The sequence below is a fragment of the Streptomyces sulphureus DSM 40104 genome (assembly GCF_000381025.1).
In the GTDB taxonomy this organism is placed as follows: Bacteria; Actinomycetota; Actinomycetes; order Streptomycetales; family Streptomycetaceae; genus Streptomyces; species Streptomyces sulphureus.
The window spans coordinates 1-229,397 of record NZ_KB905813.1 but is presented as its reverse complement, the minus strand read 5'-3'; the positions used below and the strand labels follow the sequence as shown (position 1 = coordinate 229,397).

Annotated in this window: 193 protein-coding genes, 1 tRNA gene, 1 rRNA gene and 4 pseudogenes (1 of these 199 running past the window's edge); 88 read left to right on the top strand and 111 right to left on the bottom strand. The window is 72.0% G+C overall.

The annotated features are described in order from the left end of the window. From mshC to F603_RS0100975, 4 genes are all read right to left on the bottom strand, one after another. On the bottom strand, positions 1–552 hold the beginning of the coding sequence (mshC, locus tag F603_RS0100990) for a cysteine--1-D-myo-inosityl 2-amino-2-deoxy-alpha-D-glucopyranoside ligase (RefSeq protein WP_026328037.1). 678 nt of this gene lie to the left of the window's left edge; the window shows 552 of its 1,230 coding nt (coding positions 1–552); it begins with the start codon at positions 550–552; the stop codon falls past the left edge of the window. 101 nt (positions 553–653) lie between these two features. Continuing rightward, positions 654–1,571, bottom strand: a complete 918-nt coding sequence (locus tag F603_RS0100985; protein ID WP_019544153.1) for an SCO1664 family protein — start codon at positions 1,569–1,571, stop codon at positions 654–656. After that, a complete protein-coding gene (locus F603_RS0100980; RefSeq protein WP_078503484.1) occupies positions 1,568–2,158 on the bottom strand; it encodes a DUF3090 domain-containing protein in 591 nt (196 codons plus the stop codon). The genes F603_RS0100985 and F603_RS0100980 overlap by 4 nt, the downstream gene beginning before the upstream one ends. 99 nt (positions 2,159–2,257) lie before the next feature. Further along, positions 2,258–2,956: an MSMEG_4193 family putative phosphomutase gene (locus F603_RS0100975; protein WP_019544151.1), complete on the bottom strand. Its 699-nt coding sequence runs from the start codon at positions 2,954–2,956 to the stop codon at positions 2,258–2,260. Positions 2,957–3,069: 113 nt separating this feature from the next. On the opposite strand from F603_RS0100975, the gene F603_RS0100970 reads away from it, so the two are divergent. Continuing rightward, positions 3,070–4,071 carry a magnesium and cobalt transport protein CorA gene (locus F603_RS0100970; RefSeq protein WP_019544150.1) on the top strand — a complete coding sequence of 334 codons (1,002 nt, stop codon included), beginning with the start codon at positions 3,070–3,072 and terminating at the stop codon, positions 4,069–4,071. Positions 4,072–4,078: 7 nt separating this feature from the next. On the opposite strand, the gene F603_RS0100965 is transcribed toward F603_RS0100970, so the two are convergent. Beyond that, on the bottom strand, positions 4,079–4,897 hold the full coding sequence (locus F603_RS0100965; RefSeq protein ID WP_019544149.1) for a hypothetical protein: 819 nt from the start codon (positions 4,895–4,897) through the stop codon (positions 4,079–4,081). Between the two features lie 130 nt (positions 4,898–5,027). Next, on the bottom strand, positions 5,028–6,080 hold the full coding sequence (locus F603_RS0100960; RefSeq protein ID WP_019544148.1) for an LLM class F420-dependent oxidoreductase: 1,053 nt from the start codon (positions 6,078–6,080) through the stop codon (positions 5,028–5,030). A 76-nt stretch (positions 6,081–6,156) separates the two neighbouring features. Between F603_RS0100960 and F603_RS0100955 the strand changes: the two genes are divergently transcribed. Further along, positions 6,157–7,155: an aldo/keto reductase gene (locus F603_RS0100955; protein ID WP_019544147.1), complete on the top strand. Its 999-nt coding sequence runs from the start codon at positions 6,157–6,159 to the stop codon at positions 7,153–7,155. Then, positions 7,152–9,119 carry a helix-hairpin-helix domain-containing protein gene (locus tag F603_RS0100950; RefSeq protein ID WP_019544146.1) on the top strand — a complete coding sequence of 656 codons (1,968 nt, stop codon included), beginning with the start codon at positions 7,152–7,154 and terminating at the stop codon, positions 9,117–9,119. Before F603_RS0100955 ends, F603_RS0100950 begins: the two co-directional genes overlap by 4 nt. Positions 9,120–9,758: 639 nt before the next feature. Here the strand turns inward: F603_RS0100950 and F603_RS0100945 are convergent. From F603_RS0100945 to F603_RS0100925, 5 genes are all read right to left on the bottom strand, one after another. Beyond that, positions 9,759–10,394: an NAD(P)-dependent oxidoreductase gene (locus tag F603_RS0100945; RefSeq protein ID WP_019544145.1), complete on the bottom strand. Its 636-nt coding sequence runs from the start codon at positions 10,392–10,394 to the stop codon at positions 9,759–9,761. Positions 10,395–10,431: 37 nt separating this feature from the next. Beyond that, positions 10,432–11,064 carry an NAD(P)-dependent oxidoreductase gene (locus F603_RS0100940; RefSeq protein WP_019544144.1) on the bottom strand — a complete coding sequence of 211 codons (633 nt, stop codon included), beginning with the start codon at positions 11,062–11,064 and terminating at the stop codon, positions 10,432–10,434. 82 nt (positions 11,065–11,146) lie between these two features. After that, the gene (locus tag F603_RS0100935) at positions 11,147–12,826 is read right to left on the bottom strand and encodes an outer membrane protein assembly factor BamB family protein (RefSeq protein ID WP_019544143.1); all 1,680 of its coding nucleotides are present in this window, start codon (positions 12,824–12,826) and stop codon (positions 11,147–11,149) included. Positions 12,827–12,869: 43 nt separating this feature from the next. Continuing rightward, positions 12,870–13,823, bottom strand: a complete 954-nt coding sequence (locus F603_RS0100930) for an NAD(P)-dependent oxidoreductase (protein ID WP_019544142.1) — start codon at positions 13,821–13,823, stop codon at positions 12,870–12,872. Positions 13,824–14,031: 208 nt separating this feature from the next. Further along, on the bottom strand, positions 14,032–15,576 hold the full coding sequence (locus F603_RS0100925; RefSeq protein WP_019544141.1) for an MDR family MFS transporter: 1,545 nt from the start codon (positions 15,574–15,576) through the stop codon (positions 14,032–14,034). Between the two features lie 103 nt (positions 15,577–15,679). On the opposite strand from F603_RS0100925, the gene F603_RS0100920 reads away from it, so the two are divergent. Both F603_RS0100920 and F603_RS0100915 read left to right on the top strand, forming a co-directional pair. Beyond that, positions 15,680–16,477: an SDR family NAD(P)-dependent oxidoreductase gene (locus tag F603_RS0100920; protein WP_019544140.1), complete on the top strand. Its 798-nt coding sequence runs from the start codon at positions 15,680–15,682 to the stop codon at positions 16,475–16,477. Positions 16,478–16,644: 167 nt separating this feature from the next. Beyond that, a complete protein-coding gene (locus tag F603_RS0100915) occupies positions 16,645–17,493 on the top strand; it encodes a GNAT family N-acetyltransferase (protein ID WP_019544139.1) in 849 nt (282 codons plus the stop codon). A 203-nt stretch (positions 17,494–17,696) separates the two neighbouring features. Here the strand turns inward: F603_RS0100915 and F603_RS0100910 are convergent, their stop codons facing one another. The 14 genes from F603_RS0100910 to F603_RS0100845 all read right to left on the bottom strand — a co-directional run bounded on the left by F603_RS0100910 (position 17,697) and on the right by F603_RS0100845 (position 27,865). Continuing rightward, a complete protein-coding gene (locus tag F603_RS0100910) occupies positions 17,697–18,734 on the bottom strand; it encodes a methyltransferase (protein WP_016905313.1) in 1,038 nt (345 codons plus the stop codon). 99 nt (positions 18,735–18,833) lie between these two features. Continuing rightward, positions 18,834–20,015, bottom strand: coding sequence for an RCC1 domain-containing protein (locus F603_RS0100905; protein ID WP_019544138.1), 1,182 nt, complete (start codon positions 20,013–20,015; stop codon positions 18,834–18,836). A gap of 63 nt (positions 20,016–20,078) precedes the next feature. Next, positions 20,079–20,480, bottom strand: a complete 402-nt coding sequence (locus tag F603_RS0100900; RefSeq protein ID WP_016905311.1) for a nuclear transport factor 2 family protein — start codon at positions 20,478–20,480, stop codon at positions 20,079–20,081. A gap of 79 nt (positions 20,481–20,559) precedes the next feature. Next, complete coding sequence (locus F603_RS0100895) at positions 20,560–21,975, bottom strand: tryptophan 7-halogenase (RefSeq protein WP_019544137.1); 1,416 nt, start codon at positions 21,973–21,975, stop codon at positions 20,560–20,562. A 4-nt stretch (positions 21,976–21,979) separates the two neighbouring features. Further along, entirely contained in the window at positions 21,980–22,333 is a 354-nt protein-coding gene (locus F603_RS0100890; RefSeq protein WP_016905309.1) for an antibiotic biosynthesis monooxygenase family protein, read from the bottom strand. Between the two features lie 29 nt (positions 22,334–22,362). After that, entirely contained in the window at positions 22,363–23,601 is a 1,239-nt protein-coding gene (locus F603_RS0100885; protein ID WP_019544136.1) for a beta-ketoacyl synthase N-terminal-like domain-containing protein, read from the bottom strand. Further along, positions 23,601–24,863: a beta-ketoacyl-[acyl-carrier-protein] synthase family protein gene (locus F603_RS0100880; protein WP_019544135.1), complete on the bottom strand. Its 1,263-nt coding sequence runs from the start codon at positions 24,861–24,863 to the stop codon at positions 23,601–23,603. Before F603_RS0100880 ends, F603_RS0100885 begins: the two co-directional genes overlap by 1 nt. Further along, positions 24,860–25,291 carry a cupin domain-containing protein gene (locus F603_RS0100875; RefSeq protein ID WP_019544134.1) on the bottom strand — a complete coding sequence of 144 codons (432 nt, stop codon included), beginning with the start codon at positions 25,289–25,291 and terminating at the stop codon, positions 24,860–24,862. Before F603_RS0100875 ends, F603_RS0100880 begins: the two co-directional genes overlap by 4 nt. After that, on the bottom strand, positions 25,291–25,770 hold the full coding sequence (locus tag F603_RS0100870) for an SRPBCC family protein (RefSeq protein ID WP_019544133.1): 480 nt from the start codon (positions 25,768–25,770) through the stop codon (positions 25,291–25,293). The genes F603_RS0100875 and F603_RS0100870 overlap by 1 nt, the downstream gene beginning before the upstream one ends. A gap of 1 nt (position 25,771) precedes the next feature. Further along, entirely contained in the window at positions 25,772–26,044 is a 273-nt protein-coding gene (locus F603_RS0100865; RefSeq protein ID WP_019544132.1) for an acyl carrier protein, read from the bottom strand. Positions 26,045–26,098: 54 nt separating this feature from the next. After that, on the bottom strand, positions 26,099–26,524 hold the full coding sequence (locus F603_RS0100860) for an acyl-CoA carboxylase biotin carboxyl carrier protein subunit (protein ID WP_019544131.1): 426 nt from the start codon (positions 26,522–26,524) through the stop codon (positions 26,099–26,101). Further along, positions 26,521–26,850 (bottom strand): TcmI family type II polyketide cyclase, encoded by a 330-nt coding sequence (locus F603_RS0100855; protein ID WP_019544130.1) that lies wholly within the window; start codon positions 26,848–26,850, stop codon positions 26,521–26,523. The genes F603_RS0100860 and F603_RS0100855 overlap by 4 nt, the downstream gene beginning before the upstream one ends. A gap of 49 nt (positions 26,851–26,899) precedes the next feature. After that, positions 26,900–27,349: an ester cyclase gene (locus tag F603_RS0100850; RefSeq protein ID WP_019544129.1), complete on the bottom strand. Its 450-nt coding sequence runs from the start codon at positions 27,347–27,349 to the stop codon at positions 26,900–26,902. A 63-nt stretch (positions 27,350–27,412) separates the two neighbouring features. Further along, a complete protein-coding gene (locus F603_RS0100845) occupies positions 27,413–27,865 on the bottom strand; it encodes an anthrone oxygenase family protein (protein WP_019544128.1) in 453 nt (150 codons plus the stop codon). 284 nt (positions 27,866–28,149) lie between these two features. Between F603_RS0100845 and F603_RS0100840 the strand changes: the two genes are divergently transcribed. Genes F603_RS0100840 through F603_RS0100825 form a run of 4 tightly spaced genes read left to right on the top strand, consistent with a single transcriptional unit; the run spans position 28,150 to position 31,214 of the window. Then, a complete protein-coding gene (locus tag F603_RS0100840; RefSeq protein ID WP_019544127.1) occupies positions 28,150–29,157 on the top strand; it encodes an amidohydrolase family protein in 1,008 nt (335 codons plus the stop codon). Then, positions 29,154–29,915: an SDR family NAD(P)-dependent oxidoreductase gene (locus F603_RS0100835; RefSeq protein WP_019544126.1), complete on the top strand. Its 762-nt coding sequence runs from the start codon at positions 29,154–29,156 to the stop codon at positions 29,913–29,915. The genes F603_RS0100840 and F603_RS0100835 overlap by 4 nt, the downstream gene beginning before the upstream one ends. Before the next feature lie 44 nt (positions 29,916–29,959). Next, positions 29,960–30,340: a SchA/CurD-like domain-containing protein gene (locus tag F603_RS0100830; protein ID WP_019544125.1), complete on the top strand. Its 381-nt coding sequence runs from the start codon at positions 29,960–29,962 to the stop codon at positions 30,338–30,340. Position 30,341: 1 nt separating this feature from the next. Then, positions 30,342–31,214 (top strand): LLM class flavin-dependent oxidoreductase, encoded by an 873-nt coding sequence (locus F603_RS0100825; protein WP_019544124.1) that lies wholly within the window; start codon positions 30,342–30,344, stop codon positions 31,212–31,214. A 579-nt stretch (positions 31,215–31,793) separates the two neighbouring features. On the opposite strand, the gene F603_RS0100820 is transcribed toward F603_RS0100825, so the two are convergent. The 4 genes from F603_RS0100820 to F603_RS0100805 all read right to left on the bottom strand — a co-directional run bounded on the left by F603_RS0100820 (position 31,794) and on the right by F603_RS0100805 (position 35,142). Continuing rightward, on the bottom strand, positions 31,794–32,390 hold the full coding sequence (locus F603_RS0100820) for a TetR/AcrR family transcriptional regulator (RefSeq protein WP_019544123.1): 597 nt from the start codon (positions 32,388–32,390) through the stop codon (positions 31,794–31,796). Positions 32,391–32,580: 190 nt separating this feature from the next. Continuing rightward, positions 32,581–33,084, bottom strand: coding sequence for a quercetin 2,3-dioxygenase (locus F603_RS31355; RefSeq protein WP_019544122.1), 504 nt, complete (start codon positions 33,082–33,084; stop codon positions 32,581–32,583). A gap of 40 nt (positions 33,085–33,124) precedes the next feature. Further along, complete coding sequence (locus tag F603_RS0100810; protein ID WP_019544121.1) at positions 33,125–34,111, bottom strand: alpha-ketoacid dehydrogenase subunit beta; 987 nt, start codon at positions 34,109–34,111, stop codon at positions 33,125–33,127. Positions 34,112–34,158: 47 nt separating this feature from the next. Then, positions 34,159–35,142 (bottom strand): thiamine pyrophosphate-dependent dehydrogenase E1 component subunit alpha, encoded by a 984-nt coding sequence (locus F603_RS0100805; protein ID WP_019544120.1) that lies wholly within the window; start codon positions 35,140–35,142, stop codon positions 34,159–34,161. A 433-nt stretch (positions 35,143–35,575) separates the two neighbouring features. Here F603_RS0100805 and F603_RS0100800 point away from each other — a divergent pair, with 433 nt between their 5' ends. Next, positions 35,576–36,385, top strand: a complete 810-nt coding sequence (locus F603_RS0100800; RefSeq protein ID WP_019544119.1) for a sensor histidine kinase — start codon at positions 35,576–35,578, stop codon at positions 36,383–36,385. Between the two features lie 126 nt (positions 36,386–36,511). Next, complete coding sequence (locus tag F603_RS0100795) at positions 36,512–37,168, top strand: response regulator transcription factor (protein WP_237719954.1); 657 nt, start codon at positions 36,512–36,514, stop codon at positions 37,166–37,168. Positions 37,169–37,290: 122 nt separating this feature from the next. On the opposite strand, the gene F603_RS0100790 is transcribed toward F603_RS0100795, so the two are convergent. Continuing rightward, entirely contained in the window at positions 37,291–38,316 is a 1,026-nt protein-coding gene (locus tag F603_RS0100790) for a medium chain dehydrogenase/reductase family protein (RefSeq protein WP_026328035.1), read from the bottom strand. A 219-nt stretch (positions 38,317–38,535) separates the two neighbouring features. Between F603_RS0100790 and F603_RS0100785 the strand changes: the two genes are divergently transcribed. Then, positions 38,536–39,174, top strand: coding sequence for a TetR/AcrR family transcriptional regulator (locus F603_RS0100785; RefSeq protein ID WP_019544117.1), 639 nt, complete (start codon positions 38,536–38,538; stop codon positions 39,172–39,174). 54 nt (positions 39,175–39,228) lie between these two features. Here F603_RS0100785 and F603_RS0100780 read toward each other — a convergent pair whose 3' ends face one another. Continuing rightward, on the bottom strand, positions 39,229–39,963 hold the full coding sequence (locus tag F603_RS0100780; RefSeq protein WP_019544116.1) for a hypothetical protein: 735 nt from the start codon (positions 39,961–39,963) through the stop codon (positions 39,229–39,231). Between the two features lie 83 nt (positions 39,964–40,046). Here F603_RS0100780 and F603_RS0100775 point away from each other — a divergent pair, with 83 nt between their 5' ends. Beyond that, complete coding sequence (locus F603_RS0100775; protein WP_019544115.1) at positions 40,047–40,580, top strand: MarR family winged helix-turn-helix transcriptional regulator; 534 nt, start codon at positions 40,047–40,049, stop codon at positions 40,578–40,580. Between the two features lie 113 nt (positions 40,581–40,693). Here the strand turns inward: F603_RS0100775 and F603_RS31350 are convergent, their stop codons facing one another. Next, entirely contained in the window at positions 40,694–41,470 is a 777-nt protein-coding gene (locus F603_RS31350; RefSeq protein ID WP_051096078.1) for a hypothetical protein, read from the bottom strand. Positions 41,471–41,517: 47 nt separating this feature from the next. On the opposite strand from F603_RS31350, the gene F603_RS0100765 reads away from it, so the two are divergent. Continuing rightward, positions 41,518–41,706 carry a DUF5703 family protein gene (locus tag F603_RS0100765; RefSeq protein WP_026328034.1) on the top strand — a complete coding sequence of 63 codons (189 nt, stop codon included), beginning with the start codon at positions 41,518–41,520 and terminating at the stop codon, positions 41,704–41,706. A 78-nt stretch (positions 41,707–41,784) separates the two neighbouring features. Here F603_RS0100765 and F603_RS0100760 read toward each other — a convergent pair whose 3' ends face one another. The 3 genes from F603_RS0100760 to F603_RS0100750 form a co-directional block, all read right to left on the bottom strand. After that, positions 41,785–42,366 carry a chaplin gene (locus F603_RS0100760; RefSeq protein WP_019544113.1) on the bottom strand — a complete coding sequence of 194 codons (582 nt, stop codon included), beginning with the start codon at positions 42,364–42,366 and terminating at the stop codon, positions 41,785–41,787. Between the two features lie 160 nt (positions 42,367–42,526). Continuing rightward, positions 42,527–42,760: a chaplin gene (locus F603_RS0100755; RefSeq protein WP_016905282.1), complete on the bottom strand. Its 234-nt coding sequence runs from the start codon at positions 42,758–42,760 to the stop codon at positions 42,527–42,529. Between the two features lie 207 nt (positions 42,761–42,967). Beyond that, positions 42,968–44,332 carry a M20/M25/M40 family metallo-hydrolase gene (locus F603_RS0100750; protein WP_245600655.1) on the bottom strand — a complete coding sequence of 455 codons (1,365 nt, stop codon included), beginning with the start codon at positions 44,330–44,332 and terminating at the stop codon, positions 42,968–42,970. A gap of 138 nt (positions 44,333–44,470) precedes the next feature. On the opposite strand from F603_RS0100750, the gene F603_RS0100745 reads away from it, so the two are divergent. Beyond that, positions 44,471–44,555 (top strand) — tRNA-Leu (locus F603_RS0100745). Here F603_RS0100745 and F603_RS33720 read toward each other — a convergent pair. Both F603_RS33720 and F603_RS0100735 read right to left on the bottom strand, forming a co-directional pair. Next, the gene (locus F603_RS33720) at positions 44,537–45,994 is read right to left on the bottom strand and encodes a recombinase family protein (RefSeq protein ID WP_211230998.1); all 1,458 of its coding nucleotides are present in this window, start codon (positions 45,992–45,994) and stop codon (positions 44,537–44,539) included. The genes F603_RS0100745 and F603_RS33720 overlap by 19 nt on opposite strands. A 910-nt stretch (positions 45,995–46,904) precedes the next feature. Continuing rightward, a complete protein-coding gene (locus F603_RS0100735) occupies positions 46,905–47,435 on the bottom strand; it encodes an IS1096 element passenger TnpR family protein (RefSeq protein ID WP_019544111.1) in 531 nt (176 codons plus the stop codon). Positions 47,436–47,851: 416 nt separating this feature from the next. Here F603_RS0100735 and F603_RS34925 point away from each other — a divergent pair, with 416 nt between their 5' ends. Next, on the top strand, positions 47,852–48,835 hold the full coding sequence (locus F603_RS34925) for a hypothetical protein (protein WP_158678588.1): 984 nt from the start codon (positions 47,852–47,854) through the stop codon (positions 48,833–48,835). A 690-nt stretch (positions 48,836–49,525) separates the two neighbouring features. Here F603_RS34925 and F603_RS33715 read toward each other — a convergent pair. The 3 genes from F603_RS33715 to F603_RS0100715 form a co-directional block, all read right to left on the bottom strand. Beyond that, on the bottom strand, positions 49,526–49,999 hold the full coding sequence (locus F603_RS33715; protein WP_245600654.1) for an ATP-binding protein: 474 nt from the start codon (positions 49,997–49,999) through the stop codon (positions 49,526–49,528). Between the two features lie 565 nt (positions 50,000–50,564). Then, on the bottom strand, positions 50,565–53,222 hold the full coding sequence (locus F603_RS0100720; RefSeq protein WP_019544108.1) for a phospholipase D-like domain-containing protein: 2,658 nt from the start codon (positions 53,220–53,222) through the stop codon (positions 50,565–50,567). Continuing rightward, positions 53,219–54,628 carry a hypothetical protein gene (locus F603_RS0100715; protein ID WP_245600653.1) on the bottom strand — a complete coding sequence of 470 codons (1,410 nt, stop codon included), beginning with the start codon at positions 54,626–54,628 and terminating at the stop codon, positions 53,219–53,221. The genes F603_RS0100720 and F603_RS0100715 overlap by 4 nt, the downstream gene beginning before the upstream one ends. 474 nt (positions 54,629–55,102) lie before the next feature. Between F603_RS0100715 and F603_RS0100710 the strand changes: the two genes are divergently transcribed. The 5 genes from F603_RS0100710 to F603_RS0100690 all read left to right on the top strand — a co-directional run bounded on the left by F603_RS0100710 (position 55,103) and on the right by F603_RS0100690 (position 66,482). Then, positions 55,103–56,293 (top strand): serine/threonine-protein kinase, encoded by a 1,191-nt coding sequence (locus F603_RS0100710; protein WP_026328032.1) that lies wholly within the window; start codon positions 55,103–55,105, stop codon positions 56,291–56,293. Between the two features lie 148 nt (positions 56,294–56,441). Continuing rightward, entirely contained in the window at positions 56,442–59,309 is a 2,868-nt protein-coding gene (locus F603_RS0100705; RefSeq protein ID WP_019544106.1) for a DEAD/DEAH box helicase, read from the top strand. Positions 59,310–59,334: 25 nt separating this feature from the next. After that, positions 59,335–64,596 (top strand): DNA methyltransferase family protein, encoded by a 5,262-nt coding sequence (locus tag F603_RS0100700; protein ID WP_019544105.1) that lies wholly within the window; start codon positions 59,335–59,337, stop codon positions 64,594–64,596. Positions 64,597–64,671: 75 nt separating this feature from the next. After that, complete coding sequence (locus F603_RS0100695) at positions 64,672–65,832, top strand: AAA family ATPase (RefSeq protein WP_245600652.1); 1,161 nt, start codon at positions 64,672–64,674, stop codon at positions 65,830–65,832. Continuing rightward, positions 65,829–66,482 carry a hypothetical protein gene (locus F603_RS0100690; protein WP_019544103.1) on the top strand — a complete coding sequence of 218 codons (654 nt, stop codon included), beginning with the start codon at positions 65,829–65,831 and terminating at the stop codon, positions 66,480–66,482. Before F603_RS0100695 ends, F603_RS0100690 begins: the two co-directional genes overlap by 4 nt. A 63-nt stretch (positions 66,483–66,545) precedes the next feature. Here F603_RS0100690 and F603_RS0100685 read toward each other — a convergent pair whose 3' ends face one another. Next, positions 66,546–66,749 carry a DUF397 domain-containing protein gene (locus tag F603_RS0100685; RefSeq protein WP_019544102.1) on the bottom strand — a complete coding sequence of 68 codons (204 nt, stop codon included), beginning with the start codon at positions 66,747–66,749 and terminating at the stop codon, positions 66,546–66,548. Further along, positions 66,746–67,813, bottom strand: coding sequence for a Scr1 family TA system antitoxin-like transcriptional regulator (locus F603_RS31340; protein ID WP_342665883.1), 1,068 nt, complete (start codon positions 67,811–67,813; stop codon positions 66,746–66,748). The genes F603_RS0100685 and F603_RS31340 overlap by 4 nt, the downstream gene beginning before the upstream one ends. Positions 67,814–67,946: 133 nt before the next feature. Between F603_RS31340 and F603_RS0100670 the strand changes: the two genes are divergently transcribed. Further along, positions 67,947–68,450, top strand: a complete 504-nt coding sequence (locus F603_RS0100670) for an ATP-binding protein (RefSeq protein WP_425426935.1) — start codon at positions 67,947–67,949, stop codon at positions 68,448–68,450. Here F603_RS0100670 and F603_RS0100665 read toward each other — a convergent pair. Beyond that, complete coding sequence (locus F603_RS0100665; RefSeq protein WP_019544100.1) at positions 68,423–69,499, bottom strand: beta family protein; 1,077 nt, start codon at positions 69,497–69,499, stop codon at positions 68,423–68,425. The genes F603_RS0100670 and F603_RS0100665 overlap by 28 nt on opposite strands. A 330-nt stretch (positions 69,500–69,829) precedes the next feature. Here F603_RS0100665 and F603_RS0100660 point away from each other — a divergent pair, with 330 nt between their 5' ends. From F603_RS0100660 to F603_RS34920, 3 genes are all read left to right on the top strand, one after another. Continuing rightward, on the top strand, positions 69,830–76,735 hold the full coding sequence (locus F603_RS0100660; protein ID WP_019544099.1) for a DEAD/DEAH box helicase: 6,906 nt from the start codon (positions 69,830–69,832) through the stop codon (positions 76,733–76,735). Further along, on the top strand, positions 76,732–79,032 hold the full coding sequence (locus F603_RS0100655) for a UvrD-helicase domain-containing protein (protein WP_037955092.1): 2,301 nt from the start codon (positions 76,732–76,734) through the stop codon (positions 79,030–79,032). Before F603_RS0100660 ends, F603_RS0100655 begins: the two co-directional genes overlap by 4 nt. A gap of 1,079 nt (positions 79,033–80,111) precedes the next feature. Then, complete coding sequence (locus F603_RS34920) at positions 80,112–80,207, top strand: GMC oxidoreductase (protein ID WP_019544097.1); 96 nt, start codon at positions 80,112–80,114, stop codon at positions 80,205–80,207. A gap of 81 nt (positions 80,208–80,288) precedes the next feature. Here the strand turns inward: F603_RS34920 and F603_RS0100645 are convergent, their stop codons facing one another. Continuing rightward, positions 80,289–82,358: a phosphocholine-specific phospholipase C gene (locus F603_RS0100645; protein WP_019544096.1), complete on the bottom strand. Its 2,070-nt coding sequence runs from the start codon at positions 82,356–82,358 to the stop codon at positions 80,289–80,291. Between the two features lie 667 nt (positions 82,359–83,025). Here F603_RS0100645 and F603_RS0100640 point away from each other — a divergent pair. The 6 genes from F603_RS0100640 (at position 83,026) to F603_RS0100615 (ending at position 89,353) form a co-directional block, all read left to right on the top strand. Next, a complete protein-coding gene (locus F603_RS0100640; RefSeq protein ID WP_026328028.1) occupies positions 83,026–84,072 on the top strand; it encodes an iron-siderophore ABC transporter substrate-binding protein in 1,047 nt (348 codons plus the stop codon). Beyond that, a complete protein-coding gene (locus F603_RS0100635) occupies positions 84,069–85,115 on the top strand; it encodes a FecCD family ABC transporter permease (protein ID WP_026328027.1) in 1,047 nt (348 codons plus the stop codon). The genes F603_RS0100640 and F603_RS0100635 overlap by 4 nt, the downstream gene beginning before the upstream one ends. Beyond that, complete coding sequence (locus F603_RS0100630; protein ID WP_019544093.1) at positions 85,112–86,167, top strand: FecCD family ABC transporter permease; 1,056 nt, start codon at positions 85,112–85,114, stop codon at positions 86,165–86,167. Before F603_RS0100635 ends, F603_RS0100630 begins: the two co-directional genes overlap by 4 nt. After that, complete coding sequence (locus F603_RS0100625) at positions 86,164–87,000, top strand: ABC transporter ATP-binding protein (RefSeq protein WP_019544092.1); 837 nt, start codon at positions 86,164–86,166, stop codon at positions 86,998–87,000. The genes F603_RS0100630 and F603_RS0100625 overlap by 4 nt, the downstream gene beginning before the upstream one ends. Before the next feature lie 293 nt (positions 87,001–87,293). Continuing rightward, positions 87,294–88,322, top strand: coding sequence for a DUF4331 family protein (locus F603_RS0100620; protein WP_019544091.1), 1,029 nt, complete (start codon positions 87,294–87,296; stop codon positions 88,320–88,322). A gap of 257 nt (positions 88,323–88,579) precedes the next feature. Beyond that, the gene (locus F603_RS0100615; protein ID WP_019544090.1) at positions 88,580–89,353 is read left to right on the top strand and encodes a GIDE domain-containing protein; all 774 of its coding nucleotides are present in this window, start codon (positions 88,580–88,582) and stop codon (positions 89,351–89,353) included. 169 nt (positions 89,354–89,522) lie between these two features. Here F603_RS0100615 and F603_RS0100610 read toward each other — a convergent pair whose 3' ends face one another. The 3 genes from F603_RS0100610 to F603_RS0100600 are packed head-to-tail and all read right to left on the bottom strand — an operon-like array spanning position 89,523 to position 91,962. Further along, positions 89,523–90,305, bottom strand: a complete 783-nt coding sequence (locus tag F603_RS0100610; RefSeq protein ID WP_245600651.1) for a polysaccharide deacetylase family protein — start codon at positions 90,303–90,305, stop codon at positions 89,523–89,525. Continuing rightward, positions 90,299–91,165: a DMT family transporter gene (locus F603_RS0100605; RefSeq protein WP_019544088.1), complete on the bottom strand. Its 867-nt coding sequence runs from the start codon at positions 91,163–91,165 to the stop codon at positions 90,299–90,301. The genes F603_RS0100610 and F603_RS0100605 overlap by 7 nt, the downstream gene beginning before the upstream one ends. A gap of 14 nt (positions 91,166–91,179) precedes the next feature. Further along, on the bottom strand, positions 91,180–91,962 hold the full coding sequence (locus F603_RS0100600; RefSeq protein ID WP_019544087.1) for an SDR family NAD(P)-dependent oxidoreductase: 783 nt from the start codon (positions 91,960–91,962) through the stop codon (positions 91,180–91,182). A 189-nt stretch (positions 91,963–92,151) separates the two neighbouring features. On the opposite strand from F603_RS0100600, the gene F603_RS0100595 reads away from it, so the two are divergent. Continuing rightward, a complete protein-coding gene (locus F603_RS0100595) occupies positions 92,152–93,252 on the top strand; it encodes an MGDG synthase family glycosyltransferase (protein ID WP_019544086.1) in 1,101 nt (366 codons plus the stop codon). A 111-nt stretch (positions 93,253–93,363) separates the two neighbouring features. Beyond that, entirely contained in the window at positions 93,364–93,897 is a 534-nt protein-coding gene (locus tag F603_RS0100590; protein ID WP_016905259.1) for a ferritin-like domain-containing protein, read from the top strand. Between the two features lie 39 nt (positions 93,898–93,936). Here the strand turns inward: F603_RS0100590 and F603_RS0100585 are convergent, their stop codons facing one another. Then, the gene (locus F603_RS0100585) at positions 93,937–94,395 is read right to left on the bottom strand and encodes a hypothetical protein (protein ID WP_019544085.1); all 459 of its coding nucleotides are present in this window, start codon (positions 94,393–94,395) and stop codon (positions 93,937–93,939) included. 160 nt (positions 94,396–94,555) lie between these two features. Between F603_RS0100585 and F603_RS0100580 the strand changes: the two genes are divergently transcribed. Beyond that, entirely contained in the window at positions 94,556–95,677 is a 1,122-nt protein-coding gene (locus tag F603_RS0100580) for a pyridoxal-phosphate-dependent aminotransferase family protein (protein WP_019544084.1), read from the top strand. A gap of 743 nt (positions 95,678–96,420) precedes the next feature. After that, positions 96,421–98,406 (top strand): tetracycline resistance ribosomal protection protein Otr(A), encoded by a 1,986-nt coding sequence (gene otr(A) / locus F603_RS0100575; protein WP_019544083.1) that lies wholly within the window; start codon positions 96,421–96,423, stop codon positions 98,404–98,406. Positions 98,407–98,797: 391 nt separating this feature from the next. Here the strand turns inward: otr(A) and F603_RS0100570 are convergent, their stop codons facing one another. Both F603_RS0100570 and F603_RS0100565 read right to left on the bottom strand, forming a co-directional pair. Then, a complete protein-coding gene (locus F603_RS0100570; protein ID WP_019544082.1) occupies positions 98,798–99,607 on the bottom strand; it encodes a cytochrome c oxidase assembly protein in 810 nt (269 codons plus the stop codon). Beyond that, the gene (locus tag F603_RS0100565) at positions 99,607–100,170 is read right to left on the bottom strand and encodes a DUF2243 domain-containing protein (RefSeq protein ID WP_019544081.1); all 564 of its coding nucleotides are present in this window, start codon (positions 100,168–100,170) and stop codon (positions 99,607–99,609) included. Before F603_RS0100565 ends, F603_RS0100570 begins: the two co-directional genes overlap by 1 nt. Positions 100,171–100,725: 555 nt before the next feature. Between F603_RS0100565 and F603_RS0100560 the strand changes: the two genes are divergently transcribed. From F603_RS0100560 to F603_RS0100550, 3 genes are all read left to right on the top strand, one after another. Then, complete coding sequence (locus F603_RS0100560) at positions 100,726–101,850, top strand: DmpA family aminopeptidase (protein ID WP_026328026.1); 1,125 nt, start codon at positions 100,726–100,728, stop codon at positions 101,848–101,850. A gap of 159 nt (positions 101,851–102,009) precedes the next feature. After that, on the top strand, positions 102,010–104,007 hold the full coding sequence (locus F603_RS0100555) for an aconitate hydratase (RefSeq protein WP_019544079.1): 1,998 nt from the start codon (positions 102,010–102,012) through the stop codon (positions 104,005–104,007). 147 nt (positions 104,008–104,154) lie between these two features. Continuing rightward, positions 104,155–104,895, top strand: a complete 741-nt coding sequence (locus F603_RS0100550) for an SDR family NAD(P)-dependent oxidoreductase (RefSeq protein ID WP_019544078.1) — start codon at positions 104,155–104,157, stop codon at positions 104,893–104,895. Between the two features lie 524 nt (positions 104,896–105,419). Here the strand turns inward: F603_RS0100550 and F603_RS31330 are convergent. Further along, a pseudogene (locus F603_RS31330) lies at positions 105,420–106,993 on the bottom strand (alkaline phosphatase D family protein). A gap of 332 nt (positions 106,994–107,325) precedes the next feature. Further along, complete coding sequence (locus tag F603_RS0100540) at positions 107,326–107,760, bottom strand: cupin domain-containing protein (protein WP_019544077.1); 435 nt, start codon at positions 107,758–107,760, stop codon at positions 107,326–107,328. A 393-nt stretch (positions 107,761–108,153) separates the two neighbouring features. Here F603_RS0100540 and F603_RS0100535 point away from each other — a divergent pair, with 393 nt between their 5' ends. Continuing rightward, positions 108,154–108,954, top strand: a complete 801-nt coding sequence (locus F603_RS0100535; protein ID WP_019544076.1) for an SAM-dependent methyltransferase — start codon at positions 108,154–108,156, stop codon at positions 108,952–108,954. Between the two features lie 60 nt (positions 108,955–109,014). On the opposite strand, the gene F603_RS31325 is transcribed toward F603_RS0100535, so the two are convergent. Then, positions 109,015–110,793, bottom strand: a complete 1,779-nt coding sequence (locus tag F603_RS31325; RefSeq protein ID WP_019544075.1) for a PP2C family protein-serine/threonine phosphatase — start codon at positions 110,791–110,793, stop codon at positions 109,015–109,017. Between the two features lie 171 nt (positions 110,794–110,964). On the opposite strand from F603_RS31325, the gene F603_RS0100525 reads away from it, so the two are divergent. From F603_RS0100525 to F603_RS0100510, 4 genes are all read left to right on the top strand, one after another. After that, complete coding sequence (locus F603_RS0100525) at positions 110,965–111,339, top strand: RNA-binding S4 domain-containing protein (RefSeq protein WP_019544074.1); 375 nt, start codon at positions 110,965–110,967, stop codon at positions 111,337–111,339. A 45-nt stretch (positions 111,340–111,384) separates the two neighbouring features. Further along, complete coding sequence (locus tag F603_RS0100520) at positions 111,385–112,005, top strand: mycothiol-dependent nitroreductase Rv2466c family protein (RefSeq protein ID WP_019544073.1); 621 nt, start codon at positions 111,385–111,387, stop codon at positions 112,003–112,005. A gap of 463 nt (positions 112,006–112,468) precedes the next feature. Beyond that, positions 112,469–113,050 (top strand): LOG family protein, encoded by a 582-nt coding sequence (locus F603_RS0100515; protein WP_019544072.1) that lies wholly within the window; start codon positions 112,469–112,471, stop codon positions 113,048–113,050. A gap of 163 nt (positions 113,051–113,213) precedes the next feature. Beyond that, positions 113,214–114,548: a sensor histidine kinase gene (locus F603_RS0100510; RefSeq protein WP_245600650.1), complete on the top strand. Its 1,335-nt coding sequence runs from the start codon at positions 113,214–113,216 to the stop codon at positions 114,546–114,548. A gap of 241 nt (positions 114,549–114,789) precedes the next feature. Here the strand turns inward: F603_RS0100510 and F603_RS31320 are convergent. Continuing rightward, positions 114,790–115,014: pseudogene (locus tag F603_RS31320) on the bottom strand (MmyB family transcriptional regulator); the annotation flags it as partial. Between the two features lie 54 nt (positions 115,015–115,068). Continuing rightward, positions 115,069–116,274 (bottom strand): alpha/beta hydrolase family protein, encoded by a 1,206-nt coding sequence (locus F603_RS0100500; RefSeq protein WP_019544069.1) that lies wholly within the window; start codon positions 116,272–116,274, stop codon positions 115,069–115,071. 110 nt (positions 116,275–116,384) lie between these two features. Here F603_RS0100500 and F603_RS0100495 point away from each other — a divergent pair, with 110 nt between their 5' ends. Next, on the top strand, positions 116,385–116,981 hold the full coding sequence (locus F603_RS0100495) for a TetR/AcrR family transcriptional regulator (protein ID WP_026328025.1): 597 nt from the start codon (positions 116,385–116,387) through the stop codon (positions 116,979–116,981). 334 nt (positions 116,982–117,315) lie between these two features. On the opposite strand, the gene F603_RS0100490 is transcribed toward F603_RS0100495, so the two are convergent. The 3 genes from F603_RS0100490 to F603_RS0100480 form a co-directional block, all read right to left on the bottom strand. Next, on the bottom strand, positions 117,316–117,726 hold the full coding sequence (locus tag F603_RS0100490; protein ID WP_019544067.1) for a VOC family protein: 411 nt from the start codon (positions 117,724–117,726) through the stop codon (positions 117,316–117,318). Between the two features lie 120 nt (positions 117,727–117,846). After that, complete coding sequence (locus F603_RS0100485) at positions 117,847–119,418, bottom strand: APC family permease (protein WP_019544066.1); 1,572 nt, start codon at positions 119,416–119,418, stop codon at positions 117,847–117,849. A 96-nt stretch (positions 119,419–119,514) separates the two neighbouring features. Beyond that, the gene (locus tag F603_RS0100480) at positions 119,515–120,441 is read right to left on the bottom strand and encodes a hypothetical protein (protein WP_019544065.1); all 927 of its coding nucleotides are present in this window, start codon (positions 120,439–120,441) and stop codon (positions 119,515–119,517) included. Positions 120,442–120,642: 201 nt separating this feature from the next. On the opposite strand from F603_RS0100480, the gene F603_RS0100475 reads away from it, so the two are divergent. From F603_RS0100475 to F603_RS0100465, 3 genes are all read left to right on the top strand, one after another. Continuing rightward, positions 120,643–121,182 carry an NUDIX domain-containing protein gene (locus F603_RS0100475; RefSeq protein WP_019544064.1) on the top strand — a complete coding sequence of 180 codons (540 nt, stop codon included), beginning with the start codon at positions 120,643–120,645 and terminating at the stop codon, positions 121,180–121,182. A gap of 77 nt (positions 121,183–121,259) precedes the next feature. Further along, complete coding sequence (locus tag F603_RS0100470; RefSeq protein WP_019544063.1) at positions 121,260–121,658, top strand: YidH family protein; 399 nt, start codon at positions 121,260–121,262, stop codon at positions 121,656–121,658. 17 nt (positions 121,659–121,675) lie between these two features. Further along, positions 121,676–121,975, top strand: a complete 300-nt coding sequence (locus tag F603_RS0100465; protein ID WP_019544062.1) for a DUF202 domain-containing protein — start codon at positions 121,676–121,678, stop codon at positions 121,973–121,975. Positions 121,976–122,101: 126 nt separating this feature from the next. Here the strand turns inward: F603_RS0100465 and F603_RS33705 are convergent. Then, positions 122,102–122,562 (bottom strand): annotated as a pseudogene (locus tag F603_RS33705) (Scr1 family TA system antitoxin-like transcriptional regulator); the annotation flags it as partial. 226 nt (positions 122,563–122,788) lie between these two features. Here F603_RS33705 and F603_RS0100460 point away from each other — a divergent pair. Both F603_RS0100460 and F603_RS0100455 read left to right on the top strand, forming a co-directional pair. Continuing rightward, positions 122,789–123,811: a phosphotransferase family protein gene (locus F603_RS0100460; protein ID WP_019544061.1), complete on the top strand. Its 1,023-nt coding sequence runs from the start codon at positions 122,789–122,791 to the stop codon at positions 123,809–123,811. A 5-nt stretch (positions 123,812–123,816) separates the two neighbouring features. Further along, positions 123,817–125,037 carry an acyl-CoA dehydrogenase family protein gene (locus F603_RS0100455; RefSeq protein WP_019544060.1) on the top strand — a complete coding sequence of 407 codons (1,221 nt, stop codon included), beginning with the start codon at positions 123,817–123,819 and terminating at the stop codon, positions 125,035–125,037. 37 nt (positions 125,038–125,074) lie between these two features. Here F603_RS0100455 and F603_RS0100450 read toward each other — a convergent pair whose 3' ends face one another. The 3 genes from F603_RS0100450 to F603_RS0100440 form a co-directional block, all read right to left on the bottom strand. Further along, positions 125,075–126,067, bottom strand: a complete 993-nt coding sequence (locus F603_RS0100450; RefSeq protein WP_019544059.1) for an NADPH:quinone oxidoreductase family protein — start codon at positions 126,065–126,067, stop codon at positions 125,075–125,077. 68 nt (positions 126,068–126,135) lie between these two features. Further along, positions 126,136–126,798, bottom strand: coding sequence for a TetR/AcrR family transcriptional regulator (locus F603_RS0100445; protein ID WP_019544058.1), 663 nt, complete (start codon positions 126,796–126,798; stop codon positions 126,136–126,138). Between the two features lie 104 nt (positions 126,799–126,902). Then, the gene (locus tag F603_RS0100440) at positions 126,903–127,682 is read right to left on the bottom strand and encodes an SDR family oxidoreductase (protein ID WP_019544057.1); all 780 of its coding nucleotides are present in this window, start codon (positions 127,680–127,682) and stop codon (positions 126,903–126,905) included. 310 nt (positions 127,683–127,992) lie between these two features. Here F603_RS0100440 and F603_RS0100435 point away from each other — a divergent pair, with 310 nt between their 5' ends. Together F603_RS0100435 and F603_RS0100430 are read left to right on the top strand one after the other, a co-directional pair. Next, positions 127,993–128,481 (top strand): hypothetical protein, encoded by a 489-nt coding sequence (locus F603_RS0100435; protein WP_019544056.1) that lies wholly within the window; start codon positions 127,993–127,995, stop codon positions 128,479–128,481. Positions 128,482–128,610: 129 nt separating this feature from the next. After that, the gene (locus tag F603_RS0100430; protein WP_026328023.1) at positions 128,611–129,072 is read left to right on the top strand and encodes a MaoC family dehydratase; all 462 of its coding nucleotides are present in this window, start codon (positions 128,611–128,613) and stop codon (positions 129,070–129,072) included. Positions 129,073–129,241: 169 nt separating this feature from the next. Here F603_RS0100430 and F603_RS0100425 read toward each other — a convergent pair whose 3' ends face one another. Continuing rightward, complete coding sequence (locus F603_RS0100425) at positions 129,242–129,757, bottom strand: hypothetical protein (RefSeq protein ID WP_026328022.1); 516 nt, start codon at positions 129,755–129,757, stop codon at positions 129,242–129,244. A 63-nt stretch (positions 129,758–129,820) separates the two neighbouring features. Between F603_RS0100425 and F603_RS0100420 the strand changes: the two genes are divergently transcribed. Further along, complete coding sequence (locus F603_RS0100420; protein WP_016905225.1) at positions 129,821–130,273, top strand: hypothetical protein; 453 nt, start codon at positions 129,821–129,823, stop codon at positions 130,271–130,273. A gap of 24 nt (positions 130,274–130,297) precedes the next feature. Further along, positions 130,298–131,653, top strand: a complete 1,356-nt coding sequence (locus tag F603_RS0100415; protein WP_026328020.1) for an NsdA family TPR-like regulatory protein — start codon at positions 130,298–130,300, stop codon at positions 131,651–131,653. Between the two features lie 93 nt (positions 131,654–131,746). On the opposite strand, the gene F603_RS0100410 is transcribed toward F603_RS0100415, so the two are convergent. Together F603_RS0100410 and F603_RS0100405 are read right to left on the bottom strand one after the other, a co-directional pair. After that, a complete protein-coding gene (locus F603_RS0100410) occupies positions 131,747–132,397 on the bottom strand; it encodes a TetR/AcrR family transcriptional regulator (RefSeq protein ID WP_019544052.1) in 651 nt (216 codons plus the stop codon). A 112-nt stretch (positions 132,398–132,509) separates the two neighbouring features. Then, positions 132,510–133,661 carry an acyl-CoA dehydrogenase family protein gene (locus F603_RS0100405; RefSeq protein ID WP_019544051.1) on the bottom strand — a complete coding sequence of 384 codons (1,152 nt, stop codon included), beginning with the start codon at positions 133,659–133,661 and terminating at the stop codon, positions 132,510–132,512. Positions 133,662–133,745: 84 nt separating this feature from the next. Between F603_RS0100405 and F603_RS0100400 the strand changes: the two genes are divergently transcribed. Then, positions 133,746–134,405 carry a TetR/AcrR family transcriptional regulator gene (locus F603_RS0100400; RefSeq protein ID WP_026328019.1) on the top strand — a complete coding sequence of 220 codons (660 nt, stop codon included), beginning with the start codon at positions 133,746–133,748 and terminating at the stop codon, positions 134,403–134,405. Here the strand turns inward: F603_RS0100400 and F603_RS0100395 are convergent. Together F603_RS0100395 and F603_RS0100390 are read right to left on the bottom strand one after the other, a co-directional pair. After that, positions 134,402–135,484, bottom strand: coding sequence for a zinc-binding dehydrogenase (locus tag F603_RS0100395; RefSeq protein ID WP_019544049.1), 1,083 nt, complete (start codon positions 135,482–135,484; stop codon positions 134,402–134,404). The two genes, F603_RS0100400 and F603_RS0100395, sit on opposite strands and share 4 nt — an antisense overlap. Before the next feature lie 50 nt (positions 135,485–135,534). Beyond that, the gene (locus tag F603_RS0100390; RefSeq protein ID WP_019544048.1) at positions 135,535–136,965 is read right to left on the bottom strand and encodes an aldehyde dehydrogenase family protein; all 1,431 of its coding nucleotides are present in this window, start codon (positions 136,963–136,965) and stop codon (positions 135,535–135,537) included. Positions 136,966–137,162: 197 nt separating this feature from the next. Here F603_RS0100390 and hmgA point away from each other — a divergent pair, with 197 nt between their 5' ends. Beyond that, the gene (gene hmgA / locus F603_RS0100385) at positions 137,163–138,521 is read left to right on the top strand and encodes a homogentisate 1,2-dioxygenase (RefSeq protein ID WP_019544047.1); all 1,359 of its coding nucleotides are present in this window, start codon (positions 137,163–137,165) and stop codon (positions 138,519–138,521) included. Between the two features lie 150 nt (positions 138,522–138,671). Here hmgA and F603_RS0100380 read toward each other — a convergent pair whose 3' ends face one another. Further along, the gene (locus F603_RS0100380; protein WP_026328018.1) at positions 138,672–138,938 is read right to left on the bottom strand and encodes a hypothetical protein; all 267 of its coding nucleotides are present in this window, start codon (positions 138,936–138,938) and stop codon (positions 138,672–138,674) included. A gap of 597 nt (positions 138,939–139,535) precedes the next feature. Between F603_RS0100380 and F603_RS0100375 the strand changes: the two genes are divergently transcribed. From F603_RS0100375 to F603_RS36435, 7 genes are all read left to right on the top strand, one after another. Further along, positions 139,536–140,159 (top strand): hypothetical protein, encoded by a 624-nt coding sequence (locus tag F603_RS0100375; RefSeq protein WP_019544046.1) that lies wholly within the window; start codon positions 139,536–139,538, stop codon positions 140,157–140,159. A 1-nt stretch (position 140,160) separates the two neighbouring features. After that, the gene (locus tag F603_RS0100370) at positions 140,161–141,375 is read left to right on the top strand and encodes a GNAT family N-acetyltransferase (RefSeq protein ID WP_019544045.1); all 1,215 of its coding nucleotides are present in this window, start codon (positions 140,161–140,163) and stop codon (positions 141,373–141,375) included. Positions 141,376–141,812: 437 nt separating this feature from the next. Next, entirely contained in the window at positions 141,813–142,649 is an 837-nt protein-coding gene (locus tag F603_RS0100365) for a glycosyltransferase family 2 protein (protein WP_019544044.1), read from the top strand. Further along, positions 142,646–143,728 carry a glycosyltransferase family 2 protein gene (locus F603_RS0100360; RefSeq protein ID WP_019544043.1) on the top strand — a complete coding sequence of 361 codons (1,083 nt, stop codon included), beginning with the start codon at positions 142,646–142,648 and terminating at the stop codon, positions 143,726–143,728. Before F603_RS0100365 ends, F603_RS0100360 begins: the two co-directional genes overlap by 4 nt. Further along, the gene (locus F603_RS0100355; protein ID WP_019544042.1) at positions 143,725–144,756 is read left to right on the top strand and encodes a polysaccharide deacetylase family protein; all 1,032 of its coding nucleotides are present in this window, start codon (positions 143,725–143,727) and stop codon (positions 144,754–144,756) included. The genes F603_RS0100360 and F603_RS0100355 overlap by 4 nt, the downstream gene beginning before the upstream one ends. Next, positions 144,749–146,218: a lipopolysaccharide biosynthesis protein gene (locus tag F603_RS36440; RefSeq protein ID WP_425426933.1), complete on the top strand. Its 1,470-nt coding sequence runs from the start codon at positions 144,749–144,751 to the stop codon at positions 146,216–146,218. The genes F603_RS0100355 and F603_RS36440 overlap by 8 nt, the downstream gene beginning before the upstream one ends. A 175-nt stretch (positions 146,219–146,393) precedes the next feature. Then, on the top strand, positions 146,394–148,433 hold the full coding sequence (locus F603_RS36435) for a hypothetical protein (RefSeq protein WP_158678587.1): 2,040 nt from the start codon (positions 146,394–146,396) through the stop codon (positions 148,431–148,433). 16 nt (positions 148,434–148,449) lie between these two features. Here the strand turns inward: F603_RS36435 and F603_RS31305 are convergent, their stop codons facing one another. Further along, positions 148,450–149,442 (bottom strand): adenosine kinase, encoded by a 993-nt coding sequence (locus F603_RS31305; RefSeq protein WP_019544041.1) that lies wholly within the window; start codon positions 149,440–149,442, stop codon positions 148,450–148,452. A gap of 165 nt (positions 149,443–149,607) precedes the next feature. Here F603_RS31305 and F603_RS0100335 point away from each other — a divergent pair, with 165 nt between their 5' ends. From F603_RS0100335 to F603_RS0100315, 6 genes are all read left to right on the top strand, one after another. Further along, positions 149,608–150,039 (top strand): NUDIX domain-containing protein, encoded by a 432-nt coding sequence (locus F603_RS0100335; protein WP_051096076.1) that lies wholly within the window; start codon positions 149,608–149,610, stop codon positions 150,037–150,039. A 144-nt stretch (positions 150,040–150,183) separates the two neighbouring features. Then, on the top strand, positions 150,184–150,825 hold the full coding sequence (locus tag F603_RS0100330; RefSeq protein WP_019544039.1) for an HAD family hydrolase: 642 nt from the start codon (positions 150,184–150,186) through the stop codon (positions 150,823–150,825). Positions 150,826–150,930: 105 nt separating this feature from the next. Then, positions 150,931–152,106: a helix-turn-helix domain-containing protein gene (locus F603_RS0100325; protein ID WP_026328017.1), complete on the top strand. Its 1,176-nt coding sequence runs from the start codon at positions 150,931–150,933 to the stop codon at positions 152,104–152,106. A gap of 217 nt (positions 152,107–152,323) precedes the next feature. Further along, on the top strand, positions 152,324–152,509 hold the full coding sequence (locus F603_RS34905) for a hypothetical protein (protein WP_158678586.1): 186 nt from the start codon (positions 152,324–152,326) through the stop codon (positions 152,507–152,509). Positions 152,510–152,544: 35 nt separating this feature from the next. Continuing rightward, positions 152,545–152,796: a DUF7848 domain-containing protein gene (locus F603_RS0100320; RefSeq protein ID WP_019544037.1), complete on the top strand. Its 252-nt coding sequence runs from the start codon at positions 152,545–152,547 to the stop codon at positions 152,794–152,796. Positions 152,797–152,888: 92 nt separating this feature from the next. Next, positions 152,889–153,074: an NUDIX hydrolase gene (locus F603_RS0100315; protein ID WP_019544036.1), complete on the top strand. Its 186-nt coding sequence runs from the start codon at positions 152,889–152,891 to the stop codon at positions 153,072–153,074. A 137-nt stretch (positions 153,075–153,211) separates the two neighbouring features. On the opposite strand, the gene F603_RS0100310 is transcribed toward F603_RS0100315, so the two are convergent. Continuing rightward, positions 153,212–154,573, bottom strand: coding sequence for a GH39 family glycosyl hydrolase (locus F603_RS0100310; RefSeq protein WP_019544035.1), 1,362 nt, complete (start codon positions 154,571–154,573; stop codon positions 153,212–153,214). A gap of 174 nt (positions 154,574–154,747) precedes the next feature. On the opposite strand from F603_RS0100310, the gene F603_RS0100305 reads away from it, so the two are divergent. Next, a complete protein-coding gene (locus F603_RS0100305) occupies positions 154,748–155,971 on the top strand; it encodes a DUF5925 domain-containing protein (protein ID WP_019544034.1) in 1,224 nt (407 codons plus the stop codon). Between the two features lie 8 nt (positions 155,972–155,979). On the opposite strand, the gene narI is transcribed toward F603_RS0100305, so the two are convergent. The 5 genes from narI to F603_RS0100280 form a co-directional block, all read right to left on the bottom strand. Then, positions 155,980–156,696: a respiratory nitrate reductase subunit gamma gene (gene narI, locus F603_RS0100300; protein ID WP_019544033.1), complete on the bottom strand. Its 717-nt coding sequence runs from the start codon at positions 156,694–156,696 to the stop codon at positions 155,980–155,982. Continuing rightward, positions 156,693–157,409 (bottom strand): nitrate reductase molybdenum cofactor assembly chaperone, encoded by a 717-nt coding sequence (narJ, locus tag F603_RS0100295; RefSeq protein WP_019544032.1) that lies wholly within the window; start codon positions 157,407–157,409, stop codon positions 156,693–156,695. Before narJ ends, narI begins: the two co-directional genes overlap by 4 nt. Next, positions 157,406–159,154: a nitrate reductase subunit beta gene (gene narH / locus F603_RS0100290; protein WP_019544031.1), complete on the bottom strand. Its 1,749-nt coding sequence runs from the start codon at positions 159,152–159,154 to the stop codon at positions 157,406–157,408. The genes narJ and narH overlap by 4 nt, the downstream gene beginning before the upstream one ends. Continuing rightward, positions 159,154–162,867: a nitrate reductase subunit alpha gene (locus tag F603_RS0100285; protein WP_019544030.1), complete on the bottom strand. Its 3,714-nt coding sequence runs from the start codon at positions 162,865–162,867 to the stop codon at positions 159,154–159,156. Before F603_RS0100285 ends, narH begins: the two co-directional genes overlap by 1 nt. A 123-nt stretch (positions 162,868–162,990) precedes the next feature. Then, on the bottom strand, positions 162,991–163,371 hold the full coding sequence (locus F603_RS0100280) for a GntR family transcriptional regulator (RefSeq protein ID WP_019544029.1): 381 nt from the start codon (positions 163,369–163,371) through the stop codon (positions 162,991–162,993). A 190-nt stretch (positions 163,372–163,561) separates the two neighbouring features. Between F603_RS0100280 and F603_RS0100275 the strand changes: the two genes are divergently transcribed. Next, positions 163,562–164,491, top strand: coding sequence for a GNAT family N-acetyltransferase (locus F603_RS0100275; protein WP_019544028.1), 930 nt, complete (start codon positions 163,562–163,564; stop codon positions 164,489–164,491). Between the two features lie 57 nt (positions 164,492–164,548). Here the strand turns inward: F603_RS0100275 and F603_RS0100270 are convergent, their stop codons facing one another. The 3 genes from F603_RS0100270 to F603_RS0100260 all read right to left on the bottom strand — a co-directional run bounded on the left by F603_RS0100270 (position 164,549) and on the right by F603_RS0100260 (position 167,618). After that, positions 164,549–165,430, bottom strand: a complete 882-nt coding sequence (locus F603_RS0100270) for a class I SAM-dependent methyltransferase (protein WP_245600649.1) — start codon at positions 165,428–165,430, stop codon at positions 164,549–164,551. 254 nt (positions 165,431–165,684) lie between these two features. Continuing rightward, entirely contained in the window at positions 165,685–166,881 is a 1,197-nt protein-coding gene (locus F603_RS0100265; protein WP_019544026.1) for a MarP family serine protease, read from the bottom strand. A gap of 269 nt (positions 166,882–167,150) precedes the next feature. Next, on the bottom strand, positions 167,151–167,618 hold the full coding sequence (locus F603_RS0100260; RefSeq protein ID WP_026328015.1) for a MarR family winged helix-turn-helix transcriptional regulator: 468 nt from the start codon (positions 167,616–167,618) through the stop codon (positions 167,151–167,153). A 280-nt stretch (positions 167,619–167,898) separates the two neighbouring features. On the opposite strand from F603_RS0100260, the gene F603_RS0100255 reads away from it, so the two are divergent. Beyond that, a complete protein-coding gene (locus F603_RS0100255) occupies positions 167,899–168,453 on the top strand; it encodes a DoxX family protein (protein WP_019544024.1) in 555 nt (184 codons plus the stop codon). 547 nt (positions 168,454–169,000) lie between these two features. Here F603_RS0100255 and F603_RS0100250 read toward each other — a convergent pair. Continuing rightward, positions 169,001–170,311 carry an FAD-dependent monooxygenase gene (locus tag F603_RS0100250; RefSeq protein WP_019544023.1) on the bottom strand — a complete coding sequence of 437 codons (1,311 nt, stop codon included), beginning with the start codon at positions 170,309–170,311 and terminating at the stop codon, positions 169,001–169,003. Positions 170,312–170,750: 439 nt separating this feature from the next. Between F603_RS0100250 and F603_RS0100245 the strand changes: the two genes are divergently transcribed. Together F603_RS0100245 and F603_RS0100240 are read left to right on the top strand one after the other, a co-directional pair. Beyond that, the gene (locus F603_RS0100245; protein WP_019544022.1) at positions 170,751–171,788 is read left to right on the top strand and encodes a lytic polysaccharide monooxygenase auxiliary activity family 9 protein; all 1,038 of its coding nucleotides are present in this window, start codon (positions 170,751–170,753) and stop codon (positions 171,786–171,788) included. A gap of 577 nt (positions 171,789–172,365) precedes the next feature. After that, positions 172,366–172,875, top strand: a complete 510-nt coding sequence (locus F603_RS0100240; protein ID WP_019544021.1) for a GNAT family N-acetyltransferase — start codon at positions 172,366–172,368, stop codon at positions 172,873–172,875. A gap of 19 nt (positions 172,876–172,894) precedes the next feature. Here the strand turns inward: F603_RS0100240 and F603_RS0100235 are convergent, their stop codons facing one another. The 3 genes from F603_RS0100235 to F603_RS35640 all read right to left on the bottom strand — a co-directional run bounded on the left by F603_RS0100235 (position 172,895) and on the right by F603_RS35640 (position 178,007). Next, positions 172,895–173,980 carry a DNA polymerase Y family protein gene (locus F603_RS0100235; protein WP_019544020.1) on the bottom strand — a complete coding sequence of 362 codons (1,086 nt, stop codon included), beginning with the start codon at positions 173,978–173,980 and terminating at the stop codon, positions 172,895–172,897. Then, positions 173,977–177,507, bottom strand: a complete 3,531-nt coding sequence (locus tag F603_RS0100230) for a DNA polymerase III subunit alpha (RefSeq protein WP_019544019.1) — start codon at positions 177,505–177,507, stop codon at positions 173,977–173,979. The genes F603_RS0100235 and F603_RS0100230 overlap by 4 nt, the downstream gene beginning before the upstream one ends. Positions 177,508–177,749: 242 nt before the next feature. Next, entirely contained in the window at positions 177,750–178,007 is a 258-nt protein-coding gene (locus F603_RS35640; RefSeq protein ID WP_019544018.1) for a hypothetical protein, read from the bottom strand. 112 nt (positions 178,008–178,119) lie between these two features. On the opposite strand from F603_RS35640, the gene F603_RS35635 reads away from it, so the two are divergent. Beyond that, positions 178,120–178,227, top strand: coding sequence for a hypothetical protein (locus F603_RS35635; protein ID WP_019544017.1), 108 nt, complete (start codon positions 178,120–178,122; stop codon positions 178,225–178,227). Positions 178,228–178,553: 326 nt separating this feature from the next. Beyond that, positions 178,554–179,588 carry an aspartate-semialdehyde dehydrogenase gene (locus F603_RS0100215; protein WP_019544016.1) on the top strand — a complete coding sequence of 345 codons (1,035 nt, stop codon included), beginning with the start codon at positions 178,554–178,556 and terminating at the stop codon, positions 179,586–179,588. A 130-nt stretch (positions 179,589–179,718) separates the two neighbouring features. Here F603_RS0100215 and F603_RS0100210 read toward each other — a convergent pair whose 3' ends face one another. Further along, positions 179,719–180,792, bottom strand: coding sequence for a S1 family peptidase (locus F603_RS0100210; protein ID WP_211230996.1), 1,074 nt, complete (start codon positions 180,790–180,792; stop codon positions 179,719–179,721). Positions 180,793–181,585: 793 nt separating this feature from the next. On the opposite strand from F603_RS0100210, the gene F603_RS0100205 reads away from it, so the two are divergent. Further along, positions 181,586–182,029, top strand: a complete 444-nt coding sequence (locus tag F603_RS0100205; protein ID WP_019544014.1) for a cell division protein SepF — start codon at positions 181,586–181,588, stop codon at positions 182,027–182,029. Positions 182,030–182,420: 391 nt separating this feature from the next. Here the strand turns inward: F603_RS0100205 and F603_RS0100200 are convergent, their stop codons facing one another. Next, the gene (locus F603_RS0100200; protein WP_019544013.1) at positions 182,421–184,073 is read right to left on the bottom strand and encodes an MFS transporter; all 1,653 of its coding nucleotides are present in this window, start codon (positions 184,071–184,073) and stop codon (positions 182,421–182,423) included. Positions 184,074–184,520: 447 nt separating this feature from the next. Here F603_RS0100200 and F603_RS0100195 point away from each other — a divergent pair, with 447 nt between their 5' ends. Then, the gene (locus F603_RS0100195) at positions 184,521–185,468 is read left to right on the top strand and encodes a phosphatase PAP2 family protein (RefSeq protein WP_245600648.1); all 948 of its coding nucleotides are present in this window, start codon (positions 184,521–184,523) and stop codon (positions 185,466–185,468) included. 65 nt (positions 185,469–185,533) lie between these two features. Here the strand turns inward: F603_RS0100195 and F603_RS0100190 are convergent, their stop codons facing one another. Then, complete coding sequence (locus tag F603_RS0100190; RefSeq protein ID WP_026328012.1) at positions 185,534–185,749, bottom strand: I78 family peptidase inhibitor; 216 nt, start codon at positions 185,747–185,749, stop codon at positions 185,534–185,536. A gap of 429 nt (positions 185,750–186,178) precedes the next feature. Then, positions 186,179–187,078: a hypothetical protein gene (locus tag F603_RS0100185; protein WP_019544011.1), complete on the bottom strand. Its 900-nt coding sequence runs from the start codon at positions 187,076–187,078 to the stop codon at positions 186,179–186,181. A gap of 444 nt (positions 187,079–187,522) precedes the next feature. On the opposite strand from F603_RS0100185, the gene F603_RS0100180 reads away from it, so the two are divergent. Both F603_RS0100180 and F603_RS0100175 read left to right on the top strand, forming a co-directional pair. Then, positions 187,523–188,389 carry a hypothetical protein gene (locus F603_RS0100180; protein WP_019544010.1) on the top strand — a complete coding sequence of 289 codons (867 nt, stop codon included), beginning with the start codon at positions 187,523–187,525 and terminating at the stop codon, positions 188,387–188,389. A gap of 108 nt (positions 188,390–188,497) precedes the next feature. Continuing rightward, on the top strand, positions 188,498–188,803 hold the full coding sequence (locus tag F603_RS0100175; RefSeq protein ID WP_245600682.1) for a hypothetical protein: 306 nt from the start codon (positions 188,498–188,500) through the stop codon (positions 188,801–188,803). A gap of 59 nt (positions 188,804–188,862) precedes the next feature. On the opposite strand, the gene der is transcribed toward F603_RS0100175, so the two are convergent. The 5 genes from der to aroH form a co-directional block, all read right to left on the bottom strand. Then, a complete protein-coding gene (der, locus tag F603_RS0100170; protein ID WP_019544008.1) occupies positions 188,863–190,332 on the bottom strand; it encodes a ribosome biogenesis GTPase Der in 1,470 nt (489 codons plus the stop codon). Between the two features lie 167 nt (positions 190,333–190,499). Further along, positions 190,500–191,225, bottom strand: a complete 726-nt coding sequence (locus F603_RS0100165; protein ID WP_425426931.1) for a lysophospholipid acyltransferase family protein — start codon at positions 191,223–191,225, stop codon at positions 190,500–190,502. After that, positions 191,153–191,890 carry a (d)CMP kinase gene (gene cmk / locus F603_RS0100160; protein ID WP_051096092.1) on the bottom strand — a complete coding sequence of 246 codons (738 nt, stop codon included), beginning with the start codon at positions 191,888–191,890 and terminating at the stop codon, positions 191,153–191,155. The genes F603_RS0100165 and cmk overlap by 73 nt, the downstream gene beginning before the upstream one ends. A 164-nt stretch (positions 191,891–192,054) precedes the next feature. Then, a complete protein-coding gene (locus F603_RS0100155) occupies positions 192,055–193,143 on the bottom strand; it encodes a prephenate dehydrogenase (protein ID WP_019544005.1) in 1,089 nt (362 codons plus the stop codon). Between the two features lie 52 nt (positions 193,144–193,195). Continuing rightward, positions 193,196–193,558 (bottom strand): chorismate mutase, encoded by a 363-nt coding sequence (gene aroH / locus F603_RS0100150; protein WP_026328010.1) that lies wholly within the window; start codon positions 193,556–193,558, stop codon positions 193,196–193,198. 116 nt (positions 193,559–193,674) lie between these two features. Here aroH and F603_RS0100145 point away from each other — a divergent pair, with 116 nt between their 5' ends. Next, entirely contained in the window at positions 193,675–193,995 is a 321-nt protein-coding gene (locus tag F603_RS0100145; protein WP_019544003.1) for a DUF952 domain-containing protein, read from the top strand. 18 nt (positions 193,996–194,013) lie between these two features. Here the strand turns inward: F603_RS0100145 and F603_RS0100140 are convergent, their stop codons facing one another. The 9 genes from F603_RS0100140 to F603_RS0100100 all read right to left on the bottom strand — a co-directional run bounded on the left by F603_RS0100140 (position 194,014) and on the right by F603_RS0100100 (position 206,591). After that, positions 194,014–195,297 carry a pseudouridine synthase gene (locus F603_RS0100140; protein WP_019544002.1) on the bottom strand — a complete coding sequence of 428 codons (1,284 nt, stop codon included), beginning with the start codon at positions 195,295–195,297 and terminating at the stop codon, positions 194,014–194,016. Next, positions 195,297–196,049, bottom strand: coding sequence for an SMC-Scp complex subunit ScpB (scpB, locus tag F603_RS0100135; protein WP_019544001.1), 753 nt, complete (start codon positions 196,047–196,049; stop codon positions 195,297–195,299). Before scpB ends, F603_RS0100140 begins: the two co-directional genes overlap by 1 nt. 25 nt (positions 196,050–196,074) lie before the next feature. Next, complete coding sequence (locus F603_RS36430; RefSeq protein WP_019544000.1) at positions 196,075–197,991, bottom strand: segregation and condensation protein A; 1,917 nt, start codon at positions 197,989–197,991, stop codon at positions 196,075–196,077. Positions 197,992–198,053: 62 nt separating this feature from the next. Further along, positions 198,054–198,722: a hypothetical protein gene (locus F603_RS0100125; RefSeq protein ID WP_078503479.1), complete on the bottom strand. Its 669-nt coding sequence runs from the start codon at positions 198,720–198,722 to the stop codon at positions 198,054–198,056. Beyond that, entirely contained in the window at positions 198,707–199,756 is a 1,050-nt protein-coding gene (locus F603_RS0100120) for a ParA family protein (protein WP_245600647.1), read from the bottom strand. The genes F603_RS0100125 and F603_RS0100120 overlap by 16 nt, the downstream gene beginning before the upstream one ends. A 601-nt stretch (positions 199,757–200,357) precedes the next feature. Next, positions 200,358–201,473, bottom strand: a complete 1,116-nt coding sequence (ald, locus tag F603_RS0100115) for an alanine dehydrogenase (RefSeq protein ID WP_158678604.1) — start codon at positions 201,471–201,473, stop codon at positions 200,358–200,360. Between the two features lie 272 nt (positions 201,474–201,745). Continuing rightward, on the bottom strand, positions 201,746–204,067 hold the full coding sequence (locus F603_RS31295) for a tetratricopeptide repeat protein (RefSeq protein WP_019543996.1): 2,322 nt from the start codon (positions 204,065–204,067) through the stop codon (positions 201,746–201,748). A gap of 199 nt (positions 204,068–204,266) precedes the next feature. Next, complete coding sequence (locus F603_RS0100105; RefSeq protein WP_019543995.1) at positions 204,267–204,893, bottom strand: NUDIX domain-containing protein; 627 nt, start codon at positions 204,891–204,893, stop codon at positions 204,267–204,269. A 3-nt stretch (positions 204,894–204,896) separates the two neighbouring features. After that, positions 204,897–206,591 carry a CTP synthase gene (locus F603_RS0100100; RefSeq protein WP_019543994.1) on the bottom strand — a complete coding sequence of 565 codons (1,695 nt, stop codon included), beginning with the start codon at positions 206,589–206,591 and terminating at the stop codon, positions 204,897–204,899. A 574-nt stretch (positions 206,592–207,165) separates the two neighbouring features. On the opposite strand from F603_RS0100100, the gene F603_RS0100095 reads away from it, so the two are divergent. Then, complete coding sequence (locus F603_RS0100095; RefSeq protein ID WP_037955070.1) at positions 207,166–208,977, top strand: glycoside hydrolase family 15 protein; 1,812 nt, start codon at positions 207,166–207,168, stop codon at positions 208,975–208,977. A 214-nt stretch (positions 208,978–209,191) separates the two neighbouring features. On the opposite strand, the gene F603_RS0100090 is transcribed toward F603_RS0100095, so the two are convergent. Next, complete coding sequence (locus F603_RS0100090; protein ID WP_019543992.1) at positions 209,192–210,169, bottom strand: glycoside hydrolase family 16 protein; 978 nt, start codon at positions 210,167–210,169, stop codon at positions 209,192–209,194. A 108-nt stretch (positions 210,170–210,277) separates the two neighbouring features. Here F603_RS0100090 and F603_RS0100085 point away from each other — a divergent pair, with 108 nt between their 5' ends. Beyond that, positions 210,278–211,327 (top strand): LacI family DNA-binding transcriptional regulator, encoded by a 1,050-nt coding sequence (locus F603_RS0100085; RefSeq protein WP_019543991.1) that lies wholly within the window; start codon positions 210,278–210,280, stop codon positions 211,325–211,327. Between the two features lie 200 nt (positions 211,328–211,527). On the opposite strand, the gene F603_RS0100080 is transcribed toward F603_RS0100085, so the two are convergent. From F603_RS0100080 to F603_RS0100055, 6 genes are all read right to left on the bottom strand, one after another. After that, a complete protein-coding gene (locus F603_RS0100080; protein ID WP_019543990.1) occupies positions 211,528–212,541 on the bottom strand; it encodes a glycoside hydrolase family protein in 1,014 nt (337 codons plus the stop codon). Continuing rightward, positions 212,508–213,098 (bottom strand): PadR family transcriptional regulator, encoded by a 591-nt coding sequence (locus F603_RS0100075; protein ID WP_019543989.1) that lies wholly within the window; start codon positions 213,096–213,098, stop codon positions 212,508–212,510. Before F603_RS0100075 ends, F603_RS0100080 begins: the two co-directional genes overlap by 34 nt. Before the next feature lie 330 nt (positions 213,099–213,428). Then, the gene (recN, locus tag F603_RS0100070; RefSeq protein ID WP_019543988.1) at positions 213,429–215,171 is read right to left on the bottom strand and encodes a DNA repair protein RecN; all 1,743 of its coding nucleotides are present in this window, start codon (positions 215,169–215,171) and stop codon (positions 213,429–213,431) included. A gap of 113 nt (positions 215,172–215,284) precedes the next feature. Beyond that, entirely contained in the window at positions 215,285–216,205 is a 921-nt protein-coding gene (locus F603_RS0100065) for an NAD kinase (protein WP_019543987.1), read from the bottom strand. Beyond that, entirely contained in the window at positions 216,202–217,008 is an 807-nt protein-coding gene (locus F603_RS0100060) for a TlyA family RNA methyltransferase (RefSeq protein ID WP_019543986.1), read from the bottom strand. Before F603_RS0100060 ends, F603_RS0100065 begins: the two co-directional genes overlap by 4 nt. Positions 217,009–217,011: 3 nt before the next feature. Continuing rightward, positions 217,012–217,320 carry a hypothetical protein gene (locus tag F603_RS0100055; RefSeq protein ID WP_019543985.1) on the bottom strand — a complete coding sequence of 103 codons (309 nt, stop codon included), beginning with the start codon at positions 217,318–217,320 and terminating at the stop codon, positions 217,012–217,014. A gap of 380 nt (positions 217,321–217,700) precedes the next feature. On the opposite strand from F603_RS0100055, the gene F603_RS0100050 reads away from it, so the two are divergent. Then, positions 217,701–218,594, top strand: a complete 894-nt coding sequence (locus F603_RS0100050; protein WP_019543984.1) for a siderophore-interacting protein — start codon at positions 217,701–217,703, stop codon at positions 218,592–218,594. Between the two features lie 40 nt (positions 218,595–218,634). Here the strand turns inward: F603_RS0100050 and F603_RS0100045 are convergent, their stop codons facing one another. After that, positions 218,635–219,705 (bottom strand): HAD hydrolase-like protein, encoded by a 1,071-nt coding sequence (locus F603_RS0100045; RefSeq protein WP_019543983.1) that lies wholly within the window; start codon positions 219,703–219,705, stop codon positions 218,635–218,637. A gap of 105 nt (positions 219,706–219,810) precedes the next feature. Between F603_RS0100045 and F603_RS0100040 the strand changes: the two genes are divergently transcribed. From F603_RS0100040 to F603_RS0100020, 5 genes are all read left to right on the top strand, one after another. Continuing rightward, positions 219,811–221,112: a DUF1015 family protein gene (locus tag F603_RS0100040; RefSeq protein ID WP_019543982.1), complete on the top strand. Its 1,302-nt coding sequence runs from the start codon at positions 219,811–219,813 to the stop codon at positions 221,110–221,112. 257 nt (positions 221,113–221,369) lie between these two features. After that, positions 221,370–222,893: a pyridoxal phosphate-dependent decarboxylase family protein gene (locus tag F603_RS0100035; RefSeq protein WP_019543981.1), complete on the top strand. Its 1,524-nt coding sequence runs from the start codon at positions 221,370–221,372 to the stop codon at positions 222,891–222,893. 27 nt (positions 222,894–222,920) lie between these two features. Then, positions 222,921–224,294 carry a lysine N(6)-hydroxylase/L-ornithine N(5)-oxygenase family protein gene (locus F603_RS0100030; protein WP_019543980.1) on the top strand — a complete coding sequence of 458 codons (1,374 nt, stop codon included), beginning with the start codon at positions 222,921–222,923 and terminating at the stop codon, positions 224,292–224,294. Then, positions 224,291–224,866, top strand: a complete 576-nt coding sequence (locus F603_RS0100025) for a GNAT family N-acetyltransferase (protein WP_019543979.1) — start codon at positions 224,291–224,293, stop codon at positions 224,864–224,866. The genes F603_RS0100030 and F603_RS0100025 overlap by 4 nt, the downstream gene beginning before the upstream one ends. Beyond that, on the top strand, positions 224,863–226,680 hold the full coding sequence (locus tag F603_RS0100020; RefSeq protein WP_019543978.1) for an IucA/IucC family protein: 1,818 nt from the start codon (positions 224,863–224,865) through the stop codon (positions 226,678–226,680). The genes F603_RS0100025 and F603_RS0100020 overlap by 4 nt, the downstream gene beginning before the upstream one ends. Positions 226,681–227,394: 714 nt before the next feature. On the opposite strand, the pseudogene F603_RS31290 reads toward F603_RS0100020, so the two are convergent. From F603_RS31290 to rrf, 3 genes and pseudogenes are all read right to left on the bottom strand, one after another. Further along, positions 227,395–228,072: pseudogene (locus F603_RS31290) on the bottom strand (hypothetical protein); the annotation flags it as partial. Further along, positions 228,051–228,896, bottom strand: coding sequence for a hypothetical protein (locus tag F603_RS0100010; RefSeq protein WP_019543976.1), 846 nt, complete (start codon positions 228,894–228,896; stop codon positions 228,051–228,053). The pseudogene F603_RS31290 and the gene F603_RS0100010, both read right to left, overlap by 22 nt. Before the next feature lie 240 nt (positions 228,897–229,136). Beyond that, a 5S ribosomal RNA gene (gene rrf, locus F603_RS0100005) occupies positions 229,137–229,253 on the bottom strand. Positions 229,254–229,397: the final 144 nt, after the last annotated feature.

Genomic DNA, 229,397 nt, shown 5'->3' with positions numbered 1-229,397 from the left:
GCGCTCGGCGGAGAGCAGACGCATCGTTTCCGCGTCGAGGCGGGAGACCTCGCCGAAGTGGGTGTCGGCCGAGACGGAGAAGTAGACGTCGCCTTCGATCTCGTACGTGGCGCCGGCGTCCCTCAGCCGCTCGACCATGGGGACGATCCACGGGATCGCCTCGACGGCGCCGACGAAGTGCTCGGGCGGCAGCATCCGCAGCGCCGTCATGTCGTCCCGGAAGAGCGCCGTCTCGCGCTCGGCGAGCGCGGCCCAGTCCTCGCCCGTCTCGACCGCGCGCGCGATGAGCGGGTCGTCGACGTCGGTGACGTTCTGGATGTACTGAACCTGCCGCCCGGTGTCGAGCCACACGCGCTGCACGAGGTCGAAGGCGTTGTAGGTCGCCGCGTGCCCCAGGTGCGTGGCGTCGTAGGGGGTGATGCCGCAGACGTACATACGGGCGACGGGACCGGGGGTGAGGGCGACCCGTCCTCCCGTCGAAGTGTCGTGGAGTGCGAGGTCGCGGCCCTGCCCAGGCAGGACGGGGACCTCGGAAGCGGGCCAGGCATGCATGGTGGAGAGCCTAACCCGGGCGCGGCGTTCGCATACCGACGGGAGCGGTCCGGCCTGCGCCGATGGCCTGATCCGCGCTCTTGCGCAGGCGGCTTTCCGCGCTACACCGGGGGCCAGGGAATCGCCGGCCAGTCGCCGCTCGGCAGCGGGTGGCGGCCCGAGGCGCGGAGCGCAGCGACGCGTTTGCGCACCGCCTCGACCTCGGCCGCGGTGAGCAGACCGGCGAGGCGTCGTGCGAGCGGCCCGTCCTCGGCGAGCTGCGCGGCGAGGGTGCCGAGGACCGCCACGGCCTCGGAGGTGAGCTCCTCGCCGCCCCAACCCCACAGCAGGGTGCGGAGCTTGTCGTCGGTGTGGAAGGTGACGCCGTGGTCGATGGCGTAGAGCCGGCCGCGGTGGCGGAGGAGGTGGCCGCCCTTGCGGTCGGCGTTGTTGAGGACGGCGTCGAGGACCGCGAGGCGGCGCAGCTCGGGGTGGTCGGCGTGGACGAGGAGCGCCGTGCGGCCCTCGCCGACGTCGGCGAAGCCGACGGCCTTCCAGCCCTCCTCCGGCTCCTGGGAGTCGACGAGGGCGAGGAACGGCTGCGCGTCCTCGTCCGCGTCGTCGGTCGCGTCGTCGTCCGGGTCCGCCGCGTCGTCCGCCGTCGGCGGTGTGCCGACCCACGCCTGGCACATGCCCCTGCCGTACGGCCCCTCGCGGAGCACCGTCGCGGGGACCAGGGGCCAGCCGCCCGCGCTCGCCACCTCGAAGGCGGCGACCTCGCGGGAGGCCAGGTCGCCTTCGGGGAAGTCCCAGAGCGGGCGCTCCCCCTCGACCGGCTTGTAGACGCAGGGCAGCAGCGCCCCCTCGTGTGCGACGGAGCCGAAGAGGACGGCGTTGGAGGCGTCCGGGATGCGCCCGTGCACGGTCAACTCGCCCTGTGCCAGCGCCGTACGGACGCGCTCGGAGGACGGGTCCTCCACCGGGTCGAGGCGCGGCGGAGGCTGCGGCTCCGCAGCGGCGCCGGGTTCCGAGTCGCTCATTCGCCCCTGCGGTATCCGTTCTGGCGCGGGCACACGTGCCCCTCGGGATCGAGCGGGAGGCTGCACAGCGGGCACGGCGGACGCCCCGCGTTGACCACCTCCATCGCGCGCTTGGCGAAGGCGCGTGCCATCGTCCCGCTGAGGCGGACCCGGAGCATCGGGGGGCCGTTCTCGTCGTCCTGGAGCAGCCGCTCCTCCTCGTCGGCGAGGTCCTCTTCCGAGTCGGCGGCGAGCTCCACGACGGCCTGCGCCTCGACGACCATGCACTCGCCGTCGCCGTCCCAGGCGAGGGCCATCGTGCCGACCCGGAACTCCTCCTCGATCGGCGCCTCCAGCGGGGCCGTGTCGTCGATCTCCGAGGGGGCCACGGCCGGTACGGGAGCGTTGCCGCCGGAGCGGCGCACGACCTCGTCGAGGAGTTCGTCGATCCGCTCGGCCAGCGCCTCCACCTGTGCCTTCTCCAGGGCCACGCTGGTGGTGCGGCCGGCCGCTGTGGCCTGGAGGAAGAAGGTGCGACGGCCAGGCAACCCGACCGTCCCGGCGACGAACCGGTCCGGCGGGTCGTAAAGGAACACCTGACGGGACACTCTCGCTCCGTTGACGTCGACGGATGGTTGGCTCGGACTTCCGCGGGCGCCGTGGCGCCCGCGGTCACTGCACCCTACTGCGGGTGCCGATCATCCCCACTACGCACCGCCCCCGACCGGCGCGACGCCGCGCTCCCCCGTCTCGGTGTCGGACGCCGAGGCCGGTCCCGCCACGAGCGAACCCAACTCGCCCGTCTCGCCGAGGCGCAGCAGGAAGGGGCGGTGCTCGGTGTAGCGGATCGCCGTGACCGAGCAGGGGGCGACGGCGATGCGCTGGAAGAGGTCGAAGTGCATCCCGAGGGCGTCGGCGACGATCGACTTGATGATGTCGCCGTGCGAGCACATCAGGAAGGCGGCCTCGGGGCCGTGCTCGCGCTCGACCGACGCGTCCCACTCACGGGCCGCGTCGACGGAGCGCTGCTGCATGGCGCGCATCGACTCGCCGCCGGGGAAGGCGGCGGCCGACGGGTGCTGCTGGACCGTCGTCATCAGCGGCTCGCCCGTGAGCTCGGCGAGGGGGCGGCCGCTCCACTCGCCGTAGTCGCACTCGCTGATCCGCTCCTCGGTGGCGGCCCGCAGCTCGGGGCGCTCGCGCAGGAGCGGCGCGAGCGTCTCCCCGCAGCGCTGCAGCGGGCTGCTCACGACGGCCGCGAGCGGGAGCCCGGCGAGCCGCGCCGGGAGCGCGGCGGCCTGCGCGGCGCCCTCGGCGTCGAGCGCGACGCCCGGCGAGCGGCCGGCGAGCAGTCCGGAGGTGTTCGCCGTCGACCTGCCGTGGCGTACGAGGAGAAGCGTGGCCATGAGCCCAACCCTAGACGAGCCCGCCGACAGCCCGTCGGCCGCGGGGAGCCGGCCGCCCGGCATGACGAACACCTCCCGGCACGCAGGTTGTACGAGGGACGGATCGCGGAAGAATGTCCCCCGTGATCGAGGAGTGCACGCTCTACCGCACGGAGGGCCCCGCGGAGTACCCGCAGGACGCCGGGGAGGCGCTGCAGCGCGCCCGCGAGAGCGCGGACGCCTTCCTGTGGATCGCTCTCCACGAGCCGACACCGGAGGATTTCGCGCGCGCCACCGCCGGCTTCGGGCTCCACCCCCTCGCCGTCGAGGACGCCCTCCGGGCCCACCAGCGGCCCAAGTTGGAGGTCTACGCCGACTCCCTCTTCCTCGTCCTCAAGCCCGTCGCCTACGAGGAGGGCGAGGTCTCCACCGGCGAGCTGATGGCCTTCGTCGGCGACTCCTTCGCCGTCACGGTCGAGCACGGTGCGCAGACCCGCCCCGGCGAGCACGGCGCGGCAGCCCGCCGCCTCGCCGCGCAGCCCGACCTCCTGCAGTACGGGCCGACGTCGGTGCTCTACGCGCTCTGCGACTCGGTCGTCGACCGCTACCTGGAGGTGGCCGACCTCCTCCAGGTCGACCTGGAGGAGGTCGAGTCGACCGTCTTCGCCCCCGAGGAGCGGGGCCGCGCGGGCCCCGGCGTCGCGGAGCGGGTGTACGCGGCCAAGCGGCAGGTGCTGACGTTCCGGCGGGCGACGCTGCCGCTGACGACGCCGGCCGAGCGGCTCACCGGCACGGCCGTCCCGTTCACCGACGGGGGGGCGCGGCCCTTCTTCCGCGACGTCCACGACCACCTCATACGTGTCAACGAGCAGGTGGACGGCCTCGATCGGCTCCTCTCCGCGATCCACGCCGCCTCGCTCGCGCAGACCTCGGTGCGCCAGAACGACGAGATGCGGCGGATCTCCGCGTGGGCGGCGATGGTCGCGATCCCGACCGCCGTGGCCGGCGTCTACGGGATGAACTTCGACGTCATGCCGGAACTCCACAGCGCATGGGGGTATCCGGCGGTGCTCGTGCTCATGGCGGGAGCGTGCTTCGCCCTCTTCCGGCTCTTCCGGAGACGCGGCTGGATGTGAGCCCCGCTCACGCCACCTCAGGCTCGGCGGCCGCGTCGGGCGCGTACTCGGGGGCGACGGCGGGTGCTCCGCCGAGTGCGTCCCTGCGCTCGGGCATCCGCAGCCGCGTCAACCGCCGCCAGCCGCCGAGGCGTTCGTAGACGTAGCGGCCGTGGATGCCGAAGGCCAGCAGGCCGCCGCGCAGCCTCGACCAGCCGAGGATCGTCCCCATGCGCGCCATGACGGCGAGGCTGACGTTCCGGTAGACCCTGATCTCCGCGCGGGCGCTCTCCCGCAGCAGGGTGCGGATCAGCCGGCCGTGGCCCTCCGCGGAGAGGCGGAGCAGCTCCTCATGGCAGTAGGCGAGGTGGTTCTCCTCGTCCCTGCAGATCATGCGCACCGCCCGGCCGAGCTCCGGGTCCTCGCCGAAGAGGTCCTTGAGCATCGTCATCTCCTCGCTGGCGCGCTGCTCGGTGACGCGGCTGTGCGCGAGGTAGGTGAGGACGTCCCGCTCGGTGAGGTGCTGCTCGCGTCGCAGTTTCTCGTGGGCGAGGCCGATGCCGAGGCCCTCCAGGATCATCGTGTAGTCGGCGTCGTCGGGGACCTCGGCGGGGGTGAGGCCGCGCTTGCGCAGCAGCGCCTCGAAGATCCGCCCGTGCTTGTCCTCGTCGGCGCCGTGCCGCGCGACCTTCGGTGCGAGCGCGCACTGCGTCGCGGGGACGAGCGCCGCGATCCGCGCGTTCTCCCAACCGCCCTGGGCCTCGCCCGTCGCGGCGATCGAGCAGAAGAGCCGGAACGAGTCGTCGTTGTTGAGGATCTCCTGGAAAAGGCTCTTGGCCGAGAGCATCGCTGCCACCACCTCCGTGCAGGTTTCCGCGCAAAGAAGTCAAGTGGCGTGCAGGCTGCCCGGCAACAGCTAGCGCCTCCGGCTGCGCCGAACGGCGGAGGGCCGGCAGCGAGGCTCCCCGGGCCCGCTCCTACTCGGCGAGCCCGGCGCGCTCGACGGCCTCGGCCCCCGCGCGCAGCGCCGCGAGCCGCTCGTCGAGCGTGAACCCGGCCGGCGTGAGCGAGAGCGTGGTGACCCCGGCGTCGGCGTACGCCTGCATGCGGTCGGCGATCCGCTCGACGGAGCCGAGGAGCGTGGTGGAGTCGATCAGTTGGCGCGGGACGGCGGCGGCCGCGGCGTCCTTCTCGCGGGCGAGGTACTTCTCCTGGATCTCCTCGGCCTCCTTCTCGTAGCCCATCCGCTTGGCGAGGGCGTTGTAGAAGTTCTGCTTCCGGCTGCCCATGCCGCCGACGTAGAGCGCCGTGTACGGGCGGAAGATGTCGGCGAGCGCGTCGATGTCGTCGCCGAGCGCCATCGGGACGGTGGGGCAGACGTCGAAGCCGTCGAGCGTGCGCCCCGCCGCCTCGCGGCCCGTGCGCAGGTGTTGGAGGGTCGTCTCCTCCGCGTGCTCGGGGGAGAAGAAGATCAGCAGCGCGCCGTCGGCGATCTCGCCGGTCTGCTGGAGGTTCTTCGGGCCGATCGCCGCGATGTAGAGCGGGATCTCCTCGCGTTCGGGGTGGACGGTGAGCTTGATCGGCTTGCCGGGTCCGTCGGGGAGCGGGAGCGTCCAGTGGGCGCCCTCGTAGGAGAGGCGCTCGCGGGACATCGCCCTGCGGACGATCTCGACGTACTCGCGGGTGCGCGCCAGCGGCTTGTCGAACTTGACGCCGTACCACCCCTCGGAGACCTGCGGGCCCGAGACGCCGAGGCCGAGCCGGAAGCGGCCGCCCGAGAGGGAGTCGAGGGTGGCGGCGGTCATCGCCGTCATCGCGGGGGCGCGGGCGGGGATCTGGAAGATCGCGGAACCGATGTCGATCCGTTCGGTCTGCGCGGCCACCCAGCTGAGGACGGTGGCCGCGTCGGAGCCGTACGCTTCCGCCGCGTGGCAGACCGAGTAGCCGAGGCGGTCGGCCTCGCGCGCGACGGCCAGGTTGTCCGCGTCCATGCCGGCGCCCCAGTAGCCGAGGTTGATACCCAGCCGCATCGCACATCCCCTTACTGATCAGTAATCTCAAGGTCCCAGGGGACTCTAACGGCCGCCGCAAGTACGCTCAACGCCCATGGAGCAAAGGCACCTCGGAGGTACCGGACTACGCGTCTCACGGATCGGACTCGGCACCCTCGGCTGGGCCGTCGACGCGGACGCGGCCTCCGCCGAGCAGGAGGCGGCCGACCAGCTCAAGGCGTTCTGGGAGGCGGGCGGCACGCTCGTCGACACCGCGGACGTCTACGCCGACGGCGGCACCGAGCACCTGCTCGGCCGCCTCATGCAGGACCTCGTGCCCCGGCGGGAGTTGGTCATCGCGACCAAGGCCGGCAGCGTCCCCGACCCCACCCGCCGCGTCAACGCCTCCAGGGGGCACCTCCTCTCCGCGCTCGACGCCTCGCTGGAGCGGCTCGGCACCGACTACGTCGACCTCTGGCAGCTCCACGCCTTCGACCCGCTCACCCCTCTCGACGAGACGCTCCAGGCGCTCGACATCGCCGTCTCCAGCGGGCGCGCCAGGTACACGGGCGTGTGCAACTTCTCGGGGTGGCAACTGGCGAAGGCCGGCGCCTGGCAGCTCGCGGCCGGCGGCGCCCGTACCAGGGTCGCGGGGGCGCAGATGGAGTACTCGCTGCTCCAGCGCGGGGTGGAGCGCGAAGTCCTGCCCGCCGCACTGGACTTGGGCGTCGGACTGCTCCCCTCCTCGCCCCTCGGCCGGGGCGTCCTCACCGGCAAGTACCGCGGGGAGAGCCGGCCTTGGGACTCGCGGGGCGCCTCGCCGCATCTCGCACCCTTCGTCGAGCCGTACCTCGACGCGCGCGCGGCCCGGGTCGTGGACGCGCTCGCGACAGCGGCCGACGGGCTGGCGCTGCCGCCCGCCCAGGTCGCCCTCGCGTGGGTGCGGGACCGGCCGGGGGTGGTCGCACCGCTGGTGGGGGCGCGGACGTCGGAGCAACTGGCGGAGGCGTTGTCAGTGGAGGGGCTTAGTCTTCCTGACGAGATCCGCCGGGCGCTCGACGACGTCTCCGCACCGGTGCACCGCTACCCCGACCACGACTGGAGCGAGCTGTGACGAACGACAAGGCAGCCGAACTCCTCGCCGCCGTACGCGCGGTGGAGAGCGGCGAGCGCTCCGCCGCGTCCTTCTTCACCCAACCGGCGCCCGCAGCGCGGCCCCCGCAGCAGGCGCAGGCCCCCGCCGAGCAGGCCCCCGGCGTCCGCCGCCCGGCCACGGCCGGGCCGGCCCTGCGGGAGCTGCTCGCCGAGGGCGGTGTGCCCGCGGCGCTCGCGGCCCCGGCGGCGGAGGCGCTCGGCGAGGGGGCCGCGGAGGCGCTCGCGGAGGACCCCTGGCGACTGCTCGCCGTGCCCGGCGTCGGGCCCGAGCAGGTGGACGCCTTCGCGCGGGCGTTGCTCGGCGCGGAGGCGGGGCCCGGGGAGCCGCGGCGGAGCGCGGCCCTCGTCGGTTGGCTGCTGGAGCGCGCGGCGCTGCGCGGGCACTCGGCACTCGCCCCCGAGGACCTCTCCCGCGGCCTCGCGGAGCACGCCGTCCCCGACCCGGAGGCGGCCGTACGGGAGGCGATCGAGTCGGGCGCCGTGCTCGCCTTCGAGGACTCCCTCGACGCCGGCCCCGCGCCGCGCACGGGCGGCGCGGCAGAGGAAGCGGAAGAGGAGGAGCAGCCGGGGCGGATGCTCCTCGGCCTCGACCGCTACGCCCTGGCGGAGGAGAGCCTCGCCGACGGCCTCGCCCGCCTGCTGGCCACCCTGGGCTCTCCGGCGGCCGGCGAGCCCGACGCCCCGCGCGGGGGCGCCGATTGGGAGGCCGCCGCCTCGGCCGCGGGGCCGGGCTCGGCCGCCGAGCTGGTCAGGGCCACCGCGGGCAGCGGGCTCGTGGTGCACACCGGCGGCGAGGAGGCGCGGCGCGAGCCTGCCGCGCTCGTGGCCGCGGCCGCTGGGCAGGGCCTGCGCGTCTGCGCGGCGGCGCACGCCCCCGAGGGCACGGCGCGGCTCGCCGCGCTCGTGCGCGAGGCGTCCGCACCAGGGCACGCGGCACCGCCCGACGAGGCCGCGGACGCCGTCACCGTGGCAGGGCTGCTCGCCGGACGCGAGGGTCCCGCTCGGGACGAGGAGGGCCGCTGGCCGCTGGACCTCCTCGTGCTCCAGGACGCGCAGTTGCTCGACGCCGAGACCGCGGCGGCCGTCGTCGAGTCGCTCCCCGAGGGGGCGCGGCTCGTGCTCAGCGGCGACCCGATGCTGCTCGGCGCAGCAGGTCCCGGCAACGTCCTGGGCGACGTCCTCGCCTCTCGCGCCTGCCCGCACGTGGCCTCGCGCACCCCCGACCCGGGGCCGATCGGCGAGCTCGTCTCCGGTGTGGGGGCCGGGGAGTGGGAAGCGGTGGAGGCTCCCGGGCGTGAGGTCGTGATCGTCCCCGTCACCGCTCCGGGGGAGGCCGTCCACCGCAGCGTGCAGCTCGTCGCGGACTCCGTCCCCCGTGCCCTCGGGGTCGCCAGCGAGGACACCGAGGTCATCGCCCTCGGCCACGGCGGGGCCGCCGGCACCAGAGCGCTCAACGCCGCCCTGAAGCAGCAACTCAACCCGGGCCCCGGCCGGTTCGACGGTTTCGACCCGGGCGACCGCGTCGCGTACTCCCCCGCCCCCGGGCACACCTCGGTCGGCACCGTCTCCGCCGCCGCGGAGGACGGGCTGGTGATCGAGACGGCGTCCGGTACCGAGACCGTGCCGCGCGAGCGTCTCGCCGGGGTGCTCAGGCACGGCTGGGCGATCACCGCGCACCAGGCCGCGGGGGTGCGGTGGCCGGCGGCCGTGGTCGTCGTCCCCGGGGACGCGGTCGAGGCGCTGACGCGGGAGTGGATCTACACCGCGCTCAGCCGTGCTGAGGCGCACCTCTCGGTGGTGCACGGCGCGGTGGAGGCCCTCCCCCAGGTCGTCGCGGGCCAGCGCATGCCCGAGCGGACGACGAGGCTGCGCACTCTCCTCACCAGGTCCATGGCGCTCGCAGCGGCCGACGCACAGGGCTGACGCCTCACCTCAACCCGAAGACGGCGGGGCCAACCGTGCGGCTCCGCCCACCTGTTGCCCGCGCGGGTCGGCGCCCGGTGCTGGCCTCGCGCGGGCCGACACACACGCGCGGACCCGGCGCACGCGGTCGGACGTCCGCGCAGACCAGCCTGCACGGGCTGGCACCCGCCCGTGCCCACGCGAACCGGCGCCGGACTTCTGCCCGCACAACCGCGCTGGTCCCACTCGCGCGCAGATCCGATACCAAACTGCCGCCGTACGGGCTCACGCCCGGCCAGTGCCCGTGCGGACGCGGCACCCGAGGCTGCCCGACAGCCCGCACTGGCCCCAGGCCCCGCACCACGCCCGCGCGACTCGAGCCTCAACTGCCGCCGTACGGCCGACGCCCGGCGCCCGGCGCCCGACGCCCGGCCCCCGTGCAGACGCGACACCCGCGCAGATTCGGCGCACGGATACTGCCCGCACGTCCAGGCGCCCCGCCCCGACGCTCACGCAGATACGGGCGCAACCGCCACCCGCACGGCCGGCACCCGCCCAACATTCCGCGCAGGCCGGCACCCGACCGCCGCCCCCACGCGCGGCGCCCGGCGCTGGAACGCCGGGCACCGCGCGGCACGGCCCGCGACCCGCAGGCCGCGCTCAATAGGCGACGTCCACCACGGAACGGTGCGTCTCCGGTGCGTCGATGTGCCGCAGGAGGCAGTCGGCGACGTCGGCCCGGGAGATCGACCACGCCCCGCGCAGAGCGCCGCCCGGTGCGGTGCGGTAACGGCCGGTTCTGCGGCCGTCGGTGAGCCGGGCCGCGCGCACCACCGTCCAGTCGAGGGTGTCCTCGGCCGTGACGGCCCGCTCCATGAGTGCCATGTCTCCGTAGGGACGGCGCAGCAGCGGGTGGAGTACGGCCGAGGCGAGGAGTCGCTGGGCGGGCGACCGCGACCAGGGCGGCGGCTCGAGGCTGGTGGTGGAGACGCAGAGGAGCCTGCGCACCCCCTCCGCGTGCATGGCCGCCATGATGTGGGCCGTGCCCGCCGAGTACACCGTCGTGGCGTGGCGGCGGAAGCCGATGCCGAGCGCGGAGAGGACGGCGTCGGCGCCCTTCAACGCGCCCCGGACGTCGGTGGGTTCGAGGACGTCGCCACGGACCCATCGCGCGCCGCCGCCCTCGCCGGCGGGCGGGTTGCGTGCGAAGCCGGTCATCTCGTGCCCGCGCTCCGCGCCCTGCGCCAGGAGCTGCCGCCCCGTCCCGCCCGACGCGCCGAAGACGACGATCCTCACCCCCGCCTCCCCCGCCGGGCCGGCTCCTCGATGCCGGTCATCCGTCGCCCACTTCCACGCGCTGCTCGAACGTGGACGCGTCGTCGAGGTGGCCGACGATCCAGTCGGCGACGTTGGCGCGCGTCGCAGCCCCCGCCTTGGCGAGGTGTCCGCCCACGACCGCCTCGTAGTGCGGCTTCGCAGGGCCGTCCTTGAGCATCGGGACCCGCACGATCGTCCAGTCGAGCCCGCTCGCCTCGACCTCGTCCTCCATCCGTGCGAGGTCGAGGTGGATGTTGCGGTACACGCGGTCGACGACGAACTGCGAGACGAGCCGCTGCATCAGCGGCAGGTGCCCGACCTCCAGCCCGGCCGAGGACATCGTGAGGAGCCGCCGGGTGCCCGACTTGCCCGCCGCCGCGACGACGTTCCGCATCCCCTGCGAGAAGACGGTCGTGGTCGAGCGGTTCGGCGTGCCGAGCGCGACGGCCACGGCGTCCGCGCCGTCGAGGGCCCCGTCGAGCGAGCCGTCGGCGAGGACGTCGGCGGTGACCAACTCGAGGTTCTCGTCGGTGAGTTGGAGGCGGCTCGGATCGCGGAGCACCGCGCGCACCTCGTGCTTGTTCTCCAGACCGCGTTCGACGATCAGCCGGCCGGTGCGACCCGCCGCACCTACCACGACCAGTTTCATGACAGTGCTCCCTCGATGGTGGAGCCCATGCAGGCCCCCGTTGACGAACTGTGGTGCGTGCGCAGCAGCCGGCCCTGCGCGGTCACTTCCTGCCCGGCAGGGAGAAGGCGAGCAACGCGCCGCCGACCTCGCTCGGGTACTCGGGATAGTACGCAGCCTGCACGTAGACCATGCCGTCCGCGACGACCGCGCCGCCGCCGCCCGAGAGCGCCTTGCCGCGCGCCGGGACCCCGTTGACGGTGGAGAAGTCGCGGATCACGTCGTACTGCCAGAGGACCTTCCCCGTATCGGCGGAGAAGGCCCGCATCTTGCCGTCCGCGTTGCCTTCCCACACGATGCCGGGCGTAACCGTGACGGCCGGGGTGAAGGCGGCCTCGCAGAACTCCGGGTGCTCGGCCGCACCGCCCCACTCGCAGCCGTCCTCGGGCGTCGGCCGTTCCCACTCCACCTTGCCCGTCGCCGGATCGAGCGCGTACAGCGTGCCGGGCGAGGCGAACCAGGTGGCGACGTAGAGGCGTTCACCGTCCCAGCTCGTGCCCCATTGGATGCCGGACTGGCCGCCGCGGGTGCCGGGGTCCTCGACGAGTGCGCGCTTCCAGACTTTCTCTCCGGTGCGCGCGTCGAAGGCGTGGTAGACACCGTTCTTCTGGCCGATCCCTACGAGGCGCCGCCCGTCGGCGGTGAAGACGTTGGCGCTGGAGCCGAAGTCCCAGTCGAGGTCGGTGCCGTCGGCCTTGCCGGGGCAGTACTCTTCCTGGCCCGGCTCGTCGCAGGGGACGGTGTAGGTGTCGGGATGGGTCGCCTGCTGCTGCCAGCGCACGGCGCCGGTGGCGGCGTCGAGCGCGAGGAGGGAGTCGGTCTCGCCCTCGGTGCCGGTGTAGTTCTGCCCGGTGCCGACGTACACGTTGCCCGTGCCCGGGTCGACGACGGGCGAGCTCCACACCCCTATGCCCGAAGGCTCGTACCGGGCCGCCCCGTTGGGCCACGAGCCGGTCCGCTTTGGCTTGGGGACGGTCCAGTGCCGCCAGTCGACGGAGCCGTCGCGCGCGTCCACGGCGACGAGCGAGCCGCGGAAGGTGCAGCAGGGGTAGGTGAGGTCGGCCGGGGAGCCCGATTCGGAGCTGGATACGCCGACGTACACCCTGCCCCGGTAGACGAGCGGGGAGCCGGTGATCTGCGCCGTCGGGTGGTCGTCGAGGCGGGTGTGCCAGCGCGGCTTGCCGGTTCGGCGGTCGAGTGCGTAGAGGTGGCCCTTGTTGTCACCGAAGTAGACGGTGTCGCCCGAGACGGTGGGCCCCGAGCGGACCGGGTCCTTGTCGCCGACGTCGTCGCCGATGGCGGAACGCAGGTCAAAGGTCCACTTCTTGGCGCCGGTACGGGCGTCGAGGGCGTGGAAGGTGGCGTCGGCGCCCCCGGTGTAGAGGACGCCGTCGACGACGGCGGGTTGGCTGCCGAGGTAGACGCCGGGGACGTCGGCGTGCCCGAACGCCCACTTCTGCTTGAGTTTCTGGACGTTGGCGGGGGTGAGCTTCTTCTCCTCGCCGTTGTAGCGCGTGCCGCTGAGGTCGTGCTGCCAGCTCGGCCAGTCCCCACCGGAACCGGCGCCGGAGCCGCTGCGGGCGCTCGCCTCGCCCTCGGCGTGCGCCGCGGTGCCGCCAGGCGCGAGCGGGAGCAGGGAGGCGAGGAGGAGCGCGAGGGCTAAGAGTGCCGTGCGGACCGAGGCTCTGACGGCCCGTCTGCGGTCGTGGTGTGTTGTCGGCATGGGCAACTCCTGTCTCGGACGGGTGGCTTGCGGGTGCCGGCGGTCAGCCTGCGGTGTCGGGGAGCGGATCGAGCCCGGCGAGGGACTCGGCGTGGGCGAGGATCGCGGCGCAGTCCGCGTCGCCGAGGCCGGCCTCCGCGGCTGCGGCGAGCGCGTCGCGGGTCTCGGCGCAGAGCGGCGCGTCGACGCCGAGCGCGTCGGCCTCGCCCGTCGCCAACCGCATGTCCTTGTGCATGAGGTCGAGCCGGAACTGCGGGTCGCCGTACTCCTTGCGGCCCATCACGCCTGCCTTGTAGCGCATCACGGGGGAGCTGAAGCCGCTGTTGCTGATCATCTCCAGCACGGCTGCCCGCTCGATGCCGGCCCGCTGGGCGAGGACGACGGCCTCGGAGAGCATCTGCATCTCCACGCCCATCAGCAGGTTGAGGACGACCTTCGCGCTCGCACCGAGCCCGTGGCCGCCGAGGTACCGCACCTCTTTGCCCAACACACCGAGAAGCGGGGCGACTTCGTCGAAGATCTGCTTCTCCCCGCCCACCATGAAGCGCAGTTCGCCCTGGCGCGCGTGCCGGCCGTTGCCGATGATGCACGCGTCGACGAGGCGGTGCCCCGTCGCGCGCACCCGCTCGGCCGTCCTCCTGGCGAACGCGGGTGAGACGGTGCTGGTGTCGACCACGACGCCGCCTGCGGGGAGCCGGGCGAGGACGCCGCGGGGGCCGAAGAGGGTCTGCTCGACGGCCTGTTCGTCCGCGAGACTGAGCACGACGACGTCGCTCGCGGCGGCCACCTCGCCCGGTTCCGCTGCGACCTCGGCGCCGCGGGCCGCAAGCGGCTCGGCGCGCGCGGCGGTGCGGTTGTGGACGACCAGCCGGCCGCACTCGTCGAGCAGCCGTGCCGCCATCCCTCCCCCCATCGTGCCGAGCCCGACCACGCCGATCCGCGGCAGGGGGGCCTGGGAACCGGCGTCGGAGGCGGTGGTTTCGAGCGTGCCTTCCATGATCTCTCCCTGCTTCCTTCGGTGTTCGAGAGGACGACGGGCGGAGCGCCGGGGCCGGCGCCCCGCACCGGCCGGGCGGACCGCTCCAGCATAGCGAGTGAACACTCACTCTGACGAGAGCCCAAGTCCCCCCGAAACCGCGAAAGTTCACGCTGACGCGCCCTGCTCGGCGTCGCCCCGTCCGCCGCCGAGCAGAGCACGCCCGTCGCTACTTCTTCTGCGGACCGGGAGCCGACCGCAGCGGGAGCTCCTTGAGGAAGAGCGCCACGACCGCACCGGCGAGCGCGATCACCATCGCCAACAGGTAGACGGACTGGAGGGAGTTGGCGAGCGCCGTGCCCACGCCCTCGCGCACGGCGTCGGGCAGCCCGCGGATGGTCTCGGGGTCGCGCAGGACGCCCTGCGTCCCCTGCTCCTGGAGCACCGCGCCGTCGACCTCACGCGGAATCCAGTGCCGCAGACCGGAGTTGAGGACGGCGCCGAAGATCGTGACGCCCATCGCGCCGCCGAGCGACCTGAAGAAGTTCGCCGCGGCGGTGGCCACGCCCAACTGCCGCATGTCCACGGCGTTCTGCACCGCGACGATGAGCACCTGGCTCACCAACCCGAATCCGAGCCCGAAGATCACCAGATAGACGGAGGTGAGCCAGGTCTCGGAGCCGGTGTCGAGAGTGGAGAGCAGGAAGAGCCCGGCCGCCATCACCACGAGCCCCGAGACGGGGAAGAACTTGTAGCGTCCCGTGGCCGAGACGACCTTGCCGGAGATGGTGAGGGTGACGACGGTGGCGATCATCATCGGCACCAGCATCAATCCGGACTCCGTCGCCGTGGCGCCGTTGACCACCTGGAGGAAGAGCGGCGTGTACACCGTCGCGACGAAGAGCGCAGCCGCGGTGAGGAAGAGGCCGACGGTCGCGACGAGGATCGTCGAGTCCTTGAAGAGCGTCAGCGGCACCACGGGTTCGTCGACCCGGCGCTCCTGCAGAACGAAGAGCCCGAGCAGGACGACCGCGGCGGCGATGAGACCGATGATCTCGACGGAACCCCAGGAGTACTGGTCGCCGGCCCAGACGGAGATGAGCAGCACGGCGACGATCGCGCCGCTGAGCAGTGCGGAGCCGAGGTAGTCGAGCCGGTGCTTGTTGGCCCGGAAGGGCAGCCGCAGCACGGAGACGACGAGCAGGGCGGCGACGAATCCGATGGGCAGGTTGATGTAGAAGATCCAGTGCCAGGAGAGCTGGTCGACGAAGGCCCCACCGATGAGCGGTCCGACGACGCCGGCGATGACGAAGCAGGACTGCGCGTACCCCTGCCAGCGTCCGCGCTCACGAGGCGGCACCATCTCGGCGATGATGGCCATCGCGATGGCCATCAACCCGCCCGCGCCCAGGCCCTGGAAGGCGCGGAAGGCGATCAACTGCCCGATGTTGGCGGAGAGTCCGGAGAGCGCGGAACCCACGAGGAAGATCGCGATAACGGTGAGGAACATCCGCTTGCGGCCGTAGAGGTCGCCGAGCTTTCCCCAGAGCGGGGTGGCTGCCGTCGCAGCGAGCATGTACGACGTCACCACCCAGGAGAGGTGGTTCACCCCGCCCAGGTCACCGGCGATGGTAGGTAACGCGGTCGCCACGATCGTCTGGTCCAGAGCCGCCAAAAACATGGCCATGACAAGCGCGCAGAAGACCGTGAGGAACGTTCTGCGCGAGAACTGAGGCGCCGCGTCGGCACCTTGCGCGGCTTGGGTGGCACTCATCGAGCACTCCTCGAACGAAGTTGGAGCCCGGTCGGGACTTGCCCCGGGCCACTATTCGTATAGGCTATACAAACAAATTTGGTCGTCAAGGGCAGGAGGACCGATGCCTCAGCTCGACGGAAAGATCGCAATCGTCACGGGCTCCACTGCGGGCATGGGAGCGCGGACAGCGGAGGCGCTGGCGCTCGCGGGAGCGCACGTCGTCGTCTCGGGACGCAACACGGAGCGGGGCGCAGCCGTGGTCGAGGACATCCAGGCGAAGGGCGGCCGCGCGGAATTCGTCGCCGCCGACGTCGTGCGCGAGGAGGACGTGGCGCGCCTCGTCGAAGGGACGGTCGAGCGGCACGGGCGGCTCGACGCGGCGTTCAACAACGCGGGCGGAGGCGGGGCGTTCGGCCCGATCGACAAGGTTCCCAGGGAGGCGTACGACGCGGTGCTCGCCGTCAACCTCACCGGTACCTTCCTCTGCCTCAAGTACGAGGTGGCCGCGATGAAGGCCGCGGGCGGCGGAAGCATCGTGAACAACGCGAGTACGGCGGGTGTCCAGGGCACCGCCTTCGGGCTCGCCGCCTACACCGCCGCGAAGCACGGGGTCGTCGGGCTCACGAAGGCGGCGGCCCTGGAGGCGGGCCCGGCCGGCGTCCGGGTCAACGCGCTGATCACCGGCCCCGTCGACACCGCCGACTTCCGCAAGCGCGTCGAGGGGCAGCCGGGCGCGGTGGAGCGGGCGGGCGCCGGCACCGCGCTCGGGCGCATCTGCACCGAGGACGAGGTCGCCGCCGCGGTCGCCTTCCTCGCCGGGGACGAGTCCTCCTTCGTCACCGGCTCTTTCCTCGGCCTGGACGGGGGCATGACGGCGGGTGTGACCGCGGGGATGATGCAGCGCCCTGGAAAGGGCTGAGCGCGGGCGGCAGTTGGCGCGGCGTCCGCGCGAGCCGCGTGCCGCGGCGCCAAGGGGCGGTCGCCGCAGCGCCCCAACTGCCGTGCAGTGATGCGGAATCCGGTGTTCACACCATTTCGGGCCCGCGTCCTATTGCCCCGGAAAATGCACTGCTCTATCTTCGCGGCATGAGCGCGAAAACGACGAACAATGCGGAAGAGTTCATCGAGGCAGCAGGCGCCCATGTGCGCTCCGACCCGGTGGGGAACAGCATTCTCCTCACCATGATGGAGGGAATGCGGAAGAGCGGAGGCAAGGGACCGACCGCCTATTGGACTTGGGCGGTCGACGAAGCGGAATCCGGCGGTGGCACAGCGGGCGCGTGCGTCTGCGTGCCGCCGAACCTCGCCATCCTCTCGGGGATGGAAGCGGGCGCCGCAGCCGCCTGCGCCGCCTCGCTCCACGAGTCGGGCGCACCGGTCGCCGGCGTGCTCGGGCCGACGCGGGCGGCCGAGGCGTTCGTGGAGGAGTGGACGCGCGCGACGGGCAGCACGGCGGTCGCGGGGCGCACGGAGCACATCCTCAGACTCGACACCGCCTTGCCCTCCCTCCCCGGTCAGACGCCCGCGGGGCACGCAAGGCCCGCCAAGGAGGGGGAGTTGGAGCCACTCACCGACTTCTTCCTGGAGGCCGCGGCGGGCTCCGGAATCAGCCGCGAGGAGGCGCGGCGCTCGGCGCAGCGGCAGATCGCCTCGGGGCACCTGCTGGTCTGGGACGACGGCGAGGTCGCCGCGGTCGTCGGCAGGACACCGGCGAGCGACGGCGTGGTGCGCATCACGCCGATGCACACGGTCCCCGAGCGGCGCGGGCGCGGATACGCGAGAGCGCTTTTCGCCGAGACGCTGGAGCAGGGCCGCGCGGAAGGCGCCTCCACTTTCGTCCTCTTCACCGAGGCGGAGAACACGGCGGCGCAATCCCTGTTCCGTTCGTTCGGTTTCCGCAGCCACGGCACGACGGTCGAGTACCGGTTCGAGTAGGAATCACGCACCGTTCTGCTGATTCTGCGACCCGGACGTGAAAAGCGAACCGCCCGGAATTCACGCGGCACGGCGTGGATTCCGGGCAGTTCCTTGTCCGTACGCAGAAAAGGCAGCGGAAGGCGGGAGAGGTGCTCCGCCCCCTGAGTCGGAGCACCTCTCCCGCGCGGAAGGCGGCGCGCCACCCCAGCGCGCCGCCGGTCTCAGAGCCCGTGCGGCACGGCCTCGATGAGGGAGAAGGCGGTACCGGTCGGGACGATCCGGGAGAGCCGGTAGCCGGCCTGGTCGAAGAGGTCTGCGAACTGCCGCTCGTCGCGGACCTGTCCGCTCATGGTGGCGAGCATGACGAGGTCGAAGTTCTTCACGAACCGCGCCACCCCGTCGTGGTGGACCATCTCGGCCGCGACGAACCGTGCCCCGGGCGAGGTCTCACGGCAGCGCCGCAGCAGCCGGACGAGCGCGGCGTCGGGCCAGGAGTGCATCACCTGCTTGGTCACGTACGCCTCGATGCCGACCGGCACCTGGGAGAAGAAGTCGGCGGCGGCGAAGTCGAACCGCCCCTGCTCGACGAGCGGCATCACCTGCGGATGCTTGCGCGCCTGCTCGATGACGGGCGGCAGGTCCGCGAGGACGCCCCGTCCGAGCGACGGGTAGGTGTCGAGGATCGTCGCGAGGAAGGTGCCCTCGCCGCCTCCGAGGTCGCAGACGGCCGACATGGTGGCGAACTCGGGGTAGGCGGCGACGAGCGCGTCGGAGAGGGCCTCGGTGAAGTCCGTCATGGCGCGGTTGAACATCCGCGCCTCGTCGGGGTGTTCCTGGAGCCACGGCCACAGCGCGGTGCCGTGCACCTTGCGGAACGCCGGGCGTCCGGTGGCGAGGCTGTGGTCGAGGGCTCCCCAGGAGTCCCAGAGCCACGGGCTGCCCACCATGCGTGCCATGGCGTGCATGGAACCGGGTATGTCGGCCTGGAGGAGCTCGGAGAGGGGGGTGTTGGCGAAGACGCCCGGCTCGGTCTCTTCGAAGACGCCGTCCTCCGTGAGGAGGGCCAACACCTTGTGCAGCGGCCCGGGTTCGACGTACGCGCGGGCGGCGAGGTCGGCGACCGCCATCGGGCCCTCGGCGAGCAGTTCGGCGATCCGGTACTCGGCGGCGAGTGCGAGGCACCGCGGGGTGGAGGGGAACATCAGCTCGGAGAGGGCTGCCGCACGGCTCGGTGCAGGCAGCGTCTGCTCGGGTGTCATCAGGGACTCCGTTCTGCGGTCGGCTCCGGGCGGAGCCGCGGCGTGCGGACAGGTCGGTCGCCGGGCCTCCGGTCCGGAGGCCCGGCCTCGGCCGCGGGGTCAGCCGAGCAGGGCGAGGCCGAAGCCGCCGCCCGGGTTGGCCATGAACTTGTTGGAGACGGGGATCTCGCCGCCGGCCGTGACGTCCAGCGCCGGCCTGTCCAGGGGCAGTCGGCGGGGCGTCAGCACGTGTGCCGTCGCCGGGTCGGCGGCAAGCTGGCCGTAGTTGTTCCAGCCCCAGCCGTACACGGTGCCGTCGGAGCGGAGCGCCAGGTTGTGGCCGCCGTTGCCCGGGGCCGCGTCGGTACCTCCCCCGTGCGCCGACACGCTCTTGACGCCGGAGAGGCCGCTGACCGCGCGGGGCTCGGCGCGGTCCTGCGTGGTGCCGTCGCCGAGCTGGCCGCCGTCGTTGAGGCCCCAGGCCCAGACCGTGCCGTCCACCATGAGCGCCACGGTGTGGTGGTAGCCGCCGGTGATCTGCGCGACGCCCGGGATGCCGCGGACCTTCTGCGGTGCCGGCCGGTCCTCGAAAGTGCCGTCGCCGAGCTGGCCGCGGTCGTTGAAGCCCCACGCCGAGAGGCTGCCGTCGGCGTGGACGACCATGCTGTGCCCGCCGCCCGCCGCGACCGCCACGGCGGGCTCGAGGCCCTCGACGCGCGCCGGGCGCGGGCGGCAGTCGAAGGAGGCGCTCATGTAGCTGCGGACGATGCGGCCCTCGCGCTCGCTGTCGGGCCCGTCGCCGAGCTGGCCCCGGTCGTCGCGGCCCCAGGACCAGACCGAACCGTCCGCCTTCACCGCCAGGTTGTGCGCCCCGCCGACGGCGAGGTCGACGACGTCCTCCAGGCCCCGCACGAGGAGCGGCTGCATCTGCACGCCGAACTCGTCCTCGCCGAGGGCGCAGAAGAACCCGGCGCCCCAGGCCCAGACGGTCCCGTCGTCGAGGAGCGCCGCCGTGTGCCCGCCGCCGGCGCCGACCTTGAGGACGCGCCCCGGGAGCCCGGTGGCGCGCACGGGCGCGTTCTGGTTCTCCGTCGTGCCGTCGGCGAGCTGGCCGAAGGCGTTGCGCCCCCAGCCCCACAGGTCGCCGTCGATGCCGAGCGCGAAGGCGTGGCCGCTGCCGGCGTCCGTCGTCGCGATGTTCTCGGGGCCCTTCAGCTCCTGGGGTGTCCAGCGGTGCGCCGAAGCGCCGTCGCCGAGTTGGCCGTTGGTGTTGTCGCCCCAGCTTGTCAGTGTGCGTGCCACAGTCTCTTCTCCTGCTTCTGTCGGGAGTCCGAGGGCGACTCGCGCCCGTGCCGGCGGTCTCGGTCAGTCGGTCCAGAACTCGTCGACGGCCTGCTGGTCGTCGGGGTAGGTCCAGAACTCCTGGATGAGGCCGTTCTCGATGCGCGCGACGTTGATGAACGGCATCTCCAGCGTCCGGCCCTTGCGTTCGTAGCGCGTGAAGACGGTGGCGAAGGCCATCGTGTCGCTCGCGCCGACCTCCTTGATCTCCATCTGGATGCGGCCCTCGGTGAGTTCGAACATCTCGCGGGAGAAGGCGAGCGCCGAGTCCATACCGCGGTGGGCGCCGGAGAGGCGGCTCCGGCCGGGGTAGTAGTGGACGCAGTCCTTGTCCCAGTACGTGGCGGCCGTGTCGACGTCGCCGACGGTGAAGGCGTTGTAGACCTTCTCCATGAGCCTGGCGTTGGGGTGTTCGGTGACCTTCATGGCTCCTCCTGTGGGTGGAACTCCCCGCTGTGTGCAGGGAGGTTGGCGGGTGGGAGGCGCGGCCCTCGGGCCGCGCGGATCATGCGGCGCGGAGCGTCTCGACGAACGAGGCGCGGTCGGGCGCGGGGAAGCCGGGGACGGGCGAGGCGGCGGCCTGCTTGACGCGGAGCCTGATGTCCTCGTCCCCGTACATGGCGGCCGGGTCGTCGAGGCTCATCATCGAGCGGACCATCCGGCGCCAGACGACGGGATCGGTGCCCGACGCCTCGGCGAGGTCGGCGAAGGTGAGGACGCCCTCGGGCGGCTTCTGCGGCGGGTTGCCCGCAAGCGTGGCGCGCCAGAGCCCCGCGCGTCCGGCGTCGTTGCGCACGGCGTCCTCGAACCAGGGGGTGAAGGTCTCCCTGGCGAGTTCGGCGGCGGCGCGGGCCTGCTGTTCGTCGGGCTCCAGGTGGTCGTCGAGCAGGTCGACGAGGGCCGTCGCGTGGGCGACAGCGAGCGAGACGCCGCGCCCGTAGGCCGGGTTGGTGGTGCAGACGGCGTCGGCGATCGGCAGGTAGCCGGGGACCGGGGGCGTCTGCTCGTCGTGGACGCGGAGGGAGTTGTCGAGTCCGCCCATGCTGTGCACCGCGGAGATCGGCGTCGCGTACTGCGGGTCGACCCAGGGGGCGAGGAGCGGTGTGGCGCGTACGGCCGCGTCGAAGACCTCGGCGCGGCGGAGCGCCTTCGCCTCGGTGTCCTCGGGGAGGACGCCGAAGGAGAGCGTGAAGGTGTCGTTGTCGCCGAGGAAGAGGACGGCCGTGTAGTGGTCCCAGAGGCCGCCGGCGCCGAACCCGCGGTTGAGCGGCCCTGCCGGCTTCGGTGAGTGGGCCTGGTAGTAGCGGGTGTAGTAGGTGATGTCGGCGCTGTGGGTGGTCCGTCGGGGCTGTGCGATCCCCTCGGCTGCGAGCCACTCGGCGCCGTGCGAGCGGCGCCCCGAGGCGTCGATCACCAGGTCCGCCGGCAGCCGCGTCCCGTCGCGCAGCCAGGCGCCGGCGACCCGGCCCGACGCGGTGACGACGAGCCCGTCGACCGTCGCGCCCGGGGTGAGGCCGATCCGGCGGTCCTCGGCCACCACCTGCCGCAGCACCAGCTCGAAGGTGGTGCGCCGACTGCCCAGCATGCGCAGTTCCTCGTCGCCCGGCTGGGGGGTGCGGTCGGTGAGGGTGGGAGGCATGGCTTCGCCGAGACGTATCTCCCGCGCCCCCGCTTCGACGAGCCGCCGATAGACCTCGGGCATCCGCGTGCGCAGGATGTTGGTCCCGAGCGAGCCGAAGGCGTGCGACTGGTGGACCTGGGGGACGGTGGGGCGGCGCCAACTCTCGTGCGCCTGCACGGTGTTCTCAGGGACCGGGTCGCCGTCGCGCTCCACGATGCTGACCTCGTGCCCGGCGTCCGCCAGGGCCAGCGCGGCGACGAGTCCGGCGACGCTTCCGCCGATGACCAGTGCTCGTGGCATGTTCTCACCCGTTCTTCGTGGAGGTAAGGGGCTCGGCCGCCGACGTCTCGGCCATGATCTGGAAACGCAGGGAGCGGGCCTCGCTGAAGCAGGCACGCATCGGGCGCACCAGATCGCGGTGGTCCTGCGTGCGCTCCCACGCCTCGAAGTCCTCCAGGCGCTCCCACTCGCTGGTGATCAGCCACTGGGCGGGGTCGGTCGACGACTGGCAGACCTGGTCACGCACGTGTCCGGGGACCCCGTCGGCGACGAGGTGCCGTATCTGCTCGTACGCCTGGAGGAACTCCGTCGTCCGGTCGGGCTCGACGCGGATGAGGAAGACGACGCGGGCGCGGCCCGTGCGCGTCGGTGCTGGCATGGCGGCTCCTTCGGACGGTGGTGTGCGGGTCATGCGGACTGCGGACTGCGCAGCAGCAGGGCGCTGTTGAAGCCGTCGTAGCCGCGGGAGCCGATGAGCACCGAGTCGACGGCGCCGCTCCGCTCCTCCTCGACGAAGGGGAGCGCGCACCCGGCGGCCGGAGTGCGCGGTATCCCCGAGGCGGGTACCTGGCAGCGCTCCACGGCGAGCACGGCCGTGGCCGCGTCGAGCGCGCTGCCGCCCTGGTAGAGGCGCCCGGTGAGGGACTTGTACTCGGCGACGGCCGGGAGGGACCCCCCGAAGACCTCCCGCAGCGCGGCGCACTCGGCCGCGTCGTAGGCGGGGACGCCGAGCGCGTCGGGGAGGACGAGGTCGACCTCGCCCGGCTCGGTCCCGCCCTTCTCCAACGCGCCGGCGAGCGCCGCCGCGTAGTGGCGGACCGGGGGCCTGCCCCGGCGCCTGGTGGGGACGCCGTCGTGGCGCGCCGCCCAACCCCCTATCTCCGCGCGGACGGTGGCGCCGCGGGCGAGCGCGTGCTCCAGCTCCTCGACGACGAGTACCGCACCGCCCTCGCCCGGCACGTACCCGTCGGCGTCGGCGTCGAAGGGGAGGTAGGCGGCGTCGGGGTCGGTCGCGGTGCTCAGCCAACCGGAGCGCTGCTGGCAGGAGAGCGCGTACGGGCTCAACGGCGCCTCGGTGCCGCCGGCGAGGACGACGGACGCCCCCCGCTCGACGAGGCGGGCCGCGTGCCCGAGGCTGTCCAGACCCCCTGCGCTCTCCGAGACGAGGACGCTCGACGGGCCCTTGGCCTGGTGGCGGATGGAGAGCTGGCCGACCGTCGCGGCGTAGAACCACGCGATGGACTGGTAGGCGCCCACCTTCCGCGACGTCTCCGGGTGCCAGAGCCGTTGGAGCTCCCGCTGGCCGAACTGGTTGCCGCCCGAGGAGCTGGCGAGCGCCACCGACAGCCGGTACGGGTCGACGGCGCGCGGGTCCAACTCGGCGTCGGCGAGGGCCTGGTCGGCCGCCGCGTAGGCGAGCCAGGTCCATCTGTCGGTCTGCGCCTGGAGGCGCCCGTCGACCTGTGCCTCCAGGTCGAAGCCCGTCACCTCACCCGCGAGCGGGGTGTCGTAGCCGGAGGCGTCGAAGAGGCTGGTGGGCGCGATGGTGCGGACGCCCTTGCGGAGCGACTCCCAGTGCGCGCTGGCGCCGAGGCCGCTCGGCGCGGCCACTCCGACGCCGGTGATCACCGCTTGCCGGCGGGACATCACAACTCCTTGAGTCGAGAGAAGAGCATCGCCGACTGGAAGCCGCCGAAGCCGCTGCCGACGGAGAGCGCCGTGTCGACGCGCGTCTCCCTGGCGGTGTTCGGCGTGTAGTCCAGGTCGCACTCGGGGTCCCGGTGCTCCCAGTTGGCGGTGGGCGGCACGACGCCCCGCTCGATCGCGAGGGCGCAGGCGGCCATCTCGATCGCGCCGATGGCGCCGAGCGAGTGCCCGACCATCGACTTGATGGAGCTGATCGGGATCGTCCGCGATGCCTCGCCGAGCGCCCGCTTGAAGGCGCCCGTCTCGTGGCGGTCGTTCTGACGGGTGCCCGAGCCGTGGGCGCTGATGTAGTGCACGTCGCCCGGGTCGGTGCGGGCCTGCGCGAGCGCGTCGGTGATCGCCTCCGCCATCTCGGCGCCGTCGGGACGAAGACCCGTCATGTGGAAGGCGTTTCCGCGGTTGGCGTACCCGACGACCTCGCAGTAGACGGTCGCCCCGCGGCGCCGCGCGTGCTCCAGCTCCTCCAGGACGAGGACGGCGCACCCCTCCCCCAGGACGAAGCCGTGCCGGTCCCGGTCGAAGGGCCGGGAGGCGTGCTCGGGCGCGTCGTTGTCGGGCGTGGTGGCCTTGATGGCGTCGAACGACGCCACCGTCACCGGGGAGATGGGCGAGTCGGAGGCGCCGGTGACCATCGCGTCCGCGTCGCCGTCGGCCACCAGGTGGTAGGCGTGCCCGATGGCGTCGATCCCCGAGGTGCAGCCGGTGGAGACGACGGTGGCCGGGCCGTGCAGCCCGTACCGTGCGGCGACGTCGGCGGCGAGGCTGCTGGGGACGAGCGCCTGGTAGAGGAAGGGACTCGTGAAGTCCGGGTCGACGAGCCACTCGCGGCCCGAGTCGCTCGCCACCACGAACTCCTGCTCCAGCGCGAGGGTTCCGCCGACGGCGCTGCCGAGGGTGACGCCCGTCCGCTCGCGCAGCGCGTCGTCCGGGTCGAGGCCGCTGTCGGCGAGCGCCTCGGCGGTCGCCGCGAGTGCGAACTGCACGTAGCGGTCGGAGCGGCGGGTCTCCTTCGGTGAGAGCCCTGCGGCCTCCGCGTCGAAGTCGCACTCCGCGGCGATCCGGGAGCGGAAGGCGGACGGGTCGAACGCGGTGATCCTGCGGGTCGCGGTGCGCCCCGAGGTGATCCGCTCCCAGAACGCCTCGCGGTCGGCGCCGCCAGGCGCGACGAGGCCGAGCCCCGTCACGACGACGCGGCGCGTCATGTCGCCCTCTCCGCTGCGTACTTCCGCGCCGCCGCGGCGTCCTCGGTGTCGACGTGGCCCTCGGGCGGTGTCGGCGCGAGCGGCGCGAGGTGGAAGACGGCGAACGCCTGCGCCGCGCCGGTGTTGCGCAGCCGGTGCCGTACATGCTTCGGGATGCACATCCCCTGCCCCGCGGCGAGGACGACGGGGCTGCCGTCGATGTCGACGGTGAGCTCGCCCTCGATCAGGAGCAGGAACTCCTCGCTGTAGGGGTGGTAGTGCTCGGCGATGCACTCGCCCTCGGCGAGCCTGGCGACGCCCATGAAACCGGACGTCGCCCCCGTCGTGGTCGGCGTGAGGACGGCGCGTGTCTCGCCGCCGCGCCGGTGGTTGGCTGCGACGTCGTCGATGCCGACGACCGGGTGCTGCTGCTCGGGTGCCACGCTCATCACTTCCCCTGCGCGCCGGCCGCGGCCTGGGCCTGCGCCCGTTCCTCGATGCGGCGTCTGATCGCGTCCATCTGCACGGGCGAGTTGGTGTTGAGCCGCTTCGTCATCCCGGCGTCGTCCACGGGGGCCTGCGGCTTCATGGAGAAGTCCTGTATCCAGGTCATGCGGGTGCCCTCGGGCACCTCCTCGTACCGCCAGAAGATCTGCATGTACGCGAAGGGACCCTTCTCCAACCTGTGGGCGTGGACGGTGTGGTCGTCGGGGTTGAGCGTCCGTTCGCTCACCCAGGACCAGACGCGTCCCTCCTCGTCGGGGTGGAGGGTGAGGCGGAACCGGATGGTGTTCCCCCTGCGCTCCATGACCTCGGCGGCTGCGTACTCGGTGAAGAGGTCGGTCCAGCCGTCGACGTCGTTGGTGAGGTCCCACACCAGTTGCAGCGGTGCGGCGATGACGACGCTGTTCTCCGTGTGGCCCGCCATGTCAGCCGATCCCCCCTTCGACAGCGGTGAGTTGGTCGACGATGGCGTTGACACCCATGCCGACCGCCCCTTCGGGCACCTGGAGTCCGTGCCGGTCGGCGACGACCGCCTCCAGCTCCAGTACGGCGAGGGAGTCGACGCCCAACTCCTCCAGTGGAGTGTCGAGTTGCCCTTCGAGGGCCTCGGCGGGGACGCCGGCGTGCGTGGTGAGGATCTCCTCGATCACCGCAGCGGTGACGGGACGCAGGGTGCCGGTGCCGTGCTCGATCGTCATCGGATCGCCTTTCGTGTGTGAGTGGTTGCGCGTGTCGCGGTCGGAGGTGTGCCGTCAGCCGGCGGGCTCGAGGGTCAGCAACACCCGTCCCTGCTCGACCTGTTGGGTGCTCGGCACGTGGACGGCGGCGACCCGGCCCGGGGCGCGCGCGGTGAGCAGGCGCATCCGTCCCGAGGTCTCCAGAACGGCGACGGCCGAGCCGGCGCGCACTTCGTCGCCGACCTCCACGAGCGGCTGCTGGAGCGTGCCGCTCTCGGGGCAGGTGACCTGCATGCCCCGGTGCGTACGGGCTGCCACCGACTCCGGGAGTGCGACGCCGGAGAGGGCATGGAGCGGTGCGAGCGAGGTGAGTAGCTGCTCCGCCACCTCCTGCGCGTACTCCCGCAGCCGCCATCGGCCCTCGACGGACGACGGGTGCGCGTGCCCCTCCGCGGCCCCCGTCCTCGCCGCCGTCCGACGTTCCCCCTGGGGCGCGTTCATCGGTCGGTCCCGGTGTCCCAGGTGTAGAAGCACTCGGCGACGGCGTCCTTGGGCGAGCGCCAGTCGGGCAGGTAGGGCGTGATGAACGGGGAGAGCCGCTCGCTCACCCTCGTGAACTCCGGGTGCCGGCGCGCCTCCTGGACCGCCGCCCCTCCGGGCGCCGAGGTCTCCAGCAGGTGCACGTACGCGTCGCCGAGACGGTAGAGCGCGCGGTGGGTGACGCCGGCGACGGCGGGCAGCTCCGTGCGGTCGGACTCCGCGAAGATGCGGGCGACGTCGTCCTGCGCCCCCGGCTGCATGCGGGCGATGATCAACGTGCGGTGCATGACGGGCTCCTCCGTTGGTTTCGTGGCCGTCGGGGGGCGGCGCGGTGGGTCAGGCGGCCTGCTCGATGGGGCGGAGGGCGCCGATGTCGAGGAGAATCCGCGGGACGTTGTCGCCGATCCAGGACTCGACGACCTTGCCGCCGGCGAACCGGTGGCAGGACATCTCGTGGACGGTGATGGGCAGTCCGGTCGGCTCGATCCCCATGAGCGGTCCGCGGTGGGTGCCCCGCGTGGTGAACCGGCAGTAGACGCGGTCGTGCTCGCCCGCGACGTCCTCGACGGTGACGTGCACGTCGGGGAAGGCGGTGCGCCAGAGCGTGACGGCCTGGCGGAAGGACTCGGGCCCCGGCGGCTGGTCGGGGAGCCCGGGCGCGTTGACGACGTAGTCGGGTGCGAAGTGCGCGTCTATGCCGGAGAGGTCGCCCTCGTTGAAGGCGCGTTCGGTGATGCGGCGTACCAGGTCCTTGCGGTCCTCGACGCTCTGGGACGGCTCTGCCATGGCTCTCTCTCGCTTCCTGCTCGGGCGGGGCGCGGCGCCCCGCGGTCTTCCCGGGTCGTCGGATCAGCGCAGCGCGGCGGCGACGAAGGCGCCCGCCGCGACGGCGGCGCCGAGCGTGCGGGCCTGGTGTGCGAGGTGCCAGCGGCGGCGCTTCGCGCGCCAGCCGTCGGAGGACCGCTGGGGGCTCCAGCGCTCGATCTGCCGCCATATCGGCCGGTTGACGCCCTCGGAGGCGACGGCGACGACGCCCATGCCCAACGCCCCTGCCGCGTAGAGGGACTTGGCGACCGGGTCGTCCGACCGGATCGCCTGCGCGGCGCTGAGGCCGGTCGTGGCCAGGCCGTTCCAGAAGGCGATGGGGTGGAAGACGTGCATGTCGATGCGCTGGCAGGCGTCGACGTATGCCTTGTACGGCATCGAGTTGAGCATCGGCAGGATCGACGTCTTCATGATCCACAACGTGCCGAGCTGAACGCTGGAGGACGAGAGCAACCAGACGTTCACGTTTCTCTGCATATCCGCTCTCCTCGGAGGATCGGCCGGGACGTGGAACGCCCCGGCCACCGGACGGCACCGCCCCGGGCCCTGCGGCGCTCCGGCCGGCCGTCCGGTGGACGCCGGCACGCCAGTAGATGCTGCGCGGTGGGGCGTCCCGGGGGCACCGGACATCCGTCTGGCGGGCCCGGGACTTCTTCCCGGGCCGTCCCGGGACTCCGTCCCGGGTTTCCCGTGCGCCCTTGACGTCCTGTCAGGACGGCCGCATCCTCGTGAGCGTTTACTCACTCACCCCGGGAGGGTCGATGGCGATCGACGTACACGGGCACCTCACGTCTCCTGAACTCTTCCGGCGCTACCCGATGCCGCCGAGCCTCGCGGACGTCGAGGGCATGCTGGAGGCGAAGGCCGCCGCAGGGATCACCACCACCGTCGTCGGCAGCCCCGTCGGCGCCGGGACGATGGTGAAGACGCCGGGGGTCGACAACTACCGCCAGCCCGCGGGGGACTTGGAGCGCTTCCACGACTGGCTCGGCGAGCAGGTGCGTGCCCACCCCGAGTCCCTCCGCGCGTACGCGTACGTCAATCCGCTGGGTGGGGACGCGGAGTGGGAGCGCGCCGCGAAGCGGCTGGAGCAGCCGGAGTTCGTCGGCCTCATCGTCAACTCCAGCGTGCAGGGCCGGTTCCTCGACGGACCCGAGGCCGACGGCTTCTTCGCCATGGCCGCGCACCACGGCGCCCCCGTCATGCTCCACCCGCCGGCCGAGCCCGCCGGCGGCGCGGCCCTCGACGACCTGCGGCTCGTGGAGCAGATCGCGCGGCCCGGCGACGTGACGACGGGCACCGCAGCCGTCCTCTTCGCCGGCTGGCTGCGCAAGTACCCCGCGCTGCGGATCATCGCGCCCGTCTGCGGAGGCGGACTGCCCCTGCTGCTGGAACGGTTGGAGCGCGCGCGCCGGATGCCTCCGGGATTCGGCGGCGCCGCCGGGAAGGTGCCCGCACCGGCCGACCCGCCCCCGCCGCTCGCCGACGAGCTCCGGCGCGTCCACGTGGACACCGCGACGCCGAGCCGCCGCGCCCTCGCTGCCGCCGTCGACGCGTTCGGCGTGCACAACGTGCTCTTCGGCACCGACACCCCGCCGATGAGCGCACCGCTCCCCGAGTCTCTGCACCGGCTCGGCCAACTCGGGCTGTCGGAGGAGCACTTGGACCTGATCCGGGCCGGGAACGCCCGGCGGATCTTCGACTTGCCGCAGGCGGCGCCTGCGGGCGGTGCCGCGGAGCACCGCGTAGCCCAGGAGGTGCGGAGATGAGCGCCGAAAAGCGCTTCGACGGCGACAGAGCGCTGGTGGTGGGAGGGTACGGCGGCATCGGCGCCCTGGTCTGCCGGTCACTCGCCGAGGAAGGGGCGCGCGTCGCCGTCGCCGGCAGGTCGAAGGAGCGGGCCGAGGAGGTGGCGCGCTCCCTCGGCCCCGGCTCGGGGAGCGCCCACACGGTCGACGTACGCGACCCGGCGGACGTACGCCGCCTCGTCGCCGAGGTCACCGAAGAGTTCGGCGGCCTCGACCTCCTCGTCAACAGTGCCAGCGCGCTCGTCGTCGCACCGGCCACGGAGATCGGCGAGGAGGACTGGCGCGCCGTCGTCGAGACGAACCTGCTCGGCGCCTTCTGGCTCTCGCAGGCCGTCGGCCGGTCGATGGTCGCGGCCGGCGGCGGGCGGATCGTGCACCTCTCCTCCGTACGCGGAACCCTCGGCGCACGGCGGGGGTTCAGCGCGTACGGCGCAAGCAAGGCCGGACTCAACCTGCTCGTCCAGCAGTTGGCCGCCGAGTGGGGGCAGCACGGAGTGCGGGTCAACGCCGTCGCGCCCGGCTTCGTCCGTACCGACTTCGTCTCCGGCTCGGCGCAGGACGAGCAGTTCATGCGCATGCTCGTGGGCCGCATCCCGCTCGGCAGGACCGCGGAGGCCGAGGAGATCGCCTCGGCCGTCACCTACCTCGCCTCGCCGGAGGCCGCCTTCGTCACCGGTCAGATCCTCCACGTCGACGGCGGCGTCACCGCGAGCCAGTGACCGCCGCGCACCCGCAGACACGCCACCCAGAACAGGAGACCGCTATGAGCACCTGGCACGCCCTCTTTTACCCGCTGCTTCCCGGCAGCGAGGAGAAGGTGAAGGAACTCTTCCGCAAGAGCGGCCGCCCGCAGTTCGACATCACGGGCGAGGACGGGGCCGTACAGGGACGGCTGCTCGGCACGATGGCCTTCGTCGGGAAGGAGATGGCGGTCCGCGTCATCGAGATCGAGGGACCGCTGCCGATGGTGGCCGCGCACATGAGCCAGCAGCCCGCGGTCCGCGAGTTCGAGCGCGGCCTGGAGGAGCACCTCGCCGCGCCCCGCGACATGACGACGCGCGAGGGTGCGCAGGCGTTCTTCCGCCAGGCGGCGCTGGAGATGGTCCTCTCCCGCCGGCACGACGAGCCGCTCCCGGGGGAATGACATGGACGTCGGTATCGGCCTGCCCACGGCACACCCCGCGGTGAACGGCGACGACGTCGTCGCCTGGGCACGCCACGCGGAGGCGGGCGGCTTCTCCACGCTGGGCGTCATCGACCGCCTCGTGCACGGCAGTTGGGAACCGCTGACGGCGCTGGCGGCGGCCGCGGCCGTCACCGAGCGGATCGGACTCGCCACCAGCATCCTCATCGCCCCGCTCCGCGCAGGCACGGCCCTCCTCGCCAAGCAGGCAGCGACCGTCGACCGGCTGTCGCACGGCCGCCTCACGCTCGGCCTCGCCGTCGGCTCGCGCCCGGACGACTTCGCCGTCGGCGGCGTCGCACTCGCGGGGCGCGGCGTGCGGACCGACGCCCAACTCCGGGAGCTGCGCGAGCTGTGGTCCTCGGCCGAGGCAGGCAAGCCCTCGGCCGTCGGCCCGGCCCCCGCACGTCCGGGTGGGCCGCCGCTGCTCCTCGGCGGCCATGCGCCGCGCGCGCTGGAGCGTGCGGCGCGCTTCGGCGACGGCTGGATAGGCGGCGGCACGGGGCCCGGGATGTTCCGGGGAGGCGCCGAGCAGTTCCGGGCGGCCTGGGAGCGGGCGGGGAGGACGGGCCGTCCGCGGCTCGCCGCGATCGCGTACGTCGGGCTCGGGCCCGGCGGCGCGGAGGAGACGGAGGAGTACCTCCGCTCCTACTACCGCGGCGCAGGGCCTTTCGTCGACCACATCGTCCGCAACGCGGCCACCTCGTCGGGCCAACTCGCCGAGCTGCTGGGCGAGTACGAGGAAGCCGGCTGCGACGAGGTCCTGCTGATGCCGTGCGTGCCGAACCGGGACCAGATCGACCGCGCCGCAGAAGCGGTATCCACCGCCGCGTGACCCTGGCGGGGCCGGACACCGTTCGGCCCCGCCGCAAAGGCAACTCCCTTACGCGCGTGAGCGTTCGGTTCCCTTACGCGCGTGAGCGTTCGGTTCCGGCCACGGAAACCTGCTCCGCCTGCCGCAGGATAATCTCTCCGACGGAATTCCACCCGGCCGCAGACATCCGCACGCCCGCACCGCGGTGGCGCGGGCGCGGAATGGCGGCAACTCCGTTATGTCCCGTCGGAATTCGAGGCAACAGGCAAGGGAATACGAAACGAATTGATGCCGAGCCGCCGGCGCCTGCGCATTCCTGCCGCGCCCGTCGCGTGGCGCCGGCGCCACGTCCCCGGAGAGCGCCATGCGCCCCGGGGCGCGCTGCCGCCACGAACCCCGCACGGCGGGTGACCGCCCACCGGCCTCCAGCGGACTCGGCACCGCGGTGCAGGGTGCGCCGGCAGCCGACCGCGAGTGCGCCGCGATCTTCGCGTCCGCGAACGCGAGAGCACCGAGGCGCACCGCGCCGGTTGCCGAACGGTGGGACGCCGAAGCCGCCGCCGGGGTTCCGCTCCCGTACCGGGCGGCCCGGCGCCCGCGTCACGCCTGTGCCGCGAGCGCCCTCCACAACTGGTCGACGAGCGCCCGAGCCTGTACCGCGCGATCGGAGGGCGACGACGTCGGCATCAGCTCCTCGTTGTACGCACTGAGGAAGCAGGCGCCGAGCAACAGCCGCGCCGACGCGTCCGGATCGACCTCCGCGCCGACCGCACCGGCCCGTTTCGCCGACTCCAGGTAGGCGGCGAGGAGCTCCACCGCACGGTGCGGGCCGACCTGGTTCTCCTGCATCCAGGAGCGGTGCGAGACCATGAGTTTCGGTTCGGAGAAGACCGACAGGGTCATTGGTATGGACTCCCGGTAGAAGGCGAGTGCCTCCTCGGTCACGCGTTCAAGTGTGGCGCGTACGTCCTCTCCCGCGTCCAACTGCCCGGGCAGGTCCCGCAGCACGGGCAGCAACCCGGGCATCCTTTCGGCGAGCACGGCGAGAAAGAGCTCTTCCTTGCTCCGGAAATGCCTGTACATGGCACCCTCGGAGCACTGGGCCTCCTCGGCGATCTCCTTCGTCGTGCATTTCGGCAGCCCCTTCTCACGGATCACCCGCTCTGCCGCGTTCATGATTCGCTCACGCATGTTCATGAAAGCTCCTGGGAAGGGCCGGACTCGTGACCGGCATGCGAAGACCGCGCACGGCTCCCGTGCGCGGCGGTCCAGCGTAGTTCCACACGAGCGGCCGCTCACTCACAGCCCCTCCCCGCACCGCAGGCGCGTACGCACCGCCGCCGGGCCCGACGGCGGCACGTACGCGCGGCTCCTTCCCGCTGCGGCCTCAGTGGGTGTGCGGCACGTCGTCACCCGGGCCGGGCGGCGGCCCCTCCATCCGCGCCCCGTAACGCTCCAGCGCGCCGAGCAACTTGCCGACGTCCGGCGGCCCCTTGGGCGGGGGCGGCAGCACGAGGCCCTGGGCGGGCTCGCCCGTCTCGAAGAACCAGTTCTCGAAGCCGGCCGGCGTCCCCATGAGCAGGAACCGGGTGTCCGGGTCCTCGACCTGGAACTGGTGCGGCAGCCCCCGCGGCGCGAAGACGACGGCGCCGCGCACCGCCTTGTGGTGCTCCTCCCCCACGCGCACGCTCATCTCCCCGTCGAGCACGACGAAGATCTCGTCCTCCCTGGTGTGGGTGTGCAGCGGCGAGGTGTAGCCGGGCGGGGAGATCTGCTCGGCCATCCAGAACTGGCCGTCCGTCTCCTCGCCCGTGGCCTTGAAGTTGAGCAGGGCGCCCACGTGCCACACGGCACGCCCCTCCTGCGCCTGCTTGATGAACGGAAGTGTCATCCCCGTCTCCTCGTCCGATCCGTGGTGCGCGGTGGTGTGTTCACGCGAGCGCGGGCGCCGGCTCGCCGGCCCCGGTGGCGCGTACGGCCTCGACGACCTCGGCGGCGTCCGGTGTGAACGCGTCCTCCAGGGCCGGGCTGAAGGGCACGGGAGCGTGCGGCGACGTCACCATGCGGACGGGACCGCGCAGCGCGCCGTGGCAGTCCTGCGCCACCTGCGCCGCGACGTCCGCCGCCAGCCCGCACCTCGGGTGCGCCTCGTCGACGACGACGAGGTGGCCGGTCTTCTCGACGCTCCGGTAGACGGCCGCGTTGTCGAACGGCGAGAGCGTCCGCGGGTCGAGCACCTCGCACTGCACCCCCGACTCTGCGAGCCGTTCCGCGGCTTCGAGCGCCACCTGCACCATCCGCCCGACGGCGACGACGGTGCAGGAGGACCCCTCGCGCACGACCGACGCCTCGCCGAAGGGCACCGCGTACGGCTCCTCGGGGACCTCGCCGGGGGTGAAGTAGAGCATCTTGTGCTCGAGGAAGAGCACCGGGTCGTCCTCCTGGAGCGCCGTCGCCATGAGGCCCTTGGCGTCCGCCGGGGTGGAGGGCGTCACCACCTTCAACCCCGGCACGTGGACGAAGAGCGGGTGGAGCGCCTGCGAGTGCTGCGCACCGCGCCGCATCCCCGTGCCCCACATGGCGCGGAGCACCAGCGGCACCCGTACGCCTCCCCCTGTCATGTAGCGGAGCTTCGCCGCCTGGTTGACGATCTGGTCGAAGCAGACCGTCGCGAAGTCGACGAAGAGCAGGTCGACGACGGGACGGAGACCGGTCGCCGCCGCGCCCACCGCGGCGCCCACGAACGCCGACTCGGTGATCGGCATGTCGAGCACGCGCCCCGGGAACTCCTGCTCGATGCCCTGCGTCGGACCCCAGGCGCTGGTGGCGTCCTCCCCCATCAGGACGATCGACTCGTCCTGCCCCATCCGCTCGACGAGCGCCTCGCGGATGGCCTGCGCGTAGGTGATGGTGCGCACGCTTTCTCCCCCTTCGACGTGACGGGACCTCCTGGCGGCGCCAGGGGTCAGTGGGCGGCGTAGACGTCCGTCGTCAGCGCCGTGAGGAGCGGCTCGGCGGGCTGCGCCGCCCGGTCGAAGGCCGCCTGGACGCGGGCCGCGCTCTCCTTCTCGACGCGGTCCAACTCGGCGCCCGCGTCGGCGGGTTGGCCTGCCCCCGTGAGGCGGCGGCGGAGCAGCGCGAGCGGGTCGGCTTCGGCACGCAGCCGCTCGGCCTCGCCCGCGGGCCGGTACGCCTGGTTGTCCCAGCCCTCCATGTGACCGTGGAACCGCTGGGCCCTGCACTCGACGAGCGTCGGCCCCCGCCCGCTCCGTGCACGGTCGACGGCCTCCGAGGCGGCGTCCCGCACGGCGAGCGCGTCGGCCCCGTCGACGACGGCGCCGGGGATGCCGAAGCCCGCAGCCCGCGCCGACATGTCCGTGCCGGAGAAGTGGCGTGCGGCCGAAGTGGCCTGCGCATAGCCGTTGTTCTCCACGACGAAGACCACGGGCAGGTCGAGCATGCGGGCGAGCACGAGGCTCTCCAGGACCGCGCCCTGATTGGCGCCCCCGTCGCCGGTGAAGGCGACCGCGACGTCGTCGGTGCCGCGTTGCCGCGCGGTGAGGGCTGCGCCGCAGGCGAGCGGGACCCCGCCGCCGGCGAGGCCGTTGGCACCGAGCATGCCGTGGCCGAGGTCGGCGATGTGCATCGAGCCGCCTTTGCCGTTGCACACGCCGTCCGAGCGCCCGTACAACTCCGCTGCCATGGCCTCGACTTCGCAGCCGGCGGCGATCGCGTGGCCGTGGCCGCGGTGCGTGCTCGCCAGGTGGTCGCCGTCGCGGAGCACCGAGCAGACGCCCGCGGCCACGGCCTCCTGCCCGATGTACAGGTGCACGGCTCCGGGTATCTCCTTCGCCAACTCGCCGACGCGCTCCTCGAAAGCGCGGATCATCGCCATGACCCGGTACATCCGGAGCGCGGGCCCCTCGGCGCCTGCGGGTGGTCGGTCCATCGGAATGCCTCCTCAACGTGGTGCGACGTTCGGGCATACGGACTGGACGCGCTCCCAGTCCCCCGGGACCAACGCGTCGCTCCCGGTGAGGGTAAGTGCTCACTCACACGATTGACAACTGCCCTATCACAACCGGCACTTGAGGCCACTGGCGGGTACTCACCCGGGCACAAGTAAGTCTTGCGCCTACGCTTCCGGGACCATAAAGTCCTGAACCGTAGTAAGTGCGCCGAAAGATCATCTGAAGGATCGCCGACGGGCGGTCTTGAATCACCTGTGGCAAAGGTGAAGCTCAGTAGGCTCCGGCCTGTGATTGCGGGTATGGCAATGTGAGTGCCGAGTCCGACTCAACGGGGGACTTCTAGCCATGCATGACCTAGTTGGCAGACCTGCAAAAAGGGGCGGAAACCGATCGGGCGCGCTGACGCGCGAGTTGACCCGCTCCGTCTCCCGGGTCAGCGACCGACCGGAGAGGTCGACGCTGGCGGCGCTGGCGTTCGGCGGCCTCGCCCTAATCCTGTGGATGCTGCGTTGGCGCCCCAGGCGCACGCTGCCGGGACGCGGCCGGAGTGCGAGCTCCCGACCTCGTCCGCACGACATCGACCAGGCACGCCGCGAGGAGCGCCACCGATTAGCGCAGACGCTCCACGACTCGCTCTCGCCCAACCTCGCGGCCCTGCAACTCCGCATGCAGAGTGCGGTATTGCTCGTCCGGGACCGCCCGGAACAGGCCGCGGAACTGTTCACCGAGTCCGTCGACGACGTGAACAGCTCGCTCGAGGAGCTCCGCCACACCCTGCGCAGCCTGCGCTACGCACCGCGCCGCGGGCACAGACCCACGCGCGAGCGCACCGACCTCGCCGGCTTTCTGAAGATGCACACCAAAGCGCTCTCGCAGGCGTCGGCCGGCCGGACGCACTTCACCTACCAGATCACCGGGGACGTGTCGGCCCTTCCGCCGCGCCTCCAGTCGGCGCTCCGCGGCGTCGCGGGCGAAGCCGTGGCCAACGCGGCGCGCCACTCGGGTGCCGAGCACTGCCACACCGACCTGACGGTGAGCCGGAACACCGTGTGCCTCACCGTCACCGACGACGGTGTCGGCATCGCGAGCGACGCCACCTCGGGCCTCGGCCTGCCTTCGATGTGCCGCGAGGCACGCGAGCAGGGCGGCACCTTCAGCGTGACGCACCGCCAACCGCACGGCACCGTCGTACGGGTGCGGCTCCCCCTACCCGTCCACTGACCACGCCCGCGATCCCCGACCTCCTTCTCGCCCTCCTTCTTCCTGCCCCGTTGCCTCCTGCCCGCGCCTGCCCCGACAGGTGCGCCGGCGGACGAACGCGGCGCCGACCAACCGAGGAGTACAGCGATGAATGCCATGTCCACCCGATATCTGCGCGTCCTCATCGCAGACGACCACCCGCTCTACCGCCAGGGCCTGCGGCAGCTCATCGAGGGGTGCGACGGCCTTCAGGTCGTCGGTGAGGTCGCCGACGGAAGCGACGTCGCGGCTGCGTGCGTGGAGATGCACCCCGACGTCGTCCTGATGGACATCAGCATGCCGGGACTCAACGGCATCGAGGCGGCGAGACTGCTCCAGGCCAGGTGCCCGGAGACCGGCGTCGTGGTCCTCACCGCCGACGACACCTCGAAGAACATCGCCGCCGCCATCCGCGCCGGCGCCCGGGGCTACCTGATGAAGGGCGCCCACCCGGAGGAGATACACCGCGCCGTCTTCGAAGTGGGGTACGGCGGCGTCCTCTTCGGCCCCGAGGTCGCCGACTACCTCCTCGCCAGGTTCAAGCAGCCCCCCGTACAGGAGCACCCCTTCCCCCAACTCACCGGCAGGGAGCGGAGCGTGCTCACCATGCTGGCGGACGGGAAGAGCAACAGCCGTATCGCAGCGGAGCTCGGCCTCTCCGCCAAGACCATCCGCAACTACCTCTCGCAGATCTTCGCCAAGCTCCACGTCACCGACCGCACCACGGCGGTCATCAGGGCCCGGCAAGCGGGCCTCGGTAGCTGACCGGTCGGTGCACCGGCGCAGCAACCGGGCACGCTCGCCGGGTCGTTCGACCCGCACCGAGCGCCGGTCGGGGTCGGACGCCATGCGCACCGCGCAGGCGTCCGGCCCCGTCCGGCTGCTCCTCATGCGCGGGAGCCCGTGACGAGCACGATCTTCCCGCCGACCTCGGCCCGCTCCATCGCCCGCTGCGCCTCCGCCGCCTCGCTCAGCGGCGTCGTCCGCCCGACCCGGGGGTGGATGCGGTCGCGTCCCAGCAGGTCGAGCACCGCCTCCATGTCCTGCCTGTACGCAGCGGGTTGCTCCTTCTCCAGGCTCCAGGCGTTGTAGAAGACCGTGCGCCTGCCGTCCGGCACGAGCTTCGGCAGCACGATCCCGCCGAGGAAGCCGCGCGCCCCCACGAGCCGGTCGGCGCGGTCGCCGCGGAGCGCCGCGTTCTGCCCGTAGGCGACGAGCGCCCCGCCCTTCCCGATCGTCCGGTACGAGCGCCGGAAGTGCCCGCCGCCGACGGGGTCGAAGACCGCGTCGACCTGCCCCTGCGGCAAGCGCCTGACCACCTCGGTGAAGTCCTCGGCGTCCCGGTCGATGGGGTGCCCGCCGAGCTCCCGCACCTGCTCGAACCGCTTCGCCGAGCAGGTGCCGTAGCACGTCACCCCTGCGACGCCTGCGAGTTCGAGGAAGGCGGTGCCGACGCCGCCTGAGGCGCCGTGTACGAGAATGGTGCCGCCGCGCCCGACGCGGGCCACGCGGTGGAGCATCTGGTACGCGATGAAGTAGTTGAGGACGGCGGCCGCGGCCGAGACCGAGTCGACCCCCTCGGGGAGCGGCACCAGGCGCTCCTCCGCCACGTTCGCATACTCGGCGTAGCCGCCGCTGCGCACCAGCGCGGTGACACGTTGCCCGACCCGTACGGAGGTGACCCCCGGACCGACCGACGCCACCTCGCCGACGAGGTCGTACCCCGGAGTGAACGGGCGCTTCGGACCACCGGGGATCACACCTGCCCGCAGCAGCACGTCCCCGTACGAGACCCCGCACGCCTCCACGCGCACCTGGGCCTCCCCCGGCCCCGGCGCCCGTAATGCGGCCTCGCGCCAGCGCAGTACGTCGGCTCCGCCCAACTGGGCGACGCTCATGTGGCGATACGTCATCTGCTACCTCCCGTGAGAGCAATACGTCGACTGTGCACCCGAGTTGGAGCAGCGGGTGAACCGCCGTACCTCGCGCCCGGCCCCGCCTCCCGTCGTCGCGCGTGTGAAGTCGGGCGGGGTGTGCGGCAGTTGCGCAGCCAGGCGCACCCCTCGATTTTATATAGACTGGCCATACAATAGAATGCCGCGACCACCCCTTTGTCTTACTGGAGCCGAGCCATGACGCCTCGCCCCTACCGCACAGGCCAGCGCCAAGCGGCAGCGACCGAGCAGACCCGGACCAAGATCCTCACCGCCGCCGGAGAGCTCCTCACCGGCGACAAGGGCCCCGGCGCCTTCAGCATGGAGGCGGTCGCGCGCCAGGCGGGCGTCGCCCGGATGACGGTCTACTACCAATTCGAGTCGCGCACCGGTCTGTTGGAGTCGCTCTTCGACGACCTCGCCGCGCGGGGCGGCATGGGCGGAGTCCGCGACGTCTTCGCCTCAGCCACCGACGCACGCACCGCCCTCGCGAAGTTCATCGCCGTCTTCGCCGGCTTCTACTCCTCCGCGCGCACGGCGCTCCGCCGCCTCCGCGGCCTCGCGGTGATCGACGCCGACCTGGAGGAGACGCTCCGCCACCGCGGCGAGCGCCGACGCGTCGGGCTGCGCACCCTCATCGACAGACTGACGGCGGAGACCGGCGCCGAGACCACCCCCGACGAGCGCGACGAGCTGTGCCTGATGCTCTTCACGCTGACGAGCTTCGAGACCTTCGACCTGCTCTGCGAGCCCGGGAGCAGCACCGAGCAGGCGGCCTCGCGCATGGAGCGGATGGTCTTCGTCCTTCTCGACGAGTGGCTTCCCGCGCACACCTGAGTCCACCTCCCCTGCCTCCGGCCCGCGCGAAGAGCGCGCGGGCATCCCGCCCGTTCAGCCCGCCGCCTGCGGTGCGGTCCTCCGCTGGCGCTCGCGCGGCAGGAGCACGCTCGCCGCGACGAGCCAGATCAGGCCGCCGAACCGCGCGATCGGCAGCGGGATGCCGAACGCGGTGTCGAACAGCGCGAGCGTCCCGAGGACCGCGACGGCAGCGAGCACGATCCCGGTCCAGGCGAACCAGGTCGGCGTCAGCCGCACGAGCAGCGCCGGCACCGCCACACCCGCGAGGAGCAGGCCGAACGGCACCACGTGTGCAGGGCCGCCGGCTGCGAACATCAAGTCGGCGAGTACGCGGGCGAGTTCCGGGCTGTCGAGGGAGGCGGCCCGGGAGGCCGTCCAGCCGAGCACCCCGCACAGCGCCATCAGCACCGCCGACATCACGCCGCCGACCAGCGCGATGGCGGGTCCCGGGGCCGTCACGCCGAGGCGGCGAAGGCGCCGGTAGACGACGGCGGTCCAGATGGCGAGCGGGAAGGCCGCACCGAACTGGAGGATGCCGGCGACCCGTGCTGCCGTCTCGTTGTCGCGGAAGTACTCCAGCGCCTCGCTCGCGGAGGCCGAGGGCTGGGGCATCGAGCTCGCCAGCACCACGGAGACGATCATCAGGCCCGCGAAGGCCAGCGCCGGAATCCACAGCGGCGGACCCGACTGGCCCCGCCTCCTTGCGTCGTTACCCGTCTGCGGCGCCCGCGGCTCCGCTGCCACGTCTCCCGTCGAACCGGCAGTCATCGCAACTCCCCTTCCCTCGGCATCATTTCGCTACCAATATAGTTCCACACGGGACATCGTTGACAAGGGTTAGGCTTTTTCTCATGACCACATCGTCTGAGCGTCCTGCCCCCGCCGCCGGGCCGGACGGCACCACCCGCCGGGCGACCTTCCTGCTCACGCAGCTCGGCGAGTTCGCGGCCCAGAGCTTCGCGCGGCGAATAAGCGAGCTCGACCTGACGCCGCCGCAGGCCGGCCTGCTGCGCCTGCTCGCCCGCTCCCCCGGCCACCACCAGCAGGAGGTGGCCCGGATGATCGGCATGACGCCGAGTCGCTTCGTGCCCTTCCTCGACACGCTGGAGCAGCGCGGGCTCGTCGAACGCAGGCGCAACCCCAACGACCGGCGCTACCAGTCGCTCTACCCGACCGAGGCCGGCCGCCGCGTCCTCACCGAGATCCACCGCGCCGCCGAGCAGCACGAGTCCGAGTTCCTCGCCGCCCTCGACCCGGAGGAGCAGCTCTTGCTCAACGGCCTCCTCGGCCGGGTCGCCGCCGCGCAGGGCCTCTCCGCCGACATCCACCCGGGCTTCAGGAGACTCGACCCGGACGGCGACGGCCGGGGCCCCGCCGACACCTGACCCGCGCACGACCGCACCGCCGCACACACGTCGGCCGCCCGCCGGCGCCTCCCGGCGGGCGGCCGCAGCGCACCCGTGTTCTCCCCGCGCGCGGACCCGGCCGCGCGCAACCGCTACCTTCCGGTGCCTCCCTCGCTCCGGTCGAACTCCCCCTCGGCCTCGAGGTCCTCGCCGTCGTCGAAGTCGTCGAGCGGTTCGTAGTCGTCCTCGTCGGGACCGCCGAGCGGAGTAAAGGCGGTGTCCTCGTCGTCGAAGAGCGGGCTGGAGTCGAAGCGCCAGACGACGCGCTCCTGGTCGGCCTGGTCGAAGGGGGCCGAGAACCACTCGCCCGGCTCGGCCGGCTCGTCGGCCGCGGCGACCCACAGCGTGGAGTCACCGCGCTCCAGCCCGAACTCCTTGTGGCGGACGGCGATCTCGTCGGGCTCGTACTCCCCGAAGAGGACCCCGAGCGCCGAGTGGACGCCGGCGCCCGCCTCCTCCTCTTCGTCGGAGTCGGGGGCTTCCGGATCGAAGGCGGAGAGGCGTTCGACGTGGGCGAGCAGCCGTTCCGGTTCGACGACGGTGTAGTCGCGCCGCGCGAAGACGTTGAGCGCACTCGGGAGCGCCGGGCCGCGATAGCCGGTGGCGCTCCCGTCGCCGCTCGGGATCTCGAACGGGGTGACCTCGTCGTGCACTTCGTAGAGGAGCTCGTCGTAGGCTTCGCCTGCCTGCGCAAGCTCGTCGAAGGCGGCATAGACGGCGGACTCGTATGCGGCCTCCTGCGCCGAGGCGGTCCCCTCGGGCACCTCGGCGCGCCGCTCGACCGCCTCGAGGTGCCGGTCGAGGGCGGCCTTCACCGCCTCGGCGGCAGCGCGTACATCGGCAGCGCTGGGCTGCGCAGCATCAGACATACGGTAGACGCTATCCGCAGAGGGGCACTGCCCGCACAATAGATGAGATGCCGGAATACGAATTTCGCGATGTGTACGTCCCCCGCGGAGTCTCGCGCAAGGACACGACCCAACTCCTGACCGAGCACGCCGAGTACGGCCACTGGGAGCTCGCCCGCACCCGCCTCTACCCGGACGGGAGCCGGCGGGTACGGCTGCGCCGCCGCATCATCCGCCAGCCGCGTCCCACCTGGTGAGCCCGGCCGGCACGACGAGGAGGAGAGACGAAGAGGGAGGGGCCGCGTGCGACCCCTCCCCCGCGCGATGCGTGCGACTCAGCGTGCGGCGGCGCGCGAGCGGCGGTAGAGGACGTAACCGCCCAGGAGCAGAGCGCCGCCGAGCGGTGCGACGACGGCCATCTGCGAGCCGCTGCCCGTCTCCGCAAGCTGCGGGGACTCGTAGGAAGCGGGCACCGCACGCCCCTCCTCCTGCTCGGGAGCGGGAGCCTCCTCCGGCACCGTCTGCTCGTCCGGCTGCTCGGGCGCCGGGGGCTGGGCCGGAGTCGAGGGCTTGTCCGGAGTCGCCGGGTGCTCCGGAGGGGCCTCCGGAGTGCTCTGACCCGGCTTCGGCGGCTCGGGGCTCGGCTTCTCGGCGGGCGGCGTGACGCTCTCGCCGCCGTTGTGGCAGGTGTTGCCGAAGGTCGGGTTAAGCAGCCCGATCACGGAGACGCTGTTGCCGCACAGGTTGACCGGAACGTCGATCGGTACCTGGACGCTGTTGCCCGAGAGCACGCCTGGCGAGCCCTCTGCGCCCCCCTGGGCGCCGGAGTCGGCGAGCGCGGTGCCGGCGCCGGACATGGCGAGCACGCCGCCTGCCGCAACGATGGTGAGCAGGCCCTGCTTGGTGACCTGTCGCATAGTTCTTCCCCTGACTTGCCTGATACTGGACGAATCACGGGGGAGGTCGGCGAAGCGCCCGCCCCCAGAAAAGTGCCGGCGGCCCCGGAGCGCGTGGCGCGCGCTCCGAGGCCGCCCGTGTCACCGCCTCATCGGGTGAGGCACATGGCAACCGCGAACGTCACTTGTTGACGCAGGTGTTGCCGAAGGTCGGGTTGAGCAGCCCGATGACGTTGATCGAGTTGCCGCAGACGTTGACCGGCAGGTGGATGGGGGCCTGCACGACGTTGCCGGAGGCGACGCCCGGCGAGTTGAGCGCGGCGCCCCCGGCGCCGGAGTCCGCGACGGCCATGCCCGCACCCGCGAGCACGAGACCGCCGGTGGCGGCCACTGTGACGACAGCCTTCTTGATCATCTGTTCCTCCTCGTTGCATGGGCGGTCCCAGCCGAGGACCGCAACCCGAGTAACGAGGACGAGGGAATACGGCTACGAACCCATCGGAACGTTCACCCTTTCCGGGCACACTGGCACACGTCATCGAAATACCTGCGGGGGAAGCGGCAGGGCGGGCGCGCCGACGAACACCCCTGCCAGAAGCGGGAGTTCGTCGGCGCGCAGGGCTCAGGAGGCGTCGAGGAAACGGTCGAGCACACGCACCCCGAACTGGAGCGCGTCCACCGGGACCCGCTCGTCGACGCCGTGGAACATCCCGGCGAAGTCCAGCTCGGGCGGAAGCTTCAGCGGCGCGAAACCAAAGCAGCGGATACCGAGGTCGTGGAAGGACTTCGCGTCCGTCCCCGCAGCGAGCATGTACGGGATCGTCCGCGCCGCCGGGTCCTCGGCGCGCAGCGAGGAGCGCATCGCCTCGGCGAGCGCCCCGTCGAAGCCGGTCTCCAGCGCCCGGTCGGCGTGGACGTCCTCGCGCCGCACCCGAGGCCCGAGAAGCCGATCGAGCTCGGCGAGGAACTCGTCCTCGTACCCCGGCAGGAACCTGCCGTCGACGTGCGCCGTCGCCTGCCCCGGGATGACGTTCACCTTGTAGCCGGCGCCGAGTTGGGTGGGGGACGCGGTGTTCTGGAGCGCCGCGCCCACCAGCTTCGCGATGCTGCCGAGCTTGGCGATCGTCGCGTCGAGGTTGTCCGGGTCGAGCTCGACGCCGAGCGCGTCGGAGAGCTCGTCGAGGAACCGCTCGACGGTCTTGGTCATGCGGACGGGCCACTTGTGCCTGCCGAGCCGCGCCACCGCCTCGCACAGCTCCGTGATGGCGTTGTCCTCGTTGGTCATGGAACCGTGGCCCGCGGTGCCGTCGACCGTGAGGCGCATCCAGTGCATGCCCTTCTGGGCCGTCTCCACGAGGTACAGCCGCAGGTCCTCGTTGACGGTCAGCGAGAAGCCGCCGACCTCGCCGATCGCCTCCGTCACGCCCTCGAAGAGACCGGGGTGGTTGTCGACGAGGTGCCGCGCACCGTAGACGCCGCCGGCCTCCTCGTCGGCGAGGAACGCGAGCACCACGTCACGCGGCGGCTTGCGGCCGCTGCGCATGCGCTCCCGCACCACCGCGAGCGTCATCGCGTCCATGTCCTTCATGTCGACGGCGCCGCGGCCCCAGACGCAGCCGTCGACGATCTCGCCGGAGAACGGGTGGTGCGTCCAGTCCTCCGCGTTGGCCGGGACGACGTCCGTGTGGCCGTGGATCAGCAAGGCCGGCCGCGACGGGTCCTCCCCCTCGATCCGGGCCACCGTCGAGGCACGCCCCGGGCGGGACTCGAAGATCTGCGGCTCCAGCCCGACTTCGGCGAGCTGCTCCGCCACGTACTCGGCGGCGGCCCGCTCGCCGGGCCCCTCGTTCTGACCGTAGTTGCTGGTGTCGATCCGGATGAGGTCGCGGCAGAGGTCGACAACCTCCCGCTCGGCCACGGCGGTCCGTCCGCCCTCGCCCCCGGGTACTCGGTGTTCCCCGCCCGCTGCCTGGCTCGGCTGGCTCACGCTGCCTCCTCGAGGTCGCTGCTGTGCCCCCATCCTCCCGCTACCGGTCCACCCACCCCACAGCCAGGTGATCCACCCCGCGAAGGAGTGCTAATGTTTACCCCGTCGCGAAGGGCGCAAGCCCCCGGCGACCACCTGGTCGGGGTGGCGGAATGGCAGACGCGCTAGCTTGAGGTGCTAGTGCCCTTTACAGGGCGTGGGGGTTCAAGTCCCCCTCCCGACACGTACTGGTACCCCACGGGAACCGCCTAGGTCCTGGTTGAGATGGCTCTCGACCAGGACTTTTTGCTGCGCGGGCTCGTAGCGTAGGCGGATTCCCAGCTCCTTGTAGAGCTCGGCCTTGTCGGTGGGGTCGGCGTGGCGGATCGCCGCTGTGACGTTTCCGGCTGCTCTGACGAGTGCGGCAACCTCGACCCGCGACAGCGGTGTGCCGGACTGCGGCTGTGGCTGCGGCGTGGTGGCTCGGAGCTCGGATTCGGCCTGTTCGCGGCGGGCCTGGGTTTCAGCGATCCATTGAGTGACCAGCGCGGGGTCGGCGCCTGCTTCGAGCGCGGCTCGGTGGGCGGCGAGCTTGGTGTCGCAGTCGGCGATTCTCTGCTGAGCGGTGTTGGTGGTACGGGCCGGTCCTGGATCTTCTTGGGCGGTGGCAGCCATGAGATCGACGGTCTCGTCCAGGCGGTGCGGCGAAAAGATCTTCACGAGCCAATCGTCGAGCGGCCGGATCAGCCACGCTTCCCGTAGGTAGACGTTGCGGGGGTGCGTGATGCGGTTGGCGAACGCGTACTGCTCGGGGAAGCGGCAGCGGTAGTACGCCTGGTGGTGGGACCAGTGCCCCTGCATGGTGCGACCGCAGACGCCGCATCGCAGAGCACCGCGCAGAAGGTACGTGTTCCGAGTGCGTTTGACCCCGGGTGCCGGGCCGGAGCGGACCCGGGAGCGTAGAACATCCTGCGTGCGGGCGAAGGTGTCGTCGTCGATGAGCGGTGTGTGGACGATCTCCTTGGAGATGATCCACTTGTCCTGGGCGTTCCAGCGCATCATGGTGGTGTAGCCCAAGCTGACGTCGGTGATGTCGAGCAGCGTCTCGTGCTTCTTCTGACGGTTCCAGACCTGGCGGCCGGTGTAGCGGGGGTTGCTCAGGATGGCCCGTACGGCGTTCTTGGCCCAGGCTCGGGTGTCGCGGTGGGGGTTGCGACCAGGGTCGTGGGCGGACGGACTGGGGATGCCGTCACGGGTGAGCCCCTCCGCGATCGCGAAGGTTCCGTAGCCACGCAGAGACTCGGTGAAGATGCGAACGACCACGGGCGCCGTCTCCGGGTCTGGTTCGAGGCCGCGGAGCCGTTTGCCGTCGGCAGCCCTGCCCTGGTTGGGGTGCGGGCCCATATCGCGCAGGCGGTATCCGTAGGGCGGGCGCTCGCCCAGGTAGCGCCCCTCGGTGAGGGTCTGCGAGGCCATCGCGGTGTGGGTGCGCAGGCGCAGCCGATTGCGTTCGCCCTTGGACATGCCGCCGAAGACGGACAGGATCAGGTCGTGGGCTTCGTTGTTGGCGTCGATGGCGCCACCGACCTCGGGCACCCACAAGGGGACCTCGTAGTGCACGAAGAGCGGGAAGGTGTCGCCGAACTGGTTGCCGTAGAAGGCTCGCTGCGGCTCGCCGATCACCACGGCATCGAACCCACGGTTGCGTCGGCGAGTGCGGCCAGGAGTGCTTGGGCGTCCGGTCGCCGCTTCCAGGGCAGGGCGCGGGTCTGTCCGATGTCGAAGTAGTCGGCGACGATGGTTGCGCCGGTCGGCCGATGAGTGCTTCGGCCCGCCCGCGCTGCCAGAGCCGGGAAGCCTCGGGGTCTTGCTGGTCCTCAGTGGACACGCGTCCGTAGAAGGCGAAACGGAGAGGGAGGCGGGGCGTCGCGGTGGTCTGGGAGGTCAACTTCTCCGACTGGTGAAGCCAGGGAAGCGGGAGATCAGTTTCGCTCACTCAGATGCTCCTTCTGCTGGTGATTCGCGGGGTCGTCCAGTCGTAGCTCGATGCTCGTCGGAGCGCCATTGCGCTCTGCTACTGCTTGAGAATGTGCAGCAGAACGGCGGCAGCTTCCCGATGAGCTCGGGCTCAGGGGTGGCGAACAGGACGCACAAACGGCTCGGCGTTGTCTCCGAGCAGGCAGAGTGCTTAGTCATGCGCAACCGTCCGGTCCAGCAGCGCCGCCGTCGCTCGCGCTGCTCGCCGGCCGAGGAGAAGTCGGCGTCGTCGGAGGAACGGATGCTGACCGTTGGGAGGGAGTGGTGCCTGGGCGAGCATTGCTCAGGAGACGGGAATCAGTTCGCGGACTCACGCAAGATATAGAAGGTCCGCCGTGCCGAGTTGCCACAAGTCATACTGGTACGGGCGATTCTGCTGTGCAGTGCCCATCGTCTGGGTGCATATGCCGAGCAGTGATCCGTGCAGGTGAAGGTAGGGGCGAGCCAGTGGCGAGCCATCTGCGAGCCAGTAGCGAGCCACTCGGGGGCCAGAGACCCGGCACTGCCCTGGGCACGCTCCAGGCGGTCAGCAGCAACCACCCGGCGGAAGCGGGCGTCAGCCGCGCCGTCGTTCGCCCCACAGGGGAAGGATCGGCGGGAGATCGCCAAGCCCTCTGGGAGGCCGCTCGGGCATGCGCGACTCACCATCATCACCATCCCACCGGCGGCCATATTGGTCCGGCAGAGTCCCCCAGCCCCAGTAGGGCTCCGGCCGGGAGGGCGTCTCGCCGAACTCCTCCAGCGGATCAACGCGCCTCTCGCCCACTGTGCACAGGTGCTCCCAGTTGTCCCCCAAGTCGAAGACGTAGGCGAACTGCTCGCCGGCTTTCAGCCTGCTGAGCTTGGTGGAGTGGCCATCCAGAGTGCCCTCCGGGGCTTCGCCATCCCACCACTCCAGCGGGCTCACGCCCGTCTTGTCGGCAAGCGAGAACATGTGCAGGTGAGCCAGCTCCCAGCGCCCGAATGCCAGATCGATGGCTTGGGCGAGCCGAGCGAAGGAATGGGTCCGTGCCGCAGCAAGAATCCGGCCGGGTCGCGGCCACAGGTCCGCACCGTGCCCGGAAACCAAATCGACGCGGATGGACAACCACGACCGTGACAAGCTGACTTGCTCCCCTTGTTGCCGCCATCGAACCGCGAACGAGCCTACAAACGACTACCGATGGGTGGAAAATCCACCTGGCCGCAAGCGGAGAAACTGTGGTCGCCCGCTCGCCCACCAGAACTGTGTCTCGTCACCGCACCCCCGGCGCACCCACACGGTGCCCCCGCGTTCCCTCACTGCACCCGTCCGGTTCTTGCAGCTCTCTTCTCACCTGGTCTGATGACGCTTGACTGGGGCCGGGTATCGAGCGTCCATGGTCGTCGGCGAAGCGAGCACGACCGCGCAGCGCACGCGGCTCGCACCGCCTGCGGCCAGGCACGCACCCAACCATGCACCTGGGGCCGCACCCCGGCCGGGGGCCCAACCAACCGCTGACGACCGCGATTGGGGTTCCCCTCGTGATCAATAACATCAAGAAGACCACCCGCACCCAGCGGCATCGCCCTGTCACCGGAGCAGGCGAGCTGACCGGCGCTCGCGCCCGCGTCTTCCAGGCGCTCACCGACGAGCCCGGCTCCAGCGCCGCCGACCTTGCCCTCGTCGCCGGGATCGGCCGCTCCACCGCCGGCAAGGCCCTCGCCACGCTGGAGAGCCAAGGCATGGCCGTACGCGAGAACGGCGCCACCACCACCGGCAAAGCTGCCCCGGACCGATGGCACCCGCACCCCGACGCCACCCCGGACGAGGTGCACCCGCTCCCCAACACGGAATCCGAAGCCATGGCGGATGCCTCATCCGAGGTCTCCGGGACCGACGGTCAAAGGTACGAGGCGAAGACGACGGCACCGCACCCGACCGCTCCCGAGGTATCCCCCACCCCTGCCGAGCCCCCAGCTCACCCGTACGAGGAACTCGCGCACACACGGGAGTCCGGTGCCGGGGCACCAACGCCCGAGGGAAGTCCCGACGCACCCGCGCACCCTCACCCCCACCCGGCGCCAGGTGCGCAGGCAGGTGCGGCGACGGCCCTTACGCCGGCCCCGGGGCCTGTCGGGCTCCCCGCGACGGCCGCACCGTCCGGTGTGCCGGTATCGGCCGACAGCCCGTCACACGCGCAGACAGGACAGGACAGCAACGCGCCCGCCCCGGGGCGCGCCTGCCCCACCTGCGGGCACGTGCGACCATCTACCACCGTTACCGACAGCGGCAGGCTGCGCCCAGGAGTGCTGGGTGAGATGGTCCTCAACTTCATGGCCGCCCACTCTGACGAAGCGTTCACCGCCACCGCCATCAGCCGCAGTATCGAGCGCAGTTCCGGCGCCATCGCGAACAGCCTCGTCACGCTGGCCAAGCGGAGCACCGTCCGGCAGGTCACCGACCAGCCCCGGCGCTACCAGTACGTACCGGCCCAGCACGACCCTTCGGCCACGGCAGGGAACTGACAACGCAGCACGGTGTGCGGGTGTGGCGCCCTCAGCGGCGACACACCCGCACGCCTCCTCCAGCAGCGCACCAGGCCCGGAGACCTCTGCACGGCCGTGCGTGGGGCGCGGTCGAGCGCCCGTCGAGAACCGAGAAGGGGCGAGGGCTACGCAGCCGGGTAGGCAGCACGGAACGGGCGACGTACCAAACAGCGGCGCATCGGTCGCCATGACACGCAGCGAGCCGTGCCCGCCCGCCGTACCCGAAGATCGGGATGCTTGCTGCACCGATATACAGTCGGGCTCGCTCAGGGGTGGCTCGTTGTGCCCCTGACCCGCGCGAACGGGGCGACCAGGGGCGTCGTTTCCAAGGACGACGCCCGAATCGACGCCCGATATGACCCCCGTCTCGACGCTCGGCACGCCCTCGGCATCGAAGCAGCGGATCGTGGCCGTCAGCCGGTCACGGCGGCTCGGCTTGAGCTTCGTCCACGAGCAGTCTCCACGAGTCGCTCCCAGCCACCGCCGGCATCACCCCAGTCCCCGGCGCCGTGCCAGGTCACATCCCAGGTGACTCGCAGCCATCACGAGGGCCCCGCCCGCCCCCTATAAATATGTCCGCAGCCATCGGCCAACAGCACACGGCGGTGGATCGTGACGACTGCCCCTACCCCCGGTGCGCGACAGCGCTGCATACCGCACCTGGCAGGTTCAAGGAGCAACAGCGCCGACCAGGAACCAGGCAACCTTCGTATCCCCCGTCCGGCAGAATCCCCAGTTACCGCCAGTCAGCTGGTGCACCACCTGCAGCCCTCGGCCCCGCTCTTCCAACAAGCTCAGTAGCGAGTCCAGCCCACCGCCCCGGCGCTCCTCCTCTGGCGGAAAGAGAGGATCGGGCGGGAATCGAGGAAGCTGGGGCAGCCGAGGATCACCATCCTCAACCTCACAGACCCACTCGGACAGAATGCGCTGCAACCGCACCTCGTACGGACCGCAGGCATGCTCGGCCGCGTTCGCCACCAGTTTCGACAGCGCAAGCTGCGCATCGTCTCGCGTCCCTTCTTCAACGCCGAGGCCAGCGAGTGCTTCGCCCAGCGCGAGACGGGCTCCTGCGGTAGGCAGCCGCGTCCCCTTGGTCCAGCGATAGACCACAACGCCGCGTCCCGCGCGGGCCAGGGAACTCACCGTGCACTCCAACAGGCCGCGTGGCGACCGCCATGGCGCCGATGCCGACCGGGCCCGGGCTCCAGACAGGTCCGCACCGGCATATACGCAAACGGCGCGCTTCCGAGTACGACGAATGAGATCAGTAGACAGACAGCGAGGGTCAGGGACGGCATCGGGTACCTCCAGGCGAATCGCCAATCGGGTCCCGACGACGACACCGTCGAGCGGCACAAGAGCGGGACTCAGTCCCACCGAACGGGTGACGCCCCCTCGTCATCACCCGCCTGAACAGTCATAACTCTCGCTGAGAGGTTGAGTCATCTCGTCGGTGCAAGCATCGGGAGGACCTCATCGACGCGCTGCTCTGTGCGCGGACGGCCGCACCGTGGTGTGGGCACGGACTGACTCGCTGCCAAGCACTGGGAGCGGACAGCTCCCTGCCTGCGAGAAAGGCTCCCACCATCATCACGCCTGCCTGCCTTGAGCAGCGGCGTGACCGGTAAGACGAGGTCAATCGAGGGGGATCAGCCGCTCGACGGTTCATCGCCGGTGGCGCCACGGCATTGATCGCCTTCTTTCCCCGTTACGAGTCGAGTGTGAACAGGCGACCGACCAACTCCGAGTAGGCGAGGCCTGCTTCGGCGAGAATCTCTCTGAGGGCTTCGGGCGGACCTTTCTGCAGCGGGATCGGGGAACCGACGCGACCGGGTACCGCGGAAAGGTCGCCGCCGCTGAACCGTGATTCCGGTGTGGCAGGGAGTCGTACCTGGTAGGTACGCCAGACTCGTGCCGGGGGATTGAGCAGGACCAGGTAGGGGTCCGCCCACGCCATGAAGGCCCAGCGGTTCTTGCTGCGGGCTCGTACGAGCACGCCGTCGGCGTGGTGCCGCCCGAGTCGTTCGGCGGCCTTGGCCACGACCGGAAGCGGATTGCCGAACGTGCCCGTGATCTCCCAGAGCCTGTCCTCGCACACGACCGACCAGCCGGCCGCGGTGAGCCCCTCGATCACCTCCGCGTAAGGGTCGCCTTCCTGCGCCAGAGCGATGAGTCTCTCCACCTCGCTCCAGGGCGCGACGCGGGCGAGCGCCTGCTCCGGCGGGATCATCAGGTCCTCCGCCTCGGCGGGTTCGGCACGCGCGATCATCGCCTTGCCGCCGTGCCAGGCGCGGGCCGCGAGTACGTCGTGCTCGCCCCCGCCGGTGAAGGTGGCGTCCTGGCCGAGCAGTGTCATCACCACGGCCGCCACCGCATCCAGCCGTCGTCGACTCTCGGGCGGTACATCGTCGTCCGTCTCGGCCGCCAGGTCTTCGGAACCGAGTGCATCGAGGAGGCGGCTGAGTCCATCGCGCCAGCTCTGGTCCTGCTCATCCCAGACTCCGGCGGCCAGGAGCTGAACGTACAGGTTGGCCACGAGCAGCCGGACCGGAACCGGTGCTGCGGACGAACCGTCAGGGTCTGTGAGCGCCGCGACCCAGCGCTGGGCCCAGGAGCGACAAAGCGCACGCTGCTCTGGCGCGACGTCCGGGACGAACGGCTCGCTCGTGGTGGAGAGGTCCACCTCCTCCGTCTCGTCCTCGTGCTCTTCGTCGTCCTCCTCCCGCACGCCAAGGGTGACCGCCGACACGATCCATCTCGATGAGGGTGCCTGCGGCAGGTCGAGCTGCGAGGTGCCGAAGGCCAAATCCGTCAGCGGCGCCCCGATCATCCGGCGGCAGTCGGCGAGGTAGGCGTCCCAGCGGTCGACGCCGCTCGATGTCACCGAGCCCGCTGTCGCGTCTCCCGCCGAACTCACCCGGGAATCGGACATTCCGGCGGTGAACTCGCGCAGGCGCAGCAGATCGGTTTCGAAACGGCGTGCGGCACGCTCGTCGGCGAACAGGGACTGCACTGTGTAGTCGTCTCTCAGCCGGGGACCGCTGTCGACGCTGTGGCGTCGTGCGCAGTGCACGGGGCTGTAGACGAAGACGACGGCGGATTCTGCGGTGGTGCCGTCAGGACGGGCACACGTGGCGCGAACCGCCGCGCCAGGAACCTCGGGCAGCGGGAAGGAACAGGCCGACGCCCCCGCCGGAATGGTTCCGGTCTGCGTCCAGGAACCTGGTGAACCGTCCGGAGACGTGCTGATCACCACGGGCAAGGGCTGGGGGTGCGCCAGAGAGACGTGCAGACCTTCGCTGTCCGTCTTCGCGCCCAGCAGGACGAGCGTGTGACCGGTGGACTCGAAAGGTCGCATGGTGCGGCCCGTCAGGCTCGCGAGTGAGGTGATGCGCCCCTGTTCGGGAAGCAGCGGCGCGGTGTCGGCGGCGATTACGGCGAGCTCGCAGTTGCCGCCGTCCCGGGTGCTGGTGCACAGTGCGGCGCGGGTCAGATTCGGGCTCCCGGTGAGAGCGTATCGGCGGCCGTCGGCCTGCCACTCGACGAATTTGCCGTGCCGCATCCGAGTCTCCTCGAGAAAACGGATCTGCGCGTCGAAGCTGCCGAGCGCCCTCTTGATCGCTCCGGCGTCGTAGCTGGACCAGCGTGGCTGGAGCCCCAGGACGGTGCGGCGGGGTGTCAGACGGCCGAGCAGCCCGCTGAGGGCCTGACCGGCCTCGTCGACGAACGGGGCATACGCGTGCAGTTCGTCGACAGGACCGAGCGGCAGTTGGCCCAGCAGACTCTTCTGGAGGTTGTGCAGAAGCCGGGCACCTGATTCCGGTCCGGCCGGGGCGTTGACATGCCGTTCGGTCAGAAGGGCGGCGAGTTCCGTCAGGTGACTCGCCGACCAAGGGGCAAGTTCCACGACGGAGGGCAGGGCGTCCAGCCAGTCGGCGAGGTCGGCCAGCAGCGCGTGGGAGTCGTCGTCCTCGGTTTCCACCACCGTCCAGAGTTCGTCGTTGGCACCCCAGCCGGACAGCGTCGGGTTCCCCGAACCCACTGCGAGCCGGCAGGCGTGTTCGCCGATCAGAAGGACGACCTTGGGGTGGAACGCGCGCTGGCAGGAGGCCAGGCCGTGCAGATAACTGCGGCCTGCCATGCGCACATCGACCGGGTCGTACAGCCCTTGGGCCGCATCACCGATCACCGCGGTGCGGGCACCCAGGCCACGGGCAACGGGTATGGCGACCTTCTCCAGGAAGGGAAGATCGACTGTGAAACCGAGGAAGAGCGCTTCGTGCAGTGCCTGCTGATCACTGCGTTCGCTCCACTCCCTCAGCAGCGTCACGGGGGATGCGAACCGGGTGTGGTGTGCCGCGCTCATGGATTCGTCTCCAGGATGCGCCGTCCCTCCGCGGTGACGGTGTGGCAGCTGTCACGGACGGCGAAAAGCCCCAGCTGCGCCGCCAAGGAGCCGAGTTGGGGTATGCGGGTGCCGATGTCGGAGTCTCCTTCGTCACCGGTCTTGAAATAACGCTCGTTGCGAAAGTGCAGACGGGAGAAGATCTTCAGCCCGCCGGTCGCGGGGTCGATGCGCAGCTTCGCGAGGGCGACTCTGCGGGACTGGGCGAGCATGTCGTCCACCAGCCGGGCGGCCAGGTCGCTGACCGGCCGGTCGGCGTAGCCGGCGATGAGGCCGTCGACCCACGTCGGGTCGAGGAACTCAGCCCGACGCCGCTGACGGCCCAGAAAGACGGCCCGTACGTCGTCCGGCAGATGCCCCTCACGGGAGCGCAGCGCACCCACCATCAGGAGCAGCACATCGGTCATCGGGGCATCGGCACCCCGCTCCAGGAGAAGCCTTTCGGCAGACAGTAACTGACCTGCCGCGTTTTTGAGCGGAGGCAGGCCGTCCAAGACCTGCCGTACATTCCCGTCCGGGGCCTGTTGCGCCAGCCAGTCGCGTAGTTCCTCGGCCGACCGGTCTGCCTCGCCGTCCTTGGAGCCGACACCAGCCACCAGTGCGGCCCACAGCCGACGCCAGGCGCCGACGGAGTAATGGCGCAGCAGCACTCCCCGCCAACCGGCCGTCTCGGGAATCGCCGTCAGAACGGGATCCGTTGTCGCCTCGCCACCGAAGGCCACCGCGGAGCGCAGCGTCTCCTGATACCCGTAGCCCTCATGGCCGTGGAGATCGATCGCCCGGCCGAGGATACGGAGGGTCGCACGCCGAGTGCGGTCCGACGTCTCCCAGTCCCCCTGCGCGTGGGTTCCTCCACCGCGAGTTGCGGTCAGCACGTCCGTCAGCCATTCCCGCTCGGCCGGACACGGGACGCCAAGAGCCGCCTGCCCCGCTGTCTCCAGGTCGGCGAAGGACACGACGTCCCGCGCCGCGAGAGACAGCAGAGGGGCGAAGAGCTCCTTGACCGCGGGAGGGCACGGGTGCCGGCCGGGTCTGAGCACTCCGTCCCGGACATCTACGGTGCCGAGCACCGTGCCGGGTCCGCCGTACTGGTCCCAAAAGCCCCAGCGGCGGGGTGAGTACGACTGGCTCGGCTGCTGTTCGTCGGCAGCTCGCGCGAGTTCCAGCTCCTCTGTGCAGAAACGCCGCACGCGATCGACCCCGTGGGCAAGCCACGCCGGATCTGTCTCCGCGTGGTGCTGGAGCGCCGCGAGCAGGACCTCGCTGCGGCGGACCGCCCGGCGGCACGCGGTGATGTCCCAAGCGTTCCGTTCCGCGTGCGCCGCGATCGCCGCATACAGCGAGTGATAACGGATGTAGCGGGTCACCGTGGACACTCCAGGAACCAAACGGTCCACCGCCCGCATCACCGGGCCCTCCACCGCCAAGGGGTAGCGCCCGGACCGCACGCCCAATCCCTCGAGTGCCCATGCCGGCCCACGGACATCCGCTGTCACTAGCCACCCCTTGTCGGCTGCCGGAGCGTTGCATCGGCAGAAACTACCCACCCCCGCTTCAGGGTAGGTGCTGATTTCGGACGAGAGGCCAGTACGGTCGACTGAACTCCTTCGGATACGGAGACTTGCGACCCACCTGGACACCCCTCCCTTGACCATCAGATCCATCATCAGGGTGTCCACTCACAGGGATCAGCCTCAGCCCGGCCCTCCTGCGGCACCGTGGACGCGGTCGCCATCTGTCGGCGACAGTGTGACCTCCCAGAGCGCCCTCGCGACGGCAGCAGATCCATTAACGTGGCACTTCCCATCACCAGCCCGATCACCCGACCAGCGAGGTTCCCCGTGCAGACTGCTCCCCTCTCCCCGGAGGACCCGGCCGTCATCGGCGGCTTCGAGCTGCAGGGACGGATCGGGCAAGGTGGCATGGGCCAGGTCTACCTGGGAGAGTCGCTCGGCGGGGAACCCGCGGCGGTGAAGGTGATCAAGCCGAGCGTGGTGGATTCGGAGGCGCGGCTGCGGTTCGCGCAAGAGGTCGAGATCCTCAAGACGATCTGGGGTCCCCGTATCGCCGCGTTCCTGGATGCCGACGCCGAGGCGGACGACCCCTGGTTGGCCACCGAGTACGTGGAGGGGCCGGACCTGCGGGGCCATGTGCACGCGCACGGCACGCTGCCGTCCCTGCTCGCAGCTTCGCTGGGGGCGACCCTCGCCGAGGCGCTGGCCGGTGTGCACCGCCAGGGTCTGGTGCACCGTGATCTCAAGCCGGCGAACATCCTGCTGGGGCCGAACGGGCCGAAGATCATCGACTTCGGCCTCGCCGTCTTCGCCGAGTCGAACGCTTCTCTGACGGCGCCGAACACGGTGGTCGGCACGCCCGCGTACATGTCGCCGGAGCAGGCGAACGGCGTCAAGCCGCTGACGGGGGCCGTCGATGTGTATGCGCTGGGCGCGGTCCTGCTGTTCGCCGCCACCGGCCACGCCCCTTACCAGGCGGCCACCCCGATGGCGACGTTCAATCTCGTCGGGGACCCCGCGAAGGCCCCGGACCTGGAGGGCGCTCCGGATGAGCTGGTGCCGTTGCTCACCGCCATGCTCGCGCACGAGGCCCAGGAGCGACCGTCCCTGACTGACGTGGTGCGGCACTGCCGGGCGGTAGTGGAGAGCCAGGGCATGACGATCGCTCAGGCGCGGCGGAGGCTGACCACACACACGGTCCAGTCTCCCGCGGCCCACACGCATCCCCCTCACCCGGCCCCGCCACAGGCGGAGGCCCGGACCGAGCCGGCACCCGAGCCCGAGGCTGCGACCGTCCCGGCTCCTTCGCCTGAGCAGACGCCCACGCTGCTGGACCCCTCCCCCGCCGAGCCAGACGGGCACCAGTCAGACTCCCCCGGCGTGCAGACCCCGGTCACCTCTGCCCCCTCGTCACGGCGCCACGATGCTCCCCCCTCCGGGCCGTTGCGCCACTCGGCACAGGCCCGCCGGACCGCCCAGCAACTGCGCCAGGTGTACGCCGCGAGCGCCCCCTTCTGACCCGTCCGCGGCAAGGCCGGGCACGACAGCGGTAACGAGCCGGTCACTGATCGTCCCCATTCCCCTTGACCTGCGTCACCACCCCGACAAGGGTGGTGATACACACATCCAGGACACGAACGTCGAACGTCAACACAGGAGGCAGCGGGTGACCGTCGACGGCAGCAGCGCCCTCGCCGAGAGTTCCGAGGACGCGCAGTACCCGCCGGGTGCGCAGGTCGTCGTACGGGACGAGGTCTGGCTGGTCCGCAACAGCTTCCCCACCAAGCACGACGGGACCCGCATCGACGCCGTGGGCATCTCCGACTTCGTACGGGACCAGGAGGCGGTGTTCTTCACCGCGCTGGACCGGGCCGAGCTGCTGGACCCGCGCAAGACGACGCTGGTGCAGGACGATTCCCCGAATTTCCGGCGCTCCCGGCTCTTCCTGGAGTCCGTCATCCGCAAGACGGCGCTGCCGCAGTCCGAGCGAGGGCTGGCGCTCACGGACTCGTTCCTGCTGGACGCACTGCCCTACCAGCAGCGTCCGGCGCAGCTCGCGCTCTCCGGACGCAACCTCCAGCCCCGCATGCTGATCGCCGATGTCGTGGGACTCGGCAAGACCCTCGAAATCGGTCTCACGCTGGCGGAGTTGATCCGGCGCGGGCGGGGCGAGCGCATCCTCGTCGCCACGCCGCAGCATGTGCTGGAGCAGTTCCAGCACGAGCTGTGGACGCGGTTCGCCATCCCTCTCGTGCGGCTCGACTCGGTGGGTATCGAGCGCATTCAGCGGGAGATCCCGGCGGGCCGGAACCCGTTCACCTACTTCAAGCGCGTCATCATCTCGATCGACACCCTCAAGAACACCGACCAGTACAAGCACCACCTGGAACACATCCGGTGGGACGCGGTGGTCATCGACGAGTCGCACAACCTCATCAACAAGGGGTCGCTGCGCAACCAGCTCGCCAAGACGCTGGCCCCCAGGACCGACGCGCTGCTGCTGGCCTCCGCCACCCCGCACAACGGCGACGCCCGTTCGTTCGCCGAGCTGATCTCACTCCTCGACCCCGCCGCCATCCGCGACCCCGAGCGCTACCGGGCCGAGGACATCGAGCATCTGTTCATCCGGCGGACGAAGGTGAGCCCGGAGGTCCGGGACGCGATGCGCGGCCAGTGGGCCGACCGCGGCCCCTCCCAGGCCATCCACTGTGCGGCGTCCCCGGGTGAGGAGCAGATCTTCGAGGAGCTGACGCAGACGTGGCTGCCGGCGGACGGTCGGAAGTCGGTCACCGATGTGGCGCTCTTCCCCTACACACTGCTGAAGTCCTTCCTCTCCTCCCACAAGGCACTCAAGGCGACGGTCGCCACCCGCACCAAGACGCTGGAGAAGAGGAACACGCCCGAGGGCGACCGGGCCGAACTGGAAGCCCTGGAGCGGTTGAGCGCTCTGGCCGCGAAGGTGACGGAGAAGGACTCCGCGAAGTTCCGAGCGCTCGTCGAGCAGCTCAAGGAGATCGGCGTAGGACCGGGCTCCGACACCCGGGTCGTGGTCTTCTCCGAGCGCGTGCAGACCCTCGAATGGCTCCGCGACGCGGTCCCGGCCGCCCTCGGGTTCAAGGGGCAGGCGGCGCAGCGGGCCGCCGCACGGATCATGCACGGTGGCCTCTCCGACGAGCAGCAGATGCAGTGCGTCGAGGACTTCGGCCTGGCCGACACCCCGGTCCGCATCCTGTTCACCGGCGACCTGGCCTCCGAGGGCGTCAACCTGCACCGCCAGTGCCACCAGCTCATCCACTACGACGTTCCCTGGTCGCTGATCCGGATCGAGCAGCGCAACGGCCGTATCGACCGCTACGGGCAGGAGAGGTCGCCGCAGTTCCGCGCCCTGATCCTGACCAGCACGGTGGACGGCGCCAAGGACGACACCCTCGTCGCCGAGCGGCTGCTGGAGCGGGAGGACGAAGCGCACCGCGCGCTGGGCACGGCGGAGGCGGTCAGCGGGCTGTACCGGGCCGAGGCCGAGGAGAAGTCCCTCGTCCAGGACCTGCTGCGGGGCCGCACCGTGGACGAGTCGCTCGACGCGCCGCATTCCGGTGGCACGAGCGGCACGGACGACGGGCTGGACGACTTCCTGGGGGACTTCTTCGGCACGGTCGGTGAGGAGCCGGCCGACGACAGCGGCCAGCACACGACCCCTCCCACGGCCGAGGTCCCGCGGCTGTTTGCCTCCACTCGGCAGTACATCGACGAAGCCCTCAACGAGGTCTTCCCCGACGCGCGCGACCGGCTCGACCTGTCGATGGACGAGAAGTCCGGGCTGATCTCCTTCGTGCCGCCCCGCGACCTCATCCGGCGGCTCAAGGCGCTGCCTCCGGACTATGTGCGCGAGCAGCAGCTCCACAAGCGGCTGCTCGTCACCCTCAACCGGCGGCTGGCCGAGCACTCGCTGCGGCTCGCACGCCAGTCCTCCACCTCGAACTGGCCGGAGATCTCGCTCCTCACGGACCTGCATCCGATGGTCGAGTGGCTGACGGACAAGGTGCTCGTCCGCATCGACCGGCAGACCGCGCCCATCATCACGGCGCACGTCCGGCCTGCCCGCTATCTGGTCCAGGGGATCTACTCCAACGCGCAGGGCAAGCCCACGGTCGTCCAGTGGATGGCGGTGACCGCCGACGGCTCGGTGGACGCCGACATGGTGAAGGTGCTCCACGAGGCCGGAGTCGGTCCTGAGATGGCCAACCCGCTCAGCCCGCACAACGCCGCCCGCCTCGCCGAGCCGCTGCCCGACGTCCTGAAAGCCGCCGAGGCGTATCTGGAGAAGCACCGCGCAGAGTGGGACGAGCCGCTGCGCGAGCCCATCGAGCGGTACAAGGCGCGGCTGGGCGCGTGGGAGCAGCCCACCCTGGCCGGTGAGCGCACCAAGCGGGAGCTGGCAGACCTGGCCGACTCGCTGCTGACGACCGGCCGTCCGATGCTGCGACTCCTCGCCGTCCTCGCGCCCGACCCCACCGCCGCCCCGTCCGCCGACTGAGACCGAGAGCTGGAAGAGCCAGGCCATGACGTTCGACGCGTTGGTCAACCGCGGTGACTACTTCTCCCCGCACTATCTGTCCGAGGTGCTGCCGAAGGACCTGAAGTCCGGGCTGCTCAGCACCTGGAAGAAGCGTGAGGAGGAGGCGAAGCGGGCCCGTGAGGCAGCCACCGCCGAGGGCGCGGCCGACAGCGCCGCCCCCTCTCGCGCACCCGACGCCCTGCCCGTCACCCCCCGCGCCGGACTGCGCGAACTGCGCCGCCCCTACTTCCGGGCCCGCTCGTTCTTCGCCGCCCGGCAGGGCCAGGACGACAGCGGCAGCGTCGCGGCGGGCGGCGACGATACGGACACCTACGCCTCCCCCGAGTGGCGCGAGCGCATCCGCGCCCTCAACGCGGACGTGCTGCGCGCGCTGGGCTTCGACGCGAAACCCGACACGCTGACGGTGCAGCGCGCCGACGCGGCCCACGAGGTCACGGTCGCGCACCGCGAGAAGGACCTGGTCGCGCTGGACTGCGGCTGGGCCGCCGAGCCCGACGACGCCCTGGACGGGGACGGCCCCGGCCGTCTGCTGGACCCGGTGGTGCTCGACGGTCAGCGTACGGTCGCCACCGGCGCCAAGCTCGCCTCGTTCCTGTTCGCCGCCGAGGAGCCGCCCCGCTACGTGCTGCTGCTCACCGGCGGGGTCGTCGTGCTGGCCGACCGCGCCGCGTGGGGCGAAGGCCGCTACCTTGCCGTCTCGCTGGACGCAGCACTGGAGCGCAACGACACCAAGACCGGCGGCGAACTCGACACCGTCGCCGCGCTCTTCGGCGCCGACTCGCTGCGCACGCCGGAGGAGGGCGGCGAGGTACCGCTCGCCGAACTCGTCGGCAACTCCGCCAAGCACGCCGTGGGCGTCTCCTCCGAACTGCGCGACGGCCTGCGGCAGAGCGTCGAGCTGATCGCCAACGAGATACTGGCCCGGATCGCCGAGCAGGGCGTACGCCCCGCACAGGTCAAGGAACTCCCGGAACTGGGCCGCCAGCTCACCCGCGAGTCGCTGCGCTACCTCTACCGCATCCTCTTCCTCCTGTACGCCGAGGCCCGTCCCGAGCTGGGCATCCTCCCCTCGGACTACCCCGAGTACGAGCAGGGCTACGGACTGGGCCGCCTGGGCGAACTGGTCGCCGACCGCGAACTGGTCGACGAGGAGTCGCGGCGGGGCACGTACCTGTACGAGTCCCTGGACCTGCTCTTCCGCAAGGTGCAGGACGGCTACCGGCCGCGCCGCACACATGGCGTCCCCGAGACCGGGGACGCCGACGACGCCGGAAGCGAGACCTCGGAGGATGTGGGGCTGCGCTTCGAACCGCTGCACTCCAAGCTCTTCGAGGCAGCTTCCATCCAGCTGATCGGCAAGCACGCCGTCCCCGACCCCCGCTACGACGCCGACGCGGACGCGGGCCGGGGTACCGGAGGCCCGGAGGAGGCGCGCTACCTCGACACGCGCCTGCGCAACGCGACGCTGTACCAGGTCCTGCGCAACCTCATGCTCACCGAAGGCAAGAAGGGGCGGCGCGGCGGCTTCATCTCCTACGCCCAGCTCGGCATCAACCAGCTCGGCGCCGTGTACGAGGGCCTGATGTCGTACTCGGGATTCGTCGCCAACGAGGAGCTGTACGAGGTCGCCAAGAACGGCGACGCCAAGGACGGCTCCTGGCTGGTGCCCGCCTCCAAGGCCGACGAGTACCCCGACGAGGTCTTCGTACGCGGCTACGACCGGGACACCGGCGAGGAGCCCCGGGTCCGGCACGCCCCCGGCTCCTTCGTCTACCGCCTCTCCGGACGCGACCGGCAGACCTCAGCGTCGTACTACACACCCGAATCCTTGACGAAGGTCACGGTGCAGCTCGCCCTGCAGCACCGGCTCGACCAGGACGGCGAGACGACCCCGGGGCGCGAGCTGCTGGAGTGGCAGATCTGCGAGCCCGCCCTGGGCTCCGGCGCGTTCCTCAACGAAGCCATCAACCAGGTGGCGGCCGAGTACCTGCGCAGGCGCCAGAAGGAGCTGCGCACCACGATCGACACGGAGCAGTACCAGATCGAGCTGCAAAAGGTGAAGGCGTACATCGCCCTGCACAACTGCTACGGCGTCGATCTGAACTCCACGGCGGTCGAGCTCGCCGAGGTCTCCCTCTGGCTCAACACCATGCACCCCGGCATGGAAGCCCCCTGGTTCGGCCTCCACCTGCGGCGCGGCAACTCCCTGATCGGCGGCCGGCGCGAGGTGTACGCACCGGAACGTCTCAAGAAGGGCGGCTGGCTCGGCACCACGCCGGAGCGCTTCCCGCTCGCCGACGCGCAGGCCGGCGAGACGCTCCCGACCGGCGCCGTCCACCACTTCCTGCTCCCGGCGAAGGAGTGGGGCGCCGTCGCCGCCGAGAAGGAGGCCAAGTCCCTCGCCCCGGAACAGGCGAAAGCGCTGGCGGCTTGGCGCCGGGCCATCACCAAATCGCCGAGTGCGAAGCAGACCGCCCGTTTGCAGGGCCTGGCCCGACGGGCCGAGTACCTGTGGGGGCTGGTGGTGCGCCGCCTGGAGATCTCGGAGCGCGACATCTCGCGCCGGATCGATGTGTGGGGCGCGGAGGACGGCTGGCTGCGCCGCCCACAGGAGGCCGTCCAGCGGGACGAGGTGGTGGCCGACCTTGAGGCGGTTGACACCCCGTACTGGCGGCTGAAGACCCTGATGGACGCCTGGTGCGCGCTGTGGTTCTGGCCGGTGCAGGAGGCCGGGCTGCTGAACGGGAAGGACGAGCGGTACACGCGCGGGGCGGCGAGCGGCGAAGCCGCCGAGCAGTCGGCGGCTGTGCTGGTGAGCGGCATCCTGGAGGCTGCCACCGATTCTGGTGCGGACTCGGACGAGGCGGATGGTGAGGACGGCGAGGACGCTGCGGCCCCGGACGGCGTCCTCATGATGTGGGAGTCGGACGCCCTCCCCGGCCTCGATCTGGGTGCCCAGCCACAGCAGATGGCGCTGACGCGCGAGTCCCTGGAACGGAAGCGGACAGGCCGCCGCAAGGAGGCCATCCGCGAACGCCGCACGGTGACGTCGTTGGCGAACCTAGACTCCTGGCTGGACTTCGCCGAGTCCCTGCTGGGCACGCAGGACGTGCCGGAGGATTCCCTGGTCTCCGAGTTCGAAACCCTGGAAGAACTGACGCCCTACGAAGACCAGTTGCCCGACCTGATGGGCATGGACCCCGCACACTGGCTGGAGGCGCGGTATCCCTGGATGTCCGTTGTGCGAGACGTCGCCGACCGGCAGGGCTTCTTCCACTGGGAGCTGGAGTACGGCCAGGTCTTCGCCCGGGGTGGGTACGACTTGCAGGTGGGGAATCCGCCTTGGGTGCGGCCGGATTGGCAGGAGGATATGGTCCTGGCTGAGTTGGAGCCGTGGTTTGCCCTGGAGAGCAAACCGAGTATCACAGAGTGGCGGTTTCGCAAGGAAGAGGCGCTGGGAGAACCGCCGAGTAGTGACTTCTATCTGTCTGAGGCTGCAGGCGTTGCCGGTAAGGCGTCTTTCTTGGGTTCTGGAAGCACCTATCCATTGATCAGCGGCACTCGTCCGGATCTCTATCGAGCCTTCATGTGTCAAACATGGTTGCACTCACAGCACAATGGCAACACAGGACTAATCCATCCCAATACCCACTTCGCCGGAAGAAAAGAAGGACCACTGCGCGAAGCGGCATATAGACATCTTCGGACCCATGCGCATTTCCACAACCGGACCAGAATTTTTCCTGATGTGCATGTAAACACTGAGTTCAGCCTCAGCATCTACGGATGCCCATCCGAGGTCTCTTTCACGCATATCAGCTGGCTGTTCGACCCAACTATCTTGATCGACTCGATGTACCACGACGGAGGAGGGCCACCTCCGGGAATCAAACATCATGGCAGCTGGGATCTTCGACCTCATAGGTCCCGCATCACTGTCGTAAACAGTCAGCGCCTCACAGCATGGAACCACCTCACCGGAGAATCCGACACCCCTGACCAACAAGCGCCGCTTCTATATCCGGTCACCGCCGAGGAAGAGGCGGCCATCGAGTCCCTATCAGGCGCACACCAGCGACTGGGCTCACTTAAACCGCACATCACTGTGGGAATGTTCGAAAATCAGGCAACCAAAAATGCGGGCATCTACAAGTGGCAAACCTCTTCCCCGAAAGACATCAAAGAGGTAATTCTTCAAGGTCCACACCTTGGCGTTTCTTCGGCCTTCAGTAAGCAGCCAAATAATCCCTGCCGGACCAACCGAGACTGGTCCACATTCGACCTGGTGAATCTCCCCGCGGACGCCATCCCCGGCACAAATTATGTACGCGCCTCCAGCTGGGAAAAATACTTGGCATTCCAAGATGTATGGAACGATCACTCCCACACCGAGTATTTTCGCATGGCCTGGCGCAGGATGATTGCTTTCGATACGGAACGAAGCCTATTCGCCACGCTCGTTCCCCCTGGCCCAGCACACATGGACTCTGTCGTTTCTCTGGTGCTGAGTAATAACTTGCAGACAACTCTCAATGTCGGTTTCTGGTCCTCGCTCCCACTCGATTATTTCCTGCGCATTACCGGTAGGGCGAATCTACTGTCGTCTGATGCGAAAAGCATGCCCAGTCCCTCCGAGGGGCACAGCCTCGCTTCTCCCCTACTTCTCCGCACACTTCGCCTCAATGCCCTCACCAACGCCTACGCCCCCCTTTGGGAAGAGCTGTACAACGCAACCTGGCCCGGGTACGAGGACTGGGCGTATGACGGATGGCCGAATCTGAAGCCGCTCGCCGCACATCTCGCACCGACATGGGAGTACGACACCCCCCTCCGGACCGAGTACGAGCGGCGGGCCGCGCTCGTGGAGTTGGATGCCCTCGTGTCTGTGTGGCTCGGAATCACCGCTGAGCAGCTTGTGGCGATCTACAAGTCCCGCTACCCCGTGCTCTCCGACTACGAGGCGGAGATGTACTTCGACGCCAACGGGCGCAAGATCGCGCGCAATCACAACACCTACGGCTTCGGGCAAACCAAGGAAACGTACCCGGCGCTGCTCGCTCACCTCGAAGCTCCGGCCACCACGCCGCCGCCTGAGGGATATGAGGCGCCGTTCTACAAGGCGGACCGGGAGGCCGAGATGCGGGGGGCGCATGCGCATTTCCAAGCGCGGCTGGATGCGGAGATCGCCGCCGGCCGTTGGTCGCCGCCCGACCCAGCGAACGCGGCGGACGCCGCGTCCGCGTAACGCACCACCGCACGTCACTGTCCACCGCCTCATCGATTGGCCAGCCCATTGACCTGTCGTTTCTTAAAGCTCAGCGTGGAGAACTTCCGTACGTTGACGCGTATAAGTCTTCCGCTCGGGCCGCTGAATGTTCTGGTCGGCCCCAACGCCGTGGGCAAGTCGAACGTGCTGCACATGTTCGACTTCCTCGCCACGGTGAGCCGGGACGGCGTCGAGCGGGCCGTCAGTGATAGTGGCGGGTTCGAGGAGTTGGCCTTCCGTGGGGGGAGGCGTCGGCGGGCGACGCTCCGCGTAGGCATTGAGGGCGTCTGGACCGACCATGCCTCTCCGTCGACGCCTGATCAGTACTCGCTGACGCTGCTCAACCGCCTCACGGCGGACGGCGAGTACGGTCTGTCCCGTCGGGAGTTCTTCGAGCAGCGCGCCGAGGCGGAGGAACCGTCAACAGTGCAGCTCTCTCAGGAGGGGTTGCACTTCTCCGGACCAGGAGAGCGCCCCGTAGAACCGCTGCGCGTCGGCAGGTACGAGACGGGGCTGCACTCCCGGCTGCCCGGCCTCCCCGACTGCCCCAGCAAGAAGGCTGTCCGCGACTTCGTGGACTCCCTCTCGTCCGTCCGCACCTTCGACGTGGATGTGCGGGCAGCACGCCGTGACTCCCCCATCGGCTTTCTCGGGGTCCGGCTCGACGACGACGCCGCGAACCTCGCCGATTTCCTCAACGAACTGCAGCGCGACGAGGATGCTTGGGAGTCCCTGCTGAAGGACGTGCGGACCATCATTCCTCAGATCGAGGACATCGTGGTCCGGCCCTCCTCCGTGGACAGGGTGAAGATCTCCCTCAAGGAACGCGGCCTGCGCGGGCTCACCTCGCTCAAGGATGCCTCGTTCGGAACAGTGCGGTTGCTCAGCCTGCTGGCGCTCTTCCACGATCCTCACCCGCCCGCGCTGACGTGCATCGAGGAGATCGACCACGGCATCCACCCGCACGGACTGGAGCTCCTCGCTCACCGCATCCGCGAAGCGAGCGACCGCACGCAGTTCCTCGTCACGACGCACTCCCCGGTTTTCGTCAACCAGATGACTCCGGAGGAGATCGTGATCTGCGAACGAAGCGAGGACGGTAGCTCCCGCGTGCCCGCGATCGACACCGAGACGATTCACGAGATCATCGAGGCCTCGGAGGGGCTGCCCCCTGGCGATCTCTGGTTCTCGGGAAGCCTGGGAGGGGACTTGTGACGCCTCGACCCCCGCACGCGAAGAGCGGCAAGGCAGGCAAGAAGGTGATCGCGCTCGCCGGGGAAAGCCGCTACGACAGGCAGGTGTTACGGCACCTGATCCCCGCCCTGCATCCCGGCCGTTGCCCTGACTTCGTAGAGATCAAGAAGCCCATCAAGCTGTCGCAGGCGACCACTCAGCTCACGCCCCGCGTCTACGAATTACGGCGCCTCGCGCAGAGCCAGGCGAAGTTGAAGAACGCCGCCCTGGTCGGTGTCGCCCTGCACGTGGACCTCGATCGCGTCACCGACGACAAGTACACGAAGGACCGCGAAACCATCGCAGCGGAGCTGAGGAGAGCCTTCACCTGCCAGTCAGCTCTGGCTCTGGCCGCCGTGGAGATGGAAGCGTGGCTTCTCCTCTTCCCGAAAGCATTCACCAAGTTCAGGGCGAAGTGGGTGATACCGGAGAAGGACCACAGGCGGGACTGCGGCCTGGAGAAGGACCCGAAGAAGTATCTCGAACGCGTCCTGGGCGGCCAGAAGTACAGCGAGACCGATGCGCCGGAAATCATGGAGAAGGCGGTCAAGCATGGGTACGTCACCGGCAGCCTGAGCGGTTCGAACCGCTCCTTCACTGATTTCGTGGACGAGTTGCAGACCTGGCGTTGACCAGTGTTCGAGGGTCCCCTGCCGCTCGCTCACCGGCAGCGGGGGACCCCGAACTGACAGAGTTCAGCGTGCCAGCGACGCGACGAACGTGGCCCACTCGGAGCGGGCCACGGCGAGCCGAGGACCGTTCTCCGCCTTGGAGTCCCTGACGTGCACGGCGGCGTTCGTCTGAGCCACCTCAACGCAGTTGCCGCCGCCGTCCCCGCTGTAGGTGCTCTTGAACCACGCCAGCGACAGGTCGGCGGTGGTCTGCTCGCGAGTAATCATCGAATCTCCCTCGTCAACTGCTCGATGAACCCGGTCCAACCGGAGCTGGAGATCGCAAGCTGCGGCCCCTCCACCACCTTGGAGTCACGAACACATACACCCACGGCTGCACGAGCCACCTCAACGCAGTTGCCGCCCCCCGATCCGCTGTAGCTGCTCTTGAACCACGCCAGCGGAAGCTCGACGTTGGTCTGCTGCTCAGTGGTCATCGTGTTCCTCCAACAACCGCTCGATGAACGCTGCCGATTCGTCGATGTGCAGCGCTTTCGAACGCAGCTTGCATAGCGCAGGTCAAGCGTGCTTACCCATGTTGGGTCGCTGACGACGTTGCCCAGGTCCTGTGACTCGATGTAAGCGAAGCGACGATGCTGCTCGGCCGTCTCCAGCAATACGAACGGACCCCCGAGCCCCGTGTGGTAGCCCGCAAGGCTCGGAGCGACCTGCACTTCCACGTTCCCCGTCGCCCGCAGCTTCAGCAAGTGACGCATCTGCTCCCGCATCACCTCGCCGCCACCGATCGGGTTGCGCAACGCTGACTCCCCAACGACGAAGGAGAACTCAACGTTGGGTGTTTTGGTGAGCAGCTTCTGCCTGCCCAGTCGAGCGTCGACATTCTGCTCGATCAAGCTCTCCGACATCTTGGGGCAATGGCCTTCGAACAACGCCCGCGCGTACGCCTCCGTCTGCAGCAGCCCCGGCACCAGCAGCGGCTCGTAGGAGTTGTGACTGACGGCGTCGAGCTCCAGGACGGCGAAGTCGCGGAAGAACGCCGGGAGCTTCGCGAAATCGACCTCTTCCTGCACCGCCTCCAGGACGCCGCCCGCGTCGAGGTAGCGTTCGGCGGCCTCGGTGAAGGCGGCTTTCGCGGGGCGGCGGCCCTGCTCGATGGAGGCGGTCTGCTCCAGGGAGTAGCCCACAGCCTCCGCGAGCTGTTCCTGGGTCACTCCGGCCTTCTTCCGCAGAAGCTTCAGCAGCTTCCCGTAGGCCACCCATACGCCCGGCCTGTTGTCGTTGCGCCGACCGGCGGTCCCAGGCTGCTGTTCAAGTTCTCGGCGCTTGGTCATCGCGCCCACCTCATCGCTCGCTCCGTGCGGTTACGGTCGCGGCCCGTACAGCGGTGGCATTCGCCCGTACCAACTGTTCGCGCACCATAGGCCGACCTGGGGAACGATAGTTGGGTGACGGGATCATCACCCTGTGAATACAGAAATTGAGGCTGCTCAGCCCGCCACCACTCAACACGGCTCCGAGTTGCCGGAGTTCTCCCTCCAGCTCTCCTCCACCCGCCGGGGTGCGCGACTGGCCCGGCGACTGGCCGTGCAGCAGTTGGACGACTGGGGGATTCCGTACGGCAGCGACGCCTCGGAGACGGCCGCGCTGCTCGTCGCCGAGCTGGCCTCGAACGTCGTGCGGCACTGCGGCAACATCGGCCGGGACTTCCGGCTGCGGCTCACCTGGGAGGCCGGAGCCGGAGCCGACACCCTCCGGGTCGAGGTGAGCGACGCCTGCGCGGACCGGCCGCTGCCGCAGCAGACCCGCCCCGAGCAGGACGGCACCGACCCGCCCGCCGAGTCCGGCTACGGGCTGCTTCTCCTCGACGCCCTCGCCGACCGCTGGGGCGTGAGGCAGCGCGACGCGATCGTGAAGACGGTGTGGGCCGAGTTCCGCGTCGCTCAGCGTCGCAGGGCGCGGATGACGTGAGTGAAGTGCTGATGGTTGCTGACCTGGTTCCACGTCGTCGCGTTGCCGACTCCGATGCTCCCGGCGCCGTGCGCGCAGTCCGTCAGCCACTCGTCACTCCAGCCGTCGTCCCTCCCCCGGTAGTCGGCGTCAGCGAGAAGGCGGCGGGCGGCGGCACGGATGGAATCGTGGCGGCCCTCGCCGCACGAGCGGAACTTGGCGAAGCGGAAGTCGGTCTCTGTCGTGTAGCGGATCGCACCCCACGTCGGCCCGCCACGGTTGCGGTCGTTTTCCTTCTGCACCAGTCGCAGGTCTTCGGCCGGGAGGGCTCCGTAGTCGCCGTAGCGCACACGCGGGCCGTACTCGCGGGCGGCATCGCGTATCTCGTGCCACAGGGCCCAGTCGTGTCGGGGCGCGTAGTCGTACGCGTCCAGGGGCAGTTCACGGAGGGCCTGTTTGGGCGAGGCGCCGGAGAGGACGGCTATGTGCCGCCACGGTGCGAGGGGGACGAGCGCGTCCAGCGCGAGCAGGGCCTGCTTGCCCGCGTCCGGTCGGTCGTCCAGCACCGTGTCGAGGTCCAGCAGCAGATCCACCGCCACGGGAAGGTCACCGGCGGCGGTGGAGCGCGCGAGGGCGGCGAGCAGGGTGCCGACCTCCCGTGCCCGCGTCTCGTCCCAACGGCCGGGCAGCGCGACGCGGATGCCGAGGCGCTCCCCGCCGCACGGTGAGACGGCGCTCGTCACCGCGAGGTCGTGCAGCCTCAGGGGACGGTCTGGCGCGGTGACGGGTGTCAGGGAGCCGACCGTCCACAGCTCGTGCAGCCTGCTGGTGACGGCCTCCGTGCAGTCCCCAAGGTAGGGGACGTCCAGCCAGGCTCCCGGGGTGAAGCGCCGGGAGCGGGCGACGTCGCGGAGCGCTGATTCGGGCACGCGCTGCAACGGCCTCTGCTCGTGCGGGGGCAGCGTCCACAGCGGTGCCGCGTACCGGCGCTCGGCCGGGGGCAGCCCGGCGAACGTACGGGCCGCGTGCGGCTTCAGCGGCAGTACGGGCACATACAGCGGTTCCGGCATGGCACGGCCCCTCCCCCGGTACCGGACGTACCCGGGTCGGCACGTCCCTCGGTTCCTCCGCCCGCATCCGCTGGAGCGCCGGGCAACGGCCGCCGGCCCACCGGCGGACGACCGACGCAGCGGCGGTATCCGGCACTCGTATCCGACACTCAGGGTGAATCGGGACGGACCGGCCGGGGAAGAGGGCGGCGCAGCGCGGGAGCGCGATCCGGCCACCGGCGCCGAATCGCGTCAGATGGACCGTTTTCGCTGGTCAGGCTGACTGTTCGGCGTCGTCCCGATACGGTGGGTGTGACAGGTGGGGTATGCAGGGACGCTGGAGGACAATCCGTGAGGCCGACGTTGGCCGCCGCGCAACTTCGCGGCAGTCTGATCCAGTACCTCACCACCACATACGCGCTCGCCGACGAGGACACCAGGCGGTCGCTGGAGCGGTTCCTGGGGGACCCGGAAGCGGGCATCTTCCGGGGCCCGTACCTGCGTATCCGTACGCCGTTCCACCAGGCCGAGGACGGGTGGCAGAGCGCGCTGGAGTGGCACCCCGACTGGACGCCGTACCGGCACCAGGCCAAGGCGTGGGAGCGGCTGAGCACGCTGCGCGGTCCGGCCGAGCCGACGCTGGTGACGACCGGCACGGGGTCGGGCAAGACCGAGTCGTTCCTGATGCCGGTGCTGGACCACTGCCGCCGCGAGCGGGCCCGGGGGCGAGCAGGCGTCAAGGCTGTCCTGCTGTATCCGATGAACGCGCTGGCCACCGACCAGGCGGGCCGTATCAGCGACTGTCTGGCGCAGCCGGAGCTGGCGCAGGTGACGGCCGGGCTGTACATCGGCGACCGGCCCGACACGGACTTCCGTCAGGTGATGACGCGGCGCGAGGAGATGCGCCGGACCCCGCCGGATGTGCTGGTCACCAACTACAAGATGCTCGACCTGCTGCTGCAGCGCGCCGAGGACCGGGCGCTGTGGCAGGACGCGGCGCTCCAGTACGTGGTGCTGGACGAGTTCCACACCTACGACGGTGCGCAGGGCACTGATGTGGCGATGCTGCTGCGCCGCCTGGCCGCCACGGTCGGGGCCGCGCGGCCCGGCCGGCCGCTCGGTGACATCTGCCCCGTCGCGACCTCGGCGACGCTGGGCGAGGGCGAGCCGTCCGACATTGCGGGCGGGGGCACCTCCAGCGGCCTGCTCCAGGTCGCGGAGCAGGTCTTCGGTACGCCGTTCGGGCCCGACGCGGTCATCACCGAGGAGCGGCAGGACGCGACCGCGTTCACCGGCGAGGTCGACTACACGCTGCCAGAGCCGCCCACCCCGAAGCGGGTCATCGAGGTGTCCGGGGGGCCGGGGGTCGAGTCGCGGCCCGAGTTGCTGGATCTGGATGGGCTGGCGCGGGAGATGCTGGATCGAACCGGGCTGGACGCCTTCCAGCTCGGGCGGATGCTCAAGCGGCACGACTTCACGCACGGCGTTCTGGCGCTGCTGGACGGGGAACCGCTGGACGAGTGGGGGCTGCGGGACCGGATGGCCCGGTTCGGGTACGCCTGGGCGCGCGCGGCGCGGGAGAATCCCCGGCTCGCGCTGGAGGCGCTCGCCCGCTTCGTGGCGCTGCTGTCCGTGGCGCGTGATCCGGAGTCGGACGAGAAGAACCCGCGCCCGCTGCTGCACATCGAAGCGCATCTGTGGGTCCGCCCGGTCACCCGGGTGCTGCGCGGGGTGGCCGGCGTTCCCGAGTTCCGCTGGCACGAGGACGACCGTGCCGCCGCACGGCGGGAGGCCGCGCTCAGCTCCGTGCTGAACACGCAGGCCGCGGGCGACGAGGAGTCGTCCGGCAGCGACAGTTGGCCCTCCTCCGACTCGCGGCGCCCTGATCCGCTGCCGGGCTCGGACACGGCACGGCGGCCGGCGCAGACCCATCTGCCTGCTGTGTACTGCCGCAACTGCGGACGTTCCGGCTGGGCGGCGCTCTCGCCCGAGGCGAGTCCGCAGCAGTTGGAGATGAACGCGGAGAAGATCTGGCGGGCCGGGCTGGGCCGGGACAAGTGGCGTATCCGCTACTTCATCTCCGCGACCGCCTCCGAGGCCCGCGAGGCGCTGGACGCGCTGACCGGTGACCGGCCCGCGTCGGGCGGGGTGGACCCGCAGTCGGTGGTGGTGCTGGACGGGGCGGGCGGCACCTACCGGATGCCGGTGGCCACGGACGCGGAGGAGCTGCTCGACGCCTGGTTCGCTCTCGCGCTGCTGGACAAGAAGACCGCGGACCAGGCGGCGAAGGACGACCGCTGCCCCGCCTGCCACACCGACAACGGCATCCGCTTTTTGGGCACGGCGCTGCCCGCACTCGCCTCCGCCGCGGTGACGCAGCTCTTCACCGGGGGCGAGGAGATCGCGCTGGCGGCGGAGGAGCGCAAGACGCTCCTGTTCAACGACTCTACGCAGGACGCCGCCCACCGCGCCGGGTACGTCGCCAACGCGTCGTACAAGTTCTCCCTGCGAACCCTGCTGGCCCACAACCTGGACGACTCCGGGGCGCCTTGCGCCCTCAACGAGCTGATCGGCAACGTGCTCGACACGGTGGACAACGTGGACGCGCTCGCCGCAGTCGTCCCGCCCGATCTGCACGGTGAGGCGGGTGTGGACCGGCTGCTGTCCGGGCGGGGGACCGGGGACGCGCGGACGTGGAAGCTGATCGGTGAGCGGCTGGCGTTCGCCACGGTCATGGAATTCGGGCTGCGGTCCCGGCTCGGGCGCACGCTGGAACTGACCCGTACGGCCGCCGCCGAGGTCGCGGTCCCGGAGCCGGAGCGGGTGGCCGCCCTCGCCCGGGACCTGCACCTGTCCCTGCCGGGGCAGCTCACCCTCGGCAACGGACTGCCGACACCTGAGCGTTATTCGGCGTATGTGCGCGGCCTGCTGGAGCGGATGCGGCTGCGCGGCGGGGTGCGGCACCGGTGGCTGGAGCCCTGGATCAAGGACGCGGGGGTCACCCGCTACCGGATCTGGGGCGGGCGCCCGGACGGCATGCCCGCGTTCCCGGAGGGTGTGGCGCCGCCCCGGTTTCTGCTCGGCCAGCCCAAGGAGCGCACGGCGTTCGACGCCCTGGCCGGGCGCGGCGGCTGGTACCAGGACTGGACCCAGCGCTGCCTGGGGCTGGACGCGGCGGGCGCGGCGGAGTACCTGCGCAGGCTGCTGCCGCTGCTCGCGGACGAGGGAGTGCTCTCCGTACGGACCGCGCTCGATCGGACGACCCGGGTCTACGGGCTGCAGCCGGGTCATGTGCAGGTGCGGTTGCTGGACGAAGCGGCCGTGAACAAGGCGTTCGTCAGCTGCGAGAGGTGCGGCTGGGAGCAGGTGGTGCCGCCCGAGCGGCGCACCCGCTGGTACGGGCACCCCTGCCCCCGCTACCGCTGCAAGGGGATGCTGACAGCCCCGCAGCCGCAGATGTCGCCCACTGGTACGGCTTCCGGCGCCACGGTTGCGGGACGGGACTACCGCGGCGACTACTACCGGAACCTCTATCTGACCGGCGGCACCTACCGCGTCGTCACCGCCGAGCACACCGGGATGCTGACCAGGGCCCAACGTGAGCGCGCGGAACGTACGTTCAAGGCCGGGTCCCACTACACCGACCCCAACGTCCTGTCCTGCACCCCGACACTGGAACTCGGCATCGACATCGGGGACCTGTCCACCGTGCTGCTCGGCTCGCTGCCCGACGGCCCGGCGCACTATGTGCAGCGGGCCGGCCGCGCCGGGCGCAGGACGGGGAACGCGCTCATCGTCGCCTTCGGCGGGCGGCGGGCCCGGGATCTCTACTATCTGGACGAGCCACGCGAGATGATCTCCGGGGACATCGTGCCGCCCGGCTGCTATCTGTCGGCAGTGGAGATCCTGCGCCGCCAGTACACGGCCCACCTGCTGGACCTCGCCGCGCGCGGCGAGGTCACCACGGCCGACGGTGAGGTGCTCCAGCCTCTCCCCCGCCTGGTGTCCGCGCTGTTCGGCACATCCGGCTGGTGCCAGGACCTGGCGGACGCGGCGCTCACCCACGGGGCGCGGCTGGTGGAGGAGTTCCTCGCGCTCTTCCCCGCGGGGACGGCGGAGGGCACCGGGGTGACCGAGCACGCCGCCGATGCGCTCCGTGAGTACGCGACCTCCCCGGAGGGCCTCGCCCGTTCGCTCCAGGAGGCCGAGGAGAGCTGGACCGCCCGGCGCGAGGAACTGCGGCGGCGTATCGCGGCCATCGACGAGTCGGTGGACGGGCTACTGCGCAGCGACCGGGAGCAGGAGCGCGAGCGGCGCGAACTGCTGGCCGAGCGGCGCACCACGGGGAATCTGCTGCGCGAGCTGAGCCACACCAGCGCGCACGGTGCGCTGGTCGAACTCGGTCTGCTGCCCAACTACAGCCTGTCCGACTCCACGACCCAGTTGGAGGGCACCCTCTACTGGACCGAGGAGAACGAGGAGGCGGAGGGCGAGGAACCGCGGAAGAAGTACCAGAGCGCGGTGCGGGACTATGAGCGTTCCCGCAAGCTGGCCCTGACCGAGCTCGCGCCGGGCAACAGCTTCTATGTCAACGGGTACAAGCATCTCGTACGCGCGCTGGACATCGGCAGCCCCGAACGGCGCGCCTGGTCGGTCTGGCGGCTGTGCCCGGCGTGCGGCTACGCACGGACCCGCAAGGCGCAGCAGGACACCAGTCCCTGCCCCCGCTGCGGCTCGCGGGAGATCGCGGACGCCGGCTGTGTGCAGCACGTCCTCGAACCCAAGCGCGTCATCGCCCGGGACAAGCGTGACGACGCGAGGGTGCGCGACGACCGCGAGGAGCGCGACCGCCGCCGCTACTCCGTCCTCACCACGGTGGACATCGATCCGGCCCGTCTCGTCCCCGGTTCCTGGCGGCACGATGCGGCGACCTTCGGCGCGGACTTCACCCGGCACGCGGTCATCCGCACCCTGAATCTGGGCCTCGACCGGCAGGACGGCAGCAGCACCGTGCCGCTGGCCGGGGAGGAGGTTCGGATCAACCCGTTCTTCGTGTGCACCAGTTGCGGGGGCGCCACGGCCAATGGGCGCCCCGTCGTCGACCGGCCGCAGCACGCGCTGACCGACTCCCTCGCCCGGTCAACGAAGGCAAGCGAACACCACCAGTTGTGGTGTCCCCGCAGGCGCGTGCATGGAGGAGTAGAAGCGCAGGGCAAGGGCGAGGACGTTCCGCTGCTACTCGTCCACGAGCTGGTCACCGAGGCGGTGCGCATCCTGCTGCCGGCCTCGGTCGCACGGGCCAACGAGCGCCTGGCGTCCTTCACCGCCGCGCTGTTCACCGGGATCGCCGCCCGCTACGGGGGCGACCCGGACCACATCGACATCGCCGCCGCCTCGATGCCCGACGAGGGGTCGGCGGACTGGCCGCGCCGGTTCCTGGTCGTCTACGACCGGCTTCCCGGAGGAACGGGATACCTGCACCGGCTTTCCTCCCCCACCGGTTTCCGCGAGGTGCTGGAGAAGGCCCGGGAAGTCATCGACGCCTGCCCGTGCCGGGACAAGGGCCTGGACGGCTGCCACCGGTGCCTGCTGCGGCGGGTGCCACCGGGTGACTACAACAGGGTGAGCCGTCAGGAGGTCCGGCAGATGCTGGACGAACTCCTGGGGCCCGACAGCACCCGTTGGAGTACCTCCGAGGTGCGTACGACGGAGCAGATCCCGCTGCACCAGCAGGCGGAGAGCGACTTGGAGGTGATGTTCCTCGACACCCTCCGGGAGTGGGCGGCCCTGCCCGAGTCCGCCGCCAGCGCGGACACGTACACCACTCCGGCCGGTGCCTACGCCCTGAACCTGCGGCTCACCGGTGACGACGGTACGACGCGCAGTTGGCGGGTCTCCCAGCAGCGGGTGCTGGACGGCACCAGGCCCGACGTGCTCTTCGAACGGCTGGACGCTCCCGGCCCGCGCGTGGCCCTCTACCTGGACGGCTACGCCTTCCACGCCTCCCGCACGCACAACAAGCTCGCCGACGACGCCGCCAAACGCACGAAGCTGCGTGCCGAGGGGCTGCGGGTCCTCCAACTGACCTACCGCGACGTGCGGGAGTGGCAGCGCAGGGTGCGGGATGTCGGTTACGCGGGAGCTGCTCCGCTCTCGGCGACGTGGCTGCCTTACGGTGACGAGGGCCGGGCCAGGGCCCGTACGTACTACGGGCGGGTGCGGGGCGGCATGCCCGGCGAGCTGTCCGAGACCGTGTGGGTGAACCCCGCCGTTCTGCTCACCTCCTACCTTCGGGCTCCCGACCCGGCACGCTGGCAGTGGCGGGCCGAGGCTGCCCTCGCCGGGCTGCTGGGCGCGGGGGCACAGGGCGGACCAGTGGGTCAGGACCGGCTGGTGGAGCACCTGGGAGCCGCCCTGCGAGGCGTCGCGCCTCAGCCGCAGCCGGGGGGCAGGACGAACCTCTACACCGCCCGGGACGCCTCAGGGTGCCGCATCGTCTGCGCTGCCGACGGGCGCCACACGCCTCCGGTGTGGAGCGGTCTGGCGGCGCTGGACGACAGCGACGAGATCTTCGGTGACGAAGAGCAGCACCGGCACCGCTGGGGGGCGTGGCTGTTCTGGAGCAATCTGCTGCAGTTCCTCGATCACGGCGAGGGGGACGGCGTACAGCTGACATTCGGGCAGCTCGCTGCCTTCCCGCTGGAAACGCTCGCTGTCACCGGTGGCACCGGGCTGCTGGAGTCGCTCCGTCTGGAGCTCGCGGCGGAAGAGGCCGAGTCCTCGTCCCAGCCAATGGCGCCCGCTCAGCCGGCGCCCGCCCTCGCCGCCGCGCCCCACGCGTCCAGGACGGGTGACGGCCACGCGCACGACCCCCGCTGGGACGAGATCCTCGAATACCTCGACCCGGACGAGCCCGGCCTCGCGAACCTCGCGACGGCCCTCGCGGACCACGACACCGTTCCGCCTCCGGAAGACGGCTACGAACTCGACCGGAACGGATGGATGGCCGAACTCGCCTGGCCGCAGGCGCGCATCGGGGTCGTGCTGGCTCCCTGCCCCGCGGCCGGTGAGGAGCACGATCCGGAGGCGGAGGACCGTGACCGCGCGTTCGCGGCGGCGGGCTGGGACGTGCGTCCGGCGTCACGGTGGATCGTGGGGGAGATCGCCGAACGGGTCGCGGGAACTGGTGGGCAGCCATCGTCCGGTGCAGCACGCCGCAAAACTCAAGCACATCAGGAAGATGGGGGGACGGCATGACTGCCGCCAATGTGACACTGCGCCTGCTCGACAAGGCGGACAAGGAGATCCTCAAGCTCCCCCGGTCCGTCAAGGGCGCGATCTACGACTTCCAGCACAAGTTCAAGAGCAATTCGCATGCCACCGGCCTCAAGCTGCAGCAGCTCAAGGGGGACAGCAAGCTGTGGTCGGCGCGGGTCAACGACGAATACCGCGCCCTGCTGCTGCAGCTCGGCAGCGACGACTGGCTCATCGTCTCCGTCCGGCACCGCAAGCACGCGTACGACAACCCCGAACGTCTCGCGTACTCCGTCAACCGGATCACGGGCGGCATCGAGTACGTCGACCTCGAAGTGGTCGAGGACAGCATCCTGCGCGGGCTGGCACCGGCAGAAACGCCGGCGGCACAGGAGTCCACCACCCCTCCGCAGGAGCCCGCAGTCGCTCCGGAACGCCCCACCTCGGCCGGGCCCGTGGAGGCCACGGAGCAACCCCCCGCTCTGTTCGCCGACTGGGACGCGGAGCAGCTCACCGACCTCGGCGTGGCCGAGCCGCTGGTACCGGTGATCCAGGCCCTCACCACCGAGGAGCAGCTCCTCGGTCTGATCGATTTCGCGCCTCAGCTCACCGGCGAGGTCCTGCTCGCGCTCTATGACGGCACCCCCTACGACGAGGTGCTGGAAAGGGTCACCGCGCCGGTCTCGGCATCGGAGCCGGTCGACCGCGAGGACCTGCAGGCAGCGGCCGAACGCCCGGCGACGATGGTGACGACCACCGACGAGGCGCTGCGCAACGCGTTGGAGGGCAGCAGCTTCAACCGGTGGAAGGTTTTCCTGCATCCCATACAGACCAAGATCGTGGAACGCGACTACTCCGGTCCTGCGCGGGTGGGCGGAGGGCCCGGCACGGGGAAGACGATCGTGGCCCTGCACCGTGTGAAGCAGCTGGCAGAACAGTTGCCCTCCGGCCACACCAAGCCCATCCTGTTGACCACCTTCAACAAGAATCTGGCCGCCGAGCTGCGTTCCCGTCTGCTGGAACTGGGTGGTGAGGCGCTGCTTTCCCGAGTGGACGTCAGCCACGTCGACCAACTGGCACTGCGGAGCGTCCGGGAGGCAGAACCCAACAGCCGAAAGCAGACGATCGACGACGCGCAGGCAGTACGGGAGTGGCGCGCGCTCCTCGACGAACTCGGCGAGTCCCGGTGGGACGCGGAGTTCCTGCACGACGAGTGGAGCCAGGTGATCCTCGGGCAGGCGATCCCCTCCCGGACCGAGTACTTCCGCGCCCGCCGGGCAGGCCGTGGCAAGAAGATCTCCCGCAGCGACCGTGCCGCCATCTGGCAGCTCGCCGAGAGCTTCACCCAGCGTCTCGACCGGCTGAGCCGACAGACCTGGGACCAGGTCTCCGAGCGGGCCGCCCGACTGGAGATGGAACGGGAACAGCGCATTCTCGCCGTGGAACGGCAGCGCGAAGACGCCGGCGGCCGGGACAACATCCACCTCCAGGACGGTTCACGCGGGTGGCTGCGATACCGCTACCGCCACATCGTCGTGGACGAGGCGCAGGACCTGCGGCCCGCCCACTGGAAGATGCTGCGCGCGATGGCCGCCCGGGACCGCAACGACATCTTCCTGGTCGGCGACACCCACCAGCGCATCTACAAGAACCAGGTGGCACTCGGGAGCCTCGGCATCAACATCCGCGGCCGATCGTCGCGGCTCAACCTGAGCTATCGCACCACGCGGCAGATCCTGCGCGACGCGCTGGGCGTCCTCGCCCAGGAGAAGTACGACGACCTCGACGGGAGTACCGAGACTCTCGCCGGCTACCACTCCGTGCTCAGCGGAGGGCACCCCCAACTTCGTCCTTGTGTCAACTGGGAGGCCGAGCGCCATGACATCGCGGAAGCGATCGCGGGGTGGGGGGACGTACCGCATGAGCAGATCGCGATCGCGGTGCCGACCAACCAGATGGCCAGCGAGCTCGCCTCCGTCCTGGCTCAGCACGGTATCCGCGCGGTCGAGATCGGCTCCGACGGGCCGCGTGGCGGCAGCGGGGTCCACATCGGCACCATGTTCCGGTTCAAGGGACTGGAGTACCAGCATGTGATCATCGCTGGGGCGAGCGACGGGCTGGTACCGCGTGCCGCCGTGGAACGGCTCCGCACGAATGACCCCGGACGCTATGCCCGGGAGATCCAGCGCGCCCGCTCGCTGCTGTTCGTCGCCACGACCCGCGCCCGCGACAGTCTGACCATCTCATGGCACGGTACCCCGAGCCCGTTCCTGAAGCCCTTGCTGAGCAAGCAGAGCTGAGGGTGGGGCCCCAGAGGGCATCGCTGCGCGGTGCGCTGGCGTTGCAGGCCAGCGCACCGCAATTGGGGACTCCGGTCTTTCTGAGACGACGGGAGCGACGTACGGCAGACGGCCGCACTGCGCCCAGGCGGCGACTATGCGCCGGTGATCTCACCGAGCAGGCGTTGGTCGCAGGTCAGGGTCAGGGCACGACCGTGCTGTCGCAGAGCTCCTGGTACGCCTGGGGTATGTCCGCGAAGCGCGATGATCGCCTGGATGGGGCCCCCTCTCGGGTGCGTCAAGTGGACGGCTACTCAGCTGTAAGCAGCAATTCCCCCGTCAACGCCGCAACCCGTGGAGCAACAGCCCCGCTCCCCCTCCCGACACACTCCATACCCACATGCGGCGGCGGGACGTGACTCAACGGTCACGGTCTGCCGTCGTTCGTCGTGTGTGGGGGTCGGTCCGAACGATGCGTGGGTCGGACGTTCGTCGGCGGGGTCGGTGGCGAGGAGCCTGTCTTTCATGTCGCCGAGCGTGCGGGGCATGGTTTCCGGCTCCGCTTCGGAGATGCGGTTGCCCGGGTGCGCGGGGCAGCGGCGCGAAGCCGCTGTGCGACGGCGCCCTTCTCCTGCCGGGTCTCGCTGATCCACTGGGCGATCTGGGCTGCGTCCGGCCCTGCGTCGAGCGCCGCTCGGTACCAGGTGAGGCGCGGCTCGCGGTTGGCAAGCTGTCGGCGGGCCTCGGCCAGCTCCGTCGGTCTGCAAGTCTTCCCGTCGAGTCCGTATCGATCGGCGACGGCTGGGTGGGACTCGCCCTGTGGACAGCGCTGATGCGGCCCCGTTCGACGGGGCGCCGTGGTTGCGTTCGGCCGACCGCTTCGCCGCGTCCGCCATCGGCCCGCGGCCCCAGGACCCCCGCGACACCGGACGGCCGATGACGGGGCTCCAGCTCGCCCGTACGCCGCGCCTCGGCGGCCTGCTGGGCGCGGGAGCCGCCCGTTCGCGGCGGTCCGCAGCCCCGGCGGCCTCGCCACGGCGCTGCGCTCGGCGGGCGCCTACCAGCACGCGCCGTTACCTGCCGGGGCCGACGTCCGTCCCGTGCACGGCCCCGTCGGGCTCGACGGGGCCGTGCACGGGACGGAGAACCTCTACGTCGTCGACGCGTCGGTGCTGCCCACCGCCAACGCCGACTGACCACCACGGCCGTGGCCGAGCACTGCCCCGCCCGCCGTGGTCGTCGTGGTCGCCATGAGGCGGCCCGCGCCGAGGAGTTGATCAGGCGGTGGCGATGGCCGGGTCGCTCACGCCCGGCTCGCCGGTCTCCACGTGTCCGGCCAGGCGGCGCAGGTAGGTGTCGTCGTGGTCGCTGAGGAGCCGCAGGTCGTACCAGCGCTTGGTCGCCCGGAGGTCGACGGTGTGGGTGAGCGTCTCGCCCGCGCGCACCGTGAGGGTCTCGCTCCGGCCGCCGTAGCCGTTGGTCAGGCGCAGGGTCGCCCTGGCCGCACCGGAGTTGGTGACCGTCAGCTCGATGCCGCCGGTGCCGGCCCGGTGCCGCGCGGTGACCTCGGGACCCGCCTCCGCCGCCCTGCCCCGGAAGGTGCGCAGGAACCCGTTGGGCCCGTGGACCGTGAGGTCGTAGGCGTCCTCGGACGCTTCCGTCGACCACGTGGCCGAGAGCGTCTTTCCGGCCTCGGTCGAGTACACCCAGGGGCCGTCGGTGCGGTTGCCGGAGGTCACGTGGAAGTGCGCGCCGGCCTTCTCGCCGCCGCCGAAGGTCAGCGTCAACCTGCCCTGGGCCGCGTCGAGTTCGCCGTCGACCGCCGGGGCGTACGGCAGCGGCCGGGTGCGGCGACGGCCCTTCTCCTGCCGGAGTGCCTGCGGGGTGTCGGGACGCGGGGGGTTGTAGGAGTCGTGCCGCTCGTTGTCGGTGGGCTCGTACTCGTCGACGTCCGGCAGTTCGGGGCGGCCGGTCTCCTTGAGCGAGAAGTCGAAGGCCGAGGTCAGGTCGCCGCACACGGCCCGGCGCCACGGTGAGATCTTCGGCTCGTGGACGCCGAAGCGCCGCTCCATGAAGCGGATGATCGAGGTGTGGTCGAAGGTCTCCGAGCACACGTAGCCGCCGGTCGACCACGGCGAGACGACGAGCATCGGCACGCGCGGGCCCAGACCGTAGGGTCCCGCCTGGTTCTCGGCGTCGCCCTTGTAGTGGTCGGCCGCGGTGTCCATCGTCGCGTCGCCCTGGTCCTCGGTGGCGGGCACGTAGGGCGGGACCACGTGGTCGAAGTAGCCGTCGTTCTCGTCGTAGGTGATGAACAGGGCCGTTCTGCTCCACACCTCGGGGTTGGAGGTGAGCACGTCCAGGACCTGTGCGATGTACCAGGCGCCGTAGTTCGTGGGCCAGTTGGGGTGCTCGTCGAACGCCTCGGGCGCGGTGACGTAGGAGACCTGCGGCAGCTTGCCCGCGCTGACGTCGGCGCGCAGGTCGTCCAGCAGCTCACCGCTCTTCTTGATCTCGGTGCCACGCCGCGCCTTCTCGTACAGCGGCTCGCCCGGCTTCGCCTTGCGGTAGTTCTCGTTGTAGAGCAGCGTGTTGCACCCGTAGGCGCCGATGTAGGCGTCCTCGGTCCAGCCCCATTCGCCGGCGCCGTTCAGGCCGTTGCCGATGTCCTGGTAGCACTTCCAGGAGATCCCGGCCTCCTCCAGCCGCTCGGGGTACGTGGTGCCGCCGTTGCCCGGTTCGTCGCCGGAGACGACCTGTCCGCCGATCCCGTCCTCGTCGCCGCCCTGGTAGCCCGCCCACATGTAGTAGCGGTTGGGTTCGGTGTTGCCGATGTACGAGCAGTGGTAGGCGTCGCACACGGTGAACTTGTCGGCGAGGGCGTAGAAGAACGGGATGTCGTCCCGGTTCATGTGAGCCATCGTCTCTTCGGACTTGGCGGCGATCCAGCCGTCGTACGCGCCGTCGTTGAGCGCCTTGTGGCTGCCGTTCCAACTGTGGTCCAGGCCCGCGAGGAACTTCATGCCGAGGTCCTCGTCCTCGGCCCGGTAGGGCAGCACCTCCGTTCCGGAGCCCGGCTCCGTGGGCTGGTGGAAGACCGACTTGCCGTTCGGCAGCGTGACGGGCCGGGGGTCGCCGAAGCCGCGTACCCCCTTCATGGCGCCGAAGTACTGGTCGAAGGAGCGGTTTTCCTGCATCAGGACCACGACGTGCTCGACGTCCTCGAGGGAGCCGGTGCGGCGCGCGGCCGGGATCGCCGCGGCCCGGTCGATGCTGCCGGAAAGCGCCGCAAAGCCCGCAGTTGCTCCCGTGATCTGCAGGAAGCGACGCCTGTTCAGTTCGGCCATGACGAAGAACCTCGCAAAGGTGTGCGTGACGGTAAGGACTCGTGAAGCCTGCCAAGGTCACAGCCATTGCGAAAGACTCATGTCTACTGGATGGTGCTTCACGTCACTTGCCGGGAAAACACTGGACCCGCCGCTCTTGCCCCGTACGGAAGTTGGCTCGCGTTTTCAGGTGCGGATGAGCGAACGGCAGCGCATCGGGCGAGTTGACGCGGCGCGTCGCCCGTCCTGCCGGCCCCGCCCTAGGAACCTTCCGTCGACAGCGAAAGGGCCGGAACAGGCGACGTGGTAGCCGTTGGGCTGGGGGCACGGTGGGTCGACTACGGCCCGGCGAGCGCCTTCGGGGCGGCGTTCCGCCGTGTCACCGGGCTCACACCCGGCTCCGAACGAGCGTGCCGCCCGGCCTTCCGTCAAGAGGCCGACCGCCAACTCCCCTTTCCCACGCACGTGTTGGCCGCCTCAGACCTACAGAGACGCACGCACCTGCCCCGATCCCCGCAACTTCCGTCCCAGCCGGTCGATTGCGACGCAACCCCTCTTAACCTAAAGTACCAAGGCAAGCCTTACCTAATTGGTTTGCGCGAGTACGGTGCACAGCTCCACGACGGCATCCCGGGTCCCAGGCGTGCGAGGAGGGCACCCAGCCATCTCGAAAGTGGAGAACAAGTTGATAGGTTCGCATCGCCTTCGCCTGCTCACCGCCGCCGTCGCAGTTGCGGGGCTCGTCCTCACCGGTTGCGGCAGCGGTTCCTCCGACTCCGATGAGAAGAACAAGAACACGAAGGGAAGTTCGGAGTCCTTCCCCCTCACCGTCGAGCACGCCCTGGGGAAGACCACCCTTCCCGAGAAGCCCGAACGCGTCGCCACGGTGAACTGGGCCAACCACGAAGTGCCGCTCGCTCTCGGCGTCGTGCCGGTCGGCATGGCGGCGGCCAACTTCGGCGACGACGACGATGACGGCGTCCTGCCCTGGGTCGACGAGCGGCTGAAGGAGCTGAACGCCGAGACGCCGGAGCTCTTCGACGAGACCGACGGCATCGACTTCGAGGCCGTCGCCGACACCAAGCCAGACGTGATCCTCGCCGCCTACTCCGGGCTGACCAAGCAGGACTACAAGACGCTGAGCGAGATCGCGCCCGTGGTGGCGTATCCGGACGCGGCCTGGGCGACCCCGTGGCGCGACATCATCCGGCTCAACAGCAAGGCGATCGGCCTCGCCGACAAGGGCGAGAAGCTGATCACCGACATCGAGAAGGACATCGACAAGACCGTCGCCAAGTACCCGCAGATCAAGGGGAAGTCGGCGATGTTCATGACGCACGTCGACACCAAGGACGTCAGCAAGGTCAGCTACTACACGACGCACGACACCCGGACGCAGTTCTTCGAAGACCTCGGGATGAAGATCCCGAAGAGCATCGCGAAGGCGTCCAAGGGCACGAAGAAGTTCGCGCTGACGCAGAGCGCCGAGCAGATCGACGCGTTCGACGACGTCGACATCGTCACCGGATACGGCGACGACAGCGGCAAGCTCCTGAAGACGCTCCAGAAGGACCCGCTGCTCTCCAAGATGCCGGCGATCGACCGCGGCTCGACCTACCTGCTGCCGAGCACCGAGCCGCTGGGGACCGCCGCCAACCCGACCCCGCTGTCGATCTCGTGGGTGCTCGACGACTACGTCGCCGCGCTCGCCAAGGCCGCGGACAAGGTCAAGTGACGGCAGTAGACACCCGATCCGCGCCGGACGCCGCCGTGTGGCGGCGTCCGGCGCGGACACGCGTGCTCTGGCTCCTCGTCGCGGTCCTGGTGCTCGCCGCCGTCATGGTGGCCTCGCTCGCGCTCGGCTCCAGGACCGTCGCCTGGTCCGACGTCTGGATGGCGCTCACAGGCGCGAGCGACGGGTCGTTGGAGCAGGCCGCGGCGACCAAGCGCATCCCCCGGACGCTCCTCGCGGTGGCCGTCGGTGCCGCGCTCGGGCTGGCGGGCGGCGTGATGCAGGGCGTGACGCGCAACCCGCTCGCCGACCCCGGCATCCTCGGCGTCAACATGGGCGCCTCGCTCGCGGTCGTCTCGGCCGTCGCGTTCTTCGGGCTCTCCTCCGCGACCGGCTACATCTGGGTGGCGATGGCGGGCGCCGCGGTCTCGGCGGCCTTCGTCTACACCGTCGGCTCGCTCGGGCGGGGCGGGGCGACGCCGCTGAAGCTCGCGCTCGCGGGCGCCGCCACCTCGGCCGCGTTCACCTCACTCGTCAGCGCGGTCATCCTGCCCAGGAACGACATCGCGGGGAGCTTCCGGCTCTGGCAGATCGGCGGGGTGAGCGGTGCGTCCTTCGACCGACTCGGGCAGGTGCTGCCCTTCCTCCTCGCGGGCTGCGTCCTCAGCCTGCTGTCCGCCCGGACGCTCAACTCGCTCGCTCTCGGCGACGAACTCGCCGCGGGGCTCGGCGAACGCGTCGCCCTCGCCAGAGCGGTCGCCGCGCTCGGGGCCGTCGTGCTGTGCGGGGCTGCGACGGCGGCCGCGGGGCCGATCGGCTTCGTGGGGCTCATCGTGCCGCACACCTGCCGGCTGCTCGTCGGGGTCGACCACCGCTGGCTGCTGCCGTTCTCCGCTCTGCTGGGTGCGGTGCTGCTGACGGTGGCCGACGTCCTGGGACGCCTCGTCGCCCGGCCCGCCGAGGTCGACGTGGGCATCGTCACCGCGCTGGTCGGCGGGCCCTTCTTCATCTACATCGTCCGTCGGCAGAAAGTGCGTGCCCTGTGAGCGTCCAAGTCTCCGGCCCCCGGGCCGCGACGGTCGAGGCCGTCCGCCGCGGACGCGTCAGGCGTGCCTCCCGGCGCCGTGCCGTGGTGCTGGTGCTCGCGCTCCTCGTCGTCGCCGCGTTGGTGCTGAGCCTGATGGCCGGGCAGTCCTTCTATCCGCTCGACGACGTGGTGCGGGTGGTCATGGGCGAGGACGTGCCGGGGGCGTCCTTCACGGTGGGACGGCTGCGGCTGCCGCGTGCGGTCCTCGCCGTGGTGGCGGGGTTCAGCTTCGGTCTGGCGGGGGTCACCTTCCAGACGATGCTGCGCAATCCGCTCGCCAGTCCGGACATCATCGGCATCTCCTCGGGCGCGAGCGCCGCCGCGGCGATCGCGCTGGTGACGCTTTCGCTGAGCGAGACGGCGGTCTCGGTCCTCGCCGTCGTCGCGGGACTCACGGTCGCCCTGCTCGTCTACTCGTTGGCGTTCCGGAACGGGGTCGTCGGCACGCGTCTCATCCTCATCGGCATCGGCATCTCGGCGATGCTCGACAGCGTCACCTCCTACGTCCTCTCCCGGGCCGCCGAGTGGGACCTCCAGGAGGCGATGCGCTGGCTGACCGGCAGCCTCAACGGAGCCGCCTGGGAGCAAGTGGTGCCGGCCGCCGCCGCGCTCGTCCTCCTCGGCCCCGTCCTGCTCACGCAGGGGCGCAATCTTTCCGCCATGCAGCTCGGCGACGACACCGCCTCCGCGCTCGGGGTGCGCGTCGAGCGCAGCCGCGTCACGGTGATCGTCGCGGCGGTCGGGCTGATCGCCTTCGCGACGGCGGCCGCCGGGCCGGTCTCGTTCGTGGCGTTCCTCTCCGGGCCGATCGCGGCGCGGATCGCAGGGCCCGGCAGGTCACTGCTGGTGCCGGCCGGGCTCGTCGGGGCGCTGCTGGTGCTCGTCGCCGACTTCGTCGGGCAGTTCGCCTTCGACAGCCGCTACCCGGTCGGGGTGGTCACCGGCGTGCTCGGTGCGCCCTACCTCATCTACCTGATCGTCCGCACCAACAGGGCCGGAGGCTCGCTGTGACCACCTCGCACTCGCTCGCCGCCGAGCACCTCACTCTCGGCTACGCCGACCGGACCGTCATCGAGTCGCTCGACCTCGCCGTATCGGCGGGCCGGGTCACGGTGATCGTCGGGGCGAACGCCTGCGGCAAGTCGACGCTCCTGCGCGCGATGTCCCGGCTGCTCACGCCCCGCGAGGGCCGCGTCGTCCTGGACGGCAAGGAGGTGCACCGCCTGCCCGCGCGGCAACTGGCGCGCACCCTCGGACTGTTGCCGCAGGCGCCTGTCGCGCCCGAAGGGATCACCGTCGCCGATCTCGTCGGGCGCGGGCGCCATCCGCACCAAGGGCTCATGTCGCGCTGGAGCGACGAGGACGACGCCGCCGTCGCCGCCGCGCTGGAGGCCACCGGAACCGTCGAGCTCGCGGACCGCTCCGTGGACGAGCTGTCGGGGGGCCAGCGCCAGCGGGTCTGGATCGCGATGGCGCTCGCCCAGCAGACCGACCTGCTGCTGCTCGACGAGCCCACCACCTTCCTCGACGCCAGCCACCAGGTCGAGGTGCTCGACCTCCTCACCGACCTCAACCGCACGCGCGGCACCACCATCGTCATGGTCCTCCACGACCTCAACCTCGCCGCCCGGTACGCCGACCACCTCATCGCCCTGGCAGCAGGGCGGCTCCACTCGACCGGCGCCCCCGACACGGTGCTGACCACGGAGTTCGTCCGCACGGTCTTCGGCCTGGACAGCCACATCATCGAGGACCCCGTCTCGGGCAGGCCGCTGATGCTCCCCATCGGCCGCCATCACGTCCTGCCGGGGGTCGCCGCGACGGCGGACGAGCCGCACGTCTGAGCCGTCGGGTGCGGCAAGTCCGCTTGTACGGGGGCGCGTTGAGCGGGGCGGCGGTCAACACGTCGTGACACCGGTGGAGTTGCCGCGTCGGGCGGACGAGGGAGGTCTCGCCACCGCGTCGCTCGCCCGGGGCTGACGGCGTGCCCCCGCACGAGCGCACCGATCACGGCGGCGAAGCATGCCGGCAAGGCGACCGGAGATCTCTTCCTCGCTCCGAGTCGATACCGTCCGTGATCGTCCTGCGTCATAGGGTGACGGCGACGTTCCACCCTTTCGAGCAGAAGGAAGAGGTCATGTCACATCATCTGGACACTCCGCAGGCGGCGAAGAACGGCCAGCTCTTCATCGACGACCTGTACGTCTTCCCCGGTGAGAGCGGCACCGTGCTGGTCATGGACGTCAACTCCAACATCACGGGCGTCCATCAGAAGCCGGGGTTCCACCCCGAGGCCCGCTACGAGTTCAAGATTCACTTCGGTGGCGCCGACTTCGAGACACTGACCTACCGGATCTCTTTCAGCGAGCCCGACGCCGAAGGCGCCCAGGCGCTGCGCCTGCACGTTCTCACCGATCAGGCCGCCCGTGAGGACGACGCCGACGGAGAGCTGGTCCTCGAGGGGCGCACCGGCGAGACCGCCACGGCCTCCGGCGCCCGCCTCTGGGCGGGACGCGTCCAAGACCCCTTCTACATGGACCTGTCTCTCCTGTCCCTCGTCAACAGCGCGGTCGAGAAGGGAACGGCCGTCGATCTGACGGGCTGGGACCCAGACCAGGCGAAGAACACCTTCGCCGGTACGACCGTGAACACGATCGTCCTGGAGATCCCCCACGGCGACGAGGCACTGAGCTCCGGCGCCGAGATCGGCGTGTGGTGTGCGACCAAGCTGGCGACCGACGCCGGCGGCTGGCGCCAGATCAACCGCGGTGGTCACCCCATGATGTGGCCGATCTTCTGGCCGAAGGACACGGACTTCTCCAATCCCGCCAACACCCGCCATCCCTCCCGGGACTTGTCGGAGGACGGCGACCACATCGCCGACCGCGTCGCCGCCGTCGTCAAGGCGTCCGGGACCTCCGGCGATCCGCAGGGCTACGGCCGGATCGTCGCCCACCGGCTCTTTCCCGACGTGCTCTCCTACACCGTCGGCACCACCGCGAGCTACGGCTTCGCCGGCGCCAACGGCCGCACCCTGGCCGACAACACCCCCGAGCCCATGCTCTGCCTGGTGACCGGTACAGCCGTGCCCGCCGGCCTCAAGCCGTCCGCCGCCGCACGCCAGCGCAGCGACCGCTTCCCGTACCTCGTGCCCGCCCAGCAGTAAGGCGGCCCGCGCCGGACGGTCTTCCGGAGCGACAGCAGGGCACCGTGGGGAACCTCCCGTCGGGCGGTGCGTCAACTTGGAGCCGTGGCGCCCAGAAGGGTTCCCACTGCTGTTCGTCGCGCTGACGCGGGAACACGGCACCGGGCCGCACCGGCCGTGTCCCGCAGGGTGTCCCCCCAGCGCCAACCCTCCCCCGCGCGGGCGAAGGCGCCGCAGATAGGGTCGGCAGCTCGGAAAGAGACCTTGGGGGGAGTTCTGTGCTCTGGGTAGGACTCTTCGCCGTTGCGGTGGCTGTGGTCTGCGGGTACTTCGCGAAGCGGGCGGACGTGCGCACGGGGGCCCTGGAGAGGGTCGAGACGCTGGCGGTGAAGGACGTGAAGGCGCTGCACGAGGCCGCGGCGGAGGCGGCGGGCCCGGGCCACTTCCGGCAGCCGTGCGAGGTCGTCGGCTCCGCGCGGGCCCACAAGGACGGCGTGCTGCGCTCGGAGTTGAGCGAGGTGGAGTGCGTCTGGCACCGGCACCGCATCACCCGCAGATACGAGGAGACGTACCGCGACAGCAACGGCAACCGGCGTCGCAGGACCCGGAACGACGTGGTCTCCGACCACTCCAGCCCCACCGCTTTCTTCGTGGAGGACGCGACGGGCCGGATGGTCGTCCGCCCCGGTGACAAGCAGGTGGACCGCGCCGAGAAGATACTCGACACCTTCGAGCCGCACACCGGCCGCGGCAACCGGATCACCATCGGCCCCGTCTCCGTCGGCCTCGGCGGCGGCGGGACCATCGGCTTCCGGAAGGAGGAGTGGGTCGTCCGCCCCGGTGTCCGGCTCTTCGTGCACGGCGAGGCCGCCGATGCGAGTGGGCGGCTGTCGCTGGGCGAGCCTGCCGAGAGCGGCGTCTTCCTCATGTCGACCCGGACGCAGGCGGAGTTGGTCCGCAGTGGGAACCGCAAGGTGATGGGCTTCGGCATCGGCACGGGGGTGGCCGGGATCGCGGGGGTGGCGCTCGTCGTTTTGGGGCTCGTCCTCTGACGACCCGACCAACCGGGGCAACCGGCCGCCTCGGCAGGCGTGTTGCGGAGACGCCCGCCCAGTGGCCGACCGCCGCTCCCCGACTCGACGCCGAGCCCGGCGATTCGGGCGTCGCGCGGAACGAGTCGCCAACTCTTCCCGGCGGGCCGCGCGGACGTCCCGGCGCGGATCACGGCGTCCCGAGGTCCCGCCCTTCCTCAACTGCCGTCTCCTGCACAGCAGTTCTCGTTCGTCCCACTCCGTGGTCCCCCAGGGTGCCCACCCGCCACCCCGCCGCCCGGCACCAGGAGACGAGGTCGGGCAGCGCGTCGAGCGTCGTGCGCCAGGAGCCGGGGGTGCTGGTGTAGTCGCTGTCGTGGAGGAGGACCGTCGCGCCCCCGGTGAGCCGGCGGGAGAGGTCGGCGAGGACACTGCGCCGGTCGGCGGCCGGCCGCCAGTCGCGCCCCCACGCGGTCCACAGCACGGGGCGCAGCCGGGCCCGCGCCGCCGCACGCCGTCGACCGGCCGTGAGGATGCCGTACGGCGGCCGGTACCAGGTGGGCGGGGCGGCGCCGAGGTCGCTGATCGCGTCCGCGGTGCGCGCCAGGTCGGCCGCCTCGCGGTGCGGCTCGGGGAACCACGGCTTCTGGTGGCTCCAGCCGTGGACGCCGAGTTCGTGCCCGGCGTCGAGCATGCCGCGGGCGAGCCTGCGGTCGTCCAGGAGGCGCTCTCCGAGGACGAAGAAGGTGGCGCGGACCCCGAGGCGGTCGAGGGCGTCGAGGAAGCGGGGGGTGGTGTCGGGGTCGGGGCCGTCGTCGAAGGTGAGGGCTATGTGGCCGGGGGACCCGCGCCCGTCGAGCCCGGGCGCGAACCGCTCCCGCACCTGCGGCAGCCAGGTGGCGGCGGGGCCTATGTGCCACAGGGCGCCGGCCGAGGCGGCAGCCACCGCGGCCGCCGCGCAGCGGTTCACCATGTCTCCTCCCGAGTGTGTCCGGCGACCGCCGGCGCTCGGGCGAGCTGGAAGCTGCCGTAGCTGATGAGGGCGAGCGCGGCGATCTCGGGCAGGACCCACACCCCCAGGGTGAGGCGTTCCTCGAAGAGCAGCGCGCCGAGGACGACGCTGAGGAACGCGTCACCGAGCGTGAGCGCGGGTTGGGAGGCGACGAGCGTCCCGGCCCGGAAGGTCAACTGGAGCATCAGGAAACCGAAGAGGCCGACGGCGGCGACCGTGTACGTCTGCCACGCGGTGAAGAGCGCGCCCCAGCCGTCGTTGATCCGCCCCGTCGCGTCCTTCATCAGCGCGGCCGTCAGCGCGAAGGCGACGGCGGTCGCGGAACCGAGCACGGCGGCCTTCGGCGCCGAGGGCAACTGCGTCGCCACGGCGGAGAGCACGGCGATCGCCACACAGGCCCCCGCCCCGACGATCAGCCACCGCTCCCCCGGCACCGAGGGAACGCCGTGCGAGGGCCGCACCATCCACAGCAGCGCGGCGAGGCCCGCGGTCATCGCGGCGAAGGCCAGCCACGTACGCCGGTCGGGCCTGCTGCGGAAGAGCAGGCTCCCGACGACGAGCGTGAACGGCAGCTCCGTCGTCATCACCGGCTGCACGACGGCGAGCCGACCCGTGGCGAGCGCCGCCGCCTGCGACGCACCGGAGAGCGCGAGGACGCAGGCGCCCGCCAGCCACACCCGGTCGCGCAGCAGGTGCCGAGCCCAGTCGAGGGCCCGCCGCGTCGACGGCTTCGGCGCTGCGCCGAGGCGCTGGAGCACCGAGGCGACGGCGTTGCCCAGCGCGGCGAGCACGGCGAAGGCGACGGAGACGACTTCCCACACGGGCGGCAGTTCCCCTATCCGAAACGCTGGGCGAGCGAGCGGAAGACGCCGGGTGCGGCGCCCCGCAACCGGGCCGGCATGCCGAGCCACCGGGGCACGTACATGTCGGCCCGGCCGGTGCGCAGCGCCTCGCAGACCGCCGCCGCGACGTCCCCCGCCGCGACGGGACGCGGGCGGCTGCGGTGGTAAGGCACCCCGCGCCGCCGGAAGAAGGGGGTGTCGACGGCGCCCGGCATCACGAGCGAGACGCTCACCCCGTCACCGCTCACCTCGTACCGCAGGCTGTCGGCGAAGGCGACGAGCCCGCCCTTGGCCGCCGAGTACACGGCCTCGTTCCGCACCCCCACGCAGCCCGCGACCGAACCGATCAGCACGACGCTCCCCCGTCCGCGCTCCAGCATCCCCGGCACCACGCCGCGGACGAGGTGGACGACGGCACCGAGGTTGACGTCGAGGACCTCCTCGATCTCCGCGCCGGAGATCGAGTCGAACCGCCCGGCCCAGCCCGCCCCCGCGCCGGCGACGAGCGCGTCGACGCCGCCGTGCGCCTCGGCGGCGTCGACGAGACGGGCGCGGGAGTCGGGGTTCGTCAGGTCGGCGGCGAGCGGGACGCCACCGGTGCGCGCGGCGAGTTCGTCGAGGCGCTGCTCGTCGCGTCCGTTGAGGAGCAGGCGCCAACGCCCCTGCGCCGCCAGCCGCTCGGCGACGGCGGTCCCGATCCCCGAGGAGGCCCCGGTGATGAGGACCGAGGGCTGCCGGGGGCGGCCGACGGTGCTGCTCTCGGGGCTGCTGGGCATGGCCGCACTCCTGACGAACCGAGGCGAGTACCGGACCCCAGCATGCTGGCAACCCGTGCCGCCCGCGCGTCCGTACCGGCGCGGTGCAGGTGCGCGAACCATCCGTTCGGCCCCAGGCCGGGGGCGGGTGGGGAACGGTCGGGGGCGGGATAGTGGAGGCTACGCCTGATCGGTAGGAGGGAGGCCCGCATGCCGTGCCGCTTCCTGCTTCTGAGCGCCAGCATGGGGGCCGGCCACGACGCCGTCGCCGGTGAGCTCGCGCTGCGGCTGCGGGAGCGCGGCCACGCGGCGGAGGTCCGCGACGTCCTCGGCCTCCTCCCCGCCGGCACCGGCAGCGCGCTCCGCAGCGGGTACCGCGCGACGCTGCGGCACGCGCCCCGGCTCTACGGCGCCGTCTACGCGGGATTCCTCGCGCCCGGGCGCGGGCCGCGGCCCGGAGCGGGCCCGCTGGCGGCGCTCGCCGAGCGGGGGTTGCTGCGCCTCGTCGCGGAGGAGCGGCCCGACGTGGTCGTGGCGACGTTCCATCTGGCCGCCCAAGTCGTCGGGCGGCTGCGCGGCCGCGGTGCGCTGGGGGTGCCGACCGCTGTCTTCCTCGTCGACTTCGCCGTGCACCGCGGGTGGCTCCATCCGGGCAACGACCTCTACCTGTGCGTCACCCGGCAGGCGGCCGACGCGGTGCACGGCGCGCTCGGCACCCCCGCCGAGACGACGGGCCCCGTGGTGCCGCACGGTTTCTTCAGGGCGCGGGACCCGCAAGGGCACTGGCAGGCCCGGCTGCAGGAGGCGGGGCGGGGCCGGCCCGCCGTCCTCCTCTCGACCGGTGCCTGGGGTGTGGGCGGCGACGTACGGGCGACGACGGGGCAGTTGACCGCCGCCGGCTGCCTGCCCGTGCTGCTCTGCGGACGCGACGAGCGGCTCAAGCGGCAGGCGGCGCGTGAGCCGGGGCTGCTCCCGCTGGGCTGGGTGGGAGACCTGCCGGAGCTGATGGCGGAGGTCCGGGTGCTCGTCGACAACGCCGCGGGCCAGACGGCCGTGCAGGCGCTCGCGGCGGGCGTCCCCGTGGTGGGCCACCGCCCGCTCCCGGGGCACGGGGCCGAGGGGATGCGTGCGATGACGGCGGCCGGACTCTGCGCCCGCGCCGAGGGCCCCGGCGAGCCGGGCGCCACCGTCGGACGGCTCGCGCGGTCGTCCTCGGCGCGTGCCCCGTACGTCGCAGCCGGTCGCGCCCTCTTCCGCGGCGACGCGGTGCGCAGGTTGGAGGCGCTCGCGGGGGCTGCGGAGCGGACGTAGCAGCGGTCCTCGGTGCGGCAAACCGGTGCAGCTCGGCGAGAGGCGGAGCATGCGGCGGCTGCGGGGGAACGGGTGGTGGGGCACGTGCAGGCCGGAGCAAAGGAGCACAGGGTGACCGACGACTTCGTGGTCGACGTGAGCAGAATCCGCGACGAGGCGCGGAAGAAGATGGACGAGGGCCCCGTCACGCAGACGTACGGGAGCGACAAGGACCGCGTCATCCAGGTGCTCAACGAGGTGCTGGCGACCGAGGTCGTCTGCTGGCTGCGGTACACGCGGCACGCCATCGTGGCCACCGGGATCGACAGGGCGCAGGTCTCGGACGAGTTCACCGAGCACGCCAAGGAGGAGCTCAACCACGCGCTGATGGCGGCCGAGCGCATCTCGCAGCTCGGCGGCGACCCGGACTTCGATCCGCAGACGCTGCAGCAGCGCACCCAGACCGACTACACGGCACCGCCCGACGGGGACCTGAAGCAGATGCTCAAGGACAACCTGCTGGCGGAGCGGATCGTGATCTCCACGTACCAGGAGATCATCAGGTGGCTCTCCGACCGCGACCCCACGAGCCGGCGCGTGATGGAGAAGATCCTCGAAGAGGAGGAGGACCACGCGGACGACCTGCTCGACCTCATCGGGGGCTGAGTCCCCGTGCGCCGGCGGGGGTCCCGACCCCCGCCGGCGTCAACGTCCGCGCTTGCAGCGGCGCTTGCCGCGCCGCGCCGGACCGCTGCGGCTGCCGGCGCAGAGGAAGCCGACGCCGATGCCGAGGAGCCAGGAGTCCTTGGCGAGCGGGGTGCCGTCCTGCGTCGGGCGGAGGCTGCCGGGCTCGCGCATCCCGGGCAGCCGCAGGTAGAGCCCGAGGAGTGCGGCGGAGAACCCGGTGAGCGCGACACCCGCCACCTTCGTGGGGACGAACGGTGCGAGGAGGACGCTGCCGACCGCCACTTCCCCGAAGGCGAGGCAGCGGCCGAACTTCGCCGGCTCCATGTCGCCGAGGAAGGGGTACGCCGTGCTCGCGGTGGCGTGGAGTCCTGCGGCGGTCTCCTCATCCGCCTGCAGCTTGCCCACGCCCGAGTTGAGGATGAACGCGCCCGTGGCGAGGCGGGGGGCCACGTCGCGCAGTTCGGGGAACAGTCCCATACCGAACCTCCACGACCGCCACGGAGCAGGGCGGCCTCTCCCCGACGGTAGCGGGGCGCCCGCCGGCCCGCGACCCCGCGCCCGACGGCTGAGGGCTCCTCCGTAGAGTCTGTTGGCGAAACGCCTCGCGCAGGCGAGGGGACCGCGGAAGGGCCAGGCCATGACTGTCCAGGACGGAACCACACCGGAGCTGCTCGACCTCCCGCCGCTCGGCGCCGGGCACTTCGCGCGCATCGCGGACAAGGTCGCGGCGCTGCTGCGGACGCGCGCCGACGTCGTGGTGATGCAGGGCGAGGCGCTGCTGCCGTTGGAGGCGGCGATCCGCGGGGCTGCGCACGAAGGGGCGACGGCGCTCAACGTGGTCACGGGGCCGTACGGGGAGACGTTTTCGGGGTGGCTGCGCTCCGGCGGCTCTCGAGTCGTGGACCTGCAGGCGGAATTCACGGGGGCGATGACGGCGGAGCGCGTCGCGGAGGCGCTGCGCGCGCACCCGTCGACGGAGCTGGTGTGCCTGGTGCACGCGGAGGCGGCGACGGGGAACACCAACCCGGTCGCGGAGATCGGCGAGGTCGTGCGGGAGCACGGGGCGCTGCTGATGGTCGACGCGGTCGCCTCGGTCGGAGCGGAGCCGCTGCTCACCGACGAGTGGGGAGTGGACCTGTGCGTCGTCGGCGGGCAGAAGGCGCTCGCGGGTCCTGCCGGTGTCTCCGCCGTCTCGGTGAGCGAGCGCGCCTGGGAGCGGATCGCCGCCAACCCGCGGGCGCCGCGCGGCTCCTACCTCTCGCTCCTCGACTGGAAGCGGTGGCTCGACGGCGGCAGGAGCGCCCTGCCGCACGCGCCGGCGCAGTTGGAGATGCTCGCGCTGGAGCAGGCCGTCGACCGGGTGGAGCGCGAGGGCCTCGACGCCGCGCAGCGGCGGCACCGTGCGGCCTCGGCCGCGGTCCGCGCGGCGGTGCGGGAGCTCGCCGGGCTCTCGCCGTACGTGGTGCGCGACGCGGACGCCGCGCCCGTGGCGACGACGGTGCGCACCGCGGGCACGGACGCGCGCGAGGTCGCCGCCGCCGCGCTCGCGGCGGACGGCTCGGTCCCGGTCCAGGCGACGGCCGGCGACCTCGCGCCCGAGGTGCTGCGGATCAACCACTACGGGCGCGCGGCCGAGCGGGACCGCGTCCTCGCCACGGTCCGCGCGCTCGCCACCGCGGTGCGGGCGTCGGGGCGCGCGGACGACGGGGCCGGCGCGGTCCAGGCGGCGGAGTCCGCCTGGAGTGCGGCGGTCCGCTGAGTCGGGGCTCCGCGGTCGCAACTCGCACCTTCGCTGAGCTGACGGGAGTTCGCTCTGCTCCCCGGCGGCCCCGGGTCCGTCGGGGAGGTGAGGGACCGGAGGGAGCGTGCTCCGGTCCTGGAGTTCTCCGACGCGCTCGCCGGGAGGGCGGTGCCGCACCGCCCCGTGGGCAGGAGTTCCCGCTGTCGGACGCCACCGGACGTCAGGGCCGCACTGTCCTCGAACAACCCGGCGCTCACGCCCGCAACGACGGTGCTCCCGGGAGCCGGGCGCATTGCGGCACGACGGCCGAGGAGCTGTCGCGCCGCGTCGACGAGGGCGCATGTGGCCGTCGTCGACATCGGTAGTCCCGGAGCGACCCGACGACGCGAGTGGTGGCCCCCCTCTGCACCCGCCGGCGCCGGGTTCGGCCTGCCCCGCCGACCGACGAGGCGATCCGTGAGGGCGGTACGGCCGCCTCCGCTTCCGCCGCGGCGACTTGCGGCCTCCTTGTGCCCCCACCGTCCGCGGAGACCGGCCCCTCAGCCCGGAGCGCGTCGGCGCCCTTCTCGCCGACCGGCTGACGGTCGCCGTGAAAACCCAGTGAGCCGCCGGGGCGGCCCTTGCTACCGTGACCGCGCCCGTGCGCGTGTCCCATCGGGCGGATCACAGCGACGGCAGAGAGGGCGGAACGATGCGGCAGGCGATCACCGAATCCGGCAGGAAGGCCCGTATCGCGACGCAGAGAAATCCGAACCCTCCCCATGAAGAAGCTGAACCTGGGCATTCTGGCCCATGTCGACGCCGGTAAGACCAGCCTCACCGAGCGCCTGCTGCACCGCACCGGTGTGATCGACGAGGTCGGCAGCGTGGCCGCCGGTACCACGCAGACCGACTCGCTGGAGCTGGAGCGGCAGCGCGGCATCACCATCCGGTCCGCCGTGGCCACGTTCGTCCTGGACGACCTCAAGGTCAACCTCATCGACACTCCGGGGCACTCCGACTTCCTCTCCGAGGTCGAGCGGGCGCTCGCGGTGCTCGACGGTGCCGTTCTCGTGGTGTCGGCCGTCGAGGGCGTCCAGCCGCAGACCCGCATCCTGATGCGGACCCTGCGCAGACTGGACATTCCCACGCTGCTCTTCGTCAACAAGGTCGACCGGGGCGGTGCGCGCCCTGACGGCGTACTGGGGGAGATCCGCAAGCGGCTCACCCCCGCAGCCGTCGCGCTGTCCGCCGTGGACCACGCGGGCACGCCACAGGCCCGTGCCGTCGTGCTCGACGCGGACACCGACCCGGAGTTCACCGTGCGGGTCGGTGAGACGCTGGCCGACCACGACGACGCTTTCCTCAGCGCCTACCTGGACGAGGAGCGCGTACTGCCCGAGAGGGCGTACGCGGAGGAACTCGCCGCGCAGACCGGGAGCGGTCTGGTGCACCCCGTGTTCTTCGGCTCCGCACTGACCGGCGAGGGCCTCGACCATCTGCTGTGCGGCATCCGGGAGTTGCTGCCGTCCGTGTGCGGCGCGAAGGACGCGCCGCTGCGGGCCACCGTGTTCAAGGTGGACCGCGGTCCGCGCGGGGAGGCCGTCGCGTATCTGCGGCTGGTCTCCGGCACGCTGGGGACCCGTGACTCGGTGACGCTGCACCGCGCCGACCACACCGGCCGGGTCACCGGGCATCGCGGGAGGATCACCGCCCTGCGGGTCTTCGAGCACGGCTCGGCCACCCGTGAGGCCCGGGCGAGTGCCGGGGACATCGCGCAGGTCCGGGGGCTGAAGGACGTACGGGTCGGTGACCGGGCCGGGTGTCTCGACGGTCCGCCACCGCAGAGCTTCTTCGCCCCTCCCAGCCTGGAGACCGTGGTCAGGCCGGAGCGACCGGCGGACGCCGGGCGGCTGCACGCCGCGCTGCGCATGTTGGACGAGCAGGACCCGTCCATCGACCTGCGGTACCACGAGGAGAGCGCCACCGGCGCCGTGGTGCGCCTCTACGGGGAGGTGCAGAAGGAGATCCTCTCCAGCACGCTCGCCGAGTCCTTCGACGTACGCGTGCGCTTCGACCCGACCCGCACCGTCTGTATCGAGAAGCCCGTGGGGACGGGCGAGGCGCTGATCGAGCTGGACACGCGCACCCGCAACTACTTCTGGGCGACCGTGGGTCTGCACGTCGGACCTGCGGCACCGGGTACGGGCGTCGCGTTCCGCGTGGCGGTGAAGCTGGGCTCGCTGCCTTCGGCCTTTCACAAAGCCATCGAGGAGGCGGTGCGCACCACGCTGCGGCACGGTCTGTGCGGCTGGCAGGTCACCGACTGCGCCGTCACCCTGACCCGTACCGGCTTCGCCAGTCCGGTCAGTGCGGCCGACGACTTCCGCGCGGCCACGCCGCTGGTTCTGATGGACGCGCTCCGGCAGGCCGGGACCCGGGTGCACGAACCGGTCAGCTCCTTCGAGCTGGAGGTCCCCGCCGCCCAGCTCAGCCAGGTGCTGGCGAAACTCGCGGAGTCGGGTGCGACCCCCGGCGTGCCCGCGGCCGACGGAGACGTCTTCCGGCTGGGCGGCACGATGCCGACCGGCCTCGTGCACGACTTCCGCCAGCAGGTTCCCGCACTGACCCGGGGAGAGGGGGTGTTCGTGACCGAGCACCTGGACTATCGCCCCGCCGCCGGGGAGCCGCCCGTCCGGCCACGGCCGAAGGGGCCCGACCCCCTCAACCGGGACGAGTACCTCCTGCACGTACTCAAACGCATTTGAAAGCTCCCTCATAAAGGAAGCCGGGCCGGCCGAGCAGGCGGCGGAAACAGCAGCGGCCGGGAAGAACTCCCGGCCGCTGCCGCCTGCCACGGCCCGGGTGCGCGGGCGGAGCCCTGGTGCAGACGGGGTTGCTCGGGTCGCTCGCCACCGGTGAGGCTTCGGCTTGCGCTGGGGAGCGGCTGAAGCTCAGGGCTGTCCGCCCGTCCTGTGAGCGGGCCCTCGCCGCCGTCGCCCGGGATGGGGCAGTGCAGGTGCTGCCCGTCGCGCTGCGGTGTCGGCGGGCAGGGTGGCCGGCTCCGCGCACGGCTTCCGTTCCTCTCGACGTCCGCGGCGGCCCGGGCCCCGTCCTCGACGGGCGAAGCCTTCGCGTCCGGTTCTCATCCCGCCACGCTCAGGCCGCTTCGCGCATCCTCGCCCGTGCCGGGCGGGTCCGGCGTTCGGGACGCCAGGTGGCCACCAGGGCTGCGGCGAGCAGGAGTTCGGCGATGTCGCCGGCGTAGTACATGAGCTCCGCGCCCTGTCGGACCTCGTCGATGGGCGCGTGGATGTGGACGAGGAAGCCGCCGTAGATCGCCTGCGCGATCAGGGCGTGCACGGCGATGGCGCCGCCGAGGTGGACGAGCCGGGTCGGCGCTCCGGGCCGCGCGGGCGCGGGGTCGGGTCCTGCGACGGCGTGGGCGAAGAGGCAGCCGGACGCGAGGAAGTGCGCGTCCATCAGGGGGTGTCCGGCGGGGTGGGCGAGGGCGGCCTCGTAGAGCGGGGTGAAGTAGAGCAGGGCCAGGCTGCCCGTGCTCAGCAGCAGCGCCACCGAAGGGTGGGCGAGTACGCGTGCGGGTGGGCTGTGCAGCACCGCCGTCACCCGGCGGGCGCCGACGGGCGGGAGGGTACGCAGCAGAAGGGTGACGGGCGCGGCGAGCACGAGCGCCAGCGGCGCGTACATGCCGATGAGCATGTGCCGTGCCATGTGGACGCGGAAGTCGGAGTGCGCGGCGGACTCGAGCGGCGGCAGCAGCGCCACGGCGAGCAGCGCCAGTCCCGCGAGGAGGGAGGCGGAGCGCCAGGAGCTCCAACCTTGCACGGGGTTACGGCACTTGGCCCGGTGTGCGGCGTACAGGTAGCCGACGCCTCCGGCGAGCAGGAGCGGCAGCACGAGTGGGCCGACGGCGAAGGCGCCGTGGTGCGCCGGGTGTGCGCCGTCCATCAGCGCCCCTCAGCGCGGTGGGCGCCGCGGGGCGTACCGGGTTCGAAGGGGCGGCCGGTGCGCTGGAGCAGGTAGCCGCCGAGCATGAGCACGCAGCCGGCGACGAGGAAGCCGATGTCCCACCACAGTTGGTAGGGGCCGCCGTGGACGTGGTGGATGGCGAGAATGTGGTGGTCGAGGATGCCCTCGACCACGTTGAAGAGGCCCCACCCGGCGACGATCCACCCCCACAGGACCGGCGAGGTCCACACGGCCCGCCTGTTGTGGGTGACGCGGGAGTAGAGGACGGCGAGGCCCAACAGCACCGCGAGCCAGCAGACGGCGTGGAAGATGCCGTCCCAGACGGTGTTCATCTCCAGCCCCGAGACCGTGCCGGGGTTGTAGTACTTCACCCCGATGCGGTCGTCGTTGGTTCCGGTGAGCATGTGGTGCCACTGGAGGAGCTGGTGGAGCAGGATGCCGTCGACGAAGCCGCCGAGCCCCACGCCCAGGACGATCCCCGGCAGTCGGAGGCTGTCGGGGATCGTCGGGGCCTCCGGACCGGTGCCCGCCATGGTGGTCATCTCCTGGTCTCCGCCCTGTCGACAGTTGGCCGTTCCGCGGACAGGCGTTCCCCGGCCGCTGCCGGGACCACCGGCTCGTGCGCTGCTTCCGCCGTTTCGCCCACGTCCGACGTCCCCGGTCACGCGCGGTGGCAAGGTCCGCGTGGCTCCCGCCGCGCTCGTCGGGAGCGCGCCCGGTGACGCCGTCAGCGGTGCGGCACCGGGGGACCACGTCCGCCAGCCCACCCCGGCGCCGCCCGGCCGCCCGGGACGGGCGCAGGGTCGGGAGGCGGCGGCCGTCGCCTCCGGCGCGGGGTGCGTCGCGCGCCCCGGCGACCGGTGGCGGGGCCGCCGGCGCCCCACGAGCAAGTGGGGCTTCCCGCAACCGGAGTTGCCGACGTTCGCACGGCTCGGGCGGGGTATCTCGGCTGGTGCCGGGACGCTGACGAGGGGGCACGCACCGAAGCTCTCCGTCGGCTTCCCGCTCACCACGTCCGCCGCGCGTCAACTTCCGTGCATCGCAAGTTCGTTGGCGGCACCATGGTCCCCGCCCCGCGGCGCCCGTACGCTCGGCCCATGGCTGAAGATCGCATGCGTGCGCGGGCGGCGGGCATCCCCTTCGACGGCGAGCCCGGACCGTGGAACGCGCTCACCGACGTGCCGGGCATCGAGGTCGGGTACGTCACGCTCGTCGAGGGCTCCGACGTGCGGACGGGGGTGACGGCGATTCTGCCCCGCGGGCGGGCCGGGGTCGGCGACCCGTGCGCCGCCGGCTGGCATGCGCTCAACGGGAACGGCGAGATGACCGGCACGGTCTGGCTGGAGGAGACCGGCTCCCTCGCCGTACCCGTCCTCCTCACCAACACGTACGCCGTCGGGCCGGTCCACCGCGGGGCCGTCGAGTGGCTCGGGCGGAACTGCCGGGGCATGGCGCCCGAGTGGCTGCTCCCGGTCGTCACCGAGACCTGGGACGCGCACCTCAACGACATCCACGGCACGGCCGTCCGACCCCGCCACGCCACGGAGGCGATCGAGGCCGCGGCCTCGGGGCCGCTCGCCGAGGGCGCCGTCGGCGGGGGCACGGGCATGCGGTGCTACGGGTTCAAGGGCGGTTCGGGGACGGCCTCCCGGGTGGTCGCCTACGGCGCCGACCGGTATACCGTCGGTGCCTTCGTTCAGGCGAACTTCGGGGCCAAGCGGGAGTTGACGGTTGCCGGCGTGCCCGTCGGCAGGGAGCTCCCCGACCCGGACGCGCTCGCCGCCTCCGAGACCGGCGCATCCCGGGGAACGCGGCCGGTGCCACCGGGCGCCGGCTCCATCGTGGTCGTCCTCGGCACCGATGCGCCGCTGCTCCCCGGCGAGTGCAAGGCGCTCGCGCGCCGCGTCCCGCTCGGCCTCGCCCGCACGGGCACCACGGGCAGCCATTTCTCGGGGGACCTCTTCCTCGCCTTCTCCACGGCCAACTCCGGCGCGCTCAACAGCACTTTCCCCCATGACGAGGCCGACGCGCCCTACGAATCCCTCCGCTTCGTGCCCTGGGGCCGCATGGACCGCTTCTACGAGGCGGTGGTGGAGTGCGTCGAGGAGGCGGTCCTCAACGTCCTCACCGGTGCGGCCCCGATGACGGGACGCGACGGGAACCACGTGCCGGCGTTGCCGCTGGCGCGGACGCGGGAGCTGCTGGGGGCGCGGGCGGTGTGACGGCCTCCGCACGGGACCGCCTCCCGTCGCCCGCAACCCGCTCCCCCGCAAGGGGAATACCGCTCGCCCGCCCGGGGAAAGCGGCCCGGACACGCGAGCAGCAGGGCGGCGTACGGGCACGAGCGGGCGGAGGGTGGGCGACGACGAGGAGGCTTACCCATGGCGAAGCGGGCACACGGAACCGTCGCGCATCAGCTCATCGAAGGGCACCTGGTGGAAGGGGTGCCGGAGCCCGGTGAGGAGGTCGGCCTCCGCGTCGACCAGACCCTCACGCAGGACGCCACCGGCACCCTGGTCATGCAGGAGCTGGAGGCGCTCGGGCTCGACCGCGTGCGCACCGAGGTGAGCGTGCAGTACGTGGACCACAACATCCTCCAGGCCGACGAACGCAACGCGGAGGACCACGCGTTCCTCCGCTCGGCGGCGCACCGCTTCGGGCTGTGGTACTCCAAGCCGGGCAACGGCGTCTCGCACCCGACGCACATGCAGCGGTTCGGCAAGCCGGGGCGCACCCTCGCCGGCTCCGACTCGCACACCTGCGCAGCCGGCTCGCTCGGGATGCTGGCGATCGGCGTCGGCGGCCTGGAGGTCGCGCTGGCGATGGCCGGACGCCCGCTCTACCTGCGGATGCCGCAGATCTGGGGGGTGCGGCTCACGGGCGAACTGCCGCCGTGGGTCAGCGCGAAGGACGTCATCCTCGAGCTGCTGCGCCGGCACGGGGTCAAGGGCGGCGTCAACCGCATCCTGGAGTACCACGGTCCGGGACTCGCGCATCTGACGGCGATGGACCGGCACGTCATCGCCAACATGGGCGCCGAACTCGGCGCCACCACAAGCGTCTTCCCCGCCGACGGGACCGTCCGCGACTTTCTCCGCAGCGAGGGCAGGGAAGGGGACTTCACCCCGCTCGCCCCCGAGGACAACGCCGCCTACGACCTGGAGGAGGAGATCGACCTCTCCTCCCTCGAACCGCTGATCGCCCGCCCCTCCTCCCCCGGCAACGTGGTGCCGGTGCGCGAGGTGGAGGGCGAGAGCGTCGACCAGGCGGTGATCGGCTCCTCGGCCAACCCGGGGCTGCGGGACTTCGCGGTGGCCGCGACGATGGTGCGCGGGCGGTCCACGGCCGACGGCGTCAGCTTCGACGTCAACCCGACGTCCCGCGAGATCCTCCAGGACCTCACCAGGCTCGGCGGGACCTTCGACCTGATCCAGGCGGGGGCGCGCCTCCACCAGAGCGGTTGCCTCGGCTGCATCGGCATGGGGCAGGCGCCGGCCGTCGGCCGCAACTCGCTGCGCACTTTCCCGCGGAACTTTCCCGGCAGGTCCGGCACCGAGGACGACTCCGTCTGGCTCTGCTCGCCGGAGACGGCCACGGCCTCCGCACTCACCGGAGTCATCACCGATCCCCGGCGCTGGGCCGCCGACGTCGGGCTCGATCCGACGGAGCAGGCGGACGGTCTCGGCCCGCCCCGGCGCGCCGCCGTCAACACCGCGATGCTGGAGGCGCCGCTGCCGCCGGAGGAGGCCGTCCGGGTCGACCTCGACCGTGGCCCGAACGTCTCCGCGCTCCCTGAACTCGACGCGCTTCCGGATGAGTTGACGGGCCCCGTCCTCCTGACGGCGGGCGACAACGTCTCCACGGACGAGATCTCGCCGGCCGGAGCGCGGGCCCTGCCGTACCGCTCGAACATCCCGAAGCTCGCCGAGTTCACCTTCACCCGCATCGACCCGGAGTACCCGGAGCACGCGGGCCGTACCGAGGGGGCGCACTTCGTGGTCGGCGGCGAGAACTACGGGCAGGGCTCCTCCCGCGAGCACGCCGCCATCACCCCGCGCTACCTCGGACTCCGGGCCGTCCTGGCCAAGTCCTTCGCGCGCATCCACTGGCAGAACCTCGTCAACTTCGGGGTTCTTCCCCTGGAGTTCGAAGACCCGGCAGACGCGGACCGCATCGCCAAGGGCACCACCCTGCGCCTCCCCGACCTCCACCGCGCGCTCGGCGACGACACCGAGCCGCTGGTGCGCGTGGAGAACACCGACCGGGGCGAGGAGTACACGGTGCGGCACAGCCTTTCGCCGCGCCAGTGCCGGATCATCCTTGCGGGCGGCATCATCCCGGCGCTCGCCGGCGGCGCACTCCCCGAGCCGGGCGCCTGACGAGCGCACCCGATCCGGCTCTCTCACTCGAACCGGTGGAACTTGCCGCCGTGGCCCGGACGTTCGGGCGTATCGCCGGACACACGGGACGTATCGTCACGTCCGGCCCGGCGGCAGGGCAGGGGACACCTCGGCGAGGAGGCGGCGATGGCACGGCTCGACGGCAGGACGGCGCTGGTGACCGGCGGTGCGGGCGGCATCGGCAAGGCCGCGGCCCGGCGCCTGGCGCGCGAGGGCGCCGCCGTCGCCGTCGCCGACCTGCACCACGAGCCGGGCACGACACTCGTCGAGGAGATCGAGGAGGCGGGCGGCCGCGCCGTCTTCCTAGACCTCGACGTGACGGACCCGGAAGGCTGGACGCGTGCGGTGCAAGGCGTCGCGGAGCGCTTCGGCGGCCTGGACGTCCTCGTCAACAACGCGGGCGTCGGCGACGACGGATCGCTCGAGGAGACCGACGTCGACACCTACCACCGGGTCGTCGCCGTCGCCCAGACCAGCGTGTTCCTCGGGATGAAGGCGGCGGCCGAACTGCTGAAGGCGTCACCCGCGGCCTCCGTCGTCAACGTCGGCGCGCCCTTGGGGGCCTCGGGCGGCTCCGGGACACCCCCCGCACACCACGCGGCGAGGGGCGCCGTCCGGCTGCTCAGCAGGAACACCGCGCTCCACTGGGCCGGGGACGGCATCCGCGTCAACAGCGTCCACCCGGGATTCGTCGAGACGCCGCTCCTCGGCGAGGGGAACAGGACTCCGCTGGCGGAGGCGACGCCGATGGGCAGGCTCGGCGAGCCGGCCGAGGTCGCCGCCGCGATCGCTTTCCTCGCCTGCGACGACTCCTCTTTCGTCACGGGCTCCGAGCTCTTCGTGGACGGTGGACTGACTGCACGGTGAGGGCTTCACCCGGTTCCGCAGGGTGCTCGGCGGTGTCGGACGCCTGCCGGGGGCGGTGGACGGGCAGGCCGTGTCCGATGGTTCAGCGGGGGCCGGAGCGAGGCCGCGGCAGGCGCGCAGGGACGGAATCGCTGATGACGCTGCCGTGATCAGCAACCCCAGCTCGCGTCCCCGGGGCACGGAGGGCGGGCCGTCCACGGAGTTCGGCCGCCCCCGCGCGGGTCATGGACCGTCTGCGCGCGAACGGCGGGCCGGGCGGTGAACGGGCGGGCCGTGGGCGGTCGTTCAGCGGAACGAAGTGGGGCCGAGCGGGACGCGAAGGAGCAACGTGTCGGCGGCGTCGGCGCCTCCGGCGGGGAGGGCAGCCGTCCGTGAGCGCGGCCTCTCCGCGGGGCGTGGGCCGCCCGCGCGTCCGACGGACCGGACGGTGAACGGGCGTGTCAGGGAGAGTCGTTGAACGGCACGCCCGGACCGGCCCGACGGAACGGACCCTGCGTCTGAGCCGGGGCCGAAACCCCGGCCGCTCACCCCACCGGTGCGTCCGCCCGCTCCAGGCGGGAGGTGCCGCTCGCGGTGCGGTAGGAGCGGCGGCATGCGGAGGTGGCGTCGGGGTCCTTCTTGTCGGAGAGCACGTAGTAGTCCATCTGCGCGCGTGCGGCGTCGATGTCGAGGACTGCGTAACCGTGCGAGTCCATGTCGACCCACCGCACGTGCCGGTTGGCCGTGCGGACCGCGCTCTCGGCGACGCCGGAGACGGTGTCAGGGGCGACGCGGAGGACGTCGTCGACGTTGTCCGAGGTCACCGAGGTGACGACGAACTCCGTTGCGACGGGGGCGACTCGGGGGTAGTCGGCAGCGAGCAGCGGCACGTCGTTGGCCCAGTGCATGTGGATGTCGCCGGTGAGGAAGACCGTGTCGGTGACGCCGTTGCGCCGGAGGTGCGTGAGGAGCTCCGTGCGGTCAGCGGTGTAGCCGTCCCACTGGTCGGTGTTGACGGCGAGGCCCTCCCGCGGGACGCCGAGGAGTTCGGCGAGGGCCCCGAGGAACTTCGCCGGGACGCTGCCGAAGGCGAGCGGGGAGATCATCACCGAGTTGCCGACGAGCTTCCACTGCGCACGGGAGGCGCTGAGACCCGACTTCAGCCACTCCAACTGCTTGCGGCCCGCGAGGGTGCGGTGGGGTCGTCGATGGCGCGGCCGTCGCCGATCGTGGCCTGCTCGTCGCGAAAGGAGCGCAGGTCGAGGAGGTAGAGTTCGGCCAGGCGCCCGAAGCGGAGGCGGCGGAAGGTCGTCCCCTCGGTCGAGGGCCGCACCGGCATCCACTCGAAGTACGCCCGCTTCGCGGCGGCGACCCGGTCATCCCAGGGGCCCTCCGTCTCCGGGTCGTGGTTGCCCGCGCCGCCGCCGTAGGCGTTGTCGGCGAACTCGTGGTCGTCCCAGACGGCGATGACCGGGTGGGCCGCCTGCATCGCCTGGAGGTCGGCGTCGGCCTTGTAGTGACCGTGCCGCACGCGGTAGTCGGCGAGGGTGAGGATCTCGTGCTCCGGCTGCACGGTGCGCACGGCGCGGTTGCCCGTGGGGTACTCGCCGTGGCCGTACTCGTAGATGTAGTCGCCGAGGTGGAGCACCGCGTCGAGGTCGCGGCGCGCGGCGAGGTGGCGGTACGAGGCGAAGTAGCCGCCCTCGTAGTTGGCGCAGGAGGCCACGCCGAAGCGGAGGTTGCCCGCCGTGGCGTCCTCCGCGGGGGCGGTGCGCGTCCGCCCGGTCGGCGACGTACCGGCGCCCGCGGTGAACCGGTAGAAGTAGCCGGTGGCGGGGGCGAGTCCGCGCACGTCGGCCTTGACGGTGTGGTCGGAGTCCGCCTCGGCCTTCGCCGTGCCGGAGGCGACGGTGCGCGTGAACTCCGCGTCCTCCGCCACCTCCCAGGCGACCTCGACCGCTGCTCCCTTGCCCGAGCCGGGCACGGCCGCCGGCTCCGGGGTGACGCGCGTCCAGAGCAGGACGCCGTCGGGGAGCGGGTCGCCGGAGGCGACGCCGTGGAGGAAGGAGGGGCCTTCGGCCGCCGTGGCGCTCGGCAACCGGCCGGCGAGCGGAAGCACCGCCGCTCCGGCAGCGCCTGCGGCGACGACGGTGCGCCGGCGCAGTCCGCCGGCACGCGTGCCCGGGAGGGCGGGCTGCTGGGGTGAGGTAGGGGTGGACGTCACGATCCGTCAGCTTACGCGCGAGTACGGGAGCGGGACAGGGTGCGGCGGCGGGGGCCGGTAGGGGCCGGGGCTGTCAACCGCTGCCGTACCGCGGGGAGTTGCGGGGATTGCTCGGCAGGGCGGACCGCTGTGGGGGCTCATGAACCCGACCCACCGTCACCGCCCGAAGCCGCAGCCCCAGTACAGGTCAACTCCCCCGCACCGGCCCCCGGTTCAGCGAGACCCCCTCACTCGAAGTCGCACCCGGGGTTCTCCGCGTCCTCCGCGTGCTCGCTGCCCTCCGGCAGGACGTAGAGGACCTTCATCACGACCGTGGTCTCCCCGAGGTTCCGACCGATGTGGACGTTGGCCTCGCCGGCCGGCTCCGTGAACCGGTCGCCGGGGCCGTAGACGCCGTCGACCGTGCAGTCCGCGGCGTTGTGCGTCAGGGTGCCCTGTTCCACCTCGGCGTGGAGGACGCCGGCGTGCGTGTGCCAGCCCGTCGAACCGCCGGGCGCCACGTGGAGTTCCTTGAGTATGTAGTCGGTGCCGTCGACGGTCCGCTCCGCCAGCGTCGTGGACTCGACTCCGCGACCCGGCGTCGCCGAGGCGGCCGCGGCCGCGAGGAGGAGCACGGCGACCGCCGCCACGAGTACCGGCGTCCCTCTGCTGGCCATGCGCATGGGCAAACCTTTCGCTCTCAACACTGCCCGCCCGGCGGGCACTTGGCTGTCTGAGAGGAATATGCGCACAAGGGCACGGAACCATTCCTGGCCCCGCGATCCCGGTCGACCGCAAAAGAACGCCGCCCACGACGCTCCCCGACCTCACAACCGGCATATGCGACCAACGACGTGCCAGGCCCCGCCCTGCTCCCCCGCCGTTTGCTGAGAAGACACGCCCCGCCGACGCACGCGGACCGGGCAGCGTCCCGCAACGCCGGCCGCCCACGCCTCCACTTCCGCCACCGCCGCGCACCTGCTAGTTTCCGCGACGGCCCGGCTCCGCCCACGAGTCCGTCAGCGACCGCCCTCGCACCCGGCCCGGACGCCGACCGACCCGATCGAGAGGCAGCCATGCCCGAGCCGCCCGAGACGCTCCGCACCGACCGGCCCCACCCCGCCCGGATGTACGACTACTACCTCGGCGGAAAGGACTGGTCCGAGGCCGACCAACGCACCGCCGAGGCCCTGCTCGAGGCGTTCCCCCACATCTCCGTCTTCGCCCGCGCCAACCGGGCCTTCATGCACCGCGCGACGCGCACCCTCGCGCGCGACTACGGCGTCCGTCAGTTCCTCGACATCGGGACCGGCATCCCCACCGCGCCCAACCTCCACCAGATCGCGCAGCAGATCGCCCCCGAGTCCCGCATCGTCTACGCCGACAACGATCCGCTCGTCCTGGAGTACGCCGACACGCTGCTCCGCGGCGCTCCGGAAGGCGGCCTCGCCTACGTCGAGGCCGACGTGCGGACCGACGACCTCCTCGCCTCGCGCCAGGTCCGCGAGACCCTCGACCTGACGAGCCCCGTCGCGCTCTCCCTCGTCGCCCTGATGCACTTCGTCGCGGACGACGACCGGCCCCACGCACTGGTGCGCAGCCTCGTCGACGCGCTTCCCTCCGGCAGCTTCCTCGTTCTCTCCCACGGCACCCACGAGTTCGCCACCGGGGAGGAGGCACGCCGGGGCGAGCAGACGTACCGGGACGGGGGCGCCGAAGTGCACTCCCGCAGCCGTGCCGAGATCGAGCCGTTCTTCACGGGACTCGAACTCCTCGCGCCCGGGCTCGTCCCCGGCCACCGCTGGCGCCCGGACGGGCCCGTCCACCACACCGACGCGGAGGCCGCCTTCTTCGCCGGCGTGGCACGGAAGCGCTGAGCTTCCCGTCCGTGTGAGACGGCAACCGGGTTCCGTCGCACGGGAGTCGGGGCCGGGCGGTCACCGGAAGTGGAGCGCGAGCACCGTCGCGTCGTCGTCCGTCCACGGGCCGACGAGTGCGCCCATCAGGGTCTCGACGGCGGCGTGCGCATCGCTCCACTGCTGTGAGGCGGCGGCGTCCAGCAGGTACCGCACCCCCACGTCGGGGTCCTCGCCGCGGCGTTCCACCATGCCGTCGGTGTAGAGCAGCAGTAGGTCCCCCGCCTGCAACTGCACGGTGTCGACGGCGTATCCGGCCAGCGTGTCGACGCCCAGCAGGACACCGAGTGGCGCGTCCAGCGGCTCGGCGCTCCCGTTCCGGACGAGTACGGGCGCCGGGTGCCCCGCGCTCGACCAGCGGAAGGTGCGCTCCGCGGGGTCCAGGTGACCGAGCGCCGCCGTGGCGGTCGTGTCGATGCCGTCGTGGTAGACCACCTCGCCGAGGTGGGCGGCGAGTTGGGCCGCGTCGCCTTCCGAGTAGGCGAGCCCGGCGAGGGCGGCACGCTGCTGCACGGCGCGGCTCGCCGCGTCGACGCCGTGCCCCGAGGCGTCCCCGATCGCGACGAGCAGCCGCCCGTCCGGGAGGCTGCGGCACTTGTACCAGTCGCCGCCCACCCTCCGGTCCCAGGGCAGGTACCCGGCGGCGACGGAGAGCCCGGGCGCCGTGGTCCCTGGCAGGCGGGGCGTCAGGGCACGGCGCAGCGTCTCGGAGACCTTGCGCTCGGCCGCCGCCTCCTGCCGGAGCCGGTGTGCCGCCTCGCGCACTCGCCGCAACTCCTGTTGCTCGCGGTGCTGTTCGGTGATGTCGCGGACGGTGAAGAGCAGCGATTCCGGTGGCCCGCCGGCCTGTGCGCCGCCCGGCTGCCCGAGCCAGCGGAGCGTTCTCTCTTCGCCGCCGACGTGGACGGTGACGGCGCTCTCCGAGACCTCCTCGCCCTGGAGGAGTCCGCGCACCTGCCGTGAGAAGTCCACCAGGTCGCGCGGGTCGAGGAGGCGTGCGAGCTCCGTCGCCTCGGCGGGCACCCGCTCCGACGCGTCCGGCAGACCGAGCAGCTCCCGCAGCCCCGCCGACGCGTAGACCTCACCGTTGAGCAGGTCCCACTCGGCCCACCCCATCCTGCTGGAGCGCTGCACCCGCTCGCTGAGCTCCGAGGGCCGCTGCGCCTCCCAGGCGACGAGCAGCATCCCGCCGTAGGGGCTCGCCGTCCCGTGCACCCGGACGACCACCGAGCGCCGGTCGACTGTGTCGAGGTAGTCGACGTTCTCGAAGCTCCGGGGCTCGCCGACGGCGAGGACGTCGGCGTAGAAGTCGTAGAGGCCACCCGTCCGGATACCGGGGTTGCTCTCGGAGAGCGGGCGGTCGAGGAGCGCCGCGGGGTCGCGGACCCAGCTCTCCGTGCCGACCGCGTTACCGGCGACGAGGGTGAAGTCGACGATCTCGCCGTCGGGGCCGCGGTCCGGGCGGAGGATCGCCGACGGCGTCGTCGCGACGCTGAGGACGGGGCGCGCCCAGTCGGGCGCGCCCTCGCCGAGGGCGACGGTCGTGCCCGCGGGCGGGCCCGGTTCGGGTGCGTAGTGGCCTCGCCCGCCGTGCTCGGCGGCCCGGCGGCGCGCCCGAATGCGGGCGCGGGCCGCGGTGCGTGCCGCCGCGAAGCCCAGCTCCTCGAGGATGCCGGCCTGCTCCTGGGGCGGGGGCTCCGCGGTGTACGGCGCCCGGCCGTCAGCGGTGCGCTCTCCTCGGTCGGGGCCGCCGGATGTCGCCTGCGTGCCGCCTGCGGAGCCGGGGAGCGAGGGGGTCATGGAGTGCGTCCTCCGTGGTGATCGGGGACTCGCGCTCATCCGAACACGGACATTGCGGCCCTTCCGCCCCCAGTAGAGCACCCGTCGGCGCTCCGGGCTCGGGCTCCGGTCGCCCTGCCGCGGGTACGGAGCCGCTCCACTGCGGCGGCGTGCCCGGCTAGAGTCGGGGACATGGCTTCCGAGGAGGGTTCGGTACGGGTCGACAGTTGGATCTGGTCCGTACGGCTGACCAAGACGCGCGCGCTCGCCTCCGCTGCCTGCCGCGCGGGGCACGTACGCGTCAACGGGGACCGGGTGAAGGCAGCTCACGCGGTCAGGCCCGGCGACGAGGTGCGGCTGCGGCACTCCGGGCGCGAGCGGATCGTCGTCGTCAGGCGGCTGGTGAAGAAGCGCGTCAGCGCGACGGTCGCCGCCGGCTGCCTCACGGACAACAGCCCGCCTCCCCCGCCCCGCGAGGAGCAGGCGCAGCCGCCGCGGCGCGACCGGGGAGCCGGGCGGCCGACGAAGAAGGAGAGGCGCGAGATGGACCGCCTCCGCGGACTCTGACCGCTTCGGCGGGCGGCCGCAACGACGGACGCGAAGGACGGCACCATGACGCAACCGACCCACGTCGACTTCTGGTTCGACCCTTCCTGCCCCTACACCTGGCTCACTTCGCGCTGGCTGCTCCACGCCTGCGAGGTCAGGACGCTCACGCCGCACTGGCACGTGATGAGCCTGACCCTCCTCAACGAGGACCGCGAGGAGGACCCCGAGGGAGACACGGACGACTACCTCCTCCGCCCCGTGCGGATCTCCGCGGGCGTTGCGGAGGAGTACGGGGAGGAAGCGCTCGGCCGCTTCTACACCGCGCTGGGCTCGCGGCTGCACGAGCGTGAGGAGTTCCGCGCCGGTGTCTTCGAGGACGCGCTCGAAGACGCCGGGCTGCCGGGCGAGTTGGCCGCCGCTGCGGAGAGCGACCGCTACGACGCGGCGCTGCGCGCCTCGCACGAGGCGGCCGTCGCCCTCGTCGGACGCGACGTGGGGACGCCCGTGGTGGCCGTCCGCCGACGCGCGGGCACCGTGGCGTTCTTCGGCCCGTGCGTCTCCAGCGCACCGTCGGGCGAGGCGGCCGGCCGGCTGTGGGACGGCACGCTCGCGATGGCCGAGTACCCGGGTTTCTTCGAACTCCGCCGCTCCCCGGGGTTGTTGGACGTGCACGGGGCGAGCTGATGTGCGGGCATGAGGGGCACGTCGCCAAGGTGCCTGCGGAGGGCGGCAGTTGACGGGTGCGTCGCGGGGTCGACCGATGCTGCGGCTGTCCGGATGGATGGCGCGTGCCAACACGCGCGTCAGCAGCGGCACTTGGCGGGCGAGTGGCAGGGGCCGTCGCACCGACCACGTACTCGGGGAGCACGTCCCACGGCACCGTGCCCGGGCGCGGGACAGCGATCAGCCATCCCCGGTGCCGGCACCGAGCCGTCACGGCGGCCCGCCCGACGCCCGCGCCGTCCGGACGCGTGACGGCAACATTGCTCCAACGGGCGTGCCTGACGCGTCACTTGCCGGACGAGCGCCGTCGCGACGCCCATGCGCCGTGCACCCAGCGCACGGCCGTAAGCCGCCCCACGAGCCGCCCTCACAGAGAACCCGTGGTACACCGAAGAACCCCGCACCCGTCGCCCCGGAGACCTTCATGCGCCGTCTCGCCGTCTTCCTCGCCTCGTCCGACGGGCACGACCCGGCCCACGCCGCACTGGCCGCCGGCGTCGGCAAGGAGCTGGCCAGACGCGGGATCGGCGTCGTCTACGGCGGCGGGTGCCGCGGGCTCATGGGCGAGATGGCGGACGGCGCGCTGAAGGCGGGTGGCGAGGTCATCGGCGTCATTCCGCGCAGCATGGTCGAGCGGGAGTGGGCGCACGAGGGGGTGACGGAGCTGCTGCTCTGCGATTCGATGCACGAGCGCAAGGCGATGATGGCCGAGCGCGCCGACGCCTTCGTCGCCCTGCCCGGCGGGCTCGGCACGCTGGAGGAGGTCTTCGAGGTGTGGTCGTGGCGCCAACTGGGCTTCCACGCCAAGCCCGTCGGCTTCCTCGACGCCGGAGGTTTCTGGACGCCCACGCTCGACGCCCTGCGCGGTATCGCCGACTCGGGCCTCCTCCCCCCGTCCACCCTGGACGACCTCGCCGTCGCCCCCGACCTGCCCGGACTGCTGGAGGCGTTGGAGGAGCGGCTGCGCAGCGCCCCGCAGCCCGCACACGGAGCGAGCGCGCGGTAGCTCACCCTTCGGTAGGTGACGAGGGCCACGGGGAGGGCGGCGGAACCAGGGAGGCGGTCGGCGTCGAGGCCTGCTCTGGCGTCCGGAGGTCTCCGCAGAGGAGCGCGCACGCCCGCGCACGACCGACGGCAGGGCACCCGCGGACGCGGTATACGCTCGGCCGATGAGCTCGGGGAACTTTGCAGGAGAGAGCCGGACGGCGCGTTGGGCGCGACTGCGCCGCCTCCTACGCCACCCCGTCATGGGCGACTGCCTGGCTACGGCGCTGGCTGTCTGGGCCGCGGCGCTCGGGAGTTTCAGCAACCCGCACCTCGGCCCTTTCCCGCCGTGGCTCAACCACACGGTTGCGATCGCGGTCGCGTTGACGCTGCTGGCCCGGCGGCGTGCGCCCGAGGTGGTGCTCGCCATCGGCCTCGCCGCGTACAGCGTGCACGTCTCCGTCTTCACCGTCTTCTTCGCCCTCTACGCGGAGGGCGCCTTCCGCGGCCCGCGCCGGCGCAGCGTGGTCGCGGTCGCGGCGCTGGTGAGCCTCGCCGCCGTCTCGGTGTCCAACACTTCGTTCTGGAACGAGCCGCAAGTGCTGCTGAGTCAGCAGGGGTTCGCCATTCTGCTCACCGTGCTGACGCCGCTCCTGCTCGGCATGTACATGGGCGAGCGCCGTGTCGCGCTCCTCGCCTGGGTGGACCGGGCCGAGCGGGCGGAACGCGAGCAGACGCTGATCGCCGACGCAGCCGTGGCGGAAGAGCGGCGGCGGATCGCAGGCGAGATGCACGACGTCGTATCGCACCGGGTGAGCCTCATGGTCGTGCACGCCAACGCGCTCCAGTACGTCTCGGGCGACCCGGACGCCGCCAAGCAGGCGTCGACGACCATCGCCACCGCCGGGCGGCAGGCCCTCGACGAACTGCGGGAGATGATCGGGGTGCTGCGCCGCCCCCAAAGCGAGGACGAGCAGCGCACACCGGCCGCGGAGACGGGTGCCGTCTCCGCGCAGGCGCCGCAGACGGACCGCGAACCCGCCGCCGAGACCGGGTCGGAGAGCGGCGAAGCCGTACTGGCCCGGCTGCCCGAACTCGTCGACTCCTCGCGCAGCGCCGGGCTCCCGGTGGAGCTGCGTACCGCCGGGGAGCCGCACCGGTTGCCCGAGTCGACCGAGCGCGCCGCCTACCGGATCGTCCAGGAGGCGCTGACCAACGTGCACAAGCACGCACCCGGCGCCGAGACCGAGGTGACGGTGGCCTACCGCGGCGAGACCGTGCGGGTCGGCGTGCGCAACAGCGCACCCTCCGACGAGCGCTCCGGCGCAGGGACGGCCTCGGACGGGGCGCCGCTGCTGCCGAGCGGCGGCCACGGGCTGATCGGCCTGCGCGAACGCGTGCGGCTGGCGGGCGGCACCATCGAGACCGGACAGCGCCGCGGCGGCGGCTTCGCGGTGGAGGCCGAACTGCCTGCTGCGGTCACCGCGGGTGCGGGCGCCGACGGGGCCTCGGGGGCGTAGCCGGACTGCGTCCCCCGCGCGCACAGCAGCACCTCCTTCCGTGTCGCCGGGTCCCGGCCGTCAACTCCGACCGCCGATACGGCGGTTGGGCAGACCGTAACCACCGTGCGGGTCAACTCCCGGAACCCTTCGCCTGAGCGGGCTGTCACGAAGAGTTCGTTTCCGTCGGACGCGGGCGGACCGCACGGCGGTCATCTCGGCGTCCCGGGGGCGGCGGCGCACGAAGCGTCCGCCGGCCTGTTCACGGTTGCCTCGCCGACGTGTCGGCTTCACGCGTCGCGGCCCAGGCGGCGAGCAGCCGCAACCCCTCTTCGGAGCGGGTGCCGGGTTCGGCGGTGCAGACGGTGAGGGCGAGTCCGGGTTCGGCGGCCATCTCCAAGCCTTCGTTGGCGAGGGTCAGGTCGCCGACGGCGTGGTGCTGGAAGCGTTCGGTGCCGGTGCCGTGGTGGCGGACGCTGTGAGCGCCCCTCTACGAAGCCATCGACACAGATCGCCCGGGGCGACCGTTGCCTGACGGACACTAGACGTGGGCTCGGAGTGTCTCGTCGAGCCAGTCGTACATGTGCTGGTGGAGGGTGGAGCGCCCGCCGTAGCTGCAGTGCTCGCCGGCTCCTTCCGCCTCGGGAAGGGTGAGCAGAGTGCTCGGACTCCTGAGGGCCTGGTGCATGCGAAGCGGTTCGCCGTTGAAGGCGAAGTCGTTGTCCGGGTCGAAGATGAGGGCCCGGGTGGTGATCTGCTGCGCGACGCCCTCAATGGTGTAGGAGCGGGAGCGGCGCACGTAATCGGGGGCGGAGTCGGCGCCGAAGGTCCAGACGCCGTTGCGCAGAGCCCAGCGCAGGGATGTGCTGTGTGACGTGGCCAGCGACAGGACCTGCTCGACTTCTTCGTCGCGACCGTCCAGGGTCCACTGCAGCAGCCACGGCGGGACCAGGCGGGTGGTGGCGTCGTAGTAGCTGTAGATGCCACCGTCCAGCACGAGGGCCGCGGCGCGGTGCTCGAAAGCGGCGGCGCGGGCGATCAGGTGGCCGCCGAAGCTGTAGCCGTGGAGCACGATCCGCTCGGGGTCGATCTCGGGTCGGGTGAGGGCGTAGTCGACGACAGGGGTGAGGACGGCTTCCCAGTCGGGACGGAAGAACAGGCGCTGCTCGCGCAGGGCGGCGCCCTGCCCGGGGCCGTCATAGGCGAGGCAGTTGTAGCCCCGGCGCAGGGCGGCCGCCGCGACGGCAAAGTAGGACTCTTCCAGGATCGAGTCGAATCCGCTGGTGAATATGACGGTCGGGCGTGGAGTTGCGGAGTCGTCGACCAGGAAGAGGTAGCCGGGCAGGGTCGTGTTCTCGTAGGGGATCGAGACTGGCTCGACCGGGGTGTCCAGGTGGGTGGCGGCCGTGGCGAACGTGCTGCGTGCCAGGCGTGAGAGCTCTTTGGCCCGGTCATCGTCGAAGGGGTTGTCGCGGAGGTAGAACTCGGCGGTGCGGTAGTAGTTCGAGGCCCTCAACAGGGCTTCGCGAGCGCTCACTCGGTGGCCGACGGCGAGCGCCTTCTCACCCAGAGCGTGGACGCGGGCGGCCGTGGCGCGCCACTGCTGGTACCAGGCGTCCTCGTCGCCGTCGGGGATGGCGCGGGCCGTGACGACGATCTCCCCGAGATCGGCGCCTCCGTAGGGGGCGAAGCAGGCGGTGCGCAGGGTCTCGAAAGCGAAGGACTCGTCGTCGAAGAGGAACTTCATGACCGTCTCCCGTCAATTGTCGAGACGGAACGGTTCCGTATCGACTCAGGAGGACCGTACTCGCCGATTAGTCGAGACGCAACCGTTCCGTCTTGGGTATGCTTCCGGTCATGAGCCGATCAGCCACAGCCCGCCCTCCGGGCGGCCCGGTCCTGCAGGACGCCGTCACCGACGCGCTCCGTACCGCCTTCTTCGAGGAACTCGCCGAAGTCGGGTACGGGAAACTGTCCTTGGAAGCCGTGGCCCGCCGCGCCGGCACCGGCAAGGCGGCCATCTACCGGCGCTGGCCGTCCAAAGAGGCCACGGCCGTCGACCTCATCGTCCAGGTCTCGGTGGCCGCTGCCGACACCCCCGACACCGGCAGCCTGCGTGGCGACGTACTGGCCTACCTCACCCAGACCGACGAGGCACTGCGCCACCCGCTGGTCTCCCGCATCCTGCCCGACCTGCTAGCCGCCCGCGCCTACCACCCGGGCATCGCCGCCACGCTGGGCGAACGCATCGGCGAAGAGCGCCGCGAAAAGGTCGGTGCGATCCTGCGCCGGGCTGTCGAACGCGGCGACTTGCCCGCCGACACCGACCTGGACCTCGGCCTCGACTTCCTGGCGGGCCCGCTGTACTGGGCCACCATTGTCCGGCAGGCCCCCACCGACCCGGACCTCTTCGCCCGCGTGACGGACAAGGTCGTTGCCGCTTTGGCTGCATAGCCGAACCGATCCACGGCAGGGGAACCGCGGCCCGGCCCATGCCGCTCGAACGGCTGTGGCCGGGCGCGGAAGGCAGCGTCAAGGCCCGGCGGGTCGGCACTCGCGCCACCGCGAACGACGCCGAGATCGTCCACGCACCCGCCGGCGGCTTTTGGCTCTCAACCGCGTCGAGGCCCGGTTCACCGTCCTGCGCCTCACCCTCGGCGTCACGATCACGCCGACCGCAAGGAGCAGGGCAGCATGATCCGACGCTTCGTCATCCGGCGGAACCACCACACTGGTGATCACCGCCTACGCGCCCTTCTGGACAGGGCAGACGCTGCCTGATCCGGCTCTAGTCCGCCGAGTCGTGCAACTCCCCTCTGAGCAAAGTGTGTTCGCGCGGCGCCACGCAGAAGGCGTGGCCCGCGGGGTCGACGAAGACCCGGAAGAGTGCGCCGCCCGGCTGGTGCGCAGGCACCTCGGCGCCGAGGGAGCGGAGTCGCTGCTCGACCTCGTCCAGCTCCTCGTCGACGGCGAATTCCAGGTGGTGGCGGCGCGGGGCTTCCTCGTCGGGCCAGCGGGGCGGCTGCGGGTTGGCGGACTGCTGGAAGTCGATACGGACGCCGCTGCCGTACGGGGCGAGTACGGCGAAGTCCCCCTCGTCCGAGACGGCGCGCCGGCCGCCGAGGAACCGCTGGTAGAAGCGGGCCAGTTGGTCGGGGTCCGGGCAGTCGAGCGTCACGGCGAAGAAGGTCACGGCCATGCCCGACACCCTAGGGCCTGCGCACTGTCCGGTGCGGCGCCAACGAGCCGCGCACGCGGACCACTTGGCGGAACCGAGACCGGCCCACGCCCGCAAAGGCGGACGGGGCCGGTCCCCGGATCACTCCCGCGCGCCGTCCTGCGCCCGTGCTGCGGCCTCCTCGTCGGCGGCGCGCTCCAGGCGGAACGCCTGGTTGCCCTGCCCGATCCCCGCGAAGGTCTCCGGGCTGCGGGAACGCAGCGCCAGCCCGACGACGGTGCCGACCGCGGCGGCGACGAGCAGCAGCCCCGGCAGGGCCCAGCTCAGGGCCGATCCGGCGCCCGCGTCGATGAGCACGTCGAAGTCCTTCACCGCGTAGACGAAGATCGTGGCGAGCCCGGCGGCGGCGAGCCCGGAGCAGACGAGCCGCCACCCCTGCGCGCCCGCCGCCCCCCGCCGCACGAAGAAGGCGATGATCGCGACCGAGGTGACCGCCATCAGCAGGATCACACCGAGCGCGCCCAGATTGCCCATCCATGTGAAGAGGTTGAGCACCGCCGCGGTCGGGTCGCCGACCGGCTTGTCGTCGGTGACGGCGAAGGCCGTGACGACGAGGAAAGCGAGCACCGTCTGGAGCAGCGAGCCGTAGGCCGGGGCCCCGGTGCTCGCCGAGGCGCGGCCGAGCGCGCGCGGCAGCAGCCCCTCGCGCCCCATCGCGAAGGCGTAGCGGGAGACGACGTTGTGGAAGGCGAGCATCGAGGCGAAGATCCCCGTGACGAAGAAGACGTGCAGCAGGTCGGTGAAGACCCCGCCGAGCCGCGGGTCGATCAGCGAGAAGATCAGGCCGGCGCTCTCCTCCCTCGCCTCCCCGACGATGTTGTCGGGACCTGCCGCGACGCCCACCAGCCACGAGGTGAGCGCGAAGAAGACGGCGACGATGGCGAGCGCCATGAACATCACCCTCCGGACCACCGTCCGGGGCTTGTTGGTCTCCTCCGCGTAGACAGGGGCCTGCTCGAAGCCGAGGAAGCCGGCGATGGTGAAGCAGAGCGCGGTGCCGAGTCCGGCCCCCGCGATCGTCCCCGGGTCGAAGGCGAGGAGCGAGAGGCCCTGCGGGCCGGGGTCCGAGGCGAAGGCGATGTCGAGGACGACGACGAGGAGCGCCTCGATGACGAGCAGGACGCCGAGCACCTTCGCGTTGAGGTCGATCTTGAGCGCGCCGAGCACCGCCGTGACGAGCACCGCGGCGAGCGCCGGGACCCACCAGGCGACCTCGGCGTCGAGGTGCTGCTGGCAGAGCGCGCTCACCTCGTAGCCGAAGATCCCGAAGATGCCGACCTGGAGCGCGCTGTAGGCGGCGAAGGCGACGTACGAGGCGGCCGAGCCCGCGATCCCGCCGAGCCCCCGCGCGATGTACGCGTAGAACGCACCGGCGTTGTGGACGTGGCGGCTCATCTCCGCGTAGCCGACGGCGAAAAGCGCCATCACCACGCCGAGGATGACGTAGAGCAGCGGCTGCCCGACGATCCCCATCACCGCGTACGTCGTCGGCATCACGCCGGCGACCACCATCAGCGGTGCGGTGGCGGCGAGGACCGAGAGCAGCAGCCCAGCGGTTCCGATCCGGCCGGCGCGCAGCGCGCCGGGGTCGTGGCCCCGGTAGGTGCTGATGTCGTCGGGTCCCGCTGTGGGTTCGCTGCTGCCCGTGAGCATGGCGCTCGGTGTCCTCTCGGCTGTGGGGTCGCTTCCGATGGTGCGGGTGCGTGCGGTGGTGCGGTGGGTGCCGCCGCGTGTTCGCGTCCGGTCAGGTCAGACGGAGCCCAGGGCTGCCCGTTGTGCGGCGCGGAATGCGCGGTAAGGGTCGCCGCCCGAGTACGACCAGGGCTCGCGGGTGGCGATGCGGCCTATCCGCTGGAAGAGCGCGGCCGCCTCGGCCGTACGGCCCTCGTGGTACTTCGCGTAGGCGAGGAAGTTGAGGTCGACGAGCCGCCTGGGGTGCGTGCTCTCGCCTCCCCACTCCAGCCACCAGCCGAAGGCGCGCTCGGTGATCCACTTGGCCTGCCGCCCGTGCCAGAACCCGGCCGACGGGTCGACGTCCGCCTGCCCCTGCGCGACGGCGACGCGGTACCGCTCGGCGTGCGCGACGAGCGGCAGGAGGGCGAGGGAGCTGTCGGCGGGGGCGCGCTCGGCGGCTTGCGAGGCGAACTCGTGGACGACGGGACCCTTTTCGGCGAGCGCGGCGACCATCAGGTGGTGCGCGTGGTGGTGTTCGGGATGGCGGGCCGCGACCGCGTCGAAGACCTCGCGGCATTCCTCGGGGGTTCCGACGGCGCGCAGGAGCAGCAGCAGCGCGAACCAGGGCGAGGGGTCGGCGGGCTGCCGCCGCGCCACCTCCTCCAGCGCCTCCCTGGCCTGTACGTAGAGCCCTCCCCCGCGTTCGGCGGCGCGGTGCGCGAGGGTGCAGGCGTGGAGCAACGCCGCGTCGTCGCTGTCCGGTTCGGTGGTGAGCCACTCGCGGCTCCACGCCTCGGAGGACGGAATCCCGGCGAGCACGGTGAGGCGGTGGCCGCGGCTGTCGTGGTCGTCGTCGCCCCGGAGCAGGGTGCGGACGTCGGTCCACCGTCCCTGCGCGAAGGCCGCTCTGGCGTCGACGAGCGCCGAGTCGTCGAGAGCTGGTTCGAAGTGCCGGGCGTCGCGGGGTTTCCGGGGTATGAGGGGAGGGGGTGGAGGAGTCATGGTCGGCGATCACCCAACCGGACATAGCCGGGACACGTCAAGAGGAATCCGATCAACTCCCTTACAAAAACGGTCCGTTCGGAACCAAAACTCTCTTCGTGACCTCCGTTGACCCGCCCTTCCCGGTGAAGGGATCTGCACGAGAACTCCACACGGGAGGGCGCCGCACTGCCCGTCCGCGTCGCCTGCTTGGATGCCGCCATGAACGCTCCGGACCCCGCGGGCCGTGCCTCCGACGAACTCCTCGACATCGTCGACCCGCACGACAACGTACTCACGCAGCGCCCCCGCGGCGAGGCGTACGCCGAGCGACTGCGCCACCGCTCCGTCGCGATCCGGGTGCGCGACCCGCACGGCCGCCTCTTCGTGCACCGCCGCACCCCGGAGAAGCTGATCTTCCCCTCCCGGTACGACCTCGTCGTCGGCGGTGTCGTGGGCGCCGGGGAGAGCTACGACGACGCGGCGCTCAGGGAGGCCGAGGAGGAACTCGGCGTCCAGGGGCTCCCGGTGCCGCAGCCGCGGCTGAAATTCCTCTTCGAGACGCCCGAGTACGGCTGGTTCCTCACGGTCTACGAGGTGGTCTGCGCACTGCCCGTCCACCCGCAGCCCGAAGAGGTCGCCTGGCACGCCTTCGTCACCGACGACGAGTTGGCCGAGCTGCTTCCCCGGTGGGACGTCGTCCCCGACGGCCTGGAGTGCCACCGGCGCCTCGACGCCTGGCACGCGCAGCACGCGGAGTGACCCGCCACCGCAGCCCCGGAGACGGCGCCCGGTGGCCCGAGTCCGCCGGGCGGATGCGCATTGCATAGGCTCGACGCATGATCCACCGGCTTCTGGCCACCCTCGGACTGTGGTTCGCACCGCAGCGGCTCCGGGCGGAAGGCACCACCCCCGACTACCGCTTCTCGCTCGCCAACGAGCGGACCTTCCTCGCCTGGATACGCACCTCCCTGGCGCTCGTCGCCGGCGGCATCGCGGTCGACCAGTTCCTCACCGGGCTCAGCGCCCCCGCACGCACCACGATCGCCGTCGTCCTCCTCGCCGGTGCGGCGCTCTGCGCCTTCCGCGCCGTCAACCACTGGGTACGGTGCGAGCGCGCCATGCGCCGCGGCGAGGACCTGCCCGTCTCACGGTTCCCCGTGCTGCTGGCGGTGGCCACGGCGGTGGCGGCGCTCCTGGTGATCGGGACCGTCGTGCTCGGCGGGGTCGGCCAGTGACGGCGGAGGGCGCCCGTGTGCGCGACCCCGGCGCGCAGCCGGAGCGGACCCGACTGGCTTGGCGCCGCACGACGTTGGCGTACGCGGTGGCGCTCGCCCTCGGCGCCCGCACGGCCCTCGAAGGCGACCTCTCCCCGACCGCGGCGACCGCCCTGGCCTGCGCCGCCCTCGCCTGGCTCGCCCTCCTCCTCGCCGCACACCGCCGCACCCGGGCCCTCGCCCGCGCCGAGGGGCCGGTACCGATGGCCGCGGGGGCGGTCCGCGCCACCGTGGCGTGCACGCTGGTGCTGGTGGTGGCGGGGGCGCTGCTGTTGTGAGGTCGGCTCCTCAGAGGTCTGATCCGAGGTGGCCGGAGGGCGGTCGGCGCGGGTTGCGCACAGGCAGTCGCCGCTAAGCGCCGAGCCGCCCGCTCCGGACGGCGCCGACGAAGCCGGCGAACGCACGGGCCCGCCCACAGCTCGACCGAGGCAACTCTCGTCCAGCACCGCGAAGATCAGTGGCGGCGGCGGGCGAACGAGCGCGGCCTGGCGCGCTTCGACGACCGCCACCCGCTCTTGACCTTGCTCAGCAGTGATCGTCCCCCGCGCCACTTCGCTCTCGGCCACAGCCGCGTACTGCGGGGTCTGCAACAGGCCCGGGATCACTCCGATTTCGAACAGTCGGACCTCGGTCGCCCGTCCCCCGTAGCCCACGTACTCCGAGACCCCTTCCTCGTCTCACGCCATTCCCGCTCGAACGACTCCCCGGTGGCGGCAACCCCGAAGACGCGGTCGAGCTTGCGCGAGAAGGGGAGGGTTGGTGACTTACGGGAAGTTCCCACGGCCGCAATATGCTGACTGGAACGCGCCAGACGCTCGGCCAACCCCTCCTGCGTCCGGCCCCGTTTCCCCCGCATCCTGCGCATACGAGCCCCGTACGCCGCTTCGGGGCTGTCGTCGGGGTCCAACTCTTTCCGGTTGACCTTTCCGTACCCCGACCCTTCCTTCTCTCGTGATTACTTGAAGGACCCCGGCACCCGCACCCAGCCACCCCGCATGTGGCGCCCGTCTCCGCCCACCCCTCTGGACCTCATACCGACCAGTCGGCATGATCGGATCGTCACCCGCACCCGCCGCGAAGGAGCGCGCACCGTGAAACAGGGGAATCCGCCGGGCCTCGAACTGGAGCGGCTCGCAGCGCACTTGGAGCGCGAGGTGCCGGGTCTCGTGCAGGGCCCGCTCTCCGCCGAGGTGGTCCAGGGAGGGCGCTCCAACCTCACCTACCGCGTCACCGACGGCAAAACGCGGTGGGTGGTGCGGCGTCCGCCGCTCGGCCACGTGCTCGCCACCGCGCACGACATGGCCCGCGAGTACCGCGTGATCACCGCGCTCCGGGACACCGAGGTCCCCGTCCCCGGCACCGTGCTGCTCTGCGAGGACGAGGAGGTGCTGGGCGCCCCGTTCTACGTCATGGAGCAGGTCGACGGCGTCCCCTTCCGCACCTCGGAGGAGCTGGCCCCGCTCGGCCCGGAGCGCACCCGCGGCGTGGTGCTCGCGCTGCCCGACACTCTTGTCTCCCTCCACGCCGTCGACCCCGCGGGCGTGGGCCTCGGCGACTTCGGTCGCCCCGAGGGGTTCCTCGAACGCCAACTGCGGCGCTGGGGCAAGCAGTTGGCCGCCTCGAAGAACCGGGAACTGGAAGGCGTCGACACGCTCCACGAGTCGCTCGCGGCCCGCCTCCCCGAGTCGGGCCCGCCCTCCGTCGTCCACGGGGACTTCCGTCTCGACAACGTCCTCGTCGGCGAGGGCGACCGGATCACCGCCGTCCTCGACTGGGAGATGTCCACCCTCGGCGACCCGCTCACCGACCTGGGCCTGCTGGCGATGTACAGCGAGCACCCCGCGCTCCCCGACTCCCCCGTCGCCACGACGAGCGACGCGCCGGGGCACCCGTCCTCCGCCGAACTCGTCGAACGGTACGCCGCCGGTTCCGGCCGCGACGTGACGCGGATCAACTGGTACACGGCGTTCGCCTACTTCAAGCTCGCCGTGATCCTGGAGGGCATCCACTACCGCTACACGCTCGGGCAGACCGTCGGCCCGGGCTTCGACCGGATAGGCGACCTGGTACCCGCCTTCATCCACGACGGCCTCGCCACGCTGCGGAAGGACTGACCACGATGGACTTCGCCTACGACGCCCGCACCGAGGAACTCCGCGCCCTGCTCGGCGACTTCCTCACCAAGGACGTCCTCCCCGCAGAGCAGGTCGCCGAGGAGCAGCGCGCCGCACAGGACTCGCCGTGGACGACTCCTCCCGTCGTCGAGGAGCTCAAGACGCGGGCCCGCGGCCTCGGCCTGTGGAACCTCTTCCTGCCCGACGCCGAGCACGGCGCGGGGCTCACCAACCTCCAGTACGCACCGCTCGCCGAACTGACGGGCCGCAGCCCGAAGTTGGCGCCCACGGCCCTCAACTGCGCCGCGCCCGACACCGGCAACATGGAGCTGCTCGCCGCCTTCGGCACTCCCGAGCAGCAACGCGCCTGGCTGCGCCCGCTGTTGGACGGCGAGATCCGCTCGGCGTTCGCGATGACGGAGCCCGACGTCGCGTCCTCCGACGCCACCAACATCGAGACGCGGATCGTCCGCGACGGCGGCGAGTACGTCGTCACGGGCCGCAAGTGGTACATCTCCGGGGCGATGAACCCCGACTGCAAGGTCTTCATCGTGATGGGGAAGACCAGCCCGGAAGCCGGGGACGTGCGCCGCCAGCAGTCGATGGTGCTCGTCCCGCGGGACACGCCCGGCGTGCAGGTGCGGCGCGCGATGTCCGTCTACGGCTACGAGGACCACTACCACGGAGGCCACGCCGAGGTCGTCTTCGACGGCGCCCGGGTGCCGGCCGCCAATCTCCTCGGCGAGGAGGGCGGCGGATTCGCCATGGCCCAGGCCCGGTTGGGCCCCGGCCGCATCCACCACTGCATGCGGCTGATCGGCATGGCCGAGCGCGCCATCGAGCTGATGTGCACCAGGGCGCAGACGCGGAACGGCTTCGGCGCTCCGCTGGCGCGGCAGGGTGTCGTGCGCGAGTGGATCGCCGACGCGCGCGTGCAGGTCGAGCAGTTGCGGCTGCTGGTCCTCAAGACCGCCTGGTTGATGGACACCGTCGGCAACCGGGGGGCGCACACCGAGATCCAGTCGATCAAGATCGCGACGCCGCGCGCCGTCGTGGACATCCTCGACAGGGCGGTGCAGCTCCACGGCGCCGGCGGCGTCAGCCAGGACTACCCGCTCGCAGAACTCTGGGCGACGGCACGGACGTTGCGCCTCGCCGACGGCCCGGACGAGGTGCACCAGCGCTCCCTCGCCCGCCGCGAACTCAAGCGGCACACGGCGGGCTGAGGCACCGCGGCGCGGGCGTACCGCCGCCCGCGCCGCCTCACCCCTGCGGGAGCACCACGACACGGCCCGTCGTCACGCCGTCGAAGACGCTCTGCACCGCCTCGGCGGCCTCGTCCATCGGCACCCGGCGGCTCACCAGCGGCCGGACGGCGCCCTCGCCCGCGAGTCGCGTCAACTCCCGGTGGCACTCGCCGATCGAGGCCGGGTCCTTCCTCGCGTAGAGGCCCCAATGGAGCCCCATGATGGTGTAGTTCTTCACCAGCGCGTGGTTGAGCCCGGGGGTGGGCACGGCACCGCTGGCGAAGCCGACGACGACGATGCGTCCCTCGAAGGCGATGCACTTCGTCGAACGCGTGTAGGCGTCGCCGCCCACGGGGTCGAAGACGACGTCGGCGCCCCGCCCGTCCGTCGCCTCCTTCACGGCGGCGGCGAGATCGTCGGAGCGCCGGTCGACGACGACGTCGCAGCCGAGCTCGCGGGCGACTTCCGCCTTCTCGGCGCCGCCCACGACGCCGATCACCCGCGCGCCCGCCGCCCGGCCCAACTGCACGGCGGCGCTGCCGACCCCGCCTGCGGCGGCGTGCACCAGCAGCGTCTCGCCCTTCTGGAGCCGCGCCCTGCGGTGGAGCGCGAACCAGCCGGTCTGGTAGGAGATGTGGAGCGCCGCCGCCTCCGCGTCGTCGAGCCCCTCGGGTGCGGGGAACGCGGCGGAGGCGTCCATCAGCACCGACTCCGCGAACGCACCCGCGGGGAGCACAGGCGTTCCGATCACCCTGCTGCCCTCGGCCGGCGCATCCTCGACGTCTTCGCCCCTGGCGACGACCTCGCCGCACAGCTCGATCCCCGGCGTGAACGGCGGCTCGGGCCGCACCTGGTACTCGCCCCTGCACAGCAGCGCATCGGGGAAGTTGACGTCTGCGGCCCTGACCCGCACGAGCAACTGCCCCGGACCGGGCTCGGGTTCGGGTATCTCCTCGTACCGCATCGCCTGCCTCGGCTCACCGGGGGTGTGGACGCGCCATGCCTTCACGGGTGCCTCCCTGGGGTCTGTGCTTCACGGTGCCGCGCGGCGTGGGGACCGCCGCGGGTCGCGGCGGTTCAGGTGCGGGGGCGCAGGGCTCGCAGGAGCAGTTCGGCGAGCTGGTCGGCGACCTCCTGCGGCCCGAGCTGGCCCTGCGGCCGGTACCAGCTACTGAGGTGGTGGACCGCACCGAAGTGGTAATCGACGACGAGGTCGGGCTGCACGTCGGCGGCGAACTCACCGCTGCGCTGCCCCTCCTCGATGAGCGCGCGGAACCGCTCGTGGTAGCGGCGCCGCTCCGCGCGCACCTGCTTCTGCTTCTCGTGTGTGAGCTGATGCATCGAGCGGAAGAAGATCATCGCGTCGTCGAGGTTCTCCAGCGTGGTGACGACGACGTCGGCCGCGGCGGTACGCAGCCGCTCCCCCGCGCTGCCGGGGCCTGCCGCGTAGAGGTCGAGGCGGTCCTGCTGGAGGCGGAGGAGGCGGCCGTAGATCTCGTGGAGGAGGTCGTCCTTGGAGCCGAAGTAGTGGTAGAGGGCGCCCTTGGTGACGCCGGCGGCCTCGACTATCTCCTGCACGGAGGTGCGGTCGAAGCCCCGCTCGGCGAAGAGCCGCGTCGCCTCGGCGAGCAACCGCTGCGGCACCGGACGCGCGGCACGCTCCGTCCCGGCGCCGGTCGCGCCCCCTTCTACCGCGGGCTCCGGGGTGCCGCCCGCTTCGGCCGTCGCGGCCCTCGCCATCGCCGTCACCGTCTCTCTCGTCTCCTGCGCCCGTGTCCTTCCCGGGGCGATCGCCGTCGTGGGATCTTCCCACCGGCCGGCGCCGCTCTCGGCGTTCGGGGCCCCTAACCGGCGGGCGGCGGTCCGGAGAGCTGCTCCTCGACCTTGCGCTGCATCCGGTTCATGCCGTCGAGCCAGCGGTCGGTGGAGGTGGCGCGGGCCGCGTAGTGCTCGGCGGTGCGCGGGCTCGGCAGGACGAGGAACCGGTCCTCGGCGAACGCCTCGAAGACGGCGTCGGCCACCTGGTCCGGCTCGACGGCCCCCGGCGCGAGCACCATCCGTCCTACGGGACCCGCCGACTCCAGCATGTCGGTGCGCACCCCCTCGGGGCAGAGGGCGTGGACCCGGACGCCGCGGTGCCGGTAGGTGACGGCGAGCCATTCGGCGAAGGCGACGGCGGCGTGCTTGGTGACGCTGTACGGGGCCGAGCCGACCATCGTCAGCAGCCCGGCCGCCGAGGCCGTGGCGACGAACCTCCCGCTGCCGCGCTCCAGCCACTCGGGCAGCAGCTCGCGTGCCGCCCGCACGTGGGCCATGGAGTTGACGCGCCAGGCGCGCTCCCACTCCTCGTCCAGTGCCTCGGCTCCGCCGTGCGGCGCGACGCCCGCGTTGGCGCAGAAGGTGTCGATCCGCCCGCCGAGCATCTCCCGTGCAGGCGCGACCACTTCGGCGGCGTCCCCGGGGACGGCGACGCCGCCGACCTCTCCTGCGACGGCGCGGGCCTTCTCCGCATCGAGGTCGTTGACGGCGACCCGCGCGCCCTCGGCGGCGAACCGGCGGGCGAGCGCCGCGCCTATCCCGCCTCCCGCACCGGTGACGACGACCGCGCTGCCGGCGAACTCCATGGGTCTCCTCCCGCGTTGGCCTGCCGCGGGCGCGCCGCCCCGGCTCCCGTGCCCGGGCAGACTAACCAGTCGGTATGGAGCGGAGGAACCCTCGGGGACGGCGGTGTGCGGGCGGTCACACGGCGCATGAGCCCGGCGCATGCTCCCCGCACCGGGGGAGCATTTCACCCCTTCGGGAATACAGGGCTCCATAACGGGTAATCCGCCAACTCACGGGGGCTGCACAGAACGCACCGGAGCGGGAGCCGAACAGCACGTCGGTACGTCACATCTCCGACGAGTCGGGTCCTCTCCCCCGGAGGTGGGATAGATGGCTGGCTTCAGAGCCCTTGCCCAACAAGTCCGCGACCCCGGCCGGGCGCCGTCCCAACGCCGCCAGGCCCTCCGCAAGTGCCTGGAGCGCTTCGCCCCTTACGGGCATCGCGCCACCTGGCACCATCTCTGCGCCCGTGCCGGCTTCTGCCCCGACGACCGCACCCCCGACCCGGTGCTGCTCGTGCAGGCGCTGGAGGAGCTGGAGGAGGCGCGTGCCGTCTGGCTAGCGTACGAGTCCGAAGTCGCCGCACGCAGGCGGCTGGAGAAACGCGCAGGCATCCGGCAGCCCACCGCCCTAGACGAGTGGCACCGCCGCACGTGGGGCGGCCGCTCCCTGCTCCGCAGGGAGGACGCCGAGCAGGTCCAGGGGGTGCGGCTCGCCGAGGCGCTCCGCCGGATCATCGCGGCGATGGAGGGGCACTGCCCGCTGTCGGTGCTCAACGCCCCCCGGGCGGCGCGGAGTTCGATGGTCGCGTCGGGCTGAGACCGGCCCGGCGTACACCGTCGACGTTGACACCGCCCGCAGCGCACACCATGCTGAGCGGGCGCTTAGCCCAGGTGCCGAGGTGCCTGGCTCGCGCTCCGGTCAACACGCGTGTGGGAGGTCGTACCGATGGCGGAACCCCGGATCTTCACCTCGGCCGAGGAGCTGAAAGCGGCGGTCGGCGAGGAGTTGGGCGTCAGCGACTGGCACGGGATCGACCAGCGGCGCATCGACCTCTTCGCCGAGGCCACCGGAGACCACCAGTGGATTCACGTCGACCCGGAGCGCGCCGCGCAGGGCCCGTTCGGCTCCACCATCGCCCACGGCTACCTGACGCTCTCCCTGCTCCCCCTGCTGGTGCCGCAGACGCTCCGCGTCGACGGCGCGCGGATGGGCGTCAACTACGGCGCCGAGAAGGTGCGGTTCCCCAGCCCGGTACCGGTCGGCTCGCGGGTGCGCGCCCGCGTCACCCTCGACGCGGCGACGGAGAAGGCCGGCGGCCTCCAGGTGGCGGCGACGGTCGTCGTCGAGCGCGAGGGCGCGGAGAAGCCGGCCTGCATCGCGCAGACGTTGACCGTGTACTACTGGTGAGACTCTTACGGGCGGTCCGGCTCACGTGCGCCGCGCCCCGGGGCCCGGCAGCGCGGGCATCTGCACGGCGGCCACACCGCGGTGAGAGCCGGGCTACGGGGCGGCCGAACGGTGCGCCGACGCGTCCACGTGCGCCCGCCGTCGTACGAGACACGGAGCGTCATCGTGCTCACCGCGGACGCTCCCGCACCGCGCGGACCTTCGCCACGGCTGCGGCGTACGCGGCGTACAGGGTACGGGCCTCGGTGAGGCCACCCGGACAACGAGGCGGGACGATCCACGTTCTCGCCCGGAAGGTGCGCGGCGCGACCACATCCGGGGGCGGCACCTCGACGGTCTCGCCCTCGCCGAGGAGCACGGCTCGGGGCAGATCCCCGGCGGATGCCGAGCGTGGCGGCACGAAGAACTCGACGCCGCACCGAGTGTGCAGTACAGGGCCCAACGCCGCCTGTTGCACACTTACTTGCCGCACCGTCTCCCAGCCCTCCGGACCCGGCAGTCGCATGACGTCCCAGCCGAGGCCGACCGGCAGCTCCGCAAGACGGCCGTTCGCCCACGCCATCAAGGAATCGCTGACGCTCCCCTTGGCCGAGCCAATCCAGTCGATCGGCAGCGACGCCTCGTGCGTGACCGTGCCTGGTACCGGGCGAGCAGGCGCCTGAGAGGGTTCGGGATCCGTATCCATGTCCCGATCCCATCCCAGAACCGTCTACCGCGGGATATGACAAGGTATGACACGGAGTTGATCATGCAGTTGACCGTCACAGGCACCCGCAGAACCGGCCATCGAAAACCCACCTGGTACACCGACCTTTTCGCCAAGTACCTGGGGCCCTTTGCGCGTTCGGGGGCGCACTTCTACATCGGCGGGGCCAAGGGCATCGACAGTCTCACGCTCTTGTGGCTGGCCGAGAAGTCTGAGGGGAGGATCACGATCGTCGCCCCGGGAACGATTGCAGAACAACCCGCGGAGGCGCGGCAAGCCATCGCGGGGTGCTGCGGACGGATCGACGGCGTCGTGGAATTGGGTGCCCACCCGCTGCGAACTCCGGCCTTCCATGCCCGGAACCGATGGATGGTCGATCGGTCGGACATGGTGGTCGGCTTCCCGCTCGAAGGGCCGGAGGGAAATTCGGGCACTTGGCAAACCCTCAACTACTGTGCATACCAGAGCAAGCCACGTCTGATCGTTCCCGTATGAGTCGAATTCGGGCACCATGCAGGAATGAGTCTGCACGACAGAGTTGTCGGCGCTGACACGCTCAAGAGGATCAGGCAGCAGCGCGGTTGGTCTTTGCGCGACCTCTCCCGAGCGCTCGCCGCCACCGCGCAACGTCTCGGACAGCCACCGTCCGCCAGTCCGGCCAGCGTGCAACGCTCCGTTGCACGCTGGGAGAGCACCACTGCGCCGATCCTTCCAGGTGAGCGATACCAACTCCTCCTCGCCCATCTGTACTCGCGCGGAGCCGACGGAGACGTGGCCCTTGGCTCCGGTTCTGACTTCGCCGAGCTGCTCGACGCTCTCGCACAGCTCGGTGAAAGCCAACAACGCCTCCGTGAACTGCGCATCCTGCTCACCCGCACCATGGCAGACGACGGCGGAGGACTGCTCGGACTGCTGGGACCGACCACGCGAGCAGCGCTCGCAGCATCGCTCGCCGACCCCTCGCGCGTCAGCGAAGACCTGATCGACTCCCTGCACTGCGCGGTCCATGACGTCAACGAGCAGGTCGGCACCGTCCCCTTCGTGCGTCTTCAGCTCTTTCTCGCTCCGATCGTCGAATCCTGCCGTCGCCTGCTGGGCGAGGACGCGTCTCCACCTGACGTCTTCCTCCCCGGCCTCAATTCGGTCGCCGCACAGGCGTACGTCCTCGCCGCACGGTGCGCTTTCGAGACGCGCGACGACGGAGCGTCCCGCGCCTTCTACGCAGCGGCCACGACGGCGGCCGGTGCCGTCGGTGCGCCGTGGCGGCGGGCGATGGTGCACATGAGTCACGCGCTCGTCACCCTGTATTCAGCCCCCGGTCTCGCCCCCGCGCAGCGCCTTGTCGACGCTGCGGTGCGTGACGCGAAGGCGGGAGAGAGCGTGACCGTTCGCGCACGCGCGCACGCGCTGCAAGCAGAACTCGCCGCTCGGGCGGGCGGAGCAAGGCATGCGCACGCTGCCCTGTCGCTGGCCCGGTACGACCTGGACAGGTGCCGCAACGACGACCCGTCGTCGTCGATGACAGGCTTCTCGGCTGCTCATCTGCGCGGCTCCGAGGGTGTGACGGCGCTGTACACCGGCGATCCTTCCGAGGCCCATGCCTACTTCGCACGTTCGGCAGCATCCCTGTCCACCTCTCGCGAGCGCGTACAGCGGGCAATCGTTTTGACCGACCAGGCAGCCGCGCGTATCCGTATGGGCGACCCGCAAGGGGCCGCGGCACTTCTGCACGACTGTGTCGACACCGCGGTTTCGACCGGAGGGCGAGTTGCCTTCCTCCGCCTGCGGCAGGCTCGTCGGGACCTGCGCCCGTGGCGGCGCGAGGACTTCGCCGCCAGGCTCGACGACCACATGATCGACGCACTCGGCGTGTAGCGATCCTTCCGCGCCTGGGAATCGACCGTTTGAGGGCCGGGGAAGGAACCCGGCCGAGCGCAGGACGGCTTGGTGAAACCGCTCCAGGACGCCCTAGCCCCGCCCCACCATTCGCAGCACCAACTCCGCGTGGAGGGCCCCGATCTCCTCCGGTGCGCGCCGGGTGGACGGGCCGTACCAGCGTGCCACGTCGACGCAGAGGGACATCACGGCGCGGGTGGTGCCGCGCAGGTCCGTCACCGTGAACTCGCCCGTGCGGGCGCCCTCTTCGAGGAGGTTGCGGAGCATCTCCTCGCTGTGGCGGCGGAGTTGGAGGATCTCGGCGTAGTGCTCCTCGCCGAGGGCGGCGAGTTCGTACTGGACGACGCGGGCCGTCGTGTGGTTCTCGGCGTGCCAGCGCACGAAGGAGGCGACGGCCGCGGCGAGCCGGTCGGCGCAGTCGCCTTCGACGGCGAGGGCGTCGCGGAGCACCTCGACGGAGCGCTCGTGGCCGACGCGGCTGATCTGGTGGAGGAGTTCCTCCTTGGTGCGGTAGTGGATGTAGAGCGCTGCGGGGCTCATGCCGGCGCGTGAGGCGATGTCGCGCGTGGTCGTCGCGTGGAAGCCGCGCTCGGCGAACGCCTCGACGGCGCCGAGCAGCAGGCGCCTCGCCGCGTCGGGGGTCACCGAGGCGAAGGAGGTGTCGGCGCCGGGCGCTTCGTCGCCCGGTGCTCCGGCGTCCCGCTGCTCCTCGTGCACTGCCATCTCCCGCCTCCTGCTCGTCGGCAGCGACACCCTACCCGGAAGCGCTGAGCAGCCGCTTATCCCTACCGCACGGGCGGGGCGGCGGAGGACGGAAGCCGGTCCGGCCGTCCCGTTAAAAGGCGGAGACCCCCGTCCGCGCCCGGCCGATGAGCAGCTTCTGGATCTGGCTCGTGCCCTCGTAGAGGGTCATCACCCGGGCGTCGCGCAGAAGTTTGCCGACGGGGAACTCGTCGATGTAGCCGTAGCCGCCGAAGACCTGCACCGCGTTGTTGGCCGAGCGGACCGCGGCCTCGCTGGCGAAGAGCTTCGCCGTGGAGGACTCGGCGGCGAAGGGCTCGCCCCGGTCGACGAGGTCGGCGACGCGCCAGGTGAGCAACCGCGCCGCGTCGACGTCTACCGAGATGTCGGCGATCAGCTCCTGCACGAGCTGGTGCCGCGCGATCGGCCCGCCGAACTGCTCGCGCTCGCCCGCGTAGGAGACCGCCGCCTCCAGGCACGCCTGCGCGATGCCGACGCTCCCCGCAGCCACCGACATCCGCCCCTTGGCGAGCGCGGACATCGCCACCGAGAACCCCTTCCCCTCGGGCCCGACCCGGGCCGAATCCGGCACCCGCACACCGGTGAAGGAGAGTTCGGCGGTGGCCTGTCCGCGCAGGCCCAGCTTGCCGTGGATCTCCCTGCGGTCGAGCCCCGCCGCGTCGGTGGGCACGAGGAATGCGCTGACGCCGCGGTGGCCCTCCTCCGCGCCCGTGCGCGCGAAGAGGAGGACGACGTCGGCCCATGTGCCGTTGGTGATGAACGTCTTGGTGCCGTCGACGATCCAGTCGCCGCCCTCGCGGCGGGCGCGGGTCGCGAGGTTGCCGGCGTCGGAGCCGGTCCCCGGCTCGGTGAGGCCGAAGCAGCCGAGGAGTTGGCCCGAGCAGAGTCCCGGCAGCCACGCGCGGCGCTGCTCCTCGCTCCCCCGGGCGGCGATCGTCTTGGCGACGAGCCCGAGCGAGACGGAGAGCACTCCGCGCACGGCGGAGTCGCCCCGGCCCAGCTCCTCGGTGACGAGCGCATAGGCGAGGTGGTCGCCGCCCGAACCGCCGTCCTCCTCGGGGACGGTGAGGCCGAGGAACCCCAACTCGCCGAGCCTGCGCACGATCTGCGGGTCGATGCGCTCCGCGCGGTCCCACTCGGCCGCGTGCGGGGCGATCTCCCGGTCGCTGAACTCCCGCGCCAGGTCCCGGACCGCGCGTTGCTCGTCGTCGAGTCCCAGATCCATGCCGTGCCCGCCTCCTGGCTCCTCCGGTGCGGCGCCGCACCTGGTTATCGGCGCTAGTTTTTCGCGGTGCCTACTATGTTCGGCATGGCCCGTCCACGCAAGCCCCTGCTCAGCCGGGAGAGGATCGTCGACTCCGCGCTCGCCCTCGTCGACGCGGAGGGCCTCCAGGCCGTCTCCACGCGCCGGCTCGCCGCCGAACTCGGCGTCAGCGGACCGTCGTTGTACAACCATTTCCGGACCAAGGACGAGATCCTCGACGCGGTCGCCGACCGGATCTGCGCCGAGGTCGACGTCTCGATGTTCGAGGACGGCAGCGAGTGGCGCGCCGCGCTGCTCGCCTGGGGCCACTCCTACCGCGCAGCGCTCGCGGCACACCCGAACATCGTCCCGTACCTGGCGCAGGGCCCCGGCCGCCGGCCGAGCCAACTCCGCATGGCCGACGCCGTCTTCGGCGGCATGACGGCCGCCGGATGGCCCAAGGCGCAGGCCACCCGGATCGGCGCCCTCATGCGGTACTTCGTCGCGGGCTCCGCGCTCGGCTCCTTCGCGCGCGGCTTCGTCGACGACGCCGCGCTCTACGCCCACGACTACCCGCACCTGGAGGAGGCCCACCTCCTCGCCGAGCACCAACAGCGCGTCGACGAGGGCGCGTTCGAGACGGGCCTCCAGTCGCTCGTGGACGGCCTCGCCCTGCGGCACCCGGAGGGCGGACGGCAGGAGAGCCCGGCGGGGAGCGCCCCCTAGAAGACGACGAGTGCGCGCCCGCCGCGGCCGGCGAGCATCGCCTCGAACGCCTCCGGAATCCCGTCGAGCGTGATCCGGTCGGTGACGAGTGCGCCGAGGTCGATCCGGCCCTCGCGCACGTGCTCGGCGAGCAGCGGCAGATCGCGCTCCGGTACGCAGTCGCCGTAGACGCAGCCGGTCAGCGTGCGGGCGAAGTGGAAGATCTCCAGCGCGGAGAACTCCACACGCTCCTCCTTGCCGCCGATCCCCACGACGGTCGTCCGCCCGCCCCTGCGCGTCGAGCCCCAGGCCGCCCTGATCGTGGCGGCGCGGCCGGCGCACTCCACCGCGGCGTCGACGCCGAGGCCGTCCGTGAGCTGCCGTATCTCCTTCGGCGTCCGCTCCGAGGAGAGCAGGTAGTCGGTGGCGCCCGCAGCACGCGCCAACTCCTCCTTCTCCGGTGAGACATCGACGGCGACGATCCGCTCCGCCCCCGCCAGCCGGGCGGACTGGACGACCGCGAGCCCGACACCGCCCACGCCGAAGACCGCCACGCTCTCGCCGGCCCGCAGCCCCACGCTGTGGTGGACGGCCCCGTAGCCGGTGAGCAGTGCACAGCCCAGCAGCGCCGCGTCCTGGAGCGGGATGCCGTCCGGCAGTGGGAGGACGGCGCGCTCGGGGACGACCGTCTCCTCGGCGAACGCCGCCGTGCTCAGGCCCGGGTAGAGGTCGCCGCCCTCGGCGTCGCGCGCGTAGGGGACCGCCGTGCCCTCGTTGGCGTGCGGGCAGAGCCACGGTTCGGCGAGCCGGGTGCAGAAGTGGCAGGAGCCGCAGGCGGGCGCCCAGTTGAGGACGACGCGGTCGCCCTCGTGCAGCCGCTCGACGTCCTCGCCCACCGCCACGACGGTCCCCGCTCCCTCGTGGCCGAGGACGGCCGGTACGGGCTGGCGGAGGGTGCCGTTGGAGAGCGAGAGATCGGAGTGGCAGACGCCGGCCGCCGCCAGCCGGACGCGTACCTGGCCGGGGCCTGGCGCCGGCAGTTCGATCTCGGTGAGGACGAGCGGGGAGTCGACCGCGGGGAGTACGGCGGCTCGGACCATGGTGGTGCTCCCTGGGTTGTCGTCGCGGTGGCGGGCTGCGCCCGATCCGCCTAGAGCTGGAGGGACTTGGTCTGGAGGTACTCGCCGAGGCCGTGGACGCCGAGCTCCCTGCCGACGCCCGAGCGCTTGTAGCCGCCGAACGGGGCCTCGGGGTTGAAGCGGCCGCCGTTGATGTCCACCTGGCCGGTCTCCATCCGCCGGGCGAAGGCGACGGCCTCGTCCTCGTCCTCGGACCAGACGGCCCCGGCGAGGCCGTACTCGGTGCCGTTGGCGATGCGGAGCGCCTCCTCCGTGTCCCGGTAGGGCAGGACGGAGAGAACGGGGCCGAAGATCTCCTCCTGCGCGACCGCCATCCCCGGCGTCACGTCGGCGAGGACGGTCGGCTGCACCCAGTGCCCGGCGCGCACGTGCTCGGGGAGACCGGAGGGCGGCTCGGCGCCGCCCGCGACGAGCCGCGCGCCCTCGCGTACGCCCTGCTCGATGTAGCCCGTCACCCGCGCCTGCTGCGTCGCGTTGACGAGCGGCCCGAGGCGGGTCGACTCCTCGGACGGGTCGCCCGGTGCGTACCGCGCGGCGGCCTGGGCCGCGAGGGAGACGGCCTCGTCGTAGCGCTCCTCGGGGACGAGCATCCGCGTCCAAGCGCTGCACGTCTGGCCCGAGTTGCCCATCACGTTGGCGACGCCCACCTTGACGGCCTTGGCGAGGTCGGCGCCGGGGAGCAGGACGTTCGCCGACTTGCCGCCGAGCTCCAGCGCGACGCGCTTCACCGAGCGCCCGGCGAGTTCGCCGACCCGGCGGCCGACCGCCGTGGAACCGGTGAAGGAGAGCAGGTCGGTGCCGGGGTGCTCGACGAGGGCCTGCCCGGCGACCGGTCCCAGCCCCGTGACGAGGTTGAAGACGCCCGCCGGCACGCCCGCTTCGTGGACGACCTCCGCGAAGAGCTGGGCGACGAGCGGGGTGTCCTCGGCGGGCTTGAGGACCATGGTGCAGCCGGCGGCGAGCGCGGGCGCCGCCTTGGCGACGATCTGGTGGAGCGGGTAGTTCCACGGGGTCACCGCGCCGACGACGCCGACGGGCTCGTGGAGGACGCGCGAGTTGCCGAGGCGCTCCTCGAACCCGTACTCGGCGGCGAGCCGCGCGTAGCTGCCCGAGACGGCGACGGGCGCGGAGGCGTGCACCTTCCGCGAGAAGCCGATCGGCGCGCCGAGCTCCGCGGTGACGGTGCGGGCCACCTCCTCGCCGCGTTCCTTGAGCAACTCGTGGACGCGGGTGAGGAGTTCGGCGCGGCGCGCAGGCGGCACGGCGGCCCACCCGGGGAACGCCTCGCGGGCGGCGGTGACCGCCGCGTCGACGTCCGCGGGGCCGCCGGCCGGCACGGTGGCGAGGAGGCTGCCGTCCGCCGGGTTGTGCACAGGGAGCGGTTCGGCGTCGGCGGCGGGGCGCCAGGCTCCGCCGATGTACATCCCGTCGTGTGCCTTCATCCCTCCAAACTATCGCCGCTCGTTTAACGTTGTCAGCACTCGCTCCGAGTGCGCTGGATCACCTTCGGGCTGCGGCGTGCCCGAACCCCGATGGCGACTCAACTCGTCGCCTGAGCCGATCCGTTGACGCCCGCAAGGACGTTCCCAATGATGGACGGAGGAATCCGCAGGTTTCCCTTCCACAGGCGGGAGCACCGATGGCCGAGTCCAACGGCAGCGGTCCGGGGACGACGGGCGAGGCGGCGCGCAAGGCCGCGCAGGAGGCCGCGTACCTCACGGGGTTCGGCAACGAGCACAGCAGCGAGGCGGTACCGGGCGCGCTGCCCACCGGACGCAACTCCCCCCAGCGCGCACCGCTCGGCCTCTACGCCGAGCAACTCAGCGGCACCGCCTTCACCGAGCCGCGGGCGCAGAACCGCCGCTCCTGGCTCTACCGCATCCGCCCGAGCGCCGCACACCCCGCCTTCACCAGGACCGGCGGCGCCGGCCTCGCCTCCCCGCCCTTCGGCGACGCCGTCCTCGACCCCAACAGGCTGCGCTGGGACCCGCTCCCGGACCCGGCACCGGGGACCGACTTCCTCTCGGGTCTCTGGACCCTCGGCGGCAACGGCGACCCGAGCACCCGCTCGGGCATGGCGATCCACCTCTACGCCGCCGACGCCCCGATGGAACGCCGCGTGTTCGGCGACGCCGACGGGGAGTTGCTCGTCGTCCCCGAGCGCGGGGGCCTGCTGCTCCGCACGGAGTTCGGCCTGCTCCACGCCGCGCCGGGACACGTCGCACTCATCCCGCGCGGCGTGCGGTTCCGCGTAGAGCCGCTGCCGGGCGCCGAGGGCGAGGCCGTGCGCGGCTACGTCTGCGAGAACTTCGGACGGCCGTTCCAGCTCCCCGAGTTGGGGCCGATCGGCGCCAACGGGCTGGCCAATCCGCGGGACTTCGCCGCACCGACCGCCGCGTACGAGGACGTCGAGGGCGCGTACGAGGTGGTGCAGAAGTACTGCGGGGAACTGTGGCGTGCGGAGTGGGACCACTCGCCGCTCGATGTCGTCGCCTGGCACGGCACCCACCTGCCGTACGTCTACGACCTGCGCCGTTTCAACGTCATCGGCAGCGTCAGCTACGACCACCCGGACCCCTCGCTCTTCACCGTGCTCACCTCGCCCTCGGACACACCCGGACTCGCAGGCGTCGACTTCGTCGTCTTCGCGCCGCGCTGGCTCGTCGGCGAGGACACCTTCCGGCCGCCGTACTTCCACCGGAACGTGATGAGCGAGTACATGGGACTCGTGGAGGGCGCCTACGACGCGAAGGCGGAGGGGTTCGTACCGGGCGGCGGCTCGCTCCACACGATGATGTCCGCGCACGGCCCCGATCGGGAGACGTATCTGCGGGCGAGCACCGCGGAGTTGGTCCCGCAGAAGCTCGACGACCAGCTTGCGTTCATGTTCGAGACGCGGTGGCCGGTGGCCGTCACCGGCCAGGCCCACCGTGCGGGCCATCGGCAGGGCGGTTACGACCGTGTGTGGAAGGGGTTCGAGCGCGGGTTCCGCGGGTGAGGGTCGGTGACTCCGTCACCAACTGCCGTGTGTGGGCGGGGCGTTCCCACGGCGGTGCGGTCGGCGGAGGGTGGGGTGGGGCCGCCGACCGGAACAGGGCGGGAGTGCCGCGGGGCGTACCCCGCGGCATGGCAGCTCGGTGCAGCGGCGCTAGCCGCGCCCCCCGAAGAGGGTGCGCTTCAGCTTGCGCAACGGCGCGAAGAGCGAGACTCGCGCGCCCTTGTTCCTGCTACGGCTCCGTGCGGCGTCACGCTCGGTGATCTCCCGCATCAGCGACGTCGCCTCGTCGGCCTGTCGCTGAGGTACGGCGGGACCCGCGAGCACGGAGAGATGCCGGTCGAGGCGCGAACTGCTCGCCCCCGTCCCGCATTTGATCGCAGGGACTCGTGCCCTGCCGCTCATTGTTATCTGTTCCATGTCACTCCCCACCCGTACGAGGGCTCCCGGCCCCGGGCAAGATAAGCCTATCGCCCGTCTGGGACTCTCGTGCATCCCGGGCTCAGGATTCACCTGCCCCGCAGGCGGGTTGACGAACACCGTACGAGCCATGTCGTCGGAACGCACCACCGGAGGAACCGCTCGGAGCTGCCGCTATGGCCTTATTCCGGGCATGGAAGGCAGGGGCGCACTCTGTTCACGACGCAACCCTGCGGGCCGCATCCCGTCCGCGTGCGCCCCCGTCCAGTCCGGTCGGCGGCCAAACACGGGCGGGGCGAATCATCGTGAAATGGCGTGAAACCGCTAGGCGTTGACACCGAGTACAGGTCGGGCGCCCACGCACCTGCCGAGGGCCCGGACACAGGCCCCGACCTCGCCGAGCCACCGCCGCACCCCGGTGGGCCGTCGATGCGCGCCACCGGGCCGCCGTACGCGGCAGCCACTATCGGTCACGATGCGGTGACCTGCTTGACGCCCTCCAGCGCACTGGGCCAGATTTATTGGGCGCAAGCGGCCCTTCGAGGGGCATTCTTGGGTATCCGGGGGGATCGGGCGATCCGGGGGGACCAGTCGCCAATGCAGACGATCGGCAGCAAACAGACACCGCACACCGGGCCCGAGCCCGGTCCGGCCGCAACCAACACCTCGGCACACCACGTGCGTTCGGCCGCACGGAGCGACGCACGAGGAGCCACCCGGCAAGGCCGGCGGGACAGGGCGTCCACCACCGCGCCGCCCGAACCCGATGTCGCCCGCACCGGTGAACTCCTCGCTCAAACACACCAGTTCGAGCCGACACCCGAGCGGGAACCGGCTGTCCCTACCGATTCCACCGCGGGCGGGGCCACTTGGGCGCCCTTCCTCGCCGGCGCCGCATTCGGCATCGGCGGCATCGGCGCCGCGCTCGTCCTCGCCGACGTGCCGTCCCCGCTGCGGGCCCCGTTCGCGCTCTTCTTCCTGCTCGCCGCACCGGCCGCAGGACTCGCCGCGCTGCTGATCCGGCTCGACCCGCTCAGCCGTGCCGTCGTGGCCGTCGTCGGCGCGGCCGCCCTGGACTTGCTCGTCGCGCAGACGATGCTCGCAGCAGAGGTGTGGTCGGCCCGCGGCGGCACCGCAGCGGTCGCGGTACTCAGCATGCTGCTCCTCGCCGCCGCCGCGCTGCGTCCGGCACGCGGCAGAAACCCCGGGCGGGGCGCCTGAGATGGACGTCACCGTATGCAGACCGGGTGAACTGACCGCCGCCGAGCGCGCGGTGTGGACCTCGCTCCAGGCCAAGGCGCACCTCAACGGCGCACCGCAGCTCGGGAACCCCTTTCTCGCGCCGGAGTTCGCACTCGCCGTCGCCCGGTGCCGCAGCGACGTGCGCATCGCCGTGGTCCGCGGCGCCGACGGCGAACCTGCGGCCTTCTTCCCGTACCAGCGCACCGCGTTCGGGGTGGGGAGGGCGATCGGCCTCGGCCTCTCGGACTGCCAAGGGCTGGTGCACAGACCGGGGTTCGCCTTCGAATCCGGCGAACTGCTGCGCGCCTGCGGCCTGTCGGTCTGGGAGTTCGACCACCTGGCTGCGGAGCAGCCGGGGTTCGGCGGCCACGCCACGGCCTCCTTCGCCTCCCCCGTGATCGACCTCGAAGGCGGCTTCGAGGAGTACGCGTCCCAACTCAGCGCCCGTTCGGCGTCGTTCTACCGCACCACCAGGTACAAGGACCGGAAACTCGGCCGCCGCGTGGGCGAGGTCCGCTACGTCCACGACGAGCGGGACCCGGCGATGCTCCGCGTCCTCATGGCGTGGAAGTCCGCGCAGTACCGCCGCACCGGGCGCAGCGACCGCTTCGCCAAACGCTGGATCGTCCACCTGCTGCACCAGCTCTTCCACACCCGCAGCGACTCCTTCGCGGGTCGCCTCTCCGTCCTCTACGCGGGCTCCGCACCCGTCGCAGCGCACTTCGGGCTCCGCTCCGAACGCGTGCACACCTGCTGGTTCCCCGCGTACGACCCGCAGTTCGCGCAGTACTCCCCCGGTCTCGTGATGCACCTGCGGATGGCGGAGGCCGCGGCCGCCGAGGGCGTGCACCAACTCGACCTGGGCCGCGGCGAGAAGGCGTACAAGGAGTCGCTGAAGACCGGCGACCTCACCGTCCACGAGGGGTGGGCGTCCCGGGCGCACCCCGTCGCCCTCGGCCACCGTGCGCGCCGAGTCCCGCTCCGCGCACTGCGGAACACCGTGCAGACCACCCCGGCCCTCTACCGCCCCGCCGACCGCCTGCTCCGCGGTGTCGGCGCCCTGCGCACGGCACGCGCGGGCGAGCGGGAGGGAAGGCAGAGGGAACACACCGACCACACCGACGACTCGGGGGCGGCCGGGGCCCGCGCCCCCGAAGCCGAGCGGCCCGACACGAGCCGGGGAGACCGGGGATGAGGTGATCGCATCCGGCCGCCGGCGGGCAAGGGCGCCCGCCGGCCGCTGCTTTCTTCTTCGGGCATGGCCACCCGCACGGGCCCGCCGGTCCCGGACCGGCGGACGACAGGCATCCGAGGCGGCGCCGCGACGCGGCCGCGCATCAGGGGGCCGGGCGGCTCTGGCACCGCAGGGTGCCGGTCCGTTCGCGCGATGCGCGGGGTGTGCGGCGCGGGAGGGCTCAGTACGCCGTGGATGCCGCGGTGCGGGGCGCGGTTGGGGGGTGCCGCCTCCCGTCGGTGGGCTCTGGGGAGCCGGCCGGCGCTGGGCGGGCCGCGCCGGCTCATGCGCTCGACCGGGCTCCGACGTCCCGCGCGGAGTCCAACCCCCCTTTCGCACCGGAAAGTTGCGGGTCCGCGGCGAGGCCGCGGTCCACCGGACGAGAGGGAACACGAGGAATGAGCTTCGTTACGGACCAGCCGGCGGAACCCTCGGGCGAGGCACGCGACCACACCCGGAGGCGGGCCTACCGCCCGGTCTCCTCGCACCTGGCGATCACACCGCCGGTGAGCGTGGTGATCCCCGCCATGAACGAGGCCGAGAACCTGCCGTACGTGTTCGGCACGCTGCCCGACTGGATACACGAGGTCGTCCTGGTCGACGGCGACTCCACGGACGACACGGTCGCCGTGGCCCGACGGCTCCGCCCCGACGTGAAGGTCGTCCGCCAGCGCGGCAAGGGCAAGGGAAACGCGCTCATCACCGGCTTCGCCGCCTGCACGGGAGAGATCGTGGTGATGGTCGACGCCGACGGCTCCGCCGACGGCACCGAGATCGTCGCCTACGTCTCCGCGCTCGTCGGCGGCGCCGACTTCGCCAAGGGCTCCCGCTTCGCCGAAGGCGGCGGCACCGACGACATGACACCGATCCGCAAACTCGGCAACCGCCTCCTCACCACGGTCGTCAACCGCAAGTTCGGCGCCCGCTACACCGACCTGTGCTACGGCTACAACGCCTTCTGGCGGCACGCCCTCGACCGCATCACCCTGGACTGCGCCGGGTTCGAAGTGGAGACGCTGATGAACATCCGCATCGTCAAGGCCGGCCTGCGCGTGCAGGAGATACCGAGCCACGAGTACGAACGCATCCACGGGACGAGCAACCTGCACGCCGTCCGCGACGGCCTGCGCGTCCTGCGCGTCATCCTTACCGAGCGGGGCGGCCGCAGGCGCCACGTGCGCGCCGCGGTGATCGGCGGCGCCACGCTCGGCGGGACGGTGCGGGAGGGATCGTGAGCAACGACGCGGGCAAGGGCCCGGCCCCACCCTCGGTCTCGGTGGTCGTCTGCGCCTACACGGCGGCTCGTTGGCAGGACACCAAGGACGCGATCGACTCCGTGCTGCGGCAGTCGCAGCCTCCGCTGGAGACGCTCCTCGTCGTCGACCACCACCAGGAACTCCACGACGCCTTCGCGGCCGAGTACGCGCGCACCGCAGCGGTGCGGGTGCTCCCCAACTCGGGGCCCCGCGGCCTCTCCGCCGGCCGGAACACCGGCATCGCCGCCTCGCACGGGGAGGTCGTCGCGTTCCTCGACGACGACGCGGTCGCCGAGCGGGAGTGGCTGCGCCGGCTCACCGCGCCCTACGCCGACCCGGCGGTCCTCGCCGTCGGCGGGCGCACCGAGCCGGTGTGGGAGACCGGGCGCCGACCGGCCTGGTTCCCCGAGGAGTTCGACTGGACCGTCGGGTGCATGTACCGCGGCCACCCGGCGGGGCGCGTCCGCGTCCGCAACGTCCTCGGCGGCAACGCGTCCTTCCGCCGCTCGGCGTTCGAGGCGGTCGGCGGCTTCGAGACCGGCATCGGTCGCGGCGGCGAGGGTACGGCGCACATCCCGCGCGGCGGGCTTCCGTTGGGCTGCGAGGAGACGGAGCTGTGCATCCGCCTCACCACGGCGCTGCCCGACGCCGTCCTCCTCGTCGACGACAGCGCCGTGATCCACCACCGCGTGCCCGCCGACCGCGCACGCCTCGGCTACCTGCGCCGCCGCGCCTGGGCCGAGGGCCTCTCCAAGGCCGCCGTCTCCCAACTCGTCGGGCAGCGCGCCGGATTGGCGACGGAGCGCCGGTACACCACCCGGGTGCTGCCGGCCGGTGTCGGGCGCGGAGTGCGCGACGCGCTCCTCGGCCGCCCCGGCGGCGCGGGCCGTGCCGCCGCCATCCTCACCGGAGCGGCGGCGGCCGCCGCGGGCTACGCCGCGGGCCTGACGCGTACGGCATCCGGGCGGCGACCCGGACGCCCGGCCTCCGCGGAGCCGCGGCGCGCGGTGGCCGTCCCGCCGGCCGCACCACGACGACCGGACGAGGAGGCGGCATGAGCGGCCCTTCCGACGAGCACGGAGGAAGCCGACGGAGCCGGCAGAACGGCGGCAGCGCGTACCGCCGCCCGCGGGCACCCGGCCCGCGGCGGCCCAACGGGCCGCGCAGGCCCCCGGGTTCGAACGGAGCCCGACTCCACCCGCCCGCCGCAGCGAGCCGTCCCGCACACCGCTCGCACACGCCGACGGGCGCGCCGCTGCCGATCCTCATGTACCACACCGTCTCGCACACCCCCGCCCCCGCGACGTACGCGCTCTCCGTCACGCCCGAGTCATTCGCCGCACAGTTGGAGGTGATCCAGGAGCTGGGCCGTACGCCCGTCACCGCGGCGCGCCTCGCCGAGGCGTGGCGCGGCGGCAGGCCGCTGCCGCGCGACCCCGTCCTGCTCACCTTCGACGACGGCTACGAGGGCGTGCACCGCCACGCTCTCCCGGCCCTCGCCCGGCACGGCTTCACGGCGAGCCTCTTCGTCTCCACCGGCTGGCTCCCCGGACGCCACCACGCCGGCGGCGAGCTCGACACCATGCTCGACTGGGCGCAGGTGCGCGAACTCGCCGCGTACGGCGTGGAGATCGGCGGACACAGCCACACGCACCCGCAACTCGACCAACTCGCCGCGTCCCGACTGCGGTTCGAAATCTCCCACTGCCGGGAGCTCCTCGCCGAGGAGACGGGACACACCCCCTCCTCCTTCGCCTACCCCTTCGGCTACTCGACGCGGCGCGTGCGCGAGGCGGTACGCGCCTGCGGGTTCGCGCAGTCCCTCGCCGTCAACAACCGCCTCGCGGCGCCCCGTCAGGGCCCGTACGCGCTGACGCGCCTCACCGTGCGCCGCTCCACCTCGCTCGCCGAGTTCCGTCGCCTCCTCGAAGGCCGGTCCCTCGCCGTCGACTTCGCCGCCGACCGCGTCCTGGGCAAGGGGTACGCGGCGGTGCGCGCCGTCAACAGGACACTGCGCGCCACAGGTCTGCGTCCGCCCGTGGGCGGGCGCGAACCCGGAGAGGAGGGGCACGGCACACGTGGCTGAGATCGGCGCCTCGGCGCACTCCGCGGCAGCAGACGCCCGGGACCCGGGCCCCGATGCGGCGCGCGCGCCGGAGGAGCACGGCCCCGAGGAGAAGCCCGGGCGCCAACTCTTCAAGAACGCCTACGCCTTGATGGTCAACACGGGTGTCTCCGCGGTGCTCGGACTCGGGTACTGGGTCATCGCGGCGCGCTACTACTCCGAGGAGTCCGTCGGCCAGGGCTCGGCGGCGATCGCGGCGATGAAGTTCCTCGCGGGGCTCGCCGCCGTCACCCTGATCGGGGCGCTCGCGCGGTTCGTGCCCGTCGCCGGGCGCACCACGCGGCGGCTCATCCTGCGGACGTACGCGGCGAGTTCGCTGTTCGTGGCGACGGCGGCGGCGGTCTTCCTGCTCACCCTCGACTGGTGGGGGCCCTCCTACCGCATCCTGCACGGCCTCCTGCCGGGGCTCGGCTTCGTGGTCGCCGTCGTCGGCTGGTCGCTGCTGACGCTCCAGGACGGGGTGCTCACCGGGTTGCGCAGCGCCAAGTGGGTGCCGGTGGGCAACACCGTCTTCTCCACGGCCAAGCTGGTGCTGCTGGTGGTGCTCGCCTCGGCGGTGCCCGCCGCCGGGGTCTTCGTCTCGTGGGCGGCGGCGATCGCGCTCTCCGTGCTGCCGCTCGGCTGGCTCGTCTTCCGTCGCCTGGTCCCCGCGCACGTACGGCGGACGACGCGGACCGCACGCCCCGCAGGACACCGGGAGATGGGGCGGTTCCTCGCGGGCGACTACACGGGCGCGCTCTTCTCGCTCGCCGTCGTCTACCTGCTGCCCGTGATCGTCGCCGCACAGGTGAGCTCGGCCGACAACGCGTACTTCTACATCACCACCACCATCGGCGGCACCCTCAACCTGCTCGCCGTCAACATGGGCGCCTCGCTCACCGTCGAGGGCTCGCACAGCCCGGCGCGGCTGGCGGAGAACTGCCGTGCCGCGCTCGGGCGGATGGCCCGCATCATGCTGCCCGTCTGCGGCGCGCTCTTCCTCTTCGCACCGCAGGTCCTCGCCGTCTTCGGCGAGGGGTACGCCGACGCGGCGACGCCGCTGCTGCGCCTCTACGCGCTCGGCGCCCTGCTCCGCGTCGTCATGGAGGTCCACTACGCGGTGCTCCGCGCCCAGAGCCGCACCTTCGGACTCGCCTACCTGCAGGGCCTGTTGTGCGTCCTCGTCCTCGGCCTCACCCTGCTCCTCCTGCCCCGCCTCGGCCTCATCGGCGCCGGGATGGCGGAGGTGGGCAGCATCGGCCTCATCACCCTGATCGCGGCGGTCCGGCTCCGCCCGGTGCTGCGCGCACGCCCGCCGTCGGCGCGGACGGCACCGGACGACGGACCCGACCCGTCCGGTTCGCCGCAACCCACCGCCTCGGAGAACGGCACGGGCGGACGGCAAGGCCGAAGGGGCGGACGACGGGACGCACGGCATGGCTAGCGGCCCCGGGGGCAGCGTCCACGAGGAAGTGTCCGGCCACGGCTCGAGGGACGCGGCCGGCCGGCGACCGGCACCGGCCGCCGCCCGCACCTCGGCGCCCACGCGCCCGGCTCCGCACCCCGCGGCGGCCCCCTCCCCAACGGACACCCGCCAACCCGCCACGCGGCTGCGCCGGTTGAGCCGCGGCACGGCCCTGTGGGCGCTCCTCACCGCAGGGCTTGCGCTGTACTGGGTGCCGCTCCTCGACCTCGACGCCGCCCGCCTCGACCGCATGGGCGGGCTCGGGCTCATCTCCGTGCTCCCCGTGCCCACGCTCGTCGGCGCCGGACTGCTCGTCTGCGCCTTCGTCGCCGGGCTCCGCTCGCCGACGCCGCGGCCCGTGCTGCTCGCGGCCGTGCTGCTGCTCACCGTCGTCTCGCTGCACGCCGTCCCCGCCGTGGTGGAGAGCGAACCGCGGTTCGCCACCGCGTGGCAGCACCTCGGCTTCCTCGACCACATCGGGCGCACCGGGGCCACCGCGCCCGACCTCGACGCGCGGTGGAGCTGGCCCGGGTTCTTCGCCGCGGTGGCCTTCGTGGCGCAGGCGTGCGGCGTCGACGACTTCACCGAGACGATCCGCTGGTGGCCGACGCTCGTCCAACTCGCCTACCTCGCCCCGCTCGCGCTCCTCCTCCGCGCCGTCCGCGCCGACCGCAGGGCCAAGTGGTGCGCACTGTGGTTCTTCGCGCTCTGCGGCTGGGTCGGCCAGGACTACTTCTCACCGCAGGGGTTCACCCTCCTCTTCCACCTCCTCTTCGCCGCCGTGCTCCTCCTGTGGTTCGCCCGCACCTCGGCGCCGCGCCGCGGCCGCGCACCCGGCGAGGCACCGCCCGCGGGGGCGCCCGGCTCCCGCGTGCGGGCGGTGGGGCCCACCGAACTCGCCGTGCTGCTCGGCCTGTTGCTCGTCCTCTTCGTCGCGGCGACGGCGGGCCACCAGCTCACGCCCTTCGTCATGCTCGGTGTCCTGCTCGGCCTGGTCCTCGTGCGGCGCACGGTGCCGCGGGGGCTGCCGCTCGTCTGCGGCATCGTCCTCGTCTGCTGGATCGTCTACCTCGCCGAGCCGTACTGGTCCGGGCACTTCGACGAACTCTTCGGCGGCATCGGCGGGTTGGGCGGCAACGTCTCCTCCTCCGTCACGGGGCGCATCGAGGGCGGGGCCCAGGTGCACCAACTGGTGCTCTACGCAAGGGTCGCGCTCGCCGCAGGGGTGCTCGCGCTGGCGGCGCTCGGCGCGTGGCGGCGCCGCCGCGCCGGCGTCTCCGACCGGTCGCTGCTCGTCCTCACCGCCGTTCCGTTCCTCGCGTTCGGCGCACAGTCCTACGGCGGTGAGATCGCGCTCCGCGTCTTCCTCTTCGCCGCGCCCGGCGCCTGCGTCCTCGCCGCCCTCGCGCTCTACCCGCGCCTCCCGGACGACGGCGGCCCGCAGCCCGCAGCGGCGTACCCGCACCGGACGGCCTCGCGCGCCGCTCCGGTGGCCGCGCTCCTCGCCGGTCTTGTGCTGTTCTGCGGCTTCCTCGTGGTGCGTTGGGGCAACGAGCCGTTCGAGCGGGTGCGCACGGGCGAGGTCGAGGCGATGGAGTACGTCTACGCGCACGACCGCCCCACGGTCCGGCTGCTCTGGCCGAGCAGCGACCCCGTGGAGGAGGTCACCCCGTCGATCCCCTGGGGGGCGCGGGACATGGAGCGCGTCGTCTACGAACCGGTGCGGGCACCCCTCGACCCGGCCGCCGCGGGCGGCCTCGCCGACGCGCTGCGCGAGGCGGGCCCCGGCTCGCTGCTGATGCTCAACGAAGGGCAGTCGCAGGCGCTCCAGTTGGGCCACGGATACCCGCACGACTGGTGGCGAGAGGCGCGCACCGCACTCGACGGCGACCCCGCGGTCGAGCGCGTCCACACCAACCGCGACGCCGTCGTCTACCGCGCGACCGCACCGGCCGCGGGGCAGGCGCCCGCCCCGGACCCCGGCCCCGCGGGGATACGCGTCACCTGGGACACCTGGTCGCTCGCCGGTGCCGTAGCGGCCGGGATGCTGCTCGTGCTGCTCACCGCGCGCGAGTTCGTACGCGTCGTCGCACCGCACCGACTCGCCTGGCTCCAGGGCACGCTGTGGTTCTCGCTGCCGCTCGCCGCGCTGCTCCTCGGCGCGACGGTGCTGCGGCTGTGGACGCTGTCGTGAACCGGCGCTCCGCTGGTCAGCCCCCGGCGAGCAACGGCTCGGCCCGCGCGGCGAGTCCGGGACCCGGGCGCGCGCCCAGATGGGAGATCACCTCGCCCGCCGCCAGCGAGCCGAGCCGCGCGCACCGCGCCAACCCGGCACCGCGCACCAGCCCGTGGAGGAAACCCGCCGCGTAGGCGTCCCCTGCCCCCGTCGTGTCGACGACCGCGACGCCGGGTTCGGCGGGCACCTCCTCGAAGCCGCGCTCCGAGGCGACGACGGAGCCCTTAGCGCCCCGCGTCACCGCGGCGACGGCGCCGCCCGCGCACACCCGCTCCAGCGCGCCGGAGAGGTCCTCGGTGCCGCAGAGGGCCCGCAGCTCCTCCTCGTTGCCGAAGACGAGGTCGGCGGCGCCGTCGACGAGGTCGAGGAACTCCTGCCGGTGGCGGTCGACGCAGAGCGTGTCGGAGAGCGTCACCGCCACCTGCCGCCCGGCCCGGTGGGCGAGCGAGGCGGCGGTGCGGAGGGCCTCGCCCGAGTGCGGCTGGTCGAAGAGGTAGCCCTCGAGGTAGGTGACGTACGCCCGCCGTACGAGGTCGGGATCGATGTCGCCGGGGCCGAGCCGCGTGCACGCACCGAGGTAGGTGCTGAGCGTGCGTTCGCCGTCCGGGGTGACGAGGACCGTGCAACGCGCCGTGTCGGGCGGCCCTTCCAACGGCTGCGTCGCGAAGCCGACGCCCGAGGCGGCGATGTCCGCCGCGAAGTCGGCGCCGAGCGCGTCGTCCCGCACCTTGCCGATGAAGGCGGCCGAGGAGCCGAGCGACGACGCACCCGCGACCGTGTTCGCCGCCGAACCGCCCGACGCCCGCACCGGGCGCCCGAGCACCGCGAGGATCTCCTTCGACCGCTCGGCGTCGACGAGGGTCATGCCGCCCTTCGGCAGCCCCAGCGTGTCGACGGTCGCGTCCTCGGCCTCCGCCAGGATGTCGACGATCGCGTTGCCGATCCCCAGTACGTCCAACTCGCTCACGTGGCCTCCTGCTTCTCTCGCCGGAACCTGCCCGGGGACCGTAGCCGCTTGGCAGCTCGACAACAGTGGCGACTGACACAGCACCGTCCGCGCACCAGGGGTTTCGCTCGCGCAGGATCGGCTACCGCGCGCGGGGGTTCCGCCTGCGGTGGCAGAATCCGCACCATGGTGGAGACTCGAGCACCGGCCCGCCCGTCCGGTTTGACGGTGGTGGCGGCGGCCGTCGTGGAACACGGCAGGCTGCTCGTCGTCAGCAAGCAGGCGGCACCCGACCTCTTCTACCTCCCGGGCGGCAAGCCGGAGCCCGGCGAGGCCCCGTTGGAGACACTCACCCGCGAACTGGAAGAAGAGCTCGGCGCCGCCCCCGTCGCGCCCCGGCTGCTCACCCGCTTCGAGGGAACCGCCGCGTTGGAGCGCGTCCCCATGCAACTCTCCGTCTACGCGGCCCGACTCGACGCCCCGCCCGTCCCCGCTGCCGAACTCGCGCATATGCGCTGGACGATCGGGGAGGCCGAGGGACCGCGCCTTTCGCCTGCACTCACACAGCACGTCCTGCCGGTGCTGCGTGCGCAGGGGGTGCTGGCGGCGGTGGCGTGAGACGGCGGCTAGGCGCTGAACGACGTGCCGGATTCGGTGCATACGGAGGCGGACGGCGCGGCGTTGTCTGGCCTCACGGCCAGACAGGGACCGCTTCGTCGCTCCCAAAAGCACCCACGGACCTTGCGTCGATAGAGTCGGCGAATGATCCGCACCTTCGCGTTCGACGTGGGCGAGACCCTCGTGAGGGACGACCGCTACTGGACGGCGTGGGCTGACTGGCTCTGCATCCCCCGGCACACGCTGTCGGCACTCGTCGGCGCCGTCGTGGCCCGTGGCGAGGACAACGCCGAGGCGCTGCGGCTGATCCAGCCCGGCATTGACATCGACTCCGCGTACCAGGCCCGCGAGGACGCCGGCCGGGGTGAATACCTCGACGAGACAGACGTGTACGAAGACGTCAGACCGGCGCTGTCCGCACTCCGCGCCGCCGGAGCGCACGTCGTCATCGCAGGCAACCAGACGGTCAAAGCCGCTGCGCTGCTCCGCGCACTCGAACTGCCCGCCGACCTCATCGCCACTTCGGGCGAGTGGGGCGTCGCCAAACCTTCGCCCGCCTTTTTCGAGCGACTCGTCGCCGAGTCCGGCGTACCGGCTGACCAGGTCCTCTATGTGGGAGACCACCCGCAAAACGACACCTTTCCCGCACAGGCGGCCGGAGTTCGGACAGCACACCTGCGGCGAGGCCCGTGGGGGCACCTCTGGGCCGAAGAAGACGCGGTCGTCAAGGCTGCAGACCACCGGATCGATTCGCTCATGGACCTCGTGCCGCTCGCCGAGCAGTGACGCCTCGGAAACAGCCCCGTCTGCGGGCACGCGTGGAAGAGTTCCGGTTCCTCAGAGTGACGGCATCGATACAGTTCGACATGGACGCCTCGAACTGGAGCCGATATGACCGCACTTGATGCTGCCGCGCTGGGGAAACGCATCGCAGCCGTCCGCAAAGCGAAGAGGCTTAAGCAGACAGACCTCGCCCGCGCATCGTTCGTATCGCTGCCCATGGTCAAGGCCGTTGAACAGGGCAAGCGGTACCCGAGCGACACCACCCTCGAAGGTTTCGCTGCCGCACTCGGCGTGGACCCCACACTGCTCCTCAGCACTCATACCGGCACAGAAACCCGCGTACACGCGGCCCTGCCCGCGATCTCTGCCAGCCTCGCCACGTACGACATGCCCGTCGCGTCGCCGCGCCGCTCCCTCGACGAACTGCGCACGGCCGTCACCGAGACGGTGCACTGGCGGCTCGCTGCTCAGTACGGACGCATCGCCCAGCACGCCCCCGCGCTACTCGTCGATGTCCTCACCGCATTCCAGACAGCACAGGACAAGCGGACCGCCGCCCGACTCGTCGTCACGGCCGCCCGGTCGGTGGACGCTGTCGCCTACAAGTACGGTGCACGCGATCTCTCGGCTCGGCTCGTCGACCTGATGCGGTCGACCGTGGCCTACGCAGAAGACCCGCTTCTCAGCGCCTCGGTCGCCTACGTTCGCACCGAAGTGTTCTTCTCTGCCCGTGCTCACACGGCCGGCATCCGCGCGTTGGAGGCTGCGGTAGACGCCGCGCCGGCGGCAACGGACGAGAACACGGCCGCGGCGCTCGGCGCGCTCCACATGCGGGCCGCGGTCATCGCGGGACGCGGCGGCGACGCCGAGACCGCGAACAGCCACCTCGCCCATGCGCGGCGGTTGAGTGAACAGACGCGGGAAGGCGCTTACCTGGGTACGGCGTTCGGCCCCGAGTGCGTGCGCATCCATGAACTGTCGGTCGCCGTGAGTCTGGGGCAGGACCACATCGACGGTGCGTTCGCCGCAGCTCATGAGTGGTCCCCGTCCCACGCGCTGCCGGCCGAGCGACGTTCGGGATTCTGGATCGAACTTGCCCGCGCGCAGATGTGGGCTAGCCGGTTCGACGACGCGTTTGCTTCGCTGCAGGCGGCGCGAAGCATCGCTCCTCAGCACACCCGCGAGCACCCGTGGACGCGGGAGACGAGCGCAACACTCCTCCGTCTCCGGCGGGTCGACGAGGAGTCGCTGCACCACTTCGCAAACTGGGTCGGGGCCATCTGATGGTCACGGGGATACAAGCCGTATCCCCTGAGGGCTCATCGGCCCCTCATGCTCTATGCATCACATCGCAGAGCAAGGGTCGAAAGATGAGCCGAACAAGCACGAAAACGGTCGCCGCTTCCGTGGACGAGGTGAGCAGCGCCCGCCCACACGGTTTCGGCGCCGCGCTCAGCCGCCCACAGCCCCAGGGATGGTCTCGGTGAGGCGGGGTGACTCGGTGATCGACCGCCTCACCGGACGTCTCGGCGTCGTGGACGAAATCCGGACCCACGAGATCCGGCTGCGTCCCCTGCCGGAAGGGAATGGACCGGCATGGAGCACCACCCCGGCATCGGTACGCCGCGCTGAGGATCGCGAAGTCCTGACCGCTCTTCGTCTTCAGCAGCGGGACGAACGGCCGTGAGAGCCGGTGCTCATGAGGTACGAGGAGGGGGAACGTTGATCACGCGGACACTCTGGGACGTCGTCTGCACCACCCAGGCCGGCGGTCGCGCATGCGAGGCAGAGTCCAACGCCCTGCCCTCGGAGGCGCGGGCGGACGCCTGGCGCGACCGCCACCGGCAGCAGACCGGGCACACCCGATACCTCCGGGTCAGGTCGGACTACGAGGACCTCGGCCCGGTCCCGCCGAACCCGCCGCCGTCGCTGGGCAGGCCGGAGTTGCGCGCCGTTGCGGACCCGGAGGCGTAGCCCGGCGCTCCTCGACGCCGACACGAGCACAGCCGCTCCCGCAGAAGACCGCGGCCCGAATTTTCACCGCCCTGCCGTTTCACGGCGCTGGCGTGCAGGACGACCCTGATGTCCCAACGCGCCGGCACCTGCCGAGCGGCAAGCTCGACGCCGCCGAACCCCTGACCGCGGGTGCCGCTCGCGCACTCCGCGAAGAGACCGGCATCATCGAGTACCCGGCCGCCGGACTGCGCGGCTACCTCGCGGGAAGGGGATCGCTCACCGAACACGGCTGGTGAACACCCGACGGGCTGCCCCGACCCGCCGACAGTGCGGGGCAGTTCTGTCAATCCGCGGCAGAAACACCCCGGACGCATGGGCCAACACCCCACGCATGAGGACTGCTCATCCTTCACCCCGACTGACCCCACGCCCCTCACCCCGCTTGCACCCACCGCACCTCGTACGCCTCCAGCCGCACCCCCCGCCCGTCGACGCGTACCCGCGCTTGGCCCTCCCCCGTGTTGACGACAAGAACAGCCTTCTCCCCCCGCAACGCCTGCACGCGCGAGGCGTCCTCGCCCGAGACGGGAACCGTCCGCGGCTCGGCGTCGGGCCCGAACTCCCGGGAGAAGCGGGCGAGCAGCCGCAGCATCGGCAGCTCGCCCCCGCCGTCCGCAGCCCGGGTGCCGCGCCAGAGGCAGCCGGCGCAGGCGCCCCGCGGAAGCTGCGGGTTCCAGTAGAAGCCGCCGGCCGCGCCGCCCTCGACCATTGCCATCAGCGCTGTCGCGTGCACGGCGACCCGGTGCCGCTCGCCCCAGCCCTCGCGCCGGTCGCGCGCGTCCCCGACCTCCGCGTACCACTCGGCCCACCAGACCGGCAGGCCCGTCTCCTTGCGCGTCCAACGTGTGACGACGGTGAGCTTCTCCGCGGCGCCGAACTCGTCGGGCAGCAGTCTGTCCTCTTCCGTGTAGGTGGAGCCGTCGACGACGGCGAAGTCGGCGCCCTTGCGGTGCTCGCTCCAGTACGCGACGGCGTCGAGCGCCCGCTGGTCGAGGGCGCCCCACTCGCCGCGGACGCGGGAGGCGTGCGCATCTCCCGGATCGAGTGAGTCCATGACGACGTAGGGGCCGCCGACGCGGATCTTCGGCGAGACCTTCTTCAACTCCGTGTAGACGAGGTTGTACAGCTCGGTGTAGCCCTCGAAGTCCCAGCGCTTCTTTCCCTCGTCCCAGAAGCCCTTGAACTCGTTCCAGACCACGAAGTGCCGTATGTCCGGGTAGCGTTCGGCGACGGTCCGTGCGAGCCGTGCGAAGTCGCGGTAGTGCTTCGGCTGCGGTGCCGTCTCCAGCCTGCTCCAGTCCGTGGCGCCCGCCTTCGCGCCCTTCATCCAGTCGGGCGCGCAGCAGAGCGTGAGCACCGGCGTGCCCGCCGTCTCGCGCATCAGGTCGACGCGCTCGTCGAGGGAGTCGAAGTCGTAACGCCCGGGCGCGGGCTCGGGGTTGTCGGCTCCCCAGCCCATCAGGTGCTGGTTCTGCGGGAGTCGGGCGCGGCGCAGCGCCGAGGCGGCGCGGTCGTGTGCGGCGTTCGCGCCCTCGTCGGCGCTGTACTGCGTGTGTGTGAAGCCCCAACCGAGCGCGTCCTGCGGCTCGTTCTGCGGGATCGTCGGCTTTCCGTGGACGCCGGGGGCATGGTCGGCCGGCTCACCGGGGAGGCGGCACATCGCGAGGACGAGGAGCGCGAGCACCAGCCCGCCGCCGACGAGCCCGACCGCACGCCCCCGAGCAACCCGCATCACGGCCCCCGCTCCCCCACGCTCGCCGGAGGCCAGCGTAGCCGGACGCCGCCGCCCGCTGGTAGATCGCCGGAGCCGCACGGGCAGCCGCCGCGCGCGTCGCCTGCGGAGTGCGTCCACGCCGAGGCGGGGAAAACATACGTGCAACCCGGCCGCCTATGCCGGATCATTGCGGCCATGCGTACCGACGCGCCAACCGCCGACGACAGGAGCGTCCCCCTGGCTTCCGTACCGCAGTCCACACCCGATACGCCGGCAGCCCAGCAAGGGGCCACGACGGCGCCCGGCCGGACCGCACACCAGCAGCCCACCCCGCCCGAGGAGTCGCTGCCCACCCGGCTCCAGCTCGACGACAGCGACTCGCCCTCCGACGTCGTCGACGCGCTCTTCCTCGGCCGCTTCACCCAGGGCGAGCAGCCCTACTCGCGCAGCCACTCGGTCGACCGCGTCAAGAAGGGCCACACGCTGCTGCCCCCGCACGCACGAGTGGTGCGGGAGGCGACGGACGACAACTCCAGCAACGTCCTCGCCGAGGGGGACGGCTGGACCGTGCGCATCTCCCGGTGGAACCAGGGAGCCGACGTCACGGTCACCGCGGTCACCGGCGAACTCGCCGACGCGCGTCTCGAGGAAGCCGTCGACGGCGCAGAGGACGAACCCGAGCCCCAGTCGGACAAGGTGTCGATGGGCTTCTGGTACCACTCGCCGATGCGCGGCCCGCGCCGCACCACCCGCACCATCAGCGCGGGCACCTGGGACGAGGTGCGCCCCAACTACACGGCGCGCGTCGCCTCCGCGATGGACGGCCTGATGAAGGTGACGCCCGACGACGTCTCGGGCCGCCTCCTCCTGCTCCACGGCCCGCCGGGTACGGGCAAGACGTCTGCACTGCGCACCCTCGCCCGCTCCTGGAGCGACTGGTGCCAGGTCGACTGCGTCCTCGACCCCGAGCACCTCTTCAACAACATCGGCTACCTGATGGACATCGCCATCGGCGCCGACGACTCGGAGTCGGAGGGAAGGCGCTGGCGGCTGCTGCTCCTGGAGGACTGCGACGAGCTGATCCGCGGCGAGGCGAAGTACGCGGCGGGGCAGGCCCTCTCGCGGCTCCTCAACCTCACCGACGGGCTGCTCGGGCAGGGCCGGAACGTCCTCGTCGGGGTCACCACCAACGAGGACCTGGAGCGGCTCCACCCCGCCGTCGTCCGGCCGGGGCGCTGCCTGGCCCGGATCGAGGTCGGGTCGCTGAGCCGCCAGGAGGCGGTCGAGTGGCTCGGCACGGAGGAGGGCGTGAGCCGCGAAGGGGCCACGCTCGCCGAGCTCTTCGCGCTCCGCAAGGGCGGCTCCGCTTCCGGCCTGCCCGTCCAGCCGGAGCGCGAGGGCGCCGGGATGTACCTCTAGCCGCGCGGCTACGGCACGCGCTCCCAGCCCCTGCGGTCGTCGCGCGTGCCGGGCCGGCCGACGTCCCTGCTGCGGTAGACGATGTACGGCCGGAAGAGGTAGTGGATCGGCGCGCTGAAGATGTGGATGAGCCTGGTGTAGGGCACGAGCGCGAGCAGCACGAGGCCGACGACGACATGCACCTGGTACAGCACGGGCACCCCGGCCATCAGCGCGGTGTCCGGCTGGAACGTGAAGAGGCTCCGCAGCCAAGGGGCGATCGTCAGGCGGTAGTTGTAGCCGTTGCCCGAGGAGTGGGCCAGCTTCGCCCACATGCCGAGCACGATCGCCGCGGTGAGGACCAGGTACATCACCTTGTCGTTGGCGGTCGTGGCCCGGAAGACGGGCCCGTTGGTGCGGCGGCGGTAGAGCAGCACGGCGATACCGAGGACGGTGAGCGCGCCCGCCGCCGTGCCACCGTAGAGCGACAGCAGGTGGTACGGGTGCTCGCCGATCCCCAGCGCCGACGTCCAGGAGTCCGGGACGAACAGCCCGACGATGTGGCCGACGAAGACGAAGAGGATGCCGTAGTGGAAGACCGGCGAGGCGAGCCGCAGCAGCCGGGACTCGTAGAGCTCGGAGGACCGGGTCGTCCATCCGAACTTGTCGTAGCGCCAGCGCCAGACGGTCCCGCCGACGAGCGCAAGGGCCGCGAGGTAGGGCAGTACGGTCCACACGGTGCTCAACTGCGGCCTCCTGGAGGGGTGGTCGGCTGCGGGTCGTCGCCGTGCTGCCCGGCGCCGGGTCCGGACGCCGGTGCGAGCAGCGGCAGCCGGCGCCGTTCCCCGCCGCCGTAGCCGTCGAGGCCGACGGCCTCGGGCTCCGACGGTCGCTGCGCGAGCGCGCGTGCCGCGGCCCGGTCCTTCGGGCGGCGCCCCGGCAGCGTCGCGCAGACGGCGTCGAGGAGCGCCGCGTACGGCGTGCGCTGCTCGGTGAGGGAGAGCCGCAGCAGCTCCAGTGCGGCGCGGTGCTCGGTGAGGAGGGACGCGTCCCGGGTGCGTGCGGTGAACTCCAGTACGGCCGGCAGGTAGTCGGGGAGCTCGCCGTCCTCCGCGTACTCCAGGCCGTGCGCCCGGTACGCCTCCTTGAAGCGGACGAGCGACATGCCGCGACGCCGTGTGTCGCCGTCGGTCCACCAGGTGAGGTGGAGGCTGGAGCGGTTGCGCAGGTCGAAGACGGAGACGTAGTGCTCGGCGAGTTCGCGCCGCGGTGCCGACGCCGCGTACTCGAGGAAAGCGCGCAGCCGTCTGCCCGGGCGCCCCGGCGCGTGCGCCGCCGACCGTCTGAGCAGCGGGAGTTCGGTGCGCAGCCGCTTGCCCGGGTAGCCGAGGCAGACGGCCGCGGCCTGCCGCACGACGGCGGCGCCGGGGCCCGTGGTACCGCGCCTGCGCAGTCTCATCGCCGTTCCCCTTCCGAGTCCCGGGAGGCGCGTTTCCGCTTCGGGAAGAGCCCTTCGGGCCGCCCGTTGCCGTCCCAGTTGAGGAGGTTGACGCGGTGGGCCGTGTGGCGGCCGGCCGGCGCGTCGGTGGTCTGCCGGTCGCGCAATGCGTGGAAGTTCTCGACCGAGGCGGGTGCCACGGGTCCCGACTCCTCGCCGAACGGTCCCGAGCCGCCCATGCCGGGTCCGCCCTCCACGTCGAGGCTGCACCCGCCGGGCAGCGCCGACTCCTCCAGCCGGTCCGCGTCGCCGAGCGCCGCCGTCGGAATCACGTACCGCTCCTCGTACTTGGCGATGGCGAGCAGCCGGTACAACGCCTCGATCTCCTGCGGCCGCATCCCGACGCGACGGGCCGCGTCCTCGTCCTCGGCCCCGCTCTCCTCGCCGAGGTTGATGCGCCGCATGTGGCTCCGCATCGCGGCAAGCCGCTCCAGCGCGGTGCGGACGGGCCCGGTGTCGCCTGCGGTGAAGAGTTCGGCGAGGTAGTCGAGGGGGATGCGGAGGGAGTCGATGGCGCCGAAGAGGTTGCCGGCGTCCTCGCCGTCGTGCCCCGTCTCCGAAAGCGCCTCGACGACGGGCGAGAGCGGCGGCACGTACCAGACCATCGGCAGCGTGCGGTACTCCGGGTGGAGCGGCAGCGCGACGCGGTAGCGGCTGATCAGCGCGTGCACGGGGGAGTTGCGGGCGGCCTCGATCCAGTCGTACGGGATGCCGGCGAGCTCGGCGTCGCGGCGGACCTCGGGGTCCTCGGGGTCGAGGAGGACGCCGAGTTGGGCCTCGTAGAGGTCCTGCTCGTCGGGGGTGGTCGCCGCTTCCAGCACCCTGTCCTGGTCGTAGAGGACGACGCCGAGGTAGCGGAGGCGTCCGACGCAGGTCTCGGAGCAGACGGTGGGGAGGCCCACCTCGATGCGCGGGTAGCACATCGTGCACTTCTCGGCCTTGCCCGTCGTGTGGTTGAAGTAGACCTTCTTGTACGGGCAGCCGGTGACGCACATCCGCCAGCCGCGGCAGCGGTCCTGGTCGACGAGGACGATGCCGTCCTCGCTCCGCTTGTACATGGCGCCCGAGGGGCAGCTCGCGACGCACGACGGGTTGAGGCAGTGCTCGCAGATGCGGGGGAGGTAGAACATGAAGCTCTGCTCGAAGGAGAAGCGGATCTTCTCCTCCACGGAGGCGCGCGCCTCCTGGGCATGCAACTTCTCGACCACCGGGTCGCATTCGCCGTACTGGGGCGCGCCGCCGAGGTCGTCGTCCCAGTTGGCGCTCCACTCGATCTTCATCGGCTTGCCGGAGATGAGCGAACGAGGGCGCGCGACGGGGGTGTCGTCGCCCAGCGGTGCGTTCGTGAGGTTGCGGTAGTCGTAGGTCCAGGGCTCGTAGTAGTCCTTGATGCCCGGCATGACGGGGTTGGCGAAGATGGTGGCGAGCTTCTTGAACCGGCCGCCCGACGTGAGCTTCAGCCGCCCCCGCTTGTTCAACTCCCAGCCGCCGCGCAGCTTTCGCTGGTCCTCCCAGCGCCTCGGGTAGCCCTGCCCCGGACGGGTCTCCACGTTGTTGAACCAGACGTACTCGACGCCGGCGCGGTTGGTCCACGTCTGCTTGCAGGTGACCGAGCAGGTGTGGCAGCCGATGCACTTGTCGAGGTTCATCACCATGGCGATCTGCGCCTTGACCCGGCGCCCCGGTGCCGCGGAGTTGCGCGCCATCAGTAGACGACCTCCTCGGTCCGCTTGCGGATGACGGTGATCTCGTCGCGTTGATTCCCGGCGGGCCCGAGGTAGTTGAACGCCCACGAGAGCTGCGCGTAGCCGCCGACGAGCTGGCTCGGCTTGAGGAGCACCCGCGTCAGCGAGTTGTGGATACCGCCGCGCCTGCCCGTCGTCTCCGTCTTCGGCACGTCGATGGTGCGGTCCTGCGCGTGGTACATGTAGACGGTCCCGGCCGGCATGCGGTGCGAAACGACGGCCCTCGCGGCGACGACGCCGTTGCGGTTGACGGCCTCGATCCAGTCGTTGTCGGACACCTCGATCGCCTCGGCGTCCTGCGGCGAGAGCCAGATCGAGGGCCCGCCGCGGGAGAGCGCCAGCATCAGCAGGTTGTCCTGGTACTCGGAGTGGATCGACCACTTGTTGTGCGGCGTCAGATAGCGGACGGCGACCTCCCGTTGCCCCTGGGCGCCCAGCCGCGGTTCGCCGTAGAGCCGGTGGATGTCGAGCGGCGGCCGGTAGCAGGGCAGGGACTCGCCCATCTCCTGCACCCAGTCGTGGTCGAGGAAGAAGTGTTGACGCCCGGTGAGCGTGTGCCACGGCTTCAGGTGCTCGGTGTTGACGGTGAACGGCGCGTACCGGCGTTCGCCCGACTCGCTCCCCGACCACTCGGGCGAGGTGAGCACCGGGACGGGCTCGGCCTGCGTGTCCGCGAAGTGCACCCGGCGGTCCGCCTGCCCCTCGGCGAGCGGCACCAGGTCGCGGCCGACGCGCTCGCTCAGCGCCCGGAACCCCTCGACGGCGAGGCGCCCGTTGGTCGTGGCGGAGAGTGCGAGCACCGCGTCGCACGCCTTGACGGCGGTGTCGAGCAGCGGGCGGCCCTCGGCGACCCCGCTGCGGCACCGTCCGTTGCGCTCGGCGAGCTCGTCCGCCTCCCGGTCGGGGTGGAAGGTGACCCCCTTGGCGGCGAGCCCGAGCTGCTCGACGAGCGGGCCGAGCGCGGCCATCTTCTCGGCGACCGCCGCGTAGTCGCGCTCGACGACGGCGAGTTGGGGCATCGTGCGGCCGGGCACGGGTTCGCACTCGCCGGCCCGCCAGTCGAGCGCCGTACCGCCTGGCTGCGCGGTCTCGCCCGGGGTGTCGTGCTGCAGCGGGGAGGCGACCAGGTCCCTGCGGACGCCGAGGTGTTCGGCGGCGAGTTCGCTGAACCTGCGGGCGATGGCGTGGAAGGCGTCGAAGTCGGAGCGCGCCTGCCAGGGCGGGTCGACGGCGGGTGTGAAGGCGTGCACGAAGGGGTGCATGTCCGTGCTGGAGAGGTCGTGCTTCTCGTACCAGGTCGCCGCGGGGAGCACCACGTCGGAGAGGAGCGTCGAGGAGGTCATGCGGAAGTCGAGCGAGAGGAGGAGGTCGAGCTTGCCTTCGGGCGCCTCGTCCCGCCAAGTGACCTGCGCCGGGCGGCTGCCGGGCGGTGCCTCGCCGGCCCGGACCGCGGCGTCGGTGCCGAGCAGGTGGCGCTGGAAGTACTCGGCGCCCTTGGCGGAGGAGCCGAAGAGGTTGGAGCGCCACACCGTCAGCACCCGCGGCCAGTTGGCCTCCGCGTCGGGGTCCTCGCAGGCGAACCCGAGACTGCCGGCGCGCAGTTGGTCGACGACGTGTCCGGCGGCGCCCTCCTCGCCCGCGGCGTCGACCGCCTCGTCTGCGAGGTCGAGAGGGTTGCGGTCGAAGGTCGGGTAGGAGGGCATCCATCCGTTGCGGGCGGCGGAGGCGATGCAGTCGGCGACGGTCATGCCGGCGAACCGGCCCGTGCCGAGCGGCGAGGCGAGGACGTCGGCGCGGAAGGCGTCGTACCGCCACTGGTCGGTGTGGAGGAACCAGTACGCCGTGCCGATGCCCTGCCGGGGCGGGCGCGTCCAGTCGCTGGCCGAGGCGAGGCACGACCAGCCGGTGAACGGCCGGATCTTCTCCTGCCCGACGTAATGCGCCCACCCCCCGCCGTTCCGCCCCTGGCAGCCGGTGAGTTGGAGCAGGGCGAGGAAGGTGCGGTAGATCGTCTCGGAGTGGAACCAGTGGTTGGTCCCCGCGCCCATGAGGATCATGCACCGGCCGCGCGAGCGCTCCGCGGTCTCGGCGAACTCCCTCGCCAGCCGGACGCACCGCTCCGCAGGTACGGAGGTGTGCGCCTCCTGCCATGCGGGGGTGCCGGGGCCGGCCGCGTCGTCGTACCCCGTCGGCCACTCGCCGGGCAGCCCGTCCCTGCCCACGCCGTACTGCGCGAGGAGCAGGTCGAAGACGGTGGTGACGAGCGGGCCCCGCGCGCCGGCGAGCCGGGCGGCCGGCACGCCGCGCCGCAGGACGGAGCCGCTGCCTTCGCCGCTGTCGAAGCGCGGCAGCAGCACCTCGACGCCGTCGGCCCCTTCGGTGCCGTGGAGCGTCAACTGCGGTTCGATGTCGCCGAGTTCGAGGTTCCAGCGGCCCTTGCCGCTCTCCGTCCACCGGAAGCCGAGCGAGCCGCGGGGGACGCTCGGCCTGCCCGTCGCCGCGTCGAGGACGGCGGTCTTCCACTCGGCGCCCTCGCCGCGCTCCCCCAGGTCGGCGGCGCGCAGGAACTTTCCGGGGACCAGGGCGCCGTCCCGCTCGGTGAGGGTGACGAGGAAGGGAAGGTCGGTGAACTGCCGTACGTACTCCTCGAAGAAGGGCGTCCGGCGCTCCACGAAGAACTCCCGGAGGATGACGTGCCCCATCGCGAGCGCCAGCGCGCCGTCCGTCCCGGGGTGGGGGTGGAGCCACTCGTCGGCGAACTTGGAGTTGTCCGCGTAGTCGGGCGAGACGACGACGACCTTCTGGCCCCGGTAGCGGGCCTCGACCATCCAGTGCGCGTCGGGGGTCCGCGTCACCGGCACGTTCGAGCCCCACATCAGCAGGTAGGCGGCGTCCCACCAGTCGCCCGACTCGGGCACGTCGGTCTGGTCGCCGAAGACCTGCGGCGAGGCGACCGGCAGGTCCGCGTACCAGTCGTAGAAGGAGAGCATCGGCGCACCGATCAGCGCCATGAACCGGGAGCCCGCCGCGTGCGAGACCATCGACATGGCCGGGATCGGCGAGAAGCCCGCGACCCGGTCGGGCCCGTGCACGCGGATCGTGTGCACGTGGGCGGCGGCGACGATCTCCACCGCCTCCTCCCAAGTCGCCCGCACCAGGCCGCCCTTGCCCCGCGCCCGCTGGTAGCGGCGCCGGCGTTCGGGGTCGCCCTGGATCTCGGCCCAGGCGCGGACGGGGTCGCCGAGGCGGCGGCGCGCCTCGCGGTAGGTCTCCAGCAGGACGCCCCGGATGTACGGGTACCGCACCCGTGTCGGCGAGTACGTGTACCAGGAGAAGGCGGCGCCCCTGGGGCAGCCGCGCGGCTCGTACTCGGGGCGGTCGGGGCCGACCGACGGGTAGTCGGTCTCCTGCGTCTCCCAGGTGATGATGCCGTCCTTGACGTACACCTTCCAGCGGCAGGAGCCGGTGCAGTTGACGCCGTGGGTGGAGCGCACCACCTTGTCGTGGCTCCACCTGTCGCGGTAGAAGACGTCGCCCTCGCGTCCGCCCCGCTTCTCCACCGTGCGCAGGTCCGGTGAGACGACACCGCGGGTGAAGAACCTCCCCGTCCGCAGCAGCAGCCTGCTGGCCGCTCCGTCGAGGCCGACCCTCGTACTCCCGGAACCGGCTGCCACGGCCTCTCCTTCGCCTCGCCACCCGCCCCGGTCGGGACGGCCGCACCGCTGGCGGCGCGTCCACCAGCAAACGGGGCCGGGGAACGGGCGGCTAGCCGAGCGGTGCCGAAGGGGTGAGCCGGCTCAGCCCTCGCGCGCGTACGCGGCGCGGAGCGCCTCGACGGCGGCGGCGAGCGCCGCGTCGTGCCCGAGGCCGAGGTGGCGCGCGCGCCGCGCGTAGGCCGCCGCGGCCGACGCCGCCTCGCGTTCGGCCGCGTCCCCCGCCGCCGCGACGAAGGTGCCGTTGCGGCCGCGGGTCTCGATGACGCCGTCCGCCTCCAGGGTGCGGTACGCCTTCGCCACCGTGTTCGCGGCGAGCCCCAGCTCCTGCGCGAGCGCGCGCACGGTCGGCAGCCGGAACCCGGTAGGCAGCTCGCCCTCGCGTGCCTGGGACGCGAGTTGGGAGCGCACCTGCTCGTACGGCGCGGTGGCGGAGTCGGGGTCGATGGCGAGGTGCAGCGGCACGGGTGCTCCGGTCTTTCGGCGGTCTGGTCCCTCTCGGCGGTCCGGCGGTGTTGACGGCCCGGGCCGCGGGACGATTCTCCTCCCCTGGCGCACCGGCGGCCGCGGCGGCCGTGCGGAGCTCGCCGGGCCGGCACGGAGGGCAGCGGCAGAGGGCGGACAGCCGTCGTCCGCTCGTCTACGGTGCGCTCGTATGTTCACCATTCGGGAGTTCACCGACACCGACGCCCCCGCGGTCGTCGCGGTGCGCAGCGCCGCCGCCCCTCATCTCGTCAACTCCGCCGAGGGCCTGCGGTGGGAGCTGCGGAACGCGGCGCCCGCGCGGCGGCTGCGCCGCGTCGTCGCCGAGGCCGAGGACGGCGGCCGCACACGGATAGCGGGCGCGGCCGACGCCGGTACGCTGCCGGGGACGGGCGGCGCCGGGCACCTCACCGTCGCGGTCGACCCGCGCTACGGCGGCCTCGGCATAGGCTCCGCGCTCCTCGGCGCCGCCGAGGAGCACCTCGCGGCGACCGGCGTCACCCTCGTCCACACCTGGGTCGACGACAGCGCACCGGCCGCCGGCTTCGCCGCGCGGCGGGGCTACAGCCCGGGCCGCACGGGCCGGTTCCTCTGCCTCGACCTCGCCTCGGCGCCGCCCCTCTCCCCGCTGCCCGACCGGCTGCCGTCCGGCGTCGAGGTGCGCACCGTCGCCGAGTTCGGCTCGGACCTGCGGGAGTTGTGGCGGGCCGACCTGGAGTGCGCGGACGACGAGCCGGGCGACATCGAGGCGGGCCACCTCGCGTACGAACCGTGGCTCGGCCTCAACTGGCGGCGCCCCGACTGGCGTCCCGAGCTGAGCACCGTCGTCGTCGCCGACGGCGAGATCGCCTCGTACAGCGTCGCGCAGACCGACGGCCGGGAGCGCTGCTGGTCCGCGATGACCGGCACCCGACGCGCACACCGCGGCCGCGGTTTCGCAGGACTCGCCAAGCTCCACGTCCTCCACCTCGCCCGCGGAGCGGGCGTCACCCGTTTCTACACCGGCAACGACGCGAGCAACGCCCCGATGCTCGCCGTCAACGCCCGTCTCGGCTACCGCACTTGCCGCACCGAGCGGCGGCACACGCGGCGGCTGGGGTAGGGGGTTCGCCCGCGCGGCCCGGGCGTGCCGTTGGCCGACGCACAGTGGCCGCCCTCATCAACCGCCGGCGAGGCCCTCCCGGCGGCGGCCTGTCCGCGCATGGGCTATGCGGAAGAGGTCGAGCGGTACGAGTGCGTCCTGGCGTTCCCAGTGAGCGGCGTCGAGCATCTCGTGTTGACGCACGTCTGCGACGAGTTCCAAGCCGCAGGTGGACAGCAGGGTGGCCAAGTCGTTCGGAGTGAGGAACGTGTGCCACGGCTCGCTGCGTTCAGCGGCGAACGCCGTTACGGCGTCGACGTATTGCTGCGCCGGGGCATCGCGGAGGCTTTCGGGGAGTACGTAGTCCATGACGACCTGCGTGCCCGGTGCAAAACTCCCTATCGCGCCGAGGGTGTTGGCGACGGCCTCGGCGGTGAGGTACATGCTCACGCCCAACCAGGCGACGACCGCAGGCTGAAGGGGGTCGAATCCGCGAGCGGAGAGGCTGCTTGCCAGCTCCTCGTGCTCGAAGTCGAGCGGTACGTACGTGACGTTCCCGGGGACCTGGATCTCCGCGGCAGCCAGCCGGTCTCTCTTCTCCTGCTGGAGCACGGGGTGGTCGACCTCGAAGACGTGGACGCGGTCGGCGAGTTCGGAGCGGTAGGCGAAGGTGTCGAGGCCGGCGCCGAGAAGGACGTACTGGCGTACGCCGGAACGGACGGCGCTGTCGACGCGCTCTTCGGTGTAACGGCTGCGGCAGGTCGCCTGGGCTCGGGCGGTGGCCAGCACGAGGTGCTCTCCGTGCACGCGGTGGTAGCCCAGCAGTTCGTCGGCCTGGGCGCCCAGCAGGGATGCGGCGAGCGTGTCGTCGAAGATGAGTGGTGGACGGTCGACGACGAGATGTGCGGCACGCGCGGCAGCGGTCATCAGGGCAGTGCTGTTGGGCCTTTGTACTGTCATACGGCACACCGTAAAAGACAAGTGGCGGATCATAGCACATTGATGAATTTTTGTCGATACCACCGCAGTTGCAACTCGATACCGGAGACCGCCCGTTGAGCCTCGTTCGGCACCGCGAGCAGCCACGCCGTGACCTGACCTGCGCGGTCGACTGCCGCCGTCGGACGCCCCGCAAGCGGCGGCGGTCGACCGGGGCATCGGCCGCACTGGGCCGCGGCGATGCACGCGGCATCCGGCGAGCAGAAGGACGCCCCTCACAACGCCGAGCGATCCCCCGTGTCCACGGGTTGCTCGGCGCGCGCGCCTCGCTCGGCGGCGCTGCGCACCTGGTCGGCGGTGAGGACGTAGCCGGTGTCGGACTCGCTCGTGGACCGGGCGAAGACGACGCCGTAGACCTCGCCCTTGGTGGTGAGCAGCGGGCCACCGGAGTTCCCCGGGCGGACGAGGGAGCGGACGGTGTAGATGTCCCTCGTCGTGAGGTCGCTGCCGTAGATGTCCTGGCCGCGCGCGGGGACCCGTTCGGAGACGGCCGCGGCTCGCAGGTCGAGGCCGCCGTTCTCCGGATACCCGGCGACCACGCTCTGGTCGCCGCGGGAGGCGGAGCCGGCGAACGAGAGCGTGGGGGCCTTCAGTTCGGGCACCCGCAGCACGGCGACGTCCGTCTTCGGGTCGAAGACGACGACGCTCGCCTCGTACCGCGGGCCGACGCCGCCGACCCGCACCGTCGGCCGGTCGACGCCCGCGACGACGTGCGCGTTGGTCATCACCCGCCCCTGCGTGTAGACGAACCCGCTGCCCTCCTGGCCGCGCCTGCCGCCGTCGGTCTCCGAGACGCCCTCGACCTTGACGGTGCTCCGCTTCGCCGCCGAGACCGCCTGTGCGGTGACGGCGTCGCCCGAGGGCTCGGGGACCTCCGCGCCCGGCTCGTGCTCGAACGGGTTGAAGACGCGCGGGAATCCGGCCGTCGTCAGGGCGCTGCTGGCGCGGTTGAACCAGGTGGACGCCTGGTCCGGCATCCGCTCCTGGACGGTGCCGAGCACCGCGGAGCCCCGGATCGCCTGGTTGAGTTGGGGCGAGGGCGAGGCCGCGACCACTCCGGCCGCCATCCACGCGACGACGAGCACCGCGAGCGCGTTGGCCACGGCGCCGCCCGCACCGTCGACCCAGCGGACCGGCGTCCAGGTGAGCGAGGACCGCAGCCGCCAGGCGAGCCGTCCGGTGAGCGCCTGCCCGATGCTCGCCGGGACCAGTACCGTCAGCAGCGCGACGACGATCGTCGCGACGCTGCCTTCCTCCACGTACTCCAGGACGTACGGCAGCAGCCAGATGCCGAGCGCGGCGCCGCCGATGAACCCGGCGAGGGAGATCACCCCGGCGACGAGGCCGCGTCGGTACCCCGAGACGGCGGCGCCGAGCGCGGCGAGCAGCAACAGCAGGTCGAGCAGGTTCACGCGGCCTCCCCCTCGGCGCCGACCGTGCGGCGGTGGTACGGGCGATACGGTTCTGTGCCCGGTTCCTTCCGGGCGGCGGGTGCGGGGTTTCGGCGGGTGGGGGTCAAGGGCTCGTTCACGGGGGTCGGTTGCGGTCGGTCGGGTGCCGCGCCGCTCGCGGCGCGGAGTGGGCCGGGGCGTTCCGAATCAGCCGTGGCCCACGAAAGAAAACGCACGTAAGCCGCGAACGGTTCCACCGGGAGGTGCATGCCACACCTCCCGCTCGCAGGTCAGGCGCCGTCGTGCGCCCGCAGACGGCGGCCGACACGGTCGAAGGCGCCGGCGAGGACGGCGATTTCGTCGTCCTCCAGGACGTCGATGAGCACCTCGCGCACGGCGGCGACGTGTCCGGGGGCCGCGTCGCGCAGGGCGTACAGGCCCTCGTCGGTGAGGACGGCGAGGACGCCGCGGACGTCGGTCGGGCAGGAGCGGCGGGCGACGAGGCCGCGCTTCTCCAGGCGGTCGACCTGGTAGGTGAGGCCGCTCTTCGAGGTGAGCAGGCCGTCGGCGAGTTCCGTCATGCGCAGCGAGCGGTCGGGAGCTTCGGCGAGGCGGACGAGTATCTCGTACTGCGGGTGGGAGAGGCCGGCCTCGTCCCTGAGCTGGGCCTCGAGGTGGCGTGCGACACGGTTGCTCGCCTCCAGGAACCCTTGCCAAGCCGCCATTTCGCGGTCGTCGAGCCACCTGGGAGCGTCCATGTGCCGCATTCTACAAGCTTGTTCAATTTCGAACCATCTACTACCGTGACCGCATCCGCCGGTCGTTCGACTTCGAACAACTCCGCAACAGGCCGGCGTGTACCGCCGACGGCGGACGGTCCGCACCGCGCTCCGGGTACGCGGGGCGGGCCCCCGCTGACGCCCGGCAGGCCGGACACCGCCGTCCGACGCCCGCACCTGCTTCGTCGGCGGGCGCGTACCGAGCACCGCGCAGCGTCGCGCGGCCCCCCGATACGGCAGACACAGCAGGGAGTTGGAGATGGCCTCCCCCCACACCGCAATCCCCACCGCACACGCGGCTCCTCAGGAAACACCCCCACCCCGCACCTCCCACGCACCGTCGGCAGGACTCCTGCTGCTCCGGCTCGTCCTCGGCCTGACGCTCGCCTCGCACGGCACGCAGAAGCTCTTCGGCTGGTTCGGCGGCAACGGCATCGACGGCACCGCCGCCTTCTTCGACTCCGTCGGCTACCCGGCGGCGCGGACGATGGCCCTCGTCGCCGGGCTCACCGAGACGCTCGGCGGTCTCGGCCTCGCCCTCGGGCTCCTCACGCCGCTCGCCGGCGCCGCCGCCCTCGGCACGATGCTCAACGCCCTCGCCGTCGACTGGGGAAGCGGGTTCTTCGCCCCCGAGGGCGTGGAGTACCCGCTGCTCATGCTCGCCGGCGCGGCCGCGATCACCCTCGCGGGGCCCGGCAGGTACGCGGTCGACCGCCTCCTCCCCGGACTCCGCGACCACCGCCTCGCGTACGGCGCGGCCGCCGTCGTGCTCGGCGCCGCGACCGCGGGCGTGGTGCTGCTCCTCCGGACGTAGCAACTCCCCCGGGCGTGTACGGGCGTCGGGCTTGGGCGGCCGTACACGCGCGGGGGTCGGTTGCTTCCTGCGCGCAGGGCTCCGTCAGCGCGGCGCCCGCACGGCCGCAGCGGAGGCGGTTGCGCGCTCCGGTGAGGGTTTCACCGCCGGCGCCCCGCAGCAGGGCGCGAACTTCGGCATACATGCGACCGCGAGCGCTCCCGCGGCCGGAGCAAAGGCGGTCCGCGCACTCCGACGGGTGCGCGAGGCGTTCACCGCGAGCGCTCACGGTAGGAGAAGTCACGGCTCGAACTCCGGTGGTGCGCGAGCCTTTCACCGCGAGTACCTCACGGCCGAAGCAGAGAACGGTCCCACACTCCGACAAGTGCGCGAGGCATCCACCGCCGGCGCCCCGCGGCGGATGGAGAGGCAGGCTCGAACTCCGGCGTACGCGCGGGGTATTCACCACGGGCCCCCGCAGCCGGCCCAGCATTCGCCGCGAACTCCGGCGAGTGCACGAGGCGTTGACCCCGGGAGCACCCGACCACGGACGGCCCGACCTCCCGCGTCAGGGCCCGACTCCCCATGAGGGGCGGGAGTTGAGTTCCTCGACGTCCATGTCGGTGGTACGGCGCGCACCGCTCCGCAGAGTGCGGAGTTCGTCCCGCGTGAGGACGTCCTCGATGCGGGCGAAGCCCCCCGGGGCGCGCTCGGCCACGGTGTCGAGGGTGCGGTCGACGGGCATCTCGCGGCAGGCCGCCGCGACTTGCTCGGCGGGTCCGCGCCGTATCGCCTCGTACCGGCGCAGCCCGGCGGCGGTTCCCTCACCCCGGTGCTCGGCGAGCGCCCAGGCGAGCACGCGCGCGTCGAGCACCGCCAGCGAGCCGCCGTTCGAGCCCACCGGGTACATCGGGTGCGCGGCGTCGCCGAGGAGCGTCACCCTGCCCCGGCCCCAGTACGGGAGCGGGTCCCGGTCGACCATGGGGTACTCCAGGATGCGCGGCGCCGATCGCAGCAGCCCGGGTATGTCGAGGCCCTCGATGCGCCAGTCGGCGAAGTGGGCGAGGACCTCCGCAAGCCTTCCCTCCGCGTTCCAGTCGGCCTCGCCGGCCCGCAGCGGGAGGGGTTCGCGACCGCCCGGAGGGGACGAGACGCGCGCCTCCGCAACCCAGTTGACGACGCCTGCACCCTCCCGCGCCTTGCCGCCGAGCGGGTAGACGACGAGGCGCGCGGGGCGGTAGCTCCCGGCGACCAGCATCGTGCGCCCGTCGAGCGGCAGCGGCGCCTCGGCGACCCCGCGCCACATCCGGATGCCGTTCCACAGCGGCGCACCCTCCCCCGGGTGCAGCACTCCGCGGACGGCGGAGAAGACCCCGTCCGCGCCGACGAGCGCCTCCGCCTCGACCGTGTGCAGCGGGCCGCCCGGCCGGTCGCGGTCGCGGAGCAGGGCGACGACGCGGTCTTCCCGCTCTGTGAAGTCGACGAGTTGCAGGCCCGTCCGCACCTCCGCGCCCGGCCGGCTGCGTAACGCCTCCAGGAGGACGCGTTGCAACTCGCCGCGGTGGACGGAGAGTTGCGGCCAGCGGTAGCCGGCGAGGCGCCCCCGGGGGTGCTCGACCACCGGGTTGCCGTGCCGGTCGGCGAAGACCGCCCGGCGGGGCTCGGCCGACACCTCGGCCAAGTCCGCGCCGACACCGAGCTCTTCGAGCTCCCTGACAGCGTGCGGTTGGAGGTTGATCCCGGCCCCCACGGGCAACAGGCGCCGCGAGGCGTCCACGACCGCGACCCCCTCGCCGAGCCCCGCGGCCCGCAGGCTCAGCGCCGTGCTCAGCCCGCCGATCCCCGCCCCGACCACCAGCACGCGCACCTTCTCCGGCATCAGCCGACCTCCCCCGTACGGCCGGGCGCCCCGCTGGCGCCCGCGGGCACCGCCGAGCCCAGTCTGCCGCCGCACGCCCACCGTGTCAGCGATACGCGGGTCGCCGACGCCCTTGATTCGGCGTCGTTCTGTTTCCGAAGAGAAGGCCGGCTCCCCGACCCCCGACCGGACAGCAACCGCACGAGACCGACGTCCGGCCCCGCGGACCGTGCACGGCACCACCGCCGCCCTCTCACGCCGGTTGGCAGCTCCCCCGGCACCCGAGCGAGCACACCATCGGGCCGCCCGCGCCGCCAACGCTCCGACCCTTGGGAATTAACCCCTGATCAGCCATCGCTTAAGCGCTCTTTAAACCCTCCTGATGTGCGCCTCTCAGCCCCGATGCAGCCGGTCGGAGCCGCTAACGTGCCGCAGGCCGGGCTCGGTCCGCGCCTCCCGCATGGCGCGGACCGAGCCCGTCCGCACCGTCCCCGAACGCGAGGAGTCCCCCTTGTCCGCGCTGCTCTCCCGGAAGGCCCGCCGCACGGCGGGATACATCACCGTGCTCGGCGTCGCACCGGTGCTGCTGACCGTCGCGAGCGCCGAGTCGGCCTCGGCGCACGGCTCGATGGAGGACCCCGTCAGCCGCGTCTCCGCCTGCTTCGCCGAGGGCCCCGAGAGTCCGCGGTCCGCCGCGTGCAAGGCGGCCGTCGAGGCGAGCGGGGCCCAGGCGTTCTACGACTGGAATGAGGTCAACATCCCCGACGCCGCGGGCAAGCACCGCGACATCATCCCCGACGGGAAGCTGTGCAGCGCCGGCCGCGAGAAGTACCAGGGCCTCGACCTGCCGCGCACCGACTGGCCGTCGAGCAAGCTCACCAGCGGCGCCCACACCTTCAAGTTCCAGGCGACGGCACCGCACAAGGGCACCTTCGAGCTCTACCTCACCAAGGACGGCTACGACGCCTCCAAGCCGCTGAAGTGGTCGGACCTGGAGTCGGAGCCGTTCGCCGAGGCGACCGACCCGGCGCTCTCCGACGGCTCCTACACCCTCGAGGGCGACGTCCCCGAGCGCACCGGACGCCACCTCGTGTACGCCGTCTGGCAGCGCTCCGACAGCCCCGAGGCGTTCTACAGCTGCTCGGACGTCACCTTCGGCGGCGGCAGTTCAGGGTCGGCATCGGCCAAGTCGTCCGGCAGCGAGGGCGGTTCGCGGAGCGAGGCGCAGGCGCCGACGGACGAGCAGATCGCCGAGGGCACCGAGCAGTCCACCGTCGACCACGACGGGCACGGCGGCAAGGCACACAGCGAAGCCGCAGGACACGCAGGACACGGCGCAGCACCGCAGGGCGGCACCGAGGACGCCCGACTCGCCGAGACGGGCGGCGAGAACGACACCGCGCTCGTAGCGGCGGGCGGCGCCGCCGTCCTCGTCGCCGGAGCCGCGGTCGTCCTCGCCACCGTCCGCCGCAAGGCACTCGGCCGCCACCGCGGCTGACGGCAGCCACCCCCGCGGTGGACGCCCCCGGACCGGCGCCGTCGCCCTCCCTTCACCTCGGGGGCGGCGGCGCCGCCGCGTCCCGGCGATGCGGTCGCCGTGGGGCGCGCGGCAGTCGGGACGTACGCAGGGACGTGCCGTGTTACCACCCCCGGCGCGTGCCCGCGAGGCGTACAGGGGGTGAGCCGATGAGTGCCGCTGACGTCCGCAACGCCCCGACCGTCCCCACGTCCAGGCTCCGGCCTGTCGAAGCCGGCACCACGTCCGCAACAGCGGTGCGGTCAGCCGGGGACCGGGCTCAAGGGTCTCCAAGCCCCACTCGCCCGCCGTCCCTCCTGGTGCCCGCCACACACCGGCTCCACCCGGACGGACTCGACGGGAAACCCGCCGATTCCCGTACTCTGACGGGCAGTTCCCCCTGCGTTCCGGCGCCACTCGCCCTCGGCGGCTCCGAACCGCCCGCCTCGGTCCGCGCGTCGGCCGAAGGACGCACAAGGCCGACACCGCACCGCGCGAGGAGACCGCCCCGCACGGCGCCGTAAGCCCGTAGCCGCGAAACCCACGAGAACGGAACCGCATGCCCGACTGGACCGCACGCGCCGAGACGCCCGCCGACCGCCCGGCCGTCAGGGAGGTCGAACTCGCCGCCTTCCCCACCACGGAGGAGGCCGACCTCGTCGAAAAGCTCCGCGCCGACCCGGACGCGTGGATCGACGGGCTCTCCCAGGTGGCGGTGGCCGAGGACGGCAGCGTCGTCGGCCACGCACTGCTCACCCGGTGCCGCATCGACGACCGTCCCGCGCTCGCCCTGGCTCCGTGCGCGGTGCGCCCCGAGCACCAGGGCACGGGCGCGGGCTCGGCAGCCATCAGGGCCACGTTGGAGGCCGCCCGCGCCCTGGGCGAGAACACCGTGGTCGTCCTGGGCCACGCCGGCTACTACCCGCGCTTCGGCTTCACTCCCGCGTCGCGCTTCGGTATCCGCGCCCCCTTCGAGGCGCCCGACGAGGCGATGATGGCGCTCACCCTCGACCCGCAGCGCCCCGCCCCGTCCGGGACGATCCGGTACCCGGCGGCCTTCGGCGTCTGACCCGACGAAGGGCACGCCCCTACGCCGCGTCGAGCAGCCCCGCCGGATACGCGGCCGCCCGCCCGAACCGCGTCCGGGCCAGGTCCGCCGCGGCCTCGGCCCTGCGTGCCTTCTCCGCCCCGGGGTCGAAGGAGAGTTGCCGCACCGCGTTCTCGGCGCCGGTGAGCTCCTCGGCCCGCAGCACCACCGAGCGCACCTTGGCGCGCTGGAGGCCGAGCGCGTCGTGGAGCGCGTACGCGGTCCGCACCAACGCCGGTGTGTGCGCAGTCGGTTCGGGGAACCTGCGGGTGCGCACCGTCGTCGTGCGGTCGGCGTACCCGACGGTGAGCGTCAGCGCCCTGGCGACCTGCTGCTCCCCGCGCATCCGGAACCCCAACTCGTCGGCGAGGGTGAGGAGCGCACGCCTTCGCACCCCGGCGTCGAGCTCGTACCGCTCGAAGCGGTGCTCGCAGCCGACCGACCGCGCCGACGAGGACCCCGGCACCCCGGCGCCGGGGATCTCCGGCGCCTCGGCGCCCGGCGGCAGCGCGGCGACCGGCGTGGGGTCGACACCGCGCGCCCGCTCGCGCAGGCGGTGCGCGCTCGCGGCACCGAGTATGCGCTGGAGCGTCGCCGGCGGCGCTGCGGCGAGCCGGCCGACGGTGTCGAGCCCGTACGAGCGGAGCGTGCGCGCCGTCGCGGGCCCCACCCCGTGGAGCGCGGTGACCGGTCTCTCCGCGAGGAACGCCGCGGTCTCCTCGGGCCGCACCAGCCGCACCCCTGCCGCCTCCGCACCGCAGGCGTCGGCCGCCATCCGCGCCAACTGCGGGTTGACGGCCACCCCCACGGTGCACCACACGCCGTACCGCGCCTGCGCGCGCAGCCGTACCAGACGGGCCAACTCCGCGGCGGCGCCGAGCGGCTCTGCGGGCGCGCCCCGCCCGAGGCCGCGTCCGAAGTACCGCAGCGCTCCGCGTACGTCGGCGAGCGCGGCGTCCGGCGGCAGCGCCTGGACGACGGGCGTGACGTCGGCGAGCAGCGCGAGCAGTTCGGGGTAGCGCGCCGCCGCCGGACCGTCCGGGAGGTCGAAGCGTACGTACCAGACCACGCCTTCGCGCCCGCTCATCCCGCGCTCCCCGGGCTCGCATGCCACATCTTCCGCAGCGCCTTGGAGGAGTCGGCCGCCTCGCCCGCCGGCTGGAGGTCGGCCCACGCGTTGAGGCGGAACCCGTGGTTGAGCTCGATGGTCCGCTGCGGCGCCGCGCCGCGCCCCTCGCCCGGCGTCTCCGCGAGGCGCGCGGTGACCGCTTCCAGCCCCCGCGTACGCCGGAGTTCGACGAGTTCCGCGAGGTTCCAGGCGGCGGCTCCGACGACGCTGAAGCTGCGCGGCCCGCGCCGCTGCACCACCCCGCGCACCAGCAGCAGCCAGGAGTGGAAGACGGTGTGCGCGCTCACCTCCAACCCGGAAGGTCCCTGGGCGTTCCGGCCCTCGCCGCCGGGCGGCGCGTCGAAGAACGCGCAGTCGACGAGCCCGGTGCCGTCGTCGAGGGTGGTGAAGATGACCCGGCGGCCCGAGGCGATCGGCGGTGTCTGCGTCGCCGCCTTGGCGCCGGCCACCAGGACGGTCTCGCCGTTGCGCGCGCTTCCCAGGGTGCGCGCCGAGTGGGCGCCCAACTCCCGCAGGAACGCGAGGTGGTCGTCCATCAGGTGGCGCGACGCGTCCATGCCGAGGACGCCGATCTCGGCGCCGAGCCGCTCGTCCCTGTCGAGGTCGGGCAGGTGCGCGGGCGCCGACTCCAGGACGCCGGGTGCCGGCGCCCCGGACTCCGGCTCCTCGGCGCCGAGCGCCAGTTGGCCGGCGCGCGCACCGGCGCCGCGCTGGGCGCGGTGCAGCTCGGTGAGGTGGAGGAGCAGGTCGCGGCGGTTCCCCTCGGGCGCGAACGCGTCCAACGCGCCGACCTGCGCGAGCCGTTCGGCGATCGGCAGCGGGGGCCGGGCCCGCTGCCAGAAGTCGGCGAGCGAGGTGTACGGCTGCCCTGCCTCGATCCGCTCGGCGTCGGCCTCGCTGATCCCCTGGACCTCGCCGAGCGCCAGTCGTACACCCCAAGTGCTCCTCTTTGTACCGCTCTTGGACTCCTCGTCCCCGGACACCAGTTCGATACGATAGGCGGTCGACGACCGGTTCACCTCCAGCGGCAGCACCGGCACCCCCCGCCGCCGCGCATCCGCGAGCAGCAGCCGCTTCGGGTACATACCGGGGTCGTGCTCCAACAACCCGGCGTAGAACGCCGCAGGATGGTGCGCCTTCAGCCACGCCGACTGATACGTCGGCACCGCGAACGCCACCGCGTGCGCCTTGCAGAACCCGTACGAGCCGAAGGCCGCCACGGTCTCCCAGGTACGCGCGGTCACTTCGGCCCCGTACCCGCGCTCCTCGGCGGCGGCGGTGAACCACTCGCGCACCCGCGGCCGCCGCTCCTCGTCGGAGAGCGCACGCCGCGCCTCGTCGGCGAGTGCCCGATCGCACCCCGTCATCGTCGCGATGATCAGGATCAACTGCTCGTGGAAGACCACCACCCCGTACGTCTCGCGCAGCGCCGGCTCCAGGTCCGGGTGCGGGAAGCGCGGCGCCTTGCGTCCGCGCCTGGTCTCGATGAACGGGTGCACCATGTCGGCGGCGACGGGGCCCGGGCGGAAGAGCGAGATGTCCACCACCAGGTCGTGGAAGGTCTCCGGCTGCAACCTCCCGATCAGGTCCCGCTGCCCGGGCGACTCGATCTGGAAGCAGCCCAACGTCTCGGCGGAGCGCACCAGTCGGTACGTGGCGGGGTCCCCCTCGGGCACCGCGTCGAGGTCGACCTCCTCCCCGCTCGCCCGTCCGACCTCGGCCACCGCGTGCGCCATCGCCGACTGGAGCCGCACGCCGAGCACGTCCAGCTTGAGCAGCCCGAGCTCCTCCACGTCGTCCTTGTCGAACTGGGACATCGCGAACCCCTCCCCGCTCGTCGGCACCGTCGGTGTACGCGCACGGAGCGAGGCGTCCGAGAGGAGCACGCCGCACGGGTGCATCGCCATACCGCGCGGCAGCCCGTCGAGCGCCTCGACCAGCTCCCAGAACCGTTGGTCGAACGCCTCCCTGCGCACGCCCTCCAGCTCCGGCAGCTCGGCCAGCGCCGCCCGCGCGTCCCGTGCCCTGATGTGCGGGAACGCCTTGGCGAGCCGGTCCACTTCGGCCGGGTCCATGCCGAGCGCGGCGCCGACGTCCCGGATCGCGTGCCGCACCCGGTAGGTCTCCGGCATCGCCACGGTCGCGACCCGCTCCGGCCCGAACCGCTCGAAGATCGCGCGGTACACCTCCAGGCGCCGCGCCGACTCCACGTCGATGTCGATGTCCGGCAGCGCCGCCCTCCGCGGCGAGAGGAACCGCTCCATCAGCAGCCCGTGCTCGACGGGGTCCGCGTGCGCGATCCCCAGCAGGTGGTTGACGAACGACCCGGCGCCCGACCCGCGCGCCGCGACCCGGACGCCCATCTCCCGTACGTCCCGCACCACTTGCGCCACCGTGAGGAAGTACGAGGAGTACCCGAGGTGTTCGATCACCCCCAGCTCGTCCCGCAGCCGCCGCCGGCGCACCGCGTCCCCCGCGTACCCCCGCGCGAGCATGGCGCCCGCGCACCGTGAGCGCAGCACGTGCACCGCCTCCCGCCCGCCGGCGCCGACCAGCCGGGGCTCGGGGAAGAAGACCCGGCCGATCCCCAGGTCCTCCTCCGGGTCGACGCGGCACTCGTCCGCCGTCCGCTCCGTCAGCTCCAGCAGCCGTTGCGCGGTGCGCGGCCCGAGCCCCGCCGCCTCGGCGATCCGCTCGGCGGTGCGCGCCATCTCCTCGGGGCCCTTGAGCCACCGCTCCCCCGCGTCCACGCCCCGGCGCTCGTCGATCGGTACGAGCCGGCGTGCGGAGTCGAGCACGTCGGCGACCGGGCCCTGGTCGGGGTCGGCGTACCGCACGGGGTTGGCGAGGAGGGGCGGAACGCCCTCGTCGGCGGCGAGCCGCAGCATCCGTGCCGCCTCGCGCAGCGGCCCGGCGCCGTCCACCTCCAGGCGCAGCGAGCCGCCGAAGACCTCGCGCCACTCCCCCAGCACCCGCGCCGCCCGGTCGGGGCGCCCGGCCGCGAGCGCCCTGCCCACCGGGGAGTCGGCGCCGAGCAGCACCGTCACGGAGCCGGCGTCGCCCGCCGCCTCGTCCCACGGAAGCAGCGGCCGCTCCGCCTCCGCTGCGTGCGCCGCCGTGACCAGCCTGCACAGCTCGGCCCAACCCCTCGCCCCGTCCCGTGCGAGGAAGACGACCCGCGGCGCCGACTCGTCGACGAACGCCCCACCGCGCACCGGCGCGCGCCGGCGCCCCGCCGGCCGCCGCTCCCCCTCCGGCGGTGCACCGACGGCGAGTTCGACGCCGTAGACGGGACGCACCCCGGCCCGCGCACTCGCCTTGGCGAACCGGACGGCCCCGCCGAGGGTGTCCCTGTCGGTGAGCGCCACCGCCCCCATGCCGCGCTCGGCCGCGCGCTCCGCGAGCGTCTCCGGGTGCGAAGCGCCGTACCGCAGCGAGAAACCGGAGGCGACGTGGAGGTGCGTGAATCCGTACGTCCCTGACATCGGCGCCTCCTTCGCACTCGCACCTTCCGCGCGTGACCACCCTAAACCAGCCATCGAACTCAGATTCGAAAGCGGACGCCCGCCCGCGTTACGCGGCAGGAGAAACCCCCTCCGCACGGCGCCTCTCCCGATGACACCGACCCCGCAGACCGTCGCCGTCCTCTCCGACGTGCACGGCGTCCTCCCCGCCCTGGAGGCGGTCCTCGCCGAGCCCGACATCCGTGCCGCGGACGCCGTCGTCCTCACCGGCGGCCCGGTGGCGGTTCCCCCGCGGGACCCTCCGTCTCCTCGACTCTCTCGGCGACCGCGCCCGCATCCTTCCGGGCAACGCCGAGCGCGAACTCCTCGCGCACCGCGCGGCGCCGCCCGCCGGCCCGCCCGCGACGACCGACCGGTGGGCCGCCACCCTCCTCACCGACGCCGAGGCCGCCCGCCTCGCCGCCCTGCCGGAGCGGCTCGAACTCCCCATGGCCGGAATCGGTCGGGTCCTCTTCTGCCACACCACCCCGTGCAACGGTGCTCGGCGACTCGCACACGGAGCGCTGAGACGACGGCGGCCCCTCCTCTCGGGATGGAGGGAAGGGGTCCGCCGTCGTCTGCGGCCACACCCACATGCCCTTCGTACGGCTCGTCGGTGGTCGGCTGCTCGTCAATCCCGGCAGCGTCGGTATGCCGTACGGGCGCGAGGGCGCGCATCGGGCGCTGCTCGGCTCCCGGTAGCTCCGTCGCCGTTGGCCGTACCCGCTACGACGCCGCCTGCGCCCGCATCGCGCACGGGTTGCGCGCGGCCGGGCGCGGCGGGGTGAGCGGACGAGTACCTCCGCGCGCGCAACAGCGCCGAGGACGCACTCGCCGCGTCGGGCCGCTCGACGGAAGGCCCGTCCGCCACGGAAAGCACAGGCTGTGACCGATCTCAAAGAACTGGCCCCGGCTGCCGGTGGCAAGGCAGGGTAGACGGAGCCGGGAACAGCGGCCGGACGGTCGCGCCCGTGCAGCGCAGGCACTCAGCGCAGCGGGAAAGCTGCCCCAGAGACAAGAGGAGCCCCATGAAGATCGGGATCGTCGGAGCCACCGGCCAGGTAGGCGGCGTGATGCGCGAGGTGCTGGCGGAGCGGGGGTTCCCGGTCGAAGAGCTGCGCCTGTTCGCCTCGGCGCGCTCCGCGGGCCGGAAGCTGCCGTGGGGAGGCGCCGAGGTGACCGTCGAGGACGCCACCGCCGCCGACTACTCCGGGCTCGACATCGTCCTCTTCTCCGCGGGTGGTGCCACTTCCAAGGCGCTCGCGGAGAAGGTCGCCCGGCAGGGCCCCGTCGTCATCGACAACTCCTCGGCCTGGCGGATGGACCCGGAGGTCCCGCTCGTCGTCTCGGAGGTGAACCCGGACGCGGCCAGGCGCCGGCCCAAGGGCATCATCGCCAACCCGAACTGCACCACCATGGCCGCGATGCCGGTCCTCCGCCCGCTCCACGACGAGGCCGGGCTCGCCTCGCTCGTCGTCGCGACCTACCAGGCGGTCTCCGGCAGCGGGCTCGCCGGCGTGGCCGAACTCGACGGGCAGACCCGCAAGGCGGTCGAAGGCGATGCGGCCCACCTCACCTTCGACGGCGACGCGGTCGAGTTCCCCGAGCCGGACAAGTTCAAGCGCCCCATCGCCTTCAACGTCCTGCCGTACGCGGGCTCGCTCGTCGAGGACGGCCTCGGCGAGACGGACGAGGAGCAGAAGCTCCGCAACGAGAGCCGCAAGATCCTCGACATCCCCGAGCTGAAGGTCTCCGGCACCTGCGTCCGCGTCCCGGTCTTCACCGGCCATTCGCTCCAGGTGCACGCCCGCTTCGCCCGGCCGCTCAGCCCCGAGCGCGCCGCCGAACTCCTCGCCGGCGCCCCGGGTGTCGAGCTCTCCGACATCCCGACCCCGCTCCAGGCCGCCGGGAAGGACGCCAGCTACGTCGGCCGCATCCGCAACGACGAGACGGTGGAGAACGGCCTCGCGCTCTTCCTCTCCAACGACAACCTGCGCAAGGGCGCGGCCCTCAACACGGTCCAGATCGCCGAACTCGTCGCCGCGGAGCTCCGCGGCGAGTAAAACGGCAGCAGCGGAGCTCCGCGGCGAGTAAAACGACAGCAGCGGAGCTCCGCGGCGAGCAGGGCAGTGCAGAGCGAGGAACCCCCGGACGGTGTCCGGGGGTTCCTGCGTGGGGGGACTTCGCCGTGCGTCAGCCGATCTCGGCACCGAAGGCGTCGAGCGCCTCGGGCACCGGCTGGAAGAAGGTCTCGCCGCCGGAGGAGCAGTCGCCGCTGCCGCCGGAGGTGAGGCCGAGCGCCTCGTCGCCGGAGAAGAGCGCACCGCCGCTGTCGCCGGGCTCGGCGCAGACGTCGGTGTCGATCAGACCGGAGACGCTGCCCTCCGGGTACTCGACGGTGGCGTCGACGGCGAGCACCTCACCGTCGTGCACCTGCGTGGTGCTGCCGCTGCGGCTCACCGTCTGCCCGACGGTGGCCTCGCCGGCCCCGCTGATCTCCTGGGTGCCGCCGTCGTAGAGGTTGACCTCGCTCGGGTGGTCGGTGTCCGAGGTGTACATCGCCAGGCCGTAGTCGTCGCCCGGGAAGGAGCCGTCCTCGGTCGAGGCGATCTCGCTGCCGTCCTGCGAGTCCGACCAGCTGGAGACGGCCTCGGTGCAGTGGCCCGCGGTGAGGAAGCCCGGCTCGCCGTCGACGGTCACGTTGAAGCCGAGGGAGCAGCGGGAGCCCGAGCCCCAGATGGCGTCGCCGCCGGCGATGCGGGTGGTGAACTTGCCGGCGGAGCGCTTCAGCTCGACCTTGTCGCCCTGCGCCGCGGCCTGCTTCTTGAGCTTCGCGAGGTCGGCGCCCTTGACGGTGCTGTCGGCGGTGACGACGACCTTGTTGGTCTTCGGGTCGATGGACCGCGAGGTGCCTACGGTGCGGTTCTCACCGCCGAAGGTGTCCTTCACCTTGTCGAGCTTGGCGAGGCTGTGCTCCACGACCTTCGCCTTGGCGCCGGCCGCCTCGACCTTCTCCTTGGCGGCGTCGTTGACGACGTTCACCACGAGCTTCTTGGCGCTCGCGTCGTAGTAGGAGCCTGCTTCGCCCTTCACCGAGGAGCTCAGCTTCGTCGCCAGCTCGGAGGCCGAGGTGGCGGAGAGGCTCTTGGCGGAGGGGGACTCCTCGGACGCGTTGGCGCTGGTGATGGTGAGCGTGCCGGCAGCCAGCGCTGCCACACTCGCGCCGACGAGGGCGATCCGGCGCTTGGATATTCGACGATGTGTCAACTCATTACCTCCAGTGGGGGGTTGGGCTCGCCCGATCGCCAGGCGGCCCCGGAGGAAGTACGGACACGACGTGGCTTCCACGAAAGGAAAGTCGCGTCCATGCCAACTCTGAACGGAGAGTATTACGAGAACGCCGGGCCGCACACAAGTAGCGGATCTCGTCAGTCCACAACAGGAACAGCCGACTTGGGGTCCCCACCGCGGCGAACTCTACACATCGGTAGTCGCGCACGTTCCGGCTGGTCGAACGGAACGCCGTGCACCGCGGGCGACGCCGTGACCACTGCTTGAAAGGACTACACCTGTCTCGTAATCGCCCCCACCCGGCCGGAAGCCGCCGCCCCGGACGCACACTCCGCGTCGTACCTGCGTGAAGTCTGCTTTCCCGCGAACGTACCGCTTTCGAGGGGAAGTTCCGATACGCCCGGAGGTCGCCCGGAAGCACCCCGGTTCTCCGGTGAATCCCTGTCACTCGGATGTCCGCGCCCGCGCCCCGTACGGACCCGCGCACCCCCACGAGTTCGAAGAGCCCCTTCCCGGCCCGCAGTACGGCCTCCGCACCGCCCGTCCCAGGCGCCACAGCGCTTGCTGACGCCGGATCACACCGGGCGGCGAGGTGCCGTCACGCGGGGGATTCACGCCGGGCCTGTGCACCAGTACCGTCACGAATCCCATCTGAGACGGGTATCCGCTTGGCGCACCATCAGCATCATGGACGACCATGGGGGTTGCGGAACCCACGGCGGCACCGCCGAGGGACACGGAGGGACCGCACGAAGGAGAGGAGGCGCCCATGGGATCGGTGCGCAAGGCCAGTGCCTGGCTCGGGCTCGTCGACGACAGCGAGATGCGCTACTACGACGACGACTACGCCGAGGGGCCGGAGCCGGGAGACGCCGCCAGAGAGTCGTGGGTCACCGACCCCCGGGTCAGGGTGACGGCGGAGACGGCGCAGGATCAGGGCACCAGAATCGCCACCGTCACGCCCGAGGGTTTCAGCGACGCCCGCGGCATCGGGGAACTGTTCCGCGACGGCATCCCCGTCATCGTCAACCTCACGACCATGGAGCCGGCCGACGCCAAGCGCGTCGTCGACTTCTGCGCCGGACTCATCTTCGGCCTGCGCGGTTCGATCGAACGGGTCGCCACCCGGGTCTTCCTGCTCACCCCGCCCGACTACAAGATCGTCAACCGCACCGACCGCGGTGCCGAAGGCGGCTTCTTCAACCAGAGCTGACGGCCCGTACGCCGGTGGCCTGCAACGGGCCTGCCGGCGTACGGACCGGTCCGGCACGGGTCGCCCGGCTCGGCGGAGGCGTCGACACCGGTGAGCGCCCCTTGTCCGTCACCACCGACTCGAGGTCGGTCGCGTGGCGCATCGCCCGGGGCGAAACCCCGTTGGCGTTCAGGCGCGTGCGCGCCGCCCCGCTCGTCTCCCGTACGGCGTCGACCTCGCCGCAAGCCTGCGTCCGTGCGGCTCCCGAGGAGCGCGACGGCCGTTTCGGGCAGCTTCACCTGAGTCGGCCGAAAACGGCGACCGGCCGCCCGAACTGCTGGCAGAGTCTCCGTACTCCGAGGCCACGTCGAGCGGACGGGAAAGTGCGCGACCGGCCGCCGTCGCGCAGACGCTACGGCCGGCCCTGCCGGCCCGACGAGCCGTCGCTCCCGTCACCGGACCCGAGCGGCTGCCCCTCGGCCGAGCGCGGGAGTCGGAGCGCCGCGACGGCGCCGAGGAGCAGCAGCCCCGCGCTGACGTAGAGCGCCAGGTGCAGCCCGCTGACGAACGACTCCTGGGCTGCGGCCCGCAGTGACTCGCCCGCGCTGCCGCCGAGCTGGGCCGCGACCTTGAGCGCCTCGCCCAGCGAGTGCCCGGCGGCGTCGCTCGCCTGCGCGGGCACACCGGGGACGTCCCGTACCCCCGGCCCGTAGGCGGCGTTCATCACGCTGCCGAGGAGTGCGATGCCGACGCCGGCGCCGAGTTGGTAGGCGGTCTCGCCGATCGCGGCCGCACCGCCCGACTGCTCCGGCGGCGTCTCGCTGAGCATCGACTCGTAGCAGCCGAAGAGCGTCGTCTCCAGGCCGAAGCCGAGCAGCACGAAGCCGCATCCGAGGAGCACGGGGCGCTCGTCCTGCCCCACCCCCGTGAGCGCGAGCACCGCGGCCGCCGTGAGCAGGAAGCCGAGCGAGACCATGAGCCGGGGGCCGAGCAGGTGCAGCAGCCGGGAGCCGAGGACGCCGGCGACGATCGCCGCCACGGAGAGCGGCAGCAGGCGCAGACCCGTCTCCAACGGGGAGAGCCCGAGAACGAGTTGGAGGTACTGCGCGGCGACGAGCGCCAGCCCCACGAGGGCCAGCACCGTCAGCACGATGCAGCCGACGGAGGTGCCGAAAGCCGCACGCGAGACCGTCCGGAAGTCGACGAGCGGGTACCTGCGACGGCGCTGCCTGCGCACGAAGGCCACGAGAAGGACCACCCCGACGACGAGCGGGAGCAGCGCCTCGACGGAGAGCACCTCGCCGCTCCCGGCCCGCTTCACGCCGAAGATGGCGCCGCAGAGCCCGACCGCGGCGAGCACGGCACCGAGAACGTCCCACGGCCCCTTGTCCTCGCTCACCGACTCCGGCAGCAGCCACCGCGCGAGCGGCAGTATCAGCGCCATCAGCGGGATGTTGACGAGGAAGACGGAACCCCACCAGAAGTGCTCAAGCAGCACGCCCCCGACGAGCGGCCCGACGGCGGCGCCGACCGCGGCCACCGCGCTCCACATCCCGACGGCGAAGGCGCGTTCCCTGCGGTCGGGAAAGACGACGCGAAGTATGGAGAGGGTCGCCGGCATGATCATGGCCCCGCCGACGCCGAGGAGCGCCCGAGCGGCGATGAGCACCGCGGGACCGGGCGCGTAGGCGGCTATCGCCGACGCGAGCGCGAAGAGCGCGTAGCCGATGAGCAGGACGCGCCGGCGCCCCACGCGGTCCCCGAGCGTTCCGAAGAGGATCAGCAGCGAGGCGCAGACGAGCGGGTACGCGTCGACGATCCACAGCAGCGCGATCGGCCCGGGGCGCAGGTCCTCGGAGACGGCGGGGACGGCGACGTGGAGCACGGTGGCATCGAGGGCGACCAGCAGCAGGCTGGTGCAGAGGACCGCCAGGACAAGCCAGCGGTTCGCGCCCGACGCGGAAGTCGCCGTGCGCTGACCGGAGTTTCCGTCCACGCGCCTGCCGGACTCGTGCACGGGGACGTCCGCCGTCTCCCCCGAGCCGGTCGTGGTCGTCCCTGCCATGTACCGCACCTCCTCATGCGCTCGCCGTACACACCGGGGGATAGCCGGTCGGAGTCGTACCGACCGGCCGGTGGAGGGGGCGAGTGGCGTCAGCGTACGCGAGTCCTCCGACGGTCGACGCAGGGCGTCTCGCCTGCGAGACCGAGCGCACGGAGACGCCCGCGCGCCCTCTGCGTCCTGCCGTGCACCTGCACGCGGCCTCCACACCTTGTCGCCCCATTCACCGCGCCGCAGGGGGAATTCACCGTTAAGCGGCGGTGAACACAATTCGGCGCCGCGGCGCGCGGACTTCGGCCGCCTGCATCCGAAATGCCGACCCTAAAACGCGGATAACCTGCGGGAATTTGCAACGGAAAGGAGTGTGAGGAGGCCCATCCACATCACATCGTCATCACAGATCGGGTCGTGCGTCGGTTCCCCTCTCTCACGCGTTGTACCGTCGATTGGGTGCGTACCGACCGAATCCTCGCCAGGCTTGAGCAGGAGCCTGAGCGACCGAGCAACCTGGCGATGCCGCGCATGAGCCGCACTCGCAAGGTGCTGCTCGGCTGCATGCTGCTGCTGTACGGCGCCATCGTCTACGCCGTACTGAAGGGGACGGACCTCGTCCGCCTCGACTGGCAGGTGATGCTCTTCCGGCCGTACAGGCAGTGGCCGGAACTCCACGCGCTGCTCGACTACTTCGTCGTCCTCGGCCAGCGCGGCCCGACGGCCGTCCTCGTCATGGCCTGGCTGGGGTGGCGCTCCTGGCGGCAACGGACCCTGCGTCCCCTCCTCGTCCTCGCGAGCTCGCTCCTGCTGCTCAACGTCACCGTGGGGGCCGTCAAGATCGGCCTGGGCCGACTCGGCCCGCACTACGCGACGACCGTGGGCTCGACCGAGCTCTTCGCCGGCGGCGATATATTTCCTTCGGGCCACACGGCCAACGCTGTTGTCACCTGGGGCATCCTCGCCTACCTCGCCACGACGCCGCGGGCGCGGCGCGTACTGTCGGTGACCGCGGCGGTGGCGGCGCTAGGGGTCGGGGCCACGACCGTCTACCTCGGCACCCACTGGCTCAGCGACGTCCTCCTCGGCTGGGCCGCCGGCCTCCTGATCCTGCTCGCGCTGCCCTGGTGCGAGCCGGCGATCGCCCGGGCCGAAGCCTTCCTGCTGTCGCTCCGTGCACGCTTCCGGACCGCCGGGTCAGGGCTGACACCGACGCCGGCCGGCACGGGCCGGCCGCTCGGCGGCAGCGTCCCCACCCAGGACCCGGCCGGCGCCCTGGCGCAGCGGAAGGAGGCGGAGGCCGAGGGCGAGACGGTGCCGGCCGCGCCTCCGCACCGCCAGGGTCCGCACCAGGGCCGCCAGGAGCGCGCGCTGCGCACCGCCCGCCTCGACGCCGGCGGCGGCTGACCGCGGAGGGAAACGGCAGGAGGGGGCCCCGCTCGGCGAGCGGGGCCCCCTCCTGCGTGGTCGCCTCAGCCCTTCCAGCAGCGCACGACCGTGCCCTCCCTGACGGTGAGGTTGAGCCGTCCCGCCAGGTACTCCATGGTGATGATCGCGTCGGGCGCGAGCGTGCGTACGGTCGTCCAGCCGCGCTCGGCCGCGCGGCGCTCGGCGGCCTCGGCCGAGAGGCCGACGTAGCTGTCGGGCTCGTCTGCGGCGGGCTCGCCCGCCGTGTGTTCCGGTGCCATGACGCCACCGTAGGCGCTGGTCGGCACGGCGAGGAAGGGCGCCGTCCGGCGCCCCGGCGTCACGCTTCCGTCACAGCGGGAACCCGTGCCCGAACGCGCTTTCCGGGAGTCGCGCTTTACCGTCGGCCGGCCCGAAACCGGCGGCGTGCACCCGTTGCCCGCCTCTTCGATAACGTGCGCCACGGCCGCACCGAATTCGCAGGAAGATGTGATTTCCGGCTCGTCCGAGGGAGCGGGAAAGCGACATGGATCACGGTCCTCGAGGCGGCGTGCGCCACCTCGTCCTGCGCCGGTCGGAATTACGGAGAAAGAGAAATCGGACCGCTGCGCGCCGCACACGGGATTCGTCTCACCTCTCACTCGAACCGGCGGCGCGGGACCTAACCCCCGTCGATGCGGGGCCTGTTGGGTCCTTCGGGCGCGCATCACTCAGGGCTCAGGACGCACTCGGAGGTCCCCCGAAACCGTGAAGTACGGAACCACAGGCCCCACTTCGGGGACAGCGAGCTGCCCTGCGCCCCGGCTCTTGTCGGCGACGTCGTCGAGGATGCGGGCGAGGCGGACCGGCTCGGCCGACTCGTCAGGACGGAGCCAGAGCTGCCGGTCACCGCCGGAGGCGGCCAACTCCTCGCAGGAGAGCGCACCGGCAAAGCCGTAGGACTCACCGTCCGCGGAGTCCACCGGCGCCACCGGCGCCCGCACCGCCTTCCCCCGGCCCGCTCGTACATCCTCTTCCCGGTCCGCTCCACGCGCCTCCAACCGCGCACCAGGGCCCAGCCCGGCCCCGTGGAGGCGCCCGGCGAGCACCAGTTCCCCCGACTCCAGGCGGACGTCCTCGACCTCGGCGTGCGGCCAGCGCAGCCACGCGCGGATGCGCAGGAGCCCGCCCGAGCCGGCGTACGGGATGCGCACCCCGAGCCAGGTGCGGTCGGCCCGCGGGACCCGGCCGACGAGCGAGCGCAGGTCGAGCTCGCCGCAGAGGGGGCGGCGGGCCTCGCCCTCGGTGAGGCTGAGGTGGACGTCCCAGTCCCCCTCGGACAGCGGCATGGTGCTCGGCAGCGCAGCACGCAGCGTCTCGCCCGCGTCCTCGGACTCGACGGGGCTCAGCGGCAGCCGTACCGTCTCGGTGCCGTCGGCCTCCGCCGTGCGCAGGCGCAGCAGGAGCGCGGGCGCAGCGGTGGCGGGGAGTTCGCGGGGAAGGTGGACGTCGAGCGTGAGCCCGCCCGCGCTGTCCGCCGTGCACTCCACCCGCCGGACGGCCGACGCGCGGGGCCCCGGCGCACCCGGCACCTTCGGCGCGTGCGAAGGTGCTCCCTTCGCGCGCGTCACCGGAGCTCCCCGGGGCGTACGGCGCCTCTGCGGCCGTCGAGCGATTCGCGCATGGCTCCAGGTCCCACGATCCGTGCGGTGGGGGTCGCCCAACCGCCTGACGCCCTGCTAGACGGACGAACGGGCCCGAGGGTTGGGCTCGTTGGCCGTCGTCTATCCACTTGTACTGGAATTGTTCGGACATTGTGCCTCAGCCAGGGAACTTGTAACGATTGCCGACCGTTACGGATCAGATCCTCCTGTGGCAACCCGCCTTGCGCAGACGCCCGTTCTGCCTGGTCCAGCACGTACTCATCCCTCCCCTTGCCTGCCCGCGGCGGAGTGCACACCGGCCGCGGAGCACCGCTCTCGGATGATCCGTTCCCACGGACGCGTGACCGGTCCCACCGGTCGCCCGTTGTCCAGACGACAAGGAACCGGAAGCCAGGAGCCCTCGTGTCCCCCATGCTCGATGTCAGCGACGCCGTACGCGCCGAGATCGGCGAAGCCGAAGCCGCTCGTCTGCTCGCCGGCGAGAACGCCCCCGGCAGCTACGACTGCACCTCCTGCCGGGGTCCTGGCGACCCGAACCGGGAGCCCACCAGCACGGTGCTGTTCGTGGGCGAGGAGACCGCGGTCCTCGCGTTCGCCCACGCCAGTTGCATCCCCTCGCAGGTCGTCACCGTCTCCGAGGAGCAGCTCCAGGGCGCCGTCCGCACCATCACGGGCGACCAGGAGCAGCAGGGTGCCGCGGTCCCCGCGCAGCCCCAACAGCCTCCGCAGCCGCAGCCGTCGGGCCAGGAAGCGCAGGAGTGGCAGGGCACCCCGGAGGGTCCGCGGATCTCGCCGCAGGCACGGCAGGCGGTCCTGGGGGTCACCTGCGGGCAGGTCCTGCTCGACGACGCGCTCCACCCCGCCATCGTCGTGGAGCCCACGGGTCCCATCTCCCGGCCCGGCTCCGACAGCCCGGGCGACGACTTCCTCCCGCTCCTCATCGAGCAGGGGTTCCTCCCCGTCACCGACGTCGCCACGCTCCCCTCTCCCATCAGGGGTTGGTCGGTACTGCTCGCGATGGGCGAACTCCACGCCATTCTCCAGCCCTCGCACGACGGCGGGGACCAGTCCGTCGCGTGGTGGCAGGCGCACCGGCCGCTTCCGGTCACCGACGGGTGGCGGAGTGCGGCGGCAGGCGGCCGCAGCGTCGTCGTCTACGCGGCGCCCGTGGGATCGATCGGCCAGCAGCCGCGCGAGGACCTGCTGCGGGAGGCGTTGGAGAAGGCGGCGGCCGGCGGGCTGCTCGTCGCGGGGCTGATGCCGCTCGCCGGCACGTGAGCCGGCGGCCGCTCGCGGCGGCCCCGGCCGGTCCGGTGCCCGAAGGCGCAAGCGGCGTCCACCATTCGGCCCCGCATCCGCAGCACACCCCCGGTCGTTTGCGTTGACGTGCAGCCTTATGAACCGTCCCGCAGCCACCGCTCCCACGACGGCAGGAGCCCCATCCCCGGGATGCGCGCCGCCTACGGCGCGCTCCGTCGCCCCTCGCAGACACCGATCTACGACGCGCTCTACGCGGAGTGGCGCATGCTCTTCCGCGCCCTCCCCGGCGACCGCACAGGCGAGGAGAACCTCCGCTTCAAGGGGTTCGGAACGGTCAGGGGTACGGGGACGGGCACCTGGGGCGGCGAGTGGTACCAGTGCGGCGGCCCGCTGCCGTCGCTGCCGCCCGCTGCTTCGGACCGGGACTACTAAAGTCCCGGTCCGACAAGGGGAATTCCGCACGCACCCGGGCAACGGGGGCCGCCCCGCGACTACTTCTTCCGGCCCCGCTTCTCGCGCACCCGCACGGAGAGCTGGATCGGCGAGCCCTCGAACCCGAACTCCTCGCGGAGCCTCCGCTCGACGAAGCGCCGGTACCCGGCCTCCAGGAAGCCGGAGGCGAAGAGGACGAACCGGGGCGGCTTCGTCCCCGCCTGGGTGCCGAAGAGGATGCGGGGCTGCTTGCCGCCGCGCACCGGGTGCGGATGGGAGGCGACGAGTTCGCCGAGGAAGGAGTTGAGCTTGCCGGTCGGCACGCGGGACTCCCAGCCGGCGAGCGCGGTGTCGATCGCCGGGACGAGCTTCTCCGTGTGCCGGCCCGTACGGGCCGAGACGTTGACACGAGGGGCCCAGCGCACCTGCCCGAGGTCCTTCTCGATCTCCCGCTCCAGGTAGAAGCGCCGCTCGTCGTCGAGCGTGTCCCACTTGTTGAACGCCAGCACCAGGGCGCGGCCCGACTCGACGGCCATGCTCACGATCCGCAGGTCCTGGGAGCTGATCTCCTCGCTGACGTCGATGAGGACGACGGCGACCTCCGCCTTCTCCAGCGCGGCGGCCGTACGGAGCGACGCGTAGTAGTCGGCTCCCGCCTGGAGGTGGACGCGGCGGCGGATGCCGGCCGTGTCGACGAACTTCCAGGTGCGGCCGCCGAGTTCGACGAGCTCGTCGACCGGGTCGCGGGTGGTGCCCGCGGTCTCGTCGACGACGACGCGCTCCTCGTGGGCGACCTTGTTGAGGAGCGAGGACTTGCCGACGTTGGGGCGTCCGATGAGCGCGATCCGGCGCGGGCCGCCGGGCGCCGTGCCGAAGGTCTGCGCCGGCGCCTCCGGGAGCGCGCGCAGCACCTCGTCGAGCATGTCGCCGGTGCCGCGCCCGTGGAGGGCCGAGACCGGGTGCGGTTCGCCGAGGCCGAGCGACCACAGGTACGCCGCGTCCGCCTCGCCCGAGGGGCCGTCGACCTTGTTGGCGCAGAGCACCACGGGCTTGCCCGCCCTGCGGAGCAGCCGTACCACGGCCTCGTCGGTGTCGGTGGCGCCGACGGTGGCGTCGACGACGAAGACGACGCCGTCGGCCGCTTCCACCGCGTACTCCGCCTGCGCCGCGACGGAGGCGTCGATACCGAGGACGTCCTGCTCCCAGCCGCCGGTGTCGACGACCTTGAAGCGCCGGCCCGACCACTCCGCCTCGTAGGTCACCCGGTCCCTGGTGACGCCCGGCCGGTCCTCGACGACCGCCTCGCGGCGTCCGATGATCCGGTTGACGAGCGTGGACTTGCCCACATTGGGGCGGCCGATGACGGCGAGCACGGGCAGCGGGCCGTGGCCCGCCTCGTCGAGGGCGCCCTCGATCTCCTCCGGGTCGAAGCCCTCCTCCCGGGCGAGCTCCATGAACTCGGCGAACTCGGCGTCGTCGAGCTCACCGTGCTCGGGGGCGCCGTCGCCTGAGACGGTCTGGTCGTTCATGGGTGCGGTCCTCGTCCTGTGGGTGTGCTCGCCCCGGGTGGGCGTTGCTGGGTCGATGCGGGGGCGTCGTACAAGTCTGGCAAATCCCCGCGCGCTACGGGCTAGGGGGTGTAGTCGAATCCGCGTCGTCGCCCGGAGGGCGGCTGGCGGGGATTCGACGACACCCCCTAGCGGCCGGTCTTGGTGAGTGCGTCGGCGAGGTGCTCGGTGAGCCGGCGCTGGATGCGCACGGTCGCCTCGTCGAGCGCGGTGCGGGTGCGGCGGGTGCTGCCGTCCCCGGCGTCGAAGGGGTCGCCGAAGACTATGTCGACGCGGCTGCGGAGCGGCGGGACCGCGGGCGCCAGACGGCTGCTGCGCCCCGCCGTTCCGAGCACCGCCACGGGGACGACCGGGGCGCCCGAGCGGACGGCGAAGTACGCGAGGCCCGAGCGCAGGGAGCTGAAGTCCCCGTCGCCGCGCGTGCCTTCGGGGAAGATGCCGAGCACCTGCCCGTCCGCGAGTATCCGCAGCGCGCTGCTCACCGCGGTCCGGTCGGCGCCCGAGCGGTCGACCGAGAGCTGCCCGATCCCGCGGAGGAACGAGCCGAGCGGGCCGACGAACGCCTCCTTCTTGATCAGGAAGTGCACCGGCCGCGGCGCCGTCCCGAGGAGCAGCGGCCCGTCGACGAAGTGCGAGTGGTTGACGGCGAGGATCGCGGGCCCCTGCGCCGGCAGCCGCCATGCCCCGAGCACCCGGGGCCTGTAGAGCGAGCGCATGAGGCCGATGCCGATCGACCGTCCCACGCGCGCACCGCGGTACCCCCCGCCGGGGTGCGGGGAGCTCACCGCGCCGCCTGCTCCGCCCGCGCGCTCCCGGCCTTCTTCGCCGCCTCCTCGACGAGGGTGACGACGCACTCCACGACCTGGTCGAGGCTGAGCTCGGTGGTGTCGACCTCGACGGCGTCCTCGGACTGGCGCAGCGGCGAGGCGGCGCGGCTGGAGTCGGCCTGGTCCCTGCGGGTGAGCGCCTGGCGGGTGGTGGCGAGGTCCTGGGAGCCCTTGAGTTCACCGCTGCGGCGCGCAGCGCGGGCCTCGGACGAGGCGGTGAGGAAGACCTTGAGGTCGGCGTCGGGCAGCACCGTGGTGCCGATGTCACGGCCCTCGACGACGATGCCGCCCGCAGCGGCGATCGCACGCTGGAGACCGGTGATCCGCTCGCGCACCTGCGGCACGGCGCTCACCGCGCTCACCGCGGAGGTGACCTCCTGGGTGCGGATCGGCCCGGAGGCGTCCTCGCCGTCCACGGAGATCGAGGGCGCCTTCGGGTCGGTCCCGGAGACGATCTCGGAGCGCCCGCTGGCGGCGGCGACCGCCTCGGCGTCGTCGACGTCGATCCCGTTCCGCAGCATCCACCAGGTGATCGCGCGGTACTGCGCACCGGTGTCCAGGTAGCGGAGTCCGAGCTGCGCCGCGACCGCCTTGGAGGTGCTGGACTTGCCCGTACCCGAGGGACCGTCGATGGCGACGGTGACTCCCGGGACCTCGGGGTCCGGGGACGCGGGGGTCGAAGCTGCAGACACGACGGACGACACCTTTCTCAGACTTCCTGGAACATTCCTGGCACGGTATGGGCGCGGGTGTCAGGACGGCGGGGCGCACAGCCCTCGGGCCACGCGCAAGGCTACCGGTTGCCGCGGCCGGGCAGCGCCCCAGCCTCCGGCCCTCCGGCGTCGTCGAGGGGGTGCTACTGCTGCCGGAGCCCCCAGCCGCGCTCGCGGAGCGCAGCCTCCAGCGGCCGTACCGCGTGCTGCTCGACCATCAACTGGACGTGGCCCGCCTGCTGCCCCGTCGCGTGCTCGATCCGGACGTCCTCGATGTTGACGCCGGCCGCACCCGCGTCCGCGAAGATCCGGGCCAGCTCTCCCGGGCGGTCGCTGATGAGCACCGTGACCGTCTCGTAGCTCGCCGGCGCCTGCCCGTGCTTGCCGGGGACCCGGTCGCGTCCGGCGTTGCCGCGCCGCAGGACGTCGGCGATGCCGGACGCGCCCCCGGCGTGCTCGTCCGCGTCGGCGGCGGTGAGGTTGCGCAGGGCGCGGACGGTCTCGTCGAGGTCGGCGGCGAGCGAGGAGAGGATGTCGGCGACGGGCCCCGGGTTGGCCGAGAGGATGTCGATCCACATCGCCGGGTCCGAGGCGGCGATCCGCGTGACGTCCCTGATCCCGCCGCCGCAGAGGCGGACGGCCGTCTCGTCGGCGTCCTCCAGCCGCGCCGCGACGAGGCTGGAGACGAGCTGCGGGGTGTGCGAGACGAGCGCGACGGCGCGGTCGTGCGCGTCGGCGTCCATCACGACGGGGACCGCGCCGCAGAGCGCGACGAGTTCGAGGGCGAGGTTGAGGACCTCGGTTTCGGTCTCGGCGGTCGGCGTCAGCACCCACGGGCGGCCCTCGAAGAGATCGGGACCGGCCGCGAGCGGTCCCGACTGCTCCCGGCCCGACATCGGATGCGTACCGAGGTACCCGGCGGGGTCACCGCCGAGCGCCGTGAACTCGCGCCGGGGCACGCCCTTGACGCTCGCCACGTCGATGCACCCGCGCGCCGCACCGGTGCGCTGCACCTCCACGACCGTCTCGGCGACCGCCGCCGGGGGCACCGCGACGACGGCGAGGTCGACGGGGCCCTCGGGCGGCTTCTCCGTCCCCGCGCCCAACGAGGCGGCCGTACGCACGCGTTCGGGCGCCTCATCGCTGAGGTGCACCTGCACGCCGCGGGCCGTGAGTGCCAGCGCGGCCGAGGTGCCGATGAGGCCGGTGCCGATGACGAGGGCGGTTCGCATGGCTGGGTGTCCTTGTGCTCGGGGTGCCGCCTGCCGCCGGTGGCGGCGCCGGCTACTGGGCGATGTCGGAGCGCAGAGTGGCAGCGGCGCCGAGGTAGACGTGGCTGATCTCCCGCTTGGCGAGCTCGGTCTCAGTGTGCGCCAGGATACGAACGACCCGGGGCATCGCGCCCTCGACGAGGAGTTCCTGCGCGCAGATCAGCGGGACGTCGACGATCCCCAGCTTCCGCGCCGCGACGGCGGGAAAGTCGCTGTGCAGGTCGGGGGTGGCGGTGAACCAGATGCTGATGAGGTCCTCGGCCGTGAGGCCGTTGCGCGCGAGCACCTCGGTGAGCAGCTCGGAGACCTGCTCCTGCATGTGCTCCGCCTCGTCCCGCTCGAGCTGCACCGCTCCCCTTACGGCCCGTACCGCCACCGTCGCTCCTCACCCTCTCGAACCTCACCGCCCGTCCACGCGGCGGCGGCCCAGGGTAGGTGCGGCACAGCGCGGATGTCCGCGACGCCCGCCCAGTGAGACGGTACAAGGGAGGCATGATCTTCCACGTGGTGCCGCTCGACGACTGGTTGGTCGACCCTGACCGCCCCTTCTCGCCCAAGGGGCTCGGCGAGGACGGCTCCGTGCCCTGCACCCGGGACGAGGAGGCGGCGCTCGCCGCCGCCGACGCCTACTTCGGCGACGTCCCGGGGCCGGTCATGGCGCTCATGATCGACGAGGAGAAGCTCGACGCCAAGGTCCGCTGGGACCCGGGGCCGCGCATCCACGGGCGGATCAACCGCACCGCCGTCGCCGGGATGCTCGAGGTGCAGCGGGACCACGAGGGGCGGGCCGTCTCGCTCGCCCTGTGGTCCTGAGCCGCACCCCGGCACCCGTCAGAGCTCGACCTCCCGCATCAGCATCCCCACCTCGGTGTTGGTGAGCCGCCGCAGCCAGCCGGACTTCTGGTCGCCTAGGGCGATCGGGCCGAACTTCGTACGCACCAGCTTCTCGACGGGGAAGCCCGCCTCGGAGAGCATGCGGCGCACGATGTGCTTCCTGCCCTCGTGGAGTGTGACCTCGACGAGGTAGTTGCGGCCGGTGTTCTCGACGACCCGGAAGTTGTCCGCCTTGGCGTAGCCGTCGTCGAGCGGGATGCCGTTCTTCAGGCGCTTGCCGAGGTCGCGCGGGATGGGGCCCTGGATGGCTGCGAGGTAGGTCTTCTTCACGCCGTACCGCGGGTGCGTGAGGCGGTGCGCCAGCTCGCCGTGGTTGGTGAGGAGGATGACGCCCTCGGTCTCGGTGTCGAGGCGGCCGACGTGGAAGAGGCGCGTCTCGCGGTTCTGCACGTAGTCGCCGAGGCACTGGCGGCCCTCCGGGTCCTCCATCGAGGCCACGACGCCGGACGGCTTGTTGAGCGCGAAGAAGAGGTACGACTGGGCGGCCACGGTGAGCCCGTCGACCTTGATCTCGTCCTTCGACGGGTCGACGCGCAGGCCCTGCTCACGCACGATCTCGCCGTTGACCTCGACCCGCGCCTGGTCGATCAGCTCCTCGCAGGCACGCCGCGAACCCATGCCGGCACGCGCGAGGATCTTCTGGAGGCGCTCGCCCTCCGGCTCCGCGAAGGTCTTCGGCGTCCGGCGCCTGTCCCGCTCGACCTGGCGGGAGCGGTTGCGCTCCTCGATCTGCGCGTCGTACTCGCGCGAGCGCGCCGGCACCGAACGCGGGCGCCCGCGGCCCCGCTGGCCCGGCCCGCCGCGCCCCTTCTCGCCGAAGCCCGGCTTGCCGCCCTGCTGCTTGGGGCCGTGCTGCTTGCCGCCGGAAGGGCCGCCCGACTTGGGCTTGCCGCCCGACTGCGGCCTGCCTCCGCGTCCCTGCCCGCCCGAGTCGGCACCGCCCTGCGGCCCGCCCTTGGGCCGACCCGGCTTGCCGCCGGCCTGACCCGGCCTGCCCCCGGACTGGCCCGGCTTACCACCCGGCCTCCCCCCGGACTGGCCCGGCTTGCCGCTCGGCTTCCCCCCGGACTGGCCGTCCCGCTGAGGCTGGTCGTAGCGGCGCTCCTCCGGGCGCGGACGGTCCGTGCGCCGCCCTCCCTCGCCGCGCGGGCCGCCCGCACCGCGAGTGTCTCGCCTGCCGCCGGAGCGGTTCTGGCCGGTGTTCCTGCCGCTGCTTCGCATCAGTCTTCCGTCTGGGTTCGGTCGGGGGCTTCGCCGGGAGCTTCGCCGCCTGCGTCAACATCGAAGGACGGCACACCCTCCCGTGAGTCGCCCTCGACCGCGTCGGCCTCGGGGAGGAAGGGAGCGAGTTCCGGGAGCTCCTCCAGGCCGCGCAGGCCCATCCGCTCCAGGAAGTAGTGCGTCGTCCCGTACAGGATCGCACCTGTCTCGGGTTCCGTGCCCGCCTCCTCCAGCAGCCCGCGCTGGAGGAGGGTCCGCATCACGCCGTCGCAGTTGACTCCGCGGACCGCCGAGACCCGCGAGCGGCTCACCGGTTGACGGTACGCGACCACCGCGAGCGTCTCCAGCGCGGCCTGGGTCAGCCGCGCCTGCTGCCCGTCGAGGACGAACTCCTCGACGGCGTAGGCGTATTCGGGGCGCGTGTAGTAGCGCCAGCCGCCCGCGACGTAGCGCAGCTCGAAGCCGCGGCGCTGCACGGCGTACTCGTCGGAGAGCTCGCGGAGCGCGTCGGTGACCTCGCGCTGCCGCCGACCGAGGACCTTCGCGAGGTGCGCTTCGGTGACCGGCTCGTCGACGACCATGAGGACGGCTTCGAGCGCCGGCTTCAGCGGGCGCTCCTCAGGCGTTCCGCCGTCCGCGCCCTCGTCGGTCACGGCGGCTTCGCCGCGGGCCCGGTCGTCCGGGACGGGTGGTGTGGCTGCCGGGTCGTGGGGCCCGTCCGGGAGCCGGTCCTGCGTGGTCTGCTCGCTCATGTGTCTCCGCTCCGTGCCGGCCGCGTCAGGCCGGTTGCTCCTCGGGCTGCTCGGGGGCCCGGTCGAACTCGTCCGTCACCCGCAGGTCGGTGCCCTCGCCGCCGGTCCAGCTCACCGTGAGCTCGCCGAGCGCCTCCAACTGCTCCAGACCGACGGCGCGTTCGCGGTAGAGCTCCAGCAGGGCGAGGAACCGCGCGACGACGGTGAGGGTGTCGTCCGCGTCGTCGACGAGGGTACGGAAGCTCGCCTCCCCCAGCTCCCGCAGCCGGCCCACCACCACCTGCGCCTGCTCCCGCACGCTCACCAGCGGTGCGTGGATGTGCTCCACGTACACCTCGGGCTTCGGCTTCGGCTGCATCGCCTTCACCGCGAGCCGCGCGAATCCCTCGGGGCCGATACTCAGCACGACCTCGGGCAGCAGCTCCGCATGGTGCGGTTCGAGCCCCACCGTCCGCGGGAAGCGGCGGGCCTCGGCGGCGAGGCGCTCGGCGAAGATCCCCGCAATCTCCTTGTACGCGCGGTACTGCAGCAGTCGAGCGAAGAGCAGGTCGCGCGCCTCCAGCAGCGCGAGGTCGGCCTCGTCCTCCACCTCGGCGGTCGGCAGCAGCCGCGCCGCCTTCAGGTCTAGGAGCGTGGCCGCGACGACGAGGAACTCGGTGGCCTGGTCGAGGTCCCACTCCGGGCCCATCGCATGGATATGGGCCATGAACTCGTCGGTCACCCTGGAGAGCGCCACCTCGGTGACGTCGAGCTTGTGCTTGGAGATCAGTTGGAGCAGCAGGTCGAAAGGGCCCTCGAAATTGTCGAGGACGACCTTGAAACGACCGTCGTCCTCGGGCTCTTGGGGAGCGGCGTCCGGGTCCGGGGATTCGTCGGGGGTGGCTTCGGAGGCGGGGGGCTCGGTCACGTCAGTCTCGGGGGAAGGAGACCCCTCCGAGTCGGCGCCGGAGGCGGGAGTCTCGGCCGCGTCGGCGTCGGCAGGCGTCCCGACCACGCCCGCCTCGGGGACGAGAACCCCCTCCGAGGCGTGCGCCTCGACCGAGTCGGCTCCGCGGGATGACGCCTCTCCCGAGTCGTCAACGGTGACGGGCGCCTCGACCGCGCCGGGTCCGGAGGAGGGAGGCCCGAGCGCATCGGCGCCAGCGGCAGGTGTCTCGGACTCGTCGGAGGTGGCTACGAAGCCGGGGGGCTCGAGCGAGTCCAGGCGGGAGGCGGGCTTCTCGACCGCCCCCGCCCGCGAGTCGGTCGTCCCGACCGCGTCAGCCTCGGAGACGGGAGCCCCGTCGGAGTCGGCGTCAGAGGCGAGCCCCTCAACCGCGTCGGGGCCGGCGGAGGGAAACTCGGCCGCTTTCGAGCCAGGTTCCCCCACCAAGTCGACCCCGGGGACGGGAACCTCGACCACGTCGTCCCCGAAGCCAGGAACGCCGACCGAATCGGCCCCGGTGGCGGGCGCCTTCGGCTCGTCCGCCGAGGCGGAGGGCTCGTCGGAGTCGCGGGGCTCGGCCGAACCCGCCGCGGAGGCAGGCGTGTTGCCGGTGGCGTCGGGGACGGGCGGCTCGGCGGCGGGACCGGCGGCGCGTGCTGCGGAGCCGGGTGCCGCGTCCGCCGCCGGATCGAGGCCGGACGGTGCGCCGTCACCGTGTGCGTGGCCGGACTCTGTCGGTCTTCCGCCGTCCGCTGACGGCGGCCCCTCATGCGGTGGGCAGATGCCGGCTGGCCGGGGGCTCGCGCCCCGCTCGTCGTCCGACTCCACGGCCGCGGACCGGAGTTGGGCCGACGGCGCGTCCTGTGCGTCGGGGCCGGGGGCCGCCGGTTCGGCCGCCGTACGAGGCTCGGTGCCGGGCGGCTCCTCGGTCGACTCGACGCCGGGCGCGGTGCCGGGGCCGCGGCCGAGCGCGCGGCGGCGGGAGCGGCCGCCGGTGGCGTCGTCTGAACTGGACATCGCGGGCAGCGTACTGGCAACCGTGCCGGGCGCGTCGGCGCCGGGGCCGCGGAGCCCGTGGCTCAGCGGCCGCGGAGCCGGCGCACGAGGATGCTCGCCTCCCCGCGCGACTCCAGGTCGGCGAGGACGACCGCGACCGCCTCGCGCACCACGCGCCCGCGGTCGACGGCGAGTCCGTGCTCCCCGCGGAGGACCAGCCGCGCGTGCTCCAGGTCCATCAGCTCCTCGGCGGAGACGTACACCGTGATCTTCTCGTCGTGCCGCTCGCGGCCGCTCGGACGACGGTTGGCGCGCCCGCGGCGCTGCGAACCCCCGGCGCTCTGGGCCTCATTGGCGTTGCGCGCCGACTCCGCAGCCTTGCGCGTGCGCCGTTGCCCCTGCGCCTCCGGGGCCGAACGGGCGGCCGGCGCCCTCTCGGGCGAACGGTCGTGCGGCGCAGGGGAGTTCTGGGACGTGCCGTTGCCACGGCCGGGCTCCGCCGCGTTCTGCTCGGCCTCCGCGTGGTCGGGGCCGTCCGCCGAGGAATCGGCGTCGCCCGAGGTGCCGGCCTCGTCGGCCGCGGTGTGCTCGGCGCGAGCGCCGGAGTCGTCGGCGCCGGACGCCGGGGACGGCACCCGGGGCCGCTGCGGGGTGTCGTTCTGGTTCTGCTGGGGGACCGAGGGCTGGACGGCGGGGCCCCCTGTGGTGCGGAAGAGTTCGTCGGCTGCCGGGAGACTCACTCGGCGTGGCACCGGGCGAGCACCTCCCTGGCAAGCTGGCGATACGCGGCGGCGCCGACGGAGTTGGAGGCGTAGGTCGTGATCGGCTCACCGGCCACGGTGGTCTCGGGGAACCGGACGGTCCGGCCGATGACGGTGTGGTAGACGTTGTTGTCGAACGCCTCCACCACCCGCGCCAGCACCTCTCTGCTGTGCACCGTGCGGGAGTCGTACATCGTCGCCAGGATGCCGTCGAGCTCCAGGTCGTTGTTGAGCCGCTCCTTGACCTTCTCGATCGTCTCGGTGAGCAGCGCGACCCCGCGCAGTGCGAAGAACTCGCACTCCAGCGGGACGATCACCTTGTGCGCCGACGTCAGCGCGTTGACGGTGAGCAGGCCGAGCGAGGGCTGGCAGTCGATGATGATGAAGTCGTAGTCGTTCATCAGCGGCCCGAGCGCACGCTGGAGCGTGGACTCACGGGCCACCTCGCTCACCAACTGCACCTCGGCGGCGGAGAGGTCGATGTTGCTCGGCAGCAGGTCCATCCCGGCGACCGCCGTCTTCAGCAGCACCTCGTCGGGCGCGAGGCCGCGCTCGAGGAGCAGGTTGTAGACGGTGAGGTCGAGCTCCATCGGGTTGACACCGAGCCCGACGGAGAGCGCGCCCTGCGGGTCGAAGTCGACGAGGAGGACGCGGCGTCCGTACTCGGCGAGCGCGGCGCCGAGGTTGATTGTCGACGTGGTCTTGCCGACCCCGCCTTTCTGGTTGCACATCGCGATGATCTTGGCGGGACCGTGCTCGCTCACGGGCCCCGGGATCGGGAAGTACGGGAGCGGGCGGCCCGTCGGGCCGATGCGCTCGCGGCGCTGGCGCGCGGCGTCCGGCGCGAGCGTCGCGGCGTACTCCGGGTCCGGTTCGAACTCCGCGTCGGGGTCGTAGAAATGACCCTCGGGGAGGTCGTTGTGCGGGTCTGTGTAGTCGGCGAAGGGCTCGGCGGACCGGCCGTTCGCAGCGTCGCCTGGCCTGGCGTTCACGTCGTGGCCGTCCATGCTCTGGTGGGCTGTCATGCTCGTCGTCGAATTCTGGTGGGTCGTGCAGGCGCGAACCGCTACGGAGCCGACACCCTCGGGCGCCGAGGACTCCTGGCCTCGCACAGGCGCTCCTGGTCGAACACCCCCGGGAGAAAATGTCGACTCGTTCACAAGTCGTCCTACCTCCTTGGGTGACCAGGAAATTTCTCAACACGTCAGCGTGACACCATGCCGACGGTTGGCGACTCTATGGCGTGTCGGCCGTCCGCAGCAACACAATCCACCGGAGACGGCACGATGTGTCGATAGCGTCACGACCCCGTGTCAAGGCCCCAAGGTGCGCCCGAAGACCGGAAGACCGGGTCACCGAACGCCCAAAAACGTGACATAGAACGCGAATTACCGGGTCAATTCGCCGATTCGCGGGAGCGTCGTCGAGTCAACAAAGTGACCTTCCTCGCCACACCGCTCACCGACCGTCCGACCGAACACCGCTGCTCGGACGAGAGTTGCCCACCGCGTGCGTCAACTCACGCAGCGCCGACGGCAGTACGCGCCCCCCACGTCCGCCGGCGCGCCCCCGCGCTCCGGCACCCGGCGCCCTTGCGCCGGGTGCCGCGCGGTACGGAGCGGCGGCTCAGCCGACGAGCTCCGCGAGGTCGCCCGCGGCGAGCCCGTGCGCCTGCGCGACGGGACCGTAGTAGACCGAACCGCCGTGCACGTTCACGCCCTTGGCGAGGGCCGCGTCCCGGCGCGCGGCCTCGCGCCAACCGTGGTTGGCGAGTGCAACGACGTAGGGAAGCGTCGCGTTGGTCAACGCGTAGGTGGACGTGTTGGGCACGGCCCCCGGCATGTTGGCCACGCAGTAGAAGACCGAGTCGTGGACCTCGAAGGTGGGGTGGGCGTGGGTCGTGGGCCGGGAGTCCTCGAAGCAGCCGCCCTGGTCGATCGCGATGTCGACAAGGACACTCCCCTGCTTCATCCGCGCCACCAGCTCGTTGCTGACGAGCTTCGGCGCCTTGGCGCCGGTGATCAGTACGGCGCCGACGACGAGGTCGGCGTCGGCCACGGCACGCTCCAGCTCGAAGGCGTTGGAGGCGACGGTGCGGACGCGGTTGCCGAAGATCCGGTCGGCCTCGCGGAGCTTGTCGATGTCCGTGTCGAGGAGCGTGACGTGGAAGCCGAGCCCCACAGCGATCTGCGTGGCGTTCCAACCGGAGACGCCGCCTCCGATCACCACCGCGCGCCCCGCGTGCACCCCGGGGACGCCCCCCGGGAGCACACCGCGACCACCGGCGGAGCGCATCAAGTGGTATGCGCCCACCTGTGGTGCGATCCGCCCGGCGACCTCCGACATCGGGGCGAGCAGGGGGAGGCGGCCGCGCGCAGTCTCCACCGTCTCGTAGGCGATCGCCGTGGTGCCCGAGTCGAGGAGCGCGTCCGTGCAGCCGCGGGAGGCGGCCAGGTGCAGGTAGGTGAAGAGGACCTGGTCCTTGCGGAGCCGGTGGTACTCCTCGGCCACCGGCTCCTTCACCTTCAGCACCAACTCGGCGGCCTGCCACACCTCGTCGGCCGTCGGCAGCACGACGGCACCCGCGGCCTCGTACTCCTCGTCGGCGAGGGAGGAGCCCTCTCCGGCACCGCTCTCGACATGGACCTCGTGCCCGTTGCGCACCAGTTCGTGCACCCCGGGCGGGGTGATGGCGACTCGGAACTCGTTGTTTTTGACCTCGCGGGGGATGCCGACCTTCACGTCGATCACGTTCCTCGGTACTGGGGGGCAAGGGATGCCGGCCGGCGTGTGCCGGCCGCGGCGGCAGGGGTGGCCTGCCGATGCCGGCCCGAGGCGGCGAAACGGCCGGGCCGCACCCGGGGTGGCCGGGGACACCCGCACGAACGCCGCTGAAGCAGGCATTCCGGGAGCAGCGGGAAAGACCGCAGCTAGACCATTCTAAAGAAGGATTCTGAACTGTCTAGCCTTACAAAGAGATAATTTCCATCGGCCGTACTTTCGTTTCGCAGGTTCTACGAGTGGGACGTGGAACGCTGGACGGGGTCGCCCGCCACCTTCCTTGCCCCGTCGAGCCGCTCGCCCCGACTCTCGACCGGAGCCTCCGCTTCCACCTCGGTCGGCCACGGGATCGACGGTTCCCCCGGCTCCTGCGGCTGCGCGTCTCCCGCCCCGGACGCGGTCTCGGGCCCGGCCGGGGCGGGAGGTTCGGGGAGCACACCCTCGGCCTGCGAGGGGTGCGCGGCATCGACGGACGGTTCCGCTTCCGACTGTGCGCCGGGCACGTCCGGGTCCGCTCGACCGTCGTAGGCGAGTCGCGCCGCCGCCTCGTGCTCCCGCGCGGACTCCGTCTCGCCGAGCGCGCGACAGGCGGCGGCGAGGAGTACAAGGAGCTCGGACGAGAGCTGGGGCTCCTCCCCGCCACGCACCGCGCGCAGCGCCTGACGGCAGTTGCGTGCCGCGTCCTGCGGGCGCCCCGCCGCCATCTGGATACGGGCCGCCTCCCCCAATGCGCGTGCCTGCGAGGGGGGTTCGCGCAGCCGGCGGAAGCCGGACGCGGCGGCGCGCCACTCGCGGAGTGCCTCGTCCCAGCGTCCGGTCCGGCCGTGAGCTCTGGCGATGCTGGTGTGGAGGGCGGCCACGTGCAGGTGCTCGCCTCGCGTCTGACGGTGGGCGAGGGCGCGCGCGTACCAGTCGGCGGCCCGCGCCCAGTCGTCGATCTGTGCATAGCAGGCGCCGAGTTGCTCCAGTACCGCGCCGACCGCCTCTCCGTCACCGGCCTCCCGTGCCGCGTCGAGCGCCGTGCGGTAGCGGTGGAGAGCGCGGGGCAGGCGGCCGTCTGCGGTGTCGTGGTCGGCGAGGGCGAGGAGGGCGGCGGCGCGTTCGCGGTGGAGGGCTCCTCGGTCGGCGAGGCGCAGCAGCAGCTCGGAGAGGCGGTAGAGGTCGCATGCCGCCTCGGCGGGGGGAAGGTGGAGTTCGAGGGCGCGGCCGAGTGAGGTGGTCAACCGCCTTGCGAGGTTGTCGAGTTCGCCGGACGTCTCCCGTTTGCCGGGGGCGCAGGGGGCGTCCTCCTCCGCGGGGAGACGCTCCGGCGCCCCGGTGTCCGCGGCGAGGCGGGCGGAGGCGAGGAGCCACTCGCGATGCGCGGACAGCCACTCGGCCGCGGCCGGTGCCGAGGGGAAGCGGAGCGGCGCGGGCAGCGCCGCGGCCTTGCGCCGCGCGGGCGAGCCCGAGGGCTCGGCCGCCGCACGGCAGGCGACGAGCCGGCGTACGGTCCGCTCCCCCATGCGGGCCGTTGCGAGTACGGCGTCGGCGGGGCGACCCGCTTCGAGTTCGGCGCGGAGCAGCGGCGCCAGGCAGCCGGGGAGCGCGAACCAGCCGTCGTCGCGCGCCCGGAGGAGGCCGAACTCCCGTAGTTCGGTGAGCGCTTCGGCCGCGGCAGCGGCGTCGCAGCCGGCGAGCGCGGCGGCGGTCTGGACGTCCGCCGCCCCGTCGGGCGCCAGCGCCAGCAGCGGCGCGAGCCGCAGCGCCCGCGGGGTCAGCGCCGAGCGGACGAGGCGCCAGGCGCGGGCGAGCGGATCGGCGTGGGGTTCGAGGGGGCGGTCGTCGCAGGGGGCCGCGGTGAGGCGGCCGAGCGCGTCGACGACGGACGCCTTGGGGTGTGCACGGAGCCAGCCTCCGACGAGGAGGAGCGCAGCCGGCAGATCGGCGCACTCCTGCGCGAGCGACTCGGCACCCCTCGGGTCGACCGTGACGCGCGGGGTCGCCCCCGCGCGGTGGGCGAGGAGCCGTACCGAGCTGGCGCGGTCGAGGCCGCCGAGCGCGCACGGGCGTACGTCGGGGACGCCGGTGAGCGGGCCCTGCGCGACGGCGAGGACGAGGCATCGGCGGCTCTCCGGGAGGAGTTCGAGCACCTGCTCGGAGTCGACGACGTCGTCGAGGAGGAGCACAGCAGGCCGCTCGGTGCAGCGGGTGCGGAGCGCCTCCGTCAGCTCGTCGTCGTCGGCGGGGGCCGGCAGCGGAGGTGCGCCTGCCGCTGCGAGGAGGCGCCTGGCCGCGTCGCCCGCGGGGAGCGCGGTGCCGCGCGGCCCCGTGAGGCCGGTGCGCAGGACGCCGCCCGGGTACCCGGAGGCCACGCGGGACGCGAACTCCTCGGCGAGCGACGTCCGTCCGGAGCCGGGGCGTCCCGCGACGAGCAGGACGCGGGCGTACGGTGCAGGACGGCCGGCGAGGGTGTGGAGGCCCGCGCGGCCGAGGTCGGCCTGGAGCGCTGCGAGTTCGCGCCCGCGTCCGAGGAGGCCGCGCGGACCGCAGGGGTGCTCCGTCCGATCCGCCACGGGTCGCGCCTCCCGTCCGCCTGCGCCTGCGTTGGGGCCCCGCCACAACCAGCGGGAACGCCACAGAGCGTAGTTCACTCGGCACCGGAGCCCGGGCCCCTGCCGCGGGCGCAACGCCCCGGATGCCCGGATCAGCACAGCGGCCCGGTCCCCCTCTCCCTCGCGAGGGGGACCGCCGATGGGTGCGGCGCGGCCCGGGTCAGGCGCCGAACGGGCGCGCGGGCCACTCCGCTTCGGCCGGGCGCAGGGTGTCGAGGCCGTAGCCGGTCAGCGCGGCGTGGAGCGCGAGGACGCCCACCACCAGCGCGTTGTTGTGGAGCTCGCCGGCGAGCGCGCCGCGTACCACCTCGGCGAGGGAGACCCTGGCCTGCTCCATCTCGGCCTCCTCCTCGGAGACCTCGAACCGCTCGCCGTTCGCGACGGAGAGCCGGCGGGCGAGGAAGATGCGCACCGCCTCGTCGCTGCCTCCCGGTGTGGGGTAGACATCGACGAGGACACGCCAGTCCTCCGCCTTGACGTGCGCCTCCTCGTACAACTCCCGCTGCGCGGCGCTCAGCGGGTGCTCGCCCTCGACGTCGAGGAGGCCGGCCGGGACCTCCCAGAGCTTCTCGCGCACCGGATGGCGGTACTGCTTGAGGACGAGGACGCGCTCCTCGTCGTCGAGCGCGAGGATCGCGACGGAGCCTGGGTGCACCTGATAGTCCCGGCGGGCCGTGGACCCGTCGGGCATGACGACCCGCTCGCTGCGCACTCCGGTCTTCGCGCCCTGGAACGGGGTCTCGGAGGCCGTGACCTCCCAGGACTGCGGGCTGTCGGTGATCGTCACGCCTCAGACCTCCCCGGCGGTCGCCGGCTCGGGGGTCTCCTCGGCGGCGAGCTGCCGCGCGACGGCGGCGCGGACGAGGCCGGCGAAGAGCGGATGCGGGCGCGTGGGGCGGGACTTGAGCTCCGGGTGCGCCTGCGTCGCGACGAGGTACGGGTGCACCTCGCGCGGGTACTCGACGTACTCGACGAGCTTGTTGTCGGGCGACGTCCCGGAGAAGAGGAGCCCCGCCTTCTTCTCCAACTCGGTGCGGTAGGAGTTGTTCACCTCGTAGCGGTGGCGGTGGCGCTCCTCCACGTACGGCTCGCCGCCGTGGACCTCGCGGACGATCGAGCCCTCGGCGAGCTTCGCCGGGTAGAGGCCGAGCCGCATGGTGCCGCCCATGTCGCCGTCGCCCGCCACGATGTCGAGCTGCTCCTCCATGGTGGAGATCACCGGGTGCGCGGCCCCCCGGTCGAACTCGGTGGAGTCGGCGCCCTCGATGCCCGCGAGGTTGCGGGCCGCCTCGATCACGATGCACTGGAGGCCGAGGCAGAGGCCGAGGAGCGGGATGCCGTTCTCGCGCGCGTAGGTGATCGCGCCGACCTTGCCTTCGACGCCGCGGTCGCCGAAGCCGCCGGGGATGCAGACCGCGTCGCAGTCGGAGAGCTCCCGCGCCGCGCCCGCGGGGGTGCGGCAGTCGTCCGAGGTGACCCACTTGATCTTCACGCGGGCCCGGTTGGCGAAGCCGCCGGCGCGCAGTGCCTCGGTGACCGAGAGGTAGGCGTCGGGCAGGTCGACGTACTTGCCGACGAGTGCGACCCGGACCTCGTGATCGGGCTGGTGGACGCGGCGGAGCAGGTCGTCCCACTCGGTCCAGTCGACGTCCCTGAAGGGGAGGTTGAGCTTGCGCACCACGTAGGCGTCGAGACCCTCGCCGTGCAGGACCTTGGGGATGTCGTAGATCGACTTGGCATCCTTGCACGCGACGACCGCGGCGTCGTCGACGTCGCACATGAGCGAGATCTTGCGCTTGATCGAGAGCGGCACATCCCGATCGGCGCGGAGCACGATCGCGTCGGGTTGCACACCGATGTTGCGCAGCGCGGCGACCGAATGCTGCGTCGGCTTGGTCTTCAACTCGCCGGAAGGGCCGATGTACGGGAGCAGCGAGATGTGGACCACGAGGACGTTGTCCCGCCCGACCTCGTGCCGCACCTGCCGGACCGCCTCAAGGAAGGGCAGCGACTCGATGTCCCCGACGGTGCCGCCGACCTCGGTGATGACCACGTCGACGTCCTCGGTGGCCATGCGGCGGATGCGGTTCTTGATCTCGTTGGTGATGTGCGGGATGACCTGCACGGTGTCGCCGAGGTACTCGCCCCTGCGCTCCTTGGCGATCACCGAGGAGTAGACCTGCCCGGTCGTGACGTTGGCGGAGCCGTCGAGGTCGACGTCGAGGAAGCGCTCGTAGTGGCCGATGTCGAGGTCGGTCTCGGCGCCGTCGTTGGTGACGAAGACCTCACCGTGCTGGAACGGGTTCATCGTCCCCGGGTCGACGTTGAGGTACGGGTCGAGCTTCTGCATGGTGACCCGCAGGCCGCGCGCCTTGAGCAGGGCGCCGAGGCTGGAGGCGGTCAGCCCCTTGCCGAGCGAGGAGGCCACACCCCCGGTGACGAAGAGGTGCTTGGTCGTCGAGGACTTCGAGGAATGGGGCGGCATGGCCAAGAGGGAGCTCCCGTGGTCGCGTGGTGGAGTGCGCACCTGCACCCTGGCGCCGGGGCGAAGGGGTGCGGCATCGCTGCGGTTCGGGGGGCTGGCCGTTGCGACGGGCGCCGCACGGGGCGAACTCGTCCCTTGTGCCTGCCGACGTGATGCGAGTCGAGGGGATTCGCCGCCGCCGGGGCTGCTTCGGAACGAGATCGTGCCCACCGGTCCACGGGCTACCAGCGTAACAGCGCCGGTTCACCGCTGCGTCACGCAGCCTGTGCGGCGGCCCACCGGTCCGACCGCTCACGGTGGGAGAGGCCGATCTTCCGCGGTCACTGGGTGACGAAGAGGTTGCAGCAGGTGAGCGGCATGATAGCGGCACTCCTTCGCCTGGTGACCGGTTCGATCCGAGTGCCGGGACTGCTGCGCGGATCACTTCCCTGCGTCGTATATTGCTCGGACGCTCGCGCAGACGGGCAGCACGTTTCCCATTATCTGGAACATTTCGAGTGCCCGGAATCTCCGGGTTCATCGCTGGCAATGTGGCAGTAGCGCCCGCGGGATGCGCGGCGCGGTTCGACTGGAGATGCACGTGGCTGGGCGCATCGAGGATTACGCACTCATCGGGGACATGCAGACGGCAGCTCTGGTCAGCCGGGACGGCAGCGCCGACTGGCTCTGCCTGCCGCGGTTCGACTCCCATGCCATCTTCGCGGGCCTGCTCGGCACCGAGGAGCACGGCTTCTGGCGGCTGGGCCCCGCACACCCCACCGGCAGCAGTCCACCCCCTGCGACCCGCCGCCGCTACCGCGGCGAGTCCCTCATCCTGGAGTCCGAGTGGGACACCCCGCGCGGCACCGTCCGGGTCACCGACTTCATGCCGCCCCGCGGCAACCACGCACCGCAGCTCGTCCGGATCATCGAGGGCGTCAGCGGCCGGGTGCCGATGCGCTCCACGCTGCGGATGCGTTTCTCCTACGGCTGGGTCGTCCCCTGGGTCCACAAGGTCGACGGCCGGACCGTCGCCGTCGCAGGGCCCGACTCGGTCTGGCTCGACGCGGACGTCGACACCTACGGCGAGGACCTCACCACCTACTCGGACTTCACCGTCCAGCCGGGCGACCGGATCGCGATGGCGCTGAGCTGGCAGGCTTCCCACCGCGAGCCCCCGCCGGTCACCGACGCCGCCGAAGCCCTCCAGATCACCGAGGACTTCTGGAGCGACTGGGTCGGCCACTGCACCTACCACGGCCCCTACCGCGAGGCCGTCGTCCGCTCGCTGATCACGCTCAAGGCGCTCACCTACGCGCCGACCGGCGGCATCGTCGCGGCGCCCACCACCTCGCTGCCCGAGGCGATCGGCGGCCAGCGCAACTGGGACTACCGCTTCACCTGGCTCAGGGACGCGGCGATCACCCTCTCCTCGCTGCTGCGCACCGGCTACGTCGAGGAGGCCCGCGCCTGGCGCGAGTGGCTGCTGCGGGCCGTCGCCGGGGACCCGGAGAACCTGCAGATCATGTACGGCATCGCCGGCGAACGCGAGCTCGGCGAGGCCGAGTTGAGTTGGCTGCCGGGCTACGAGAACTCCACACCCGTACGCGTCGGCAACGGCGCGGCAGGCCAGCTCCAGCTCGACGTCTACGGCGAGGTCACCGAGGCCCTCTACCTCGCCCACAAGACGGGGCTCACCCGCAACGACTACGCGCAGATCCTCCAACTCAAGCTCATCGGTTACCTGGAGGAGCACTGGGACGAGCCGGACGAGGGCATCTGGGAGGTCCGCGGCCCCCGGCGGCACTTCGTCCACTCCAAGGTCATGGCGTGGACGGCCGTCGACCGCACCGTCAAGCTCATCGAATCGGGCGACGTCGACGGCCCGCTGGAACGGTGGAAGGAGCTCCGCGAACGCATCCACCGCGACGTCTGCGAGAAGGGCTACGACCGCCAGCGCAACACCTTCACGCAGTACTACGGCTCCGAGGAGCTCGACGCCTCGCTGCTCCTCATCCCGCAGATGGGCTTTCTGCCGCCGGACGACAAGCGCGTCATCGGCACCGTCGAGGCGGTCCAACGCGAACTGTCCACGCCCGACGGCTTCGTGATGCGCTACCCCACCAGCGGCGACCAGGAGAACATCGACGGCCTCGAAGGCGAGGAGGGCGCCTTCCTCGCCTGCTCCTTCTGGCTCGCCGACGACCTCGCCATGATCGGCCGCGTCGAGGAGGCGAGGAAGCTCTTCGAGAAGCTCCTCGCCCTCCGCAACGACCTCGGCCTCCTCGCCGAGGAATGGGACTCGGGAAACCAGCGCCAAGTCGGCAACTTCCCGCAGGCGTTCAGCCACGTCCCCATGATCGACTCCGCACTGCGGCTGACGACCTCGGGCGCGTACGGCGTCTGAGCCGACCGGGGGCGCGCGCCCAACTCGCCGCGGACGGCGATGAGTCGGCGGCCGGCGCCCCTGAAAAGGGAGGCCGGCCGCCGGTCCGTTCGGTCAGGACGGGTTCAGCGTACGGATGATCTCCTCCGAGCTCCGTCGGTCCGGAGGCCCAGCGGCGCGACGGCCTGCGAGGGCGAGCGCGGCGCCGAGCGGAGGAGGTTCCGGCGGCTGAGCGTCAGGCGTCTCCTCCTCCGGTCTCCACCGTGACGCGGTCGACGAGCATGGAGTGCCCCGGCTCCGTCGCGTCGGTGGGGGTGGGGGAGCCTTCGACGCCGTCGGGGAAGGCGCCGCCCATCGCCAGGTTGAGCAGGACGAAGTGGCCGTGGCCCGTGGCGTTCTCCCAGGCCTCCTCACCGATCTGCGCGGCGGTGACCGAGTGGAACTGCTCGCCGTCGACGTACCAGCGCAACTCGCCTGCGCCGCGGTCGACTTCGAGTGCGTACTCGTGGAAGTTGCCCTGGCACGGGCTGCCGACGCACTCGGTGGAGTCGCCGAGGCCCTCCGTCTCGTTGCAGGGCCCGCCCGGGTCCTCGCCGCAGTGCAGCACACCCCAGACGGAGTTGATGCCGTTGACGTTCTCCATGATGTCGAACTCGCCTACGCCGGGCCAGTTCCAGTAGTTGCCGCGGTACTCGTCCCCCAGCGTCCAGAACGCTGGCCAGTAGCCGAGCGCCGCGTCGCCCGTGACGTCGGGCATCTGGATGTCGGCGGAGATCCGCAGGACGCCGTCCTCGGGGGCCTCGAAGTCGGTGCGCTGCGTCTCAATGCGGCCGGAGGTCCAGGTGTCGCCGTCCTTGAGGGCGGTGATCTTCAGATGTCCCTCGCCGTCGAGTTGGATGTTCTCCGGAGCGTCGGTGTACGTCTGCACCTCGCCCGTGCCCCAGTTGGGCGGGCCGCCGTCGTAGCCGGTGCCGGTGTCGATGATCCAGTCGCCGGAGTCGGGGAGGCTGCCCGCCTCTCCCTCGAAGTCGGTCGACCAGACCTCCTCCATGGCGCCGGGGCCGGCTGCCGCCGACCGTACGGGCTCCTCGGCCTGCGCCGTCGGAAGGGCGAAGGCGCCGAGCGCCGTGAGCACCGCGGCTGCGGAGAGCAGGGCGCGCCGCTTCTTGCGGCGGGCCTCCGGGGCGGGGGTCGACCGCGTCTGCCTGTCCATGTGCGCTCCTCGTTGTGGGGGGCGTGAGAGCGCTCTCACTTGTTGGGCATGCACAGTGCCGAGTTCTGGGGGTAGCGTCAAGAGCCCGCGGAGGAAGAGGAGTTGAACGTGCACGGTGACCGCGATCCCAGACCCACGCTCGAGGCCGTGGCTGCGCATGCGGGCGTCTCCCGCGCCACGGTCTCCCGCGTGGTGAACGGCGGGCGCGGCGTACGCGAGGAGCTGCGCGAGCAGGTACGTCGCTCCGTCGAACTCCTCGGCTACGTCCCGAACATCGCGGCCCGCAGCCTGGTCACCCGGCGGACGGGCGCCGTCGCCGTCGTCATCGCGGAACCGGAGACACGCGTCTTCTCCGACCCGTTCTTCGCGCAGCAGCTCCGCGGGATCAGCCGTGAACTCCGCGAGCGGGACATGCAGTTGCTGCTCGTCCTGATCGAGCAGCCGAAGGACTACGAGCGGATCGGCCGCTACCTCTCAGCCGGGCACGTGGACGGCGCGCTGATGTTCTCGCTCCACGGCGCCGATCCGCTCGCCGCGATGGTCCGCGAGTCCGGCCTCCCCACCGTCTTCGGCGGCCGCCCCGGCTGGCCCGGCGCGGAGACGGAGAGCGGGCTCCTCTACGTCGACACCGACAACCGCGGCGGCGCCCGCCAGGCCGTCGCCCACCTGCGTGCCCGCGGGCGCCGCCGTATCGCCGTGATCACCGGACCGCTCGACCAGACCTCCGCGCAGGACCGGCTCGACGGCTACCACGACGCGCTCGCCGAGCCCGACGGCGCACCCCGGCAGCCGAGTCCCCTGGTCGCACACGGCGCCTTCACGGCGGAGGGCGGGGAGACCGCCATGGCCGAACTCCTCGAAACGGACCCGGAGATCGACGCGGTCTTCGCCGGCTCCGACCTGATGGCGTCGGGCGCCCTGCGCACCCTCCACCGGCGCGGCCTGCGCGTACCCGAGGACGTCGCGGTGGTCGGCTACGACGACCTGGAGCCCGCCGCCTGGTCGGAGCCGACGCTGACGACCGTACGACAGGACGTCGAGGGAATGGGCAGCATGATGGCCGAACTGCTGCTGCGCAGGCTCGACTTGCGGCCCGGCGATGCCCCTCCGGCGCCGGTGGTGACGGAGGCGCGGCTGATCGTGCGGGGGTCGAGCTGATCTGGGGGCTCGCTCGGGCACGGGCACAGGCACGGGCGGATGAGCCCGCTCGGCGTCCGGCCCCGAGGCGGCGTGCCGGCTTGCCGCTCGGGTTGTGTACCGGTCGAGGCATGTGGCGGTGACGTCGGTTGCGGGGGCTCCGCCAACTGGCTCTGGATGAGGAGTCGTTGAGCGCCCAACAGCCCGCATGGGCGCCGCCGTCAGACGCTGTACCGCTCGACGAGTGCGCGCAGTGTCTCGAACGCCGGCTTGGGCGTGTAGTCGTCGGTGGTGAGCCCGAAGCGGTGGAAGAGCCCGGACCGCGTGCTGTCGGCGTCGCGCAGCGCGAAGTGGGTGTAGCCACTCACGCCGAGGGGGGCCGCGTGCGCCGCCAGGACATCGACGACGGTCTCGACGACCTCGGCCTGACGGGCGGCGGATCGTTCCGGGCCCGTGGGCCAGCCGTGTTCGGTGACGTGGAGTGGGAGGTGTCCCAGACCTGCCGGGGCGAGCACCGTCTCGCGGTGGTGGCGCAGCAACCCGCTTACTGTGGCGGCGAGTTCGGAGGGGGCGACCGGGCGGAAGACGTCGGGGAAGAAGTCCAGTCCCACGTAATCGAGTTGGGCGGGGAAGTCCGCACCGCCGGCGGCGGCGAGGTCGGTGAAGAAGCCGGCGGCCGGGCCGAAGAGCGGCGTGCTGTTGCACCCCACCCGCAGGTGGTGGTGGCCGAGTTCGCGTGCGCGTGCCTTCGCCACGGGGACACCGCAGACGATCGCCTCGCGGACTGCCGGGTAGTACCCGTCGAGCACGGGGTTGTCAGTGACGTTCGGCTCCTCGGCGACCTGGAGTGTTTCGGTGAACGCGCCGTACTGCTCGACGAGTTCGCGGAGGAAGGCGCAGTAGCCTTCGACGTCCGCAGAACCGGAGCGGTACTGCGCCACCAGGTCCAGGCGGCGCCCGCGGACGGCGTACCGGGCCGCGTCGGCCGGTGCCTCGGTGGCGTGCGGCCCGCCGAGCCGGGTCGTGTCGTCGAAGCCCGTGTAGGCGCGGACGAGGAAGGGACGGCCGGGGCGCCCCTGGAGACGGTCGAGAGCGGCGGCCGCCGGGGCGGGCTCGTCGGGCGGTCCCGCGGCGAGGGAGCCGGAGTCGTCGCCGGCCACGCCTCCCGGGTAGATGCCGAAGAGCAGGCCGGTCCTGCGGGTCATCGCTGCGGCCCCTTCCTGTGCGGTGGCCATGCCAGGGCTCCGCTGCGGATGTCGTCGGTGACGGTGTCGATCCACTCCGTCTCGGCGCGTGCCAGGTGGAGTGCGTACTCGGCCTCGATGACGTGGAGGCGCGGTACACCAGCCGCGTGGGCTTCGGCCAGGCGCGTCTCGTCGGCGGCGGTGCGCTCCCGCAGGCGGCGGGCGCGCTCGTCGAGGGCCTCGAGCGCGCCGTCCTTGCCGAGGGCTCCGAGGTAGGTGACGGCACCGAGGAACCGCGAGAACTCCCGCTGCGGGGTGCGTATCTGCGCGTCGAGACGCCGGACCAACTCCTCGCGGCCGGCGAGGGTGAGCGCGTAGACCGTCTTCTCCGGGCGGTTGCCCGAACGCTGCTGCCCCTGCGAGGCCACCCATCCGGCACCGGCGAGGGCAGCGACGGTGTGGTAAAGCGTCCCCCTGCTGAGGACGGCGGCCTGGTTGTCGCTGCGTTTCCGCAGTTCGGCGAGGATCTGGTGCGGGTGGGAACTGCTCTCCAGCAGAAGGCCGAGGACGGCCAGGGCGATCGGGTTCTCAAGCGCACGGCGCGGCATAGTCGAAAACTATCAGTCCAAATAGACTATGTGGCAAGGGTTCTGTCAACTCGGTTCGGAAGAAGGGCGATTGCGCGGCCACGCCCTCCACCGCGTTCGCGGTGACACCACGGTCCCTTGGCGCCACTCCCAAGCCCGCCCTGCGCCCGGCCGCGGCGACAGCCCCGCGCCGGTCGCGCGGCGACGGCATGCATGGCCCGAAAGGAAGCAGGGCGGGTGGATGGATCGTCGCGGTTCACGGCAGGTCGAAAGCGTGCGAGCGCAGAGGCGTTCCGGAGACAGCAACACCGGACCCACGGCCCCCTCCCGGCCAGGGCCGCCCCCGCGCGCTCAGCCCCCCGCACGCGCGGCGTCGAGGAGCTCCTCCGCGTGGGCGCGGGCGAGTTCGGAGTCGTCCTGTCCCGCGAGCATCCGGGAGAGTTCGCGCACCCGCTCCTCGCCCTCCATCACCTGCACGCCGCTGCGCGTCACGGAGCCGTCGTCGGTCTTGACGACGACGAGGTGCCGGTCGGCGAACGCCGCCACCTGCGGCAGGTGGGTCACGACCACGACCTGTGCCGACTCGGCCAACTTCGCCAGTCGCCTGCCGACTTCCACCGCGGCCCTGCCGCCGACGCCCGCGTCGACCTCGTCGAAGAGGTAGGTCGGTACGGGGTCGGCGCCGGCGAAGACGACCTCGACGGCGAGCATCACCCGCGACAGCTCGCCGCCCGAGGCGCCCTTCGCGATGGGGCGCGGGTGCGCGCCCGGGTGGGGCGCGAGGAGGAGCTCCACCTCGTCGGTGCCGTGCGGGCCGTAGGCGAGGGTGCGGCCCTCGACCTCCAGGCCCTCGGGGTCGTCCGTCTGCCGGAGTCCGAAGGTCACCTGCGCGTGCGGCATGGCGAGTTCGGCGAGCTCCGCCGTGACGGCGTCGGCGAACCGCTCCGCGGCCTCCTGCCGTGCCTGGGTCAACCGGTGTGCGAGCACGCCGAGTTCGGCGCGCAGCCGGTCGCGTTCGGCGGTGAGTTCGCCGACCCGGTCGTCGTCCCCTTCGAGTTCGGCGAGGCGCGCCGAACTCTCCTCGGCCCAGGCGAGTACGGCGGCGATGTCCTCGCCGTACTTGCGGGTGAGGCCGGCGAGGGTGGCGCGGCGCTCCTCCACGGCGGCGAGGCGGAGCGGGTCGGCGTCGAGATCGTCGGCGTAGCCGGCGAGTTCGCCCGCGACGTCGCCGAGGAGGACGGAGACCTCGCCGAGCCGGTCGGCGAGCGCGGCGAGCGCGGGGTCGTGCGCCCGCGCGCCGTCGAGCGCACGCTGGGCGCCGGCGACGAGCGTGTTGGCGTCCAGGCCCTCCGGCTCCGCCGGGTCGCCCGCGAGTGCGCCGTGCGCCGTCGCCGCGGCCTCCGCGAGCGCCTCGGCGTGCCCCAGGCGCTCGGCCTCGGCGGCGAGTTCCCTGTCCTCGCCGGCCTGCGGCTCGGCTGCGGAGATCTCGTCCACGCCGAAGCGGAGCATGTCCGCCTCCTGGGCACGCTCCCTCGCGCGAGTGGTGATCTCCGTCAACTCGTCATTGACGCTGCGGAGTCGGCGGTAGAGGTCGCCGTACTCGGAGAGGAGCCCGGAGACGGCCTCGCCCGCGTACCGGTCGAGCGCCTCGCGCTGCCGGGCGGGGCGCAGCAGGCCCTGCTGGTCGGTCTGCCCGTGGACGGCGACGAGGTCGTCCTTGAGCTCGGCGAGGAGACCGACCGGGACCGAGCGCCCGCCGACGTGCGCCCGCGAGCGCCCCTCGGCCGAGACCGTACGGCTCAGCAGCAGCTCCCCGTCGTCGAGTTCGGCGCCGGCCTCCTCGGCCCGCCGCGCCGCAGGTGCGTCGGCCGGGAGCGCGACACGCCCCTCGACCACCGCGGCCTTCGCCCCGACCCGCACCAGCGCGGCATCGGCACGCCCGCCGAGCAACAACCCGAGGCTGGTGACGACCATCGTCTTGCCCGCGCCCGTCTCCCCCGTCACCGCGGTGAAGCCGGGGGACAGGGTGAGTGCGGCGTCGTCGATCACGCCCAGGGCTCTGATCCGCATCTCCTCCAACACGGATACGACCATACGAGGTTCCGGGGGTCGCCCCTACCCCAGCCCTGTCCGAGCACCGGCACAGAAACGGAGGAATCACTACGAAAGGGACGGCCGGATCACCCTCAACGGCGACCCCGCACCACTCAGCCGTCCCCCCGCGGAGCCCCCCGCCACCCGGCGACCGGCAGCGCGAACTTGGCGACGAGCCGGTCGGTGAAGGAGGCGTGGTGGAGCCGCGCCAGCCGCACCGGCACGGCCCCGCGGCGCACCTCGACCCGTGCGCCGGGCGGCAGTTCGACGCTGCGCCGGCCGTCGCACCAGAGCACCCCGTGCGGCGTCTGCGGCTGCACCTCCACGGCGAGCACCGACTCGGGCGAGGTGACCAGCGGCTTGGCGAAGAGCGCGTGCGCGCTGATCGGCACCATCAGGAGCGCCTCCACCTCGGGCCACACCACGGGACCGCCGGCGGAGAAGGCGTACGCGGTGGAACCCGTCGGGGTGGCGCAGACGACGCCGTCCCCGCCGAAGGCGGAGACGGGGCGGTCGTCGACCTCGGTGACGAGCTCCAGCACCCGCTCACGCGCCGCCTTCTCGACGGACGCCTCGTTGAGCGCCCAGTCGGTGTGCACGGCGCGGCCCTCGCTGCGGACGAGGACGTCGATCGTCATCCGCTCCTCCACCTCGTAGGAGCGGTGCGCCACGCGCTCGACGACCTGGTCGAGGTCGTCGCGCTCCGCCTCGGCGAGGAAGCCGACGCGGCCGAGGTTGACGCCGAGCATCGGCACGCCCGAGGCCCTGGCGAACTCCGCGCCGCGCAGCAGCGTCCCGTCGCCACCGAGCACGACGAGGAGTTCGCACCCCTCGGCCGCGTCCGGCTTCGCCTCGACCGCCTCGACCTCGCGCGGAAGCGGCAGGTCCACCGCCTCCTCGCCGAGGAGCCGCACCCCGAGGCCGCTGCGCAGCAACCCTTGGACGACCAGTTCGGCGCTGCGCACGGCGGCGGGCCGCCCGGTGTGCGCGAGCAGGAAGACCGTCCGGTCGCCTGTTTCGGTACTCGCTGTCACTTGGGCCCCTCCGCCACCGCTCGCTCGACGTCCGCCGGGTCGAGAGCGGGTGCCCCGGCGCGCAGCCACAGGAAGTATTCGACGTTGCCCGAAGGCCCCGGCAGTGGGCTGGCGGCGATCCCGAGCACCCCGAGCCCCTGCTCGGCCGCCTGCCCCGCCACGGTCCGGACCGCCTCGGCGCGCAACTGCGAGCTGCGCACGACACCGCCGCTGCCGAGCCGTTCCCTCCCCACCTCGAACTGCGGCTTCACCATGAGGACGAGATCGGCGCCGGGTGCCGCGCACCGTACCAGCGCGGGCAGGACGAGCCCCAGCGGGATGAAGGAGAGGTCCCCCACCACGACGTCGGCCGGGCGGCCTTCGAGCACCTCGGGCGTCAACTCCCTTACGTTCGTGCGGTCCTTGACGGTGACTCGGGTGTCGCTCCGCAGCGACCAGGCGAGCTGCCCGTAGCCCACGTCGACGGCGACGACGCTCTCGGCGCCGGCACGCAGTAGCACGTCGGTGAAACCGCCCGTGGAGGCGCCGGCGTCGAGCGCCCGGCGCCCGTCGACACGCAGGCCGTGCGGGGCGAACGCCTCGAGCGCGCCCGCGAGTTTGTGGCCGCCGCGAGAGACGTACTGCGGGTCGTCGGAGTCCTCGGTGACGACGAGGGGCGCGCTCGTCTCAACCTGGGTGGCCGGCTTCGCAGCGGGGTTGCCGCCGACGGTGACGCGTCCCGCGGCGATGAGTTGGCTTGCGTGCTCGCGCGAGCGCGCGAGCCGGCGGCGCACCAGCTCCGCGTCGAGTCGGCGTCGTGCCACGGGTCAGCTCCGAGGGGTGGGTCGGTCGAGGGCGGCGAGCGTCTCGCGCAGGCCGCTGTGGACATCCTCGTACACCTCGAGATGGCCGGAGACGGCGAGGTGGTCCGCGTCCGCCAGCCGCGCCAGCCGCGCGTCGACGGGCCCGTGCCCGGTCGGCGTGACGGTGACGCCGAGGGGCCGCGGCCCGTCGTCCGCGGCCTCTCCGGGCTCGGCGCCCGCGCTCCGGTCCGCCTGCTCCGCCTCCGGTCCGCCCGGCGCTTCCGTTTCCGCTCCCTGCGCCGCGGGGGACGCGCCGGGTGTCAGCTCGCTCATGACCCCGACGCTACCCGGTCGCCGCCGCACCGCAGCGGTGCGGCGGTGCGTCCGGTGGCGCGCCGGAACCGGGCCCGCGCGCGAAGAGCCTTACGGAAGTGGCGACTTACCCCGTGGCGCCCGGCGGGACGGCGCCGACTCGCCCTCTGTCGCGGTCCGTTGGGAGTGGCCGCCCGCCGGGGTGAGCAGCGCCACACGTGCACGGCGGCAACCGGGACCTGAGCCCCTGGACAAAAAACGGTTTGGTTAGGTTAACCTAACCGCGGGTTGGTGATCGCACCTCCCGCACCCGCAGTCCGGCGCGACAGCGGGCCGCACGCAGAGGCGCGGCCTCTCGGCGCCGACGGCCCGCCGCGCTGCACGCCGCAAGGAGGAAACGCATGACAGTCTCGGCGACCGAAGCCCCGGCTCCGGCGGTGCCGTTCGAGTTCTTCGAGCTCCAGGTCGTGCGGAAACAGCGGATCGGCGCCAGCATGGTGCGCCTCACCTTCGGCGGCGCACAGTTGGGCCGGCTCGTCTCGGGCGGAAAGGACCAGCGCTTCAAGCTCTTCCTGCCCCACCCCGGCCAGCAGGCCCCCGTCGTGCCCACCGCGTCCGACAACTGGTTCAGCGAGTGGCGCGCCATGGACCCGGGCGTCCGCGCACTCATGCGCACGTACACCGTCCGCGCACTCCGGCGCACGCCGCAGTACCCGGCCGACGAACTCGACGTCGACTTCGCCCTCCACGAGGGCCCCGTCCCCGGCGGCGGCCCCGCCTCGCAGTGGGCGCTCAACGCCTCCCTCGGCGACCCGGTCACGCTGCTGGCGCCCGTCGTCGAGGACAACGGCGGCGTCGACTTCCGTCCCCCGCCCGCCACCGACTGGGTCCTGCTCAGCGGCGACGAGACGGCGCTGCCGGCGATCGCGTCGATTCTGGAGTCCCTCCCGGCGGGCACCCCGGCCCGGGTCTTCCTCGAGGTCCCGCACCCCGAGGACCGGCAGCCCCTGCTCACCTCGGCCGACGCCGAGATCACCTGGCTCGTGCGCGAGGGCGAGGAGCGCCACCGCACCGAGGCCGCCGTCGCCGCCGTTCGGGAGACGAGCCTCCCCTCCGGCACGCCCTACGCGTGGATCGCGGGCGAGGCCGGCACCGTCAAGGCGCTCCGCAGGCACCTCGTACGTGAGCGCGGGGTCGACAGGCGCGCCGTGAAGTTCACCGGCTACTGGCGGCTCGGCATCAGCGAGGAGCAGCTCCTCGCCGAGGCGACCGCCAACGCGCCCGCCGCCGCCTGACGTTCACCATCACCGGCGCCCCCGTGCCGTGGGGGCGCCGCTAGATGCCCAGCCGCCCGAGCGCCTTCCCCGCATCGGCGCGGCAACTGCCCGCTCCCGCAGCGCTCCACGCGGCGGCGCACAGCGCACGGAGCCCGTCGATCGGCTCGCCCTCGCCCTCGAGCGCCAGCTCGTCACCGGCGAGGCGGGCGCGCCAACCCCCGCACGTCCCGGCGCCGTCCTCTCCGACGTCGACTCGGGGGTGCGGCTCCAGCAGCCCGCGCAGGTCGGCCGCGACGTACGTCGGGCGGTGTGCGGGGGGCGCGGCGAGGAGCTGCGCGCCGTCCGTCACCCCCGTGAGGACGAGCAGCGAGGGGACCCCGCCGGCGTACGCCCCCTCGATGTCGGTGTCGAGCCGATCGCCGACGACCAGCGGCCGTTGGGCACCTGTCCGCAGGATCGTCTCCCGGTGCATCGGCGGCAGCGGCTTCCCCGCCACCTGCGGTTCGGGCGGCGTGCGCATCCACCGGGTCGCGATCCGCACGACCTCGACGGCCGCACCGTTGCCCGGCGAGATGCCCCGGCTGCCCGGGAGGGTGAGGTCGGTGTTGGAGGCGAACCACGGCACACCGCGGCCCACTGCGAGCGACGCCTCGATGAGCCTGCCCCACTCCATCGTCGACCCGCCGTACCCCTGGACGACTGCGGCCGGCTCGTCGTCGGCCGACTCCACGGGGACGAGCCCGCGTTCGCGCAAGGCCAGGCCGAGGCCCTCGCCGCCGATGCACAACACCCGTGCGCCTTCGGGAACCTGCTCCGCGACCAACCGCGCGACCGCCTGTGCCGAGGTGATGACGTCCGACGGCTCGGCGGGGATACCGAGTTCGGTGAGGTGCTCGGCGACCGTCTCCCGGGGGCGCGCCGCATTGTTGGTCACGTACGCCAGCGCCATCCCCTCGGCGCGTGCCGCCTCCAGCGAGCGGACGGCGTGCGGCACGGCCTCCCCGCCGGTGTAGACGACGCCGTCGAGGTCGAGGAGCGCAGTGTCGTGGATGCTCCCGAGCGCCCGGGCGCTCGGCTCCGTACGGTCCGCGGGCGGCTCGGCGCCCTTCGCTGCCTGCGAACTCACCATCGTCGTCTGCTCCTTGCACGTGCTCGTGTGGTCTGCCCGCGCGGCTGCGCGGGCCTGCGGTGCCCGGTTTTCCCCTGCCTGCCGGAAGAGGCATAGCATGCACCGATGGCCGCAGAAGGACTGAGACTCACCCCGTTCCGCGGGTTGCGTTACGCCCCGGACCGGGTCGGCAGCCTCGCCGCGGTCACCTCTCCGCCGTACGACGTCGTCGTACGGCCCGACGGCCTGCACCACCTGGAGACGGCCAATCCGTACAACATCGTCCGCCTCATCCTCCCGCACGGCCCCAACGGCTCTCCCGCCGCCCACCACACCCAGGCCGCGCGCACGCTGAACGAGTGGCGCGAGAGCGGCGTGCTGCGCCGGGACGCGCGCCCCGCGCTCTACGTCTACGAGCAGCGCACGCGCTCGGTGCTCCAGCGCGGCCTCGTCGGCGCCCTGCAACTGCCGCGCAGCGAAGGCGTCGTACTCCCCCACGAGGAGGTCATCGACGAGGTCGTCGCCGACCGCGCGGCGCTGATGGAAGCTATCGCCGCCAACCCCGAACCGCTCCTCCTCTCCTACCGGGGAGCCGCCGAAACGACGGGCGCGGCAGCGGTGATCGAACGCGCCGTGCACGGCACGCCCCTCCTCGCCACCACCACCGAGGACGGCACCGAGCACCGCCTGTGGGCGGTGACGGACCCGGCCGAACTCGCCGAAGCCGCAGGGGATCTCGCCCACCGGACGGCGCTCATCGCCGACGGCCACCACCGCTGGGCGACGTACCTGCGCCTCCGCGACGCACACGCGCCGGCCGGCGCCGGGGAGCGCTCCCCCTGGGAGTCGGGCCTCGTCCTCCTCGTCGACACCGACCGCTACCCGCTCCAAGTCCAGGCGATCCACCGCGTCCTGCCCCGGCTCCCCCTGCAACGGGCCCTCGACCTCGCCGCACCGCACTTCCGGGTACGCGCGCTGCACGTCCCGCTGCCGCAGGCGGCCCACGCGCTCCGCGAGACACCGGGCAACGCCTACCTGCTCACGGAGGACGGCGAGACCTTCCACCTCCTCGACGCCCCGGAACCCGGACTTCTCGCGCGAACCGTGCGCACCGACCGTCCCGAGGCATGGCGCTCCCTCGACGCGACGGTGCTCCACTCGACGCTCCTCGACTCCGTCTGGCACGTCCAGGACGTCTCCGGCACGATCGAGTACCTGCACAACACCTCGGCGGCGATCGCCAAGGCCGCATCCTGGGGCGGGACGGCCGTCCTCATGCGTCCCGTCGCCGAGTCGACCGTCCGCGAACTCGCCGAGCAGGGCGTCACGATGCCGAGGAAGTCGACGTCGTTCGGCCCCAAGCCGGCCACGGGGCTGGTCCTGCGCACCCTCGACGGGACGGGCGCCGGAGAGCCTTCCTCTTCGTAACTCCCGTACCTCCGTGGGAGATCGCTCACAACAGCACCGGCTGCACAGCAGCACAGCGGTCCGGCACCGTGGACACCGACCGCATTACCGCCCAACGGCCGTAGCACGTTGGGGTGTTGGCCGCTAAACCGACACCGCCTGTGACGTGCGCCGCTGCCGCAGGGCGGCCTTGCGAGACAGCCGAAATGAGTGATTAGGCTAGCCTTACCTCACCGCCCAGCCGAGCGGTTTCACGTCCCGCGTCAGGAGGACAGTTCATGAGCAGCAGGTCACACCTGCTCAACGACCGGACGGCAGAGACCTACCGGCGCCGTGTCACGGACGGCGTCGAGCGGATCGCCGGCAGACTCGCCGGCACCCAGCGCCCGTTCACGGGCATCACGCCGGACGCGCTCGCCCCGACCGTCTCGGCACCCGACCTGGAGAACCCGCTGGGCGACACGACCGCCGCGCTCGACGAACTGGAAGACGTCTACCTCAGGGACGCCGTCTACTTCCACCACCCCCGGTACCTCGCCCACCTTAACTGCCCCGTCGTCATCCCGGCGGTGCTCGGCGAGGCCGTGCTCAGCGCCGTCAACTCCTCCCTCGACACCTGGGACCAGAGCGCCGGCGGCACGCTGATCGAGCAGCGGCTCATCGACTGGACCGCGCAGCGCCTCGGTCTCGGCGACGCCGCCGACGGCGTCTTCACCAGCGGCGGCTCGCAGTCGAACCTCCAGGCGCTGCTGCTCGCCCGCGAAGAGGCCGTCCTCCTCGCCCGGAAACGCGCCGAAGCCGCAGGCGCAGAGGGCGGGATCGTGCCGAGCACCGCCGACCTTCTGCCCCGGCTCCGCATCCTCACCTCCACGTGCAGCCACTTCAGCGTGGAGAAGTCCGCGAAACTCCTCGGCCTCCCGCACGGGGCTGTCGTCCCCGTCCCCTGCGACGACGACCGGCGGATGCGCCCCGCCGCCCTCGCGGCCGAGCTGGAGCGCTGCGCCGCCGAGGACGCGACGGTGATGGCGGTCGTCGCCACGGCGGGCACGACGGACTTCGGCAGCATCGATCCGCTCCCCCGCATCGCCGACCTCTGCGCGCAGTACGGCACCTGGCTCCACGTCGACGCCGCCTACGGCTGCGGGCTGCTCGTCTCCCGCAGGCGCGGCATGCTCGACGGCATCTCACGCGCCGACTCGGTCACCGTCGACTACCACAAGTCCTTCTTCCAGCCGGTGAGTTCGTCGGCCGTCCTCGTCCGCGACCGCGCCACCCTGCGGCACGCGACCTACCACGCCGACTACCTCAACCCCGAGCACAGCGCACACCGCCGCATCCCCAATCAGGTCGACAAATCGCTCCAGACGACCCGCAGGTTCGACGCGCTCAAGCTGTGGCTGACACTGCGCGTCATGGGCCCGGACGGCGTCGGCGAACTCTTCGACGAGGTCGTCGACCGCGCCGCCGAGGCCGGCCGGCTGCTCGCCGCCGACCCGCGGTTCGAGCTCGTGACGGCGCCGCAGCTCTCCACCCTCGTCTTCCGCTGGGTCCCGGACTCCGACCCGCTGATGGACGCGAAGGACGTCGACCACGCCAACCTCCACGCGCGGGAAGCCCTCTTCGCCTCGGGCGACGCGATCGTCGCGGGGACCGTCGTCGACGGCCGGCACTGGCTGAAGTTCACGCTCCTCAACCCCGAGACGACGCTCGACGACATCTCCGCCGTCCTCGACCTGATCGCCGGGCACGCCCAGCGCCACGTCGACGACCACGCGCACGCGCTCAGCGCCACAGCCTGCTGAACCGCCCCCCGATCCCCCGGAGTTCACGTGCCCACCCCGCACCCCCGCACGGCGCAGGACGACGCCGCGATCCACGACTTCGTCGCCGTCGGCCTCGGCCCCTTCAACCTCGGGCTGGCCTGCCTCACCGAACCCATCGAGGAGCTGGACGGACTCTTCCTCGACGAGCGCGACGACTTCTGCTGGCACCCGGGGATGCTGCTCGACGACAGCACCCTTCAGACGCCCTTCCTCTCCGACCTCGTCACCCTCGCGGACCCCACCTCGCCGTACTCCTTCCTCAACTACCTGAAGGAACACGGCCGACTGTACCCGTTCTACATCCGCGAAAGCTTCTACCCGCTGCGCTCCGAGTTCAGCGACTACTGCAACTGGGCGGCGAACAGGTTGAGTTCGGTTCGCTTCGGCCACCGGGTCACCGAAGTCGTCTGGAGCGAGGAGGAGTCGGCGTACACCCTCCACGTCGAGCTCTCCTCCGGCGGCAGCCGCACCTACCGCGCCCGCCGCCTCGTCCTCGGCACCGGCACCCCGCCGTACGTCCCCGAGCACTGCCGCGACCTCGGCGGCGACGCCGTGCACAACTCCCGGTACCTGGAGCGCAGGGAAGAGCTGCGCGCCAAGAAGAGCGTCACGATCGTCGGCAGCGGGCAGAGCGCCGCCGAGATCTACCACGACCTGCTCCAGGAGTGCGCCGACGACACCTACGAGCTCACCTGGATCACCCGCTCCCCGAGGTTCTTCCCGCTGGAGTACACCAAGCTCACGCTGGAGATGACCTCCCCCGAGTACGCCGACTACTTCCACGCGCTCCCCGAGGCCACCAGGGACGCCCTCGTCGCCGGCCAGAAGAACCTCTACAAGGGCATCAACGGCGACCTGATCGACGACATCTTCGACCTGCTCTACCGCAAGAACAGACGCGGCCGCACCCCGACGAGGCTCCTCACCAACACTGCGCTCACCGACGCGAGTTGGGACGAGGCCACCGGCAGGTACACCCTCGCGCTGCGCCAGGAGGAGCAGCAGGAGGAGTTCACCCACACCACCGACGGCCTCGTCCTCGCCACCGGATACCGGTACCGCGAACCGGAGTTCCTCGCCCCCGTCCAGCACCGCATCGACCGCGACCCCCAGGGCCGGTTCGCCGTACGCCGCGATTACCGCATCGACACCCCGCAGCAGCCCCACGGCGCCCTCTACGTGCAGAACGCGGAGCTGCACACCCACGGCTTCGTCTCCCCCGACCTCGGCATGGCCGCGTACCGCAACTCCTGCATCATCCGGGACATGCTCGGCCGCGAGCACTACCCCGTCGAACGTCGCATCGCCACACAGGAGTTCGGCGCCCCCGGCACACCGGGCACCTATACAGCAGACCCCGAGGGAGCAGCCAGCCGATGACCGACGACATCCGATTCCGCTACGAGGACCCGCAGTTGGGCGAGTTCGCGCTGCGCCCGGTCGCCCCGGAAGCCGACGCGCCCCTGCTGCACTCCTGGCTCACGCACCCCAAGTCGGCCTTCTGGCTCATGCAGGAGGCCCGACTCGACGACGTCGCCGCGGAGTTCGGCAAAGTCGCCGCCTCGCCGCACATCGAGGCCCTTCTCGGCCTCCACCGCGGCGAGCCCGCCTTCCTCACCGAACGGTACGACCCCTCGCGGATCGAACTGGCCGGCCTCTACCCGCACCGCAGCGGCGACGCCGGCATGCACTTCCTCTGCGCACCGACCGGCACCCCGCTCCACGGCTTCACCCTCGCGGTCATCACCACGGTGATGGCGTCCCTCTTCTCCGACGCGCGCGTGCAGCGCGTCGTCGTCGAACCCGACGTCCGCAACACCGCCGTGCACGCGCTCAACAGGGCCGTCGGGTTCGAGGAGATCGGGGAGATCACCAAGCCGGAGAAGCAGGCCCTGCTCAGCATCTGCACCCGCGCCCGATTCGAGGCCGCCACAGGAGTGACTTCAGCATGACCACCCCCCGCACCGACGACCCGCAGCAGGCAGCGGCCCACCTCACCCCCGAGCGCTGGGCCCGCGCCAACCGCCTCCTGATACGCAAGGCGCTCGCCGAGTTCTCGCACGAGCGCCTCCTCGCCCCCGAGCAGCGGTCGGCCCCCGGCGACGTACCGCACCAGTACGCCGTCCGCAGCGACGACGGCGCCACCGAGTACCGCTTCACCGCCCGCCTCGCCGCCCTCGACCACTGGCAGATCGACGCCGACTCCGTCACCCGCCACCGCGACGGCGCCGAACTCCCTCTGGACGCCTTGGAGTTCATCACCGAGGTACGCGGCGCCCTCGGCCTCGGCACGGAGATACTCCCCGTCTACCTCGAGGAGATCAGCAGCACCCTCGCCGGCACAGCGTTCAAGCTCACCAAGCCCGAGACCACCGCCGCCGAACTCGCCGCCGCCGACTTCCAGTCCGTCGAGTCCGGCATGACCGAGGGCCACCCCTGCTTCGTCGCCAACAACGGCCGGCTCGGCTTCGACCTCGCCGAGTACCACGCCTACGCACCCGAGGCCGGCGAGCCCGTCCGCCTCCTCTGGCTCGCCGCGCACCGCGACCGCGCAGACTTCCACACCTCCGCCGACCTCAGCTACGACAAGCTCGTCCGCACCGAGCTCTCGGGCGCCACCCTCCGCCGCTTCTCCGCCACGATGCAGGAACTCGGCCTCGACCTCGACGACTACTACCTCATCCCCGTCCACCCCTGGCAGTGGTGGAACAAGCTCACCGTGACGTTCGCCGCCGAGGTGGCCCGGCGCCACCTCGTCTGCCTCGGCCACGGCGACGACGACCACCTGGCACAGCAGTCGATACGCACCTTCTTCAACGCCAGCAACCCGCAGAAGCACTACATCAAGACGGCGCTCTCCGTCCTCAACATGGGCTTCCTGCGCGGCCTTTCGGCTTCGTACATGGAGGCGACCCCGGCCATCAACGACTGGCTCGCCGACCTCATCGCCGAGGACGACGTCCTCCGCGACACCGGCCTCGCCGTCCTCCGCGAGTGCGCCACCGTCGGCTACCACCCGGCAGCGTACGAGGCAGCGGCCCCCAAGGGCTCCCCGTACCTCAAGATGCTCGCAGCCCTGTGGCGCGAGAGCCCCGTGCCGCTCCTCGCACCGGGCGAGCGCCTCGCGACCATGGCGTCGCTCCTCCACACCGACCACGCGGGCGACTCCTACGCCGGCGCCCTCATCGCCCGCAGCGGCCTCCCCGCCGCCACCTGGTTCCGGCGCTACCTCGACGCCTACCTCACTCCGCTCCTCCACGCCTTCTACGCGTACGACCTCGTCTTCATGCCGCACGGCGAGAACGTGATTCTCGTCCTCGACGAACAGGGCGCACCGCAGCGGGCCATCTTCAAGGACCTGGCCGAGGAGATCGCGGTGATGAGCGAGGACGCCGTACTCCCGCCCGAGGTCGAGCGCGTCCGCGCGGCCGACGTCCCCGAGGACGTGAAGGTCCTCTCGCTCCAGACCGACATCTTCGACTGCTTCTTCCGGTTCCTCAACGGAATCCTCGCCTCCGAAGGCGTACTCGACGAGGACACCTTCTGGTCGACGGTCGCCGAGTGCATCCGCGACTACCAGAAGTCCAACCCGCACCTCGCCGAACGCTTCCGCCGCTACGACCTGTTCACCGACGAGTTCGCGCTCTCCTGCCTCAACCGCCTCCAGCTCCGCAACAACCGCGAGATGGTCGACCTCCAGGACCCCTCGGGCGCACTCCAACTGGTCGGCAACCTCCACAACCCCCTCGCCCGCTTCCGCCCCTGACTCGCCCTTCCGCGCTCAACACCTGCGCAGCCTCCCTCAGAAAACGGCCCCGAGCTCAACCGAGCCCGGGGCCGTGCCCATCCTCACCGCCTGAACCAGGCGACCAAACCGTCCTCAGTCCCGGCGCTCCCCACCGTCCTCGGAACTCTCCGCCTCGCTTCCCACACCCGAACCGGCCCCATAACCAAGGCCGTCCTCGCTCCGTCCGCCCTCGGAACCCGCACCGTCACCAGTGGCATCCGGGCCGCCCTCAGCACCCTGCCCGCTCTCAGGACCTGCGCCACGGTCATCGGCACCCGGGCCACCCTCGGACCGCATGCCACTCTCGGAACCGGCGCCGTCCCTGCCGGTACCTAGGCCGCCACCGGACCGCACGTCACTCTCAGCAGACTGGTCGCTCTCGAAATCTGCGCTGTCATCTACCGGACCCGGACCGTCCTCGGCCTTCGGCCCGTCGTTGCTCTCCGTCCCCGAGGCCGCTGCCTCGCCACCCTCCCGGGCGTCAGCGCCGGCGCCCCTGGACTCACTCTTCGCCTCGACGTCCCGCTCCGACCCCGCGTCGGAGGAGCCCGAACCTGCCTGTGCGGTGGTGGAGTTGGCATCGGTTCTGGGCGAGTCTCCGTGCACCTGGCGCAGGGCCTCGGCCCGCTGCTCCCGGCTCGACGTGCGGGCCTCATCGACCGGCTCGGTGTCCGCTGCCTCCTCGGCTTCGGGGTCGAGCGCGTCCACGAACTCCACCCCGTCGAGCTCAGCGAGGCGGTCCGAGGCGTCGGTCACCCCGTTCTGGTCGGACTCGACCGTCTTGGCGAACCACTCGCGGGCCTCGTCCTCCCTGCCGACCTCCAGCAGCGCGTCCGCATACGCGTAACGCAGCCTGGCAGCCCACGGCTGAGTGGAGTTCGACGCCAGCTCCTGACTCTGCAACGTCACCACCGCGGCCTCGGGCTGCCCCAGGTCACGCCGGGCCCCCGCAGCGACGAGGCGCATCTCGACCTGCCCCGCCTTGTCCAACTGCTTGACCTCGGGCTCACCGGCCATCGCCAATGCCTTTTCCGGACGCCCCAGTCCGCGCTCGCAGTCGGCCATCACGGGCCAGAGGTGCTGGAGGCCCGTCATACGTCGAGCAGCCCGGAACTCGGCCAACGCCTCGGCATACTTCTGCACCGCATACGCCGCGAACCCGGCCGCCTCCCGCACGGACGGCACTCTGGAAGCGAGCCGCAACGCGATCTTGGCGTGCTTGTAGGCGAGTTCGGGCTCCTCGTCGAGCAGACGCGCAACCATCACCAGATTCCGCCCGACATCCTCGGCGAGAGTCTTCGGCAGGCTCATCAACTCCTGCCTGACATCCCGATCCAACTCCTCGACGCTCACGTCCTCGGGAATCGGCATCCTCCGCACAGGCTCCCGCTCATGCCGAGCCCCCTGCCCACGATCCCGCCGATCCTCCCCGAACCGACCACCACCACGACGCTCCCCGGAGCGCCCGCCCCGATCGTCCCGGAACCGCCCTCCACCACGTCCACGGTCATCGCGGAACCGGCCACCATCACGTCCACGGTCATCGCGGAACCGGCCACCATCACGTCCACGGTCGTCCCGGGACCGGCCACCATCACGTCCACGGTCATCGCGGAACCGACCCCCGCCACGTCCCCGGTCGTCTCCGCCGCGCCCCCTGTCATCCCGGAACCGTCCCCCACCGCGCCCGCGGTCGTCCCCGGGACGCCCACCGCGACCCCGCTCCTCATCGAACCGTCGGCTACGGCCCTGCTCTCCATCGCGCCCACCACCGCGGTCGTCCCGACGAGCCCCCCGCCCGTCGTCCCGACGACCACGGCCGTCCCCGCGCTCGTCACGCTGTCCATAGGGACGCCGTCCCTCACGCTCATCCCGCTTGTAGGGCCTCTCCCCACGGTCACGGTCGCGGTCGTCCCGGCGATACGGACGCCCCTCGCGACCCCGGTCGCCGTCACGGCCCCCGTAGCCACCGCGGCCCTGGCTCCTGTCCCGCTCACCGTATGTACTGCGGTCACGTCGCTCCGGCCGCTCCTCGCCCCGCCGGTCGTCACGACGGGAGCCACGGCCCCGCTCGTCGTCCCCCGAACCACCACGCCAACGCGGTCCGTCCCGACGGTCGTTGCGTCCACCGCCCGGCCGGTAACCCCCGCGACCGCCGTCTCTTCCCCGCCTCTGCTCCTCACGGCGACCGTCACGCGCGCGGTCCTCGCCGCGCTGGTACCCGGACTGATCCGAACGACGCGGCGGCCGATCCTCCGGCGAGTTGGTGGACATCGAGATGACTCCTGTCTGCGGCTGCTGCACATTCATTCTCACGCAGCACGCGGTACGGCGCCTTCCGTACATGAACCGCAGCGGACGGCGCAGACCAACAAAACAAAAAAGGCCCCTGGCCTCCAGCGTCTGAACGCTGGGGGCCAGGGGCCTCACTAATAGTTCGGCGGTGTCCTACTCTCCCACACACTCCCGTATGCAGTACCATCGGCGCAGAAAGGCTTAGCTACCGGGTTCGAAATGTGACCGGGCGTTTCCCTCACGCTATAACCACCGAAACACTCACCCACACGCCGTGACACACGCACGCGCTACCGGGCCGAGCGAACAACACACTCTTCAGATAGAACCGAAGCAGCCGTTCGTTGTTTCAGAACTGCACAGTGGACGCGAAGCCTCTATGGACAAGCCCTCGGCCTATT

What these genes read in the sequence shown, in the direction of transcription:
- F603_RS0100020 (WP_019543978.1), top strand. Translation starts at nt 224,863, where the DNA reads ATGACCACCCCCCGCACCGACGACCCGCAGCAGGCAGCGGCCCACCTC.
- F603_RS0100190 (WP_026328012.1), bottom strand. Translation starts at nt 185,749, where the DNA reads ATGGCACCGGAACACACGGCGGGCGAGCCCGCCGCAGACGAGCCCGAC.
- F603_RS0100890 (WP_016905309.1), bottom strand. Translation starts at nt 22,333, where the DNA reads ATGCCAGCACCGACGCGCACGGGCCGCGCCCGCGTCGTCTTCCTCATC.
- F603_RS0100380 (WP_026328018.1), bottom strand. Translation starts at nt 138,938, where the DNA reads ATGGAACAGATAACAATGAGCGGCAGGGCACGAGTCCCTGCGATCAAA.
- F603_RS0100235 (WP_019544020.1), bottom strand. Translation starts at nt 173,980, where the DNA reads ATGAGCGGGCGCGAAGGCGTGGTCTGGTACGTACGCTTCGACCTCCCG.
- F603_RS0100120 (WP_245600647.1), bottom strand. Translation starts at nt 199,756, where the DNA reads ATGACAGCCCACCAGAGCATGGACGGCCACGACGTGAACGCCAGGCCA.
- F603_RS0100395 (WP_019544049.1), bottom strand. Translation starts at nt 135,484, where the DNA reads ATGGTCCGAGCCGCCGTACTCCCCGCGGTCGACTCCCCGCTCGTCCTC.
- F603_RS0100475 (WP_019544064.1), top strand. Translation starts at nt 120,643, where the DNA reads ATGAACGCTCCGGACCCCGCGGGCCGTGCCTCCGACGAACTCCTCGAC.
- F603_RS0100595 (WP_019544086.1), top strand. Translation starts at nt 92,152, where the DNA reads ATGCCGTGCCGCTTCCTGCTTCTGAGCGCCAGCATGGGGGCCGGCCAC.
- F603_RS0100180 (WP_019544010.1), top strand. Translation starts at nt 187,523, where the DNA reads ATGCTCGATGTCAGCGACGCCGTACGCGCCGAGATCGGCGAAGCCGAA.
- F603_RS0100075 (WP_019543989.1), bottom strand. Translation starts at nt 213,098, where the DNA reads ATGCCGCGCCGTGCGCTTGAGAACCCGATCGCCCTGGCCGTCCTCGGC.
- F603_RS0100470 (WP_019544063.1), top strand. Translation starts at nt 121,260, where the DNA reads ATGATCCACCGGCTTCTGGCCACCCTCGGACTGTGGTTCGCACCGCAG.
- F603_RS0100430 (WP_026328023.1), top strand. Translation starts at nt 128,611, where the DNA reads ATGGCGGAACCCCGGATCTTCACCTCGGCCGAGGAGCTGAAAGCGGCG.
- F603_RS0100600 (WP_019544087.1), bottom strand. Translation starts at nt 91,962, where the DNA reads ATGCCCAGCAGCCCCGAGAGCAGCACCGTCGGCCGCCCCCGGCAGCCC.
- F603_RS0100875 (WP_019544134.1), bottom strand. Translation starts at nt 25,291, where the DNA reads ATGAGCGTGGCACCCGAGCAGCAGCACCCGGTCGTCGGCATCGACGAC.
- F603_RS0100090 (WP_019543992.1), bottom strand. Translation starts at nt 210,169, where the DNA reads ATGGACAGGCAGACGCGGTCGACCCCCGCCCCGGAGGCCCGCCGCAAG.
- F603_RS0100525 (WP_019544074.1), top strand. Translation starts at nt 110,965, where the DNA reads ATGGCTTCCGAGGAGGGTTCGGTACGGGTCGACAGTTGGATCTGGTCC.
- F603_RS0100910 (WP_016905313.1), bottom strand. Translation starts at nt 18,734, where the DNA reads ATGACACCCGAGCAGACGCTGCCTGCACCGAGCCGTGCGGCAGCCCTC.
- F603_RS0100755 (WP_016905282.1), bottom strand. Translation starts at nt 42,760, where the DNA reads ATGATCAAGAAGGCTGTCGTCACAGTGGCCGCCACCGGCGGTCTCGTG.
- F603_RS36430 (WP_019544000.1), bottom strand. Translation starts at nt 197,991, where the DNA reads ATGTCCAGTTCAGACGACGCCACCGGCGGCCGCTCCCGCCGCCGCGCG.
- F603_RS0100765 (WP_026328034.1), top strand. Translation starts at nt 41,518, where the DNA reads ATGCCGGAATACGAATTTCGCGATGTGTACGTCCCCCGCGGAGTCTCG.
- F603_RS0100145 (WP_019544003.1), top strand. Translation starts at nt 193,675, where the DNA reads ATGATCTTCCACGTGGTGCCGCTCGACGACTGGTTGGTCGACCCTGAC.
- F603_RS0100245 (WP_019544022.1), top strand. Translation starts at nt 170,751, where the DNA reads ATGGCGCGGACCGAGCCCGTCCGCACCGTCCCCGAACGCGAGGAGTCC.
- F603_RS0100250 (WP_019544023.1), bottom strand. Translation starts at nt 170,311, where the DNA reads ATGCCGGAGAAGGTGCGCGTGCTGGTGGTCGGGGCGGGGATCGGCGGG.
- F603_RS0100760 (WP_019544113.1), bottom strand. Translation starts at nt 42,366, where the DNA reads ATGCGACAGGTCACCAAGCAGGGCCTGCTCACCATCGTTGCGGCAGGC.
- F603_RS0100040 (WP_019543982.1), top strand. Translation starts at nt 219,811, where the DNA reads ATGGCCGCAGAAGGACTGAGACTCACCCCGTTCCGCGGGTTGCGTTAC.
- F603_RS0100720 (WP_019544108.1), bottom strand. Translation starts at nt 53,222, where the DNA reads ATGAGCGCGGCACACCACACCCGGTTCGCATCCCCCGTGACGCTGCTG.
- F603_RS0100655 (WP_037955092.1), top strand. Translation starts at nt 76,732, where the DNA reads ATGACTGCCGCCAATGTGACACTGCGCCTGCTCGACAAGGCGGACAAG.
- F603_RS0100775 (WP_019544115.1), top strand. Translation starts at nt 40,047, where the DNA reads ATGACCACATCGTCTGAGCGTCCTGCCCCCGCCGCCGGGCCGGACGGC.
- hmgA (WP_019544047.1), top strand. Translation starts at nt 137,163, where the DNA reads ATGGCCGAGTCCAACGGCAGCGGTCCGGGGACGACGGGCGAGGCGGCG.
- F603_RS0100050 (WP_019543984.1), top strand. Translation starts at nt 217,701, where the DNA reads ATGACAGTCTCGGCGACCGAAGCCCCGGCTCCGGCGGTGCCGTTCGAG.
- F603_RS0100935 (WP_019544143.1), bottom strand. Translation starts at nt 12,826, where the DNA reads ATGCCGACAACACACCACGACCGCAGACGGGCCGTCAGAGCCTCGGTC.
- F603_RS0100425 (WP_026328022.1), bottom strand. Translation starts at nt 129,757, where the DNA reads ATGGATACGGATCCCGAACCCTCTCAGGCGCCTGCTCGCCCGGTACCA.
- F603_RS0100275 (WP_019544028.1), top strand. Translation starts at nt 163,562, where the DNA reads ATGTTCACCATTCGGGAGTTCACCGACACCGACGCCCCCGCGGTCGTC.
- F603_RS0100825 (WP_019544124.1), top strand. Translation starts at nt 30,342, where the DNA reads ATGGACGTCGGTATCGGCCTGCCCACGGCACACCCCGCGGTGAACGGC.
- F603_RS0100520 (WP_019544073.1), top strand. Translation starts at nt 111,385, where the DNA reads ATGACGCAACCGACCCACGTCGACTTCTGGTTCGACCCTTCCTGCCCC.
- F603_RS0100820 (WP_019544123.1), bottom strand. Translation starts at nt 32,390, where the DNA reads ATGAACATGCGTGAGCGAATCATGAACGCGGCAGAGCGGGTGATCCGT.
- F603_RS0100645 (WP_019544096.1), bottom strand. Translation starts at nt 82,358, where the DNA reads ATGGCCGAACTGAACAGGCGTCGCTTCCTGCAGATCACGGGAGCAACT.
- F603_RS0100445 (WP_019544058.1), bottom strand. Translation starts at nt 126,798, where the DNA reads ATGGCGAGGGCCGCGACGGCCGAAGCGGGCGGCACCCCGGAGCCCGCG.
- F603_RS0100215 (WP_019544016.1), top strand. Translation starts at nt 178,554, where the DNA reads ATGAAGATCGGGATCGTCGGAGCCACCGGCCAGGTAGGCGGCGTGATG.
- F603_RS0100100 (WP_019543994.1), bottom strand. Translation starts at nt 206,591, where the DNA reads ATGCCGCCCCATTCCTCGAAGTCCTCGACGACCAAGCACCTCTTCGTC.
- F603_RS0100560 (WP_026328026.1), top strand. Translation starts at nt 100,726, where the DNA reads ATGGCTGAAGATCGCATGCGTGCGCGGGCGGCGGGCATCCCCTTCGAC.
- F603_RS0100920 (WP_019544140.1), top strand. Translation starts at nt 15,680, where the DNA reads ATGCCTCAGCTCGACGGAAAGATCGCAATCGTCACGGGCTCCACTGCG.
- F603_RS0100865 (WP_019544132.1), bottom strand. Translation starts at nt 26,044, where the DNA reads ATGACGATCGAGCACGGCACCGGCACCCTGCGTCCCGTCACCGCTGCG.
- F603_RS0100915 (WP_019544139.1), top strand. Translation starts at nt 16,645, where the DNA reads ATGAGCGCGAAAACGACGAACAATGCGGAAGAGTTCATCGAGGCAGCA.
- F603_RS0100400 (WP_026328019.1), top strand. Translation starts at nt 133,746, where the DNA reads ATGGCCCGTCCACGCAAGCCCCTGCTCAGCCGGGAGAGGATCGTCGAC.
- recN (WP_019543988.1), bottom strand. Translation starts at nt 215,171, where the DNA reads ATGGTCGTATCCGTGTTGGAGGAGATGCGGATCAGAGCCCTGGGCGTG.
- F603_RS35635 (WP_019544017.1), top strand. Translation starts at nt 178,120, where the DNA reads ATGCCCTTCGTACGGCTCGTCGGTGGTCGGCTGCTCGTCAATCCCGGC.
- F603_RS0100570 (WP_019544082.1), bottom strand. Translation starts at nt 99,607, where the DNA reads ATGGACGGCGCACACCCGGCGCACCACGGCGCCTTCGCCGTCGGCCCA.
- F603_RS0100440 (WP_019544057.1), bottom strand. Translation starts at nt 127,682, where the DNA reads ATGGAGTTCGCCGGCAGCGCGGTCGTCGTCACCGGTGCGGGAGGCGGG.
- F603_RS0100970 (WP_019544150.1), top strand. Translation starts at nt 3,070, where the DNA reads ATGTCCCCCGTGATCGAGGAGTGCACGCTCTACCGCACGGAGGGCCCC.
- F603_RS0100355 (WP_019544042.1), top strand. Translation starts at nt 143,725, where the DNA reads ATGAGCGGCCCTTCCGACGAGCACGGAGGAAGCCGACGGAGCCGGCAG.
- F603_RS0100480 (WP_019544065.1), bottom strand. Translation starts at nt 120,441, where the DNA reads ATGACTCCTCCACCCCCTCCCCTCATACCCCGGAAACCCCGCGACGCC.
- F603_RS0100860 (WP_019544131.1), bottom strand. Translation starts at nt 26,524, where the DNA reads ATGAACGCGCCCCAGGGGGAACGTCGGACGGCGGCGAGGACGGGGGCC.
- F603_RS0100495 (WP_026328025.1), top strand. Translation starts at nt 116,385, where the DNA reads ATGAGCCGATCAGCCACAGCCCGCCCTCCGGGCGGCCCGGTCCTGCAG.
- F603_RS31355 (WP_019544122.1), bottom strand. Translation starts at nt 33,084, where the DNA reads ATGACACTTCCGTTCATCAAGCAGGCGCAGGAGGGGCGTGCCGTGTGG.
- narJ (WP_019544032.1), bottom strand. Translation starts at nt 157,409, where the DNA reads ATGAGACTGCGCAGGCGCGGTACCACGGGCCCCGGCGCCGCCGTCGTG.
- F603_RS0100025 (WP_019543979.1), top strand. Translation starts at nt 224,291, where the DNA reads ATGACCGACGACATCCGATTCCGCTACGAGGACCCGCAGTTGGGCGAG.
- F603_RS0100880 (WP_019544135.1), bottom strand. Translation starts at nt 24,863, where the DNA reads ATGACGCGCCGCGTCGTCGTGACGGGGCTCGGCCTCGTCGCGCCTGGC.
- F603_RS0100240 (WP_019544021.1), top strand. Translation starts at nt 172,366, where the DNA reads ATGCCCGACTGGACCGCACGCGCCGAGACGCCCGCCGACCGCCCGGCC.
- F603_RS0100620 (WP_019544091.1), top strand. Translation starts at nt 87,294, where the DNA reads ATGTCACATCATCTGGACACTCCGCAGGCGGCGAAGAACGGCCAGCTC.
- F603_RS0100205 (WP_019544014.1), top strand. Translation starts at nt 181,586, where the DNA reads ATGGGATCGGTGCGCAAGGCCAGTGCCTGGCTCGGGCTCGTCGACGAC.
- F603_RS0100365 (WP_019544044.1), top strand. Translation starts at nt 141,813, where the DNA reads ATGAGCTTCGTTACGGACCAGCCGGCGGAACCCTCGGGCGAGGCACGC.
- F603_RS0100485 (WP_019544066.1), bottom strand. Translation starts at nt 119,418, where the DNA reads ATGCTCACGGGCAGCAGCGAACCCACAGCGGGACCCGACGACATCAGC.
- F603_RS0100805 (WP_019544120.1), bottom strand. Translation starts at nt 35,142, where the DNA reads ATGGACCGACCACCCGCAGGCGCCGAGGGGCCCGCGCTCCGGATGTAC.
- narH (WP_019544031.1), bottom strand. Translation starts at nt 159,154, where the DNA reads ATGGCGCGCAACTCCGCGGCACCGGGGCGCCGGGTCAAGGCGCAGATC.
- F603_RS0100785 (WP_019544117.1), top strand. Translation starts at nt 38,536, where the DNA reads ATGACGCCTCGCCCCTACCGCACAGGCCAGCGCCAAGCGGCAGCGACC.
- F603_RS0100260 (WP_026328015.1), bottom strand. Translation starts at nt 167,618, where the DNA reads ATGGACGCTCCCAGGTGGCTCGACGACCGCGAAATGGCGGCTTGGCAA.
- F603_RS0100835 (WP_019544126.1), top strand. Translation starts at nt 29,154, where the DNA reads ATGAGCGCCGAAAAGCGCTTCGACGGCGACAGAGCGCTGGTGGTGGGA.
- F603_RS0100840 (WP_019544127.1), top strand. Translation starts at nt 28,150, where the DNA reads ATGGCGATCGACGTACACGGGCACCTCACGTCTCCTGAACTCTTCCGG.
- F603_RS0100540 (WP_019544077.1), bottom strand. Translation starts at nt 107,760, where the DNA reads ATGCGCATGGCCAGCAGAGGGACGCCGGTACTCGTGGCGGCGGTCGCC.
- F603_RS0100535 (WP_019544076.1), top strand. Translation starts at nt 108,154, where the DNA reads ATGCCCGAGCCGCCCGAGACGCTCCGCACCGACCGGCCCCACCCCGCC.
- F603_RS0100370 (WP_019544045.1), top strand. Translation starts at nt 140,161, where the DNA reads ATGGACGTCACCGTATGCAGACCGGGTGAACTGACCGCCGCCGAGCGC.
- F603_RS0100390 (WP_019544048.1), bottom strand. Translation starts at nt 136,965, where the DNA reads ATGAAGGCACACGACGGGATGTACATCGGCGGAGCCTGGCGCCCCGCC.
- F603_RS0100565 (WP_019544081.1), bottom strand. Translation starts at nt 100,170, where the DNA reads ATGACCACCATGGCGGGCACCGGTCCGGAGGCCCCGACGATCCCCGAC.
- F603_RS0100585 (WP_019544085.1), bottom strand. Translation starts at nt 94,395, where the DNA reads ATGGGACTGTTCCCCGAACTGCGCGACGTGGCCCCCCGCCTCGCCACG.
- F603_RS0100700 (WP_019544105.1), top strand. Translation starts at nt 59,335, where the DNA reads ATGACGTTCGACGCGTTGGTCAACCGCGGTGACTACTTCTCCCCGCAC.
- F603_RS0100610 (WP_245600651.1), bottom strand. Translation starts at nt 90,305, where the DNA reads ATGGTGAACCGCTGCGCGGCGGCCGCGGTGGCTGCCGCCTCGGCCGGC.
- F603_RS0100510 (WP_245600650.1), top strand. Translation starts at nt 113,214, where the DNA reads ATGAGCTCGGGGAACTTTGCAGGAGAGAGCCGGACGGCGCGTTGGGCG.
- F603_RS0100985 (WP_019544153.1), bottom strand. Translation starts at nt 1,571, where the DNA reads ATGAGCGACTCGGAACCCGGCGCCGCTGCGGAGCCGCAGCCTCCGCCG.
- F603_RS0100780 (WP_019544116.1), bottom strand. Translation starts at nt 39,963, where the DNA reads ATGACTGCCGGTTCGACGGGAGACGTGGCAGCGGAGCCGCGGGCGCCG.
- der (WP_019544008.1), bottom strand. Translation starts at nt 190,332, where the DNA reads ATGAACGACCAGACCGTCTCAGGCGACGGCGCCCCCGAGCACGGTGAG.
- F603_RS0100515 (WP_019544072.1), top strand. Translation starts at nt 112,469, where the DNA reads ATGCGCCGTCTCGCCGTCTTCCTCGCCTCGTCCGACGGGCACGACCCG.
- F603_RS0100080 (WP_019543990.1), bottom strand. Translation starts at nt 212,541, where the DNA reads ATGGCCACCGCACAGGAAGGGGCCGCAGCGATGACCCGCAGGACCGGC.
- F603_RS0100795 (WP_237719954.1), top strand. Translation starts at nt 36,512, where the DNA reads ATGAATGCCATGTCCACCCGATATCTGCGCGTCCTCATCGCAGACGAC.
- F603_RS0100940 (WP_019544144.1), bottom strand. Translation starts at nt 11,064, where the DNA reads ATGAAACTGGTCGTGGTAGGTGCGGCGGGTCGCACCGGCCGGCTGATC.
- F603_RS0100885 (WP_019544136.1), bottom strand. Translation starts at nt 23,601, where the DNA reads ATGTCCCGCCGGCAAGCGGTGATCACCGGCGTCGGAGTGGCCGCGCCG.
- F603_RS0100435 (WP_019544056.1), top strand. Translation starts at nt 127,993, where the DNA reads ATGGCTGGCTTCAGAGCCCTTGCCCAACAAGTCCGCGACCCCGGCCGG.
- F603_RS0100685 (WP_019544102.1), bottom strand. Translation starts at nt 66,749, where the DNA reads ATGATTACTCGCGAGCAGACCACCGCCGACCTGTCGCTGGCGTGGTTC.
- F603_RS0100925 (WP_019544141.1), bottom strand. Translation starts at nt 15,576, where the DNA reads ATGAGTGCCACCCAAGCCGCGCAAGGTGCCGACGCGGCGCCTCAGTTC.
- F603_RS0100850 (WP_019544129.1), bottom strand. Translation starts at nt 27,349, where the DNA reads ATGGCAGAGCCGTCCCAGAGCGTCGAGGACCGCAAGGACCTGGTACGC.
- F603_RS0100095 (WP_037955070.1), top strand. Translation starts at nt 207,166, where the DNA reads ATGCACGTGGCTGGGCGCATCGAGGATTACGCACTCATCGGGGACATG.
- F603_RS0100375 (WP_019544046.1), top strand. Translation starts at nt 139,536, where the DNA reads ATGCAGACGATCGGCAGCAAACAGACACCGCACACCGGGCCCGAGCCC.
- F603_RS0100965 (WP_019544149.1), bottom strand. Translation starts at nt 4,897, where the DNA reads ATGCTCTCGGCCAAGAGCCTTTTCCAGGAGATCCTCAACAACGACGAC.
- F603_RS0100415 (WP_026328020.1), top strand. Translation starts at nt 130,298, where the DNA reads ATGAGTCTGCACGACAGAGTTGTCGGCGCTGACACGCTCAAGAGGATC.
- F603_RS0100055 (WP_019543985.1), bottom strand. Translation starts at nt 217,320, where the DNA reads ATGAGCGAGCTGACACCCGGCGCGTCCCCCGCGGCGCAGGGAGCGGAA.
- scpB (WP_019544001.1), bottom strand. Translation starts at nt 196,049, where the DNA reads ATGAGCGAGCAGACCACGCAGGACCGGCTCCCGGACGGGCCCCACGAC.
- F603_RS0100140 (WP_019544002.1), bottom strand. Translation starts at nt 195,297, where the DNA reads ATGCGAAGCAGCGGCAGGAACACCGGCCAGAACCGCTCCGGCGGCAGG.
- F603_RS0100410 (WP_019544052.1), bottom strand. Translation starts at nt 132,397, where the DNA reads ATGGCAGTGCACGAGGAGCAGCGGGACGCCGGAGCACCGGGCGACGAA.
- F603_RS0100845 (WP_019544128.1), bottom strand. Translation starts at nt 27,865, where the DNA reads ATGCAGAGAAACGTGAACGTCTGGTTGCTCTCGTCCTCCAGCGTTCAG.
- F603_RS0100580 (WP_019544084.1), top strand. Translation starts at nt 94,556, where the DNA reads ATGACTGTCCAGGACGGAACCACACCGGAGCTGCTCGACCTCCCGCCG.
- F603_RS0100930 (WP_019544142.1), bottom strand. Translation starts at nt 13,823, where the DNA reads ATGGAAGGCACGCTCGAAACCACCGCCTCCGACGCCGGTTCCCAGGCC.
- F603_RS31325 (WP_019544075.1), bottom strand. Translation starts at nt 110,793, where the DNA reads ATGACCCCCTCGCTCCCCGGCTCCGCAGGCGGCACGCAGGCGACATCC.
- F603_RS0100045 (WP_019543983.1), bottom strand. Translation starts at nt 219,705, where the DNA reads ATGGTGAGTTCGCAGGCAGCGAAGGGCGCCGAGCCGCCCGCGGACCGT.
- F603_RS0100335 (WP_051096076.1), top strand. Translation starts at nt 149,608, where the DNA reads ATGGTGGAGACTCGAGCACCGGCCCGCCCGTCCGGTTTGACGGTGGTG.
- F603_RS0100955 (WP_019544147.1), top strand. Translation starts at nt 6,157, where the DNA reads ATGGAGCAAAGGCACCTCGGAGGTACCGGACTACGCGTCTCACGGATC.
- F603_RS0100490 (WP_019544067.1), bottom strand. Translation starts at nt 117,726, where the DNA reads ATGGCCGTGACCTTCTTCGCCGTGACGCTCGACTGCCCGGACCCCGAC.
- F603_RS0100455 (WP_019544060.1), top strand. Translation starts at nt 123,817, where the DNA reads ATGGACTTCGCCTACGACGCCCGCACCGAGGAACTCCGCGCCCTGCTC.
- F603_RS0100895 (WP_019544137.1), bottom strand. Translation starts at nt 21,975, where the DNA reads ATGCCACGAGCACTGGTCATCGGCGGAAGCGTCGCCGGACTCGTCGCC.
- F603_RS0100975 (WP_019544151.1), bottom strand. Translation starts at nt 2,956, where the DNA reads ATGGCCACGCTTCTCCTCGTACGCCACGGCAGGTCGACGGCGAACACC.
- F603_RS0100790 (WP_026328035.1), bottom strand. Translation starts at nt 38,316, where the DNA reads ATGACGTATCGCCACATGAGCGTCGCCCAGTTGGGCGGAGCCGACGTA.
- F603_RS0100270 (WP_245600649.1), bottom strand. Translation starts at nt 165,430, where the DNA reads ATGACAGTACAAAGGCCCAACAGCACTGCCCTGATGACCGCTGCCGCG.
- F603_RS0100870 (WP_019544133.1), bottom strand. Translation starts at nt 25,770, where the DNA reads ATGGCGGGCCACACGGAGAACAGCGTCGTCATCGCCGCACCGCTGCAA.
- F603_RS0100255 (WP_019544024.1), top strand. Translation starts at nt 167,899, where the DNA reads ATGGCCTCCCCCCACACCGCAATCCCCACCGCACACGCGGCTCCTCAG.
- F603_RS0100200 (WP_019544013.1), bottom strand. Translation starts at nt 184,073, where the DNA reads ATGGCAGGGACGACCACGACCGGCTCGGGGGAGACGGCGGACGTCCCC.
- F603_RS0100330 (WP_019544039.1), top strand. Translation starts at nt 150,184, where the DNA reads ATGATCCGCACCTTCGCGTTCGACGTGGGCGAGACCCTCGTGAGGGAC.
- F603_RS31350 (WP_051096078.1), bottom strand. Translation starts at nt 41,470, where the DNA reads ATGTCTGATGCTGCGCAGCCCAGCGCTGCCGATGTACGCGCTGCCGCC.
- F603_RS0100420 (WP_016905225.1), top strand. Translation starts at nt 129,821, where the DNA reads ATGCAGTTGACCGTCACAGGCACCCGCAGAACCGGCCATCGAAAACCC.
- F603_RS31340 (WP_342665883.1), bottom strand. Translation starts at nt 67,813, where the DNA reads ATGACCAAGCGCCGAGAACTTGAACAGCAGCCTGGGACCGCCGGTCGG.
- F603_RS0100900 (WP_016905311.1), bottom strand. Translation starts at nt 20,480, where the DNA reads ATGAAGGTCACCGAACACCCCAACGCCAGGCTCATGGAGAAGGTCTAC.
- F603_RS0100325 (WP_026328017.1), top strand. Translation starts at nt 150,931, where the DNA reads ATGACCGCACTTGATGCTGCCGCGCTGGGGAAACGCATCGCAGCCGTC.
- F603_RS0100855 (WP_019544130.1), bottom strand. Translation starts at nt 26,850, where the DNA reads ATGCACCGCACGTTGATCATCGCCCGCATGCAGCCGGGGGCGCAGGAC.
- F603_RS0100405 (WP_019544051.1), bottom strand. Translation starts at nt 133,661, where the DNA reads ATGGATCTGGGACTCGACGACGAGCAACGCGCGGTCCGGGACCTGGCG.
- F603_RS0100305 (WP_019544034.1), top strand. Translation starts at nt 154,748, where the DNA reads ATGCGTACCGACGCGCCAACCGCCGACGACAGGAGCGTCCCCCTGGCT.
- F603_RS0100155 (WP_019544005.1), bottom strand. Translation starts at nt 193,143, where the DNA reads ATGCGAACCGCCCTCGTCATCGGCACCGGCCTCATCGGCACCTCGGCC.
- F603_RS0100500 (WP_019544069.1), bottom strand. Translation starts at nt 116,274, where the DNA reads ATGAAGTTCCTCTTCGACGACGAGTCCTTCGCTTTCGAGACCCTGCGC.
- F603_RS0100230 (WP_019544019.1), bottom strand. Translation starts at nt 177,507, where the DNA reads ATGTCAGGGACGTACGGATTCACGCACCTCCACGTCGCCTCCGGTTTC.
- F603_RS0100960 (WP_019544148.1), bottom strand. Translation starts at nt 6,080, where the DNA reads ATGCGGCTGGGTATCAACCTCGGCTACTGGGGCGCCGGCATGGACGCG.
- F603_RS0100550 (WP_019544078.1), top strand. Translation starts at nt 104,155, where the DNA reads ATGGCACGGCTCGACGGCAGGACGGCGCTGGTGACCGGCGGTGCGGGC.
- F603_RS0100035 (WP_019543981.1), top strand. Translation starts at nt 221,370, where the DNA reads ATGAGCAGCAGGTCACACCTGCTCAACGACCGGACGGCAGAGACCTAC.
- F603_RS0100830 (WP_019544125.1), top strand. Translation starts at nt 29,960, where the DNA reads ATGAGCACCTGGCACGCCCTCTTTTACCCGCTGCTTCCCGGCAGCGAG.
- F603_RS0100555 (WP_019544079.1), top strand. Translation starts at nt 102,010, where the DNA reads ATGGCGAAGCGGGCACACGGAACCGTCGCGCATCAGCTCATCGAAGGG.
- F603_RS0100665 (WP_019544100.1), bottom strand. Translation starts at nt 69,499, where the DNA reads ATGCCGGAACCGCTGTATGTGCCCGTACTGCCGCTGAAGCCGCACGCG.